198 protein-coding genes, 11 tRNA genes and 3 pseudogenes are annotated in these 229,981 nt (G+C 67.5%); 126 read left to right on the top strand and 86 right to left on the bottom strand.

The window, feature by feature from the left end:
- Nucleotides 1–30 precede the first annotated feature (30 nt).
- A complete protein-coding gene (locus tag DSM100685_RS01050; protein ID WP_152349512.1) occupies nt 31–2,268 on the bottom strand; it encodes a hypothetical protein in 2,238 nt (745 codons plus the stop codon).
- 72 nt (nt 2,269–2,340) lie between these two features.
- Between DSM100685_RS01050 and DSM100685_RS01045 the strand changes: the two genes are divergently transcribed.
- The 4 genes from DSM100685_RS01045 (at nt 2,341) to DSM100685_RS01030 (ending at nt 10,743) form a co-directional block, all read left to right on the top strand.
- Nucleotides 2,341–5,697 carry a tetratricopeptide repeat protein gene (locus DSM100685_RS01045; protein ID WP_239512578.1) on the top strand — a complete coding sequence of 1,119 codons (3,357 nt, stop codon included), beginning with the start codon at nt 2,341–2,343 and terminating at the stop codon, nt 5,695–5,697.
- A 42-nt stretch (nt 5,698–5,739) separates the two neighbouring features.
- Nucleotides 5,740–8,466: an NAD-dependent DNA ligase LigA gene (gene ligA / locus DSM100685_RS01040; protein ID WP_152349511.1), complete on the top strand. Its 2,727-nt coding sequence runs from the start codon at nt 5,740–5,742 to the stop codon at nt 8,464–8,466.
- A 155-nt stretch (nt 8,467–8,621) separates the two neighbouring features.
- The gene (locus DSM100685_RS01035) at nt 8,622–9,743 is read left to right on the top strand and encodes an Mrp/NBP35 family ATP-binding protein (RefSeq protein ID WP_152349510.1); all 1,122 of its coding nucleotides are present in this window, start codon (nt 8,622–8,624) and stop codon (nt 9,741–9,743) included.
- A 157-nt stretch (nt 9,744–9,900) separates the two neighbouring features.
- Nucleotides 9,901–10,743, top strand: a complete 843-nt coding sequence (locus tag DSM100685_RS01030; protein WP_152349509.1) for a sugar phosphate isomerase/epimerase family protein — start codon at nt 9,901–9,903, stop codon at nt 10,741–10,743.
- Between the two features lie 14 nt (nt 10,744–10,757).
- On the opposite strand, the gene DSM100685_RS01025 is transcribed toward DSM100685_RS01030, so the two are convergent.
- Nucleotides 10,758–12,395 (bottom strand): ATP-binding cassette domain-containing protein, encoded by a 1,638-nt coding sequence (locus tag DSM100685_RS01025; RefSeq protein ID WP_152349508.1) that lies wholly within the window; start codon nt 12,393–12,395, stop codon nt 10,758–10,760.
- 340 nt (nt 12,396–12,735) lie between these two features.
- On the opposite strand from DSM100685_RS01025, the gene rhaM reads away from it, so the two are divergent.
- A complete protein-coding gene (gene rhaM / locus DSM100685_RS01020) occupies nt 12,736–13,050 on the top strand; it encodes an L-rhamnose mutarotase (RefSeq protein ID WP_152349507.1) in 315 nt (104 codons plus the stop codon).
- A gap of 302 nt (nt 13,051–13,352) precedes the next feature.
- Here the strand turns inward: rhaM and DSM100685_RS01015 are convergent, their stop codons facing one another.
- The 7 genes from DSM100685_RS01015 to DSM100685_RS00985 all read right to left on the bottom strand — a co-directional run bounded on the left by DSM100685_RS01015 (nt 13,353) and on the right by DSM100685_RS00985 (nt 23,169).
- The gene (locus tag DSM100685_RS01015) at nt 13,353–14,402 is read right to left on the bottom strand and encodes an alpha/beta hydrolase (protein ID WP_152349506.1); all 1,050 of its coding nucleotides are present in this window, start codon (nt 14,400–14,402) and stop codon (nt 13,353–13,355) included.
- A gap of 375 nt (nt 14,403–14,777) precedes the next feature.
- Complete coding sequence (locus tag DSM100685_RS01010; RefSeq protein WP_163200768.1) at nt 14,778–16,475, bottom strand: carboxylesterase/lipase family protein; 1,698 nt, start codon at nt 16,473–16,475, stop codon at nt 14,778–14,780.
- Nucleotides 16,476–16,685: 210 nt separating this feature from the next.
- The gene (locus tag DSM100685_RS01005; RefSeq protein ID WP_163200766.1) at nt 16,686–17,990 is read right to left on the bottom strand and encodes an ABC transporter substrate-binding protein; all 1,305 of its coding nucleotides are present in this window, start codon (nt 17,988–17,990) and stop codon (nt 16,686–16,688) included.
- A gap of 498 nt (nt 17,991–18,488) precedes the next feature.
- Nucleotides 18,489–19,925 (bottom strand): type I glutamate--ammonia ligase, encoded by a 1,437-nt coding sequence (glnA, locus tag DSM100685_RS01000; protein WP_152349503.1) that lies wholly within the window; start codon nt 19,923–19,925, stop codon nt 18,489–18,491.
- 201 nt (nt 19,926–20,126) lie between these two features.
- A complete protein-coding gene (locus DSM100685_RS00995; RefSeq protein ID WP_152349502.1) occupies nt 20,127–20,879 on the bottom strand; it encodes a DUF4191 domain-containing protein in 753 nt (250 codons plus the stop codon).
- An 83-nt stretch (nt 20,880–20,962) separates the two neighbouring features.
- A complete protein-coding gene (gene lpdA, locus DSM100685_RS00990; RefSeq protein ID WP_152349501.1) occupies nt 20,963–22,408 on the bottom strand; it encodes a dihydrolipoyl dehydrogenase in 1,446 nt (481 codons plus the stop codon).
- A gap of 134 nt (nt 22,409–22,542) precedes the next feature.
- Entirely contained in the window at nt 22,543–23,169 is a 627-nt protein-coding gene (locus tag DSM100685_RS00985; RefSeq protein WP_152349500.1) for a DUF3043 domain-containing protein, read from the bottom strand.
- A 100-nt stretch (nt 23,170–23,269) separates the two neighbouring features.
- On the opposite strand from DSM100685_RS00985, the gene DSM100685_RS00980 reads away from it, so the two are divergent.
- The 29 genes from DSM100685_RS00980 (at nt 23,270) to DSM100685_RS00845 (ending at nt 55,334) form a co-directional block, all read left to right on the top strand.
- Complete coding sequence (locus DSM100685_RS00980) at nt 23,270–24,643, top strand: dipeptidase (RefSeq protein WP_204314182.1); 1,374 nt, start codon at nt 23,270–23,272, stop codon at nt 24,641–24,643.
- A 326-nt stretch (nt 24,644–24,969) separates the two neighbouring features.
- On the top strand, nt 24,970–25,350 hold the full coding sequence (locus tag DSM100685_RS00975) for a hypothetical protein (RefSeq protein ID WP_152349499.1): 381 nt from the start codon (nt 24,970–24,972) through the stop codon (nt 25,348–25,350).
- A gap of 37 nt (nt 25,351–25,387) precedes the next feature.
- Nucleotides 25,388–25,630, top strand: coding sequence for a hypothetical protein (locus DSM100685_RS00970; protein WP_152349498.1), 243 nt, complete (start codon nt 25,388–25,390; stop codon nt 25,628–25,630).
- 111 nt (nt 25,631–25,741) lie between these two features.
- The gene (locus DSM100685_RS00965; protein WP_152349497.1) at nt 25,742–26,845 is read left to right on the top strand and encodes a hypothetical protein; all 1,104 of its coding nucleotides are present in this window, start codon (nt 25,742–25,744) and stop codon (nt 26,843–26,845) included.
- Nucleotides 26,836–27,543 (top strand): ABC transporter ATP-binding protein, encoded by a 708-nt coding sequence (locus DSM100685_RS00960; RefSeq protein WP_152349496.1) that lies wholly within the window; start codon nt 26,836–26,838, stop codon nt 27,541–27,543. The genes DSM100685_RS00965 and DSM100685_RS00960 overlap by 10 nt, the downstream gene beginning before the upstream one ends.
- Before the next feature lie 94 nt (nt 27,544–27,637).
- Nucleotides 27,638–28,735: an ABC transporter permease family protein gene (locus DSM100685_RS00955; RefSeq protein WP_152349495.1), complete on the top strand. Its 1,098-nt coding sequence runs from the start codon at nt 27,638–27,640 to the stop codon at nt 28,733–28,735.
- A 477-nt stretch (nt 28,736–29,212) separates the two neighbouring features.
- Nucleotides 29,213–29,827: an ECF transporter S component gene (locus DSM100685_RS00950; RefSeq protein ID WP_152349494.1), complete on the top strand. Its 615-nt coding sequence runs from the start codon at nt 29,213–29,215 to the stop codon at nt 29,825–29,827.
- Nucleotides 29,828–29,995: 168 nt separating this feature from the next.
- Nucleotides 29,996–32,452, top strand: a complete 2,457-nt coding sequence (locus tag DSM100685_RS00945; RefSeq protein WP_152349493.1) for an ATP-binding cassette domain-containing protein — start codon at nt 29,996–29,998, stop codon at nt 32,450–32,452.
- A gap of 60 nt (nt 32,453–32,512) precedes the next feature.
- On the top strand, nt 32,513–33,394 hold the full coding sequence (locus DSM100685_RS00940) for a TrmH family RNA methyltransferase (RefSeq protein WP_152349492.1): 882 nt from the start codon (nt 32,513–32,515) through the stop codon (nt 33,392–33,394).
- A 23-nt stretch (nt 33,395–33,417) separates the two neighbouring features.
- Complete coding sequence (pheS, locus tag DSM100685_RS00935; RefSeq protein WP_152349491.1) at nt 33,418–34,485, top strand: phenylalanine--tRNA ligase subunit alpha; 1,068 nt, start codon at nt 33,418–33,420, stop codon at nt 34,483–34,485.
- Between the two features lie 7 nt (nt 34,486–34,492).
- Entirely contained in the window at nt 34,493–37,111 is a 2,619-nt protein-coding gene (gene pheT / locus DSM100685_RS00930; protein ID WP_152349490.1) for a phenylalanine--tRNA ligase subunit beta, read from the top strand.
- 122 nt (nt 37,112–37,233) lie between these two features.
- Complete coding sequence (locus tag DSM100685_RS00925) at nt 37,234–37,947, top strand: DUF4190 domain-containing protein (protein ID WP_152349489.1); 714 nt, start codon at nt 37,234–37,236, stop codon at nt 37,945–37,947.
- Nucleotides 37,948–38,104: 157 nt separating this feature from the next.
- On the top strand, nt 38,105–39,199 hold the full coding sequence (gene argC / locus DSM100685_RS00920; RefSeq protein ID WP_152349488.1) for an N-acetyl-gamma-glutamyl-phosphate reductase: 1,095 nt from the start codon (nt 38,105–38,107) through the stop codon (nt 39,197–39,199).
- Complete coding sequence (gene argJ, locus DSM100685_RS00915) at nt 39,196–40,365, top strand: bifunctional glutamate N-acetyltransferase/amino-acid acetyltransferase ArgJ (RefSeq protein WP_152349487.1); 1,170 nt, start codon at nt 39,196–39,198, stop codon at nt 40,363–40,365. The genes argC and argJ overlap by 4 nt, the downstream gene beginning before the upstream one ends.
- Before the next feature lie 48 nt (nt 40,366–40,413).
- Nucleotides 40,414–41,340, top strand: coding sequence for an acetylglutamate kinase (argB, locus tag DSM100685_RS00910; RefSeq protein ID WP_476727154.1), 927 nt, complete (start codon nt 40,414–40,416; stop codon nt 41,338–41,340).
- Nucleotides 41,321–42,616 (top strand): acetylornithine transaminase, encoded by a 1,296-nt coding sequence (locus DSM100685_RS00905; RefSeq protein ID WP_152349485.1) that lies wholly within the window; start codon nt 41,321–41,323, stop codon nt 42,614–42,616. Before argB ends, DSM100685_RS00905 begins: the two co-directional genes overlap by 20 nt.
- Nucleotides 42,617–42,651: 35 nt before the next feature.
- Nucleotides 42,652–43,626: an ornithine carbamoyltransferase gene (argF, locus tag DSM100685_RS00900; protein ID WP_152349484.1), complete on the top strand. Its 975-nt coding sequence runs from the start codon at nt 42,652–42,654 to the stop codon at nt 43,624–43,626.
- Nucleotides 43,627–43,634: 8 nt separating this feature from the next.
- Nucleotides 43,635–44,156, top strand: coding sequence for an arginine repressor (locus tag DSM100685_RS00895; RefSeq protein WP_152349483.1), 522 nt, complete (start codon nt 43,635–43,637; stop codon nt 44,154–44,156).
- Between the two features lie 138 nt (nt 44,157–44,294).
- Entirely contained in the window at nt 44,295–45,533 is a 1,239-nt protein-coding gene (locus DSM100685_RS00890) for an argininosuccinate synthase (protein WP_152349482.1), read from the top strand.
- Between the two features lie 183 nt (nt 45,534–45,716).
- Nucleotides 45,717–45,935 carry an antitoxin VbhA family protein gene (locus tag DSM100685_RS00885; protein WP_204314181.1) on the top strand — a complete coding sequence of 73 codons (219 nt, stop codon included), beginning with the start codon at nt 45,717–45,719 and terminating at the stop codon, nt 45,933–45,935.
- 43 nt (nt 45,936–45,978) lie between these two features.
- Nucleotides 45,979–47,475, top strand: coding sequence for an argininosuccinate lyase (argH, locus tag DSM100685_RS00880; protein ID WP_152349480.1), 1,497 nt, complete (start codon nt 45,979–45,981; stop codon nt 47,473–47,475).
- A 125-nt stretch (nt 47,476–47,600) separates the two neighbouring features.
- Nucleotides 47,601–48,101, top strand: coding sequence for an HD domain-containing protein (locus tag DSM100685_RS00875; RefSeq protein WP_204314180.1), 501 nt, complete (start codon nt 47,601–47,603; stop codon nt 48,099–48,101).
- A complete protein-coding gene (locus tag DSM100685_RS00870) occupies nt 48,098–48,967 on the top strand; it encodes a putative ABC transporter permease (protein ID WP_239512577.1) in 870 nt (289 codons plus the stop codon). The genes DSM100685_RS00875 and DSM100685_RS00870 overlap by 4 nt, the downstream gene beginning before the upstream one ends.
- A gap of 91 nt (nt 48,968–49,058) precedes the next feature.
- Nucleotides 49,059–49,805: an SGNH/GDSL hydrolase family protein gene (locus DSM100685_RS00865; protein ID WP_152349479.1), complete on the top strand. Its 747-nt coding sequence runs from the start codon at nt 49,059–49,061 to the stop codon at nt 49,803–49,805.
- Nucleotides 49,806–49,901: 96 nt separating this feature from the next.
- Nucleotides 49,902–51,224 carry a tyrosine--tRNA ligase gene (tyrS, locus tag DSM100685_RS00860; protein ID WP_152349478.1) on the top strand — a complete coding sequence of 441 codons (1,323 nt, stop codon included), beginning with the start codon at nt 49,902–49,904 and terminating at the stop codon, nt 51,222–51,224.
- 72 nt (nt 51,225–51,296) lie between these two features.
- Nucleotides 51,297–53,360 (top strand): helicase, encoded by a 2,064-nt coding sequence (locus DSM100685_RS00855; RefSeq protein WP_152349477.1) that lies wholly within the window; start codon nt 51,297–51,299, stop codon nt 53,358–53,360.
- Complete coding sequence (locus tag DSM100685_RS00850; protein WP_152349476.1) at nt 53,360–54,430, top strand: HAD-IIA family hydrolase; 1,071 nt, start codon at nt 53,360–53,362, stop codon at nt 54,428–54,430. Before DSM100685_RS00855 ends, DSM100685_RS00850 begins: the two co-directional genes overlap by 1 nt.
- Nucleotides 54,427–54,597, top strand: a complete 171-nt coding sequence (locus tag DSM100685_RS10640; protein ID WP_163200764.1) for a hypothetical protein — start codon at nt 54,427–54,429, stop codon at nt 54,595–54,597. Before DSM100685_RS00850 ends, DSM100685_RS10640 begins: the two co-directional genes overlap by 4 nt.
- A gap of 17 nt (nt 54,598–54,614) precedes the next feature.
- Nucleotides 54,615–55,334: a TlyA family RNA methyltransferase gene (locus DSM100685_RS00845; protein WP_152349615.1), complete on the top strand. Its 720-nt coding sequence runs from the start codon at nt 54,615–54,617 to the stop codon at nt 55,332–55,334.
- Between the two features lie 5 nt (nt 55,335–55,339).
- Here DSM100685_RS00845 and DSM100685_RS00840 read toward each other — a convergent pair whose 3' ends face one another.
- The 3 genes from DSM100685_RS00840 to DSM100685_RS00830 all read right to left on the bottom strand — a co-directional run bounded on the left by DSM100685_RS00840 (nt 55,340) and on the right by DSM100685_RS00830 (nt 58,353).
- Nucleotides 55,340–56,023 carry a hypothetical protein gene (locus tag DSM100685_RS00840; RefSeq protein WP_152349475.1) on the bottom strand — a complete coding sequence of 228 codons (684 nt, stop codon included), beginning with the start codon at nt 56,021–56,023 and terminating at the stop codon, nt 55,340–55,342.
- Nucleotides 56,024–56,189: 166 nt separating this feature from the next.
- Entirely contained in the window at nt 56,190–56,846 is a 657-nt protein-coding gene (locus DSM100685_RS00835) for a potassium channel family protein (protein WP_152349474.1), read from the bottom strand.
- A 49-nt stretch (nt 56,847–56,895) separates the two neighbouring features.
- Nucleotides 56,896–58,353, bottom strand: a complete 1,458-nt coding sequence (locus tag DSM100685_RS00830; RefSeq protein WP_152349614.1) for a TrkH family potassium uptake protein — start codon at nt 58,351–58,353, stop codon at nt 56,896–56,898.
- 220 nt (nt 58,354–58,573) lie between these two features.
- On the opposite strand from DSM100685_RS00830, the gene DSM100685_RS00825 reads away from it, so the two are divergent.
- The 5 genes from DSM100685_RS00825 to DSM100685_RS00800 all read left to right on the top strand — a co-directional run bounded on the left by DSM100685_RS00825 (nt 58,574) and on the right by DSM100685_RS00800 (nt 64,096).
- Nucleotides 58,574–59,518, top strand: coding sequence for an NAD kinase (locus tag DSM100685_RS00825; protein ID WP_152349473.1), 945 nt, complete (start codon nt 58,574–58,576; stop codon nt 59,516–59,518).
- Nucleotides 59,518–61,314 (top strand): DNA repair protein RecN, encoded by a 1,797-nt coding sequence (gene recN / locus DSM100685_RS00820; RefSeq protein WP_152349472.1) that lies wholly within the window; start codon nt 59,518–59,520, stop codon nt 61,312–61,314. Before DSM100685_RS00825 ends, recN begins: the two co-directional genes overlap by 1 nt.
- Nucleotides 61,315–61,417: 103 nt before the next feature.
- Nucleotides 61,418–62,050, top strand: coding sequence for an HAD family hydrolase (locus DSM100685_RS00815; RefSeq protein ID WP_276608020.1), 633 nt, complete (start codon nt 61,418–61,420; stop codon nt 62,048–62,050).
- Between the two features lie 326 nt (nt 62,051–62,376).
- On the top strand, nt 62,377–62,784 hold the full coding sequence (locus DSM100685_RS00805; RefSeq protein WP_152349470.1) for a GntR family transcriptional regulator: 408 nt from the start codon (nt 62,377–62,379) through the stop codon (nt 62,782–62,784).
- Between the two features lie 316 nt (nt 62,785–63,100).
- The gene (locus DSM100685_RS00800; RefSeq protein WP_152349469.1) at nt 63,101–64,096 is read left to right on the top strand and encodes a D-isomer specific 2-hydroxyacid dehydrogenase family protein; all 996 of its coding nucleotides are present in this window, start codon (nt 63,101–63,103) and stop codon (nt 64,094–64,096) included.
- Between the two features lie 509 nt (nt 64,097–64,605).
- Here the strand turns inward: DSM100685_RS00800 and thrC are convergent.
- Nucleotides 64,606–66,093 carry a threonine synthase gene (gene thrC, locus DSM100685_RS00795; RefSeq protein ID WP_152349468.1) on the bottom strand — a complete coding sequence of 496 codons (1,488 nt, stop codon included), beginning with the start codon at nt 66,091–66,093 and terminating at the stop codon, nt 64,606–64,608.
- A 462-nt stretch (nt 66,094–66,555) separates the two neighbouring features.
- Entirely contained in the window at nt 66,556–67,431 is an 876-nt protein-coding gene (locus tag DSM100685_RS00790) for a formate/nitrite transporter family protein (RefSeq protein WP_204314178.1), read from the bottom strand.
- Nucleotides 67,432–67,620: 189 nt separating this feature from the next.
- Here DSM100685_RS00790 and DSM100685_RS00785 point away from each other — a divergent pair, with 189 nt between their 5' ends.
- The 13 genes from DSM100685_RS00785 (at nt 67,621) to DSM100685_RS00725 (ending at nt 78,117) form a co-directional block, all read left to right on the top strand.
- Nucleotides 67,621–68,934, top strand: a complete 1,314-nt coding sequence (locus DSM100685_RS00785; RefSeq protein WP_152349467.1) for a glutamate-5-semialdehyde dehydrogenase — start codon at nt 67,621–67,623, stop codon at nt 68,932–68,934.
- Nucleotides 68,931–69,485, top strand: coding sequence for a phosphoribosylglycinamide synthetase (locus DSM100685_RS00780; RefSeq protein ID WP_152349466.1), 555 nt, complete (start codon nt 68,931–68,933; stop codon nt 69,483–69,485). The genes DSM100685_RS00785 and DSM100685_RS00780 overlap by 4 nt, the downstream gene beginning before the upstream one ends.
- Entirely contained in the window at nt 69,482–70,213 is a 732-nt protein-coding gene (gene nadD, locus DSM100685_RS00775; RefSeq protein ID WP_152349465.1) for a nicotinate-nucleotide adenylyltransferase, read from the top strand. The genes DSM100685_RS00780 and nadD overlap by 4 nt, the downstream gene beginning before the upstream one ends.
- A 129-nt stretch (nt 70,214–70,342) precedes the next feature.
- The gene (locus tag DSM100685_RS00770; RefSeq protein WP_152349464.1) at nt 70,343–71,365 is read left to right on the top strand and encodes a ribose-phosphate diphosphokinase; all 1,023 of its coding nucleotides are present in this window, start codon (nt 70,343–70,345) and stop codon (nt 71,363–71,365) included.
- Nucleotides 71,366–71,483: 118 nt separating this feature from the next.
- A tRNA-Gln gene (locus tag DSM100685_RS00765) sits at nt 71,484–71,554 on the top strand.
- Between the two features lie 89 nt (nt 71,555–71,643).
- A complete protein-coding gene (glmU, locus tag DSM100685_RS00760) occupies nt 71,644–73,035 on the top strand; it encodes a bifunctional UDP-N-acetylglucosamine diphosphorylase/glucosamine-1-phosphate N-acetyltransferase GlmU (protein ID WP_152349463.1) in 1,392 nt (463 codons plus the stop codon).
- 4 nt (nt 73,036–73,039) lie between these two features.
- A complete protein-coding gene (gene rsfS, locus DSM100685_RS00755; protein WP_152349462.1) occupies nt 73,040–73,417 on the top strand; it encodes a ribosome silencing factor in 378 nt (125 codons plus the stop codon).
- Between the two features lie 49 nt (nt 73,418–73,466).
- On the top strand, nt 73,467–74,204 hold the full coding sequence (locus tag DSM100685_RS00750) for a histidine phosphatase family protein (protein ID WP_152349461.1): 738 nt from the start codon (nt 73,467–73,469) through the stop codon (nt 74,202–74,204).
- Between the two features lie 234 nt (nt 74,205–74,438).
- Entirely contained in the window at nt 74,439–75,674 is a 1,236-nt protein-coding gene (locus DSM100685_RS00745; protein WP_152349460.1) for a hypothetical protein, read from the top strand.
- A 53-nt stretch (nt 75,675–75,727) separates the two neighbouring features.
- Entirely contained in the window at nt 75,728–76,441 is a 714-nt protein-coding gene (locus DSM100685_RS00740; RefSeq protein WP_152349459.1) for a nitroreductase family protein, read from the top strand.
- 79 nt (nt 76,442–76,520) lie between these two features.
- Nucleotides 76,521–76,593 (top strand) — tRNA-Ala (locus DSM100685_RS00735).
- A gap of 95 nt (nt 76,594–76,688) precedes the next feature.
- Nucleotides 76,689–76,761, top strand: a tRNA-Ala gene (locus DSM100685_RS00730).
- 585 nt (nt 76,762–77,346) lie between these two features.
- The gene (locus DSM100685_RS00725; protein WP_239512576.1) at nt 77,347–78,117 is read left to right on the top strand and encodes a DUF1287 domain-containing protein; all 771 of its coding nucleotides are present in this window, start codon (nt 77,347–77,349) and stop codon (nt 78,115–78,117) included.
- 25 nt (nt 78,118–78,142) lie between these two features.
- Here DSM100685_RS00725 and DSM100685_RS00720 read toward each other — a convergent pair whose 3' ends face one another.
- Nucleotides 78,143–79,063, bottom strand: a complete 921-nt coding sequence (locus DSM100685_RS00720) for a DMT family transporter (RefSeq protein WP_152349458.1) — start codon at nt 79,061–79,063, stop codon at nt 78,143–78,145.
- A 224-nt stretch (nt 79,064–79,287) separates the two neighbouring features.
- Here DSM100685_RS00720 and DSM100685_RS00715 point away from each other — a divergent pair, with 224 nt between their 5' ends.
- Complete coding sequence (locus DSM100685_RS00715) at nt 79,288–79,692, top strand: pyridoxamine 5'-phosphate oxidase family protein (RefSeq protein ID WP_152349457.1); 405 nt, start codon at nt 79,288–79,290, stop codon at nt 79,690–79,692.
- Nucleotides 79,693–79,794: 102 nt separating this feature from the next.
- The gene (locus DSM100685_RS00710; RefSeq protein ID WP_152349456.1) at nt 79,795–81,360 is read left to right on the top strand and encodes a S10 family peptidase; all 1,566 of its coding nucleotides are present in this window, start codon (nt 79,795–79,797) and stop codon (nt 81,358–81,360) included.
- A 46-nt stretch (nt 81,361–81,406) separates the two neighbouring features.
- Here DSM100685_RS00710 and DSM100685_RS00705 read toward each other — a convergent pair whose 3' ends face one another.
- On the bottom strand, nt 81,407–82,699 hold the full coding sequence (locus DSM100685_RS00705) for a class I SAM-dependent methyltransferase (RefSeq protein WP_152349455.1): 1,293 nt from the start codon (nt 82,697–82,699) through the stop codon (nt 81,407–81,409).
- Between the two features lie 472 nt (nt 82,700–83,171).
- On the opposite strand from DSM100685_RS00705, the gene DSM100685_RS00700 reads away from it, so the two are divergent.
- From DSM100685_RS00700 to DSM100685_RS00595, 22 genes are all read left to right on the top strand, one after another.
- Nucleotides 83,172–85,139: a DUF5696 domain-containing protein gene (locus DSM100685_RS00700; protein ID WP_239512575.1), complete on the top strand. Its 1,968-nt coding sequence runs from the start codon at nt 83,172–83,174 to the stop codon at nt 85,137–85,139.
- Nucleotides 85,140–85,258: 119 nt separating this feature from the next.
- Nucleotides 85,259–86,209: a magnesium transporter CorA family protein gene (locus DSM100685_RS00695; RefSeq protein WP_152349454.1), complete on the top strand. Its 951-nt coding sequence runs from the start codon at nt 85,259–85,261 to the stop codon at nt 86,207–86,209.
- Between the two features lie 168 nt (nt 86,210–86,377).
- A complete protein-coding gene (locus tag DSM100685_RS00690; protein WP_152349453.1) occupies nt 86,378–87,157 on the top strand; it encodes an amino acid ABC transporter ATP-binding protein in 780 nt (259 codons plus the stop codon).
- Nucleotides 87,158–87,314: 157 nt separating this feature from the next.
- On the top strand, nt 87,315–88,160 hold the full coding sequence (locus DSM100685_RS00685) for a glutamate ABC transporter substrate-binding protein (protein WP_152349452.1): 846 nt from the start codon (nt 87,315–87,317) through the stop codon (nt 88,158–88,160).
- Between the two features lie 111 nt (nt 88,161–88,271).
- Nucleotides 88,272–88,949 (top strand): amino acid ABC transporter permease, encoded by a 678-nt coding sequence (locus DSM100685_RS00680; protein ID WP_152349451.1) that lies wholly within the window; start codon nt 88,272–88,274, stop codon nt 88,947–88,949.
- Between the two features lie 13 nt (nt 88,950–88,962).
- Nucleotides 88,963–90,030: an amino acid ABC transporter permease gene (locus DSM100685_RS00675; RefSeq protein ID WP_152349450.1), complete on the top strand. Its 1,068-nt coding sequence runs from the start codon at nt 88,963–88,965 to the stop codon at nt 90,028–90,030.
- Nucleotides 90,031–90,280: 250 nt separating this feature from the next.
- A complete protein-coding gene (leuS, locus tag DSM100685_RS00670) occupies nt 90,281–93,247 on the top strand; it encodes a leucine--tRNA ligase (RefSeq protein WP_152349449.1) in 2,967 nt (988 codons plus the stop codon).
- A gap of 148 nt (nt 93,248–93,395) precedes the next feature.
- Nucleotides 93,396–94,181, top strand: coding sequence for a ComEA family DNA-binding protein (locus DSM100685_RS00665; RefSeq protein WP_152349448.1), 786 nt, complete (start codon nt 93,396–93,398; stop codon nt 94,179–94,181).
- Nucleotides 94,178–96,082 (top strand): ComEC/Rec2 family competence protein, encoded by a 1,905-nt coding sequence (locus DSM100685_RS00660; RefSeq protein WP_152349447.1) that lies wholly within the window; start codon nt 94,178–94,180, stop codon nt 96,080–96,082. Before DSM100685_RS00665 ends, DSM100685_RS00660 begins: the two co-directional genes overlap by 4 nt.
- 65 nt (nt 96,083–96,147) lie before the next feature.
- A complete protein-coding gene (holA, locus tag DSM100685_RS00655; protein ID WP_152349446.1) occupies nt 96,148–97,134 on the top strand; it encodes a DNA polymerase III subunit delta in 987 nt (328 codons plus the stop codon).
- A gap of 2 nt (nt 97,135–97,136) precedes the next feature.
- The gene (gene tsaE, locus DSM100685_RS00650; protein ID WP_152349445.1) at nt 97,137–97,730 is read left to right on the top strand and encodes a tRNA (adenosine(37)-N6)-threonylcarbamoyltransferase complex ATPase subunit type 1 TsaE; all 594 of its coding nucleotides are present in this window, start codon (nt 97,137–97,139) and stop codon (nt 97,728–97,730) included.
- Between the two features lie 30 nt (nt 97,731–97,760).
- Complete coding sequence (tsaB, locus tag DSM100685_RS00645) at nt 97,761–98,666, top strand: tRNA (adenosine(37)-N6)-threonylcarbamoyltransferase complex dimerization subunit type 1 TsaB (protein ID WP_152349444.1); 906 nt, start codon at nt 97,761–97,763, stop codon at nt 98,664–98,666.
- On the top strand, nt 98,663–99,235 hold the full coding sequence (locus DSM100685_RS00640; protein WP_152349443.1) for a GNAT family N-acetyltransferase: 573 nt from the start codon (nt 98,663–98,665) through the stop codon (nt 99,233–99,235). Before tsaB ends, DSM100685_RS00640 begins: the two co-directional genes overlap by 4 nt.
- The gene (tsaD, locus tag DSM100685_RS00635; protein WP_152349442.1) at nt 99,232–100,275 is read left to right on the top strand and encodes a tRNA (adenosine(37)-N6)-threonylcarbamoyltransferase complex transferase subunit TsaD; all 1,044 of its coding nucleotides are present in this window, start codon (nt 99,232–99,234) and stop codon (nt 100,273–100,275) included. The genes DSM100685_RS00640 and tsaD overlap by 4 nt, the downstream gene beginning before the upstream one ends.
- Before the next feature lie 85 nt (nt 100,276–100,360).
- Nucleotides 100,361–101,290 carry a LysR family transcriptional regulator gene (locus DSM100685_RS00630; RefSeq protein WP_152349441.1) on the top strand — a complete coding sequence of 310 codons (930 nt, stop codon included), beginning with the start codon at nt 100,361–100,363 and terminating at the stop codon, nt 101,288–101,290.
- Between the two features lie 634 nt (nt 101,291–101,924).
- A complete protein-coding gene (locus tag DSM100685_RS00625; RefSeq protein WP_152349440.1) occupies nt 101,925–103,184 on the top strand; it encodes a MalY/PatB family protein in 1,260 nt (419 codons plus the stop codon).
- 326 nt (nt 103,185–103,510) lie between these two features.
- The gene (locus tag DSM100685_RS00620; protein WP_163200762.1) at nt 103,511–105,109 is read left to right on the top strand and encodes an ABC transporter substrate-binding protein; all 1,599 of its coding nucleotides are present in this window, start codon (nt 103,511–103,513) and stop codon (nt 105,107–105,109) included.
- 25 nt (nt 105,110–105,134) lie between these two features.
- Nucleotides 105,135–106,106 carry an ABC transporter permease gene (locus tag DSM100685_RS00615; protein WP_152349438.1) on the top strand — a complete coding sequence of 324 codons (972 nt, stop codon included), beginning with the start codon at nt 105,135–105,137 and terminating at the stop codon, nt 106,104–106,106.
- A 2-nt stretch (nt 106,107–106,108) separates the two neighbouring features.
- On the top strand, nt 106,109–107,047 hold the full coding sequence (locus DSM100685_RS00610; protein ID WP_152349437.1) for an ABC transporter permease: 939 nt from the start codon (nt 106,109–106,111) through the stop codon (nt 107,045–107,047).
- 35 nt (nt 107,048–107,082) lie between these two features.
- Nucleotides 107,083–108,606, top strand: a complete 1,524-nt coding sequence (locus DSM100685_RS00605; protein ID WP_152349436.1) for a Sapep family Mn(2+)-dependent dipeptidase — start codon at nt 107,083–107,085, stop codon at nt 108,604–108,606.
- Nucleotides 108,603–110,315 (top strand): dipeptide ABC transporter ATP-binding protein, encoded by a 1,713-nt coding sequence (locus tag DSM100685_RS00600; RefSeq protein WP_152349435.1) that lies wholly within the window; start codon nt 108,603–108,605, stop codon nt 110,313–110,315. The genes DSM100685_RS00605 and DSM100685_RS00600 overlap by 4 nt, the downstream gene beginning before the upstream one ends.
- Before the next feature lie 46 nt (nt 110,316–110,361).
- Nucleotides 110,362–111,372, top strand: a complete 1,011-nt coding sequence (locus DSM100685_RS00595; RefSeq protein ID WP_204314176.1) for a uroporphyrinogen decarboxylase family protein — start codon at nt 110,362–110,364, stop codon at nt 111,370–111,372.
- A 22-nt stretch (nt 111,373–111,394) separates the two neighbouring features.
- Here DSM100685_RS00595 and DSM100685_RS00590 read toward each other — a convergent pair whose 3' ends face one another.
- On the bottom strand, nt 111,395–111,832 hold the full coding sequence (locus DSM100685_RS00590) for a MerR family transcriptional regulator (protein WP_152349434.1): 438 nt from the start codon (nt 111,830–111,832) through the stop codon (nt 111,395–111,397).
- Nucleotides 111,833–111,945: 113 nt separating this feature from the next.
- Here DSM100685_RS00590 and DSM100685_RS00585 point away from each other — a divergent pair, with 113 nt between their 5' ends.
- The 5 genes from DSM100685_RS00585 to DSM100685_RS00565 all read left to right on the top strand — a co-directional run bounded on the left by DSM100685_RS00585 (nt 111,946) and on the right by DSM100685_RS00565 (nt 116,407).
- A complete protein-coding gene (locus tag DSM100685_RS00585; RefSeq protein ID WP_152349433.1) occupies nt 111,946–112,962 on the top strand; it encodes an aldo/keto reductase in 1,017 nt (338 codons plus the stop codon).
- A gap of 464 nt (nt 112,963–113,426) precedes the next feature.
- Nucleotides 113,427–113,499: transfer RNA gene (locus tag DSM100685_RS00580), tRNA-Asn, on the top strand.
- A gap of 26 nt (nt 113,500–113,525) precedes the next feature.
- Nucleotides 113,526–113,601 (top strand) — tRNA-Asn (locus tag DSM100685_RS00575).
- Between the two features lie 285 nt (nt 113,602–113,886).
- Nucleotides 113,887–114,537, top strand: coding sequence for a M23 family metallopeptidase (locus tag DSM100685_RS00570; protein WP_163200760.1), 651 nt, complete (start codon nt 113,887–113,889; stop codon nt 114,535–114,537).
- Nucleotides 114,538–114,595: 58 nt separating this feature from the next.
- Complete coding sequence (locus DSM100685_RS00565) at nt 114,596–116,407, top strand: AMP-dependent synthetase/ligase (protein ID WP_152349431.1); 1,812 nt, start codon at nt 114,596–114,598, stop codon at nt 116,405–116,407.
- Nucleotides 116,408–116,591: 184 nt separating this feature from the next.
- Here DSM100685_RS00565 and DSM100685_RS00560 read toward each other — a convergent pair whose 3' ends face one another.
- Together DSM100685_RS00560 and DSM100685_RS00555 are read right to left on the bottom strand one after the other, a co-directional pair.
- Nucleotides 116,592–118,175, bottom strand: coding sequence for a substrate-binding domain-containing protein (locus DSM100685_RS00560; protein WP_152349430.1), 1,584 nt, complete (start codon nt 118,173–118,175; stop codon nt 116,592–116,594).
- Nucleotides 118,176–118,863: 688 nt separating this feature from the next.
- Complete coding sequence (locus DSM100685_RS00555; RefSeq protein ID WP_152349429.1) at nt 118,864–120,084, bottom strand: NADP-dependent isocitrate dehydrogenase; 1,221 nt, start codon at nt 120,082–120,084, stop codon at nt 118,864–118,866.
- A 117-nt stretch (nt 120,085–120,201) separates the two neighbouring features.
- Here DSM100685_RS00555 and DSM100685_RS00550 point away from each other — a divergent pair, with 117 nt between their 5' ends.
- The 28 genes from DSM100685_RS00550 to DSM100685_RS00415 all read left to right on the top strand — a co-directional run bounded on the left by DSM100685_RS00550 (nt 120,202) and on the right by DSM100685_RS00415 (nt 145,814).
- Entirely contained in the window at nt 120,202–121,326 is a 1,125-nt protein-coding gene (locus DSM100685_RS00550) for a GuaB3 family IMP dehydrogenase-related protein (protein ID WP_152349428.1), read from the top strand.
- Between the two features lie 194 nt (nt 121,327–121,520).
- On the top strand, nt 121,521–121,994 hold the full coding sequence (locus DSM100685_RS00545) for an Rv3235 family protein (protein ID WP_152349427.1): 474 nt from the start codon (nt 121,521–121,523) through the stop codon (nt 121,992–121,994).
- A gap of 14 nt (nt 121,995–122,008) precedes the next feature.
- Nucleotides 122,009–124,102, top strand: coding sequence for an AMP-dependent synthetase/ligase (locus DSM100685_RS00540; protein ID WP_152349426.1), 2,094 nt, complete (start codon nt 122,009–122,011; stop codon nt 124,100–124,102).
- Between the two features lie 7 nt (nt 124,103–124,109).
- A complete protein-coding gene (locus DSM100685_RS00535; RefSeq protein WP_152349425.1) occupies nt 124,110–124,595 on the top strand; it encodes a peptide deformylase in 486 nt (161 codons plus the stop codon).
- Between the two features lie 261 nt (nt 124,596–124,856).
- Nucleotides 124,857–125,690, top strand: a complete 834-nt coding sequence (rpsB, locus tag DSM100685_RS00530; RefSeq protein ID WP_152349424.1) for a 30S ribosomal protein S2 — start codon at nt 124,857–124,859, stop codon at nt 125,688–125,690.
- Nucleotides 125,691–125,791: 101 nt separating this feature from the next.
- A complete protein-coding gene (tsf, locus tag DSM100685_RS00525) occupies nt 125,792–126,643 on the top strand; it encodes a translation elongation factor Ts (protein ID WP_152349423.1) in 852 nt (283 codons plus the stop codon).
- Between the two features lie 230 nt (nt 126,644–126,873).
- Entirely contained in the window at nt 126,874–127,611 is a 738-nt protein-coding gene (gene pyrH / locus DSM100685_RS00520) for a UMP kinase (RefSeq protein ID WP_152349422.1), read from the top strand.
- Between the two features lie 54 nt (nt 127,612–127,665).
- The gene (gene frr / locus DSM100685_RS00515) at nt 127,666–128,220 is read left to right on the top strand and encodes a ribosome recycling factor (protein WP_152349421.1); all 555 of its coding nucleotides are present in this window, start codon (nt 127,666–127,668) and stop codon (nt 128,218–128,220) included.
- A gap of 49 nt (nt 128,221–128,269) precedes the next feature.
- The gene (locus tag DSM100685_RS00510; protein ID WP_152349420.1) at nt 128,270–129,232 is read left to right on the top strand and encodes a phosphatidate cytidylyltransferase; all 963 of its coding nucleotides are present in this window, start codon (nt 128,270–128,272) and stop codon (nt 129,230–129,232) included.
- Nucleotides 129,233–129,301: 69 nt separating this feature from the next.
- Nucleotides 129,302–130,501, top strand: coding sequence for a dual-specificity RNA methyltransferase RlmN (gene rlmN, locus DSM100685_RS00505; RefSeq protein ID WP_152349419.1), 1,200 nt, complete (start codon nt 129,302–129,304; stop codon nt 130,499–130,501).
- A 111-nt stretch (nt 130,502–130,612) separates the two neighbouring features.
- Nucleotides 130,613–131,383, top strand: coding sequence for an imidazole glycerol phosphate synthase subunit HisF (gene hisF / locus DSM100685_RS00500; RefSeq protein ID WP_152349418.1), 771 nt, complete (start codon nt 130,613–130,615; stop codon nt 131,381–131,383).
- Between the two features lie 78 nt (nt 131,384–131,461).
- Nucleotides 131,462–131,893, top strand: a complete 432-nt coding sequence (gene hisI / locus DSM100685_RS00495; RefSeq protein WP_152349417.1) for a phosphoribosyl-AMP cyclohydrolase — start codon at nt 131,462–131,464, stop codon at nt 131,891–131,893.
- Nucleotides 131,890–133,446, top strand: a complete 1,557-nt coding sequence (locus DSM100685_RS00490; RefSeq protein ID WP_152349416.1) for an anthranilate synthase component I — start codon at nt 131,890–131,892, stop codon at nt 133,444–133,446. The genes hisI and DSM100685_RS00490 overlap by 4 nt, the downstream gene beginning before the upstream one ends.
- A gap of 115 nt (nt 133,447–133,561) precedes the next feature.
- Nucleotides 133,562–134,794: an MFS transporter gene (locus tag DSM100685_RS00485; RefSeq protein ID WP_152349415.1), complete on the top strand. Its 1,233-nt coding sequence runs from the start codon at nt 133,562–133,564 to the stop codon at nt 134,792–134,794.
- 199 nt (nt 134,795–134,993) lie between these two features.
- On the top strand, nt 134,994–137,081 hold the full coding sequence (locus DSM100685_RS00480; RefSeq protein ID WP_152349414.1) for a bifunctional indole-3-glycerol phosphate synthase/tryptophan synthase subunit beta: 2,088 nt from the start codon (nt 134,994–134,996) through the stop codon (nt 137,079–137,081).
- Between the two features lie 27 nt (nt 137,082–137,108).
- Nucleotides 137,109–137,978 carry a tryptophan synthase subunit alpha gene (gene trpA, locus DSM100685_RS00475; protein WP_152349413.1) on the top strand — a complete coding sequence of 290 codons (870 nt, stop codon included), beginning with the start codon at nt 137,109–137,111 and terminating at the stop codon, nt 137,976–137,978.
- 78 nt (nt 137,979–138,056) lie between these two features.
- Nucleotides 138,057–138,968, top strand: coding sequence for a prolipoprotein diacylglyceryl transferase (lgt, locus tag DSM100685_RS00470; protein WP_152349412.1), 912 nt, complete (start codon nt 138,057–138,059; stop codon nt 138,966–138,968).
- A gap of 62 nt (nt 138,969–139,030) precedes the next feature.
- Nucleotides 139,031–139,696 (top strand): ribulose-phosphate 3-epimerase, encoded by a 666-nt coding sequence (gene rpe / locus DSM100685_RS00465; protein WP_152349411.1) that lies wholly within the window; start codon nt 139,031–139,033, stop codon nt 139,694–139,696.
- A gap of 65 nt (nt 139,697–139,761) precedes the next feature.
- A complete protein-coding gene (locus DSM100685_RS00460; RefSeq protein WP_152349410.1) occupies nt 139,762–140,025 on the top strand; it encodes a phosphoribosyl-ATP diphosphatase in 264 nt (87 codons plus the stop codon).
- Between the two features lie 44 nt (nt 140,026–140,069).
- Complete coding sequence (gene hisG, locus DSM100685_RS00455) at nt 140,070–140,921, top strand: ATP phosphoribosyltransferase (protein WP_152349409.1); 852 nt, start codon at nt 140,070–140,072, stop codon at nt 140,919–140,921.
- Between the two features lie 22 nt (nt 140,922–140,943).
- Nucleotides 140,944–141,591 carry a CDP-alcohol phosphatidyltransferase family protein gene (locus tag DSM100685_RS00450; RefSeq protein WP_152349408.1) on the top strand — a complete coding sequence of 216 codons (648 nt, stop codon included), beginning with the start codon at nt 140,944–140,946 and terminating at the stop codon, nt 141,589–141,591.
- Nucleotides 141,588–142,538 (top strand): DUF881 domain-containing protein, encoded by a 951-nt coding sequence (locus DSM100685_RS00445; protein WP_152349407.1) that lies wholly within the window; start codon nt 141,588–141,590, stop codon nt 142,536–142,538. The genes DSM100685_RS00450 and DSM100685_RS00445 overlap by 4 nt, the downstream gene beginning before the upstream one ends.
- Entirely contained in the window at nt 142,539–142,871 is a 333-nt protein-coding gene (locus DSM100685_RS00440) for a small basic family protein (protein ID WP_152349406.1), read from the top strand. It begins immediately after the preceding gene.
- A 3-nt stretch (nt 142,872–142,874) separates the two neighbouring features.
- A complete protein-coding gene (locus DSM100685_RS00435) occupies nt 142,875–143,723 on the top strand; it encodes a DUF881 domain-containing protein (RefSeq protein WP_152349405.1) in 849 nt (282 codons plus the stop codon).
- A gap of 48 nt (nt 143,724–143,771) precedes the next feature.
- Nucleotides 143,772–144,221: an FHA domain-containing protein gene (locus DSM100685_RS00430; RefSeq protein ID WP_152349404.1), complete on the top strand. Its 450-nt coding sequence runs from the start codon at nt 143,772–143,774 to the stop codon at nt 144,219–144,221.
- Nucleotides 144,222–144,235: 14 nt separating this feature from the next.
- Nucleotides 144,236–144,880, top strand: a complete 645-nt coding sequence (locus tag DSM100685_RS00425) for a MerR family transcriptional regulator (protein WP_152349403.1) — start codon at nt 144,236–144,238, stop codon at nt 144,878–144,880.
- Between the two features lie 146 nt (nt 144,881–145,026).
- On the top strand, nt 145,027–145,512 hold the full coding sequence (locus DSM100685_RS00420; protein ID WP_152349402.1) for a hypothetical protein: 486 nt from the start codon (nt 145,027–145,029) through the stop codon (nt 145,510–145,512).
- A gap of 80 nt (nt 145,513–145,592) precedes the next feature.
- Complete coding sequence (locus tag DSM100685_RS00415; protein ID WP_152349401.1) at nt 145,593–145,814, top strand: hypothetical protein; 222 nt, start codon at nt 145,593–145,595, stop codon at nt 145,812–145,814.
- A gap of 694 nt (nt 145,815–146,508) precedes the next feature.
- On the opposite strand, the gene DSM100685_RS00410 is transcribed toward DSM100685_RS00415, so the two are convergent.
- The 14 genes and pseudogenes from DSM100685_RS00410 to DSM100685_RS00350 all read right to left on the bottom strand — a co-directional run bounded on the left by DSM100685_RS00410 (nt 146,509) and on the right by DSM100685_RS00350 (nt 162,050).
- A complete protein-coding gene (locus DSM100685_RS00410) occupies nt 146,509–147,231 on the bottom strand; it encodes an HAD hydrolase-like protein (protein WP_152349400.1) in 723 nt (240 codons plus the stop codon).
- Between the two features lie 141 nt (nt 147,232–147,372).
- Nucleotides 147,373–147,720, bottom strand: a complete 348-nt coding sequence (locus DSM100685_RS00405; protein ID WP_152349399.1) for an RNA polymerase-binding protein RbpA — start codon at nt 147,718–147,720, stop codon at nt 147,373–147,375.
- 134 nt (nt 147,721–147,854) lie between these two features.
- Complete coding sequence (locus DSM100685_RS00400; RefSeq protein ID WP_152349398.1) at nt 147,855–150,476, bottom strand: DEAD/DEAH box helicase; 2,622 nt, start codon at nt 150,474–150,476, stop codon at nt 147,855–147,857.
- Nucleotides 150,477–150,482: 6 nt separating this feature from the next.
- Nucleotides 150,483–150,791 (bottom strand): hypothetical protein, encoded by a 309-nt coding sequence (locus tag DSM100685_RS00395; protein WP_152349397.1) that lies wholly within the window; start codon nt 150,789–150,791, stop codon nt 150,483–150,485.
- A gap of 11 nt (nt 150,792–150,802) precedes the next feature.
- Nucleotides 150,803–151,855, bottom strand: a pseudogene (locus DSM100685_RS11155) (helix-turn-helix transcriptional regulator); the annotation flags it as partial.
- A 110-nt stretch (nt 151,856–151,965) separates the two neighbouring features.
- A pseudogene (locus DSM100685_RS11150) lies at nt 151,966–152,683 on the bottom strand (helix-turn-helix transcriptional regulator); the annotation flags it as partial.
- A 131-nt stretch (nt 152,684–152,814) separates the two neighbouring features.
- A complete protein-coding gene (locus DSM100685_RS00385; protein WP_152349395.1) occupies nt 152,815–154,251 on the bottom strand; it encodes a UTP--glucose-1-phosphate uridylyltransferase in 1,437 nt (478 codons plus the stop codon).
- Nucleotides 154,252–154,454: 203 nt separating this feature from the next.
- Nucleotides 154,455–155,972 (bottom strand): amino acid permease, encoded by a 1,518-nt coding sequence (locus DSM100685_RS00380; protein ID WP_152349609.1) that lies wholly within the window; start codon nt 155,970–155,972, stop codon nt 154,455–154,457.
- 264 nt (nt 155,973–156,236) lie between these two features.
- Nucleotides 156,237–157,010 carry an EamA family transporter gene (locus DSM100685_RS00375; protein WP_240811866.1) on the bottom strand — a complete coding sequence of 258 codons (774 nt, stop codon included), beginning with the start codon at nt 157,008–157,010 and terminating at the stop codon, nt 156,237–156,239.
- A 280-nt stretch (nt 157,011–157,290) separates the two neighbouring features.
- Nucleotides 157,291–157,367: transfer RNA gene (locus tag DSM100685_RS00370), tRNA-Pro, on the bottom strand.
- A gap of 141 nt (nt 157,368–157,508) precedes the next feature.
- Complete coding sequence (locus DSM100685_RS00365; RefSeq protein ID WP_152349394.1) at nt 157,509–158,156, bottom strand: hypothetical protein; 648 nt, start codon at nt 158,154–158,156, stop codon at nt 157,509–157,511.
- Nucleotides 158,157–158,374: 218 nt separating this feature from the next.
- Entirely contained in the window at nt 158,375–159,814 is a 1,440-nt protein-coding gene (locus DSM100685_RS00360) for an ABC transporter permease (RefSeq protein WP_152349393.1), read from the bottom strand.
- The gene (locus DSM100685_RS00355; protein WP_152349392.1) at nt 159,801–161,057 is read right to left on the bottom strand and encodes an ABC transporter permease; all 1,257 of its coding nucleotides are present in this window, start codon (nt 161,055–161,057) and stop codon (nt 159,801–159,803) included. The genes DSM100685_RS00360 and DSM100685_RS00355 overlap by 14 nt, the downstream gene beginning before the upstream one ends.
- 18 nt (nt 161,058–161,075) lie before the next feature.
- Nucleotides 161,076–162,050: an ABC transporter ATP-binding protein gene (locus tag DSM100685_RS00350; RefSeq protein ID WP_152349391.1), complete on the bottom strand. Its 975-nt coding sequence runs from the start codon at nt 162,048–162,050 to the stop codon at nt 161,076–161,078.
- Nucleotides 162,051–162,348: 298 nt separating this feature from the next.
- Between DSM100685_RS00350 and DSM100685_RS00345 the strand changes: the two genes are divergently transcribed.
- On the top strand, nt 162,349–163,530 hold the full coding sequence (locus DSM100685_RS00345; protein ID WP_420837363.1) for a sensor histidine kinase: 1,182 nt from the start codon (nt 162,349–162,351) through the stop codon (nt 163,528–163,530).
- On the top strand, nt 163,527–164,201 hold the full coding sequence (locus DSM100685_RS00340) for a response regulator transcription factor (RefSeq protein WP_152349389.1): 675 nt from the start codon (nt 163,527–163,529) through the stop codon (nt 164,199–164,201). Before DSM100685_RS00345 ends, DSM100685_RS00340 begins: the two co-directional genes overlap by 4 nt.
- 94 nt (nt 164,202–164,295) lie before the next feature.
- On the opposite strand, the gene DSM100685_RS00335 is transcribed toward DSM100685_RS00340, so the two are convergent.
- The 4 genes from DSM100685_RS00335 to DSM100685_RS00320 all read right to left on the bottom strand — a co-directional run bounded on the left by DSM100685_RS00335 (nt 164,296) and on the right by DSM100685_RS00320 (nt 169,643).
- Nucleotides 164,296–164,919: a DUF47 domain-containing protein gene (locus tag DSM100685_RS00335; RefSeq protein WP_152349388.1), complete on the bottom strand. Its 624-nt coding sequence runs from the start codon at nt 164,917–164,919 to the stop codon at nt 164,296–164,298.
- A 56-nt stretch (nt 164,920–164,975) separates the two neighbouring features.
- On the bottom strand, nt 164,976–166,028 hold the full coding sequence (locus DSM100685_RS00330) for an inorganic phosphate transporter (protein WP_152349387.1): 1,053 nt from the start codon (nt 166,026–166,028) through the stop codon (nt 164,976–164,978).
- 703 nt (nt 166,029–166,731) lie between these two features.
- Nucleotides 166,732–168,870, bottom strand: a complete 2,139-nt coding sequence (gene der, locus DSM100685_RS00325) for a bifunctional cytidylate kinase/GTPase Der (RefSeq protein WP_152349386.1) — start codon at nt 168,868–168,870, stop codon at nt 166,732–166,734.
- Nucleotides 168,867–169,643, bottom strand: coding sequence for a pseudouridine synthase (locus tag DSM100685_RS00320; protein ID WP_152349385.1), 777 nt, complete (start codon nt 169,641–169,643; stop codon nt 168,867–168,869). The genes der and DSM100685_RS00320 overlap by 4 nt, the downstream gene beginning before the upstream one ends.
- A gap of 142 nt (nt 169,644–169,785) precedes the next feature.
- Between DSM100685_RS00320 and DSM100685_RS00315 the strand changes: the two genes are divergently transcribed.
- Nucleotides 169,786–170,829 carry an MIP/aquaporin family protein gene (locus DSM100685_RS00315; RefSeq protein WP_152349384.1) on the top strand — a complete coding sequence of 348 codons (1,044 nt, stop codon included), beginning with the start codon at nt 169,786–169,788 and terminating at the stop codon, nt 170,827–170,829.
- Here the strand turns inward: DSM100685_RS00315 and DSM100685_RS00310 are convergent.
- The 14 genes from DSM100685_RS00310 to thrS all read right to left on the bottom strand — a co-directional run bounded on the left by DSM100685_RS00310 (nt 170,746) and on the right by thrS (nt 184,077).
- Complete coding sequence (locus DSM100685_RS00310; protein ID WP_152349383.1) at nt 170,746–171,030, bottom strand: DUF3017 domain-containing protein; 285 nt, start codon at nt 171,028–171,030, stop codon at nt 170,746–170,748. The two genes, DSM100685_RS00315 and DSM100685_RS00310, sit on opposite strands and share 84 nt — an antisense overlap.
- 117 nt (nt 171,031–171,147) lie before the next feature.
- Nucleotides 171,148–172,770 carry a bifunctional phosphoribosylaminoimidazolecarboxamide formyltransferase/IMP cyclohydrolase gene (gene purH, locus DSM100685_RS00305; RefSeq protein ID WP_152349382.1) on the bottom strand — a complete coding sequence of 541 codons (1,623 nt, stop codon included), beginning with the start codon at nt 172,768–172,770 and terminating at the stop codon, nt 171,148–171,150.
- The gene (locus DSM100685_RS00300) at nt 172,767–174,086 is read right to left on the bottom strand and encodes a cell division protein PerM (RefSeq protein ID WP_152349381.1); all 1,320 of its coding nucleotides are present in this window, start codon (nt 174,084–174,086) and stop codon (nt 172,767–172,769) included. Before DSM100685_RS00300 ends, purH begins: the two co-directional genes overlap by 4 nt.
- A gap of 3 nt (nt 174,087–174,089) precedes the next feature.
- Nucleotides 174,090–175,010 carry a succinate--CoA ligase subunit alpha gene (sucD, locus tag DSM100685_RS00295; protein ID WP_152349380.1) on the bottom strand — a complete coding sequence of 307 codons (921 nt, stop codon included), beginning with the start codon at nt 175,008–175,010 and terminating at the stop codon, nt 174,090–174,092.
- The gene (gene sucC, locus DSM100685_RS00290; protein ID WP_152349379.1) at nt 175,010–176,203 is read right to left on the bottom strand and encodes an ADP-forming succinate--CoA ligase subunit beta; all 1,194 of its coding nucleotides are present in this window, start codon (nt 176,201–176,203) and stop codon (nt 175,010–175,012) included. Before sucC ends, sucD begins: the two co-directional genes overlap by 1 nt.
- Before the next feature lie 16 nt (nt 176,204–176,219).
- The gene (locus DSM100685_RS00285; RefSeq protein ID WP_152349378.1) at nt 176,220–176,804 is read right to left on the bottom strand and encodes an adenine phosphoribosyltransferase; all 585 of its coding nucleotides are present in this window, start codon (nt 176,802–176,804) and stop codon (nt 176,220–176,222) included.
- A gap of 52 nt (nt 176,805–176,856) precedes the next feature.
- Nucleotides 176,857–177,291 carry a preprotein translocase subunit YajC gene (locus DSM100685_RS00280; RefSeq protein WP_239512573.1) on the bottom strand — a complete coding sequence of 145 codons (435 nt, stop codon included), beginning with the start codon at nt 177,289–177,291 and terminating at the stop codon, nt 176,857–176,859.
- Nucleotides 177,292–177,348: 57 nt separating this feature from the next.
- Nucleotides 177,349–178,425: a Holliday junction branch migration DNA helicase RuvB gene (gene ruvB, locus DSM100685_RS00275; protein ID WP_152349607.1), complete on the bottom strand. Its 1,077-nt coding sequence runs from the start codon at nt 178,423–178,425 to the stop codon at nt 177,349–177,351.
- 47 nt (nt 178,426–178,472) lie between these two features.
- On the bottom strand, nt 178,473–179,090 hold the full coding sequence (gene ruvA, locus DSM100685_RS00270; protein WP_152349376.1) for a Holliday junction branch migration protein RuvA: 618 nt from the start codon (nt 179,088–179,090) through the stop codon (nt 178,473–178,475).
- A gap of 77 nt (nt 179,091–179,167) precedes the next feature.
- Nucleotides 179,168–179,758: a crossover junction endodeoxyribonuclease RuvC gene (ruvC, locus tag DSM100685_RS00265; protein WP_152349375.1), complete on the bottom strand. Its 591-nt coding sequence runs from the start codon at nt 179,756–179,758 to the stop codon at nt 179,168–179,170.
- Nucleotides 179,759–179,764: 6 nt separating this feature from the next.
- Nucleotides 179,765–180,520 carry a YebC/PmpR family DNA-binding transcriptional regulator gene (locus DSM100685_RS00260; RefSeq protein ID WP_152349374.1) on the bottom strand — a complete coding sequence of 252 codons (756 nt, stop codon included), beginning with the start codon at nt 180,518–180,520 and terminating at the stop codon, nt 179,765–179,767.
- A gap of 76 nt (nt 180,521–180,596) precedes the next feature.
- A complete protein-coding gene (locus DSM100685_RS00255; RefSeq protein WP_152349373.1) occupies nt 180,597–181,247 on the bottom strand; it encodes a CDP-alcohol phosphatidyltransferase family protein in 651 nt (216 codons plus the stop codon).
- Between the two features lie 58 nt (nt 181,248–181,305).
- Entirely contained in the window at nt 181,306–181,908 is a 603-nt protein-coding gene (locus DSM100685_RS00250; protein WP_152349372.1) for an HIT family protein, read from the bottom strand.
- A gap of 135 nt (nt 181,909–182,043) precedes the next feature.
- Nucleotides 182,044–184,077 (bottom strand): threonine--tRNA ligase, encoded by a 2,034-nt coding sequence (thrS, locus tag DSM100685_RS00245; protein WP_152349371.1) that lies wholly within the window; start codon nt 184,075–184,077, stop codon nt 182,044–182,046.
- A 194-nt stretch (nt 184,078–184,271) separates the two neighbouring features.
- Between thrS and DSM100685_RS00240 the strand changes: the two genes are divergently transcribed.
- Nucleotides 184,272–185,519: an MDR family MFS transporter gene (locus DSM100685_RS00240; RefSeq protein ID WP_152349606.1), complete on the top strand. Its 1,248-nt coding sequence runs from the start codon at nt 184,272–184,274 to the stop codon at nt 185,517–185,519.
- Nucleotides 185,520–185,554: 35 nt separating this feature from the next.
- Here DSM100685_RS00240 and DSM100685_RS00235 read toward each other — a convergent pair whose 3' ends face one another.
- The 10 genes from DSM100685_RS00235 to DSM100685_RS00190 form a co-directional block, all read right to left on the bottom strand.
- Nucleotides 185,555–186,376, bottom strand: coding sequence for a hypothetical protein (locus DSM100685_RS00235; protein ID WP_152349370.1), 822 nt, complete (start codon nt 186,374–186,376; stop codon nt 185,555–185,557).
- Between the two features lie 185 nt (nt 186,377–186,561).
- Nucleotides 186,562–187,368 carry a hypothetical protein gene (locus tag DSM100685_RS00230; protein ID WP_152349369.1) on the bottom strand — a complete coding sequence of 269 codons (807 nt, stop codon included), beginning with the start codon at nt 187,366–187,368 and terminating at the stop codon, nt 186,562–186,564.
- Between the two features lie 138 nt (nt 187,369–187,506).
- Nucleotides 187,507–188,967 (bottom strand): histidine kinase, encoded by a 1,461-nt coding sequence (locus DSM100685_RS00225; protein ID WP_152349368.1) that lies wholly within the window; start codon nt 188,965–188,967, stop codon nt 187,507–187,509.
- Nucleotides 188,964–189,707: a response regulator transcription factor gene (locus DSM100685_RS00220; RefSeq protein ID WP_152349367.1), complete on the bottom strand. Its 744-nt coding sequence runs from the start codon at nt 189,705–189,707 to the stop codon at nt 188,964–188,966. Before DSM100685_RS00220 ends, DSM100685_RS00225 begins: the two co-directional genes overlap by 4 nt.
- A 66-nt stretch (nt 189,708–189,773) precedes the next feature.
- Nucleotides 189,774–190,577, bottom strand: coding sequence for a putative ABC transporter permease (locus DSM100685_RS00215; protein WP_152349366.1), 804 nt, complete (start codon nt 190,575–190,577; stop codon nt 189,774–189,776).
- A gap of 394 nt (nt 190,578–190,971) precedes the next feature.
- A tRNA-Gly gene (locus tag DSM100685_RS00210) sits at nt 190,972–191,044 on the bottom strand.
- Between the two features lie 31 nt (nt 191,045–191,075).
- Nucleotides 191,076–191,148 (bottom strand) — tRNA-Val (locus tag DSM100685_RS00205).
- A 28-nt stretch (nt 191,149–191,176) separates the two neighbouring features.
- A tRNA-Val gene (locus tag DSM100685_RS00200) sits at nt 191,177–191,248 on the bottom strand.
- A gap of 41 nt (nt 191,249–191,289) precedes the next feature.
- Nucleotides 191,290–191,360: transfer RNA gene (locus tag DSM100685_RS00195), tRNA-Cys, on the bottom strand.
- A 28-nt stretch (nt 191,361–191,388) separates the two neighbouring features.
- Nucleotides 191,389–191,461, bottom strand: a tRNA-Gly gene (locus DSM100685_RS00190).
- Between the two features lie 219 nt (nt 191,462–191,680).
- Here DSM100685_RS00190 and DSM100685_RS00185 point away from each other — a divergent pair.
- Nucleotides 191,681–192,490, top strand: a complete 810-nt coding sequence (locus DSM100685_RS00185) for a PAC2 family protein (RefSeq protein WP_420837362.1) — start codon at nt 191,681–191,683, stop codon at nt 192,488–192,490.
- Nucleotides 192,491–192,707: 217 nt separating this feature from the next.
- Here the strand turns inward: DSM100685_RS00185 and DSM100685_RS00180 are convergent, their stop codons facing one another.
- Nucleotides 192,708–193,640, bottom strand: coding sequence for an undecaprenyl-diphosphate phosphatase (locus tag DSM100685_RS00180; protein ID WP_152349364.1), 933 nt, complete (start codon nt 193,638–193,640; stop codon nt 192,708–192,710).
- A gap of 119 nt (nt 193,641–193,759) precedes the next feature.
- Here DSM100685_RS00180 and DSM100685_RS00175 point away from each other — a divergent pair, with 119 nt between their 5' ends.
- Nucleotides 193,760–194,554 (top strand): fructosamine kinase family protein, encoded by a 795-nt coding sequence (locus DSM100685_RS00175; protein ID WP_152349363.1) that lies wholly within the window; start codon nt 193,760–193,762, stop codon nt 194,552–194,554.
- Nucleotides 194,555–194,688: 134 nt separating this feature from the next.
- On the opposite strand, the gene dnaJ is transcribed toward DSM100685_RS00175, so the two are convergent.
- Together dnaJ and hrcA are read right to left on the bottom strand one after the other, a co-directional pair.
- Nucleotides 194,689–195,834: a molecular chaperone DnaJ gene (gene dnaJ, locus DSM100685_RS00170; protein ID WP_152349362.1), complete on the bottom strand. Its 1,146-nt coding sequence runs from the start codon at nt 195,832–195,834 to the stop codon at nt 194,689–194,691.
- A 53-nt stretch (nt 195,835–195,887) separates the two neighbouring features.
- A complete protein-coding gene (gene hrcA / locus DSM100685_RS00165) occupies nt 195,888–196,976 on the bottom strand; it encodes a heat-inducible transcriptional repressor HrcA (protein WP_152349361.1) in 1,089 nt (362 codons plus the stop codon).
- A 381-nt stretch (nt 196,977–197,357) separates the two neighbouring features.
- Here hrcA and tkt point away from each other — a divergent pair, with 381 nt between their 5' ends.
- From tkt to brnQ, 3 genes are all read left to right on the top strand, one after another.
- Nucleotides 197,358–199,463: a transketolase gene (tkt, locus tag DSM100685_RS00160; protein WP_152349360.1), complete on the top strand. Its 2,106-nt coding sequence runs from the start codon at nt 197,358–197,360 to the stop codon at nt 199,461–199,463.
- A 123-nt stretch (nt 199,464–199,586) separates the two neighbouring features.
- On the top strand, nt 199,587–200,690 hold the full coding sequence (tal, locus tag DSM100685_RS00155; RefSeq protein WP_152349359.1) for a transaldolase: 1,104 nt from the start codon (nt 199,587–199,589) through the stop codon (nt 200,688–200,690).
- Nucleotides 200,691–200,939: 249 nt separating this feature from the next.
- Nucleotides 200,940–202,316: a branched-chain amino acid transport system II carrier protein gene (brnQ, locus tag DSM100685_RS00150; protein WP_152349605.1), complete on the top strand. Its 1,377-nt coding sequence runs from the start codon at nt 200,940–200,942 to the stop codon at nt 202,314–202,316.
- Nucleotides 202,317–202,523: 207 nt separating this feature from the next.
- On the opposite strand, the gene DSM100685_RS00145 is transcribed toward brnQ, so the two are convergent.
- The 7 genes and pseudogenes from DSM100685_RS00145 to DSM100685_RS11050 all read right to left on the bottom strand — a co-directional run.
- Nucleotides 202,524–202,964 carry a type II toxin-antitoxin system VapC family toxin gene (locus DSM100685_RS00145; RefSeq protein WP_152349358.1) on the bottom strand — a complete coding sequence of 147 codons (441 nt, stop codon included), beginning with the start codon at nt 202,962–202,964 and terminating at the stop codon, nt 202,524–202,526.
- Complete coding sequence (locus DSM100685_RS00140) at nt 202,957–203,268, bottom strand: type II toxin-antitoxin system RelB/DinJ family antitoxin (protein WP_152349357.1); 312 nt, start codon at nt 203,266–203,268, stop codon at nt 202,957–202,959. Before DSM100685_RS00140 ends, DSM100685_RS00145 begins: the two co-directional genes overlap by 8 nt.
- A gap of 63 nt (nt 203,269–203,331) precedes the next feature.
- Nucleotides 203,332–204,918, bottom strand: coding sequence for an aminotransferase class I/II-fold pyridoxal phosphate-dependent enzyme (locus tag DSM100685_RS00135; protein WP_152349356.1), 1,587 nt, complete (start codon nt 204,916–204,918; stop codon nt 203,332–203,334).
- Between the two features lie 112 nt (nt 204,919–205,030).
- Entirely contained in the window at nt 205,031–205,906 is an 876-nt protein-coding gene (locus DSM100685_RS00130; RefSeq protein ID WP_152349355.1) for an AAC(3) family N-acetyltransferase, read from the bottom strand.
- Between the two features lie 378 nt (nt 205,907–206,284).
- Nucleotides 206,285–207,613 (bottom strand): sensor histidine kinase, encoded by a 1,329-nt coding sequence (locus DSM100685_RS00125; RefSeq protein ID WP_152349354.1) that lies wholly within the window; start codon nt 207,611–207,613, stop codon nt 206,285–206,287.
- The gene (locus DSM100685_RS11055) at nt 207,610–207,798 is read right to left on the bottom strand and encodes a response regulator transcription factor (RefSeq protein ID WP_275576217.1); all 189 of its coding nucleotides are present in this window, start codon (nt 207,796–207,798) and stop codon (nt 207,610–207,612) included. Before DSM100685_RS11055 ends, DSM100685_RS00125 begins: the two co-directional genes overlap by 4 nt.
- A gap of 162 nt (nt 207,799–207,960) precedes the next feature.
- A pseudogene (locus tag DSM100685_RS11050) lies at nt 207,961–208,182 on the bottom strand (response regulator); the annotation flags it as partial.
- A 279-nt stretch (nt 208,183–208,461) separates the two neighbouring features.
- On the opposite strand from DSM100685_RS11050, the gene DSM100685_RS00115 reads away from it, so the two are divergent.
- The 3 genes from DSM100685_RS00115 (at nt 208,462) to DSM100685_RS00105 (ending at nt 211,565) form a co-directional block, all read left to right on the top strand.
- Complete coding sequence (locus tag DSM100685_RS00115) at nt 208,462–210,423, top strand: hypothetical protein (RefSeq protein WP_152349352.1); 1,962 nt, start codon at nt 208,462–208,464, stop codon at nt 210,421–210,423.
- Between the two features lie 33 nt (nt 210,424–210,456).
- On the top strand, nt 210,457–211,110 hold the full coding sequence (locus DSM100685_RS00110; protein ID WP_152349351.1) for an ABC transporter ATP-binding protein: 654 nt from the start codon (nt 210,457–210,459) through the stop codon (nt 211,108–211,110).
- An 80-nt stretch (nt 211,111–211,190) separates the two neighbouring features.
- On the top strand, nt 211,191–211,565 hold the full coding sequence (locus DSM100685_RS00105; protein ID WP_152349350.1) for a hypothetical protein: 375 nt from the start codon (nt 211,191–211,193) through the stop codon (nt 211,563–211,565).
- Between the two features lie 285 nt (nt 211,566–211,850).
- On the opposite strand, the gene DSM100685_RS00100 is transcribed toward DSM100685_RS00105, so the two are convergent.
- The 11 genes from DSM100685_RS00100 to DSM100685_RS00050 form a co-directional block, all read right to left on the bottom strand.
- Nucleotides 211,851–213,317, bottom strand: coding sequence for a xylulokinase (locus tag DSM100685_RS00100; RefSeq protein WP_152349349.1), 1,467 nt, complete (start codon nt 213,315–213,317; stop codon nt 211,851–211,853).
- Nucleotides 213,310–213,852 (bottom strand): GNAT family N-acetyltransferase, encoded by a 543-nt coding sequence (locus DSM100685_RS00095; protein WP_163200755.1) that lies wholly within the window; start codon nt 213,850–213,852, stop codon nt 213,310–213,312. Before DSM100685_RS00095 ends, DSM100685_RS00100 begins: the two co-directional genes overlap by 8 nt.
- Before the next feature lie 144 nt (nt 213,853–213,996).
- A complete protein-coding gene (locus DSM100685_RS00090) occupies nt 213,997–214,437 on the bottom strand; it encodes a PH domain-containing protein (RefSeq protein ID WP_152349348.1) in 441 nt (146 codons plus the stop codon).
- Between the two features lie 239 nt (nt 214,438–214,676).
- Nucleotides 214,677–215,558 (bottom strand): HAD family hydrolase, encoded by an 882-nt coding sequence (locus DSM100685_RS00085; RefSeq protein ID WP_152349347.1) that lies wholly within the window; start codon nt 215,556–215,558, stop codon nt 214,677–214,679.
- A gap of 120 nt (nt 215,559–215,678) precedes the next feature.
- On the bottom strand, nt 215,679–215,927 hold the full coding sequence (gene secG / locus DSM100685_RS00080; RefSeq protein ID WP_150353589.1) for a preprotein translocase subunit SecG: 249 nt from the start codon (nt 215,925–215,927) through the stop codon (nt 215,679–215,681).
- An 87-nt stretch (nt 215,928–216,014) separates the two neighbouring features.
- Nucleotides 216,015–216,812: a triose-phosphate isomerase gene (gene tpiA / locus DSM100685_RS00075; protein ID WP_152349346.1), complete on the bottom strand. Its 798-nt coding sequence runs from the start codon at nt 216,810–216,812 to the stop codon at nt 216,015–216,017.
- Nucleotides 216,813–216,938: 126 nt separating this feature from the next.
- Complete coding sequence (locus DSM100685_RS00070) at nt 216,939–218,144, bottom strand: phosphoglycerate kinase (protein ID WP_152349345.1); 1,206 nt, start codon at nt 218,142–218,144, stop codon at nt 216,939–216,941.
- A 118-nt stretch (nt 218,145–218,262) separates the two neighbouring features.
- Nucleotides 218,263–219,213: a DNA-binding protein WhiA gene (gene whiA, locus DSM100685_RS00065; RefSeq protein ID WP_152349344.1), complete on the bottom strand. Its 951-nt coding sequence runs from the start codon at nt 219,211–219,213 to the stop codon at nt 218,263–218,265.
- Between the two features lie 213 nt (nt 219,214–219,426).
- Complete coding sequence (rapZ, locus tag DSM100685_RS00060; RefSeq protein ID WP_152349343.1) at nt 219,427–220,347, bottom strand: RNase adapter RapZ; 921 nt, start codon at nt 220,345–220,347, stop codon at nt 219,427–219,429.
- Nucleotides 220,348–221,325, bottom strand: coding sequence for a shikimate dehydrogenase family protein (locus DSM100685_RS00055; protein ID WP_152349342.1), 978 nt, complete (start codon nt 221,323–221,325; stop codon nt 220,348–220,350).
- Nucleotides 221,326–221,423: 98 nt separating this feature from the next.
- Nucleotides 221,424–222,515, bottom strand: a complete 1,092-nt coding sequence (locus DSM100685_RS00050) for a YdcF family protein (protein ID WP_152349341.1) — start codon at nt 222,513–222,515, stop codon at nt 221,424–221,426.
- A 183-nt stretch (nt 222,516–222,698) separates the two neighbouring features.
- On the opposite strand from DSM100685_RS00050, the gene DSM100685_RS00045 reads away from it, so the two are divergent.
- Both DSM100685_RS00045 and DSM100685_RS00040 read left to right on the top strand, forming a co-directional pair.
- Complete coding sequence (locus DSM100685_RS00045) at nt 222,699–223,211, top strand: DUF2975 domain-containing protein (RefSeq protein WP_152349340.1); 513 nt, start codon at nt 222,699–222,701, stop codon at nt 223,209–223,211.
- Nucleotides 223,212–223,433, top strand: a complete 222-nt coding sequence (locus tag DSM100685_RS00040) for a helix-turn-helix domain-containing protein (RefSeq protein ID WP_152349339.1) — start codon at nt 223,212–223,214, stop codon at nt 223,431–223,433. It begins immediately after the preceding gene.
- Between the two features lie 157 nt (nt 223,434–223,590).
- Here the strand turns inward: DSM100685_RS00040 and DSM100685_RS10895 are convergent, their stop codons facing one another.
- Together DSM100685_RS10895 and DSM100685_RS00030 are read right to left on the bottom strand one after the other, a co-directional pair.
- On the bottom strand, nt 223,591–223,668 hold the full coding sequence (locus DSM100685_RS10895) for a hypothetical protein (protein ID WP_239512585.1): 78 nt from the start codon (nt 223,666–223,668) through the stop codon (nt 223,591–223,593).
- Nucleotides 223,669–223,886: 218 nt separating this feature from the next.
- Nucleotides 223,887–224,156 carry a type II toxin-antitoxin system RelB/DinJ family antitoxin gene (locus DSM100685_RS00030; RefSeq protein ID WP_152349338.1) on the bottom strand — a complete coding sequence of 90 codons (270 nt, stop codon included), beginning with the start codon at nt 224,154–224,156 and terminating at the stop codon, nt 223,887–223,889.
- Nucleotides 224,157–224,333: 177 nt separating this feature from the next.
- Between DSM100685_RS00030 and DSM100685_RS00025 the strand changes: the two genes are divergently transcribed.
- A complete protein-coding gene (locus DSM100685_RS00025; RefSeq protein WP_239512571.1) occupies nt 224,334–224,651 on the top strand; it encodes a hypothetical protein in 318 nt (105 codons plus the stop codon).
- 156 nt (nt 224,652–224,807) lie between these two features.
- Here the strand turns inward: DSM100685_RS00025 and DSM100685_RS00020 are convergent, their stop codons facing one another.
- Both DSM100685_RS00020 and DSM100685_RS00015 read right to left on the bottom strand, forming a co-directional pair.
- Nucleotides 224,808–225,440 carry a DNA-binding protein gene (locus tag DSM100685_RS00020; RefSeq protein ID WP_239512570.1) on the bottom strand — a complete coding sequence of 211 codons (633 nt, stop codon included), beginning with the start codon at nt 225,438–225,440 and terminating at the stop codon, nt 224,808–224,810.
- Nucleotides 225,441–225,699: 259 nt separating this feature from the next.
- Nucleotides 225,700–227,634, bottom strand: a complete 1,935-nt coding sequence (locus tag DSM100685_RS00015) for a helix-turn-helix transcriptional regulator (RefSeq protein WP_152349337.1) — start codon at nt 227,632–227,634, stop codon at nt 225,700–225,702.
- A gap of 241 nt (nt 227,635–227,875) precedes the next feature.
- Between DSM100685_RS00015 and DSM100685_RS00010 the strand changes: the two genes are divergently transcribed.
- Nucleotides 227,876–228,667 carry an ABC transporter ATP-binding protein gene (locus tag DSM100685_RS00010; RefSeq protein ID WP_152349336.1) on the top strand — a complete coding sequence of 264 codons (792 nt, stop codon included), beginning with the start codon at nt 227,876–227,878 and terminating at the stop codon, nt 228,665–228,667.
- Nucleotides 228,664–229,981: ABC transporter permease (locus DSM100685_RS00005; protein WP_152349335.1), on the top strand; the 1,318-nt coding region annotated here is incomplete at its 3' end. The genes DSM100685_RS00010 and DSM100685_RS00005, both read left to right, overlap by 4 nt.

Here is a 229,981-nt window from a genome sequence, read left to right as displayed (position 1 = left end):
CCTCCAGTATGGCACGCTACGGGCGACGCGCTACAGCGCCTTGACCCACGAGCCGAACGAGGTCCACAGGTCCGGCACGAGACGGTACATGGAGTCCTGACGGCCCACCACGAAGTAGGACAGGAACGTGACCACGGCCGTCACGACCACCAGCGCCATGACGACGCGGATCATGCGGCGCTGGCCAAGCGGCATCGCGATTGTCGAACGTTCGAGAGCGCCTTCGGGCGCGCCGGCGTCCGGCGTGGGGGCTCCCGGCGTGAAGTCCATGAACGCGAGCATGGCGAACAGCACCGCCAAGGTGACGAGCCAGCTAAAGTCGGTCATGTACCGCCAGCCGAAGCCGGCCTTCTGCGCGTCGAACAGCATCACCAGCGCGGCGCACGCGATCGCCGTCCAGCCGAAGCCCCACAGGTGCCGGGCGTGCAGGCGCCGGCGCATGAGCGGGAACGCGAAGACGAGCAGCAGCACGGGGATCGCGAAGAAGATTCCGCCGATCGACGGCTCCATGTACTGCCAGTTGACGTACGGCGACGGGCTGATCGCGAGGAACGGGAACACGTCGATGAACCGCGGCGGCAGCGCGAGGAAGTAGAACAGAGTCAGCGGCAGGTCGGCCAGCGGAGCCTTGTAGCTCGTCAGGTCGATCACCGTCATCTGATAGTCGTTGCCGAAGTCGAGGTACGAGCCGAACCGCCAGTGGTTGTACCACAGCAGCGGCAGGGTCACGGCCAGCGCCGGCAGCGCCATGGCGGCGACGGGCTTGACGATCTCCGCGACCCCCATCGTGCGGGCCCTCACGCCGGCGAGGATTTCCTTGATGTCCTGCCAGAAGATCGGGAAGGCGAGCAGCGCCGCGAACACGTACATGGTCCTGCATCCGAGGTTCGCCGCGACGCACAGCGCGCCGAAGCCCACGCGCACCCACGACAGCTGCCCGTCCGGCCTCTTGGCGCCCAGCCACAGCCACAGGCCAAGCGTGGTGACCAGCAGCGAGGAGGTCATCGGCACCGCGTAGAAGTTGCTGCGGTAGCACAGGTAGGGAATGTTCGCGCCGCACGAGAACACGATGATCGCCAGTCCCGTGGCCGCCAACGACGCGCCCGGGAAGTAGCGGCGGATGACGCGCACCACCATGAGCGCGCCGAAGAGAAGCGCGCCGAACATCATCCACGCGAGCGCGGTGGCCGTGGGCAGCATGCCGCCCGTGACGGCCTGATACGGCAGATACAGCAGCACGGCCGGAATCACGCCGAAGTACGAATACCAGTGCCCCTGAAAGAACACGTAGTCCCAGTACACCGGGTGCACGCCCGACTGCACGAGCCGGTTGCGCGTGGCGATGTCGAGCGGGTTGGCCGCCGCGGCGAGCTCGTCCGGCACGGGCAGGTCGAGCCACGGCTGGCCCTTGAGGATCGAATCCGCCAGATGCGCGTACTGGTCGAAGTCGTACGTGAACTGGCCGGGATGGTGGTAGACGCCGGGGGAGAAGAACCACACGTTGCCCACCGTGATGGACAGCGCCACGAGCGCAGCCGGCGTGAGCAGGCCGGCCAGGGCCCACCGCTGGCCCCGGCTGTGCGTGTCCAGCGGAATGCGCCACAGCGCCGAGGACGGGCGGAAGACGACGAGGAACGCGGCCACCAGCGCCATGGCGAGCAGGCGGATCGGGTTCACCGAAAGCGGCACGCGCGCGTTGGCGGTCATGGACGTGAAGCGGATCTTGCTGCCGGCCGCCTCCTGGAACCACAGGCGCACCGCCTCGGCGTCGCCCTTCACGCGATTCCTCAGATAGTTCGACTCCTCGATGTTCGCGTTGTAGTAGTCGGCCCGGTTGGCCCTCCACTGGCCGTCCACCTTCACGTCGATGCGCACGTTGGTCATGGACAGCGTCTCGTTGGCGTTGTCGTACGTGTCGTCGAGCAGCGCGAGCCCCCACGAGTCCTTGGGACGGTTGGCCTGCGTGGTCTGCCGCGCGTCCTGCAGCATCTCGTCCCACGCGCCCTCCGCGTCCACGTGCACATAGTCCACGCGCTCGTCCACCCCGTCGATCTCGAGGTACGCCTGCATGGGGTCGGTGATCTCGTAGGCGCCCGTGCCGCGCACCGCGAGCCCAGTGCCCACCGTGACGTTGCGGTCGTCGGTGACGGGGGCGGCGGAGGCGAGCGAGATCCAGTGCGGCAGGTTGAACACGAACAGCTCCGCCAGCACGATGACCAGTGCCGCGATCCAGATCGCGCGGGTGCGTCGGTTGAACAGGCGTGTCATGACGGGGCTTCCTCCGGTTCGTCTCGGTTTTTCTCAGGGCTTCATGTCGGGCAGCGTTGGGACAATCAAAACATGTCTCAAAAGCCCCAGTATAAGAACCACGCCGGATTGCGCCAGATCATCGACCGGCTCAGGGGGCGGACGGGCCGCGGCATCAGCGCCGACACCTTCTCCGACGCGCTCAAATCCGTCGAATCACAGCGCCGCGAGGGCGGCAACCCCGACATGGTGGCCGAGCTCACCCGCCACGCACGCCCGCTCGGGCCGCTGGTCAAGCGCCGCGTCTTCGACCACGGCATCGACGGCGTGCCCGCGGGATTGAAGCTCGGATGGGCCCAGCTGCCGGAAATGCGCGGCCGCGGCTTCTCGCTCGGCATCTTCTGCGGACGCCACGACTCCAGCTACGCGCAGATCGCGCTCGCGGACGATCAGGGCCGCGTGTTCGTCACCACCGACCCCAAGGCGGACACGCACGACATGAACCCGCGCTTCCTGTTCGGCAAGGAGGGCAAGGTCAGGCTGCCCCACGGGCGCAGGTTCGGCAAAAGCGACGAGAACGCCAAAACCGTGGAGGCGGTCACGGGCGGCATCGCGGGGCGCGACGACGCCGGCCGCATGAACTGGCTCGCCTCGTGGCTCAAGGTGGGCGACCGCTACACGCTCGAGCAGCTGCGCCCCAAGCTGCCGGACGACCTGAGGCACGACCTCGAATACCGCGACGCGATCGCCGTCGCGTTCTTCGCCGCGTACATGCTGCCGCAGATCCACGGCCTGCTCATCGGATTCGGCTCGGGCAACATCTTCCGCCGCCTCAACCGCGAGGCGCCCATCGGCGCGATACGCCGCTCCATCCGCGACACGCTCGAGGCCCGGTCCCGCAACATGCGCGCCTCCGGCCTCGAGGACCAGTTCGCCGACCTCATGCGCGAGGCCGGCGCGCTGGGCGACGTCTCCGGCCTCGAACCGGTCCACGGCGCCGAACCGCTCCACCTGTACACGTCGAGCTACTCGGGCGGCTACTTCTTCGGCTGGGACTCGTCCCTCGCGTTCCCCGCGGCCCTGCGCTCGCTCAGGATCGAAGGCAACCTCAACCGCTTCGCCGCGGTGAGCAGCTGGCTCGAGCGCAACGCGTCCATCGGCGCGTTCCCCACCGAGGACACCGTCACGCGCGCCGAGGCCGCGCAGATCGACCAGGCCATGCTCGCCAACCCCGCGCTCATCGCGCTCGGCACCGACGGCTACGCGCCCGACTTCGACCCGGTGCGCGACGACGGCACGCAGGCCGCATGGCGCATGGTGGACATCGCCAGGCGCACGGCCGGGGAAATCCGCGGCGACGCCGGTTCCCGCGACGGCAGGCCCTCCGAATGGGCGTACCGCCAGACGCTCGGCACCCTCGTGCGCCGGCTGCGTCTGCCCTACCGCTTCGACGTGGAGTTCCGCTCCAACCTGGCGGAGGGCGCCGCGGCGCTCGGCTTCACCACCGCTGGCACCGCCATGATGCCGTCCAGCCGGTACGACGCCGCCCACCAGCAGTGGATCAGTCTCGCGGACGACGCGCGCGCCCAGATGAGTGCCGCATACAACCTGCGCGTCGGCCTGATCATGGCCGCGCTCGCGTTCGGCGCGGACGAACGCATCCGCACCGTCTCGCTGCGCATCGACTCGATCGGGCTCGAGGAGGCCGTGGCCGAGCAGGACTCCGCCATCAGCGACATGATGCGCCAGGCGCTCGCCTCGTTCGAGCGCATGCGAACCGGCTCCCTCGGCGTGCCCGGCCCCAAGGCGGGACCGAAGGACGGCGACGTGCACGGCGACCCCTCGCACACGCTCGTCGCGGGGGAGGAGACCGCCGGCGCCGCGGGCGCGGACGGCGGCGACGCCGACTCCGACGCGGCCACCGACGATCAGGTCAACGCGGAGTTCCGCAGCCTCATGCAGGGCGCCGATCTGGACGAGACGCTGTTCGCACCCGCGGCCGGCGGCAACGGGGACGGCAACGGCAACGGCGGCGAGGGCGCGGGCGACGCAGAAGGCGTCGCCGGCTCCGAAGACGGGGAGGACGGATCGGACGGCTCCGACGACGACCCGATGGCCGTGCTGCGCCGCAACCCCTCGGTGCGCAACCTCGTCAACGTCACGTTCGAGCGCGACCGGTTCCTCGAGCACTACCGCCTCGAGGGCCTCGCCCACCCGTTCGACTTCTACCGCATGTTCCACGCCGTGATGGACGTGGACCCGACCGGGGGCCTCAAGCCGGTCACCGCGGACTTCGACCTGTCCGACGCGCGGTTCGCGCCCCGCGGCTCGCAGGAGGAGCCGGAGCTGTCCACGCAGGAGCTGGACCCCGTGAGCGAGCGCGTGCTCGGCTGCGAGGACACCGTGGGGCTGGCCATCCAGCGCGAGGACCTGCTGCAGCGCGCGGTGGCGGACTTCCACCGCATCGCCGCGGACGACTCGCTCGAGTCGGTGGCCAAGGCGCAGCACGCCATGGCGGTCGTGAACCGCCTTTCCGACCCTGAGCTCACCGAACTGGCGCCGAAGGTGACCAGCGCGCTCATCGACGGCGAGGACACGCCGGAACTCGCGTTCGACTTGGCGCAGGGCCTCGACCGCGAGCGGCTCAAGGCGCGCGACCTGCTGTTCTCCGGCCAGACCGATCAGGCGATCGAATCCATCGAGGCGGCCTTGAAGCGCATGGACGACGCATTCGCCGCGCGGGGCGTGCCGCGGTACTTCAACTCGTACGCCGAGCGCGTGGTGTACAACCGCCTGTTCGCCACCCCCGGCGAGACGACGGTGCTCATTCCGGACAACCTGTTCTACGCGCACATGGAGATCGCGGACGTGCTGGCGCAGCTGAAGGGCGCCAAGGCCGCGCTGCCGCACCTCAACCGCATGGTCGCCTACGCGCCGGCGTACCCGCTGTCCCACATGAGGCTCGGCGTGCAGCTGGCCCGCAGCGAGGACTGGGATTCGGCGCGTGCCGCCTGCCTGAACGCCCTGCGCGTCTCGCTCGACCGCGACGACGCCGCATACGCCTACTACCGTCTGGCCTACGCGGCGTGGATGCGCGACGAGTTCGCCGTGGCCGCCGCCGCGTACATCATGAGCGACCACATCTCCTCCGGCTCGATCGGCTCCCTCGCGGACGAGCTGCAGGAGCTGCTGGCCCGCGCCGACTCGCAGTGCATCTCGGTGCCGCGCGACGTGCCGCAGGCCCAGGCCGTGCTGCGCGAGCGCGAACTGCCGGTCTGGCCGCACACCGAGGTCGGGCAGATCGTGCGCGAGGCGGCCCGCGTGACCGTGGACCAGGGCATGTTCGTGCCCGCGCGCACCCTGTCCGTGGCCGCCGCGCGCATGAACGACGGCGACGACCAGGGCGTGGACGCCGTTCAGGCCCAGTTCCTGCGCTCGCTCAACGCGTGAGGCGACGCGTGAGGTCCGCGCCCGCCCGCTACCATGGCAGCTATGACACAGCATCAGAATCAGAGCGAACAGCTGGCGTGGGACCTCGACGCGGCCGCGGATGACGGCGCCGCCGCGCCCGAACCCACCGAGAACACGGGCGCCGCGGCCTATGCGCCGGGCAGCGCGCGCTGGATCGCGGCCCTTACGCCCACGGACGCGGACGCCATGCGCCTCGACCGGCTCGACATGTCCTCGCTCGGCAGCGAGGAGGCCGCGCGCCTGTGGACCAAGGTGGCCGCGTGGGTGGAGTCCGACCAGATCGCCTACTACATCGACGACTCGCCCGTGAGCTCCGACGCCGCGTACGACGCGCGCATGCGCTGCCTCACCCGTCTCGAGGCGGAGTTCCCCTCGCTCGACACCCCGCAGTCGCCCACCAAGCGCGTGGGCGGCACGTTCTCCAACGAATTCGCGTCCGTGCGCCACCCCAGCCGCATGATGAGCCTCGACGACGTGTTCTCCGTCGAGGAGCTGCGCGACTGGCACGATTCCGTGCTGCGCGACCTCGACTGGCCCGAGGGCAAGCCGCTGCCCATGAGCTGCGAGGTCAAGATCGACGGCCTCGCCCTGAACCTCATCTACCGCGGCGGCACGCTCGAACAGGGGCTGACGCGCGGCGACGGCGTGACCGGCGAGGACATCACCATGAACGTGCGCACCATCGGCTCGATCCCCGCGACGCTCGGCGGCGAGCCGTCGGACGTGCCCGACTTCGTGGAGATCCGCGGCGAGGTGTTCATGCGCTGGGACGACTTCCGCGCGCTCAACGACGAGCAGGAGGACGCCGGGCGCACCCCGTTCGCCAATCCACGCAACGCCGCCGCGGGGTCCCTGAGGCAGAAGGACCCGCGCATCACCGCCACCCGGCGCCTGAGCTTCTACGCGCACGGCATCGGCCGCCTCGAATGGGGCGCCGACCACCCCTCCGGCACGCACGACGCGGTCGCCGAGCAGTCCGAGGCGTATGCGCTGTACCAAAAGTGGGGCATTCCCGTCTCCCCGCACAACCGGTCGGTCACTTCGTTCCAGGAGATCCTCGACATGATCGACTACTACGGCGAGCACCGCGGCGACATCGAGCACGCGCTCGACGGCATCGTGGTCAAGGTGGACGACCTCGCCCTCCAGCGCACGCTCGGCGCCACGTCGCGCGCCCCGCGCTGGGCCATCGCGTACAAGTACCCGCCCGAGGAGGTCAACACCGAGCTTCTGGACATCACCGTGCAGGTGGGCCGCACCGGGCGCGTCACCCCCGTGGCCGTGCTCAAGCCCGTGTACGTGGCCGGTTCCACCGTGGCCCGCACCACGCTGCACAACGCGTTCGAGGTCAAGCGCAAGGGCGTGCTCATCGGCGACACCGTCGTGGTGCGCAAGGCCGGCGACGTGATCCCCGAACTCGTCGGCCCGGTGCTCGAACGCCGCAAGGGCCGGGAGAGTCAGCTGCGCGAATTCGTCATGCCCACCCATTGCCCGTCGTGCGGCGCCGAGCTCGCCCCCGCCAAGGAGGGCGACAAGGACATCCGCTGCCCGAACGTGGAATCCTGCCCCGCCCAGCTCGCCGAACGCGTCATCAACCTCGCCTCGCGCAAGGCGTTCGACATCGAGCATCTGGGCGACCAGTCCGCCATCGCGCTGACTAACCCGGAGGAGAACCGGCCCGACTCGACGGCCACCTACGCGCCGAACCTCACGGAAATCCTCGTCAAACCCGGCGAGGAGCCCGAACCGTACGAGCCCGCGCCCGGCCTGGAGCTGCCGCCCGCGCAGACGCCCGTGCTCTCCAGCGAGGCCGGCCTGTTCGCGCTCACCCCCGCGGATTTGAAGGACGTGCGCGTGTGGCGCGAGATCCCGATCATCGAGGTGCGCGAGACGACCGGCGACAACGGGCGGACGCGCAAGGTCCGCAGACGCGTCGGCTACTCCGGCCTGTGGCATCAGGTGCCCGCCTTCTGGACGGCCCCCGCGCCCGCCAAGCGCGACGCGTCCGTGACCGACGGGCCGTTCCCCGGCTACTTCATCCCCGACGACGCCGAACTCGTGCGCGTGGAGCGCAAGACCGTGCGCGGCGCCGCGGTGGACGTGCCGATCACCATCCGCTCCGGCGAGAACACGCGCAAGATGTTCGACGAAATGGACAAGGCACGCCACGCCGACCTGTGGCGCGTGCTCGTCGCGCTGTCCATCCGCCGGCTCGGCCCGCCCACCGCGCGCCTGATCGCCACCGCGTTCGGCTCGCTCGACGCCATCGCGCACGCCAGCGCGGAGGACCTGTCCGCGATCGACGGCATCGGGCCGGAAATCGCCGAATCCGTGGTCTCGTGGTTCGCCGCCGCGCGCGAGCCCGGCGACTGGCGCGGCGACATCCTCGACGCGTGGCGCAAGGCCGGCGTGGGCGTGGGGCACGCCGAAACCAGCGGACTGCCGCAGACGCTCGCCGGCAAGACCGTCGTCGTCACCGGCTCGCTCGAAGGCTACTCGCGCGACTCCGCCAAGGAGGCGATCATCGCGCGCGGCGGCAAGGCGGCCGGCTCGGTGAGCAAGAAGACCGACTGGGTGGTCGTGGGCGCGAACGCCGGTTCCAAGGCCGCCAAGGCGGAGGAGCTCGGCATCCCCATGCTCGACGAGGCCCAGTTCGCCCAGCTGCTCGAAACCGGCGGCGTGGGGGACGCGCAGGGCGAGGACGCGGAATCCGCGACTGCGCAGGGCGAGGGCGCGCAGGCCGACTGAATCGTCGGGGCGACGCGGGCCGATGGGCCCCGTCGGGTTCCGCCGGGTTCCGCCGGCGGCGGATCTGAAGGCGGGCCCGCAGGCATGTGAGCCGAATCACTCTGGCATGCCGCCGCACGGCACGCTAGGCTGGTGGGCGGCAAAAAGGAGGACGCATGACAGACAACCGACAGATCGAAGCGGAAATCTACGACCGGCTCAGCAGGGTCATCGACCCCGAACTCGGGCGGTCCGTCACCGATCTGGGCATGATCGCCGCGATCGACGCCACCCCGGCCGACGGCGGCGACGGAAACCGCTATGACGTGACCGTGCACGTGGAACTCACCGTCCCAGGCTGTCCGCTGTCCGAAACGATCACCAACCAGATCAACGGCGCCATCGCCTCGTATCCGGACGCGACGCTCACCCCGCACATCGAGGTGGGCGCCATGAGCCGCGACAAGCTCGACACGCTCGTCGCGGACCTCAAGGCCGAACGCCGGCAGAACCCGTTCAACAAGCCCGGCACCAAAACCCGCATCTTCGCCGTCGCCTCCGGCAAGGGCGGCGTGGGCAAGTCGTCCGTCACCGCGAACCTCGCCGCCACGTTCGCGGCGCTCGGCTACAACACCGCCGCCATCGACGCGGACATCTACGGCTTCTCCCTGCCCAAGCTGTTCGGCGTGACCACCCAGCCCACCAACCTCAACGGCATGCTCATGCCCGTGACCGCGTGGGGCGTCAAGCTCATCTCGATCGGCATGTTCGCCGGCGCCGACCGCGCGATCCTGTGGCGCGGGCCCCGCCTGCAGCGCTCGCTCGAGCAGTTCCTGTCCGACGTGTGGTGGGGCGAGCCCGACGTGCTCCTGCTCGACCTCGCCCCCGGCACCGGCGACATGGCCATCTCCGTGGCGCAGGCCCTGCCCAACGCGGAGCTCGTGGTGGTGACCACCCCGCAGCCGTCCGCGTCCGACGTGGCCGTGCGCAGCGGGCTCGTGGCCCTGCAGGTGCCCATGAAGGTGCGCGGCGTGGTGGAGAACATGAGCTACTACGAGCACAACGGCGAACGGCTGGAGATCTTCGGGCGCGGCGGCGGCGAGCGCGTGAGCGAGCAGCTCACCGCGGCGCTGGGCCACGACGTGCCGCTCCTCGCCACCCTGCCGCTCATCCCCGAGGTGCGCGAGGTGGGGGAGTCCGGGCGGCCCGCGGTGCTGACCCCGGAGGGCGCGCTCGCGTCCACGCCGGTCGCGGCGGAGTTCACGAAGCTCGCCAAGCGGCTCATGGCCGTGCGCTGAGTTCGGCGTTGCATCGTCCCTCATCGGCTGCGGGAGCGCAATCGGTCACGAATGCATAGCTTTTGCGCAAGAAACTGCTCTTCCGTGACCGCGCAATCATGGGCGTCGTCTTACCATTGATACGTATCGATATCGTCAATGCCGACAGGAGCATCCCATGATCAACTTTGGCGCACGCGGCCACGACGTGACGTGGGCGGACACCCCCGAACTGCTCGCGCGGGGACTGGCCGGATACGGCGTGCACAACGTGCAGCTCGCACTGCCCAAATCATTCCCCGAATGGTCGGGCGCCGACGCGGTCAACCCCGGCATGGGCCTGTATTTCCGCCGGGTGCTGGCCGAACGCGGTGTGGACGTGGCCGTCCTCGGATGCTACATCAACATGACCCATCCCGACCCCGCCGCGCGCGAGGCGGCGCTGCGCCGGTTCGAGGCGTACCTCGCCAACGCGCGGTTCTTCGGCGCCCCGGTCGTAGCCTCCGAAACGGGATCCGTCGACGCGGACCCGGGCCGCTTCACCGAGGAGAACTTCACCGAACGCATGTACCGGGAGGCGCTCGGCTCCATCCGCCGGCTCGTCGCCGCGGGCGAGCGGTTCGGCACGATCGTGGGCGTGGAACCGGGCGCCAACCACCCCATCCACGACATCGAAACCACCGTGCGGCTGCTCGAAGACGTCGACTCGCCCTACCTCGGCATCGTGTTCGACCCGACCGCCTACACCACGCCGAACGGGCTCACCTGCGACGGCTCCGACCAGGTGACGTTCACGCGCAACGCGCTCGACGCGTTCGGCGACCGCGTGGTGGCCGTGCACATCGACGACTTCACCACCGACGAAACCGGCATCCACCGCTGCAACGTGGACGAGGGCACCATGGACGTGGCCGGCGTGCTCAGGCTCGTCGCCGCGGCCCGTCCGCTGGTGCCCGTCATCCTCGAGCAGACCACCGACGAGGCCATCGCGCGCGCCGTGCGGCGGTACGGGAACCTGTAGTCAGGAGCCTGTAGTCAGGAGCCCAGCAGCAGCGCATCGTGGGTGGCCAGAACCACCGCGCCGGGAAAATCCCGGAGCATGCGGGCCAGCGCCTCCTTGGAGCCCAAATCCAGATGGTTGGTCGGTTCGTCCATCACGATGAGCCGCACCCCGCGCACCGCGCCGAGCGCCAGCATGAGCTTGCGCAATTCGCCCGGTGAAAGGTGCCCGCCGTTTCCGCCGCGCGAATCGGCGAGCAGCCTGTCCGGATCGGCGTTGAGCCGCGCATAGACGGACAGCGCGCGGGCCCTGTCCCCGCCGTGCAGCCCGGCGAGTGCGGCCATAGCCTTCCGCTCGGCGTCGGCGCCCGTCCGCTGTCCGACCGCCAGCGTGGGCACGTCGGTTCCCGCGATGCCAAAACCTTCCCGCACAGGCTGTTCCAGCCCGCCCAGCAGAGCGCGGATGAGCGTGGTCTTGCCCAGTCCGTTCGGCCCGGCGACCATGATGTGGTCGCGCGGGCCAACGCTCAGCTCCGGCACCAGCAACCCGTCCCCGTTCGGATCGGTCTCCTCTACCGTCCACATCGTCCAATCATCGTGCGGTCTGACGGCGAGTTCGGCTCGCGGCGATGCACCCTCGGTGCGCGGCGACGACCCGGAACCCATGCCGTCGCCGTATCGGATCACGCCGGCCGCCACGTGCAGCAGCTCCCGGCGATGGCTCGGCTCAGTGCCCATCCAGATGCCTCCGCCGTACCGTTTCGCCGCCACGGAGAGGGAGCCGACCGCCCGCCGTGCCTCGTCCAAGCGGCCGTCGAGCTGCGCGGCGGCACGGGATGCGGCGGCTCCCAGAGTGGGTTTGCCGTACTTCAGCCGGTTGCGTGAGTCATGGTCCCTGGGATCGATCCGGTCTCCCCGACGCTTCCGCGCGTCAAGTTCCCGCGCATGTTCGGCCCGTTGCGCCCGCACGCCGGCGATCCGCCGTTCCGCCCGCCGCGCCTCGGCCAGGGCTTCGGCGTCCCGCGAATCATTGGCCTTTCGCTGTGCCGACGCCTGCGCGTAACCGCCCTGGTATGCCACGGCCACGGTGACGTTGCGCCCGCGCACGTGACGGCGCTCCAGCATCACGCAGCGCGCGCAGGTCGCATCGATGAGCGCCGTGTCGTGCGACACCACGATGCCGACGCCGTCGAACAGGCGCATCGCCGCGGCGATCGCGTCGCGCGTCGGCGCGTCCACGTGGTTCGTGGGCTCGTCCAGCACCAGCACGTCCGGCCGGGCCGCGAACGCGCAGGCCAGCTGCAGCCGCTTCGCCTCCCCACCGGAGAGGGTGTCCCACCGCCAGCACCAGTCGTCGCCGATGCCGAGCGCATTGCGGACGGCCTGCGTCTCCGGCGACCAGTCCGAGGCAAAGTCGTCGAGGTTCGCCGGCGGCTCGTCGAGGCGCTGCGGGCAGTATGAGGCGGCGTAGGAGCTGGTCGCGGGGGAGACGGTTCCCGAGTCGGGACGAAGCGCGCCCACGGCGAGGCGGACCAGCGTGGTCTTGCCGATGCCGTTGTCGCCGAGCAGGGCGGTCCAACCGCGCGGAAACTGCGCGGAAACGCCTTCGAACAGCGGATCCGGTGCGGACGGATGGGTGAAGTTGATGTGATTGAGATCCAATGCGGTTATCATGCGACTCGTTTCGACGATGGCGCACTGCCGGATTCCACGCTGCGATGCGTGCCGATGATCGGGCGACGATAGACGGATGCGGCAGTGCGCCCCCGAGCGCACGGTCCACGTCGCCTATCACATCACCAAGATCCGAGTCACGTCCTTTCGTCTCAACGCATAGTCATGGGAACTATAGCACGTTTGGGAATGCGGCATGTTCCGCCGCGGCCTCTTCTTCGATTCAACAAGGGCGCGTACCGCGGCGAGTGTGATTTCCGGCTTTTCTTGCCCGGTGGCGTAATGTGATGGGCAAGGGGCGTGCGTGAGGCCGCCCGAAGCGCCAAAGGAGGCCCGATCCATGATCCGCAAGACGTTCGTCATGCACCTGTACCCCGGTATGGTGGAGGAATACGCCAAGCGCCACAACGAGCTGTGGCCGGAGATGAAGGACATGATCCACGAGCACGGCGGCCATAACTACACCATCTCGTTCGACGAACGCACCAACACATTGTTCGGCTACATCGAAATCGAGGACGAGGAACGATGGGCCGAGTCCGCGGACACGCCGATCAACCGCAAGTGGTGGGACTTCATGGCGCCGGTCATGGAAACCAATCCGGACAATTCGCCGGTGAGCGAGGACCTGCGCGAGGTGTTCCACTTGGACTGAACGGGACGGTCCGCGGGCGCGTCCCATTCGCGCATGTGGCGTGACAGTGCACGCGGTGTGACAGTGCACGTGACAGTGCATGGCCGGTCATGGAAACACGATATGGGAAACCGCGGAATTCCTCCATTTACAGCCGGCTGTGACCGTGACCGGACGGCCAGTGTCACGGTCATCGTCACAACCCGGTCAACGTCACGGTTCGATCAACCCGGTCGGTGTCGCAACCCCGACCATGGTCGCATGATTTCAGTCCGAGGCGTGCGCGGTGTGCCGGTCGCGGCGATCGGTCCCGCCGGCTTGGACTAGTCATGCCCCATGGTCGGTTCGGGCGTCCGCATCGCGTGTCGCGTTCGGACACGGGTGACAAACTCCTCCACCGTTTTCCAGTACAGCGCCGGATCGGTGCTGGCGCTCATGGCGTGCCCGGCGCCCGGCACGAGGAGCCTGAGACGCGGCGCGCCGGCGCAGACGGCGAAATTGGCGTCCACGGCCGCGGGGTTCACGAAGGTGTCGGCCGAGCCATGAATGAACAGCATCGGAATGCGGCATCTTTTCAGCTGACGTATGCAGGAGGCCTGCCGGAAGCCATATCCGGCGCGCAGTCTCGAGACGACGCTCATGGCGGCCAGCACGGGTGCGGCGGTCCAGCGCGCCGGCATGTGGTAGAGCGTGAGCGCATTGTCCATGAATTGCTCCCACACGGACGAGTACCCGCAGTCCTCCACGCCGGCGGCCACGTTGGATGGCAGATCCGGCTCGCCCGACGCCATCATCACGGTCGCGGCCCCCATGGAAACGCCGAACAGCAGTATGCTTGCATCCGGGTTCCGCCGTGCGAGCATGCGGGCCCATGCCACCAGATCACGCCGCTCCAGCCAGCCCATGCCCACGAATCGGCCCTCGCTCAGCTCATGGCAGCGCTGCGCGGGGGCCAGCACCGCGAATCCCATGTGGGAAAGCCGATATGCATATTTCGCCATGTCGCGAGGTCTGCCGGTGTATCCGTGGCAGCAGATCGCATAGCGATTCGCGACGGTTTCGTCCGTTCCATCGAGGGGCGGCAACATCCACCCATGCAAATGCAGCCCGTCCTCGCTGACCGCATGGACCGGACGCTTGCACTTCCCGAACCATCGTGCGGCTTCGCGCTCCTCGTCGGCGTCGCGGTGCCTGCCTTCCAGCGCGGCGCCCTGGATCCTGCCGGACGATACGAGCTTCATCATCGACAGCGGGGCGCGGTTGTCAAGGGAAAAATGGAACAGGAAATCCCCGGCGGCGGCGATGAGCGCCGTTGCACCGAGGACTCCTCCGCCAACTGCGCGCAATACTTTGTGCCGTTTTGCAACCGTCATGAATGTCCCCTTCCCGCAAAGACGACCGGACGGCATCACCGTACGCGGATTTCGTTTCGGCGCCGCCTGTTCCCTCCATCATGGTAACTACGATGCGAATGGTTCGGACGTCTGGCAATCCGTCGTCGCCGACCGATGGAGGACCGGGAAACCGTTGGGACTTGCGGGCCATGGGAGGCCTGGACCCGTGATTCGCAAGACGTTCGTCATGCACCTGCGCCCTGGCGTGGCGGAAGATCATGCCAACGCCTTGCTCGGCCGTATCGAGACCGGAGACGAGACGCACCGGGCTGTACCGGGCCGCGCTGCGGGATTCCGCCGTTTGCGGACGGCCGTGACCATCGCCGGGCGGTCAATGTCACGGCCGCATGACTGTCAGTCGGCGGCGTGGGCGGCGTGCCACTCCGCGGCGACCAGCTCCGTCGGCTTGAGCCAGTCGCGGACCATCGTCGGCCCGGACCGTCCGAAATCCATGGCGTCGCGCGAGCCGGGGGAGCAGCGCTCCCAGCGCGGAAGATCGCGGACGCCGCGCTCGCCGTCCCGCATGCCGTTCGGGTTCCCGGTCGCCGCGAAGTTCGCCCAGTACCGGCGCATCGCGCGCGACAGATCCCAATCGGCGCCGTCATAGCGGTGCGGCTCGCACGCGAGGGCGGAGCCGAACACGTAGGGCAGTTCGCTGCCGTGGCCGGCGTGCCCGTCCGGGTCGCCGCCCGGCGTGCGCGAGAAGCGGTAGAAGTACGGACGGACCGGCGTGTTGGCGAGCAACAGGTCGCACATGGCCGCGTTACCCGCAGCGAACAGGTTGTACGTCGGATCGCAGCCGATCGTCGCGCGGCCGTCTGAGACTCCGCCGTCAATCCCGCGACCGCCCGCGGAGCCGATGCCATCGGTCATGCCGTCGGTCGTGCCGTCGCCCGTCGTGCAACATCCCGTCGCACCGCCGTCCGCCCGGCACGCGTCCAGATAGTCCGAAGCCCGCTCCCCGAACGTTTCCTCGGCGTATGCGGCAAGCCCCCGCGGGGAGCGGTCGGGCGGGCCGGCGATGAACTCCTCCGCCGTCACGCCCGCGATGAGGTCGCACGGGTTGACGCGTCCCAGCGCGAAGGACTTCGGAATGTTCATGGTGAGGAAGCGGCCGTCCACGCACACCGGGCAGTTGAGCATCAGATCCCATCCGGTGAACGCGTACGGGCCGTCCAGCAGGGGCGGCTGTTCGATCATGGCCATGAGCAGCTCGTGCGCGTCCATGGTCCGGGCCTGCGCCAGATCCCGTGCGCCCAGCACGTCGCGCACGAACCGTTCGCCGATCGTCCGCGCTTCGGCAAGCGTGTTGAGCTTCCGGTTGGCCTGCCCCACGCCGGCGCCGCTCTGGCTGATCGCACGGCGGAACAGCCCCGCGGACATGGGCGAGCACAGGTGGGCCACCACGCTGGAGGCGCCGGAGGAGAAGCCGAAGATCGTCACGTTGCCCGGGTCGCCGCCGAACGCCGCGATGTTGCGCCGCACCCACAGGAGCGCCAACCGCTGGTCCAGATAGCCGAAGTTCGCGCACGGTGCGTCGCCGCCGTCCGGCCCATCGCCGCGCCCGTCGATCCGAGGATGCGCGAAGAAACCGAACACGTTCGTGCGGTACTCCACGCTGACCACCACCACGCCCTCGCCGGCCAGCCATTCGCCGCGGTACCGTCCGTCCGCCGTGGAACCGTACTGGTTGCCGCCGCCATAGAACCACACCATCACCGGCAGCTTCGCATCCGGATCGGCCGTCCCATCGGCGATCGGCGCGGGCGTCCACACGTTGAGGCGCAGGCAGTCCTCGCTCGTCTCCTCGCCCTCGATGCCCAGCGAGCAGCCGCGCGCGTCCTCGGCCGCCGTGGCCTGAATCGGCGCCGGCCCGAACTCCATCGCGTCGCGCACGCCGGTCCATCCCGCGGCCGGGCGAGGCGCCCGCCAGCGCAGGTCGCCCACCGGCGGCTCGCCGTACGGTATGCCCAGAAACGCACTGATCCGCTCATCCGTGCACGCCCGCCCGCGCAGCGCGCCCTGTCCGATCGTCACCATACGTGGAACCATGATCCCCATCCTCCCATGACGTCCTGCCCTGAACGCCTGCCCTGACGCCCGTCTCACGGCGTCGGCTCATTCGCAATAACGCATAATGCAACCGGAGGGCCGCGCCGCGCATGGCGTCCGCGATCCTCCGGCTGCGTTTTCCCCGATCACTCCGGGCGGCGGGAACAGGGAAAGGAAAACGCGTTCCCGCCGTCCGAAGCGAAGCCGGAATCAGACGGCCGCCTCGTCGATGGCCGCCTGCACCTCGGCGATGAGCTGCTCCGCCGCCTGATCGGCGGTGATCTTGCCGAACACCACGTTCTGCTGGTAGCGGGAGATCACCTTGTCGAGGTCGGAGGCGCCGGCCGGCATCATTTCGGGGGACTCGCCGACCTTGGCCTTGTACGCCTCGGTGAAGTCGAGCAGCGTCTTGCTCGGGCCGGTGGCGTTGGCGGACTGCTTCTTGAAGACGGTGTTGTTGGCCGGCACGCCGCGCTCGATGCCGTTCGCGTCGCCGGAGACCTCGCTGTTGACCAGGTAGTCGATGAGCATGGCGGCCTCGGCCGGGTGCTCGGTCTTGGAGCCCATGGACCAGTACATGCACGGCTTCATGTACGCCCACTTGCCCTGAGAGTCGGACGGCAGCATGAACAGCTTCACGTTGTCCGTGCCGATGGTCTTGGTGTACATGGGCAGCATGTTCGCGTTGATGAACAGCACGGCGGACTTGCCGGTGCCGAACTCGGAGGTCTCGATGTTGGAGCTGTTGTTCTCCGCCCAGCTGTCGGCGTTGCCCACGATGCCCATGTTGATCTGGTCCACCGTGCGCTGGAAGAACGAGGAGAGCGTGGCCGGCTTGATGGCGAGCTTGCCGTCCTTGAACAGGATGTCGCCGTGCTGTCGGGCCCACAGCTCGAGGCAGTACTTGTTGTTCATCATGGTGGCGCCGTGCACCTCGCCGTCGGACTTGTCGAGCAGCTCCTTCTCGAACGCCTCGAAGTCGTCCCACGTCCACGTGTCGGTGTCCGGCATCTCGACGCCGTACTTCTCGACCAGATCCATGTTCACGGCCACGCCGAACGGGGTGGTGCCGGTCGGGATCGCGTACAGGGTGCCGTTGCTCTTGCCCATGTCGATGAGCGTGGAATCGATGTCGTCGGTGGCGATGCGGTCGGTCTTCGACAGGTCGTACAGTGATCCGTTGGCCGCGTAAGAGTTGAGGTAGGAGCTGTCCATCTGGTAGACGTCGGGCATGTTACCGCCGGCGATCTGCGTGGCGAGCTTGTCCCAGTAGCTGCTCCAGTCGGCGTATTCCATCTCCACGTGGATGTTGGGGTGCTCGGCCTCGAAGCCCTTGACCACCTCCTCCGTGATGCGCACGAGGCTGTCGCCGCCCCACCAGGACAGCTTGAGCGTCACGTCGCCGGAGGAGGTCTCGTCGGCGGTGGAGCCGCCGCCCGCCCCGCATCCCGCCAGCAGCATCGCCATCGACGCCAGTGCCGCGGGGATCGCCATGCGCATGCGCTTGTTCATCATCGGACCGTTTCCTTTCCTTGGGTGCGGACGGCCGTTTCCTGCGTGCGTGCGGGACGCGATCGGTGGGAACGCCGTCGCATCCGGAACGCCGTCCGGCCATCCGCGTTGTGTTGTTGTTGTGCGAGCCGCGACGGGCTTCCGTGTCCTTCGCGGCGGTTGTTTTGTGTTGTTCTTCCCTGCTCTTCGACGAGTAGTGCAACGTTGTACGTTGTGATTGAAAAGATAACGCCGACCATGTGCGGTTGCCGGCTTTGTTGCCATGGTTTGCAATGGGTGTCTCCGGTGCGTGACGGCGTGACGGCATGCAACACGCGCCTGACGGTTCGCTGCGTTCGGCCCGCAATGCGCGGAACGCGCGGCCGCAAGTGGCTGATGGGGATGGAGCCCGACTGCGGCATGACCTCGGAATACGGGAAAGCCCCGGCACGGCGCACATACCAGATGTGCATGCCATACCAGGGCTTTCGAACGCTCCGATCGGAATTCCAGGAATGGAACTCAGATGTGGAAGTAGAGCTCGTACTCGAGCGGGGTCGGGGCCAGACGGGCCTGATCGATCTCGCCGCGCTTGAGGTCCAGCCAGGTCTCGATGAGGTCGTCGGTGAACACGTCGCCGGCGGTCAGGAAGTCGTGGTCCTCCTCGAGGGCGTCCATGGCTTCGGCGAGGGAGGCGGGCACCTGCTTGATGCCGGCGTGCTCCTCGGGCGGCAGCTCGTAGAGGTCCTTGTCAACCGGCTCCGGGGGCTCGATGTGGTTCAGGATGCCGTCAAGGCCGGCCATGAGCTGGGCGGAGAAGGCGAGGAACGGGTTGCAGGACGGATCCGGGGCGCGGAACTCGATGCGCTTCGCAGCCGGGGAGGTGCCGGCCAGCGGGATGCGGATGGCGGCGGAGCGGTTGCGGGCGGAGTACACCAGGTTGACCGGGGCCTCGAAGCCCGGGACCAGACGGTGGTAGGAGTTCAGCGACGGGTTGGTGAAGGCCAGCACGGAGGAGGAGTGCTTGATCAGGCCGCCGATGTACCAGCGGGCGATGTCGGACAGACCGGCGTAGCCCTTCTCGTCGTAGAACAGCGGCTTGCCGTCCTTCCACAGGGACTGGTGGCAGTGCATGCCGGTGCCGTTGTCGCCGGCGATCGGCTTGGGCATGAAGGTCACGGCCTTGCCGGCGAGGGCGGCGGTCTCGTGGACGACGTACTTGTACTTCATCAGGTCGTCACCGGCGTGCTGCAGGGTGTTGAAGCGGTAGTTGATCTCCTGCTGGCCGGCGCCGGCCACCTCGTGGTGGGAGCGCTCGAGGATCAGGCCGACCTTCTGCAGGTTGGCGACCATGTCGTCGCGCAGGTCCTGGGTGTGGTCGATCGGCGGAACCGGGAAGTAGCCCTTCTTGACGCGGTTCTTGAAGCCGATGTTCGGGGTGCCGTCCTCTTCGGTGTCGATGCCGGAGTTCCACGGGGCCTCGACGGAGTCGACCTCGTAGAAGGAGCGCTGCATGCTGTTCTCGAAGCGGACCTTGTCGAAGATGAAGAACTCGGCCTCGGGGGCGAAGGAGGCGGTGTCCGCGATGCCGGTGGACTTCAGGTAGGCCTCGGCCTTGCCGGCGACCTGACGCGGGTCGCGGGAGTAGGGCTCGTCGGTCAGCGGGTCCACGATGGAGAAGGCCACGTCAAGCGTCTTGTGCTTGCGGAACGGGTCGATGAAGGCGGTGGTCACGTCCGGGACCAGCTTCATATCGGACTCGTTGATGGCCTGGAAGCCCTGCACGGACGAGCCGTCGAACGGCATGCCGTCGGTGAAGGCGTCCTTGAGGAACTCGCTGGCGGGCACGGTGAAGTGCTGCTGAACGCCGATCAGATCGGTGAAACGAACGGAGACATACTCGATGCCTTCCTGATTGATAAGGGCCTCGGCGTCTTCCTTGGACTTGAGTTCGGTCACGGGACCGCTCCTTTCATGAGAACTTACGAGTGACAAGTGTAGATTTCGTGGTTTCGCGCAGGTGCAGTTTGGGTTACGAGCATGTTACTTAGCGCTTTCTCGGCTCTCCGCGTGGACGTACGAAATGCCGCCGGGCATACGAAAAACCCCGGAACCAAGCGGATTCCGGGGTTTGTTGCGCAATGTAAACGCGGGGGCGGATCAGCGGCCGCGCATGGCCCTGCGCGAGACGCGCTGCGGGCGGGTCGGGTCGATGCCCTTGGGGATGCCGAAGCCGCTCTGGCGCTGCAGGGTGCGCAGGCGGTTGTTGAGCTCCTCGAGCTCGGTCTTGGTGAGCTTGACCTTCTGGCGCATGACCTTCTTCTGCAGGTCGCGCAGCTTGACCTGCTTGGGGCCGTCGCCCACGCTGAACTTGTAGATCGGGATGGCGGAGCCGCGGGTGATGTGCTTGATCTTGCCCTCCTCGCGGTCCATGGCGCGCATGACGCGGGCGTAGTCGCCCTCGCCGACCAGATACACGCCGGTGCGGCCGGAGCCGCGCCAGATGGCGTCCTTGGTGCGCGGATCGATCCACACGGGCTCCTGCGGGAAGTAGAAGCCGCCCTTCTTGATGCTGCTCAGGATCGCGCCGGTCGCACCCGGACGGCCCTCCATCTGGCGGTAGCCGACCTTGTCCGCGCGGTTGGTGAGCATCCACGTGGCGGCCAGCATGCCCATCATCACGCCGGCGAGCATCCACATGATCCAGCCGAACACGCTCATGCGGAAGATGAGGCAGATGAGCGCGAACACGACCACCGGCACGACGAACGAGCCGAGCAGGATCCACGGCAGGTTCTTGTCGTCCTTCACGGTGAACCCATAGATCTGCTTGATCTTCGCGAGGGTGCCGTTCTTCCTTCGCTCGGCCCGCTTGGCGGCCCGCTCTGCCTTCTTATCGGTCTTCTCTGCCATTGCTTAATCCTTTGCGCTGATGCTTGGAGCCGTGCATGAACACACTAACCGCAACAGTATAGCGTCACCCGTATACCGGCCCGTCACCTCGTGTGCAGGGGCCGCCCGTCCGCCTTGAGCAGCGCCTCGCCGAGCGCCTCCGAGACGGTGGGGTGCGGATGGATGAGCCGCGCCGCCCGGTGCACCGGCACGCGGTTGCCCACGAGCTGCTCCGCCTCGGCGATGATCTCCGAAACGTTCGGTCCCACCATGTGGACGCCGAGCACGAGCGGGGTGTCCGGGTCGGCGGCCGCGCAGCCGGTGACGAGGGACAGCGACCCGTTCGCGCCGGACATGAGCACGCGCGAGTTGGAGAGCATGGGGTATTGCGTCTCCGTCACGCTCACGAAGTCGTCGCGTGCCTCGGCCTCGTCCAGCGTGAGCCCCACGCTGGCGGCCTCGGGATGGCTGTAGACCACCTCGGGGATCGTCATGTCGTCCACGGGCGAGGGCGCGGGGGAGAGGCCGGCGATGGACTCGGCCACCACGATGCCCTGCTCGAAGGCGCGGTGGGCGAGCTGCGGGCCGGCGGTCACGTCGCCCACCGCCCACGTGCGCGGCATGGACGTACGTCCGTACGCATCGGTGACGACCCTGCCGTGCCCGTCCAACGCGATGTTCCGGTCACGGAACCACGCCTCGTCCGTGTTCGGGTCGCGCCCGATCGCCACGAGCACCAGCTCCGCCTCGCGCGTGAGCTCGGCCGGGTCGTCGCCGCGGGTGTAGTGCACGCGGGCGCCCAGATTCGCGCCCGTGTCCACGGACTTCACGGCCGTGCGGTCCAGCACGGTGACGCCCTGGCGCTTGAACTCGCGTGTGAGCATCATGGACGTGCGGCGGTTCCATCGCGACAGCACGCGGTCCTTGCGGATCATGAGCGTCACGTCGCAGCCGGCCGAATGCCAGATGCTCGCGAACTCCAGCGCCACGGCGCCCGCGCCGATGACGATCGCGGAGGCGGGGAACTCGTCGAGCGTCAGGGCCGCGTCCGAATCGATGACCGCCGCGCCGAACGGCATGCCCGGCAGCGGACGGGAGCGGGCGCCGGTGGCGATCACCACGTCGCCCGCCGTGAGGTCCGCCGTCGTGTCCGCGCCGTCCTCCCCGCGCGACGCCACGCGCACCGAGCCCTCGCCCGTCAGCGTCGCCTCGCCGCGGATCACTTCGATCCCGCGGTGCCTGAGCAGCCCGGACAGCCCCTTGACCATCGCGTCCACGGTGGCGCGTCGGTAATCGGCGAGACGGCCGTAGTCGATGCCCGCCATCTCCAGATCCACGCCGAGCTCGCGCGACCGCTTGGCGAGGTCCAGCGTGTGGCACACCGTCAGCAGCGCCTTCGTGGGGATGCACCCGCGGTTGAGGCACGTGCCGCCCACCGTGGCGTCGCGCTCCACGATCGCCACGCTGCGCCCCAGCTCCGCCAGACGCAGCGCCGTCGAATAGCCCCCCGGTCCCGCGCCGATGATGATCACGTCGTAATGGCTGGCCATTGAGGTCTCCTTTCCGTTGGACCGCAGGTTTCCGTTGAACTGCAAGCGTCCCCTGCCGTCCACCATAATAAAAGCCGCCCCTGTGCGGGACGGCTCGGTTCGCGCTTGGCTATGAAGCCTGTTTGGCTATGGGATCACTTGGGCCACACGCCGCGCTTGGCCTCGCGCGGCTTCGGCATGCGCCAGCGACGCATCTGCATGGCGCGGCTGCACGCGTACGAGCAGGAGCGCATGCCCTTGGACACAGAGCGCTCGCCGTACTTGGCGATCAGCAGCGGCTTGAGCTTGCGCCACATGAACCACAGGTCGAACGCGGCCACGCCCACGTAGCCGTACAGCAGCACGAAGATCACCATGGAGGCGCCCATGGCGAAGTCCGTGTACTGGAACGCGCTGGTGAGGATGAGCGCGATGATCATGAGCACGCCGGCCACGGGCATGAACCACTCGGCCACGTTCCAGCGGGCGTCCACGTAGTCGCGGATGTAGATGCGCCACGCCAGCTGCTCGGTGCGCGGCATGTTCTTGAGGTCGCCGGTCTGCATGGCCTGGTATTCGGCGTCCTGCTTGGCGCGCAGCTTGGCCTTCGCGGCCTTGTTCGCGGCCTTGCGGTCGGCGGGCACGATGGGCCTGAGATTCTCCGCCTCCGCCTGCTTGCGCTTGGGTGTCGGACGGCCCTTGCCGCCGGCCTTGCCCTGCGCCTCGACGGGCTTCTGGGCCTCTTGCTCTGCTTCTTTACGCTTGAACGGGTTCCATGTCATACGAGCAGGTTACGGTGACGCCTAGACGCTCAGGGCCCGTAAGGCCCGGCATTTCAACCATGTGAGACCACAATCCGAGAACGGAGGACAAGGAGCGACTATGGCAGTGCAGACGATCGGCGCGGACGCGATCCGCGAACGGGTGGACGCGGACTGGAAGCGCATTCTCGACGTGCTGGCGCGCAAGATCGCGCTGAAGGCCGTCTCCGCCGAGGGCATCACCGGCGAACACATGAAGCGGTCGGCCGAATTCGTGGCCGCCGAGCTCGCCAAGGTGGGCGTGGACGCGCGCGTGGTGCAGTCCTCGAACCCGGACGGCACCCCCGGCGCATGGGAGGTCGTGGGCTCACGCATCGTGGACCCGAACGCCCCCACCGTGCTGCTCTACGCGCACCACGACGTGCAGCCCGTGCCGGACCCGTCCGCGTGGGACACCGACCCGTGGACGGCCACCGAGATCGACGGACGCCTCTACGGCCGCGGCAGCGCGGACGACGGCGGCGGCCTCGCCATCCACTCCGGCGCCCTGGCCGCGCTCGGCGACGACCTCAAGGTGAACGTCAAGGTGTTCATCGAGGGCGAGGAGGAGATGGGCTCGCCGAGCTTCATCCCGTTCATCGAGGCGCACCGCGACGAGTTCGACTCCGACGTGATCATCGTGGCCGACTCCGGCAACTGGGCCGACGACATCCCGTCCCTGACCACCTCGCTCAGGGGCAACACCGGCGTGGACGTGACCGTGAAGGTGCTTGACCACCCGGTCCACTCCGGCCAGTACGGCGGCCCGATCCTCGACGCCAACACGCTCGCCGCCATGCTCATCGCCTCCATGTACGACGGCGACGGCGAGCTGGCAATCCCCGGCGTCAAGGCCGACGAGCCGGTCGGCGGCCTGCAGCGGGACGTGGACGAGACGCAGATGCGCGCCGACGCCTCGGTCGTTCCGTCCTACCGCCTCGCCGGCACCGGATCGCTCGCCTCGCGACTGTGGACCAAGCCGTCCGTCACCGTCATCGGCTTCGACGCGCAGCCGGTCGAGGGTTCCTTCAATGTGATCGACAACGAGGCCACGTTCCGTCTGTCCCTCAGGACGGCCCCCACGCAGCGCCCCGAGGAGGCGCAGAGGGCCCTGACCGACTTCCTGCTCGCGCACGCCCCCTTCGGTGCCGAGGTCACCGTCGTCCCGTCGGACAACGGCATGGGCTGGGCCATGGACCCGAACGCGGAGGCGACGAGGGACGCGCTTGAAGCCATGGAGGAGGCGTTCGGCGTGCCCCCGATCAACCAGGGCCAGGGCGGCTCCATCCCGTTCATCCCCGAACTGCGCCGCCTGTTCCCGTCCGCGCAGGTGCTGGTCACCGGCCCGGAGGACCCGAAGTCCAACGCGCACAGCCCCAACGAGTCCGTGGGCCTGTACGGTCTCAAGCGCAACGTGGTCGCCGAGGCGCTGCTGCTCGCCAAGCTGGGGGAGTAGCAGCATCTTCTGCCGTTGGCGGGTTGGAGCACGGAGCGGATCGTCCGTGTCGTCCGTGTCCCAACCCGCATCCATTTGCGGCAATGGTAGCGGCTTGAGACAGCGAAGGGGCCTGTTGTGTCTCAATTCACCGCCATTGCCGTTGCCATTGCCGGAATCGGCGACGATCCGGGATGCGTGCCGCATGCGTTTGGGCGGCCGTGTTTGTATGAATTTCGTTCCAAGGCATGCGGATCGCGTCCTTCGACTGCGACATTTCATATCATTGGAAGCGAGCTTCGGTTTCATCGAGGAGACCGGTAACTTGGCTCGGCAGGGGGACTGACATGAACGGCGGGATCGGAAAATCGTTTGCAATAGTGCTGATGGCCGGATGCCTATGCGCATGCGGCAGCGTGAACGGCGAAATATTCGTCGACGGCGAGGCCGGCAATGATGGCGGTGACCGGTATCAGCGTCTGGTGGACTCGATCCTTGCCGACGGCCAACTGACCCGTGCGGAAACCGAACAGGCCATCGAAGCGGAAATGTCCTGTTACGAGGAGCATGGGCTCATTGGCGATTACGGCTATGACCTTGATCTCTACCCCTGGATTCTGTTCGGCTCCTACGGCATGTCCGAGGACAATCCGGGTGCCGAAGCGGGGAACGACTCGGCGATCTCGAAGGCCATGGGAGCCTGCAATGCGATTTTTTTTACCCGTTGAGGACATGGCGTTTGGGTCCAATGATTGGGATGCATCCATGAAGCGCCAGTATGAGGCCAAGGCGCAATGCCTCGCCAATGCCGTACCGTTCCTTGCCGGGAAGATCGATCCGGCATGGGCGGGGTTGGACCCATCCGAGGGCTTGGACAGGTTGGACCGGCTCACCGTGGACCATCGTGACGCGATGGGCAAGCCGGAGCAGACCGCCGCAATGCAGTGCATGCACTATGTCTCCGCGCCGAAACGGACCATAGGCGGGGGATTGCCGGAGAATCGGTGAATTCGCGTCATCGTCCGGACTACAGGGTCTGGCGGGTCCGATAAACCGCGCTGATACACTGAAAACAAGCCGGTCTCATCGTCGAGACCGCCCACGAAAGGGGGTGGCGCCATGCGTAGGGTGGTGTCGTGGGTTCTTGTGGTGTTGTTGGTCGTGGTGCCGTTGGCGGGGGTGTGCGTGTTCTCGTGGGTGCAGGCGCGGGACCCCGAGGCGCTGGCGCCCAAGCCGGTGGCCGTCCTGCAGCAGCCCACGGTCGTCAGCGACGACGGGTCCGTCGAGGCGACGATCACCGCGACGCTTGATCCCGGCGCGCGGGTCACCGCGCCCGCGTGGCAGGGCGGCGTGGTCACGCGCGTGGACGTCAAGCCCGGGGACGCGGTGTCCACGGGCTCGGTGCTGCTGGCGGTGGACGGGGTGGGCCGGGTGGCGGTGGCCTCGCCCGCGCCGTTCTACCGCTCGCTCGCGGTGGGGGATTCCGGCGGTGACGTGCTGGATTTGGAGCGGGCGCTGAAGGCCATGGGCGATTTCGCGGGTGAGCCCGACCGGTCGTTCACCAAGGTTACGGCGAACGCGGTGGACAGGCTCGGCAAGCGGCTCGGCGTCGGGGACGCGTCGGGCGTGTTCGACCCGTCGTGGGTGGTGTGGCTGCCCGGGGAGAACCTGGTGGCGCAGTCGGTGGGCGTGGCCGTGAACGACCCGGCGCCCTCGCAGGGGTCGGTCGTGTTCTCGACCGCCCCGTCCGTCTCGTCCGTCGCCCTGTCGGGGCCGGCCGGTCCGGTGGATTTCTCGTCGGGCGCGTACGTGCTGTCCCAGAACGGCGTTGACGTGGCCACCGTCCGGTCGGACGGGGACGTGGACGCCGGCCTGCTCGCCCGCCTGACCGCGCAGGACGACGGCTCCGCTTCGTCCGGCGGTTCTTCCTCTTCCGGTGGCGCGTCGGTTTCGAGCCGCGTGTACGGCGTGAACCTGCGGCGCGAGACCGCGGTCACGCTCCTGTCGGTGCCCGCGTCGGCCGTGATGACCGGGGCGGACGGGTCCTCGACGTGCGTGTACGGCAAGTACGGGCCCGGTGACGCGCAGTACCAGTCCAAGGCGGTGAGGGTGGCCGGCGGGTCGATGGGCGTCACGCGCCTTGAACCCGACGACGACCTCGAAAGCTTTTATGTTTTGGCCGATCCGCTGGCCGTGATGGGGGAGGCGCCGACATGCCGGTGACGCTCGAGGGCGTGCGCTTCCGCTACGCCGCCAAGGACCCGGAGGTGCTCTCCGGCGTGGATCTGTCGATCCCGGACGGGCAGCTGGTCGCGCTCGTGGGCCCGTCGGGTTCGGGCAAGACCACGCTGCTTCAGCTGGTCGGCGGGATCCTCAGGCCGACCGGCGGGCGGGTGGAGAACACGGTCCCGCTCGCGGACATGCGCTGGGTGTTCCAGACGCCCACGCTGCTGGCCCGGCAGAGCGTGCGGCAGAACATCGACGTCGCCGTGGTCTCCTGCCCGTGGGGCGAGCGTGAGCGGCGCATGCGGGTGGACGAGGTGATCCGGGACGTGCGGCTCGAGGGGTTCGCGGACGCGCCGGTCAACCGGCTGTCGGGCGGCCAGCAGCAGCGCGTGCAGATCGCCCGCGCCCTGGCGTCCCGCCCGCCTTTGGTGCTCGCGGACGAGCCGACCGGCCAGTTGGACCACCACACCACGGGCGTGGTGCTCGACGCGGTCCGGGCGGCGCGGGACCGGGGCACGACCGTGGTGGTCGTCACGCACGACCCGTACGTGGCCGAGCGGTGCGAGCGGGTCGTGGCCCTCGAGGACGGGGTCGTCAAGTCCGACCGCCCCGCCCGCGGGAACGGCACGGACGACCCCGCGCCGGGCCCGACGGCCGGCGGGAACGGCGGGGAGGAGGCTGAGCATGCCGCGTAGAAGGAATCATGGCCGGGCGTGGTCCCGGCGCCCCGGCCGGCCGGGCGGGTCCGCCGCTTCTTCCGGGACGGCGCCGCAGTGGCCGCTGGGGGCGGTGTGGCGGCAGGTTTGGCGCACTGTGGCGTGCCAGCCGGGGTTCGTGCTCCTGCTCGTCGTGCTCGTCGCGGTCGCGTCCGGGGGGCTTGCGTACGCGGAGGCGGGCATGCGCGCGGACGCGTTCGACTACCAGTCGCGCCTGACCGCGGCGGGCCGGTACGTGTACAAGGCGTCCGCGCGCACCGAGACCGGCGAGGGCCTGATCTCCGCGGCCGCGTGCGCGAACCTGAACTACGCGCCCGGGGTCAGGGCCGCGGCGGGCTTCACGGGCGGGCAGGACGCGTACGTGCCCGCGTCCGTGAACAAGGCGCCCGGCGAGTATCTGACCGTCAGGACCGCGGTCGGCGACCCGGTGCGCGTGATCGACCCCTCGTCGCCGGGGCGCTGGGACGAGGGCTTCTACATCGACTCCACGCTCGCCGCCCGCCTGGGCGTGTACGAGGGCATGAACGTGGCTTTGACGCTCGGCCGGGACGGCGGGGAGCGGACCGTGGGCGCGCAAGCGCATTTGATCGGCATGTCCGCCAGGGGGTTCGACCAGAGCCAGACCCTGTACGTGATAGGCCCGGCCGTGGGCATGGTGGCCGAGTGCCTCGTCGAGTACGAGCCCGGCGCGTACGGGGAGTCCGCCCGCCAGGCCCTCATGGCGGCGCTCGACGACGGGCGCACCATCGTGTCGGTCGCGCCACTGCTGGGAGGGGACGCGAACGCGGTGCCCCCGCTGGACCAGTACCGGGCGCGCGTGTCCCGGTATTTCTGGGCCGTGTCGGGGGTCGTGTGCTTCCTGGTGGCGTTCGTACCGCTCGTGTTCCGCCGCCACGAGTTCGCTTTGTATCGCAGCGTGGGCGCGGGGAGCGGGCCCACGGCGCTGGTGTACGCGTTCGCGAACGGGTTGGTGCTGCTGGCGGGGCATGCGGCGGGTTTGCTGTGGATGCTGCTCGCGTTTTTGTGGGTGAGGCGGGTCTGGCCTCCCACGCCGGGCGTGCTGGCGGGCGGTGTGGGAGCGTCGTTCCTGCTCGCGTTGGCGTTGGTGGTGGCGGGGTGCGTGGTGTTGTCGCGGGGGAACATGGCCACCTACATCCAAAAACGACTGTGACGGCGGTTTTGGACGACGTGCATCCCGGAACTACGTTGCGCAGGCGCAAACCACGCCCTCGCTCGGTCGGGGCGAAGGACAAATCCGATTTGTGCGGTCGAAAACCGGGATAAGCCGGATATCCCGCATTGGAAAATGGCGGATTCGCGGGATCGTCTACTCGGGCCGCGGCGGAAATCGACCGCACAAATCGGATTTATCCATGTAGTTTCCGGCGCAACGCGTTTGGGAAGTGCGCGGGGCGCTTTGGAACCGGTTTCCGAATGCCCTTATGGCGTGAAGCCCTTGACGATCCGCCGGTACATGCTATGGTGGCCGATGACACGGGAGCTGTACGCGCCGGCGCCATCTGGAACGCCGGGCGTTGCGGCTGAGAGGAGGCGGAACGCCTCGACCGAATGAACGTCGCCGGGCAATGCCGGGGACGGACGTCTCTCCGCCCGTGCCTTTGGGAAGTAGTTTAGGAAAGGCACAGTTATGTCTACTGCAAACACCGTCGCCAAGCCGAACCTCAAGTGGCGCGTCGTCGACATCGCCGTCGCGTCCGTGATCGGCGTGGCCAGCGCGCTGATCTACTGGGGCGTCGCGATCGTCACCTACGGTCCGTGGGAGGCCATGGACATCCTCGTGCCGGGTCTGCCCGGCCTGTTCAACGGCCTGTGGCTGTTCGCCGGCCCGCTCGCCGCGATCATCGTGCGCAAGCCCGGCGCCGCCATCTACGCCGAAGTCGTCGCCGGCGTGCTCGAGGCCCTCATGGGCAACATGTGGGGCGGCGCCGAGACCTTCCTCATCGCGCTCGTGCAGGGCGTGCTCGCCGAGATCGCGTTCCTCGTGTTCGCCTACCGCAAGTGGAACCTGCCCGTCACCATCCTCTCCGGCGCGCTGTCCGGTCTGGGCTGCTGGGCGTACTCCTTCTTCACCCACCTGCAGGCTATCGATCTGGGCGGCTCCTACGGCGTGATGTACCTCGTCACCACCGTGATCTCCGGCGTCGTGTTCGCCGGCGTGCTCATGTGGTTCCTGTACGTGGCCATCGCCAAGACCGGCGCGCTCGACAAGTTCGCGTCCGGCCGCGAAGTGCGCAACGCGTGACCTCACCGTTCCGGGCTCCTTCGGCGTCGGTTTTCCGCGCCGGGGGAGCCCGTTGCTTTTGATTCATGATTCTTTAGTTCGTCGATTCCTTAAATCTTGTAAAGCAATCTTGTAAGGCAATCTTGCAGAGCCCGCCTTTGCGGAGCCCGAGGGGAAGAAAGGCCAGACATGGAAGACAACGCGTCGCTGACGTTCGAGGGTTGGGGCTACCGGCACGCCTCGCGCCGCCATTTCGCCGTGCGCGGCCTGAACCTCGCGATCAAGCCGGGACAGCGCGTGCTGCTGCTCGGCGCCTCCGGCATCGGCAAGTCCACCATCCTCGAGGGCGCGGCCGGCCTGCTCGGCGCGGAAGACGCCGACGGCGTGGACGGCAACGGCGTGGGCACCGGCGCCGAGGACTCCGACGGCGGCGTGACCGAGGGGCGCATCCTCGTGGACGGCGTGCCCGTGCGCCGGGCCCGCGGCCGCGTGGGACTTGTATTGCAGGATCCGGACGCGCAGGCGGTCTTCCAGCGGCTCGGCGACAACGTGGCGTTCGGCCCGGAGAATCTGGGCGTGCCGCGTGAGGAAATCTGGCGGCGCGTGCACGAGTCCCTCGACGCCGTGGGACTCGACGGCGTGGAACTGCACCGGTCCATCATGCACGTCTCCGGCGGCCAGCAGCAGCGCATCGCCCTGGCCGGCGCGCTCGCCATGCGCCCCGGCGTGCTCCTGCTCGACGAGCCCACCGCCAACCTCGACCCCGACGGCGTCACGCAGATCGTCGGCGCCGTCAAACGCGTCCTCGACTCCCATCATTCGACCATGGTGCTCGTGGAGCACCGCGCCGGCCCGTGGATCGACCTCATCGACCGCGTGGTGGTGCTCGGCCTCGAAAGCGCCGACCAAGCCGCCGCCCGCGTGGAGGGCACCGGCAGCGAGGGCGACATCGACCGCACCGGATTCCGCCGCACCGTCGTCGTGGCGGACGGCACGCCGGACGAGATCTTCCGTGACCCGAGCATCGACTTCGCCGCGCTCGGCATCTGGGTGCCGGAGCGCTACCGCCGCCCCGAGGACGAAATCCGCCGCATCCACACGCCCGGCGAGCCGGACACCGACCCGGCCGTCGGCACCGGGGAGACGCTGCTGAGCTGCCGCGACCTCGCCATCGGGCGCAACGGCACCGCCATTGCGCAGCACATCAACCTCGACTTCGCCGCCGGGCAGATCACCGCGCTCGTCGGCGCGAACGGCGCCGGCAAATCCACCCTTTCCCTGACGCTCGCCGGCCTGCTCAATCCGGTCGGCGGAGCGGTCGTCGCCGCGCCCGCTTTGGCCGAGGGCGCCGAGGGCGACTCCCCGTTCGCATGGAAGTCCACCGAACTCGCGTCGCGCATCTCCTACGTGTTCCAGAACCCCGAGCACCAGTTCGCCAAGGGCAGCGTGCTCGAGGAGGTCATGGTCGCCCCGTTGCGCTGCGGCATGAGCCACGAGGAGGCGGAGTCGCGCGCCCGCGAACTGCTCAAGCGCTTCTCGCTGAGCCAGTACGCGAACGCCAACCCGTACACGCTTTCCGGCGGGGAGAAGCGGCGCCTAACCGTCGCGTCCGCGCTGGCCGCCGCGCCCCGCGTGCTGATCCTCGACGAGCCCACCTTCGGGCAGGACCGCCGCACATGGATGCAGATCGTCACGCTCATCAACACGCTGCGGGCGGACGGCGTGAGCATCATCGTCGTCACGCATGACCGCGAGCTCGTCACCGCACTGGGCGCCCGGCTCGTGGAGCTCGTGCCCGACCGCGCCGAGGGGGAGTGGGACTCCGACGTGGTGCGCGTGAGCGAGGTCAACGCGCGCACCGAGCCGGTCAGGCAGTCGAGCCGGTCGCCGCTGCTCGCCTCCATCAACCCCGTGTACCGCCTCATCAGCGCGTTCCTGCTGTCCATCCCGCTGCTGTTCACGCTCGACTGGGTGTCCGCCACCGTGGCGCTCGGCATCGAATTCGTCGCGCTGCTCGCCATCGGGTTCAGCCCGTGGCGGGTCGTCAAATCCACATGGCCCATCTGGGTGGGCGCGCCCACCAGCGCGTTGGCAGTGCTGCTCTACGGCAAGGCGGGCGGCAGCACATGGTGGCAGTGGGGCCTCATCCACGTCACCGACCGCTCCGCCGAACTCGCCATAGCCACCGCCATCCGAATCCTCGCCATCGGCATCCCGGCCATCATCACCGTGCTCGGCATCGACGCGACCGACCTCGCCGACGCGTTCAGCCAGATCCTGCACCTGCCCGACCGCTTCGTGTACGGCGGGCTCGCCGGCCTGCGCCTCTTCTCCGTGCTGCAGGACGACTGGGCCGCGCTTACCGCATCCCGCCGTTCGCGCGGGCTCGGCGACGAGAACAAGTTCAAGGCGTTCGGCCCTCAGGCGTTCGCGCTGCTCGTGCTGTCCGTGCGCCGATCCACCACGCTCGCCACCGCCATGGAGGCCCGCGGCTTCGGCGGCGACGGTCCGCGCAGTCACGCCCGTGTGAGCGTCGTGCGCCCGCGTGACCGCGCGTTCCTGGTGGTGTGCCTCGTCATCCCGACCGTCGCGCTCGTGGCCGCCGGATTCGCCGGCACCTTCTCCTTCATGGGCGGCGGCGCCTGAGCCGGCTCGTCCGGCGCATGGCACCGGTACGCGGTACGCCGGCACGGTACACTGGGGCGCATGCCCATCAACAGCAGAGTCATCGACAATCCGAAATCAGACCGCGTCAAGCGCGTGGCGGGTCTGGCCTCGCACAAGACGCGCGAACGCGTGGGACGCTTCCTCATCGAGGGGCCGCAGTCCGTGCGCGAGGCCGTGCGCTGGCGGCCGGACGTGGTGCAGGACCTCTACGTGCAGGAGGATGCGTCGCCGGCCGTGCGCGGCATCGAGGAGGAATCGCAGGATTCCACGATCTACGTGCACCATGTGACCGCCGAGGTGATGGCGCGCATCAGCAAGGACGCGCAGGGCATCGTGGCCGTGGGCAACGCGGCCGCCATGGACGTGAGCCCGGAGAGCCTTGAGATCGGGCCGGGAGCGCTCGTCGCCGCGTTCTGGCAGGTGCGCGACCCGGGCAACGCGGGCACGGTGATCCGCGCCGCCGACGCCGCCGGATGCGCCGCCGTGATCCTCGTGGACGACTGCGTGGACCGCCTCAACCCGAAGACCATCCGCTCCACGGCCGGCTCCCTGTTCCACATTCCGGTGCTCACCATGGGCACCGATGAGTTCTTCGCCTTCGCCGCCGCCCGGAAGATGCCCGTGTGGGCCGCGGACGTGTACGGCGTGCCCGGGCGCGAACCCGAGGCGCTGCCGGACGTGCTGGCGAATCTCGGCAAGGACGGCCAAGGCAAGGGCGGCAAGGACGAGCGCGCCCCCAAGGCGGTGCTGTTCGGCAACGAGGCCCGCGGTCTCGAGCCGGCGGAGCTGGAACGCTGCGAGCGCATCGTGTCCATCCCGATCTACGGCAAGGCCGAATCGCTCAACCTCGGCACCAGCGCCGCCGTGATGCTCATGAGCCTGGCCATGTCGAGTCATGCTGGGACAATTTGGGCGGTTTGACGGTAAAACACGAAAGGATTCTCGTGGCAGAAACGTTGCGTTTCGATGCCGACGAGGTGACCGCGCAGGTCACGGAGGGCATCGAGAAGATCCAACAGGCCTCCAGCACGGAGGAATTGAAGTCCCTGAGGGCGCAGTACGCGGGCGCCGATTCGGCGATGACGCTGGCGAGCAAGGCCATCGGCTCGCTGCCCGCCGACCAGAAGAAGGACGCGGGCAAGCTCATGGGCAAGTTGCGCGCCGACTTCGGCCGCGCCTTCGCCGCGCGCGAGACCGAGGTCAAGGCCGCCGAGGAGAAGGCCGCCCTTGCCGCGGAGACCGTGGACATGACCCTGCCCGTGGACCGTCGCCCGCTCGGCGCCCGCCACCCGCTGGCCAAGCTCATGGAGGACGTGCAGGACTTCTTCACGTCGATGGGCTGGATCATCGCGGACGGCCCCGAGGTGGAGACCGAGTGGTACAACTTCGACGCCCTGAACTTCGGCCCGGACCACCCGGCCCGCCAGATGCAGGACACCTTCTACGTCAAGGGCGACAAGGCCCGCGACGCCGCCGGCTTCGTCGGCTCCAACATGGTCATGCGCACCCAGACGTCCTCCGACCAGGTGCGCTCCCTGATCAAGCACGGCGTGCCGCTGTACCTGGCGTGCACCGGCCGCGTGTTCCGCACCGACGAGCTCGACGCCACGCACTCCCCGGTGTTCCACCAGTGCGAGGCCCTCGCGGTGGACAAGAACCTCACCATGGCGGACCTGAAGGGCGTGCTGGACAAGCTCGCCGTCGCCATGTTCGGCGAGGGCGCCAAGACCCGCCTGCGCCCGAGCTACTTCCCGTTCACCGAGCCCAGTGCCGAGATGGACCTGTGGTTCCCGGACAAGAAGGGCGGCCCCGGCTGGATCGAGTGGGGCGGCTGCGGCATGGTCAACCCGAACGTGCTCAAGTCCGCGGGCATCGACCCGAAGGTCTACTCCGGCTTCGCGTTCGGCGTGGGCATCGAGCGCACCCTGCTGCTGCGCCACGACATCAACGACATGCACGACCTCGTGGAGGGCGACGTGCGCTTCAGCGAACAGTTTGTGATGGGGGAGTGATTTCGACATGCCTATGGTAGACATCGACTGGCTCAAGGAACACGTCGAGGTTCCCGAGGGCCTGACCTACGACCAGCTCGCCAAGGACCTCGTGAGGGTCGGCCTCGAGGAGGAGGAGATCCACCGCTCCACCGTCACCGGCCCGATCGTGGTGGGCTACGTGGTCGACTGCGTCAAGGAGCCGCAGAAGAACGGTAAGACCATCAGCTGGACCCATGTGGACGTGGGCGAGCAGTACAACGCGACCGACGAGAACGGCAACAAGGTGCCGCGCGGCATCGTGTGCGGCGCGCCGAACATGGCGGCCGGCGAGAAGGTCGTCGTCACGCTGCCCGGCGCCGTCCTGCCTGGCGACTTCCGCATCGAGCCGCGCAAGACGTACGGCCACATCTCCGACGGCATGTGCGCCTCCGAGCGCGAGCTGGGTCTGGGCGACAGCCACGACGGCATCATCCTGCTGCGCGACTACGGCTTCACGCCGGAGCAGTACGAGGCCCTGAAGCCCGGCGACGACGCGATGAGCCTGCTGCACATGGACCAGCCGATCCTCGAGATCAACATCACCCCGGACCGCGGCTACGCGTTCTCCTACCGCGGCGTGGCCCGCGAGTTCCACCACTCCACCGGCGCCGCCTACACGGATCCGGTGGTCGAGCTCAACAAGCACGTGCCGGACCTGTCCGCCGACGCGGCCGACCCCGCCGCCAAGTCCGACGTGGAGGTCGCCGTCGAGGACAACAACCCGATCCACGGCGTGACCGGCTGCGACCGCTACTACGCGCGCATCATCCGCGGGTTCGACCCGAGCTCGCCCACCCCGAACTGGATGCGCCGCCGCCTCACCCGCGCCGGCATGCGCTCCATCTCCCTCGCGGTGGACGTGACCAACTACGTGATGCTCGACCTCGGCCAGCCCATGCACGCCTACGACCTCGACAAGCTCGAGGGCCCGATCGTGGTGCGCCGCGCGAACGAGGGCGAGAAGCTCACCACGCTCGACGGCAAGGAGCATGTGCTCAGCCCCGAGGACCTGCTCATCACCGATTCGCCGAACGGCCAGCGCGCCTCGCGCATCATCGGCCTCGCCGGCGTGATGGGCGGCCTGTACGGCGAAGTGACCGCGGAGACCAAGAACATCCTGCTCGAGGCCGCGCACTTCGACCAGGTGTCCATCGCCCGCTCGGCCCGCCGCCACAAGACCCCGTCCGAGGCGTCCCGCCGCTTCGAGCGCGGCGTCGACCCGCAGCTGCAGCCCGCCGCCGCCCAGATGGCCGCCGAGCTGCTCACCCGCTACGGCAACGGCGAGGCCAGCGAGCACCCGACCGACCTCAACAACGCGCCGCGCGCGAAGTCCATCCACTTCAAGGCCAGCGAGGTCAAGCGCCTGTCCGGCCTCGATCTGGGCCTCAACACCATCAGCGACGTGCTCAGCGACATCGGCTGCAAGCTCGGCGGCGGCGGCAACGGCGAATTCCTCGTCACCCCGCCCTCGTGGCGCCCGGACCTCGGCGAGCCTTGCGATCTGGTCGAGGAGGTCGCCCGACTCGTCGGCTACGACCAGATCCCCGTGCGCGTGCCCGCCGCGGCCGCCATGGCCGACGGCGGCCTCACCCCCGCGCAGGCCCGCCGCCGCTGGGTCGCGAACACGCTGGCCGAGTACGGCCTCGTGGAGACCCTGAGCTACCCGTTCGTGGGCGACGAGGACTACAAGGCGTTCGGCTACGACCCGGAGGCCACCAAGCAGGTGAGCGTGGAGCTCGTCAACTCCCTGTACGGCGACCGCAAGTTCCTGCGCCGCTCCCTGCTGCTCACCCTCGCCCAGACCGTGCAGCGCAACCTGCGCCGCGGCCTCGAGGACGTGCGCCTGTACGAGATCGGCCACGTGTACCAGCTCGACCCGAACGCGCCCGCCATCCCGGCCCTGCCCGGCGGCGTCCGCCCGTCCGACGAGGACCTCGCCGCGCTCGACGCCGGCCTGCCCGTGCAGCCCGACCAGGTGGCCGGCATCCTCACCGGCAACGCCATCGACTCCGGCTGGCTCAAGGAGAAGCGCCCGATCGACTGGTCCGACGCCGTGGAGGTCGTCAACCGCATCTCCGACCGTCTGGGCGCCAAGCTCACGCTCGACCAGCCCAAGGCCGAGGACGCGCCCGCCCAGTGGCACCCGGGCCGCATGGCCTTCGTGGCCCTGCCCGACGGCACGCGCATCGGCGAGGTCGGCGAGCTGCACCCGCACGTCAACGAAGCGCTCGGCTTCCCGGCGCACACCGCGGCCTTCGAACTCGACCTGACCACGCTGCTCGCCTCGCTGGACGACAAGCCGTTCCAGGCCAAGCCGGTCTCCACGTTCCCGCCCGTCAAGCAGGATCTGGCCTTCACCGTCTCCGACGACGTGACCGCCGCCCAGCTTGAGGCCGTGATCGCCGAGGCCGCCGGCGACGTGCTCGAGTCCATCGAGCTGTTCGACGTGTTCACCGGCAAGCAGCTCGGCGAGCACCAGAAGTCGCTCGCGTTCGCCGTCACGTTCCGCGCGCCCGACCGCACGCTGACCGCGGAGGACACCGAGTCCATCCGCCAGGCCATCGTGGACAAGGCCGCCACGCTCGGCGCCCAGCTGCGCGCCTGACGGCATCCGGCATTGCCGGCGTGACGTTTTCGGGGTCGCCCCTCCGTCTTTCCGAGACGGGTGGGCGGCCCCTTTGCTACTGTCGGAGGCAGTCATTCACCACAATCGGATCTAAGGACGCCATGAACGATTCGGAGCACCAGACGACCAACGGGAACGGGACCAACGGCGCGGGCAGGCCGGAATACGGGGCCATGCGCGGCGACTATCCCGCATACAACCCGTACCTGTACGGAGCCCCGGATCCGTCGCCCGCGCCCGCGGCCAATCCCCAGCAGGCGCCTTACGGCCAGCCGCAGCAGCAGGGCCAGCCGTACCCGAACGGCAACCCGTACGCCGGCAATCCCGGGGCGTACGGCCAACCCGGCTACGGCCAACCCCAGTACGGTCAGCCGCAATATGGGCAGCCGCAGTACGGCCAGCCCTACGGCGGCCAGCAGCCCTACGGACAGCCGTACGGCGCGCAGCAGCCCGCCTCTCCCATGGACCGGGCCAGCCAGCGCTATGGCGTGAACCTCAACGACCCCCGCCAGAACCCGCTGTACGGGCGCTGGGACGCCTACGCGATCCTCTCGTTCGTCTTCGCCATCCTCTTCGCCTCCATGCCGGTGCTGCCGGCCGTGATGGGAGGACTGGCCATGTGGCGTACCAAAACCTTCCGCATGAAGGGCTTCGGACTGGCGGTGGCGGCCGTGGTCATCAACGTCATCACCTCGCTCGCGCTGCTCTGGGCCGTCACGCACGGGCTGAGCCTCGAGGATCTGGTGATGCAGCTGTACGGCTACCAGCCCTCCGGCTCCGGTGACTCGGGCACCCAGTCGGTCATCTACATGTGATCCGCGCGCGATTCGCGCATGATCCGTCCGTGGTGGGCCGGGATCGGGGCATGACCCGCATGGTCCGCACTGCGAAACGCCGTAATGCATAGTTATGCATAAGTCTGCATAGAAGTGTATAGTCGTGCGGGTAACAACGCGTGACGAAGGACGTGATATGGCGAAATACACGGTTGCCGTGGCCGGTGCCACGGGCTATGCGGGAGGCGAGGCGCTGCGCATTCTGGCCGCGCATCCCGAATTCGAGGTGACCTGCGTGGCCGGCCACTCGTCGGTGGGGGACAAGCTCGGCAAGCACATGCCGCACATCCCGCAGCTGGCGGACCTGACCGTGGAGGACACCACCCCCGAGGTGCTCAACGGCCATGACGTGATCATCCTCGCCCTGCCGCACGGCGCCTCCGGCAAGCTCGCCGCGCAGCTCGACCCGGACGCGGTCGTGGTGGACCTCGGCGCCGACCACCGCCTCGAGGAGAAGGGCGCGTGGGACGAGTTCTACGGCGGCGACTTCTACGAGCACTGGACCTACGGCATGCCCGAGCTCATCACCGGCAAGGACGCCTCCGGCGCGTACACCCGCCAGCGCGCGGCCCTGCCCGGCACCAAGCGCATCGCCGGCCCCGGCTGCAACGTGACGGCCACCACGTTGGCCCTGCAGCCCGCCATCGCCGAGGGCCTCGTCGAGCCCAAGGACATCGTGGCCGATCTGGTGGTCGGCTACTCCGGCGCCGGCAAGAACCTCAAGCGCACCAACCTGCTCGCCGCCGAGGCGCTGGGCTCCGCGGTGCCGTACGGCGTGGGCGGCACGCACCGCCACATCCCCGAGATCCTGCAGAACTTCGCGCACGCGGCCGGCAAGGAGGCTTCGGCCGCGGACGACTACACGCTCGGCTTCACGCCGGTGCTCGCCCCCATGTCCCGCGGCATCCTCGCCTGCGTGTCCGCCAAGCTGTCCGCCAAGGGCGCGGCGCTCACGGACGAGGAGATCCGCGCCGTGTGGGCCAAGGCCTACGAGGGGCAGGACTTCATTTCGCTGCTGCCGCAGGGCGTGCTGCCCGCGACCGGCAACATCATCGGCTCCAACGCGGCGCACCTGCAGGTGGTGACCGACCGGCACGCGGGCCGTCTGCTCGCCTTCGCCGCGATCGACAACCTCAACCGCGGCACGGCCGGACAAGCCGTCCAGTCGCTGAACATCGCGCTGGGGCTTCCGGAGGATCAGGGTCTGACGAAGATTGGAGTGGCGCCGTGAGCGTGACATTTGCACAGGGTTTCTCCGCGGCGGGCGTCGCCGCGGGCATTTCCGCCGTCGAGGGCAAGAAGGATCTGGCCCTCGTGGTCAACAACGGGCCGCTGGACGTGGCCGCGGGCGTGTTCACCTCGAACCGCTTCTGCGCCGCGCCGGTGCAGTGGTCCCGCAAAGCCGTCGCCGACGGCCACATCAAGGCCGTGATCCTCAACTCCGGCGGCGCCAACGCGTGCACCGGCGAGGCCGGCTACCGCCAGTCCGAGGCCACCGCGCAGGCCGTGGCCGAACTCGTGGGCGCCCCGGCCGAAAACGTCGCCGTGTGCTCCACCGGACTCATCGGCGAACTGCTGCCGCTCGACCACGTGCTCGCCGGCGCCAAGGCCGCCCACGCCGCGCTCGCCGCGGACGCGCAGGCCGGCGCGGACGCCTCGCACGCCATCATGACCACCGACACCAAGCCGAAGACCGTTACGCTCGAAGGCTCCGGCTACCGCATCGGCGGCATGGTCAAGGGCTCCGGCATGATCGCCCCGCAGCTGGCCACCATGCTGTGCGTCATCACCACCGACGCCGTCATCGACGCCGACCTGGCCAAGGCCTCGCTGGCGGACGGCACCGAGACCTCCTTCAACCGCATCGACGTGGACGGCTGCATGTCCACCAACGACACGGTCCTGCTGCTCGCCTCCGGCGCCTCCGGCGTCAAGGCCGACCCGGCCGAGTTCAAGGCGCTCGTCGCCAAGGCCTGCGCTTCGCTCGCCCGCCAGATCATCGGCGACGGCGAAGGCGCGAGTCACGACATCCGCATCGCCGTCACCGGAGCCACCAGCGAGGAGGCCGCCCTGGCGTGCGGCCGCGCGGTCGCCGCCTCCAACCTGCTCAAGTGCGCCATCAGCGGCAACGACCCGAACTGGGGCCGCATCGTGAGCTCGTTGGGCACCGTGCCCGAGGACGTCGCCCCGTACGATTCGTCCAAGGTCACCGTGGACGTCAACGGCGTGCGCATCTGCGAGAACGGGGGAGCGGGCCGCGACCGCTCCGAGGTGGACATGACGCCGCGCGAGGTCCACATCGACATCGACCTCAACGCGGGCGACGCCGAGGCCACCGTCTGGACGGACGACCTCACCCACGAGTACGTGCACATCAACGCGGACTACGAAAGCTGAAAGGACACCGAATTGGCAGAGGTCAAGGGACCCGGTTTCCATTTCGACGTGCACACCGACCTGCGCGCCGACCAGAAGGCGGAGGTGCTCATCGAGGCGCTTCCGTGGCTTGAGGAGTTCTCCGGCCAGCGCATCGTCGTCAAGTACGGCGGCAACGCGATGGTCGACGAGCACCTCAAGCAGTGCTTCGCGGAGGACATGGTCTTCCTGCGTCAGGTGGGCATCAAGCCGATCGTCGTGCACGGCGGCGGCCCGCAGATCTCCAAAATGCTCAAGGCCCTGCACATCGAGTCCGAGTTCAAGGGCGGCCTGCGCGTCACCACGCCGGAGGCCATGGACGTGGTGCGCATGGTGCTGACCGGCAAGGTCTCCCGCGAGCTCGTGGGCCTCATCAACACCCACGGCCCCTACGCGGTCGGCCTGTCCGGCGAGGACGGCGGCCTGTTCTCCGCCATGCAGCGCAAGCCCGTCATCGACGGCAAGCCCACGGACATCGGTCTGGTGGGCGACGTGATGAGCGTGGACGCCTCCGCCGTGGAGGACCTCATCGCGGCCGGGCGCATCCCGGTCGTCTCCTCCGTCGCCCCGAACGAGGACGACGCCACCGAGGTGCTCAACGTGAACGCCGACTCCGCCGCGGCCGCGCTGGCCGCCGCCGTGGGCGCGCGCAAGCTCGTCATCCTCACGGACGTGGACGGCCTGTACGCCGACTGGCCGGACAAGAACTCGCTCATCGGGCGCATCGGCGTGGAGAACCTGCGCGACATGCTGCCCGACCTCGAATCCGGCATGCGCCCCAAGATGGAGGCCTGCGTGCGCGCCATCGACGGCGGCGTGCCCCAGGCGCACATCATCGACGGCCGCAAGCCGCACTCCATCCTGAACGAAATCTTTACGTCGGCCGGCATCGGCACGATGGTCATTCCCGAAGACGGCATCGAAATGAGGAGCTCCTATGGCTATTACGGCGACTGAACAGCTTGGTCCCAAGGACAGCAAGTGGATCGGCGAGTACCGCGACGTCCACATGAACGTGTTCGGCACCCCGCTGCGCGTCATGGACCACGGCAAGGGCGCGCACATCTGGGATGTCGACGGCAACGAATACCTCGACTTCCTCGGCGGCATCGCCGTCAACGCGCTCGGCTACGCGCACCCCAAGTGGGTGGCCGCCGTGGCCGAGCAGGCCGGCAAGGTGGCGCACACCAGCAACTACTTCGCCACCGAGCCGCAGATCGAGCTCGCCGCGAAGCTCATCGAGCTGGCCGGCGCCCCCGAGGGCTCGCACGTGTACTTCGGCAACTCCGGCGCGGAGGGCAACGAGGCGGCCCTGAAGCTCGCCAAGCTGTACGGCCGCACCTTGCACGGCGCCCTGCCGGACATCGGCGGCAAGCCCGCGCGCATCCTCGCGCTCACCCACGGCTTCCACGGCCGCACGCTCGGCGCGCTGTCCGCCACGTGGAAGCCCGCCATCCGCAAGCCGTACGAGCCGCTCGTGCCCGCCATCGAATTCGTGGAGGCCGGAGACATCCAGTCCATGCGCGACGCCTTCGCCGCCACCGGCCAGGGCGAATACGGCAAGGGCCCGGTCGCCGCGGTGATCATGGAGCTCATCCAGGGCGAGGCCGGCGTGCGCCCGCTCGGCGCCGACTACGTCAGGCAGGTGCGCGAGCTGACCCGCAAGCACAACGCGCTGCTCATCATCGACGAGGTGCAGACCGGCATCGGCCGCACCGGCAAGTGGTTCGCGTTCCAGCGCGAGGACCTGTCCGGCGGCGTGGTCCCGGACGCCGTCACCTTCGCCAAGGGCGTGGCCGGCGGCTTCCCGATGGGCGGCCTCATCGCCTTCGGACCCAAGCTCTCCGGCCTGTTCACCCCCGGCTCGCACGGCTCCACCTTCGCCGGCAACCCGCTCGGCGCCGCGGCAGCGCTGGCCACGCTCAGGACGATCGACGAGGAGAACCTCCTCGCCAACGCCGTGGAGCGCGGACGCCAGCTGCGCGAGGGCCTCATGAAGACCGGCAACCCGCTGTACGTCTCCACGCGCGGCGCCGGCCTGCTCGACGCCGTCGAGCTCGCCCACCCGTGCTCGCACGCGCTGGCGAACTGGGCTCTCGAACGCGGTCTGATCGTCAACGCCGTCGCCCCCGACGCGCTGCGCTTCGCCCCGCCGCTGATCGTGACCGAAGCGGACGTGGACCAGTTCATCGACGTCCTCGCCCAGGCCCCGACCGACCTCAAGAACGACTGAGACACCCCCCTGACACACCCTAAGGAGAACGTGACATGACCGGACAGCTTCGCCACATGCTGCGCGACGACGACGTGAACCACGAGGAGCAGAGGCAGATCCTCGAACTCGGCATGCGCTTCCGCGAGAACCGCTTCTACTCCCGCCCGTTCGAGGGGCCGCAGGCCGTGGCCGTGCTCTTCGACAAGCCCAGCACCCGCACCCGCTCCAGCTTCTCCATCGGCGTGGCCGAGCTCGGCGGCTACCCGCTCGTCATCGACAAGTCGAGCTCCCAGCTCGGCCGCGGCGAGCCGGTGGCGGACACCGCCCGCGTGCTCACCCACATGGCCTACGGCATCGTGTGGCGCACCTTCGGGCAGGACCGCGTCGAGGAGATGGCCAAGTACGCCACCTGCCCGGTCGTCAACGCCCTGACCGACCAGTTCCACCCGTGCCAGATCCTCGCGGACTTCCTCACCATCGCGCAGTTCCGCGGCGGCGTGGACGCCCTCAAGGGCAAGACCATCGCCTACGTGGGCGATGCGGCCAACAACATGTCCAACTCGTACCTGCTCGGCGGCGCGGTCGCCGGCATGCACGTGCGCGTGGCCGGCCCCTACGGCTACCTGCCGGACCCGGCCATCGTGGCCGACGCCGAGCGCATCGCGGTCGAGAACGGCGGCTCCATCCTCGTGACCACCGACGCCAGGGAGGCGGTGAAGGACGCCGACTGCGTGTTCACCGACACGTGGGTCTCCATGGGCGAGGAATCCCAGTACGCCATCCGCTCCAAGCCGTTCTGGGACTATCAGGTCAACGACGAGCTCATGGCGCTCGCCAAGCCGGACGCGCTGTTCCAGCACTGCCTGCCCGCCTACCGCGGCAAGGAGGTCACCTCCTCGGTGATCGACGGCCCGCAGTCCGTGGTGTGGGACGAGGCCGAGAACCGCCTGCACGCCCAGAAGGCGCTGCTCACGTGGCTCGTGGCCCAGCAGCGCGGCGACATGAGCCTGCTCGGGGACGTCGCCTGAGGCCGGCCATGAGCGAACAGTCAGGAAGCCCGCTGCAGCGGCCGAGCACGCGCGCGGCGCGGCACAGCATGATCGAATACGCCCTGGCGCATTACGTGATCACCTCGCAGCAGCAGCTCTCCGACGTGCTCGCGGAGCAGGGCGTGGAGGTGACGCAGGCCACGCTGAGCCGCGATCTGGATGAGATGCACGCCGCCAAGGTGCGCCGTCCGGACGGCACGACCGCGTACGCCACGCCGTCCATGGCCGACGAGATCGTGCAGCGCGTGGTGGCCGACGGCAAGTCCGAGGCGCAGATGGGTCGCATCCTCAACGGCCTGCTCACCTCGGCCGCGGCCGCGCGCAACCTCGTGGTGGTGCACACGCCGTCCGGCGCCGCGCAGTACGTGGCCAGCGTGATCGACCGGTACGCGATCGACGGGGTGCTCGGCACCATCGCCGGCGACGACACCGTGCTCATCATCGCGCAGGACGACGCCATCGCGGCCGATCGCGCCGACTGGCTGCTGTCCCTCGCTTCGCGCAGCTGAGCCGCATTCCGATTCCCCGTGCCGGCGCGGCGCGGTCCGTCCATATGATGGACCACGCCACGCCGGCATTGCATATTTATACAGAGTTCTGCATATACTAATGATTATTCGTCAGCCCGTAGTTGAAAGGGATGTTCCATGGCAGACAACAGCCGCATCGTACTGGCCTATTCCGGTGGCCTCGACACCTCGGTCGCCATTTCGTACCTGAAGGAGCGCACCGGCAAGGACGTCGTCGCCGTCTCCCTCGACGTCGGTCAGGGCGGCGAGAGCCTCGAAACCATCCGCAACCGCGCGCTGGCCTGCGGCGCCGTCGAGGCCTACGTGGTGGACGCCCGCGACGAGTTCGCCAGCGAATACTGCATGAAGGCCCTCAAGGCCAACGCCATGTACGAGGGCGTGTACCCGCTGGTCTCCGCCATCTCCCGCCCGCTCATCAGCAAGCACCTGGTGCGCGCCGCCCACCAGTTCGGTGCGGACACCATATCCCACGGTTGCACTGGCAAGGGCAACGACCAGGTCCGCTTCGAGGTGTCCATCGCCTCCATCGACCCGACGCTCAAGGCCATCAGCCCCATCCGCGACCTGTCCCTGACCCGCGACGTGGAGATCGCGTTCGCCAAGGAGCACAAGCTGCCCATCGAGCAGACCGAGAAGAGCCCGTACTCCATCGACCAGAACGTGTGGGGCCGCGCCATCGAGACCGGCTTCCTCGAGGACCCGTGGAACGCCCCGACCAAGGACTGCTACACCTACACCGACGACCCGGCGTTCCCGCCCGTCGAGGACGAGGTCGTCATCGAGTTCAAGGAGGGCGTGCCGGTTAAGATCGACGGCCGCGACGTCACCCCGCTGCAGGCCATCGAGGAGATGAACCGCCGCGCCGGCGCGCAGGGCATCGGCCGCATCGACCTCATCGAGGACCGCCTCGTGGGCATCAAGTCCCGCGAGCTGTACGAGGCCCCGGGCGCCGTGGCGCTCATCACCGCGCATCAGGAGCTCGAGAACTGCTGCCTCGAGCGCGAGCAGCACCGCATCAAGCGCGACATCGACAAGCGCTGGGCCGAGCTGGTCTACGACGCGCAGTGGTTCTCCCCGGCCACCCAGTCCCTGAACGCATTCATCGAGGACACCCAGAAGTACGTCTCCGGTGAGATCCGCATGGTCCTGCACGGCGGCCGCGCCGTCGTCACCGGCCGTCGCTCCGACGCCTCCCTGTACGACTACAAGCTGGCCACCTACGATTCCGGCGACACCTTCGACCAGAAGTCCTCCAACGGCTTCATCGACATCTACGGCCTGCCGAGCCGCGTGGCCGCCGCCCGCGACATCAAGTTCGGCAACGCCATCGAGGTCCCGGACAACACCGTGGAGTGACCGTCCGGCGGTTGCCTGGCATGCTCACGAGCCCTTCCCCGCGTGCGGTTTCGCCGCGGGGGAGGGCTTTCGCATTGTTGACGCGCCTGCTACGAATTTTTCGAGGGCGTAGTGAAAGACAACCTAGCGGCGCCAGCTGAAACTGTCCGGTTATTGGAGAGCGTCATGGATCGCAGGCGCATCATGGAAGAGGCCATTCATTCCGGTGAAATGGAGGGGGCTTACGTCTCCGAGGAGTTTCGGCGTGACGCCGAGCTATATGTGAATGGTGACATCGGCATCGAGGAGCTCGGCAACAGGACCATGCGTCGCTGGAACATAGACAAGCCCGAGGAGTCGAAAGACGCTCATGATCGATCGGCGTCTTTGTCCCCTCAGGACGCCAAAATCGGGAAACCCTGATAAGCTTTCACCGGTTTTGCAGTTTCATGGCAAGGAGTTATGCATGGCCGACCAGTCCAAGCAGCAGTCCGCGGAAAACACCGAGCACCTCGCCCTGTGGGGCGGTCGCTTCACGTCCGGCCCGTCGTCGGAGCTGGCGCGGCTGAGCAAGTCCACCCAGTTCGACTGGAGGCTCGCGGACGACGACATCGCGGGCTCCCGCGCCCACGCCCGTGCGCTGGGACGCGCGGGACTCCTCACCGAGGACGAGCTCGACCGCATGGAGGCGGCGCTCGACGAGCTGCAGCGCCGCGTGGACGACGGCAGCTTCGCGCCCGTCCAGGACGACGAGGACGAGGCCACCGCGCTCGAACGCGGCCTGCTGGAGATCGCCGGCGACGAACTCGGCGGCAAGCTGCGGGCCGGACGCTCCCGCAACGACCAGATCGCCTGCCTGATCCGCATGTGGCTGCGCCGCCACTCCCGCGTGATCGCCGGCGGCCTGCTCTCCCTCGCCAACGCGCTCATCGCCCAGTCCGAACGCGCCGGCCGCACCGTGATGCCCGGCCGCACGCACATGCAGCACGCTCAGCCCGTCCTGCTGGCCCACCAGCTCATGGCCCACGTGTGGCCGCTGCTGCGCGACGTGCAGCGCCTCGTCGACTGGGACCGTCGCATCGACGCCTCCCCGTACGGCTCCGGCGCGCTCGCCGGCAACACGCTCGGCCTCGACCCGGAGGCCGTGGCGCACGAGCTCGGCTTCAGCCGCGTGACCACCAACTCCATCGACGGCACCGCCAGCCGCGACCTCGTGGCCGAATTCGCGTTCATCGCCGCCATGGCTGGCGTGGACATCAGCCGCCTTTCGGAGGAGATCATCATCTGGAACACGCAGGAGTTCGCGTTCGTCAAGCTCGACGACGGCTATTCCACCGGCTCCTCGATCATGCCGCAGAAGAAGAACCCGGACATCGCCGAGCTCGCGCGCGGCAAGTCCGGCCGCCTGATCGGCGACCTGACCGGCCTGCTCGCCACGCTCAAGGGTCTGCCCACCGCGTACGCGCGCGACCTGCAGGAGGACAAGGAGGCCGTGTTCGACCAAGTCGACACGCTCGAGGTGCTGCTGCCCGCCTTCACCGGCATGGTCGCCACCATGCGCTTCGACGCCGAGCGCCTCGAGGCCGAGGCCCCGACCGGATTCGCCCTCGCCACCGACATCGCCGAGTGGCTGGTGAGGAACGGCGTCCCGTTCCGCCACGCGCACGAGCTTTCCGGCGCCTGCGTGAAGATCGCCGAGGGCCGCGGCCAGGAGCTGTGGGATCTCACCAACGACGACTTCATCGGCGTGTTCAAGGATTTCCTGCCCGCCGACGTGGCCCCCAAGGTGCGTGCGGTGCTCTCCAGCCACGGCTCCGTGGCCGCCCGCAACGGCAAGGGCGGCACCGCGTACGAGCGCGTGACGGAGCAGATCGGCGAGGCCAAGTCGGCCGTCATGCCGCTCGCCGCGTTCGCCGGCTCCACGTCCGACGGTCCGGCGTACCGCGCCCCCGGCAGCTTCTGACGGCTCCCGAATCCGGCGGCCGTGCGCGACGTCATCCGCGGGGATGATGCCGCGCACGGCCGTCAGCGTCTACAATGCGACAATGCAACACATGCACGCATAGTGACGAATAAGGACCGAACCACATGGGACGACTGCTGACACGCGACGACATCAGGCTTCTGGTGCAGCGGCACGGCGCGGACATTCTCGCGCACGACCATATGCGCATCGAAATGCGCAGCTACCAGCACGGGTCGGTCACCACCTTCGCGCACTCCATCCGCGTGGCGTGCCTGGCCGTCTGGCTCGCCGACCGCCTGCACCTGTGGCGCCGCGTCGACCTGCCGTCCCTCATCCGCGCCGCGCTGCTGCACGACTACTTCCTCTACGACTGGCACGACGACGACAACGGCGCCCACCGCCTGCACGGCTTCACGCACGGGCACACGGCGCTTGTCAACGCGCTGCGGGACTTCCGGCTCAACCGCATCGAGCGCGACAGCATCGCCCGCCACATGTTCCCGCTCACGCCCGTGCCGCCGCGCTACCTCGAGGGGTATCTGGTGAGCGCCGCGGACAAGATCAGCGCCACGCGCGAGACCCTGTCCATGTCCCGCTTCAACAAGCCGGAGCTGCCGCGATGATCCATTTCGCGCATCTGCTGCTCAGCCTCGAATACGTGTTCCTGTGGGTGCTGCTCTACAGCTTCCTCGGCTGGGTGTACGAGTCGATCGTCGTGTCCGTGCAGGAGCGCCGGCCCGTCAACCGCGGCTTCCTCATGGGCCCGCTGTGCCCGATCTACGGCGTGGGGGCCGTGGGCGCGGCGCTCGTGCTGTCCCCGCTGCGCAACCCGGTGCTGCTCTTCCTCGTGGGCGCCGTGCTCGCCACCGTGCTCGAATACGCCACGTCCTGGGCCATGGAGCGCCTGTTCGACGCCCGCTGGTGGGACTACTCGCAGTACCGGTTCAACATCAACGGGCGCGTGTGCTTGCTCGGCGCGGTGATCTTCGGCGCGTTCGCGGTGATCGTGGTGAACTGGACGCAGCCGCTCGTCGAATCGTTCACCGACCGGGTGCCCGTGCCGGCCGTGCACACCATCGCGGCGGTGTGCTTCCTGCTGCTGGTCGCGGACCTGACGGTCACGCTGTCCGGCATGAGCGGGTTCATGCAGCGCGTGGAGCGGTTCGGACAACTCGCCGCGGAATACGGCGTGAACGCGCGGCGGACCGTGGACGGGTACGCGAACCGCGCCGGCGAGTCGATCAGCAACGGGCGCCAGGCCCTGGGCAACGCCATGGGCAATGCGATGGGCAGCGCGAGGGACGCCGCCGCGCGCACATGGTCCGGCATGCCGCAGCCCTCGCTGAACCGCCTGCGCGCCAAGGCGGCCGACCTGTTCAACGCGCAGCAGCGGCGCATGCTGGACGCCTTCCCGGAGCTGACGTCGCTCAGCCACCGCGGTTTGATCGAGCAGCTGCGCGACGTGCTCAAGACCGGCCGCAGGCGCTGAGGCGCGGGCGCCGAACCGCGGGCGCCGCACCGTCTCATGGACCGCCGGAGGACGTAGAATCCATCCGGAGGACGACGGAAGGAGAACGATCATGGCGTTGCAGTGGTGGCAGCGGCCCATCGCGCTGACCGAGGCGCTGGTGGCGCAGCACACCGTCAAGCTCGCTCCGGAACCGGAGGGCGAGCGCGAGGGGCTGGTCCGGCCGGCGCGGACGGATCGAACGGGGGAGAAGGGCGACGCCCGCCCGATCACGCTGGTGACCGTGGGCGACTCGCTCACCGTGGGCTGCGGCGTGGACCGCCAGAGCGACGGGTTCGTGCCCGACATGGCCCGCTCGCTCGCACGCATCACCGGCCGGCCCGTGCGCTGGCAGACCTTCGGCAAGCTCGGCGCCACCATGCGCCGCGCCCGGTTCCGCCTCCTGCCGCAGGTGAAGGGGCGGCCCGACCTGCTGGTGCTGTGCGCCGGGTCGAACGACGTGATGGCGCGCCGCAGCGGCTCCGAATGGCGCGAGGACCTCACCGCCGCCATCGACGAGGCCACGGCGCTCAGCGACCACGTGGTGGTCATCAGCTCCGGGCAGGTGTACCGTTCGCCCGCGCTCGGGTCCACGCTGCGCCGGGCCATTCTGGACATGACCGACGCGCAGACCGCGATCAGCCGGGCCGTGTGCGCGGACCGCGGCGTGACGTTCGTGGACATGACCCACCACGACACGGGGCTCACGGACGAGGAGTTCTGGGCGTACGACCGGTTCCATCCCTCGAAGCGCTGCTACCAGCTGCTCGCGGACGGCGTGCTCGAACAGGTGGGCGAGGCCACGCTCAAATCCCTGTGACGCTGGCCGCGGCCGCCGGTCCGCCGCGTGTCGAGCTCTGCTGAGACACTTAGTAGGCTCAATTACGACAATTCGATAGGGAGAAGCGACCTAGCTATGGCTCACGTCACCAACTTCAAGGAAGCGGGATTCGACAACCTGCTCGATGAACTGGAATGGCGCGGGTTGATTTCCCAGTCCACGGACCGGGATCGACTCGCCAACGCGCTGAACGGAGAGCCGATCACCTATTATTGCGGTTTCGACCCGACGGCCGCCTCCCTGCACATCGGCAACCTCGTGCAGCTCATCAACATGCGCCACATGCAGCTCGCGGGGCACCACCCCATCGCCCTCGTGGGCGGCGCGACCGGCCTGATCGGCGATCCCCGCCAGTCCGGCGAGCGCACGCTCAACCCGAAGGACGTGGTGGCCGGCTGGGCCGAGCGCCTCAAGAACCAGATCGGCGGCATCCTCGAAACGTCGGGGGAGAACCCCGTGCGCTTCGTGTCCAACTACGACTGGACCGCGCAGATGTCCGTCATCGACTTCCTGCGCGACGTGGGCAAGAACTTCCGCCTCGGCACCATGCTCGCCAAGGACACCGTGGCCCGCCGCCTCAACTCGGAGGAGGGCATCTCCTTCACCGAGTTCAGCTACCAGGTGCTGCAGGGCAACGACTTCCTGCACCTGTTCGACGAGTACGGCTGCACGCTCGAGCTCGGCGGCTCCGACCAGTGGGGCAACCTCACCTCCGGCCTCGACCTCATCCACAAGGTGCGCGGCGCGGACGTCAACGTGTTCACCAGCCCGATCATCACCGACGCGCAGGGCAAGAAGTTCGGCAAGTCGGAGGGCAACGCCGTCTGGCTGGACGGCACCATGCTCAGCCCGTACAAGTTCTACCAGTTCTGGCTCAACCGCCCGGACGTGGAGATGGAGAGCCTGCTCAAGGTGTTCACCTTCCTGCCCAAGGCGGAGATCGAGCGTCTGGTGGAGGAGTCCAAGGCCAATCCGGGCGCGCGCGAGGCGCAGCGCACGCTGGCCTGGGAGGTCACCAGCTTCGTGCACGGCGAGGCCGCCACGCAGGCCGCCATCGACGCGTCCTCCGCGCTGTTCGGCCGCGGCGGCGATCTGGCGGACATCGACGAGGCGACGCTCGAGGCCGTGCTGGACGGCTTCAAGGTGGTCGACGAAAACGGCGATCACGTGTTCCCCGCGGCCAAGCCGGGCGACCGCGTGATCGACGCCGCGCAGGCCGCCGGCCTGTTCAAGACCGGCTCCGAGGTGCGCCGCGCCATCAAGTCCGGCGGCGTGTACCTCAACAACGCGCGCGTGGAGAGCGAGGACGCGGTGCTCGGCGAGGCCGACTTCCTCAAGGGCCGCTTCGCGCTGATCCGCCGCGGCAAGAAGGCGCTGGGCGCGGTCGAAAACCGCTGAACGGCGCAGGACAACACGACGTAGGACACGGCCGGCGCATGGGCGCGGCCTGACGACATTAAGGAAAGACACATGGCAGAAGAACGCAATCACGGTTCCCATCAGGGCGGGTACAAGCCGCGTCGCTCCGGCGGCGGCTTCGGCGGCCCGCGCGGCGGCAACGGCGGACGCGGCGGATACCGCGGCCAGGGCGGCTCCGGCCGTTCCGGCGGCTTCAACCGCGGCGGCAAGCCCCGCTTCCATCGCGACGGCGAGTTCGATCGCGACCGCAAGCCGCGCGAGGGCGGCGAGCAGGGCGGTTTCCGCGACCGCGAGGGCGGGTTCAAGGGCGGCGACCGCCCGTTCCGCAAGGGCGGTCAGGGCGGTTTCCACCGCGGCGGCAACGGCGGCGGATTCCGCCGTGACCTCCACAAGGACGGCGAGGACCGCGGCGGCTTCCGCAGGGGCGGCAACGGCGGCCCGCGTTTCCGCCGTGACGATCGACGCGACGACCGCCGCAACTGGCGCGACCGCAACGACGGCGACCAGCGTCCGCAGAACGCCGGCGAAGGCACCGGCGAGGGCGGCGAGCGCCGCGACTTCCACCGTGGCAACGGCGGCTTCAACCGCGGCGACCAGGGTGGCTTCCGTCGTGGCAACGGCGGCTTCCGCAGGGGCGGCAACCCGCGCTATGGCCGCGGGGACGGCGACGACCGCCGCGGCGGATTCCGCCGTGACGGCGAGAACGCCGGCGAGCGCGGCGATCGCAGGGACGGCTTCCGCAAGGACTTCCATAAGGATCGCGACTTCCGCAAGGACCGCGACTTCCAGCGTGACGGCGAGGACCGCGGCGGCTTCCGCAAGGACCGCGGCGAGCGCCGTGACTTCCACCGTGAGGACCGCGGCGAGCGCAAGGACTTCCGCCGCGACGACAAGCCGCGCTTCGACCGCAACGACCGCAGCCGCGGCCACTACGACGACGAGGGCAACTTCCACGAGAACCGCCGCGGCGGCCAGCACTGGGACAAGGCCCGCCGCAACTCCGACGGCACCATGTCGTTCCCGTCGCAGAACCCGTACACCGACGCGCGTCCGGGCGAGCCGAAGATGCCCAAGGGCATGGAGTGGAACATGCTCTCCAAGGACGAGCGCGAGCGTCTCCGCGGCCTGAGCAAGGAGCACGCCGAGAACATCGGTCTGCACATCCTCGCCGCCTACGCGCTGGAGGAGTCCGACCCGAAGTGGGCCCTCGAGCACGCCAAGTGGGCCGCCCGTCAGGCCTCCCGCATCGACTTCGCCCGCGAGACGCTGGCCTTCGTGGCCTACCGTCAGGGCGACTACAAGACCGCCGTCAAGGAGTTCCGCACCGCGTTCCGCATGAACGGCTATCTGGATTACCTGCCGTTCATCGCCGACTGCGAGCGCGGCCTCGGCAACCCGAAGAAGGCCGTGGAGATCGCCACCGGCGACGAGGCGAAGCAGCTGCGCGGCGAGGCCAAGGCCGAGATGTTCCTCGTGTACGCCGGCGCGCTGTCCGACCTGGGCCTGTGGTCCAAGGCCGTGGAGATCGCGGACACCGTGGCCCGTTCCAAGGGCGTCTCCGGCGAATATCGCATGCGCGCGTTCCAGGCCGAGCAGTACTTCCTCGAGCAGGACGGCAAGGCCGACGAGGCCGCCAAGCTCGACGACGTGCTCGACCGCCTTGAGGGCCAGTACGCCGAGGAGGACATCGACCCGGATTCCGACGACGTGGTGATCGACCACGATCTGGCCGACTTCACCGACGACCAGCTCGACATGCTCGGCATCAGCGAGGACGAGGCGCAGTACGCGCCCTCCGACGATGACGATTCCGATGAGGACGCCTCCGACGAGGCTGGGGGCGATGATGAGGCTGAGGCCGATGACGACGCCGAGGGCCCGGTCGAGTCGAAGATCGAGCGCGAGGACGACGCGGCCGAGGGCGAGGCGGAGATCGCCGCTGACGCCGCCAAGGCCGAGGCCGACGACGTGGACAACACGGACGCCGGTTCCGGCGACGACGAGGAGGCCGTGTCCGCCGAGACGGCCGAGGAGGGCGCCTCCTCCGACGCCGAGCCGGCCGAAACGGCCGAAGCCGAGTCCTCCGAGTCCTCCGAATCTTCCGAGGCCGAGTGATGACCCGCTTCCTCAAGGGCGTCGGCACGTCGGTGGCGCAGGCCTACCAGCTCGCGCTGCTGGACCTCGACGGCGTGGTGTACCGCGGACGCAACGCGGTGCCCCACGCCGCCGAGGCCATCGCCGAGGCCGAGCGCTGCGGCATGACCATCGAATACACGACCAACAATTCCTCGCGCTTCCAGCATGTGGTGGCCGACCAGCTGCGCGGCTTCGGCCTCGCGGTGGAGGACTGGCAGGTGATCACCTCCTCGGTGGTCGCCGCCCGCATGGTCGCCCACCGCGTGCCCGCCGGCGCGAAGGTGCTCACCATCGGCGCGCCGCACCTGCGCGAGGAGGTGACGCGCGCAGGCCTCGTGCCCGTCTCCAACGTGGACGACGGGCCGGTCGCGGTGATTCAGGGCTGGTACCCGGACATGCCGTGGACCGAGCTCGCGCAGGCCGCCTACGCGGTGGAGCGCGGCGCCACGTACTTCGTGACCAACCGCGACCTGAGCATCCCGCGCGAGCAGGGCATCGCCCCCGGCTGCGGCTCGCTCGTCAACGCGGTCGTCGCGGCCACCGGCGTCGAACCGGTCGGCTCGGCCGGCAAGCCCGAATCCGCCATGTACGACGAGGCCCGCATGCTCAACGCCGGCGAGGGCCGCGATCTGGTGCCCAAGGAGCAGTCCATCGCCATCGGCGACCGTCTCGACACGGACATCGAGGCCGGCAACCGCGGCGGCTACGACTCCATGGTCGTGCTGACCGGCGTGGCCGACCCGCTGCAGCTCATGCAGGCGCGCCCCGAACTGCGCCCGACCATGATCGCGCGCAACCTGACCGGGCTCAACGCGCCGCACGCCGAACCGCACAGGGATGGCGACGGGGCATGGTCCTGCGCCGGCGCCGCGGCCCGCTTCGAGGCCGACGGAAGCCTGACCGTGAGCGACCCGACCTCCGTGGACGCCCTGCGCGCCGCCTGCTGCCTCGCATGGGAGCGCGCGGACGCCACCGGCGAAGTCCCGGACGCCGGCCTGCTGCCCGCGTTCGCCATCGACCCCGCGGACGTCGACGGGACGGAGGCGTGACCGGCATGCGATTCGGCGGGCACGACGGCGGCGAGGCGCGCAAGCCGCTCGTCGAACGGTATCCGCAGTTCGACGGGCTGGACCGGCTGGACGACGAGCGGCGCATCGACACGCTGCAGACGACGCTCGACCGGCTGCTCGCCGAACTCGACTCGCAGAGGGACTGAGCTTGGGCCGTCTCGACATGGAACTCGTGGGGCGCGGCCTCGTGGACACGCGCTCCAAGGCCCAGCGGCTCATCCGCTCCGGCGCGGTGACCGTCGACGGCGTGCCGGCGACCAAGCCGTCCGTCTCCGTTTCCGCCGCCTCGCGCATCGGCGTGGACAAGGGCGACGACTACGTCTCCCGCGGCGCCTACAAGCTGCTGGGCGCCCTCGACGCGTTCGGGCCGCAGGGCCTGCCCGGCCCGGAGGGACGCAGGTGCCTGGACATCGGCGCGTCCACCGGCGGCTTCACCGACGTGCTGCTGCGGCACGGCGCCGAGCGGGTGATCGCCCTCGACGTGGGGCACGGCCAGCTCGACCCGCGCATCGCCGGGGACCCGCGCGTGATCGAAATGAGCGGCGCGAACATCCGCGACGTCGCGCCCGAGGACCTGCCGTACGCGCCGGACTACATCGTCTCCGACGTGTCGTTCATCTCGCTCACCTACGTGATGGGGCCCATGGCCCGCCTCGCCGCGCCGGACGCGCAGATCGTGCTGCTCGTCAAGCCGCAGTTCGAGGTCGGGCGCGAAGGGCTCGGCAAGGGCGGCATCGTGGAAAGCGGGGAGCTGCGCGAACGCGCCTTGGACAAGGTGACCGCCAGCGCGTGCGACCACGGGTTCGCGGTGCACGCGCACGCCGATTCGCCCATCGCCGGCACGCACGGCAACCGCGAATATCTGCTCTGGCTCAGCCGGTAGGGGATTCAGCCGTCCAAACGGATGCGTTCGCAGTTGCCGGTGACCTGCAGCGCCACCGAGGAGCGGTCCAGACTCAGCGTCTTGGCGCAGTGCACGTCCTGCGCGTAGCTCGCGCCCCTGAGCGTGACCGTGTTCGCCCTGATGAGCGGGCACGCCAGATCCTTGGCGTCCAGATCCATGCATGAAATGCTGTCCGCCGTGCTGCCGTGGTCGTACTGCCGGAAGCAGTTCCACCGCAGCATCATCGTCTCCAGCGGCCGGATGCTCACGGCGTGGACGGCATGCAGATCCGCCACCTCCATGAAGCCGTCCATCCGCACGCTGTCCGCGTCTATGCGCTGCCCGTTGCGCAGGATGCCGCTCAGGTCGAGGCTGTCGATCACGCGGACGGCCCGGTCGGTCTGCATCACGCCGGTGAACTGCATGCGCCCCACGCGCACCGCGCCGGTCACGTCCACGTCGCCGTTGCCGCCGAGCGTCTGCACGCGCAGCGATCCCGTCACCTGCATCATGCCGCCGTCCACGTAGAGCACGCCGCCGCGCACGTTGTGCGCCGCCACCGACCCGTGCACGTCCATGAGATCGAACGCCGCGCCGTCGTCCAGCACGGCGTCGCCGAACACCACGATCCGGTTGTACTGCCCGGCGCGCACTTCGCCGCCGTTCGACAAGGTGAGATTCTGCTGCATGACGCCGTCGCCCCTTCTCTCCGCCGGACGGCGGATCCCTTCGTGCCCTCATTATGGGCCGCGCGGGATGACGGGAAGGTGTACGGACGGCGAACCGGGGCGAAACATCGACGGGGGAGGCGTCCCCGTCTTCCCCGTGCGTGAGGGGAGGGACGCTACTGAGGCGCTACTCCCTGATGAAGCGGTCGATCTGGTCCTGCAGGCCCAGCACGATGAGCTCGTCCTCGCGGTGCATCACCGTCTCCTCGTCGCCGTGCCGGAACGGCAGGCCGGGCGTGATGGCGCCGATCACCGTGATGCCGTAGCGTTCGCGCACGTGCGCCTCGCCGACCGTGCGGTTGACCATGGAGGCGGGGGTGTGGATCTTCACGACCGTGTACGGGCCCTCGATCTCGATGTAGTCGAGGTAGTCGCCGGCGATGAGGTGGCCGATGCGCTTGCCCGCGTCCGACTCGGCGCTGATGATGTGCCGCACGCCCATGCGCTGCAGGATGCGCGTGTGCTCCTTGGACACCGACTTGGCCCAGATGTCCGTCAGACCGGCGTCGAGAAGGTTGCCCGCGGTGAGCACGGACGCCTCGATGCTGTCGCCGATCGCCACCACGGCCCGGTCGAAGTCCGAGGCGTCGATCTGCTCCACGGCGAGCATGTCGGTCATGTCCGCCTCCACCACGTTGAACACGCTCGCCCAGCGGGCCACGAGCGCCGGGTTCTTGTCCACGGCGAGCAGGTCCTGCCCCAGATCGTTGAGCGTCTGCGCCACCGCGCTGCCGAACCGGCCCAGCCCGACCACGAGCACGCTGTTGCCTTCGCTTGCCGCCATGATGTTCCCTCCCTGTCGTTCTCTCTTCTCGGTCTCTTCTTGTTTCCGGTCAGCCCACGCCGATCGGCTCCTCGGGGTAGCGCACCACCGAATGCGGCTTGGTCTTCGAGGTCGTGTACGCGATCGTCATCGGGCCCAGACGGCCCACGAGCATGAGGACCGCGAGGATGTACATGGACACCGGCGTGTCGGTGCGGGCCACGCCCACCGAGTAACCGGCCAGGCTGAACGCCGAGCTCGCCTCGAAGATCGCGTCGCCGAACGAGCAGTGCGTGGTGATGATGAGCGCGATGGCGCCGAAGTACACGATCGTAAGGCAGGTGACGGCCACGCTGACGGCCATGATGCGCACCTGACGGGGGATGCGGCGGTGGAACACGGTGATGTCGCGGTGGTTCGTGAAGGCCGCGCGGCAGATGAGCAGCAGCACGGCGAACGTGGTGACGCGGATGCCGCCGCCCGTGGACGAGCTGCCGGTGCCGATGAACATCATGCCGCTCATGAACACCTTGGTCTGCTCGGTGACCTGCGGCACCCACGTGATGTCGAAGCCGGCCGAGCGGGGCATGACCGCCGCCGACAGCGCGCAGCGGAACCGGCGGGAGTCGTCCGCGCCGTAGAACAGGTCCTCGTTGTCCCATTCGTTGGCGAGGAACCACGTGATCGCCACCACGCACAGCGCGAACGTGGTGAACAGGGTGAGCTTGGTGTGCAGGCTCCAGTGCCGCGGCGAGCGGCGGGCGCGCGCGGTGCGGAAGATGTTGAGGATGACCGGGAAGCCCAGCGTGCCGCAGAACGCGCTGAGCATGATCGGCAGGCCCACGCTCCAGCTGTTGACGAGCAGGCCGGTCGCGTCCGGCGTGAAGCCCGTGTTGTTGTAGGCGGAGACCGCGTAGAACAGGGCCTGCCAGACCGTGCGGCCCAGCCGTCCGTTGCTGGCGCGGTACAGGCCGGGGAACAGGGCGGCGAACGTGATCGCCTCGATGAGGAACGTGCTGACGAGCACCACGTTGATGATGCTCTTGACCTCGCTGAGCTTGGTGGCCCCGAGCTCCGTGGCGGTCAGGATGCGCTGCGTGACCTTGAGGTGGCGGCTCGCGGCGATGGAGATCATGGACGCGAACGTCATCACGCCGAGGCCTCCCAGCTGCACGGCGACCAGAATCACCGCCTGACCGAACATGGTCCAGTGGATCGCCGTGTTCACCACGGGGATGCCGCATGTGGACAGCGCCGAGATGGCCGTGAAGATGGCGATGTGCGGGGAGGTGAACCCGTGGGTGCGAGAGGAGATCGGCAGCCACAGCAGCAGGGCGACCACGAGGGTGAGGGCCAGGAAGTAGCAGATCGACAGCAGCGCCGGGTGCGACAGCAGGATGTCGAGGCGGCTCTGCATGGAGATCTGGCCCGCGCGCCGGGCCTGCGCGGCCTCGTCGTCCTTGCCGCGCAGCGCGTGCTTGACCCAGTCCGGGGCCTCGCGCTCCTCGATGCGGCTGACGAAGGCCATGTCGGAGTCGCTCTGCGTCATGACCAGATCCGACGTGTCGGCCCGTCGCTTCCATCCCGGCAGCGTCAGGGCGCGATCGACCGCGGCGCGGGTGCGGTTCACCTTGCGTCGGTATGGTCTTCTGCTCCGTTTCCGTTTCATATCTACCAAGCGATGATACGCCGTTTTGCGCCGCCGGATACTACACTGGGGACCATTACCGGCCAGCGAAAGGAATCCAATGAGCACACGCCATGCCGTGGTGGTCACCCATCAGCGACTGCGCTCGAGCGGCAACGTCGTCGCCGAGGTCGTCGAACAGCTGCGCCATGTGGGATTCGACGTGACGATCGTGGACAACCTCGAGGCCCCGGAGTTTGGCGTGCAGCCGCCCGTCGTCAAGGAGAACACGGAGATCGTGGTGGTGCTCGGCGGCGACGGCACGATTCTCAGGGCCGCGGAGCTGGTGCACTGCACGCAGGTGCCGATCATCGGCATCAACATGGGCCACGTGGGCTTCCTCGCCGAATTCGAGAGCTTCCAGCTGTCCGACGCGATCCGGCGCGTCGCCGAGCACGACTACTCCGTCGACGAGCGCATGATCGCCCACGTGGACGTGACCCTGCCCGGCGCCGACAAGCCGCTGCAGGACTGGGCGCTGAACGACATCACCGTCGAGCGCGCCGACCGCGGCAAGATGGTGGAGCTCGGCATCCAGGTGGACGGCGTGGACATGAGCTCCTTCGGCTGCGACGGCGTGATCGTCTCCACGCCCACCGGATCCACCGCCTACGCGTTCTCCGCAGGCGGGCCGATCATCTGGCCGAACGTGCAGGCCCTGCAGCTCGTGCCGATCGCCGCGCACGCGCTGTTCGCCCGGCCGCTCGTCATCGGCGCCGGCTCCACGTTCACCATGGAGGTGCTGGACAACTCCATGTCCGAAGGCTGGATCTGCTGCGACGGGCGCCGCCAGCGCGTCCTGCCCAAGGGCACGCGCATCGACGTGCGCCAGTCGAGGGACACGCTGCGCCTCGCGCGCCTGTCGGGCGTGCCGTTCACGAACCGGCTCGTCACCAAGTTCGATCTGCCCGTGGTCGGCTGGCGCGAGCACGCGCAGCAGCAGGCGCAGGCGCAGCTCGCCGCGGGGGACGCGGCGGCCGAAGGCTCCGCGGGGGAGGGCCGCTGATGCTCGAGGAACTGGAGATCCGCAACCTCGGCCCCATCCACCACGCCGTGCTCGACTTCGCGCCGATCCGCCACGCGCTGCTGGACTTCGCCCCCGGCATGACCGCCATCACCGGCGAGACCGGCGCGGGCAAGTCCATGCTGCTCAACGCGATACGCCTCATCTCCGGCGCGCAGGCCGACGCGGGGCGCATCAGCGCCGGCGCGGACGAGACGCGCGCGCAGGGCATCTTCGCCGTGGCAGACGGCTCCGCGGCCGCCGCGATCGCCGACGACGCCGGGGCCCCGGCCGAGGACGGCGAACTGTTCCTCACGCGTTCCGTGCCCGCCAAGGGCCGCTCGCGCGCCATGCTCAACGGGCACAGCGTCCCGCGCGGCGTGCTCGCGGACCTCGCGGGCGAGCTCGTCACCATCCACGGGCAGGCCGACCAATTGCGCATCGCCTCCGCCGCACGCCAGCGCGAATTCCTGGACGCCTACGCCGGCGACGACAAGGCGCTCGAATCGTACCGCGCCGCATGGCAGGCCCTCAAGGACCTGGACGCCAAGCTCGCCAAGCTGCACGGGCAGGAGGCCGAGGCCCGCCAGCGCGCCGACTACCTCAAGGACGCGGTGGCGCGCATCGACCGCGTGGCGCCGCAGCCCGGCGAGGACGAGGAGCTCAAGGCCAAGCGCGACCGCATCGAGAACGCGGCCGCCATCGCGCAGGGCGTGGGCGGGGCCGTCGCGGCGCTCGACTCCTCGCAGATGGGCTATGACGACGACGGGGGAGCGGGCGTGGCCCAGCTGCTCGACCGGGCCGTGCAGTCGCTGCGCGGCATCCGTCTGGGCGGCGTGTTCGACGAGGCCGCGGACCGGCTCGAGGCGATCGGCGGTGAGGTGTCCGACGTGATGCTCTCGCTCACGCGCGAGGTGGGCGACGGGGAGGACGGCACCGATCTGGACGCGATCAACGAGCGCATCCACGACCTGTCCGAGCTCGTCAAGCGCTGGGGGCCCACGCTCGAGGACGTGCTCGCGTGGCGCGAGCAGGCCGGACTGGAACTTGAGGACCTCGACGCCTCGCCCGAGAAGCTCGAGGAGCTCACGCGCCGGCGCGCGGAACTGGCCGCGAAGGCGGTCAAGGCCGCCGGGCGCCTGCACGAGGCCCGCGCCAAGGCGGCCCGCGAACTGAGCCGCAAGGTGAGCGACGAGCTCGCGGACCTGGCCATGTCCGGCGCGGGGCTGGACATCACCGTCTCGTCGCGTCTGGACGGGACGGCCGACGCGCTTGAGGCGCACGGCGGCGACGACATCGCGTTCCTGTTCACCCCGTTCCCCGGCTCCCCGCAGCTGCCGATGGGCAAGAGCGCGTCCGGCGGCGAGCTGAGCCGCCTCATGCTCGCCCTCGAACTGGCGTCCGCCGAGCGTCGCGGCGACGGCACGGCTGCGGCTTCGCGGACGGGTGGCGGCGGCACGCCGGGGATGACGTTCATCTTCGACGAGGTGGACGCCGGCGTGGGCGGCAAGGCGGCCGTTGAACTCGGCAGGCGCCTCGCCACGCTGGCCCGCAGCGCGCAGGTCATCGTCGTGACGCATCTGGCGCAGGTGGCCTCGTGGGCGGACGCGCAGTTCGTGGTGAGCAAGGCCGCCGCTTCCGAGGCGAACGGCGCCGCCGCGAAGGGCGTGGCCACCACGGTGTCGCGCGCCGAGGGCGAGGACCGCGTGCGCGAAGTGGCCCGCATGCTCTCCGGCAGCGAATCCGAAACCTCGCTCGACCACGCGCGCGAACTGCTCGCGCAGTCCAAGCTCGACTGACCCGCAACTGTCCCGAACGAAAGGACCCACCGTGAACGACCCCGCATCCCCGAACGACCCCGCATCCGCGGCCCGCTCCGCCGCCAACGCCGGCAAGGCCGCCATCTTCGACCTCGACGGCACGCTGCTCGACTCCATGGGCGTGTGGGACCAGATCGACATCGACTCCCTCGCCAAGCGCGGCATCGACGTGCCGGACGACTACGTGCTCAAGGTCGGCTCCATGCAGTTCCGCCAGATCGCCGAATACACCATCGCGCGGTTCGACCTCACGGACACGCCCGAGCAGCTCATGGCCGAGTGGGACGATATGGCCCGCGAGGCGTACGGCACCATGGTCGAGGCCAAGCCGCACGCGCGCGAGTATCTGGAGCACCTCAAGGCCACCGGAGCCAAGCTCGCCGTGGCGACCTCGCTGCCGCCCTCGCTCAGGGAGCCGGCCATGAAGCACGTGGGCATCTTCGACCTGTTCGACGCGATCGTGAGCGTGGACGACGCCAACGACGTGGGCAAGGACCGGCCCGACGTCTACCTGCTCGCCGCTTCGCGCCTGGGCATGCGGCCGGAGGACTGCACGGTGTTCGAGGACATCCTCGTCGGCATCCGGTCCGCCAAGTCCGCGGGCATGGGCGTGTGGGCCATGCACGACGATTCGTCCGACCGCGACTGGGCCGAAATCTGCGACGAGGCCGACGGCGTGCTCTTCGACTTCGCCGAGGCCCCGCGGACGCTGTAGCCTTTCCTTCGCCGTTCCGGGGGTGTCACGGAAACGTCACGGAGACGGGAAGGGTGGGGTTGCAACTGTTATGCTCCCGAGTTGCACAGTTGTCCGATGAGGGCATCGTCGAGAACGTGCAGGGCAAGGGCACCTTCGTCATGGAGCGGGGCGGCGGGAGGGGAATAGGGAGAAACTGCAACTGTTATATCCCCGACTTGCACAGTTACCCGATGATGTTGTACTGTTATATATGGCAGTAAAACAGTACTGCGTCAGCCGTCGTCATATGCCATATTGCATGGCGGCGCATTGCAGCGCAGCGCATCGCATCGGAAGGAGCATCGGTGAAACTGATCATCTCATCGACGTCCGGTCAGCCGATCTACGAGCAGATCAAACGTCAGGTCCGCGAGGCCGTCCTCACCGGAGAACTCAAGTCGGGCCAGGCCCTGCCGTCCCTGCGCAGGCTCGCCAAGGAACTGCGCATCTCCGTGCTCACCGTCACCCGCGCGTACAACGAGCTGGCCGACGAGGGCATCGTCGAGAACGTGCAGGGCAAGGGCACCTTCGTCATGGAGCGGGGCGGCGAACGCATGCGCCAGCAACTGGTCGCGCGCGTCAACGCCTCGCTCGACGAAGCCTGCGAGGCCGCCCTCGCCGCGGACGTCCCCCTGCTCGACCTGCTCTCCATGCTCGAAACCCGATACGACGCGTGCCAACATCGGGAAAGGAACCACGGTGGCCAACACTGAGCCCCTAGCCCTGCGCGCGTACCGACGGTCCGACCTGTAGCCCTGTAGCCCTGTAGCCCTGTAGCCTTGCGACCCCGTGGCTCCGGCCGATCCGTTGATCGTTCCAATCCGCGCCCTCGTTGACGCAGGTTGGAACGATCAACCTGTTGTGAACGCTCACAAAACGTTGGCTGCAGGGCAAACGTTCCAACCCGCGTTTTCCGGGGCGCGGATTGGAACGAATGAGACAAGGCGGCCGGTAAAAATGGAACGGGCCGTGCGTTCGGGCGGAGGTCCGGGCAACGCGGAGCGCAGGAGGGGATATAGGATGGACGGCATGAAGATCGCTGCATTTGACGTAAGGGAAGACGAGCGCGCCGACTTCGCCGCGGCCGCCGAACGCACGGGCGTGGAAGTGGAACTGCACGCCGAACCGCTGTCCGCCACCAACGCGGAACTCGCGCGAGGGGCCGCCGGCGTGAGCGTGCTGGGCCACAGCCAGCTCGACGCGGACCTGATGGAGACGCTGCACGGCATGGGCGTGGACGTGGCCGCCACGCGCACCATCGGCGTGAACCACATTGACATGGACGCGGCCAAGCGGCTCGGCGTGGCCATCCTCAACGCCGACTACGCGCCCAACGGCGTGGCCGAATACACCGTCATGTTCATGCTGCTCGTGCTGCGCAACTACAAGCCGGCCCTGTGGCGCGGGCAGGTGTACGACTTCTCCCTCGAGGGCCTGCAGGGCCGCGAGATGCGCAACCTCACCATCGGCGTGATGGGCACCGGGCGCATCGGCCGCACGGTCATCCGCATCCTCACCGGCTTCGGCTGCCGCATCCTCGCGTACGACCCGTTCCCGAACCCCGAGGTGGCCAAGACGGCCGAGTACGTGGACCTCGGCACGCTGTACGCCGAATCCGACCTCATCACGCTGCACATGCCGCTCATCGAAAGCGGCCCCAACGCGAACCGGCACATCATCAACCGCGACACCATCGCGCGCATGAAGGACGGCGTGGTGCTCATTAACTGCGCCCGCGGCGAGCTCATGGACCTGGAGGCCCTGATCGACAACATCGAGGCCAAGAAGATCGGCGGGCTCGGGCTCGACACCGTGGAGACCGAGGAGGAGCTCATCCACCGCGACCGCCGCACCGACATCCTCACCAACCGCGGCATCGCCTACCTGCGCCAGTTCCCGAACGTGGTCATGACCCAGCACATGGCGTTCTACACGGACGCCGCAGTGCGCTCGATGGTCGATCATTCCGTGGAGGGCATCAGGGCCGTGGCCGAGACGGGAAAGTACCGCACGCGGCTGGTGTGAGCGTCGTCCGCGTCCCGGAGTTGTTGAGTCTCTGGGGCCTGACTCCGTCTCGGTGACCGGAGCCCCCGCACTCTGCGTCCCCGCGCCTCGAATCATACCGGGAGATATTATTTACGCCGTCTGCGGTGGGTGAGCGTACGTTTTCGTATCCGTGAGATACGGGAACGGACGCTCAGCGCCTCCGGATGGCGCAAAAAATATCCGTGCGATACGGAAGCGGACGCGTGGGACGGCTGAGCGGCGTAAATAATATCCACCCGATACGGAAACCGCCATTCGCCGTTCCCCAGCGGCGCAAATAATATCGTTGGATATTTTTCACACCGCAGACCGGAGTACAAACGGCGCAAAAAATATCGGTCCGATACTATGACGGACGCTCGGCGTGCCCCGGTGGCGCAAATAACATCGCCGGGTATTTTTACGCCACCGGCAATCGGCAAATGACGTAAAAAATACCCGGCGATGCGAACGAGGACGGACGGAAGACGCCGATCGGAAGCCGTCGGTCAGAGCGCGGCGGCCGCGTCCGCGACGAAGGACTCCATGCCGTCGATGGCGATGACGTCCCCGAAGCGCAAGTCGGCGGTCTCCAGCCCGCGCAGGGCCGCCGGGGCCTTGGTGCCGGTCGCCTCGGCGAGCGCGTCCATGCACGCGAAGTCCGTGCCGGTGGCGTCGAAGCCGAGCGCCTCGTTGACCACGCGCGGGAACTTGTACGGGCTCGCGGTGGACAGCAGCACGCGCGGGGTGAGCGGGTCGGCCGGCATCTGGCGCATGACGAAGTAGCCGCACGCGGTGTGCGGGTCGATCACGTAGCGGTTCTCGCGCCAGCAGTCGGCGATGGCCCCGCGCACCTGGTCCTCGTCGGCCCAGCCGCAGCCGAACACGCGGCGGATCTTGGCGAGCAGGTCCTCGGGGATCTCGTAGCAGCCGTAGTTCTTGAGGTCGTTCATGAGCATGGCGATCAGGCGCGTGTCGCCCTCGGAGAAGTAGTAGAGCATGCGCTCGAGGTTCGAGGAGACGAGGATGTCCATCGACGGGCTGATCGTCTGGAAGAACGGGCGGTTGCGGTTGTACGAGCCGGTGCGCAGGAAGTCGAACAGCACGTTGTTCTTGTCGGAGGCGACCACGAGGTGCTTGACCGGCAGGCCGAGGAGCTTGGCGTAGTAGCCGGCGAGCACGTCGCCGAAGTTGCCGGTCGGGACCACGAACTCGACCTCGTCGCCGGTGTTGATGACCTGCTGGCGCAGCAGCTGCGCGTACGCGGAGAAGTAGTAGACGACCTGCGGGACGAGGCGGCCCACGTTGATCGAGTTGGCGGAGGAGAGGACCACGTGCGAGTCCGCGGCCAGCCTGTCGGCGAGCTCGCGGTCGCCGAAGATGCGCTTGACGGCGGACTGGGCGTCGTCGAAGTTGCCCCTGACGGCGGCGACCTTCACGTTGGAGCCGGTCTGCGTGGTCATCTGCAGCTCCTGCACCTCGCTGACCTTGCCCTCCGGGTAGAACACGGTGATGCCGGTGCCCGGCGCGTCCGCGAAGCCCGCCAGCGCGGCCTTGCCGGTGTCGCCGGAGGTGGCCGTGAGGATCATGATCTTCTCGTCCGGGTCCCCGCCCGCCGGCGTGGCGCGGGCCATGAAGCGCGGCAGGATCTGCAGGGCCACGTCCTTGAACGCGGAGGTCGGGCCGTTGAACAGCTCGAGCACGAAGTCGTCGCCCAGCGGCTTCAGCGGCGTGATCTCCGGGTCCGCCCACTGGTCGCCGTACGCCTCGGCGATGCACGCCTTCAGCTCGTCGGCCGTGTAGTCGGGCAGCAGCGCGCCGAGCACGTCGAGCGCGATCTCCTGATAGCTCTTCGCGGCGATGTTCGCGAGGTCCACGCGGGTCTCGCCCAGCGAGTCGGAGACGAACAGGCCCCCGTCGTCGGCGATGCCCTTGCGGATCGCCTGCTTGGCGGTGAGCGAATCGGTGGTGCTGCGCGTGCTGTGGAAGGTGGTCACGGATGCGTCCTTTGCTGGTGGTTCAGGGACTGATGAGTACCAATCAGTGTAACGAACGCGCGCTACGAACGGGCCGTCGCGTCCGGCATATGCCCAATCCTCGCGCTGTGCGATCGCGGAATCGGGCGACGGCGAGGCAGCCGATGGGCCGTCGTCCCCGGCGCCTTGGGCGGAGACGGGCGGGCCGGACGGGGTTGCGGGGAATCGAACCCCGGTCCGCATGGGCCGCGCGGGCCGGGGGCCGACGCGGCCGTCATCTGGAAATCCCGTGGCGTGGGGCGGCGACGAAATGTGTGAAAAGGCCATGGAAAAAGGTCAAGGTCATGGAAAGGCGCGGCCCCCGAAACGGGAAACCGCGCCTTGCGTCGCACGAGGACGGGAGGAACGGGCGGAACGGATGAAACGCCGGAGCCGACGGCCCTCGTTACGGTCAGTCCCGGTGGCGATCAGCCCCTGTGACGGTCAGTCCTTGTGATGCCCCTGCACGAACCAGTAGGCGAGGCCGACGAAGATCGCGCCGCCCACGATGTTGCCCAGCGTGGCCGCGGACAGGTTGTACAGGACGCCGCCCACGTTCACCACGGACGGATCCGCGCCGGAGCCGGGCAGCGCGTAGCCGGACAGCTTCGCGACCAGACCGACGGGAAGGAAGAACATGTTCGCCACGCAGTGCTCGAACCCGCACGCCACGAACGCGCTGATCGGCAGCAGGATGCCCAGCACCTTGTCCGCCACGGAACGCGCCGCGAAGCCGATGCGCACCGCCAGGCACACGAAGATGTTGCACAGGATGCCGCGGAAGAACAGCGTGAACCAGTCGGGCGAGATCTTCGCCGCGGCCACCGCGATCGCCGTCGTGCCGGCCGCGCCGCCGTTCAAGTCCAGAATGCCCGCCGCGCTCACCAGCACCACCGCCACGGCCGCGCCCAGGAGGTTGCCGACCCATACGATCGCCCAGTTCTTGAGCATCGCGCCCCAGCCGATCCGGTGCTCCATCGCGCCGGAGACCATGAGCGAATTGCCCGTGAACAGCTCCGAGCCGCAGCACAGCACCAGCACCAGGCCCAGGCAGAACGCCAGGCCGCCCAGCAGCTTGCCCGCCGCGAACGACAGCGACGAATCCGACGTCACCACAATGAAGAACAGCGCGCCGAACCCGATGAACGCGCCCGCGAACATCGCCGACACCAGCAAACGCGGCAGCGGCGTCGCCACCTTCTTCTCCGCGGCCGCGTCCACGGCCTCCTCAACCTGACCCGGCGTCAGCGCGTTCACCGACGGCTGACCCTGCGACGACTGCGACATGGCCACAATCCCTTTCTCCACCCCGGCCGCCATGACCGGATGCTACATTGCCAGCCCACCACCATACCCCGTGAGGCCCGGACGCGAACCGTGTTGCCAACGGTTTGCCCCGGCGCCGGCCGAAGCCGGCGGCGAACCGCAAGGCAGGGGTGCGACTATCATCAAGCCCCATAGCCTTTCCGGCCCCAACGCACAGGAAACGCACAGGAAGGGGAAACCGACATGGCCACCACAGCCGCGCCCGCGGACGCGCCCGACCAGCGCGTCCAGCGCGAGGTCAACGCGATCGCCGACCGCGCCGCCGAAGCGCAGACCGCGCTCGCCCAAGCCAACAGCGAAGCCAAGAACGAACTGCTCGACGCCATCGCCGACGCGCTCGACGCCCACGCGGGCGACATCGCCGCCGCCAACGACCTCGACATGGCCGAGGCCTTCGGCTCCGGCATGGACCAGGGCAAGCTCGACCGCCTCAAATTCGGCGTGGAGCGCATCGCCGCCACCGCGAAGGGCGTGCGCGACGTGGCCGCCCTGCCCGACCCCGTCGGCGAAATGGTCCGCGGCCGCAACCTGCCCAACGGCATGCGGCTCAACCAGGTGCGCGTGCCCATCGGCGTGGTCGGCATGATCTACGAGGCCCGCCCCAACGTGACCGTGGACGTGGCCGCCCTGTGCCTCAAATCCGGCAACGCCGCCATCCTCAGGGGAGGCCACGCCGCCGAACGCACCAACGCCGCCACGCTCAAGGTCATCGCCGCCGTCCTCGCCGACCACGGCTTCAGCCCCGACCTCGTCGCCACCGTCGACCCATACGGCCGCGACGGCGCCACCGCCATGATGGAGGCCCGCGGCCACATCGACCTGCTCGTGCCCCGCGGCGGAGCCGGCCTCATCCAAGCCGTCGTGCGCAACTCCAAGGTGCCCGTCATCGAAACCGGCGCCGGCAACGTGCACATCTACGTGGACCGCTCCGCCGACCTCGCCAAGGCCATCCCCGTCATCCTCAACGCCAAGACCCAGCGCGTCGGCGTGTGCAACGCCGCCGAAAAACTCCTCGTCCACCGTGACGTGGCCGCCGAATTCCTCCCCATGGCCGCCGCCGCGCTCGCCGAGAAGGACGTGGAGCTGAGGGCCGACCGCGAGGCGTTCGACATCATCGACGCCGCCGGCATCGAGCCGCTGGACCTCGAGCACGCCGTCGAGGAGGACTGGGACACCGAATATCTGGCCCTCAGGATGGGCGTCAAGGTCGTCGGCTCGCTCGACGAGGCGATCGCGCACATCAACGCGCATTCGACCGGGCACACCGAAGCCATCCTCGCCGAGGACTATTCGGCCATCGAGCGCTTCACGCGCCGCATCGACTCGGCCGTGGTCATGGTCAACGCGTCCACGCGCTTCACCGACGGCGGCATGTTCGGACTCGGGGCGGAGCTCGGCATCTCCACGCAGAAGATGCACGCCCGCGGGCCCATGGGGCTCGAGGAGCTGACGACGACCAAGTGGATCGGATACGGAACGGGGCAGGTGCGCGCATGAACGACGACGTGATGAAGGTGCTGGACGTGGATGTGACCGACCAGAAGCTCGGCTTCAAGGTCGCCTCCGAGCGGCTGAGCATGGTCCGCTACGTGTTTCTGGTGCAGATCGAGGACGGCATCGCCACCGCGGAGCAGCGCGCCTCGCTCGAATACGCGGACGCCGTGCTCATCCGCTGGCCCGACGAGCACGCGCCCGAGGTGGCCACGCTCGATGCGCCGCAGCTCAAGGTGGTGCGCGAGCAGATGCAGATGATGGAGCAGTACATCGGCAAGTTCCGCACCATGGAGCGCGAGGGCGACATCGACGGCATGACGGACACGCTCATCCGCATCACCGAGCGCGTGGCCGAGGTGCGCCGCCTGTTCCAGCCCGACTTCCCGCTGCCCACGTTCGCGGAGATCCGCCGCGTGGTGCAGGACGAGTGGGACGAGGAGATGAACCGGATCGATCCGGGCGACGGCGACCCGACCGCCGAGCAGATGGAGCGCGAGACCCGCGCCGAGGACTCCGAGGCCCAGCAGGCCGCCGACCGGGAGCGGGCCGCATGAGCGCCGACAACGCCGAAACCTCCGCAACCATCGACAACGCGGCGAACGCCGTGCGCCGCATGTCCGACCTGTCGGCCCTCTCCGGGGCTCGGGCGGGGGAGCGCACCTCCGCGCGCGGCAACCGCCACGCCGTGCCCCGCATCGGCATCATGGGCGGCACGTTCGACCCGATCCACAACGGGCACTTGGTGGCGGCCTCGGAGGTCGCGTGGGTGTACGACCTCGACGAGGTGATCTTCGTGCCCACCGGCCGCCCGGTCTTCAAGCTCGACAAGCACGTCACCAACGCGGAGGACCGCTATCTCATGACGGTCATCGCCACCGCGTCGAACCCGAAGTTCACCGTCTCGCGCGTGGACATCGACCGTCCGGGCGTGACCTACACCATCGACACGCTGCGCGACATCCGGGCCCTGCGGCCCGACGCCGAGCTGTTCTTCATCACCGGCGCGGACGCCGTGGCGGAGATCGTGCGCTGGAAGGACGCCGACCGCATGTGGGACCTGGCGCACTTCGTGGCCGTCACGCGCCCCGGGTACTCCTCGAGCATCAAGGGCCTCAACATCGACGCGCTGCCGGCGGGCAAGGTGGACCTGCTCGAGATCCCCGCGCTGGCCATCTCCTCGACGGACGTGCGCCGCCGCAGCCAGGCGGGGGAGCCGGTGTGGTACCTCGTGCCCGACGGCGTGGTGCAGTACATCGGCAAGCACGGCCTGTACCGGCGGTAGGCGGCGGACGGGGACGCCGGACCGTTCACCGGGCGGACACCTCGCCGACACCGTCCCGTCGCCGCCGGTCTGCGGCGATCGTTACACTGTGGAAAGTCAACAACTACGCGACGTCGACGTTTGGAGACCATGGTGAGCGCAATCCTTGAAGGAAAGCCCGATAAAAACCTGATTCTGGTGACCGGCAGGGCCCATCCCAAGCTGGCAACGGACGTGGCCGAGCAGCTCGGCATCGAAGTGCTGGAGACCACGGCCTACGATTTCGCCAACGGCGAGATGTACGTGCGCTACACCGAATCGGTGCGCGGCGCGGACGTGTTCGTGCTCCAGACGCATTCCAACCCGGTCAACAAGGCCATCATGGAGCAGATCATCATGATCGACGCCCTCAAGCGCGCGTCGGCCCGCTCCATCACCGCCGTCTGCCCGCTGCTGGGCTACTCCCGCCAGGACAAGAAGCACCGCGGCCGCGAACCCATCTCCTGCCGTCTGGTCTTCGACCTGCTCGCCACCGCCGGCGCCGACCGCATCATGAGCGTGGACCTGCACGCCGCGCAGTCCCAGGGCTTCTTCGACGGTCCGGTGGACCACCTCATCGCCATGCCGGTGCTCGTCGACTACATCCGCGACCGCTTCCGCGGCCAGCTGGACAACGTCGCCGTCGTCTCCCCGGACGCCGGCCGCATCCGCGTGGCCGAGCAGTGGGCGCAGCGCCTCGGCGGCGGCCCGCTCGCCTTCGTGCACAAGACCCGCGACATCACGCGCCCGAACCAGGCCGTCGCCAACCGCGTCGTGGGCGACGTCAAGGGCAAGGACTGCGTGCTCGTGGACGACCTCATCGACACCGCCGGCACGATCGCCGGCGCCTGCAACGTCCTCAAGGACGCCGGCGCCAACTCGGTGACCGTGGTCGCCACGCACGGCGTGTTCTCCGGCCCCGCCATCGAGCGGCTCAAGGGCTGCGGCGCGCGCGAGGTCGTCGTCACCGACACCGTGCCGATCCCGGACGAGAAGCGCTGGGAGGGCCTCACCGTCCTGTCCATCGCCCCGCTGCTGGCCAGCGCCATCCGCGCCGTGTTCGACGACGGTTCCGTGGCCGAGCTGTTCGACACCTACCCGGAGCACCACGGGCAGGGCTTCCTGTTCGCCTGACGCCGTCCGCGCGCCCGACCGCCGCCGGGCGGCCCGTTCCGGCCCCGCGGCCGGCGCGTGTCACGGGCGGTCCACGCGTATGGCATAATAAACACTTGGCGGGTTTCACCCGCCGCTTTCCCCCATGGTGTAATGGCAGCACACGGGTCTTTGGAACCCTTTGTCTTGGTTCGAGTCCAGGTGGGGGAACTCGCCGGGAATCGGGCCGTTTCGCTTCGAGCGTTCGAGGCGGGCGGCCCGATTTCCGTATCCGACACCATCGAAAGGACCTTCATTCCATGGAGCTTTCAGCCGCCATCATCCTCGCCGCGGGCGAAGGGACCCGCATGCGTTCCGCCACGCCGAAGGTGCTGCACACCTTCGCCGGCAAGACCTTCCTGAACCGGGTGATGGACTCCGTCGCCGCGCTGGACGCGGGCACGCTCGCCGTCGTCGTGCGCTATCAGGGCGAGCGCGTGGCCGAGGCGGCGCGGTCCTACGATCCGGACGCGATGATCGTCGAGCAGGACGAGATCCCCGGCACCGGCCGCGCCGTGCAGTGCGCGATGGCGCAGCTCACCGCCGCCGCGAAGGACGGGCTCCACGGCCCTGTGCTCATCGCCGCCAGCGACATGCCGCTGCTCGACGCCGGCACGCTGCGCTCCCTCGTCGAATTCCACGAGTCGAACCGCAACGGCGCCACCGTGCTCACCACCCGCCTCGACGACCCCACCGGCTACGGGCGCATCATCCGCGACCAGGACGGCTCGGTGCTGCGCATCGTCGAACAGCGCGACGCCAACGAAAGCGAACTGGCCGTGCGCGAGGTGAACACCTCCGTGTACGTGTTCGAGGCCGACGTGCTCGAGCGTGCCATCGCCGGGCTCGACGCCAACAACGCGCAGGGCGAGTTCTACCTCACCGACGCGCTCGAAACCGCCCGCGGGCTGGGCCTGCGCGTGGGCGCCTTCGCCGCGCCCGACTCCCTGAGCGTGGAGGGCGTCAACGACCGCGTGCAGCTCGCCGCGCTCGCCAAGGCGCACAACCGCCGCATCTGCGAGCGCTGGATGCGCGAGGGCGTCACCATCCTCGACCCGGACACCACGTGGATCGACGACGACGTGCGGCTCGGCCGCGACGTGACCGTGCTGCCCGGCTCCTTCCTGCAGGGACGCACCGTCGTCGCCCCCGAGGCCGTGGTCGGCCCGTACACCACGCTCATCGACGCGACCGTGGACGAAGGCGCGCACGTGGAGCGCTCCCGCGTGCAGGAAAGCCACATCGGCGCCCGCGCGAACATCGGCCCGTGGACCTACATGCGCCAGGGCAACGACCTCGGTCCGGACACCAAGGCCGGCGCGTTCGTGGAGATGAAGAAGGCGCACATCGACGAGGGCACCAAGGTGCCGCACCTGAGCTACATCGGCGACGCGCACCTCGGCTCGCACACCAACATCGGCGGCGGCACCATCACCGCCAACTACGACGGCGTGCACAAGAACCACACCGAAATCGGCTCCAACGTGCACGTGGGCGCGGGCAACCTGTTCGTGGCCCCCGTCGAGGTGGGCGACGGCGTGACGACCGGCGCCGGCAGCGTGGTGCGCCACGCCGTGCCGGACGACGCCATGGTCTACTCCGAGAACACCCAGCACGTCGTCGAGGGCTGGAAGCCCGCCTGGGAGCGCTGATCGCATGACCGCACTGCAAAGCTCCATCGACGCCGTCCGCATCGCCGCGCGCGCCGCGGACAAGATGAAGGCCACCGACATCGTCGCCTTCGACGTGTCGCAGGCCCTCGGCATCACCGACGCGTTCCTCATCGCCTCCGCCTCCAACGAGCGCCAGGTGCTCGCCGTGGCCGAGGAGATCGAACGCCAGCTGCACGAGCAGGCCCACCTCGACGCCAAGACGCGCGAGGGCCTCACCGAGGCGCAGTGGGTGCTGCTCGACTACGGCGATTTCGTCATCCACGTGATGCATGATGAAACGCGGGAATTCTACGGCCTCGAACGCCTGTGGAAGGACTGCCCGTCCATCGGGCTGGACCTGCCGCAGGAGCAGGCGGCCTGACCGCGCGGCGGATCGGACCCCGCGCGCAGCGAAGACGAAAGGCGGACGCATGGCATCGATAACGGACCTGTACGGCGACACGGAGCACCGCCACCCCGACCACGTCGGCTCGGTGATCCTCGTGCGGCACGGCCGCACCGCGTACAACCTTGCCGGCCGTTTCCAGGGCCAGGTGGACATCCCGCTCGACGAAACCGGCATGTGGCAGGTGAGGCAGACCGCCGCCGCGCTCAAGTCCCTGTACGTGGACCGCAGGCCCGGCACCAAGCAGCTCGTCGTATGCTCCGACCTGTCCCGCGCCGCGGCCACCGCGCACGCCTTCGCCGATCCGCTCGGCCTCGAGGTGCATCCGGACGAGCGCGTGCGCGAACGCAGCTTCGGCGACTGGGAGGGCGTGGCCGTGACCGACCTGCGCGAACGCTATCCCGAGGACTACCGCTCCTACGCCAACTGGGAGGGCGGCGAGCTCAACCACGGTGCCGAACGCCGTCACGACGTGGGCGCGCGCGGCGTCGCGGCCCTCAACGACTGGGCGTACCGCGCGGGAAGCGACACCACGCTGTTCGTGTTCTCGCACGGCGCGTGGATCTCGCAGGTCGTCTACACGCTGCTCGGCGAGGCGAGCGACAATCCGAACTACTGCGGCGTCGTCTCCATGCGCAACGCGCACTGGGCGAGGCTGTCCCTGACCAACGTGGCCGACGGCACCGAGCGCTGGCGGCTCGTGGACTACAATCACGGTCCGGCCGCCGCGGACACCGAGCAGTGGGACAATCCCGCGCTGTGAACCGCGCCATGCGGCCCGCGCACCCCATGCTGTAAGCCGTATGTGAGGATTCTGAAAATGACGGCCCCCGTTGGCGGGCCCGGGGCGTAATCCCCAGCGTTTCCGCGGCCGGACGTGCTATGTTGCCTGATTGCATAACTGTTGTATTCGAGGTTCCGCACGCCCGGCCACGCCGGACGCGGAGGAGGTCGTTGGTTGAAAGGTTTCTTCCGGAACATTTCGTGGGTCCCCATCGTGGCCGGCGCATTGGCCGCCGTCACATCGTTTTTGCTGTCCGCCCAAATCGGCCTGGCCGGTTCGGTGATCGGCGTGGCGGTCAGCTCCATCGTCACCGCCATTTCCTCGCAGATCTACCAGAACGTGCTGCGCGACTCCACCAAGAAGATCCAGCGGACCGTGGGCGTCGGCGGCGGATCGGCCGACGCCGAAAGCGCGGATGACGCCACGTCCGGCGAGAGCGCCAAGGACGGCAAAGACAACAAGGCGGCGGGCGAATCCGGCGCCGGCGATTCGGCCGCCGTGGCCGCCGCGGATGCCGTGGCTGCCGGCAGCGCCGATTCCGACGACGTCGCCGGAATCGGCGGGAAGCCGACATCGGAGGATGCCGACGCCGGCCGCGTGATCGTCGGCGAGGCGGGGGAGACCGGGGGAGGGAACGAATCCGGCAGCTCCGCCCGGCGCGGACGCGTGGCCGGTTCGCCCCGCGTCATCGAGGCGTCCACGTCGCTGCCGCCGACCGTCACGCCGCAGCAGCGACGCCGCGCCGAAAGCGTGCTCAACGCCAGCCGCACCGCCGCGCGTCGCAAGCGCGCCGCCATCGTGATCACCATCGCGAGCGCCCTGCTCGCCGTGGCCGCGTCCTCCGCGGTGATCATGCTCGTGACGAACGGCAGGGGCACCGACTCCGTGGTGCGCGACATCGTCCGCCCCACCGCCACCACGTCCGTCACGGCCAAGCCCACCGCGAGCGCGTCGGCGTCCGCCTCCGCCAGCGAATCGAAGGAATCCACGTCGGAGAAGACGGAGGGCGCGATGGGCGGTGAGTCCACGTCCGAACCGACGTCCAGCGCCTCGCCCACCAGCACCGGCGACGCCACGACCGGCTCCGGCACGTCCGGAAGCGGCACGACGTCCGACTCCACGGGCAACGGCGACTCGTCGTCCAGTTCAAATTCCGGCTCGTCGGGCTCGTCCTCGAATTCCGGTTCCTCCACGTCCGGTTCGAATTCGGGGACCACGGGCTCGGGCTCGTCGGGCTCCGGCACGTCGGGCTCGTCGTCCAATTCCGGTGCCTCCACATCCGGCTCCACTTCCGGAACCACGGGCTCGGGCTCGTCGGGCACGTCGGGCTCCGGCACGTCGGGCTCATCGTCGAATTCGGGTTCATCAAGCAACAAGAACTCGTCCAATTCGGGATCCAACAACTCGGCCTCCGACGAGGAGAGCGAAGTCACCACGTCGGAGAACTGACGCCTGGGCGGCGGTCGTTCGCCGCCGCTATGGTGGGGACGGAAGGAGAACGCATGAACATCATCGAAGCCATGTCCGAGCGCCATGCCGTGCGCGATTACAGCGACCGCCCGATCGACGGGGCCGTGCTGGACTCCCTGCGCGCGTTGATCGCCGAGCTCAACGAGCGACACGATCTCAACATCCAGCTGGTGCATGACGACGGTGACGCGTTCGGCGAATGCCCCACGCACTACGGCCGCTTCAAGGGCGTGCGCTACTGCATCGCGCTCGTCGGCCCCGAGCACGGCGATCCGGCCGCATTGGACGAGCGCGCCGGCTACTGCGGCGAGCGGCTGGCCCTCGAGGCCGTCGCCCTCGGCCTCGACACCGGCTGGGCGGTGCTCCACGAGTCCACCGAGCACAGCGGTGCATGGAGCATCGCGGACGGGGAACGCATGCCCGCCGTGATCGCCATCGGCCACGGCAACCGCCCGGGCCGTCCGCACCGCAGCAAGCCCGTCGAGGATCTCGGCGCGGTGGAGAACGCCGACGGTTCCGCCTCCGGTTCGCTGGACGGCGCCCCCGAATGGTTCGTCAAGGGCCTTGAGGCCGTGCAGCTCGCGCCGAGCGCGCTGGGCAAGCAGCCGGTGCGCTTCACGCTGCTCGCGGACGGAAGGACCGTGCGGGGCGAGGCGCTCGACGGCGTGCAGGCGGAGATTTGTCTGGGCGTGGCCAAGCTGCACTTCGAGCTCGGAGCCGGAGGGGATAATTTCGTCTGGGCATAGGGCACGGAGCGTGTGCGACACGCAGGATTTGCTTCTTCGGCAAAGATGAGTATACTCATTCGAGTTGCTTGAAGAGCACGGGGCTATGGCGCAGCTGGTAGCGCATCTCCATGGCATGGAGAGGGTCAGGGGTTCGAATCCCCTTAGCTCCACGATGCGAAGCCTTTGCGATCGGTGGATGTCGAGGGTTTCGCCGCCGGACTTGCGGCAGGCCGTGCGGGGCTTGCGGAGTCCGATAACTTCACACGGGGCTATGGCGCAGCTGGTAGCGCATCTCCATGGCATGGAGAGGGTCAGGGGTTCGAATCCCCTTAGCTCCACGAACAATACGGAAGCCGGAGACCTTGGAAACAGTGGTCTCCGGCTTTTCTCATGCCGCCTTGCCGACCTTGTCTGGGCGCATTTTGGGTACACTTTTCTTAAGTAGCAGGTCGTTCATGGCCTGTCCCCATGCGGTCCGGATCGAGGTCGTCGTCGAACATTCCGCGCAATGATGGCATGGCCCGGGCGGATGAAATGCCCTTCCCATCGATTTCGCCATCGATTTCGCCTTCGCCCGAATGCGGCTTCCGCTCCTCTTTCCGCCTGCGTCCCCTTGCGACACTGGATCCGCTCAATCCGCATGGCTTACCGCGTGGAATGAGCGAATCCAGTGCGCTGGGACGTGTTTTCGCCGCTCACATACTGGATTCGCTCAATCCACGGGAATCAAGGCTCGGATTGAGCGAATCCAGTGCCGGAAGGCACATATGGGGGAGAGACGCCGCCGGGCCGCCTATGATGATGGCCACAGGACTTGCTTTTGGACGGAACGGGGATCGGCCATGATACGTAAACGCGCAAAGGGGAACGGCGGCGATGAAGCCGGACGCGCGCTCGTCCCGCGTTCGCGGACGAAGACGAGGATGGCAATCGCGGTCGCATTGGTCGTCGTGCTGGCGCTCGGAGTCCTGACCGCGGGCGGCATGGCCGCGTACCGGGCGTGGAACCCGTGGGGCGACCTGCTGGGCGGCATCCCGGGAATCGGCGTCGCGGGCAGCGCCGCCAACGCCGTGGGCGGCAGCGCCAACGCCGTGGGCGATACGAATCCGCTGTCGATCACGCCAAGCGCGACGGACTACAACGGCGACGGCGTGGACGACACGACCGAGATCGTCGCCGGCGCACGCAAGGACGCCGAGGCGGTGCCCGCGTACGACGACGGCTACTATGCGGGCGGCTATCCGCCGGCGGACCGCGGCGCGTGCACCGATCTGGTGTGGCGTGCGTTCCGCGAGGCCGGCTACGACCTCAAGGCCATGGTGGACGCGGACGTGGCGGCGAACCCGAAGGCGTACGCTGCGGTTGCGCCCAAGGCGGACCCGAACATCGACTTCCGCCGCACCGGCGTGCTCGACGTGTTCTTCAAGCGATACGGCCAGTCATTGAGCCTCGACCCGGCGGACCGCGGCCAATGGCAGCCCGGCGACATCGTGGTGTTCGAGACGACCAGGCACATCGCCGTCGTCTCCGACAGGGCGAGCCGTGCGACCGGCACCCCGTATCTGCTGCACAATATGGGGGACGACAACCGGGACAACGACTATCTGGATTCGCCGAACCGCATGGCCGTGACGGGCCACTACCGCTTCGACGCGTCCAAGGTGCTGGCGGACGCGCTCAGGGCGTGGAAATGAAATAGGAGAGAACGAAGGAAGACGGTCAGTCCCCGCGCTTCCTGATGATTGACAGCAGCACGGCGGCGAAGATGAGCGAGAAGCCGACCACCGAGTTCCATGTGATCGCCTCGCCCCAGAACAGGACGGAGAAGGACACGGCGAACAGGCTCTCCGTGCACATGATGATCGACGCCTGCGAGGGCGGCACGTGCGCGAGCCCGATGTTCTGCATGATCTGCGCGGTCATGGTGGCGCCGAGGAACAGATAGAGGAACGCGACGACGACACTCGGCTCCAGCCACGCGGCGTTCGGCGCCGGCTCGGTGACGAGCGCGCCCGCAATGAACAGGACGCCGGCCACGAAGAACTGCACCCAGGTGACGGCGATCGGGTGGAACCGCTTGGCGTACACGCCCAGGAACGTGAGGTTGAACGCGAAGACCACGGCCGTGGCGATGGTCAGCCAGTCGCCAACGCCGAGCGCGAACGAGCCGCCGTTCCTGAGCGACACGAAGCCCACGCCGGTCAGGCAGATCACGGCGGCCACGAGGTTGATCGCACCGGGGCGGGTCTTGGTGACGAGCCACGAGGCGAACGGCGTGAGCACGCAGTAGGCGGCCGTGAGGAACGCGCTGCGTCCCGGATCGATGGTCTGAAGGCCGATGGTCTGCGTGACCATGGTGCCCCAGTACGTCACGCCGGAGACGAGGGCCGGCACGATGATCGCCGGTTTGAGCGCCGGCAGGATGCTGCGGTGGAACAGCGCGAGCATGACCGTGCAGGCGCCGAGCACGCGGATGCCCATGAGCCACTGCGGCGGGATGGCGGCGATGGCGAACTTGGCGACCAGATAGCTGCCGCCCCACAGGGCCGCGCAGGCGAGCAGCATGAGCCTCGCCAGATTCGGCGGGAACGTGCGCGACCACTTGCTGCGCAACTGCTGGAACCGACTGCGGACCGCCATGGGATCTTTCTCCTTGTTGCTGAATGCCTCGTTGCGGACACTCATACGATAGTCGGCGGCGTGTCCGACCGGGACGTTCGGCGCGGCGCGGCGGAAACGGACCCGGCGGACGGGACCGTGATGTTGCCCACAATGAAACGCCGTGCGTCGGCGCCCCGGATTCGGTACGCTTGACCGTGAGACAACGACCACGGGTCAAACACCGCTTTCGAAAGGAGCCACGCATGGCAACCATCACCCCGGAGATCAAGGAATTCATTGAGAACAACCTCGGCTGGATCTCCACCGTGTCCAAGGACGGCGAGCTGGACCTCGGCCCGAAGATGAGCCTGTTCGTGCTCGACGACAACCACATCGCCTACCACGAGCGCACCGCCGGCCAGGCCTACCAGAACCTCAAGGACGGCTCCCCGCTCGTCATCGCCTTCGCGAACCTCGCCGAGAAGAAGGGCTACCGCTTCCGCGGCAACGTCGTCCTGCACGTGGACGACGACATCTACGCCGCCCAGGTGAAGGTCGCCGAGGAGAAGGGCACCAAGAAGCCCGCCGTGATCCCCGTGCTCGAGGTCACCGAGATCCAGGACCTCGCCTCCGGCGCCAACGCCGGCAAGACCATCGCCAAGGACTGATCCTCCGCTTTCCGTCCGCCCCTTCCCGTCGCCCAGTCGTGCGGGGAGGGGCGGAATCGTATCCGCACCGAACAACGACTGACCAACGAAAGGAACGCAACCATGACCGACCAGCAGGGCGCCGCCAAGGAGGGCGCGAAGGAGCCCGAGGACAAGCGCAACGGGCTGCCCGAGCCCGTGAGGCACACCACGCGCCACGGCATCACCATCGACGGGCGCGAATGGACGTACGACGCCACCGTCGGCACGCTCGACATCGACGCGGGCAAGGTCAAGCCCGCCGCCAGCATCTTCTACGCGGCCTTCACCGCCGTGGACCCCGCGACCGACGGCCCGGACCGCACGCGTCCGGTCACGTTCATCTTCAACGGCGGCCCCGGCTCGTCCACCACCTTCCTGCTCATGGGCTCGCTCGCCCCCAAGCGCATCAGCGTGCCGGACGCGGCGCCCGTGCCCGCCGCGCCCTACGCGCTCGTGGACAACGCGTACACGCTGCTGCCTGTCTCCGACCTCGTGTTCATCGATGCCGCCGGCGCCGGCTTCTCGCAGATCGCCGAGAAGGCCAAGGCCGAGCTGTGGAGCGTGGACGGCGACGTGAGGGGCTTTTCCGCGTTCATCCGCCGCTGGCTGAGTGCCAACCACCGCTGGAACTCCCCGAAGTACGTGCTCGGCGAATCGTACGGCACCACGCGCGGCGCCGCGCTCGCGTACCGCCTCCAGTCCGACGGCGTGGCCCTGAACGGCCTGACGCTCATCTCGAACATCCTCGACTACTCGTTCACGCTCGACACGGGCGACCAGTACTACATCGGCTACTTCCCGACGTTCGCCTCCGTGGCCAAGTACCACGGCCGCGCCGCGTCCGACGAGGAGCTGGACGCGCACCTCAAGGCCGCCCGCGCGTTCGCCAACGGCCCGCTGCGCCTCGCCCTCGCCATGGGCGCATCGCTCGACCCGGCCGCCAAGCGCCGCGTGGCCGAGCGCTACGCCGAGCTGACCGGTCTGGACGCGCAGTACGTCTACGACTCCGACCTGCGCGTGGTGGACATGCGCTTCCGCAAGCAGCTGCTGCGCGACGAGGACAGGATCGTGGGCCGCTACGACGGACGCGTGGCCGGCTACGACCTCGACCGCATGAACGACGAGGAGACGTTCGTGGTGGACGACGCGTTCCTCGACCCGGCCTACTCGTCGCTCGCCAACGCGTACCTGCGCGACGAGCTCGGCTGGCGGGGCGAGGAGGAGCGCCGCGGGTTCGCCGACTTCGACTGGGACGCCACCGAGCCGGGCAAGGGCTGGACGTGGTGGCACACGCAGCCGGACATGACCAAGAGCTCGTGGGGTCCGAAGATCCCGTTCCCGAACGTCGTGCCGGACCTCGCCGCCGCGATCGCGCACCAGCACACCCTCAAGGTGCTCATCGGCAACGGCGTGTACGACCTGTGCACCCCGTTCTTCCAGACCGAGTACGACATCGACCACCTCGGCCTGCCCGAGGCGCTGCGCGGCAACGTGGCGTTCACGTACTACCCGGCCGGGCATATGCTCTACAGCAGCGAGGAGAGCCTCAGGAAGTTCACCGCCGACCTGACCCGTTTCTACGCGGCCGGCGTGGCGGACCTGCCCGCGCTGAGCGAGCGTCCCGCGCCCGAGCAGCCTGCGCTGTAGGCCGCGGTCGTTGATTCGCCGCCGGCGGGTCGGCGGGCGGCGGCGGTCAGCGGGCCTTGCGCGTCACGTAGATGACGTGCGCGCCGTCCGCCCGCGTGGTGGCGAACAGGTAGCGGTCGCCGCCGTCGCGCAGCTTGAGCTTCTTGCGCAGCTGCGCGACGGCGAGCGGGAAGTTGCGCACGGCCACGTTCGCCCGGTCGATGCCGGCGAGCGCGGCCCTGAGCTCCCGCTTGTTCATGGTGGTGACCGCGTCGACGGCGAACGTGCGGCCGGGGAAGTCCGCGGCCGGCCCGCCGTCTCCTTCGTCTCCGACGCCGACGTACAGGTGGCTGTTCGGGGCGACCTGCGCGACCGGGAAGAGGCGGGACAGCAGCGCGAAGCAGCCGGCCTTCATGATGGAGGCATTCGGTTCATAGAGATACGTACGTACGTCCGTACCCTTGGGGGCGGGCTGGCTGCCGGGAACGGGTTCCGCCGCCGCGGATTTCCCGTCGTTCTCCTCGCCGAGCGCGTACTCAAGCCGCTGCCCGTCGTTGACACACACGACCCACACGTCGTCCGCGTCCGTGGGACGCCGGCGCAGCACGACGAGCAGCTCCTTGCACTCGTTGCCGGTGGACACGATGTGCACTTCGGACACCGCGCCGGAGAAGTCGGCGACCGTCTTGCGCCAGTCGAGCATGGGGGAGAGCTTGACCATCGCCACCGGGGCCACGGCCAGCAGACGGTCCTTCAGGGCGAGCACGTCGGGCGTGCAGTCGGCGATCGCGTACGTGCGCGAACCGTGTTCGTCGCGTCGCGCCGGATCCGCGAACACCATCGAGGCGGCGTCGTCCGGCAGGCCGTCCAGATATTCGACCGCGTCGCCGTGCACGATTCGCACGTGCTCCAGCCCCAGCGCCGCCATATTGTGCCGGGCCAGTTCGCACAGGTTGTCCTGCCGCTCCACGTAGACCGCCCGGCCGAACGCGCGGGCCATGTACGAGAAGTCCACGCCGAACCCGCCGGTCAGGTCGACGAGCGTGCCACCCGTCCCGCCCGCCGCGTCCGCGCCGCGCGCGGCCAGCAGCCGTTCCGCGAGCCGCGCCTTGTACCGCGCCGTGAACTGCGACGAGCACTGCTCCATGGCCAGATGCGGCGGGTACACGATGCCCTCGCACGCCGCCCACTCGGGCAGTTTGGTGCGCGCCCTCGCCCGGCCCGCGATCTGGTCGAGCGCGAACGGCAGATCCACGCCGTCCGTCCGCCCCGGCCGCAACGCCAGCTCGCGCACGTCCTCGTCCCGGTGCGCGGCGATGAACGCGCGGGTCTGATCGGTGATGGTGTCCAAAGTCGGCATGCGGCCATTGTAACGGGCGAAGCGCATGGGGCGGTTTGGAGTCGCCCCGCGGCCGGATCGGTCCTTTCCCCCGGCCGTCCTCCGGGCGTTTGGGCTCCTCCGCGGCGCGGCCAGTTCCGTACCGTCCGTTCCGTACCCGCCGAGGCTCCGTTTGCGTGCCGCCCCGTCCGCGCATTGACCCGCCCGTGATTGTGCCGGGCGCGTCCGCCTTCGGATGATTGCGGCTTTCCGCGCGGCGGGGCGTGACGTTGGCCGTGACGCAGTCCGTCCTGCGGCCTTGGGCCGTGACGCCGCACGGGCGACGCCGGCGGCACGGCGGAATGAACGGCTCGGAAACGGCTTGATTCCAACGTTCCGCGCAATCCGTGACCGTGACCGGCCGGTCCGTGTCACGGCCAACGTCACGAAACGGCCACGGTCGCACCGCATGTCACGCCCGCGCGGGCCGCCCCGCATTGCTACAGTGTCGCCCATGAGCATGCACAACGAACCGATCGACGAACCGATCACCCGCTCCTGCGGCGGCACCACCATCAGCCTCGACCCCGCCACCCTCGCGCTCACCGTGGAGCGCGGCGGACACGTCTGGCGCACCGCCGCCGGCGTTGAACCGACCATCGAGCTCGACGACGACGCGCACACGCGCATCCCATTCGCCCGAGCCGCAAGCATCAGCCACGAAACGCGCTCCTTCGGCACCGGCGAGGGCATCGTCTCGCACTTCGCGCGCATCCCCGGACTGCCCGGCCTCGCCTTCGACGCGTTCGTGTGGGTCGAGGCGAGCGGCGGCGACGTGATCGCCGAATGGATTCCGACCGTCGAATGCGAGGCGTACCCCGCGCCCATAACCGCCGTCCGCTGGCCCGTGCCCTTCGCGTTCGACGAGCCGCGCGCCGACTGGGGCACGCTCATCACCCACTGCCAGGGCACGCTCATCCCCAACGACTGGCCGAACGCGACCGGCCCCATCCCGTTCAACGGCCGGTTCGGCACCGAAGGCGGATACATGCCGTTCCTCGCCCAGCTGCGCGGCGGAGCGCTGAAAACGGACGGACGCGCGGACGCGCTGCTGACCATCTGCGAAACCCCGTGGAACGCCGGCTACGAGATCGACCACCCCGCCGGCGGCCCCTACACGCACGCGGGCGTCTGGTTCGAGCCGAGCCTCGGGCGCATGGACTACCGCCGCGTGCTGCGCCTGCGCGTGCTCGAAGGCGACTGGGCCACCGTCACCGGCGCGGCCAAGGCGTACCGGCGTTATGCGGCCGAGCACGGCAACCTGCGCACCCTCAGGGAGAAGGCCGCCGCCAACCCGTCCGTGAACGACCTCGCGGGCGCGATGTGGGTGCACGTGGGCGCCAAAACCGTCGTCCAGCCCGACTCCCGCTTCTGGGACGCCGAGCACCCGGAGAACAACCACGGCCTCACCACGTTCGCCCAGCGCGCCAAGGAGCTCGAGGTGCTGCACGGCTTCGGTGTGGAGAAGCTGTACATGCACCTGGACGGCTGGGGACAGCCCGGCTACGACAACGCGCACCCCGACTACACGCCCGCCTGCGCCGAGGCCGGGGGATGGGCGGGCCTGAAGGCGCTCGCGGACACCGCCCACCGGCTCGGCTACCGGTTCGGCCTGCACGACCAGTACCGCGACTACTACTACACCGCCGCCAGCCACGACCTCGCCAACGCGGTCATGCTGCCGGACGGCTCCTTCCCCGAGCACGCGCTGTGGGCCGGCGGGCGGCAGAACTACCTGTGCGCCGAGCTCGCGCCCGACTACGTGAAGCGCAACTACCGCGAGATCGCGGCGAACGGCGTGGAGCTCGACGGCACCTACCTCGACGTGTTCACCTGCAACGAGGGCGACGAATGCGCGAACCCCGCCCACCGCATGACCCGCCGCGACTGCCTCGCCAAGCGCGCCGAATGCTTCGACTGGCTGCTCGCGCAGGGCATCCTCACCAGCTCCGAGGAGGTGTCCGACTGGGCCGTGCCGAGCCTCGTGTTCTGCCACTACGCGCCCTACGACTTCCAGATGCGCAGGCCCGGCGAGCCCCGCGACGGCGTCCCCGTGCCGCTGCAGAACCTCGTCTACCACGACTGCGTGATCGAACCGTGGATGATGGACCGCGTGGAGGGCGGCGAGGACTACATGCCCTACGCGCTGCTCAACGGCGGGGCGCCCTACCTCATCCGCGACGCCGCCTACGCCGGCTTCGACGGCGACATCGACGACGCGAAGGTCGCCGAGCTCAGGGAGTCGATCGAGCGGTGCCGCGAGGTGGCCCGCCTGCACGAACGCGTGGCCATGGAGGAGATGACCGGCTTCGCGTTCGTGGACGGCGACCCGAACGTGCAGCGCACCGAGTTCGCGGACGGCACCGCCGTCACCGCGGACCTCGCCGACGGCACGTGGCGGGTGGACTACGGGAAAAGGTGAACGTCCGCTGAATTCGTCCCCCTCGGCGCGGCACGCGTCCCGAGGGGGACTATCCTAGAGCGAGGTTAACGGCGGGGCGGGCCCCGCGCACGGAACGAACGGGAGGCGGGTGAAAGACCATGTTGCGCATCTTCAGCACCATCAACGGCCAAGTGGAGCAGATCGGCAAACCCGAGAACGGTTCGTGGCTGTGTCTGTCCGAACCGACCGACGTGGAGCTCGCCACCGTCGCCTCCCAGACCGGCATCGACCTGGCCGACCTCAGGGCCCCGCTGGATGATGAGGAACGCTCGCGCGTGGACGTCGAGGACGGCTACACCATGGTCATCGTGGACATCCCGACCGTGGAGGAGCGCGGCGGGCGCGACTGGTACGAGACCATCCCGTTGTCGATCATCGTCACCGAGGGGCTCATCATCACCGTGTGCATGCAGGACACCCCGGTGCTCCACCCGTTCATGGAGGGCACGATCCGCGGGTTCAACACGTTCATGAAGTCGCGGTTCATCCTGCAGATCCTGTACCGCAACGCCACCATGTACCTGCGCTACCTGCGCATCATCGACCGCGAGAGCGACAAGCTCGAACTGAAGCTCCGCCACTCCATGCAGAACCGGGAGATCCTCTCGCTGCTCGAGCTGAGCAAGACCTTGGTCTACTTCGCCACGTCCCTCAAGTCGAACGAAATCGTGCTCGAGAAGCTGGGCACGCTGGCGCGCATCAAGCAGTACCCGGAGGACGCCGACCTGCTCTCCGACGTCATCACCGAGAACAAGCAGGCCATCGAGATGGCGAACATCTACAGCGGCGTTCTCGCGAACATGACCGACGCGTTCGCCTCGATCGTGTCCAACAACCTCAACAACGTGATGCGCATCTTCACCATCATCTCCATCACGTTGTCCATCCCCACGCTCGTGTTCTCCATGTACGGCATGAACTTCCAGGAGGGCATGCTCGGCATGCCGTTCAGCGACAAGCCGTGGGGCTTCGCCGTGGTGATCCTCATCTCGCTGGCCGTGTCCGCCGTGGTGACGTGGTTCCTCACCCGCTCGCGCATGTTCAAGTGACCGTCCCAAGCGGCCGCGTGGCGTCCAAATGCCGTCCGCATTGTGGACTCTTGGCCGCGATCTCGTCCGCGACTATACCAATCCGTTACAAATCCGTGTTAGCCTGACCCTCCGTTAGCGCAAGGCTGGACGCCTGCGCTTGAGACCGCAAGAAAAAGGGGTGTCAGTATGACCGAGAACACCGATGCCGTGACCGCAGCCGAGACCGCCGATCACCCGCTGGTCGAGCTCAGCCACGTCGAGAAGCACTTCGGCGAGCTGCACGTGCTCAAGGACATCAATCTCAAGGTCGGCAAGGGCGAGGTGCTCGTCATCATCGGCCCGTCCGGCTCCGGCAAGTCCACGCTGTGCCGCACCATCAACCGCCTCGAGTCCATCGACTCGGGCGACATCCGCATCGACGGCCAGCCGCTGCCGCAGGAGGGCAAGGAGCTCACCAAGCTGCGCGCCGAGGTGGGCATGGTCTTCCAGTCCTTCAACCTGTTCGCGCACAAGACCATCCTCGACAACGTGACCCTGGCGCCGCGCAAGGTGCGCAAGATCCCCAAGGCCGAGGCCGAGAAGGAGGCCATGGAGCTGCTCGCCCGCGTGGGCGTGGACTCCCAGGCCAACAAGCTGCCGGCCCAGCTGTCCGGCGGCCAGCAGCAGCGCGTGGCCATCGCCCGCTCGCTCGCCATGCACCCGAAGGTCATGCTGTTCGACGAGCCGACCTCCGCGCTGGACCCGGAGATGATCAACGAGGTGCTCGACGTCATGGTCGACCTCGCCAAGGAGGACATGACCATGATCGTGGTCACCCACGAGATGGGCTTCGCCCGCCAGGTGGCCGACCGCGTGGTCTTCATGGCCGACGGCGAGATCCTCGAGCAGGGCACGCCTGACGAGTTCTTCTCGCATCCGAAGACCGAGCGCGCCCGCGACTTCCTGAGCAAGATCCTCGAGCACTGAGCCCGCGCCGGGCCGGCAGCGGGCCATCGGGAAACGCCGGGGGCCCGCGCGGCCGCCACGTAAATTTCACGTGAACTCGGGATGTCGTACGAAATATGGCGTCCCTAGTATCGAGAGCGGTTCGGCAATCACGAGCCGCACACAGAGAGGAAACAAAATGAAGCACATGTTCAAGAAGGCGCTGGCCGCCGTCGCCGCCGTCGCTTGCCTCGGTTCCATGGCAGCCTGCGGTTCTTCCAACGACGCCTCCAAGTCCGACGGCCCGAAGATCACCATCGGCATCAAGTTCGACCAGCCCGGCCTCGGCTTCAAGAAGGGCAACACCTACACCGGCTTCGACGTGGACGTGGCCAAGTACGTGGCCAAGAAGCTCGGCTACTCCGAGGACCAGATCGTGTGGAAGGAAGCCCCCTCCAAGCAGCGCGAGACGCTGATCCAGAACGGCGACGTGGACCTCATCTTCGCCACCTACACCATCAACGACAAGCGCAAGGAGGTCGTCGACTTCGCCGGCCCGTACTTCGTCGCCGGCCAGGACCTCCTGATCCGCAACACCGACGCCGGCACCATCACCGGCCCGGACTCCCTCAACGGCAAGAAGCTGTGCTCCGTCACCGGCTCCACCTCCGCGCAGAACGTCAAGGACAAGTTCGCCAGCGAGGTCCAGCTCATGGAGCAGACCGGCTACGCCGAGTGCGTGACGGCCCTCATCTCCGGCACCGTCGACGCCGTGACCACCGACGACATCATCCTCGCCGGCCTCGCCGCCGCCAAGGGCAACGGCCAGCTCAAGGTCGTGGGCAAGACCTTCTCCGAGGAGCCCTACGGCGTGGGCCTCAAGAAGGGCGACACCGAGCTCAAGAGCAAGGTGAACGCCGCCATCAAGGACATGATCGAGGACGGCTCCTGGCAGAAGGCCATCGACTCCAACATGCAGGGCACCGGCTACACCCCGGACGCCAAGCTCAACGCCAAGGACACGCTGGAGTCCCAGCTGTCCTGACGCCAATCCGTCGGCAATGCAATAAAAACCATCCGCGGTTCCGGGCGGGGAGGGCGAGTCCCCTTCCCGCCCGGAACCGCGTTGAACACGATACAAGAGAAATGAGGTGCGATGTCGGGATTCGCCGATCTGTTCAGCCAGTATGACATTCTGGCCGCGTTCCTGGTCAACATCGAACTGACCCTGTGGAGCGCTTTGCTTTCCCTGATCCTGGGCGTGATTCTGGTCACCATGCGAATCTCGCCCATCGCCTCGCTGCGCGGGTTCGCCGCCGGCTGGGTGGAGTTCTTCAAGAACATGCCGCTGACCATCATCATGGTCTTCATGGTGCTGGGCGTGTTCGGCCAGCTCAAGTTCCAGTTCTCGGACAACTTCGACACGAACTTCTTCTGGCTCGCCGTCACCGGCCTGTCCGTGTACACGTCCGCGTTCGTGTGCGAGTCGCTGCGAAGCGGCATCAACACCGTGCCGCTCGGCCAGGCGGAGGCCGCCCGCTCGCTCGGACTCAACTTCTTCCAGTCCGCCTCCATCATCATCCTGCCGCAGGCCTTCCGCGGCGCCGTGGCCCCGCTGGGCAACACGCTGATCGCGCTGCTCAAGAACTCCACCGTCGCGGCCGCCGCGTCCGTGGCCACCGAGACCTCGAGCCTCATGAGCACCATGATCGAGTACAACGCGAACCTCATCGTCACGATCTTCCTCATCTTCGCGCTCGGCTACGTGATCATGATCATCCCGATCGGCCTGCTGACCACCTACCTGTCCAACAAGCTCGCGGTCCGCCGTTAGAAAGGAGCACACCATGGCCAACAGCACATCCGCATCCGTGCTCTTCGACGAACCCGGTCCCAAGGGCCGCCGCAAGATCTTCGTCGCCAACATCATCGGCGCGCTCCTGCTCCTCGGCCTGCTCGCCGCGGTGCTCTACCGCCTCGCCAACCCGCCCAAGGGCCAGAACCAGCTGAGCTGGGAGCTGTGGGAGCCGGCACTCAACTCCGAGGCGTGGGTCGACTTCTACCTGCCCGGCCTGTGGAAGACCCTCGAGGCGTCCGTGCTCGCCATCATCGGCGCCGTCGTCTTCGGCGTGGTCTTCGGCATCGGCCGACTGCTCGACTTCTGGCCCGTCAAGCTCGTGGCCTCCGTGATCGTCGAGTTCTGCCGCGCCGTGCCGGTCCTGCTGTTCATGATCTTCCTGTGGCGAGGCTTCTCGTTCATGGGCATGAGCGACGACGCCTCCTTCTGGGCCGTCGTGTGGGGCCTGATCCTCTACAACGGCTCCGTGGTCGCCGAGCTTGTGCGCTCCGGCGTGGGCAACCTGCCCAAGGGCCAGCACGAGGCCGCCGTGGCGCTGGGCATGGGCCCGGTGCGCGCCCTCATGAGCGTCGAGGTGCCGCAGGCCCTCATCGCCATGCTGCCCGCCATGATCACCCAGCTCGTCGTGGTCCTCAAGGACACCGCCCTCGGCTCGATCATCATGTACACCGACCTGCTGCAGGAGTCCCGCCGCCTCGGCTCCATGTACTTCAACATGCTGCAGGCCCTCGTGGTCGCCGGCGTGATCTACTTCATCCTCAGCTACCTGCTCTCCAAGCTCTCGGAGAGCCTGCCGGAGCGCATGCAGCGGCGCACCATGGGCATCGCCAAGCCGCCCGTCCAGGCGCCGATCGCCATCATGGACCCGTCCAACGTGCCGGCCCAGGAGCGCGCCCAGGAGCGCGAGCGCCCGCAGGGCGGCGCCGAGCCGCTTTACCCGGACCACTACCACGGCTCCAACGCCGTGACCGAGGACTGGCGCACGTCGCACCTCGAGCACGGCCACGACCCGAAGCACCCGGACATGAAGCCCAAGCTGTTCCAGCGCCCGGAGTGACGCGCCCGCTCCGCCCGGCCCTACCCGAGCCGAGCATCATGCGATCCTCCCGTTTCCGCCGCCCTTCGCGGTGCGAGACGGGGGGATCTTCGCGTTTTACGGGCCGAAACCGACGCCCCGACGGGGGTTTGGCGCTTGGAATTCCCGATTTCGTCGTTTTCGACCCGCATTTTTACGCGGGGACGGCCCGACTTTCGCTATGTGGTACGCCCGCGGGACGTGTCCAGCAGAAACACGATACTTGGGCACTATGAGTGACACCGAACAGCACAACGCAACGTCCGCGGCCGACGAGCCCAAGTTCCGCTACAACGCGGCGCTCGCGCAGGACATCGAAACCAAGTGGCAGAAAATCTGGGACGAGAAGGGCACCTTCTGGGCCGCCAACGTCCACGGCGATCTCAAGGACGGCAAGGGCCGCAACGCCGACGGCCGCCCCGCCTACTTCGCCATGGACATGTTCCCCTACCCGTCGGGCAAGGGCCTGCACGTGGGCCACCCGCTGGGCTACCTCGCCACCGACGTGGTCTCCCGCTACCACCGCATGAAGGGCGAGAACGTGCTGCACGCCATGGGCTACGACGCCTTCGGCCTGCCCGCCGAGCAGTACGCCGTGCAGACCGGCCAGCACCCGCGCGTGACCACCGAGGCGAACATCGCCAACATGTCCCGCCAGCTGCACCGCATGGGCCTGAGCTTCGACAACCGCCGCTCCTTCGCCACCATCGACCCCGGCTACGTGCGCTGGACCCAGTGGATCTTCTCGCGCATCTACGACTCCTGGTACGACGACGAGGCCACCAACCGCGACGGCGGCAAGGGCTGCGCCCGCCCGATCTCCACGCTCGTCGAGCAGTTCGAGTCCGGCAAACGCGCCATCCCGGGCCACGAGGGCAAGGCGTGGGCCGACCTCACCGCCGCCGAGCAGGCCGACGTGCTCAACGACTTCCGCATCGCCTACATCTCCAAGTCCCCGGTGAACTGGTGCCCGGGACTCGGCACCGTGCTCGCCAACGAGGAGGTCACCGCCGAAGGCAAGTCCGAGCGCGGCAACTTCCCGGTCTTCCAGCGCGAGCTCAAGCAGTGGTCCATGCGCATCACCGCGTACGGCCACCGCCTCATCCACGACCTCGACGGCATCGACTGGCCGGAGAAGGTCAAGCTCATGCAGCGCAACTGGATCGGAGAGTCCCACGGCGCCTCCGTGCACTTCGCGGTCGAGACCCCGGCCGGCGAGCGTGACATGGAGATCTACACCACCCGCCCCGACACCCTGTTCGGCACCACGTTCGCCGTCGTCTCCCCGGAGCACCACCTGCTCGAAGACGTGCCCGCCGAGTGGCCGGCCGAAACCCCGGAGGCGTGGAAGGGCGGCTACGCGACGCCCGTCGAGGCCGTGAAGGCCTACCGCCTCGCCGCCGAGGCCAAGACCGCCAAGGACCGCGTGGACGAGGGCGGCGAGAAGACCGGCCTGTTCACCGGCCTGTACGCCGTCAACCCGATCACCGGCGCCAAGCTGCCGCTGTTCACCGCCGACTACGTGCTCATGGACTACGGCACCGGCGCGATCATGGCCGTCCCCGGCGGCGACCAGCGCGACTACGACTTCGCCGCGAAGTTCGGCCTGCCGGTCATCTACACCGTCAAGCCGCTGCCCGAGTCCGGCGACGACCTCGCCAACTACGAGGGCAAGGCGCCGTTCGTCTCGCACGACGGCATCGTCATCAACTCGTCCGTCGAGGCTACCAAGGCCAAGGGCGACGCGCTGAGCCTCGACGGCCTGAGGGTGGACGAGGCCATCGCCAAGGTCAACGCGTGGCTTGAGTCCGCCGGCGTGGGCAAGGGCACCACGTCCTACCGTCTGCGCGACTGGCTGTTCAGCCGCCAGCGCTACTGGGGCGAGCCGTTCCCGATCGTCTACGGCGAGGACGGCACCCCGCACCTGCTGCCCGACTCCATGCTGCCGATCAACCTGCCGGACGTGCCCGACTACGAGCCGCGCACCTTCGACCCGATGGACGCCGAATCCAACCCCGAGGCGCCGCTGAGCCGCAACGAGGACTGGGTCAAGGTCACGCTCGACCTGGGCGACGGCGAGAAGACCTACTACCGCGACACGAACACCATGCCGAACTGGGCCGGCTCCTGCTGGTACTACATGCGCTACATCGACCCGACCGACACCAAGCACATGGTCGAGTCCGACGAGTTCGACTACTGGATGGGTCCGAACCACAACAAGTACTCGGGCGCCGAGGGCGGCGTGGACCTGTACGTGGGCGGCGTGGAGCACGCTGTGCTGCACCTGCTCTACTCGCGCTTCTGGCACAAGGTGCTCTACGATCTGGGATACGTGGACTCCGCCGAGCCGTTCCACAAGCTGTTCAACCAGGGCATGATCCAGGCGTACGCCTACACCGACGATCGCGGCCAGTACGTGCCGGCGGACGAAGTGGTGGAGGGCCCGGCCGGTCCGGACGGCGAGCCGACGTTCACGTGGCACGGCGAGCACGCCAACCGCGAGTTCGGCAAGATGGGCAAGAGCCTCAAGAACATCGTCACCCCGGACTACATGTACGAGAACTACGGCGCGGACACGTTCCGCCTGTACGAGATGAGCATGGGCCCGCTGGCCGAGTCCCGCCCGTGGAACACGCGCAACGTGGTTGGCGGCATGCGCTTCCTGCAGCGCCTGTGGCGCAACGTGATCGACGAGGCCACCGGCGAGGCGCACGTGTCCGACGACCCGCTGGACGCCAAGACCCTCAAGCTCCTCAACAACACGATCGCCGACGTGACCGTGGAGATGGAGAACATGCGCCCGAACACGGCCATCGCCAAGCTGATCGTGCTCAACAACCACCTGACCTCCCTCAAGTCCGTGCCGCGCGCCGCCGTCGAGCCGCTGATCCTCATGCTCGCGCCGATCGCCCCGCACATCTGCGAGGAGATGTGGAACCGCCTCGGGCACGACGAGTCCCTCACCTACGAGCCGTGGCCGGTGGCCGACGAGCGCTACGTGGGCCAGGACTCCGTGACCGCCGTGGTGCAGATCAAGGGCAAGGTGCGCGCCAAGCTCGACGTCTTCCCGGACATCGCGCCGGAGGAGCTGGAGAAGCTCGCGCTCGAGGCCGTGGCCGACCGCCTCGGCGGCAAGGCGCCGCGCAAGGTGATCGTCAAGGCCCCGAAGATCGTCTCCATCGTCCCCGCCGAGTGATGCCGGCGATTCCGCCCGTCATTGCGCTGTGAGCGAACCCCATCCGCGTTATGCGGGTGGGGTTCCTTGCTATATGGCCAATGAGGCACATTCGACCACAGGGAAGTCTGGATTGGACCCGCGCCTCGGCGTGCTCCACGGTGGAGGCATGGAACATCAGCTCAACCCGCCTCCGCCGCCGTTGGATGCCGGCTCCGTCCCCGGCGGATCCGCTCCCGACGGCTCCATACTCGGCCGGCTCGCCGGCGTGCGTCCCGCGGACGACGCCGTGCGAATGTTGGAAAACCGGGAGGCCGAGCGGATCCGTTCCCGCCCGCGCGTCACGCTCAGGCCCGTGCACGCGCTCGTCGTCGTGCTGCTGCTCGTGGGCGCGCTGGCGGCGAGCCTCACGCTGCTGGCCCAGCAGGCGGCGAACGCGTCAAGGACGGACCGCGCGGCGGTTGCGGCCGCGGCGGGCACGATGGCCGCGGGGACCGGGACGGGCGGGGCGCCGCCGGATGAGGAAGCGGAACCGGGGGAGCGGGCGGGCGAAACCGACGTGCCGCCCGGCTCCGGTTCCGAATCCCCGACGCCGGGCGATGAGACCGGCGGTTCCGCTCGCTCCGGCGCCGATGATTCCGGTCACTCCGACGATGGCGGCGGACCCACGTCGTTGCCGTCTCCATCGTCCTCGTCGTCCGCTTCTTCTTCCTCCTCCTCTGCATCGTCGTCCTTCGCCTCGGAGCAAGCTGCCGACGACGGGCGCGTGAACCTCAACACGGCCAGCGCGGCGGAACTCGACGCGGTCAAAGGCATCGGACCGGCCATCGCCCAGCGGATCGTGGACCACCGCAACCGCAACGGGCCGTTCTCCAGCGTGAACGAGTTGCTCGACGTGCCCGGCATCGGCCCCAAGACGCTGGCGAAAATGCGCGACCAGCTGGTGGCGCGATGAAGCTGGCGCCGGACGAATCGCGCGAGCGGGGAAGCCGGGACTGGCGGCTCGTGCCCGTGGCATGCGGCGTATGGGCGTCGGCGCTGCTGTGCCATACCGTCGGCGTCGATCGCATGCCGGCGGTGCTGGGCGTGCTCGCGGCGCTGACGGCGCTATTGTCCGGCGTCCTGTTCCTCGGCTCCGTCGGTGTTGCTCGCCGGCGGGGGAATCGCTGGGAGAATGCGCCGGCACCGGTTGCGACATCGGTTTCAATACCGGTTTCAGGGATTGCAGTCCTGCACCGGCCAGCGCGGCCGACCCGAACCGGACGCCATGCCGGCCGTCGCGCCGGGCGCTCCCGTTCCTCCTGCGCGGACGGCGCCCCGCAATCCGCGGCGGCCGCATGGCTCCGCTTCCTGCTGCCGCACATTACGGTGCTGTGCGCCGGCATGCTGGTCGCCGGTCTGGCCACGTTCGCGCAGCTGTGGATCGTCGAACGCGGACCCGTGCAGCGCGCGCTGGGCGACCATGCCGTGGCCGTCGGCGTGGGCGTGCGCGTGGACGAGCCGCCCATCTCCTCGGACCGGCGGGGCTTCGACTGCCGCCTCGACGTGACCGTGACCGCGCTTCTGCACGAAGGCGTGCTGTCCGGCGACCGCGCATCCGCCCGAGTGTACGCCACGGGGAGCGACTGCGCGTTGCGGCAGGGCGGATCGTACTGGCTGGACGGCACGCTGGAACGCCCCGGATTCGGGTCGGCGCCGGCATGGGTGTCGGTCGACGGCACGCCTACGGAACTCCGCGAGCCCACATGGGTCCGGCGTCTGGCATACCGGGCGCAGTCGGCGTTCGTGCACGCCACGCAGCGCCTCGACCCGCAGGGGCGGCTGCTGGTGCCCGGACTGACGCTCGGCCTGCTGGGTGGCGACGTGGCTGACCCGGACATGCGCGACCCCGCGCTGCCGGACGTGGACCCCGCATACGCCGAACGCGTGGAGGACGCCTTCCGCGCATGCGGCATCATGCACCTCATGGCCGTGTCCGGCGGCCACTTCGCGCTCATCGGCGTGCTGGCGCGCCGTCTGTGCGGCCTGCTGCACGTCGGGCGCCCGTTCATGCCCATGCTCGTCATGGGCGCGTACGCGCTGCTCGCCGCGCTGATGATGCCCGCCGACTCGGTGCTGCGCGCGCTCGTCATGGGCGGCATTGGCGCGTTCGCGCTGTTGCGCGGCCGGCGCTCGCAGGGCATGGGCATGCTGTGCGTCACCGTCGTCGCCGCGATCATCCTCGACCCCGGTCTGGCGCGCAGCCTCGGCTTCGCGCTGTCCTGCGCGGCCGTGGCCGGCATCGTCTGGTGGGCCCGGCCGGTCGCCGAGCTGCTCGCGCCCATCCTGCCCGCCGCCCTCGCCGAGGCGGTCGGCGTGACCGTGGCCGCGCAAGCGCTCGCCCTGCCGCTGCAGACGCTCATGGAGGGCCAGCTGCCGGTGCTCGGCGTGCTGGCGAACCTGCTCACCGCGCCGGTCGTCTCCTTCTCCACGCTCGCCGGACTGCTGGGACTCGCCCTGAGCTGGTGGGCGCCGGAGGCCGGCTACCGCTGCGCGTGGGTGGCGAGTGGCGGCACGGCGATCATGGAACGCGTGGCCCTGTGGTGCGCCGGCAGCCCGTTCGCCTCGCTGCCGTGGGGGCAGGGGCCGGGCGCCGCGTGCTTCCTGCTGGCCGCCGAGGCGGGCATGGCGCTCGCGGTCCGCCGGTTGATCGCCCGCCGACGGCGGACGGAGCGACGGGCCGCCGGACTCGCGCCCGGGGAGCGCGCGGACGTCTTCCGCCCCACGCCGGTCATGCGGCTCGGCGTCTGGGCCGGCGAAACCGCCCGCATGCTGCGCGGCGGCGTGTGGGCACCGCATGGGCGGCGTCCAAGCTAGACTGTGCAAGGCAAGTTGGACCGTGCAAGGCACGAACGGGAACGGCACGAAGGGAAGTGGGCCGCATGGCACGAACGGCACGCACGCAGGGCGCGGAACCGCCGTTCCGCATCGTCTTCGGCGGGGACGCGTATCTCAACGGCCTGGAGGTGCGCGACCTGTGCCACAAGGCCATGGACGCCCGCCCGGACGCCGAATTCATCGAACTGGACGCCGCCTCCTGCGACTCCTACGCGTTCGACGAGGCGGTGAGCCCCTCGCTGCTGAGCGACGTGGCCGTCGTGCGCGTGGACAACCTCCAGTCCGCCGACGACAAGCTCGGCGACGCCATGGCCGCGTACGCCAAGCAGTGCGCCGCCGACCCCGCGAATTCGAGCATCGTCATCTGCCAGCACGAGGGTGGCGTGAAGGGCAAGCGTGTCGTCGACCAGATCGTGCGCGCCGGAGCCGTCAGGGTGGAGGTGCCGGACCTCAAGAAGCCGGACGCCAAGCTGAACTTCGTCTACCAGTGCTTCGAACGCGACGGGCGGCGCGTGGAGCCGCTCGCCGCCCAGCAGCTCGTGAGCGTGCTGGGGGAGAGGACCGGCGAACTCGCGGCCATGTGCCACCAGCTCGCCTTCGACTTCGACGACGACCCCATGCCGCTCGACCGCGTCAACCAGTACCTCACCGCCAACCCGCAGGTCACCGGATTCATGGTGGCCGACCGGGCGGTGGAGGGCAGGATCGCCGAGGCGATCATCGCCATGCGCTCCGCCGTCGCACAGGGCACCGACCCGATCGCGCTGATCGGCGCGCTCGCCAGCAAGCTGCGCACCCTCGCCAAGGCCTCTGCCGTCAAATCCGGCGTCATCTCGGCCGCGGAGACGAAAACCAACCCGTGGGTGCTGCGCAACGCCACCCGTCAGCTCGACGGCTGGACGAGCGCCGGCCTGTCCCGCTGCATCCAGACGCTCGCATGGGCCGACGAGCAAAGCAAGACCAACGGCGGCGATCCCCTGTACGCGCTGGAGACCAGCATCGAACTCATCAGCCGGAAAGGACAGCAGTGACCATGAACGGCACCCGCAACGCATCCATCACCATCGAGGCCCCCACGGGCGAATCCATGCGCGCGCTCGGAGAACGCGTCGCCGGACTGCTGCGCGGCGGCGACGTGCTGCTGCTGTCCGGTCCGCTCGGCGCCGGCAAGACCACGTTCGCGCAGGGCGTCGGCAGGGGGCTTTCCATCGCCGAGCCGATCGTCTCGCCCACGTTCACCATCGCGCGCGAGCTGGAGGGGCGCTTCCCGGACGGCTCGCCCGCCCATCTGGTGCACGTGGACGCCTACCGGCTCGGCGGCTCCGGCTACGCCCCCGGCCAGGACGCCGCCGACGCGCTGCTCGACGAACTCGAGTCGCTCGGACTGGACGAGGAGCTCGAGGACCCGCAGGATGACACGGTCGTGCTCATGGAGTGGGGCGAGCAGATGGCCGCCGCGCTCATCGACGAGCGTCTCGAAATCCACATCGATCGCCCCGTTCCGGCGGACGCGGCCTCCGTGGCCGGCTCGGACGGCGAGGTGACCGGCGATGGGACTAGAATCGTGACCTTGGTGCCGGTCGGCGGAACATGGGCCGACCGCATCGCAACGTTCGGGCGGTCCTGAACGGCAAACTGGAAGGGCAAAGGAGTGAGCATGGCGGCGACGCTGGTGATCGACACCTCGTACGGCTCCACCGTGGGCATCGTCGGACGCGAACCCATCGTGGAGACCGATTCGCGCACCCACGTGGAGAAGCTGCAGGTCAACATCGCGCGCGCGGTCGCGGACGCCGGACTGGCCCCGGCCGACCTCGACCGCATCGTGGTGGGCGTCGGCCCCGCGCCGTTCACAGGCCTCAGGGCGGGCATCGTGGCCGCCAAGGCGCTCGCCTTCGCCACCGGCGCCAAGCTCCTCGGCCAGAACGTGCTCGAACCGCAGGCCGAGCTCATGTTCGGCGTCATGACGGGCAACGGCGCGTTCGACGGCGTGGACATGCTCACCGGCGTGCCGCGCATCGTGCCCGCCGGGGCTGAGATCGACCCGGCATCGGCGTCTGAGGTCGATCGGCACGTCACGCTGTGCGTCAACGACGCCCGTCGCAAGCAGCTATACTTCACGCTCGTCCACGGCACCGCGCAAAACCCCGACGCCGCGGCCGACCGCTGGATCCCCATGGACATCGACTACCCGCAGCGCATCGTCGAACGCGTGCTTGAGGCCCTCGCCGCGCACGGGGCGGGAGAGCGGGCCGCGGGGCATGACGTGCGGTACGTCGTGGACGTGATCGGCCACGGCGCCGCCAAGTACGCCGCGGCGTGGGACGGCCTCGGCGAGGCCAAGGGCGCGGTGGTGGACGGATCGCTGCTCGACTGCGGCGCGGCCGGCCTTGCCATGTTCGCCGGATGCGCCCTCGACCGCGAGGCGCGCGGGGGGAAGCCCGAACCCGTCGAACCGCTCTACCTGCGCCGACCCGACGCCGAGGTGCCCAACCCGCTGAAGCACGTGCTCGGCCACGGCGGCACGCACGGGGACGGCGAGCGCAAGGACGCCGCGCGATGATCGTCGACCTCAACGACCTGAGCCGCGACGACGCGGTCGCCGCCGTGCGCGCGCTGGAGGTCGAACTGTTCGCCGGCCACGCGTGGAGCGAAAACGCGATCCGGCAGGAGCTCTCCGCCCCCGCCCGCACCTACGTGTTCGACGTTGAGGACGCGCCGGCCTCCCCGGACGCGCGGACCTCGCCGAACGGCGGCGGAACCCCGGCCGTGCGCGGATTCGCCGGCTACTGGTACGACGGCGACGACGCGGAGGTCATGGACATCGGCGTCGGCAAAGCGTACCAGCGGCACGGCATCGCCGCGGGCCTGCTCGGCCGGCTCATCGACTCCGCACGCCGTCAGGGCGCCCGCCGCATGCTGCTCGAGGTGGCCGTGGACAACGCGCCCGCCATCGCGCTCTACCGGCGCTTCGGCTTCGAGAACATAGGCCTGAGGAAGCGCTACTACCAGCCCGAGGGTACGGACGCGCACGTCATGGCGCTGGAGCTCAACCCGCGCCCCGTCGGGTTCCAGCCGTCCCATGCCCCGCAAGAACAGGACCACACCGACAGGAAAGGAACCGCGCAATGAGCGAACCAGTGGTGCTCGGCATCGAATCGACCTGCGACGAAACCGCCGCCGCCATCGTGCGCGGCCGCGAACTGCTGTCCAACGTCGTCGCCTCCTCCATGGAGGAGCACGCCCGCTACGGCGGCGTCATCCCCGAAATCGCGTCCCGCGCCCACGCCGAGGCGTTCGTGCCGTGCGTGTCCAAGGCGCTCGCGGACGCGGGCATGGAACTGTCCGACGTGGACGCGATCGCCGTGTCCGCAGGGCCGGGGCTCGCCGGATGCCTCGCCGTGGGCGTCTCCGGCGCGAAGGCGCTCGCTTGGGCCGCGAACAAGCCGATCTACGGCATCAACCACGTGATCGGCCACATCGCCGTCACCCAGCTGCAGTTCGGCCCGTTCCCGCCGGACACGCTCGCCCTCATCGTCTCCGGCGGCCACACGTCGCTGTTGCACGTGGAGGACGTGGCCCGGCACGTGGACGTGGTCGGCACCACGCTCGACGACGCCGCGGGGGAGTGCTTCGACAAGGTCGCCCGCCTGCTCGGCTTCCCGTACCCCGGCGGCCCGCACATCGACCGCCACGCGCAGAACGGCGACCCGCACGCCATCAAGGTGCCGCAGGGCCTCACGCAGGGGCAGGCCGGCGCCAGGCACCCGTACGACTTCAGCTTCTCCGGCGTCAAGACCGCCGTGGCCCGCTGGGTGGAGGGACGTCAGGCCGCGGGCCTCGACGTGCCCGTGGACGACGTGTGCGCCTCGCTCGCGGACTCCGTGGCCACCGTGCTCGCCAGGAAGGCCATGCGCGGCTGCGAGCAGTACGGCTCGAAGACGCTCATCGTGGGCGGCGGCTTCTCCGCGAACTCGCAGCTGAGGGCCAAGCTCCTCGAATACGGCGAGCGCCACGGCGTCGAAGTGCGCATCCCGCAAATCAAGCTGTGCACGGACAACGGCGCCATGGTCGCCATGCTCGGCGTGAACCTCGTGGAGGCGGGCGTGTCTCCCAGCGCGCCGGACTTCGCCATCGACTCCGCCATGCCCATGACGAAGATCTCCATGTGAGGCCCGTGCGGCCCGTCCGATTCCCCGGACCGTCCGGCGGTGCGATCCGCCCGGTTGCGGCACCGGCGTACTACACTCGCTTCGCATGAGACATGTGAATCCGCAGCTGCTGGTGACGCTCTGGCACGTGGCGCGGTGCGGCTCGCTCGCGGCCGCCGCGCGCGAGATCGGCTGGTCGCAGCCCGCGATCAGCCAGCAGATCCGCAAACTGCAGGACGAATGCGGGTGCGCACTGCTCAAACGCACGTCGCACGGCGTGCAACTCACCCCGGCGGGCCAACTGCTCGCCAAGCACGGCGAAATGATCGCCAACCGCGTGCTGCAGGCCGAACAGGAGCTGGACGAATACCGCCGCGGCAACGCGCGCCGGCTGCACGTGCTCGCCCCGCCGTCCATCTGCTCGACCATCCTCGCGCGCACGCTCGTGAAGATCGGACAGACGTCGGACATCACGGTCCGACTCACGCAGATGGAACCCCCGGAGGCCGTGCGCAGCCTCATCGCGGGCGGCGGCGACTGCGCGCTCGTGTTCCGCTACGACGCGCTCTCCCGCGCCCCGCTGGCGAACGACGACTGCACGGTCGAATACTGCGGAAAGGACCCGCTGCGCCTGCTCGTGCCCAGGAACTCCGAGGTCGGCAGGCAGTACGAGAGGGACGGCGAACCCGTGGACCTCTCCCGGCTCGCGGATCAGCGGTGGATCGCCGGATGCGAAACGTGCCGCGCCAACCTTATGAGCATGGCCCGGTCCGCCGGATTCGTGCCGGTCATCACCCATTCGACCGAGGACACCTGGGTCACGCAGAACCTCGTGGAAATGGGCCAGGGCGTCTCGATCGTCTCCGAACTGTCCATCCACAACGCGCTGCAGGGCGACCTCGCCGCGTGCCCCATCGCGGACGGAAACGCCTACCGCACCATCGGGATGGTGACCCGCAAGGGCGACGAGCGCCCCGAACTCCAGCGGCTCAGGGAGGCCATCCGCCAGACCACCAGACGGTTCCTCATGGCGTAAGGGGCGGGCGGCCGCTGCGGCAGGCAGAAGGCCTGCCCGTGGCGGAGCGGAATCGGTCCGTGTGCGGTGGATGGACGCGATGATCGGCGCGACGGCCGGTGCGGGGAGCTGTGTGATGGATGGCGGGGCGGCCGCCGCGACGGTCTGCATGCCGGCCGGTCGGAGCGCAGGCGTCAACGTCCGTCCGGCGGCGTCCGTTTTGGCGCCCATTCCGTAACAGATTTACAAAAAGGACAACGAAACCCGACTCCGGACGTCGCTTTTGTGACGGTTTTACAAAACCGACGCGATACGGTCCCCTCCGGCGTCCGTTTTGTAAAACCGTTACAGAACAGACGCCGAGCGGAACCCCTGAAGGCACGTTTTGTAACGTCGTTACAAAACGGACGCCGAAGACGCCCATCCGGCGTCGTTGCTGTAACTTTTTTGCAAAAGGGGCGCCGGAGCGCCGGGGCGCGGGGAGGACACGACGCATGGCGGAGGAACGGCTGGACCGGGGCGGGAACGTTCCGCGCCGCCGTGCCCGCGGACGCCGATCGGTGATATAAGCAAACCGCGATGGCGGCCAACCAGACGGGGGAGCCGGGGCATGGCGCACGCGCCGCGGCCCGGCCATACTCGAACCATGGACACCATGACTTTGCAGACCGGATTCGACGCCGGATTCGACACCGGATTCGACACCCGCGCCATCGACGCGCAGACCCCCGAACAGCTCGCCGCCACATGCAGCGACAAATGGACCCGCTACCCGGGATGCGCCGGCGCGTTCATCGCCGAAATGGACCTGGGCCTCGCCCCGTGCATCCAGGACGCGCTGGTCGACGCCGTGCGCCAATGCGAGCTCGGCTACATCTCCGACCCGTGGAAGCGCCGCGTGGCCGAGGCGTGCGCCGCATGGCAGCACGACCGCTACGGGTGGGACGTGGACCCCGCGTGCATCCGTCCCGTGCCGGACGTGCTCGAGGCGTTCGAGGTGTTCCTGCGTGAGTTCGTCGGCTCCGGCCGCTCGATCGTCGTGCCCACGCCCGCCTACATGCCGTTCCTCAGCGTGCCGCGCCTGTACGGCGTGGACGTGATCGAAATCCCCATGCTGCGGGCCGAATCCGCCTCCGACGCCAACGACGGCTGGCTGTTCGACTTCGACGCCATCCGCCGCGCGTTCGAGGACGGCTGCCGCGCCTTCGTGCTGTGCAACCCGCACAACCCGATCGGCAAGGTCCTCACCGTGGATGAGATGCGCGCGATCTCCGCGCTCGCCGACGAATACGGCGTGCGCATCTTCAACGACGAGATCCACGCCCCGTTCGTGTTCGACGGCCGTCACGTGCCGTTCGCCACGATCTGCGCGACCGCCGCCATGCAGTCGATGACCGCCACCTCCGCATCCAAGGCGTTCAACATCCCCGGCATCAAGTGCGCGCAGGTGATCCTCACCAACCCCGACGACCTCAAAGTATGGATGGACCGCGCCGAATGGTCCGAGCACCAGACCGCCACCATCGGGGCCGTGGGCGCCGAGGCCGCCTACCGCGGGGGAGCGGCGTGGCTCGACCAGGCGCTCGCCTACCTCAGACGCAACGAACGCCTGCTCACCGGGGAGATGGCCGAACGCTTCCCCGGCGTGCGCTACGTCCCGCCCGCCGGCACCTACATCGCATGGCTGGACTTCACCGAACTCGGCATCGCCGACCCCGCCGCCTACTTCCGCGAACGCGCCAAAGTCGCCATGACCGCCGGCACCGAATGCGGCTCCAACGGCGCGGGCTGCGCCCGCTTCAACTTCGCCATGCCCTATCCGCTGCTCAAGGCGAGCCTCGAGCGCATGCACGCTGCGCTCGCGGAGGACGGGCTGGTGCCGATGGAAGCGCAGATAAAAGTTCTTGCCCGATGAACATGCTTATAGCCGGTCATAGGCACAAGCGATGACCGGCGCGGAATGTTCACGCAGACATTGACATAACGTTAACAGCATTGCGAGAGAAGGGAGCAAGGAGAAACCGGTCCGCATGACGGCGTTGTTTCCCGAATCGATGAAAACGAATAACTCTCAAAGCAACTCGCATAGGAAAAATCAGTAGCAACGATTTTTCACACATAGCATGGCAACTACAAGGAGGTGATGGCGAAACCGGCATCGATGATGATGCCGAGAGACGACATTTCGGCCCAGCGATGTTCGCGAGGCACGAAGAGAGATCCAAACACATGGAGAACATCATGAGAGCGGTCAAGAAAGCTTTTGCAACGGTCATTTCCGCAGCGCTGATCTGTACTGCGGCGGCATGTGGCGTCGGAGATCCCAATGCCACCGGCTCAACCGGGGGAGGTGATACGATCACCTATGCGCTTTCGCAGAACCCCAATGGTATTTTTAATCCCTCGCTGTATGGTACGGACTATGACCGCGCAATCATTTTCAACGTATATAGCCGGTTAGTTCATGTTGACAAGAATCAGGAATTTCAGCCGGAGCTGGCCGAATCGTGGACCCAATCCGAAGATGGAAAGACGGTCACTTTCAAACTGCGACAAGATGTGAAGTGGCATGATGGCGAGCCCTTCACCGCGGACGATGTCGTATACAACTACACCGCCAATGCCGATCCCGATTATCCCAGCGGCGGACAGAAATTCGTCAGCTACCTCAAGGGATACAAAGACTTCCACGAAGGAAAAACCAAGGATTTCCCCGGTGTGAAAGCCCTTGACAAGTACACGGTGGAGTTCGACTTTGAAACCCCCTATCCGGCCATGTTCAGCCAATTGGTCGACTATCCGATCTTCGCCAAGCATATCTGGGAGAAGGTGCCGATCAAGCAGTGGAAGACCGACGTGGATGTGCTCCGCAAGCCTGTCGGCACCGGTCCGTACAAGTTCAAGGAATTCGCGGACGGACAGTACGTATCGCTTGAAGCCAATCCCGATTACTTTGGCGGTGCCCCGAAGATCAAGAATCTGATTTTCAAGGTGATCAATTCCGAAAACCTGCAGGCGGCGCTCACCAATGGAGAAGTTAATATTGCCGATGTCTCCGATTGGAATCCCTCCCAGATTCAGGCCTACAAGGATGCCGGTGCTGAGATTGTGCAGCTGCCCGGCAGCGGTGGCTCCTACATGGGACTTGACACCACGAATCCGCGTCTGAAGGATGTCAAAGTGCGTCAGGCTCTGGTCTATGCGGCCGATCGTCAGAGCATCATTGACTCGGTGCTCTACGGCCACGCCAAAGCGACGAACGCCATCGCCAATCCCGAGGATCCGAATTATCCGAAGGATCTCAACGAATACAAGTATGATCCGGAAAAGGCCAAGGAGCTGCTAAAGGAGGCCGGCTGGACGGATACCGACGGCGACGGCATTCTTGACAAGGACGGTGAGAAATTCACCTTCAAGATCGAATACTCCACCAACAGCAAGCTCAACAGCCTTGTCGCACCGATCCTGCAGAAGAACTATCAGGCGATTGGCATCGACGCATCTTTGGCAAGCGTCGACTTCAACTCGCTGCTGTCCAAGCTGCTTGATGAAAACCAGCAGTTCGATGGGGCGTTCATGGGGTCGACCTACCGTCTGTTGCAATATGGTGCCAATGATTTCTGGTCCCATTGGACAGGTCAGGGGCCTGCCGTGACCGGTACCGATCTGAAGTCCTTCGGCGAATCCGCATCCAACTATCTGAGGGCGCAGAACGAGGCGGCCACCAACGTGTGGCTGTACGTCGCCGACAAGGGCTTCGTGGTGAAGGGCGTCGACGGATTCGACCCATACCCCTATGAGACCTTCCTGACGTCCAACCAATGGACGTTGAAGAAGTAAACGCCTACCGGAAGTAGAGAACACCATGTTCCGATATCTGTTGAAAAGATTGATGATCGCCGTCGTTGTGTTGTTTGGCATTTCGGTGATCGTCTTCGCGATCGTCCATCTTCAGCCTGGCAACCCCTATGCTTCCATGCTTGATCCCGACACGCCGCCGGACGTGAGGGAGGAAGTCATGCGCAAGCTCGGTTATTACGACCCGCTGCCACTGCAGTACGTCAAATGGCTGGGACGGGCATTGACCGGTGACTTCGGCTATTCCATCCAGTTGGGATCCAAAGTCAGCTTTCTGATCGGACAGCGTATCGGCAACACGGTGTTCCTCGCTTTGGTGGCGGCTGTAATCGCGATCGCTCTGGCTGTCCCGTTCGGCTTCTATGCGGCGATCCGTCAGGGCAAGGTCTCGGACACGGTGCTGACCGTCGTGAACTTCGGCATCGTGTCCATTCCCGGATTCTTCTTCGCGATGATCCTGTTGAAGGTATTCTCCATTGATCTCCGGCTTTTGCCGAGTTCCGGAATCGTAACCGCCGGAGCAGGGTATGTCGGTGGTCAGGCCATTCTCGACATACTGCGGCATATGATCATGCCGGCAATCGTGCTGATGCTTGGAGAGTTCGTCTCATACAACAGGTACATCCGATCCTCGGCCGGCAATCTTCTCTCTGCGGGATTCGTCGCGCCGTTGTTCGCCAAAGGCCTGAACCGCCGCAAGGTGATCTTCTCACACATCTTCAAAAACGCCGCAAAGCCCATCATCACCATTCTCTGTCTGCAAATCCCGTCGGTTCTTTCCGGCGCGGTGATCACCGAAACCATATTTTCGTGGCCGGGTATTGGACTGCTGAGCTACAACGCGGCGATCAGCAGGGATTATCCGTTACTCATGGGCATCGTCATGATGCTGGCATTGGTGACACTGCTCGGCAACCTGTTGGCCGATGTGCTGTACACCATCGTGGATCCCCGCATCCGTCTGAGTGGAAAGGCCTGACAATGAGCGAACAACAGAGCGTTTCAAAGAAAAAGGCGGTCGGTTTCGCCGCTGCGGTGAAAACGCCCATGTTCATTGTGGGTGCGTCGATGGTTTCCCTGATCGTCGTTCTCTGTGTCTTCGGTCCGCTGCTCCTGCCGTATCATCCCAATGACATCGACCTGAAAAGCATGGAGGCGGCCCCCAACGCCGCGCACTGGCTTGGCACCGATGCGCTCGGACGAGACGTGCTGGCCCGTTTGCTTGACGGAGGCCGCATGTCCATGCTGGTTGGTGTGGCGGCGGTGTTCGTGCAGGTCGTCGTCGGTACGATTTTGGGCGCCGTGGCGGGTTATGCGGGAGGATGGGCCGACTCGTTCATCATGCGTATCACCGAGATCTTCCAATGCTTCCCGTTCTATCCGATCGCCATCACGCTGGCCTCCCTTTTGGGGGCGAATATCTGGAACGTCGTGTTCATCATCGGATTCCTTGGATGGACCGGCCTGTGCCGTTTGGTGCGTGCGGAAGTGCTCTCCCTGCGGGAATCCGAATTCGTGCTGTACACCAGAGCGTTGGGTCTGCCGGCCTGGCACATCATCATCAAGCATCTGGTCCGCAATTGCTACCCCGTCATCCTTGTGAATGCCACGCTCGCCGTCACGTGGGCTGTTCTCTCCGAAGCATCGATGAGCTTCCTCGGACTCGGTGTCTCGCAGCCGAATTCCAGCTGGGGCAACATGCTGTCCCAAGCGCAGAGCCTGCGCATCCTATCGAGCGAGCCGTGGCTGTGGGTTCCCCCGGGCGCCGCGATCATCTGCTTGGTGCTGTCGGTGAATTTCATCGGCGAAGCATTGTCCCGCGCCGTAACGCCCAATAAGCCGCATATTCGCGACATTGATCCGCCGAGCACGTGGAAACCGACCGCGAAGCAGACTGACGCCGTGCAAGCCGGCGCGTGAACTCGGACAACTCACAACAAGGAAGATTAAGCACAATGACGACTCTCGCACAACAAGCGGTTCGTTGGTTCAACGATCATCGCGACGAATACATCAGCGACTTGCTGCAATGGGTGGAATTCCCCTCCGTCTCCAAAGTATGGGAAGGCAAGCCCGGTGCCCCCTATGGCAAAGGCGTGGCGGACATGTTCAACCATGTTCGTGCCGAAGCAGCCCGATGTGGTTTTGAATCACACGACTACGAGGGGTATGCGATCGGCGTCGAGTACGGCAAGGGCCTCGCTAAGGATGACCCGAAGCGGAAGGATATCGCCCTGGTCTCCCATCTGGATGTCGTGCCGGCCGGTGAAGGCTGGGATTCGGAGCCGTTTCAACCGTATGAGCGCGATGGCTACATAGTGGGTCGCGGAGCCGACGACAACAAAAGAGCGGCTCTAGCAGATTTCTACCTGCTGAAGTTCTACCGTGAACAGGGCATCGAATTTGCACATGACCTTCGCATCCTCTATGGCGGTGCCGAGGAAACTGGGCTAGACGACATGCGGCAATTCGTCGCGTCCCACGGTGTACCTTTTCAGGCGGTGATCACTGACGGTCCGTTCCCCGTCAACAATGCGCAAAAGGGATCGCTTGGCGTCACCGTCAGCATTACGGTGCCGGAGGCGTTCGTCGGTTTCAAGGTCGGTACCACGTCGAATTCCATTCCCGGCGAGGCGTCGATCACACTTCGCGGCGTTGATCCGGCGACGGCAGGGGAAACGCTCCGGAGACATGTGCCGGGTTTTGGCGGAAAGCTGGAGGTTGAACCGACACCGGATGGCGTGACGGTCAACGCGATCGGCTCGGCGGGACATGCCGCGTTCCCCGAAAACGCCATCAATGCCATCGCGGTGCTGGCGGACGCCTTGTTCGAATCGGGATTGCTGAGCGGCGACGCGAACGTCTTTGCCGGTGAATTACGTCGATGGGCGTCATCCGCGCAAGGACTCGGCGTCGCCTATGAAGATGAAGCGTCCGGAGCTACGACCGCGAGCATAGGAACAATCGTTCCAGCCGATGACCGTTTGGAACTCGGCATCGACATTCGTTATGCGGTCACCCAGCGTTCGGAAGACATCCGCAAAGCCCTGATCGCCACGTTTGCCGGTCGGAATGGCGAAATTACGGGCTTCCATGACTTTCCGCCCTATTTTGTCCCGGCCGATGATCCCCGGGTGCAGGTGCTGCTTGATAATTACAATACAGTTCTTGGAGTGCGGGGCACGACGATCTGCATGGGAGGAGGCACCCATGCAAGGGTGATTCCCGGTGCGCTCAATTATGGGCCGGGATTCGGCCAAAACCGAGATGAGCTGAGGGCAAAGGGGCTCATAGCGAATCCACCGACGTTCATTCCGGAAGGGAAAGGCGGATGCCACAGCCCGGACGAATGGATGTCCGTAGACGAAGTGTCCACGGTTTTCGGCATATACGCGCAAGGCATTGTCGCCCTTGACCGCCTGCTGGCCGAACATCCCGAATATGCGCTGTCCCAGTTTGAGGGAAAGGAACGGTCATGAGCGACGGCAAACTGGAGAATGCGGAGACCGTGCTGGAAGTCAATCACCTCGCCGTGACCTTCACGGGCAAGGAAACCGTGCACGCGGTCAGGGACTTCTCGTTCACCGTCCACAAGGGCGAAGTCGTGGCCATCGTGGGCGAATCCGGATCGGGCAAGTCGGTGTCCGCGATGTCCCTGCTTGGCCTGCTACCGCGCAACGCCGTGGTGTCGGGTGATGTGAAGCTGGATGGCAAGCCGCTGGACGTCAGCTATCTGTCCCCGGAAATCCGGAAAATCCGCGGTCGCCAGGTGTCGATGATCTTTCAGGATCCGCTCGACAGTCTCGACCCCGTGTTCACCGTGGGAGAGCAGATCGCCGAAGCCGTGAGGGTCAACGATCCCAAGGCGGACAAGGCGACCGTGACCGCGCGTGTGATCGACCTGCTCAAATCCGTCGAACTGCCGGAGCCTGATACGCTGCGCCGCAAGTATCCGCACCAGCTGTCCGGCGGCCAGCAGCAGCGCATTCTCATTGCGATCGCGCTCGCGGGCAGGCCCCGAATCCTGCTCGCCGACGAACCGACCACCGCGCTCGACGTGACAGTACAGCAGGGCATCCTCGATCTGCTCCATCAGATCAGCCGGTCGGAGGGCGTCGGCGTGCTCATCATCACTCATGACATGGGCGTGGTGGCGGATATCGCCGATCAGGTGGTCGTCGTGCGCAACGGCGCTCTGGTGGAGGCGGGCGAAACGGTGCGGCTGTTCCATTACCCGCAGAACGATTACACGCGCGAACTTCTGGACGCCGTTCCCAAGACTCCTCTGCTGGGCGGCTCATTGGGATCCGACCATGCCGCTGCCGTCGTATCGGCGACGGGCGCCACGTCGGCACCCGCGCCCGCAGCTTCGGACGAGCAGCCGGTGCTTAAGGTCGAGAACCTCAGCGTGAGCTACGCGCCCCGCACTCCCGACGTGGTTCATGGCGTGTCCTTCGACATCAATCACCACGAGGTGCTGGCGTTGGTGGGGGAGTCCGGCTCCGGCAAGTCCACCATCGTGCGCTGCGTGCTCGGTCTGGCGCAGCAGACCGGCGGCACGGTGATGGTCGACGGCGTGGAATACCTCAAGCAGCGCAGACGCGAACAAACCAAGACGCGCCACAAGATCGGCGTGATCTTCCAAAGCCCCATGGGGTCGCTTGACCCACGACAGACGTTGGCGCAAAGCATCGCCGAGCCGCTGATATACGCCTTGGGCGTACCTCGCGGTGATGCGCTCGCCAAAGCCGAGGAGCTGATGGACCGCGTGCATCTGACCCGCGACATGGCCACCCGCTATCCGAGTGAGATCTCCGGCGGTCAGCGCCAGCGCGTGTCCATTGCCCGTGCCATCGCGCTCAATCCCGAGCTGCTGATCGCGGACGAGCCCACCTCGGCGCTGGACGTGTCCGTGCAGAAGGACGTGATTGCCCTCTTCCGTGAATTGCAGCGGGACCTTGGGTTCGCTTGCCTGTTCGTGAGTCATGATCTGCCGCTGGTGGCGAGCTTCTGCCACAAAGTCGTCGTGCTCCAGCACGGGCAGGAGGTCGAGTACGGGCCCGTCGAATCCGTCTTCGTCCATCCGACCACGGATTATGCGCGCAAGCTTATCCTCAGTGCCCCGCTGGCCGATCCCGAAGTCCAACATGAGCGTCGCCGACTGCGCGAGCAGGCCGCGACCGCCTAAACTGTCAACCACCGACAACGTCGTCACATCAAGGAGGACAACACCCATGACCATGCAATCCGCCGCGGTTGCGCCCATGACCAAGCGCGAGCGCATGCTGCACGCGATGCACAACGAGCCGGTCGACCACGTGCCGGTCGGCTTCTGGTTCCACTTCGACCGGGAGCACAGCGAGGGCGAGGCCAACGTCAAGGCGCATCTCGACTTCTACCGGCAAACGGATCTGGACTTCGTCAAGATCATGTGCGACGGGTTCTTCGCGTATCCCGTGGCCCGCGACATCGTCGAACGACGGGCATGGGACGAGATCAGGCCCCTGAGCGCCGACGACCCGTGGATCCGCGGACAGGTGGAGCGGGCGAAGGCCATCGTGGAGGCGATCGGCGGCGAACGCTGCGTGTTCTACAACGTGTTCCAGCCGTTCTCGTCGTTCCGGTTCTCGCTGGAGCCGTACGGGCAGTCCTCGCCGGAGGCCACGCGGTACTTGAAGGAGGATCCTATCGGCGTGATGCGCGCGATGGACGCGATCGCCCAATCGAACGCGCTGCTCACCGAACTGCTCATCCGCGAGGCCGGATGCGACGGCGTGTACTACTGCGTGCAGGGCGGCGAATACGACCGCTTCACCGAGCGCGAGTACCGCACGTGGATCGCGCCGAGCGACCTGTACGTGCTCGAGCACGCCAACCGGTTCTCGGAGAACAACATCCTGCACATGTGCGGCTGGGGCGGCAACCGCAACCGGCTCGAACTGTGGAAGGACTACCCGGCGCGGACCATGAACTGGGCCGTGTTCGTGGAGGGGCTCGACCTCATCGAGGGACGCTCGTTCTTCGGTGGCAAATCCTGCATGGGCGGCTTCGAGACGCACTGGGACGGCAACGGGCACCGCGGCGTGATCTACGACGGGACCAAGGACGAGGTGCGGGCATACACGCGCGACCTCATCCTCGACCACGGCAAACGCGGGCTGATCCTCGGCGGCGACTGCACGGTGGACGCGAAGCTCGACTGGGAGCGCATGCGCTGGGTGGTCGAGGCCGCCCGCAGCCTGTAGGCGCTCGGTCCGCGCCCGGCCGTCAGTCCTCGAACACGGCGTGCCGGTAGTCGGCCCAGTCCGGGCGCGGTTCGCCGGCCGCCGCGGCGGAGCGGATGTCTCCGTAGTAGTGCAGTTTGCGCAGGATGTGCGCGTGCGCCTCGGCGAGCAGCCGCTCCTGCTCCTCGATGGCCGCGCGCCGGGCCTCAAGCAGCGTCATGATCTCATCGATGTGGCCCTCCTCGTCCGACTCGAACGAGAAGAACCGCTTGAGTTCCTCGATGCTCATGCCCGCGTGCTTGAAGCAGCAGATGGTGCGCAGCCGGTTGATATGGCAGTCCCGGTAGAGGCGCTGACCGGTTTCCGTGCGCCCCACGTTGGTGAGCAGGCCCGAATCCTCGTAGTAGCGCAGCGTGGAGGGCTGCATGTGGAATCTCCGTGCCACCTCGCGGATGGTGTACGTCGTCTCTTCTACTGCCATGACACGCCCGCCTTTCCGAAGCCGAAACTAATTTGACTTCAAGTGTACTTGAAGTGCGACGATCATAACCACAGAACGATCCACCAACGAACCCATCCAACGAAGGAGAACGCATGTTCGAACCCACCACGCCGTACCAGCCGGCCGCCACCCGATACAGCGACATGACCTACAACCGCTGCGGCGCCAGCGGCCTGAAACTGCCGGCCGTGAGCCTCGGCACCTGGCACAACTTCGGCGACCACAACCCGTACGAGCAGATGAAGCAGCTGCTCTTCACCGCGTTCGACAACGGCATCACCCACTTCGACCTCGCCAACAACTATGGTCCCGAACCGGGCGCCGCGGAGAAGAACGTCGGCCGCATCCTGAAGGAGTACTTCGCCGCCCACCGCGACGAGCTCATCATCAGCACCAAGGCCGGCTACGAGATGTGGGCCGGCCCCTATGGCGACCTCGGCAGCCGCAAGTACCTGCTCGCCAGCCTCGACCAGAGCCTCAAGCGCCTCGGCCTCGAATACGTGGACATCTTCTACCACCACCGCCCCGACCCGGAAACCCCGCTCGAGGAGACCATGGGCGCCCTCGCCCAGGCCGTCCGCTCCGGCAAGGCCTTGTACGTGGGTCTGTCCAACTACGACGGCCCCACCATGGAGAAGGCCGCCGCCATTCTGGACGAGCTGCATGTGCCGTTCGTCATCAACCAGAACAAGTACAACATCCTCGACCGCACCGTGGAACGCAACGGCCTCAAGGAGACCGCGAACCGCATCGGCAAGGGCCTCATCACGTTCTGCCCGCTCGCGCAGGGCCTGCTCACCGACCGCTACCTCAACGGCGTGCCCGCCGACAGCCGCATCGCCGCCGACGGCCGCTTCCTGCACCGCAGCGACCTGACCGACGCGCGCGTCGAGCAGATCCGCGAGCTCAACGCCATCGCCGCCGACCGCGGCCAGACCCTCGCCGAAATGGCCCTCGCCTGGCTCCTGCACGACGGCAAGGTCACCAGCGTGCTCATCGGCGCCTCCAAGCCGCAGCAGATCCTCGACAACATCGGCGCCCTGAAGAACACCGCGTTCTCCGACGACGAGCTCAAGCGCATCGACGAGATCGCCGCGCGGCAGGGCTGAGGGTTGCCTGAGCCCCGTCGTGGGGAATCGTAGGGAGAGGACGGTCCGGTCCGCGGTTTGTGCTCCGCGGGTCGGACCGTTTTGCGTGATGGGCCGGATGCCGTTACGCGGGGTTTCCGCATAGTGTGCAGCGGATTCGGCAGGCGGGGGACGTCTATCCGCATAGTGTGCGGCAGCATGCCGGCAAGACGATGTGGGGACGTGTTGCGAAGCGGCGGATTTTGGGCGCAGGAGTGGGAGAAGCGGCGGTTCGAATGCTGCACACTATGCAGATAGGTGCTTGCTGAACCCGAAAAGTGCTGCACACTGTGCGGATGGTGCAGCATTCACTCTCGCGCCTGAGGAACTTGAAAACGTTGCAATGCCGCGGGACATGCCGAACGACACGCCTGATTTGTGTTTTGCGAATTCCGTTGTAAAGTATCTGTCTTGTGCGCTGGAGAAATCCACTGCACGGAAGCCATTCCTGCGTAGCTCAGTTGGCAGAGCATCCGACTGTTAATCGGACGGTCGCTGGTTCAAGCCCAGCCGCAGGAGCTCAGCTCCGGCTGATAATTGAATATTCCTGCGTAGCTCAGTTGGCAGAGCATCCGACTGTTAATCGGACGGTCGCTGGTTCAAGCCCAGCCGCAGGAGCCAGACGAAACCCCAGCGAAAACCGTTGGGGTTTCTTGTTTTTCACTCTTCTCGCGAATGACACGGCCGACAATGCGCGACACGCCAACGTTCGACCACAGGCTTTCTCCAAATGGACCCGCGTTCGCGGATGCGCGAGACTGAAGGCGCATCGGGCGCGGTGACTGCGTGCGGTGCGAAGGTCGACGGCGATGGACGCCGGAGACGGACGGACGAATCGAGCGGGGGATTGACATGAGTCGTGACGGCAGTGCGGAGCGACGCCGCAGAAGGCGGTTCGAGGAACGAATGCGAAGGGAGCGGCACGAACGGAATGGGCGCGCGTGGACGGTGGCGTGGCGGCTGGCGTTGGCGCTGCTGTGCGCCCTGATGGCGGCCGTCGGCGCGGGTGGCGCGCTGACGGCCAGTGCATTCGACGCCGCGGAGACGACTCGAGCCGGGGAGACGCTGGGCGCACGGCCCGCGCAATCCGCCGGATGCCGGGCGTCCATGGTCTGGCCGCTGAAACCGCAACCGGGAACGGCCAAACCCACCGTGCTCGAACCGTTCAAGGCCCCGCCGCAGCCGTGGTTCGCCGGCCACCGCGGCGTGGATCTGGAAGCCGCGTCCGGCGACGCCATCCTCGCGCCGGCGGCGGGCACGGTCGCGTTCGTCGGCAAAGTCGGCGGCAAGGACGCGGTGAGCGTGCGCCACGGGCGGCTCACGTCCACGTTCGAGCCGGCGACCACCACGCTGTCGGTCGGCGCGACGGTGTCCGGGGGAGAGCCGTTCGCCGCGGTGTCGGGTTCCAGCGACCATTGCGACGGCCGGTGCCTGCACTGGGGCGTGCGGGACGGGGAGGAGTCCTACCGCGACCCCGCGCTGCTCGCCTCCAATCACCGCATCGCGCTCACATCGACCAAAGCCGTCAAATCGACCACATCGGCGCGCGTCCGTTGAATTACGAACGCTTCACGGTAGAATCCGGAACTGTTACCGTACGAGGAGACGAGAGCACATGCAGAAGGAATTCACGCGTCCGCAGCCGGAACCCATCGACTACGACAAGAACATTTTCGAGATCCTCGCGGAACGCGCCAACCGCGCCCCGCAGGATTCGCTCGTCGAATACAAGGACGACTCCGGCGTGTGGCGCTCGTTCACGGCGGTCGAGTTTCGCGACAAGGTGATCGCGCTGGCCAAGGGCCTCATCGCGCGCGGCATCCAGCCGGGCGACGCGGTGGCCGTCATCTCGCACACGCGCTGGGAGTGGACGGCGCTCGACATGGCCATCATGTCCATCGGCGCGCTCACCGTGCCGGTGTACGAGACCAACTCCGCCGCGCAGGTGCGCATGATCTTCAACGACTCGAACGTGAAGATGGCGTTCGCGGAGAACGACATGCAGCGCGACAAGATCGAATCCGTGCGCGACCAGGTCACTGATCTGGGCGACGTGTACGTGATCGAGCTCGGCGCGCTGGACACGCTCGAGACCTTCGGCAGGGGTGTCGGCGACGCGGAGTTCTACGAGCGCGAAAAGGCCGTGCGCGGCTCCGACCTCGCCACGATCGTGTACACGTCCGGCTCCACCGGCACCCCGAAGGGCGTGGAGCTCAGCCACGGCAGCTTCGTGTTCATCACCTACTCGGGCATCCGCTCCATGCCGGACATCGCCATGAAGCCCAACCGCCGCCTGCTGCTCTTCCTGCCGCTGGCGCACGTGTTCGCGCGCTACATGCAGTACTTCTGCTTCGCGGGCAACGTCACGCTCGGCCTGTCGAGCAACCTCAAGACCATCCTCGCGGACTTCGGCGCGTTCAAGCCCACGTTCGTGCTCGCCGTGCCGCGCATCTTCGAGAAGATCTACAACGCCGCCTCGCAGAAGGCCGGCACCGGGTTCAAGGGCCGCCTGTTCGCCGACGCCGCCGCGACCGCGCGCGCATGGTCGCACGCCCAGCAGTCCGGCGACGGCATCCCGTTCGCCCTGTCCCTCAAGCACGCGGTGTACGACAGGCTCGTGTACTCGACCATCATGGGCGTGTTCGGCGGCCACGTGGAGTACGCGGTCTCCGGCGGCGCGCCGCTCGACTCGTCCATCGCGCACTTCTTCAACGGCGTGGGCCTGCCGCTGCTCGAGGGCTACGGCATGACCGAAACCTGCGCGCCCGCCAGCGTGAACCCCACCTCCGGATACAAGATCGGCACGATCGGCCTGCCCATGCAGGGCGTGACCTTCGGCGTGGCGGAGGACGGCGAGCTGTGCATCAAGAGCCCGAGCGTGTGCGTGGGCTACCACAACCATCCCGAGATCACCACGCAGCAGATCGTGGACGGCTGGTTGCACACCGGCGATCTGGGCGACATCGACGAGGACGGGTTCGTCTCCATCACCGGGCGCAAGAAGGACCTCATCATCACCGCCGGCGGCAAGAACGTCTCGCCCGCGGAGCTGGAGGTGGCCGTCATGACCTCGCCGGTGGTCAACCAGTGCGTGGTGATCGGTGACCGCAAGCCGTTCGTGGCCGCGCTCGTGGCGCTGGATTTGGCCGAGACGAACGCATGGCTCAAGTTCAAGGGCGCGCCCGAGGTGAAGGACCTCGCCGAGGCCGCCGCCAACCCGATCGTCCGCTCCGAGGTGGAGCGCGCGGTGGACGCCGCGAACGGCCAGGTGTCCCGCGCCGAGTCGATCCGCAAGTTCGAGATCCTGACCGACGACCTCAACGAGGCGAACGGCATGGTCACGCCGAGCCTCAAGGCGCGTCGCGAGGCCATCACCGAGCGCTACCGGGACCTCATCGACAACGTGATCTACGCCGGCAAGCGGTGACCGGTCTTTGCGCGTCTCTCCGCGCGATGTCTTCGCACTGCACTGGATCCGCTCAATCCGCACCTTCATCGTTGTGGATTGAGCGGATCCAGTGTTTTACGGGTGCGAAAACCGGTTCAGCGCACTGATTTCGCTCAATCCGCTGCGTGGAGGCCGTGGATTGAGCGGATCCAATGCATTCAGTTCACAGGCCGGCGTCGGCGGGCGTGATGTAGCCCGGATCGATGAGCATGGCCTTGAGGTTCGAGGCGGCGACGGGCAGCTGGTCCTTGGCGATGGTCGGCACCTGCGCCGCGTTGTCGGTCGCCTCGCCGCCGTAGTTCTGCGCGGAGACGCCCTCCACTTCGGCGGCCGCGTCCTTGCCGGCGTTGAGGGCGGCGACCGCCTTGGCGAGCGTGGTCGCGGTGTCCTTGCGGTTGCCGAGGGCCGTCATCCACTGCTTGCCGTTGACGATCTGCGGGATCGTGTCCACGTAGGCGCCGTAGCCGGTCACAATGGGCCAGTCCGTATCGTCCTCGACGTCCGTGGAGGACGAGCCCGCGAACGGCAGGGTGATGCCCGAATTGGCCGACGGGCTGGCGGTCGGGTCGTTGGTGGGGGCCACGCGAGGATCGGGCACGCCGCCGCGCTGGAGATCCACCTTGCCGGCGAAGCTGCCGACGATGTCGGAGATGCTGATCTCCGGGTTGATGTCCGCCGCGGAGCCGGTGTAGCCCAGATCGGTGAGCGTGGTCACGACCTGTGAGGCCACGTAGTCGTTCATGGCGAGGATGCCGTCGATGCGCTGGTGCTTCGACGAGTTCTTCATGCCGAGCCGCCCGGTCAATTCGTTCTTCACGCCGTCCGTGGCGCTCGGGTCGAACGCGAGCGACCGCCACGAATCCACGCTCGACGACGCGCCCAGATACCGCGAGGGGCTCACCGCGCGGCCGTCGCGGAAGTAGGAGCCGAGCACCTCCCAGATGCCGGCGAACGCCTCCGAGGCGAACGTGGGGTCGGCTTCCGTGCCGTCCTTGAGCTTGCCCGCGTAGGGCAGCAGCACCTCGATGTATTTGGGGTTGTCCGCGCTGGTGCGGTCCAGCTCGAGCTTGCTCACCAGCTGCGCCGCCTGGATGCGCCCGATCTCGTGCGCGGTGCCGAACGCCACGAACAGGTCCGGCGTGAATCCCTGCAGCTGGTTGGAGACGAGCACCACGTGCATGCCCGACTCCTTCGCCAGCTTCAACGCGGCCACGAGCCGTTCGCCGGCCGTGCGGCGGGTCTTCGCCGCGTCCGTCTCCCCGGTGGTCTGCTCGCTCCACGTCACGTCCCGGCGCACGTAGTCGCCGTACTGGCGGGTGATCGCGTCGGGGTTGGACACCGGCGCGACGATGAGCGTGGTCGAGGCGGGGTCCGTCTTACCGGCGTCCTTGCCGTTCAGCGCGTTGACCACGTAGTCCTGCACGGCCTGGCTTTGCGCGGCGAGGTCGCCCGATGCGGTGGACTTCACGCTCGCGGCGGCGTTCTGCGCGTTGACCGCCTGCTGGATGTCCTTGGAGAGGGCAGCCCACTTGTTGGTCGGCGTGCTCTGGCTGAGCGTCAGGCCGTCCGACGGCACGAAGATGGCCACGGAGCCGGTCGCCGCCGCGGTCGTGCTCGCTGTCGCGTCGACGGACGGGGAGGTGGTTTCGACGGAGGGATCCGGCTGCCCGAACGCGCACGCGGACAGCGAGACCGACACAGCGAGGGCCGACAACACCGCGACCAGATGGGTTCCCAGCCGTCTCATCGCCTTCGCCGTTTTCACGAATCGCACCTCACACAGTCCTCGGGCCAATGACAATACGGTTCAACCTTACTACCGGTCGCCGCCGAACTGGCGCGGTGGCGACCGGGGAGGATGTGTGTGGAGGGACTAGGAGAGTGGGGAAGCGAAAAGACGGAAGACGGGGGAGACGGGAAAACGGGGGAAGATGAGAAAGACGGGAGGTGAAAGGAAGATGAGGTTTCTGGAGGCTGGTGACAATGTGGGCACAGCGTGGGCCCAATGTGCCCACATTGTCACCAGCCTCAAAAAACACATCCCCGCCTCCGGAGGGAATTCCGGCGACGGGGGATGATCTGCGGCATGGAATGGGCGGGGAATGCAGGACGGGACCGTGCGCACTGTATGGCGGTGGACGGAGTACGGAACCCGGGACCACATCCGGGACCACATCCGGAACCACGCCGGGACCGTACCCGGGATCATGCACTGTGACTGTGCACTGTGGCCACGCGCTGTGACCGCACACTGCACTGCGCATAGTCACAGAGTGCGGTGCAATGCACAGCGTGCTGGAAGCCGTCAAACGGGGGTCATTTCTGGCGTGGCCTCAATGGCGCCTCTCTGACGGCTTTCTGACGGCTCCCTGGCAGTCGCCGGAGGATGACAAATCGCGTCAGGCTCCGGCGATCGCCCGCCAGCCGCGCGTCCGTCACGCGGCGAGGGCCTTGGCGAGGTTCTCCTCGAGGGCGTTCATGAAGCCCTCGGTGTCGAGCCACGGCTGGTCGGGGCCGACGAGCATGGCGAGGTCCTTGGTCATCTGGCCGCCCTCGACGGTCGAGATGATGGTCTTCTCCAGCGTCTCCGCGAAGTGACGGACCTCCGGGGTGCCGTCGAGGTCCGCGCGGTGCTTGAGACCGCCGGTCCACGCGAAGATCGAGGCGATCGGGTTCGTGGAGGTCTTCTCGCCCTTCTGCCACTTGCGGTAGTGGCGGGTCACGGTGCCGTGGGCGGCCTCGGCCTCCACGGTCTGGCCGTCCGGGGTCATGAGCACGGAGGTCATGAGGCCGAGCGAGCCGAAGCCCTGCGCCACGGAGTCGGACTGCACGTCGCCGTCGTAGTTCTTGCAGGCCCAGATGTAGCCGCCGTGCCACTTGAGGGAGCTGGCGACCATGTCGTCGATGAGGCGGTGCTCGTAGGTCAGGCCCTCGGCGGCGAAGCGGTCCTTGTACTCGGTTTCGAACACCTCGGCGAAGATGTCCTTGAACTGGCCGTCGTACGCCTTGAGGATGGTGTTCTTGGTGGACAGGTACACCGGGTAGTGGCGCATGAGGCCGTAGTTGAAGCAGGCGCGCGCGAAGCCGCGGATGGAGTCGTTGACGTTGTACTGCACCTGCGCCACGCCGCCGTCCTCGCCGTAGTCGTAGACGACGTGCTGGATCGGCTCGGAGCCGTCCGCGGGGGTGAAGGTGACGGTCAGGCGACCGGCGCCCGGAACCTTGAAGTCGGTGGCCTTGTACTGGTCTCCGAACGCGTGGCGGGCCACGACGATCGGCTTGGTCCATCCGGGCACCAGACGCGGGATGTTGGAGATGACGATCGGCTCGCGGAAGATGGTGCCGCCAAGGATGTTGCGGATGGTGCCGTTGGGGGACTTCCACATCTTCTTGAGGCCGAACTCCTTGACGCGGGCCTCGTCCGGCGTGATGGTGGCGCACTTGACGCCCACGTGGTACTTCTGGATGGCCCTGGCCGAATCGATGGTCACCTGGTCGTCGGTGGCGTCGCGGTTCTCGATGCCCAGATCGTAGTAGTCGAGGTTCACGTCGAGGTAGGGCAGGATGAGCTTGTCCTTGATGTCCTTCCAGATCACGCGCGTCATCTCGTCGCCGTCAAGCTCGACGACGGTTCCTTCGACCTTGATCTTGCCCATGCGATCCTCCTCGTCATTCGTGGGGCGTATTCATCCACAGCATTACCAGACCGAATGTCTCCAATGGGTTACGTCGTTGGAACACGCTGGTCGCAAGGCGGCATTAGCCTAGTAGCCATGTCTCAGGAAATTGAAATCGGTTTGGGCAAAAAGGCCCGTCTCGGCTACTCTCTGGACGATGTCGCCATCGTCCCCTCCCGCAGGACGCGCGATCCCCAGGACGTGTCCACATCGTGGCAGGTGGACGCCTACGAGTTCGACATCCCGGTGATCGCCGCCCCCATGGACTCCGTGACGAGCCCCGCCACCGCCATCGCGATGGGCAGGCTCGGCGGCCTCGGCGTGCTCGACCTCGAGGGCCTGTGGACCCGCTACGAGGATCCGCAGCCGCTGCTCGACGAGATCGCGTCGCTCGACGGCGACAAGGCGATCGAGCGCATCCAGCGCATCTACGCCGAACCGGTCAAGCCCGAGCTCATCACCCAGCGCCTGCACGAGATCCGCGACGCGGGCGTGACCGTGGCCGGCGCCCTGTCCCCGCAGCGCACCCAGCAGTTCTACTCGACCGTGGTGGACGCCGGCGTCGACCTGTTCGTCATCCGCGGCACCGCCGTGTCCGCCGAGCACGTCTCGCAGACCCACGAGCCGCTCAACCTCAAGAAGTTCATCTACGACCTCGACGTGCCGGTGATCGTCGGCGGCGCGGCCAACTACACCGCCGCCCTGCACCTCATGCGCACGGGCGCGGCCGGCGTGCTGGTCGGCTTCGGCGGCGGCGCCGTCTCCGCCACGCGCACCACGATCGGCGTGCACGCCCCGATGGCCACCGCCATCGCCGACGTGGCCGAGGCCCGCCGCGACTACATGGACGAGTCCGGCGGCCGCTACGTGCAGGTCATCGCCGACGGCGGCATGGGCGAGTCCGGCAACTTCGTCAAGGCGTTCGCCCTCGGCGCCGACGCCGTCATGCTCGGCGCGCCGCTGGCCCGCGCCACCGAGGCGCCCGGCAAGGGCATGCACTGGGGCTCCGAGGCCCGCCACCAGACCCTGCCGCGCGGCTACCGCGCCAACGTGGGCACCGTGGCGCCGCTCGAGCAGATCCTGTTCGGGCCGAGCCACCAGGCCGACGGCCGCGTGAACTTCATCGGCGCCCTGCGTCGCGCGATGGCGTCCACCGGCTACGTGGACGTGAAGAACTTCCAGCGCTGCGGCATGGTCGTCACCCCGAACGCGTCCCGCTGAGTTCGGCGCCCCGCCGCGAAGGCCCCCTGCGAAAGGCTCCCCGAAGGGGAGCCTTTCCGCGTTGCGGGGGAGTTGTCCACCGCGACGCGGGTTATGCACATCCGCAGCGCGATTTGACCGCGCCCCGCGCATGATGTAGAGCTCAGGGTAGGAGGGCCACCGAAGGCCCGCCGGGAGAAGGGCAAGGAAGCATCATGGACGGCAATGCGATGGACGGCGTTTCGGATTCGTTTGAGGTGGACGTGAACCTCACGCCGCAGGGGGAGCCGATCCCCGTGCGCGTGCGGCGCTACGTGGCGCGCGACATGAGCCGGCGGGACGGCATCGGGCTGGCCGCGGCGGCCGCGCAGCTGGCCTGCCGCGCGATGGAGATCGTGCGCGGGCGGCTCGACGCCGACAAGCTCGTGCGCGCCGCCACCATGCAGACCGTGCGCAAGCTCGGCACCATGGCGCTGCTGTACAGGTCGCACCTGCAGCGGCATCCCGAGCTCAAGCGGCGCACGCTGAGCCTGCCCGTCGAGGCGAAGGGCGTGGACGCCGTGGTGCGCAGCGCCGACCACGTCGAGGCGTGGGTGCGCCTGAACGTGGGGCGCACCGACTACTGGTCCACCGTCGTATTCGACTACGTGGGAGGCCGGTGGCTGTGCACCACGCTTGACCTGGGCTGAATTATAGTGGGAGCATGCGCAAGGAGAATATCGAACCGATCAAGTACTCCACGACGGACGACGACACCGTCTTTTCGCTGCTCGACCGCAGGGCCGCGCGCGACCCCGGCGACCTGATCGCCCAGTGGCAGGACGACGAGACGCGCCAATGGCACGACGTGACCGCGGGCGAGATGCTCGCCCGGGTGCGCGAGGTGGCCAAGGGCCTCATCGCGGTGGGCGCCGTGAAGGGCGAGCGCGTGATCGTGTACTCGCCCACCTGCTACGAGTGGGGCGTCGTGGACTTCGCGTGCGCCGCGGTGGGCGCCGTGCTCGTGCCGATCTACGAGACCGATTCGATCAGGCAGTCGGCCAACATCATCGCCGAGGTGGAGCCCGTGGTGGCCTTCGCCGGCGACTTCGAGCACTCCCAGGCGCTCGAGCAGATCCGCGACGACGAGGCCAGTCCCCTCAAGTACGTGTTCAACTTCAAGGCCGACGGGCTCGACGCGGTCGCCGACTTCGGCCGGTCCGTCTCCGACGCCGATCTGGACGCGGCCGTCGCCGGCGTGAAGGCCGACGACCTGCTCACCATCGTCTACACGTCCGGCTCCACCGGCCGGCCCAAGGGCGCGATGCTCTCGAACCGCAACTACACGCACATCGTGCTCAACGGCTACGAGATCCTGCCCAACATGCTCTACAACGACAACCGCCTGCTGCTGTTCCTGCCGCTGGCGCACTGCTTCGCCCGCTACATCCAGTACGTGGCCATCGGCGGCCACGGCGTGATCGGCTACATCCCCGGCGCCAAGCACCTGCTCGCCGACCTGAGGAGCTTCAAGCCCACGTACCTGCTCGGCGTGCCGCGCGTGTTCGAGAAGGTGTACAACGCCGCCTCGCAGAAGGCCGGCGCGGGCCTCAAGGGACGCGTGTTCGCCAAGGCGTTCCGCCACTTCGTCTCCTGGAGCGAGGCCGAGCAGGCCGGACGCGGCCACTCGGTCGTCCAGAGGCTCGAGCACGCGTTCTTCATGTCCACGGTCGGCTCCTCGGTGCGCTCGGCGCTCGGCCCGAACCTCAGGTTCCTCGCCTGCGGCGGCGCGCCGATCAACAACGACCTCGCGCACTTCTTCAACGGCATGGACGGCATCACGTTCATCCAGGGCTACGGCATGACGGAGACGGCGGCCCCCATGCTCGTCAACTGGGAGGACGCCAACGAGGTCGGCTCCGTGGGCCGCCCCGGCCCGGGCATGGGCGTGCGCGTGGCGGACGACGGCGAGCTCGAGGTGTGCGGCCCCAACGTGTTCATGGGCTACTACCGCAACCCCGAAATGACCGCCGAGGCCATGGACGGCGACACGTGGCTGAGGACCGGGGACCTCGGCATGATCGACGACGCCGGGTTCGTGTTCATCACCGGCCGCAAGAAGGACATCATCATCACCGCCGGCGGCAAGAACATCAGCCCCGCGCCCATGGAGGACATCATCGACACGTGCCCGATCGTGCAGCACGCCGTGGTGATCGGCGACGGCCGGCCGTTCGTGGCCGCGCTCATCGAGCTCGAGCCGGACATGCTGCGCTCGTGGCTCGAGGGGCAGGGCCTCGACGGGAGCATGACGCTCGAGCAGGCGAAGGACAACGACGCCGTGCGCGCCTTCGTGCAGCAGTATGTCGACAAGGCGAACGCCGGCGTGTCGCGCGCCGAGTCGGTGCGCAAGTTCGCGATCCTCACCGACGAGTTCAACCAGGGGGACGGCACGCTCACGCCGAGCCTCAAGGTGGTGCGTCCCAAGGTGCTGCAGCGCTACGCGGACGTGATCGACGGCGAGATCTACGCGCCCAAGGGCCCCGCCCGCCCCGCGCCGGCCACGGTGAAGATCATCGACCGCACGGCCGAAACCGTGCAGCAGGTCTCCGAGTCCGTCCGCCAGGCCTCCGAGACGATGAGCCCGATGGTCCGTCAGGCGCTCGACCAGGCGCGCGTCAACGTGTCGGATTCGATTGCTAGCGTGCAGGGGAAGATGAAGAAGCCCAAGGACCGGGAGGACGGGTCCGCGGCCGAGACGGACGACGCTCCGGCCGAAGGGCGCAACGAAACCCACAACGGGACTCACGAGGAGTAAGCGACAAGTGGCCATCCGAGAGATCAGGGTCGTGCCGGACCCGGTGCTGCGCACGCCGTGCGACGAAATCACCACCATCACCCCAGCCGTCCGCAGGCTCGTGCAGGACCTGCTCGACACCGTGGACGACCCGGGCCGCGCAGGCCTGTCCGCCAACCAGATCGGCGTGGGCCTGAGGGCGTTCTCCTACAACATCGAGGGCAAAATCGGCTACGTGCTCAACCCGGTGCTCGAGGAGACCAGCGGCGAGCAGTACGGCGACGAGGGCTGCCTGTCGGTGCCCGGCCTGTGGTACAAGACCCGCCGCGCCGACTACGCGCGTGTGCGCGGCATCGACCTCGACGGCAAGACCGTGGTGCTCGAGGGCCGCGGGCTCATGGGCCGCATGCTCCAGCACGAGTGCGACCACCTCATCGGCCACGTCTATCTGGACCGTCTGGAGAAGGAGGAGCGCCGCGAGGCGATGCGCTACATGCGCGCCCACGCCAAGTGACGTCCGTCGCCCTCACGGGGACCCGCCACGACGCCCGGGGAAGGCCATTGCGCCCGATCCGGGCGTCGTGCTATTCTGGCCATTTGTGTGCCAACCCGGCGAAGAGCGCAGTCGCAGGCGTTCGGAGCCACCCATTATCGTCTAGCGGCACACGCCAAGATCGCGCCATGTCCGCGACGGCCCGTGTCGGTCGGCCATCCCCCGGGAGGGCTGCATACGGGTGCGCATGGCCAGGCAAGAACCGACAAGAAAGGCAGTGCTATGGCACAGATTACGATGAGCGAAATGCTCAAGGCCGGCGTCCACTTCGGTCACCAGACTCGCCGCTGGAACCCGAAGATGAAGCAGTACATCCTCATGGAGCGCAACGGCATCCACATCATCAACCTGTTCAAGTCCCTTGAGCTGATCGACAAGGCCTACGACTTCATCAAGGCCACCGTCGCGCACAACGGCACCGTGCTGTTCGTCGGCACCAAGAAGCAGGCTCAGGAAGCCATCGCCAACCAGGCCACCCGCGTGAACATGCCGTACGTCTCCGAGCGCTGGCTCGGCGGCATGCTGACCAACTTCCAGACCGTCTCCAAGCGCGTCTCCCGCCTCAAGGAGCTCGAGGAGATGGACTTCTCCGACGTGCACGGCTCCGGCCTGACCAAGAAGGAGCTGCTGCTCCTCAAGCGCGAGAAGGACAAGCTGGCCAAGCAGCTGGGCGGCATCCGCAACATGAACCGCACCCCCTCCGCGATGTTCGTCGTGGACATCAACAAGGAGGCGCTGGCCGTCGAGGAAGCCCACAAGCTGGGCATCCCGGTCGTGGCCCTAGTCGACACCAACACCGACCCGGAGGCCGTGGACTACCCGATCCCGGCCAACGACGACGCCATCCGCGGCATCGAGCTGCTCACCACGCTGATCGCCGACGCCGTCGCCGACGGCCTGCTCGAGCGCTCCGGCCAGGCCGCCAAGGTCGAGGGCGAGACCGCCGAGCAGCCGATGGCCGCCTGGGAGAAGGACCTGCTCAAGCAGGGCACCGAGGCCCCGGCCGCCGAAGCCGCCCCGGCCGAGTCCGCCGAAGGCGAAGCCAAGGCCGAGTGAATCCGCTAGGGTTCGCCAGTCGCTAGGATGGGAGGTGCAATCACGATTGCACCTCCTTTTCTAGGGAAACGTAATCGAGTTTTATCTCAAGGGAGAATTTCATGGCAGCAATTACCGCCGCTCTGATCAAGCAGGTCCGCGAGGACACCGGCGCCGGCATGATGGACGTCAAGAAGGCGCTCACCGAGGCCGAAGGCGACGTGGCCCGCGCCAAGGAGATCATCCGCGCCAAGGGCATCCAGGCCGCCGGCAAGCGCGAGGGCCGCAAGGCCCAGGAGGGCACCATCGGCTCCAAGGTCGTCAAGTCCGCCGAGGGCGAGACCGGCTACGCCGTCGAGGTCAACTCCGAGACCGACTTCGTGGCCAAGACCCCGAAGTTCGTCGAGTTCGCCGACACCGTGCTTGGCTACGCCATCGACGCCGACGCGAACAGCGTCGACGAGGTGCTCGCGGCCAAGGCCGGCGACGAGACCGTGAAGGTCGCCGTCGAGGAGGCCGCCGCCCTGTTCGGCGAGCACGTCAAGCTCGGCCAGTACGCCAAGGTCTCCGGCCCGCACGTCGAGGTCTACGCGCACAAGAAGTCCGCCGAGATGCCGCCGAGCATCGTGGCCATGATCGCGACCGACGAGGCCGGCGCCGCCGTGGCCCACGAGGCCGCCCTGCAGATCTCCGCCATGGGCGCCAAGTGGCTGACCCGCGAGGACGTCCCGGCCGACGTGGTCGAGTCCGAGCGCCGCGTGGCCACCGAGAAGTCCCTGGCCGAGGGCAAGCCGGAGAAGATCGTCCCGAAGATCGTCGAGGGCCGTCTGAACGCCTTCTTCAAGGAGGTCGTCCTCCTCGAGCAGCCGTTCGTCAAGGATCCGTCCAAGACCGTCGGCAAGCTGTTCGACGAGGTCGGCGGCAAGGCCCTGGCCTTCGCCCGCATCGAGGTCGGCAAGGGCGAGGAGGAGTGAGCTCCGCCCGCTGATCCGTCCTTGTGACGCATCGTGAACGGCGGCGGTCCGCGCGCATTGGCTGCGCGGGCCGCCGCCTTCGTCGTATCCAAGGGCTTCCCGCGGCGTCCCTGGGGATTCCCGCGCGTCGCTGCCGCCGGTGTCTGTGTTTGCGGATAGTCTGAGAAACGGTAAATTTCGCGGTTTCGCGGCAACGCACGCCGCGGGCCGGAACCGAAGAAAGGGCGTATATGACTGGAGACAGATCCCGCAGGGTGCTGCTGAAGCTTTCCGGAGAGGCCTTCGGCGGCGGCAAGGTCGGCATCGACACGACCGTGATCCGCCGCATCGCCGAGGAAATCGTCCCGGCCGTCAAGCAGGGCGTGCAGGTGGCCATCGTGGTCGGCGGCGGCAACTTCTTCCGTGGCGCCGAACTGCAGCAGGCCGGCATCGACCGCTCCCGCGGCGACTACATGGGCATGCTCGGCACGGTCATGAACTGCCTGGCCCTGCAGGACTTCCTCGAGCAGGAGGGCCAGGCCACCCGCGTGCAGACCGCCATCACCATGGGTCAGGTCGCCGAGCCGTACATCCCGCTCAAGGCCATCCGCCACCTCGAGAAGGGCCGCGTGGTCATCTTCGGCGCCGGCGCCGGCATGCCGTACTTCTCCACGGACACCGTCTCCATCCAGCGTTCGCTGGAGATCCACTGCGACGAGGTCCTCATGGGCAAGAACGGCGTGGACGGCGTGTACACCGCCGACCCGCGCAAGGACCCGTCCGCCAAGCGCTTCGCCACGCTGAGCTACAAGCGCGCCCTCGTGGACAACCTCGCCGTGATGGACGCCGCCGCGCTGTCCATGGCGCGCGACAACCGCCAGTGCATCCGCGTGTTCGGCCTCGAGGAGCCGGGCAACGTGACGCGCGCGCTGGTGGGCGAGGAGATCGGCACGTTCGTGTCCTCCGCGGAATCCACCCTCGCCGCCTGACGAAGCGGTCAGCGGCACCAAGCAATCGAGACGCCAAGCAAAAGGAGTAACAACATGGCAACCGTCGTCGATCAGGCCAAGGAACAGATGGCCAAGAGCATCGAAAACACCAAGGAGAACTTCTCCGGCATCCGCACCGGCCGCGCCAACCCGGCGCTGCTCAACGGCATCATGGTGGACTACTACGGCTCCCCGACCCCGATCAAGGCCGTGGCCTCCATCGGCGTGCCGGAGCCCCGCACCCTCGCCGTCACCCCGTTCGACAAGTCCCAGGCCCCGGCCGTGGAGAAGGCGATCCGCGACTCCGACCTCGGCGTGAGCCCGAACCGCGACGGCAACGTGATCCGCGTGACCATGCCGGAGCTCACCGAGGAACGCCGCAAGGAGTACGTGAAGATCGCCAAGGGCAAGGCCGAGGACGGCAAGGTCGCGGTGCGCAACATCCGCCGCAAGGCCAAGGAGAGCATCGACAAGGCCGTCAAGGACGGCGACATGGGCGAGGACGAGGGTGACCGCCTGCTCAAGGAGCTCGACAAGGTCACCAAGGCGACCACCGACGAGATCGACGCGCTGCTCGACACCAAGCAGAAGGAAATCCTCGAGGTCTGATCCGCCGGCATCCGTCGGACGTCCCCAACCCAACCAGGCGCAACCCATCATGAACGAGCACGATCAGATCGACACCATCAACAAGCGGACCGGGCGCAACATGCCGCAGGCCGTCGCCACCGGCGCGCTGCTGGTGGCCATCATCCTCGCGGCCCTCGCCATCAGGATCGATGTGTTCGTGTTCCTGATCGTGCTGTTCATGACGCTGGGCCTGTGGGAGCTGCGCATCGACTTCGCCACGGTCGGGCTGCACATCCCGTTCGTGGCGCTGGCCGTGTGCTCCGGGGCCACCATGCTGGTCACCTACTACGCCCCGTGGCACTTCGCGGCCATGTCGCTGGGCATGATGGCCACGATCGTGCTCACCCTGCCGGCCTCCACCGCGCGGCTGAGCTTCGGCACGCGCGTGCCCATGGCCGTGGCGCGCAAGCTGTCCGCCTCCGACGCGGACATCCGCCGCGAATCCTCCTTCAACCAGGAGAAGCAGGCGCCCAAGGCGAGCCGCCTCGCCAACGTGGGCGTCACCATGTTCACGGTCCTGTACATCGAAGTGCTGGCCTGCTACCTCATCTTCCCGCTCACCTTCGGCGGCCACCCCGTGGCGCACGCCTGCATGAGCGTCTTCCTGCCCGCCCTGTCCGACACGGGCGGCCTGTTCTTCGGCGCGGCGTTCGGCAGGCACAAGCTCTCGCCGCGCATCAGCCCCAAGAAGTCCTACGAGGGACTGGCCGGCTCCATGCTGTTCGCCATGGCCGGCGCGTTCGCCATCTTCGCCTGCACGTACGACGCCTCCCGCTGGGCCACGCACTGGTGGGTGCCGATCGTGGCCGGCGTGCTCGTGGGCGTCGTGGGCACGTACGGGGACCTGTGCGCCTCGATGATCAAGCGCGACCTCGGCATCAAGGACATGGGCCACCTGCTCAAGGGCCACGGCGGCGTGCTCGACCGCGTGGACTCCATCCTCATGTGCGCGCCCGCCATCGCGCTGCTGCTGTTCGCCACGGGCTTGTAGGGCGCCGTCCGCCGACCGCATGGAATGGCGTACCATAGCATGTGATCGACGGAAAGGGAAGACCCAAGCATGACCAGCGAACAGCGCACCGACCACCGCACCGACCGCACCGAGCCGGAGACCGGCATCACCGAAGGCGGCACCTCAGGGGCGTTCCGCGACGTGCTCAGCCGCGACCACGCCCGCCGCGGCAAACCGCCCGTGCACTTCGCGGACATGACGCCCGCCGAGCGCATCGCCGCCGCCGCGGAGCTCGGCCTGCCCAAGTTCCGCGTCAACCAACTCGCCAAGCACTACTACGGCCACTTCGACGTGAACGCCGAGGAATTCACCGACTTCCCGGCGGTCAAGCGCGCCGAGGCCGCGGCCACGTTCTTCCCCGAGCTCATCCACGAGGTCACCCGTCAGGTGGCCGACGACGGCATGACCATCAAGACCCTGTGGCGCCTGTTCGACGGCTCGCTCATCGAATCCGTGCTCATGCGCTACCCCTCGCGCACCACGCTGTGCATCTCCTCGCAGGTCGGCTGCGGCATGGGATGCCCGTTCTGCGCCACCGGCAAGCTCGGCCTCACGCGCAACATGTCCGCCGGCGAGATCGTCGAGCAGGTGCGCGTGGCCGCCAAAATGATGCGCGACGGCGAGGTGGCCGGGGGACCGGGGCGCCTGAGCAACGTGGTGTTCATGGGCATGGGCGAGCCGATGGGCAACTACAAGTCCGTGCTGTCCGCCGTGCGCCAGATCAGCGCCGCGCCGCCGGAGGGCTTCGGGATCTCCGCGCGCAACATCACCGTGTCCACCGTGGGCGTGGTGCCGGGCATCAAGAAGCTCGCCGCCGAGGGCATCCCGGTGCGCCTCGCCGTGTCCCTGCACGCGCCGAGCGACCAGCTGCGCGACGAGCTCGTGCCCATGAACCGCCGCTTCGACACCACCGCCGTGCTGGACGCCGCGCACGACTACTTCCTCGCGTCCAAGCGCCGCGTGAGCATCGAATACGCGCTTATGCGCGGCATCAACGACCAGGCCGAGCACGCGAGGCTGCTCGCCAAGCGACTCAACCACTACGGCGACAACTGGGCGCACGTCAACCCCATCCCGCTCAACCCCATCGAGGGGTCCAAGTGGACCGCCTCCAAGCCGGAGGACGAAAAGCGGTTCCTCGACATCCTGCACGCCGCCGGCATCACCGCCACCCTGCGCGACACCCGCGGCCAGGACATCGACGGCGCCTGCGGCCAGCTCGCCGCCAAGGAGAAGACCGCCGCCTGAATCGCCCGCGGCACGGGCGCGGACGCCGGGCGTCCATCATGCGGACCGATGTAACGGGCGGAAGCTACGCTGGGCGACTGTACATGCAGCGTCGAGAAACAGGAGTGGGTTATGTCGCTTGCGGTTCGTGTGATTCCATGTCTGGACGTTGACGCCGGGCGCGTCGTCAAGGGCGTGCATTTCGAGAACCTGCGCGACGCCGGCGACCCCGTGGAACTCGCGCGCGAATACTACCGCCAGGGCGCGGACGAGCTCACCTTCCTCGATGTGACCGCCTCGAGCTCGCACCGCCAGACCATGATCGACGTGGTCTCGCGCACCGCCGAGCAGATCTTCATCCCGCTGACGGTGGGCGGCGGCGTGCGCACGCCCGAGGACGTCGATTCGCTGCTGCGCTGCGGCGCGGACAAGGTGGGCGTGAACACCGCCGCGATCAACGACCCGACCCTGATCAGCCGCGTGGCCGAGCGCTTCGGCAACCAGGTGCTCGTGCTGTCCGTGGACGCCCGCCGCGAGAAGGGCGAGCAGCACACGAAGTCCGGTTTCGAGGTGACCACCATGGGCGGGCGCAAGTCCACCGGCATCGACGCGATCTGGTGGGTCAAGCGCGCCGAGGAGCTGGGCGCGGGGGAGATCCTGCTCAACTCCATGGACGCCGACGGCACGCAGGAGGGCTTCGACCTCGAAATGATCCGCGCGGTGCGCCGCGAGGTCAAGATCCCGATCATCGCCTCCGGCGGCGCGGGCAAGGTCGAGGACTTCCCGCCCGCCATCGAGGCCGGCGCCGACGCGGTGCTCGCCGCGTCCGTGTTCCACTACGGCAAGATGACGATCGGGGACGTGAAGGACGAGCTGCGCCGCCACGGCTACACCGTGCGGTGACCGGCCGGCGGGCGCGTGAAGTTGATGTGTGCGGTCGGCGCATGAAGGTTTTGAGCGAACGAGGAGCATGACGGAACAATGACGACGAACGAGACGAACGGCTACGACAACGCCACGGAGCTGGACCCGCGCATCGCCGCGCGGCTGAAGCGCGACGCCAAGGGGCTGGTGGCCGCGGTGATCCAGCAGTACGACACCCATGAGGTGCTCATGGTGGGCTACATGAACGACGAGGCCCTGCGCCGCACCCTGACTACGGGCCGCGTGACCTTCTGGTCGCGCTCCCGCCAGGAATACTGGCGCAAGGGCGACACGTCCGGCCACGTGCAGTACGTCAAGTCCGTCTCGCTCGACTGCGACGGCGACGCGCTGCTCGTCGAGGTCGACCAGGTGGGCGCGGCCTGCCACACCGGCAAGCGCTCGTGCTTCCTCGAGGGCGGCCCGCTGCCGGCCGTCGTGGGGCACCGCACGCCCGAGCAGGAGCAGCAGGAGAAGGAGGACGAACGATGAGCGCATGCAGCGTCGAACATCTGGCATGGGGAGGCACGTGGCCGAGCCGCGAGGAATTCCACCGGCTCGCCGACGAGGGCTACCGCGTGATCCCGATCGTGCGCCGCCTGCTCGCCGACTCCCTGACCCCGGTGGGCTTCTACGAGCGCCTCGCCGGAGGCCGCACCGGCACGTTCATCCTCGAATCGGCGGAATACGGCGGTTCCTGGAGCCGCTACTCGTTCATCGGCGTCAATTCCGTGGCCCAGCTGCGCTCCAACGGCGGCAAGGCGGACTGGCTCGGCAAAGTGCCGGTCGGCGTGCCCACCGAAGGCGACGTGGTGGACGTGGCCCGCGCCACGCTGGCCGCGCTCAAGGCCCCGAACGTGGAGGGCCTGCCGAACCTCACCAGCGGTCTGGTGGGCACGGTCGGCTGGGACGCCATCCGCCACTGGGAGCCCACGCTGCGCGGCGAGGCCCCGGACGAGACCGGACAGCCGGAGACCGTGCTGGCCCTCGCCACGGACATCGCCGTTGTGGACCACGTGGACGGCTCGGTGTGGATCATCGCCAACGCCGTGAACTTCGACGACCGCCCCACGCGCGCCGACTTCGCGTACGACGACGCCGTCGAGCGCCTGGCCCGCATGCAGCGCGCCGCCGCCACCCCGCAGCCGCACGAGAACCGCGTGAGCGTCCTCGATCCGAACGTGAGGCAGCCCGAACTGCGCTTCCGCTCCGCCAAGTCGGAGTACGAGCGCGCCGTCGAGGCGGCCAAGCGGCACATCGTGGACGGCGACGTGTTCCAGGTGGTCATCTCCCAGCGCCTCGACATAGACTCGCCGGCCGACCCGTTCGACGTGTACCGCGTGCTGCGCACCCTCAACCCCAGCCCGTACATGTACTTCATGGCCCTCACCGACGCGCAGGGCCGCAACTTCAACGTGATCGGCTCCAGCCCCGAAACCCTCATCAAGGTGGACGACGGCCACGCCATGACGTTCCCGATCGCCGGCTCGCGCCCGCGCGGCAAAACCCCGGAGGAGGACGCGAGGCTCGCCAAGGAGCTGCTCGCGGACCCGAAGGAGCGCAGCGAGCACATCATGCTCGTGGACCTGAGCCGCAACGACCTGAGCCGCGTGTGCGACCCGGAGACCGTCGAGGTCGTCACGCTCATGGACATCAAGCGCTTCAGCCACATCATGCACATCTGCTCCACGGTCACCGGGCACGTGCGCGACGACCTCACGGCGTTCGACGTGTTCACCTCCGCGTTCCCGGCCGGCACGCTGTCCGGCGCGCCCAAGCCGCGCGCGGTGGAGATCATCGACGAGCTCGAGCCCGCCGACCGCGGCATCTACGGCGGCACGATCGGCTACTTCGACTTCTCCGGCAACATGGACATGGCCATCGCCATCCGCACCGCGTTCATCCGCGACCATGAGGCGTCCGTGCAGGCCGGAGCCGGCATCGTGCTCGACTCCGTGCCCGCGACCGAATGGCAGGAGACCCGCAACAAGGCCGAGGCCAGCGTGGAGAGCGTGCAGATCGCCGCACAGCTGAGGAGCGCCTGAGCGCGGCTGACCGGCCCGGCACCGGTTCGCCGTCGGGACACGCCCCGTTCACTGTACGTTCACATGGGTGACTACACTATCCGAGGATTTTGTTCCCGGAAGAGTAGGAGAAACCATGTTCATGGCGGATAAGGAGACCACCGACAAAGCCAGCGGCATGAAGCATTACGCCGGCCTCGCGGTGTTTTCGTCCGCCGTCGGCCACGCGCTCGACGGCCTCGACCTGATGATCCTCGGCTTCGCGCTGTCGGGCATCATGGACAGCTTCGGCATCGACAAAACCACGGCGAGCACGCTCACCACCATCACCCTGGCCGGCGCGTTCCTCGGCGGTCTGGTGTTCGGGCGTCTGGCCGACAAGTACGGCCGCATCCGCGTGCTGACCTATTCGGTCGTCTTCTTCGGCGCGTTTACGCTGTTCTCGGCGTTCGCGCCGAATTTTGCATTCATGGCCGTGTGCCGCTTCCTCGCGGGCGTGGGCATCGGTGCCGAGTTCGGCATCGGCATGGCCATCGCCGCCGAGGCGTCCAGCCCGAAGAACCGCGCCAAGGCGACCTCCGGCGTGGGCCTCGGCTTCCATGTGGGCGTGCTGCTCGCCTCGCTCCTGAGCGCGCCGATCATCAGCGCGTGGGGCTGGCGCGGCCTGTTCGCCATCGGCATCGTGCCGGCCGTCGTCGCGATCGTCATCCGCGTGTTCGTGCCCGAGCCGCCGCTGTACTTGAAGCACCGCGAGACCGCCAAGGAGCACGGCTCGATCAAGCAGCTGTTCTCCACGCCCGAGCGCGTGCGCTTCTCCATCGCCATCATCGTGCTGTGCACCGTGCAGAACTGCGGCTACTTCGGCATCATGACCTGGCTGCCCAGCTACCTCAACAAGGAGCTCAACCTGTCCCTGACCTCCACGGGCATCTGGACCGCCGTCACCGTGCTGGGCATGATGCTCGGCATCTCCGTGTTCGGCTTCCTCGCCGACCACCTCGGCCGCCGCCCGGCCTTCTGGATCTTCCAGATCGGCGCGGCCGTCATGGTGATCGTCTACAGCCAGCTCAGGGACCCGAACGCGCTGCTCGTCGGCGGCTTCTTCATGGGCATGTTCGCCAACGGCATGATCGGCGGCTACGGCGCGCTCATCTCCGAGCTGTTCCCGACCGAGCTCAGGGCCACCGCCCAGACCGCCCTGTACAACACCGGCCGCTTCATCGGCGGCGGCCTCGGCCCGGTCGCCATCGCCGCCATCGCCACCGGCCACGGCTTCGCGTTCGCGCTCGGCACGGTCTCCTGCATCTACGTGGTGGCGTTCGTCACCATGTTCTTCGTGCCCGACCGCAAGGGCGCCGCGCTCGAGTAACGGGGCGAGGGCATACCGTTTCAGGGGCGGAATCCGGTACGGACGTACGTACGCAACAGCGTGGGCGTCCGGCCGGGTTCCGCCCCTCGCCGTATCCAGGGCCCGCGCCAAGGCGCCCAGAACGTGGGACGCGGCGGGCGATGTCGCGCGCCGGGGCCTACAGTGTCGCATGATTCCGTCTAGCACCAAAGGGAGAGTCATGTCGGTTTTGGATGAATTGGTGGCGGGGGCCGTTGAGGACGCCGCCGCGCGCGAGAAGGTCACGCCGCTTGAGGAGCTCAAGGAGGCCGTGGTGGCCGCCCCTGCGCCCATTGACGCGATGGCGTGGCTCAGGAAGGCGGACGGCATCCCCGTCATCGCCGAGATCAAGCGCGCCTCGCCGTCCAAGGGCCACCTGAGCGACATCCCCGATCCGGCCGCGCTGGCCCGCGAATACGAGCGCGGCGGCGCCAGCGCCATCTCCGTGCTCACCGAGGGGCGCCGGTTCCTCGGCAGCCTCGACGACTTCGACAAGGTGCGCGAAGCCGTGCACATCCCGGTGCTGCGCAAGGACTTCATCGTCACCGACTATCAGGTCTGGGAGGCCCGCGCGCACGGCGCCGACCTGGTGCTGCTCATCGTGGCCGCGCTGGACGACGCGACGCTCAAGCGCCTGCTCGACCTCGCCCACGACCTCGGCATGACCGTGCTCGTGGAGACGCACACGCGGGAGGAGATCGGGCGCGCCCGCGCCGCCGGCGCCCGCGTGATCGGCATCAACGCCCGCAACCTCAAGGATCTGCGGGTCGACGTGAACAAGTACGCCGAACTGGCCGCGGATCTTCCCGACGACGTGGTCAAGGTCGCGGAATCCGGCGTGTTCGGCGCCGTCGAGGTCGAGGACTACGGCCGGGCTGGCGCGGACGCCGTGCTGGTCGGCGAGGGCGTGGCCACCGCCGACGACCATGAGCTTGCAGTGGAACGACTAGTGAAAGCAGGTAAGAGAGTGAAGGCATCCGAAACCACCCCGCTGAGCACGCACCACGGCCCGTACTGGGGCCAGTTCGGCGGCCGCTACGTGCCCGAGGCGCTCATCACCGCCCTCGACGAGCTCGAGCGCGTGTATAGCGAAGCCAAGGCCGACCCGGAGTTCACCAAGGAGCTCGTCACCCTGAACCAGCGCTACGTGGGCCGCCCGAGCCCGCTGACCGAGGCGCCGCGCTTCGCCGAGCGCATCGCCGAAAAGGTCGGCATCACGCCGCGCGTGTTCCTCAAGCGCGAGGACCTCAACCACACCGGCGCGCACAAGATCAACAACGCGCTCGGCCAGGCCCTGCTCGTCAAGCGCATGGGCAAGACGCGCGTGATCGCGGAGACCGGCGCCGGCCAGCACGGCGTGGCCACCGCCACCGTGTGCGCCATGCTCGGTCTCAAGTGCCGCATCTACATGGGCCAGATCGACGCCCGCCGCCAGGCCCTCAACGTGGCCCGCATGCGCATGCTCGGCGCCGAGGTCGTGGAGGTCACCCTGGGCGACAAGATCCTCAAGGACGCCATCAACGAGGCCCTGCGCGACTGGGTCACCAACGTCAAGGACACCCACTACCTGCTCGGCACGGTCGCCGGCCCGCACCCGTTCCCGGAGATGGTCCGCGACTTCCAGAAGGTCATCGGCGAGGAGGCCAAGCAGCAGCTCAGGGACTGGTACGGCATCGACCATCCCGACGCGGTGTGCGCCTGCGTGGGCGGCGGCTCCAACGCCATCGGCGTCATGAACGCGTTCCTCGACGACGAGCGCGTGAACCTCTACGGCTACGAGGCCGGCGGCAACGGCCCCGAATCCGGCAAGCACGCCATCCGCTTCGCGCCCGGCACCGGCCAGCTCGGCATGTTCCAGGGCGCCAAGAGCTACCTGCTGGAGACCGACGAGGGCCAGACGCTCGACACCTACTCCATCTCCGCCGGCCTCGACTACGCCTCCGTGGGCCCGGAGCACGCGTGGCTCAAGGACATCGGCCGCGTCAACTACTCCTGGGCCACCGACGAGGAGGCCATGAACGCCTTCCGCGACCTGAGCCAGACCGAGGGCATCATCCCCGCCATCGAGTCCTCCCACGCCGTCGCCGGCGCGTACAAGGCCGCCGCCGACCTCAAGGCCAAGGGCTACGAGCATCCGGTGATGATCATCAACATCTCCGGCCGCGGCGACAAGGACATGGCCACCGCCGGCAAGTGGTTCGGCTACCTGACCGACGAGCAGTCCAAGGCGCTCGAGGTCACCGGCGCGCACGGGGACACCGTCGCCTGACGAATGGGTTTTAAGGAGATTTTCAATATGACCAACACCGCAACCACGCCGTCCGGCCAGCCGCTCGGCATCAGCCACAAGCCCAGCCGCACCGCCGCCATGTTCGACGAGCTCGACAAGGCGAACAGGCCCGCGTTCATCGGCTACCTGCCGTACGGCTTCCCGGACCCCGAGGTCTCCCTCAAGGCGTTCAAGACCCTCGTGGACCACGGGGTCAACGCCGTCGAGATCGGCCTGCCGTACTCCGACCCGGTCATGGACGGCCCGGTCATCCAGGCCGCCAGCCAGATCGCGCTGAACCACGGCGAAAGCATCCACGGCGTGTTCAGGGCCGTGGAGACCGTGGCCAACGCCGGCGGCGTGCCGCTGATCATGAGCTACTGGAACCTCATCTACCACTACGGCGTGGAGCGCTTCGCCCGCGACTTCGAAAACGCCGGCGGCGCGGGCCTCATCACCCCGGACCTCATCCCGGACGAGGCGGGGGAGTGGATCGAGGCGTCCGACCGCCACGGCCTGGACCGCATCTTCCTCGTCTCGCCGGACTCCGCGCCCGAACGCCTCGCCGTCGTCTCCAAGGCAGCCCGCGGCTTCGTGTACGCCGCCTCCCGCATGGGCGTCACCGGCGAGCGCAAGACCATCACCGACTCCCCGGAAGCGTTGGTGGAGCGCACCCGCAAGGCCGGCGCGTCCCGCGTGTGCGTGGGCATCGGCGTGTCCACCGCCGAACAGGCCGCGAAGGTGGGCGCCTACGCCGACGGCGTGATCGTCGGCTCCGCGCTCGTCCACCAGCTGCTCGGCGAGACCGGACGCAAGGCGCTGGACGAGGCCGAGGGCCTGAGGAACCTCGCCGCCAAGGCCGACGAACTCGCGCAGGGCGTCGCGTCCGCGCGCTGAACGCTCCTTCGACCCGGCCCACGGGCCGCCCCGCGCCCACAGCGAACGCGGGGCGGCCGTTGACCTAGGATGGGGACCATGAATCTCGCATACATCCCGTCGCCCACGATCTCGCAGTTCAACATCGGCCCGGTGACGATACACATCTACGCTCTGTGCATCCTCGCCGGCATCGTCGCGGCCGTGTGGATCTCCACGAAGCGCTGGGCCCGCTACGGCGGCAACTTCGACCAGATCCTCGACATCACCATCGTGGCCGTGCCCTGCGGCATCGTGGGCGCGCGCCTGTACCACATCATCACCACGCCGGAGCGGTTCTTCGGGCCGAACGGCAACTGGGTGGAGATGTTCAAGATCTGGAACGGCGGCCTCGGCATCTGGGGCGGCATCGCGCTCGGCGCGCTCGGCGCGTGGGCCTGGTGCCGGCGCAAGCACTACCCGATGGCCCTGCTGGGCGACGCGATCGCCCCGGGCCTGCTCGTCGCGCAGGCGATCGGCCGCCTCGGCAACTGGTTCAACCAGGAGCTCTACGGCGCGCCCACCACGCTGCCCTGGGGCCTGAAGCTCAACACGGCGGGCTCCGCCATCGGCTCGAGCGAACAGTGCTACGACGGCCAGACGTGCCCCACCGGCACGCTGTTCCACCCCACGTTCCTGTACGAGATGATCTGGAATGTCATCGGCGCGCTGCTCATCGTGTGGATCGGCTCGAAGGCCGTCAAGGCGCTCAAGGCCGGCTCCCTGTTCGCCATCTACGTGATGTGGTACACGGCGGGCCGCACCTGGATCGAGGCGCTGCGCATCGACTACGCGCACACCTTCCTCGGCGTGCGCATCAACGTGTGGGTCTCCATGGCCGTGTTCGTGTGCGGCGCCGTGGCGCTCGTCGTCATCATGCAGCGGGGCAAGGCATCCGATCTGCTCGCCGAGAAGCTGCGGACCATCACCGAGCTCGAGGCGGCCAAAGAGGCCGAGGCCGACAAGAAATAAAACAAAAGGCAAACCGACCCGGGCCGGGCCCCGGTACCTACCCGACCATAGAATGAGGAGCCATGAGCATTCAAATCGCACCCAGCATCCTGTCCGCCGACTTCTGCAACCTTGAGCGCGACCTCAAGGCCATCTCCAACGCGGATCTGGTCCACGTGGACGTGATGGACCACCACTTCGTGCCGAACCTCACGCTCGGCGAGCCGATCGTCAAGCGCATCTGCGAGGTCACCGACCTGCCCGTGGACGTGCACCTCATGATCGAGGATCCGGACCGCTGGGCCCCCGAGTTCGCCAAGTGCGGCGCGCAGTCCGTCACCTTCCACATGGGCGCCACGCACGCCCCGGTGCGTCTGGCCCGCCAGCTGCGCGACATGGGCGTCAAGGCGTGCTTCGCCGTGCGCCCCGCCGAGCCGGTCGAGCCGCTGTTCGACATCCTCGACGAGTTCGACATGGTCCTCGTCATGACCGTCGAGCCCGGCTTCGGCGGCCAGAAGTTCCTCGGCAACCAGATGAACAAGGTCCGCCGCCTCAGGGACGAGATCACCCGCCGCGGCCTGGACGTGAGGATTCAGGTGGACGGCGGCGTGAGCCCCAAGACCGCGCACATCGTGGCCGAGGCCGGCGCCGACGTGCTCGTGGCCGGTTCCGCCGTCTACGGCGCCGAGAACCCCGCCGAGGCGATCGACCAGATCCGCGCGCAGGCCGAGGCCGCGTTCCGTGCCTGAGCCGCGCACGGCCCGCGCCCGCGCCAGAACCGCAAGACACCACAACAGAAAGCAGAAGCAATCCCATGAAGACGTTTGAGTCGCTGTACGCCGAACTGAGCGAAAAGGCCGAGACCCGCCCCGAAGGCTCCCTGACCGTCGAGGAGCTCGACAAGGGCACGCATTTCATCGGCAAGAAGATCGTCGAGGAGGCGGGGGAGACCTGGATCGCCTCCGAATACGAGGGCAACGAGCGCATGGCCGAGGAGATGAGCCAGCTGCTCTACCACGTGCAGGTCATGATGATCAAGCACGGCATCAAGCTCGAGGACGTGTACAAGTACCTGTGACGGCCGCCGCACCGTGCGGCCGCACCAAAGGAAGGGGTTTCACCATGCTTCGCATCGCAGTGCCCAACAAGGGCATGCTGTCGCAGCCGGCCTGGGACATGCTGTCCGAGGCGGGCTACCGTCTGCGCACCAACCCGCGCCAGCTCGTGGTGCAGGATCCGGACAACGACATCGAGCTGTTCTACCTGCGTCCGCTGGACATCGCCGTGTACGTCGGCACCGGCACGATCGACGTGGGCATCACCGGCGAGGACCTGCTCAAGAACTCCGGCACCCCGGCGCTCGAGCACATGCCGCTCGGCTTCGGCGCGTCCACGTTCCGCTTCGCCGCGCCGAACGACTCGCCCATCAGCCGCCTCGAGGACATCGAGGGCAAGCGCGTGGCCACCACCTTCGACAAGCTCGTGCACGACTACCTCACCGAGCACGGCATCAACGCGCAGACCATCCACCTGGACGGCGCCGTCGAATCCTCCGTGCAGCTGGGCGTGGCGGACCTCATCGCCGACGTGGTCTCCACCGGCACCACCCTGAGGAACGCGGGCCTGCGCATCTTCGCCGACCCGCTCATGCACTCCGAGGCGTGCCTCATCCGCTCGCCCCGCCTCGCCGAGGACGACCCGCGCCTGACGGTCCTGTCCCGCCGCCTCAAGGGCGTGCTCACCGCGCACCAGTACGTGCTCATGGACTACGACATCCCGGTGGACAAGGTCTCCGCCGCCGTGGCCGTGACCCCCGGCTTCGAAAGCCCGACGATCTCCCCGCTGCACGACAAGCAGTGGGCCGCCGTGCGCGTCATGGTGCCGCGCAGGAAGGTCAACCAGCTCATGGACGATCTGTACGAGGTCGGCGCGCGCGGCATCATCGTCACGGCGCTGCAGGCTTCGCGTATCTGAGCGCGGGACGCGGAAAGAGGGAATGCGATTGGCGGCACATCAGACGGACGCGGCGTACAGCCCGGAGGCGCGCGACCTCATCTGGACCGTGCCGAACGCGATCAGCTTGCTGCGCATCATCTCGATCCCGGTGTTCGCGGTGCTGGTCGCGCGGCGCGAGATGGTCTGGGCGCTCGTCGTCCTGGCCATCAGCGCTCTGTCCGACGGCCTTGACGGCACGTTGGCGCGCAAGTTCAACCAAGTGAGCAAGATCGGGCAGATCCTCGACCCCGTCGCGGACCGCCTGCTCATCTTCTGTTCGGTGGTGGCGCTCGGCGTGGCCGGCATCATCCCGTGGTGGGTGCTCATCATCGTGGGCGCGCGCGACCTCGTCATGGCCATCGAGATCCTCATGCTCGCCCAGCACGACTACGGCCCGCTGCCCGTGCACTTCGTGGGCAAGGCCGGCACCGCCATGCTCATGATGACCATCCCGACGTTCATCATCGCGGAGATGTGGGCCGGCCCGTTCACGCTCGCCCTGCACCTGATCTGCATGGCCGGCATGATCTGGGGCGTCGTGCTCTACTGGATGGCGGGCGTCCTGTACCTCAGGCAGGGGTGGGACCTCATCCACGCGGAACGCGCCGCGCGGCAAGCCCAACCGGCCCGCTCCCGGGACGGACGATGAGCGCCGAGGAGACGCCCGCGCCGGTGTCCGTGCCCGTGCCGGCGGACGCCACGCCGGTGAGGCGCCGCGCGACGTTCTCCGAGGGCGCGCTGCGACTGTCCCGCCGCCACGCCGAGAACTCGCTGGGCATCCGCACGCAGAACTCCACCCGCCGCAGGCTCGCGGACGAGTCGCTGCGCCTCATCGACGACCTGACCAACCGGCCCATGGACTCCCTGTACGCCGACTCCCTGCTCGACCAGCGCCACCGGTCAGCCTTCTCCATATGGGCGACGCGCGTGGTGGTCTTCCTCATCTGCGTGGTCGTGGGCGTCAGCGGCTCCGTGGTGGTGCAGCGCCTTCACGCCGACCCGCGCAAGCAGCAGCGCGACTGGTACGTCAGCCGCATCGAGGAGGCCTCGGACCAGTCCGACCAGCTCACCAAGGAGCTCAACGACCTGCGCGGTCAGATCACCGCGCTGAGCGACCAGGTGGGCGCCAACGCGGCCGACGACCAGCTCACGCGGGACGAAATGGTGATCGGCGGCGTGGCGGTCGAGGGGCCGGGCGTCCAGATCACCATCACCAACCCGCTGTCCGCGTCCTCCGACGACGGCTCGCAGGTGCGCACGGTGACCGACGGCGACCTGCAGTGGTACGTGTCCCAGCTGTGGGGCGCGGGCGCGGAGGCCATCGCCGTCAACGGCAACCGGCTCGGCGTGCAGTCCTCGATCCGCAAGGCCGGCCAGACCATCCTCGTGGACCTGACGAAGATCGAAAGCCCGTACGTCATCCAGGCGATCGGCGACGGCGCCAAGCTCAAGGCCGCCGTGACGGCCACCGGGGCCGGCGGCAACAACGAGCAGCTGGAAAACGCGGGCATCCATCCGCAGGTGTCCACGCAAAAGACCATTACACTGGAAGCGGCGGAATCGAAGAACCTCTCGTATGCAAGGAGCGTCGAATAAATGGCAGCGGTTCTAGGGCTCATCATCGGCGTGGTGACCGGCATCTTCCTGCAGCCGGACATTCCCATCGTGCTGCAGCCGTACCTGCCCATCATGGTCGTCGCCGCCCTCGACGCGCTGCTCGGCGCCGCCCGCGCCTACTTCGAGCGCAGCTTCTCGGACAAGGTGTTCGTCATCTCGTTCTTCTCCAACGTGATCACCGCCACGCTGCTCGTATTCCTCGGCAACCAGCTCGGCGTGGGCTCCCAGCTCACCACCGCCGTGATCGTGGTCATGGGCATCCGCATCTTCTCCAACGTGTCCGCCATCCGGCGCTTCATCTTCAGGGGCTGACGCATGGCGGGACGCAACGAACACGAACACGCTCGGGACGAGCGCCGCAGGGACCCGCAGTCCACGCTGAGGCACCAGCGCCGCCGCGACAAGGTCAACGACGACACCGCCACCGGATCCTTCCCCGTGGTGCGCCGCAAGCCCGCGAGCCGCAACCTCGACCGCAACGCCACGCGCAGCCGCATGGTCACCAGCGCGCTCGTCATGGTGCTGTGCGCGCTGCTGGGCTACGGCTACATGGTCCAGGCGCACAACACGCAGTCGTCGTACGAGTCGATGACCGAGGACGAGCTGCGCCGCCTGTTCACCGAGACCAGCTCGCAGGTCAGCAAGCTCGAGGATCGCAAGACGCAGCTCACCGAGCAGCTCAACTCCATCAAATCCGCCGTGGACAAGCAGGAGCAGGCCCGGCTCATCGCCCAGCAGAACGAGCAGACCAGCGGCATTCTGTCCGGCCGCCTTCCCGCGCAGGGCAAGGGCGTGACCATCACCATCGCCGAGAGGGCCGGCAAGCCCATCGACGCGGCCACCATGTTCCACCTCATCGAGGAGCTGCGCAACGCCGGCGCCGAGGTCATCGAATTCGCCGGCGTGCGCGTCATCACGTCCACGTCCATCCAGCGCGTGAACGGCAACCTCGTGTGCGACGGTGTCACGCTGACCAGCCCGTACGTGGTCAAGGCGATCGGCGACCCGTCCACGCTGCAGGGCGCGGTGGACATCGCCGGGGGAGTGGGCTCCGACCTGAAGCTCGACTTCGGCGCGGGGGTCGCCGTGCAGCAGGTGGACAACGTGGTGATCGAAACCGTGCGTCAGCCGCAGACCAACAAATACGCGAAGACGGTGGAATGACGGGCCGAATGCGCCCATATTGCGCCGAATGCTTGTAGAATGGCAATTATGACTGATCCGATCCCTACCGCAGGCGAAACCACCATCATCGGTTTGCCCGCAATCACCATCCCGATTACCACCACCGCCGACCGTCCGCTCACGCAGGAGGATCTCGACACGATCGCCCGTCTGGCCGACGGCACGGCGCTGCTCATCTCCACGCGCGGCGCGGTGACCGGTTCCCGCTACCTGCTCGACGAGGACGAGGTGAGCGTGGGCCGCGATCCGAGCGCGGACATTCTGCTCGATGACTCCACCGTGTCCCGCGCGCACGCCGTGTTCCGCCGCATCAACGGGGTGTACCACGTGGTGGACGCCGGCAGCCTCAACGGCACGTACGTGAACCGCCAGCGCCGCGACGACGCCGAACTGCACAACGGCGACGAGATCCAGATCGGCAAGTTCCGCCTCGTGTTCTTCACCAAGTCCGCGGTCATCCGCGAGCCGAGGGCCTGAAGCGGGGGAGTGCGATGGTCGAGCTCACGCTGCACCGGGGGACGGACGCGCATACCGCGGACATGGTGCAGGGCGAGCTCTTCGCCACCGCCGACGAGGAGCAGTTCCGGCGCGGCTACCGGGGGACGGTCGCGTCGAAGGTCGCCGGCATCACCTACCGGCAGCTCGACTATTGGGCGCGCAAGCGGATCGTCGAGCCATCCATCAAATCCTCGCACGGATCCGGTTCGCGCCGCCTGTATTCCTTCAAGGACGTGGTGATCCTCGCCGTGTCCAAACGTCTGCTTGACGCCGGAGTCAACCTGCAGAACGTCACCGCGGCCATCGGATTCCTCACGCAGCGCACGAGCAAGCAGCTCGAGAACATCACCATCATGTGCGACGGCGACGAAGTCCACGAATGCACCACCAACGAACAGGTCATCGCCTTGGTGCGCAGCGGCAGGGCCGTCTTCGGCGTGTCGGTGGGCTCGCTGTGGCATCAGATCGACGAGGCCCTGGAGCATGAGGACTACGTGGACCTCACCAATATGCCAGTGGACGTCGGTTCCGGTGCCCGAGGACTCGGACGGCCCATCGACGACCTGACCGCCGCGCGTCTGCGCATGCAGCTCGAGGCACGAAAAGCCGAACGCGCCCGCGAGGCGGAGAACGGCTGACCCCATTTGACGGATGCGCGACGGGCGGTGCATGCTTGCCTTGGAAAGGCCGGTGAATCAGGACCATGAAAAAGACCTCGTTATTCTCATCCCGTCTGGGATGGTTGGGCATCGTATGGATCATCGCCGCCCTATGTGCTTTCGGCGTGATGGCCTTGAACGGGTCCGCCACGCACACGCCCGGTCCCGAGGCGCCCGTAGCCGCGCTCAGACTCTACTGGGGCACGGTCGGGCTTGGCGCCATCCTCCTGCTGGGCATCCCCATCTGGTTGCTGTTGGCCGACCGGCATAGCCGGATCATCGCCGCGGTCGTCTGCGCCATCGGCGGACTGGCACTCATCATCTACGGCGCCCAGTGCGTCGGCCGGTGGAACGAGGACCGGCGGGAGGGACCGCAGGACGCGACCGCCACCGTCCTCGACGTCCGGGAGAAGGAATACCGGGACGACGACAACTGGGTCACGGACGTGGATTGGATCCTCACCGTCCGCCTGCCCGACGGATCGACGCACGACTGGACGTTGGAGGACAAGCCGGACCCGCCGATCGTGGACGGCGACACCGTGGACGTCACCTACTGGCGGCGCACCGGCATCCTTACGTCGATCAGCCATACGCCGGACGGCATGTAACCCGTCGTGTACGATCGTACATGATGCCGGATGCATGAGCGTGGAACTCCAGCCGCATTCCCGGCGGAAGGATCCGCATCATGATCACGCTCACCGCCGCCATCACCGGATGCGCCTATCCGGCCGCCGACGTGCACGACCTCAAACGCATGCTCGACAGCATGCTCCACCGCATCGAAACCGCGGAGGGAAACCGTACCATCGGCGACGTCATCGACAGCCTGGGACAGTCTGGGCGGCAGTCGAACACGGACTGCCCATCGGCGGGAAGGAACGCCTCCTTGGCATCCGTCTCGACTTGACCGCATTCCGCGCATGCGCGGGCTCAATGTGGAGAGGCGACGGTCCATAGCATGTTCGATACGGTCGTCCGCCCATTATCCGCGCATACTGCCGGGACCCGTTGGGCTCATTGCGTTTCCCCGGAATTCCAATGAAAGTGAGGAGCGAACAAAAACACGTTCTGACATAACGTACATTATCGGTTTATTGGATCGGTTTCCCGAACGCTCCAACGTGCATCCCGAAAACGTAATTTGGAACATCAAAACTCAGATTGAAACATTTGACCACACATCGGCTAGCCGACGATTCTGCCAACACAGCAATCGTTCCAAGCTGCGCCGTACCTGCAAGTTGGAACAATTGCCTGAAAACCGACGCGTGACCAAGCCTGAATATGGCTTGTTTGTTCCAACCTGTTGCCGTCGCGGCGCAGCTTGGAACGAATGACCGCGAATCGACGCGCAACCGGGCCCAGATACAGGTTGATCGGTCCAACCTGGACCGCGGCGGCAACAGATTGGACCGAATGACCGAAAATTGACGCGCAAACGGGGCCAAATATGACGTGATCGGTCCAACCTGCGGATTTGCCGCCGCAGGTTGGACCGATCACGCGTGTTGCGCTGAAATTGTTTGCGATGCAGATTGCGCCGATTGCACCGATTGCGCTCGGTCGGCGCGAAAGACGTACGCGAAGATGAGGAGGTTCGATCAGTGCGAGGCGAAGTACCGGTTGACGGCGTCCTCGATCTGGTCGACGCGCTCGATGATCTCGTAGGCGCCGTGTTCCTCCATCTCGCCGGTCGGCGCGTAACCCCAGCGGCATCCGATGGTGTCGACGCCGCATGCGCGGGCGCCGTCGATGTCCGTGTAGCGGTCGCCGACCATGAGCGCCCTGTCGCCGGCGGACGGGTCGAATCCGATGCGCTCGAAGCAATACCGGATGACCTGGTCCTTGTCGAGGCGCGAATTGTCGGTGCTGGCGCCGTAGATGCCGTCGAGCAGACCGGTCAGGTGGAAATGCTCGCAGATCGGCACGCACTGGAATTCGGGCTTGCAGCTGGCCAGTGCGAGATAATAGCCGTCGGCGCGCAGGCGCCTGAGCTGTTCGGGAATGCCCGGGAACACCACGTTGACGAGCTGGCCGGGCACTTTGGCGCCGGGCTCGTTCGGATCGTCGAATGCGGGACGCTCGTTGTAGTAGCTGCGGTAGATGGCGATCGCGCGGTCCATCTCCCCCGCCGGCACATGGTTGCGCGCCAGCGATTCGCTGATGGCCGGTCCGATGAACCGGTGCAGTTCGGCGTCGTCGGGCACGGGACGGCCGAGCTCCTCGAAGGTCTTGACGACGCTCTGGATGATGCCGCCGTCGGATTTGGTGAGCGTGCCGTCCAGATCAAGCAGGACGACGTTCCTGGGATGCTGCTGGGCCATGGGTTTCTCTCTCCGTTGCCGCGTGTGCGTGATTGGCTTGCGTAAATTGGCTTGCGTGTGAAGTCCGGATAACATTATGCCCGGCCGTCATGACCGGGCATAATCAGTGCGCGGAAAACCGCCGGGCGTCACGCGCGCAAGTCACTCGTAATCCGGGATCCAGCCGTCGCGGTGCATCTGCAGACGCTTGTCGAGCAGGGCCTGCAGCTCCTCGACGCTGCGGCGCTCGAGCAGCATGTCCCAGTGCGTGCGCGTCGGCTTGGCGATTTCGTCCGCCTCGGCGTCCTGATCGCCCTCGCGGTGCGCGATGGTGCCGCAGCGGCACTCCCACTCGTCCGGGATCTCGGCGCCCTCCGCGAACGGCAGGATGGTGCGATGGCCCTTCGGGCACACGTACGCCACGTCGTTCCTCGCCGCGAAATCCACGTTGTCATCGGACTCGAGCGACTTCGCGCCGATGCTCATTCCCCTCAGGGAGCGTTCCGCCATGTTGCCTCCTTCAAAACAGCCTTATCAAGGGTACATAACCGTTGGGACGACGGGATTATTCCCGTTCCGCGCGATTTCGCCGCGAGCATTGCCGCGAGGACATTGCCGTAAGCGTATGCCGCGACGGGCCCGCGTCAGTCGATGCCGGAGTACGCCACGATGCCGCGGTTGATCGCCTCGTACGCCTGACGTGCGGTGCGCGCGAGCTTTTCGCCGCGATCGCCCAGGAACACGCCGGTCTGCGCGACCTGCTGGAGCACGTCCGCGAGCCGCTTGGCGTTGCGCACGAAGTCGCCGCCCGTGAGATCCACGTCGCGCAGCACGTCGGACAGGTCGTGCTCGCTGGCCCACGCGTAGATCACGTCGCAGATGCCGAAGTCCAGCTTGGGCGGGTCGTCCAGGCCGTTGTCCTCGCACATGAACGCGATCTGGGAACGCAGCTTGGTCAGGGCCCGTGCGGCGTTGATGACCGCGCCCTTGGCCCCGCCGGGGTAGTGCCGCGGCTCGCCGCCCTCTCCCCTGCGCGCCTCGTAGACGATGCCGGACAGCACGGACGCCAGCGCCTCGGGGTTCAAGTCGTCGAGCACGCCGGCCTCCAGCGCCTCGGCGAGCACCAGATCCTGCTCGCTGTAGATGCGCCGCAGCAGCTGGCCGCGTTCGGTGAGCCGGTAGTCGGTGCGCGTGCCGGAGAACGGGTCGGTTTCGTCGTGGCGTTCCAGATAGCCGAGCTGGCTGAGCAGCTGGCAAATGCGGTCGAACTGCCGGGCCACGGATCCGGTGCGCGATTCGTAGCGGTTGTTCACGCGTTCGAGCTCGCGCATCTCGCGCGCCCAGCGGTGCCCCCACTTGAGGTGCTGCGCCAAATCCGGGCAGTCGCGGCACGGATGCTCCTGCTCGCGCCGCTTGAGGTCCGCGATGCGCCGGTCGAGGCTGCGCCATGCCGCCTTGCGCTCCGCCTCGGAGGCGAAGACCGCGTGCTTGAGCTGGCGGCGCTCTCCCTTCTGCAGGTCGGAGAGCCTCATGCGGATGGTCATGAACTCCTTGAAGTCGCCGTGCTGGCACGCGAACGCCTGCTCGTAGCCGTCGATCGCGCGATGCAGCAGGCCGATCTGCTCCTCGAGCTGCGTGGCGGACTCGTTGGCCTCCCACTGGGCGAACGAATGGTCGAGCGTGACGCGCGCGGTGGCGTAGTCGCTGGCGTTGAGCAGGTTGACGGCCATGTTGAACGTGGGCCGGAAGCTCGAATGCAGCGGGTAGACGCGCTTGCTGGACAGCGCGGCGGCGGTCTGCGGCAGGAAGCCGGCGTGGTCCACCACGATGGCGTGGCCGATCGGGTCGATGCCTCGGCGGCCCGCGCGTCCCGTGAGTTGGGTGAACTCCCCCGGCGTCAGGCTCACGTGCCCGGTGCCGTTGTATTTCTCGAGCTTCTCCACGACCACGCAGCGGGCCGGCATGTTGATGCCCAGCGCCAGCGTCTCCGTGGCGAACACCATCTTGACCAGACCCTCCTCGAACAGGCGTTCGACGATCTGGCGGAACAGGGCGATCATGCCGGCGTGGTGCGCGGCGAAGCCCTCCTCGAGCGCGAAGCGGAACTGGCTGAATCTGAGGGTTTTCAGATCCGCGTTGGACAGCTGCCCGTCGATCATCTCGTCCACGATGCGGCGGATGCGCACGGCCTCCTCGTCGTCGGTGAGCTCCAGACCCGCGTTGATGCACTGGTCCACGGCCTGATCGCAGCCGTTGCGCGAGAAGATGAAGTAGATGCCCGGCAGCATGCCGAGGTAGTTGAGCTCGTCGACCACGGCCCAGCGGCGCGGCGTGTGGCGCATCGGCTTGCCGTCGCGCCCGGAGACGCGCTCCCGGCCCACCTTCTTGGACTCGTGCGCGTGCCGTCCCGCCCCGGCCCGACGCGCGGCCTGACGGTCCAGCTGGCTCATGCGCAGCACGAGCTCCTGATTGAGCTGCGTGGTCTGCTCGCCGTCGGCGCCGCGCCGGTACAGGTCGATCACCTCCGGCTCGGTGCGGTCGTCCGCCTGCACGAGCACATGCTGCTCGAGCGGCACGGGACGGCGTTCGGAGACGACCAGCTTGGTTTCGCCGCGCACCGAGGCGATCCACGCCGAGAAGTCCTCCACGTTGGACACGGTGGCGGACAGGCCCACGACCTTCACGCTTTGCGGCAGGTGGATGATGACCTCCTCCCACACGGGCCCGCGGAACCGGTCGGCCAGATAGTGCACCTCGTCGAGGATCACGTAGCGCAGCGCGTTCAGCGTGGTCGAACGCTCGTAGAGCATGTTGCGCAGCACCTCGGTGGTCATCACCACGATGTCCGCCTCGGAGTTGATCGAATTGTCGCCGGTGAGCAGTCCCACGCGGTCCTCGCCGTACACGGCGACGAGGTCGTGGTACTTCTGGTTGCTCAGCGCCTTGATGGGCGTGGTGTAGAACGCCTTGACGTTGCGCTCCTGCGCGAGGAACACGGCGAAGTCGGCGATGACGGTCTTGCCGGCACCGGTGGGGGCTGCGACGAGCACGTTGCTGTCGGCCTCCAGCGCGTCGATGGCCTCCTTCTGGAAGTCGTCCAGCGGGAAGCTCAGCGTGCGCTCGAAGCGCGCCGCGGCCGTGGACTCGCGGGCCTGACGGGATTTGAAGGCGGCGTAGCGAGCGGCCGGCGACTGGTTCGAGGCGTTGCGGTTCACGGCCGTCGCGGCCGCGTCGGCCCGGTTCTTGCGGTGGTGATGTGCTGGCATGGTCCCTTACTCCGCCCAGCGCCTCCAGACGTCGGCGCGGCGGTCCTCCTTCTTGGCGCGGCGGCGCAGCACCTCGGCATGCGCGGCCACGTAACGGTCATACGGCTTGTTCAGCGGCTCGACGAACGGCGGCGCCTGCTCCTGACGCGGCTGTGGCCGCTGCTCCCCCATGGCGGCGAGCGGGGCGGAGACCTTCTCCCCCACGCCCGCGACGGCATGCAGCGCGGCGACGGCCCGCAGACCCGCGTACACGACGCCGGCGATGAGCATGACGAGCATGAACAGGACGAGCAGCAGCCAGATCCACCACGGCATGGCGGGCCTCCCTAGGCCTCGTCCTTCGCGCCGAGGCTCAGTTCGCGTTCGGCGCGGGCGACGATCATGGAGCGCAGCGTGGCGGGCGCCACGGCGACGATGTGGCGGGCGTGCGCGATGCAGAACGCCACGAACCACGAGTCGGACGAGACGGTCACGCTCACCTTTTCGCCGGTGCCGTACGGCTCCACGCTGGCGCCGGGCAGGTTCTTGATGAACGGCAGGTCCGGCTGGTCGGTGATGAACGCCGCGTCGGTGCCGTTGTCGAGGCTCCACTTGCGCAGCTTGCCCACCGGCACGTCCGGCACGTCGACCGGGTGCTCGGGCTTGACGATGTCCGCGTGCTCCACGCGCGACAGGCGCAGCACCTGCCAGTGCTTGCTCTCCGCGCCCGCGGACGCCTGATCGGTCGCGATGCGCTTCTTGGCGTCCACCGCGGTCCACACGGCCACGTAGTAGAGGCCCTCGTCCACGAAGATCTTCGCCGGGGCGACGAGCTTGCGACGCGTGCGTCCGGCGCCGTCCGTGTATTCCATGTCGATCAGGTCGCCGTCGTTGATGGCGCGGCGCACGACCGTGAAGCTGTTCGGCTCGAGTTCGTAGCCCGTCAGGCTCAGCCACGGGGTCTCGCCGGCCTTGACGTGCGGGCGCAGACGCTGGTAGAGCGACTGGGCCTGGGCGCGCGACTGCTCGGGCAGCAGCGGCGAATGCGCGAGGTAGCTCACCGACGCGGTCAGCAGGCTCAGGTACTGCGGGGAGATGCCCGCGAGGCGCTCCAGACCGAGCGAGTTCGTGGCGGAGACGATGCCCTCCGCGTCCAGCAGGGACCAGTCGATGTCGAAGAACTGGCTGCCGGCCATCTCGCCGTCGTCGGAGACGGTCGTGAGCGTGTTGATGTCCTTGTGGATCACCGCGACGGACTTCTTGAGCTCGTCCTCGGTGCGCGCGCGGCCGATGAAGCGCTCGGCCAGCTCCGCCAGCGAGTACTCCTCCCCCAGATGCGCGGACAGGAACAGCATGAGGCGCAGGCGGCGGTCCACCTCGGAGCCGGTCTGGAACGACCCGGACTTCTTGTGGGGCTTCGCATGCTCCTGCTCGGCCGGCTCCTGCCTGACCAGCGGCTGGGAGACGACCGTGGCGGCCGACTCGCCCTTGGCCGCGTCCGTGAGCTCCCGGAACGCCACGGCCGCGTTGAGGCGGCGGTGGAAGGCTTCGACGGCCTCCTTGGGGCTGATGATGGACGCGCCCGGGTGCTCGAGCACGTACATGGCCAGATCGTCCGTGTCGCGGTAGGCGACGTTGATGTGCTCGCCGTCCACGTCCACGGTGGCGGCGAAGCGTCGGGAGTCGACGACCTTCATGAGCTGGGCCGGAATGGTCTGCGTGCCCAGCCCCGGCGCGATGGAGTCGAGGCCAAGGCCCGGAATGGGGGTCTGCGGCACGCGCGGGGCCGTGCGGGACGTCTGCTGGTGCTCCTCCTCCGAGGCCTGCGACATGGAGATGGAGCGCGCCAGATAGTTGGCGGCGGCGAGCACCGGCAGGTCCTCCTGCTCGAAGTGCAGGCGGACGCGCGGCTCGTCGCCGAGCTGCAGGCGGTAGGACGCGAAGTCCTGACCCTCGGATTTCGAGGAGTATTCGGGCTGGCGCGATTCGATGGCGATGCCCATGGCGGCCAGCTTGGCGCGGTCGCGCTGGAACTGCTTGGCGAACGCGGCCTTGGCGGCCTGATCGGCGAGCTCGCCGTACGAATCGGCGTACGCCTTCACGCGCTGTGCGATCTGACGGGACGTGAGCCACTGCGGGAAGGCCGATGACAATACGGCGAGCACGTCCAATTCGTGCTTTCCCCACTTGTCGGAGAAACGCCGCCTGCCATTCGTACCCTCTGCCATTAGTCCTCACGTCTCGTTAGCATGTCGTTCAACTGTGCGTTGCCGCACACTTCACCCTATTGTAAGGGCATTTCGCGCGAATTACGTCCTTTTCCTCAAAATACCGAGGGTTTCTTGTACGGCTGAACGCGTCAGACCACCCAGTCGTCCGGCTCGACGCCCTGAGGGCCAACGAATTCGCCGTTCGGCACGTAGGACGGCTCACCGGTGTCCTCGAGGACCGCGCTGGAGAACAGTTTCACATTCTGGCCGAACGTCCAGTCGCCGCGGATGGTCACCGACTTGGCGGCGGCCAGCGACGGCACGTTGTACGGGAAGCGCTCGTTGAAGTCGTTGATGTTCTTGTAGTAGCGGGGGTCGAGGTCCACGTTCGGGAAGATGTAGTTGCCGTCCTCCATCTCGTAGGAGTCCGTCAGGTGGAAGCGGTCGGAGCGCATGAGGAACAGGTCGTTCGTGGTCTTCACCGGCAGGAAGCGCATGCGGTCCACCTGCACGCAGGTCGCGCCCTCGAACAGGCCGATCGCCGCGCCCATGGCGGTCTCCAGCTGGATGACCTTGGTGGTCGTGGGGTCGGTCGGGTCCACGGTCTTCTTGTTGCGGATCACCGGCAGCGGCAGCACGCCGTTGCATTCGGCGAGCTTGGCCTTGAGGGCGTCCACGCGGATCCAGATCGAGTTGGTGTTGAAGTACGGGTGCTTGGCGATGTTCTGCGCGTCGGCCTTGTCGTCGTCGTGCACCTGGCTCATCTCGCGCAGCATGAGGTTGCCGGTCTTGCGGTCGCGCACGATGTGCCCGCCCTTGCGGTCGGCCTCGGTGCGCACGGCCACCTCGGCCATGAACGGGGCGCCGGTGTTCTCGAAGTACTGGGCCAGGGTGCGCGACGGGCGCGCGCCGAGGTTGTCGGAGTTGGAGATGAACAGGTACTTGTAGCCGCGCTCCTCGAGGCGGTCGAGCAGGCCGGACTCCCAGATGGTGGAGTACAGGTCGCCGTGCCCCGGCGGGCACCACTCGAGCTCCGGGTCGGCCGGGAAGGAGACCGGCTCGCCGGTGGCGGCGTCGATCTTCGGCTCGGTGTGCTGGATGATCTCCACCGGGATGCCCTCCTGGTGGAACTTGCGGTTGTGCTTGACCAGCTTCATGGAGTCCTCCGAGGTGCGGAAGGAGTTCATGAGGGTCAGGGGCAGCTCCACGCCGAGGCGCGTGCGCGCGGTGATCACCTGTCCGAGGATGATGTCGAGGAAGCGCATCGGCTTGGCCTTGTGGCGGCGCACGGGCAGCAGCGACTTGGCGCAGTGCAGGCCCATGGAGGTGCCGAGGCCGCCGTTGAGCTTGAGGAACGCGGTCTTGGCGAATGCGTCCACGGCCTTGTCGTGGTCGATGGTCTTGTAGACGTCGTGGAAGCTCGGCACGTCGGTGAGCGGCTCGACGTCCGCCTCGCGGATCCAGCTCGACGCCTCCTCGTTCTGCCAGACGCGGTAGAGATGCTCGAATTGCGCGATGGACACTTCGCTCATGCCGTGCTCGCGCATCTTGCGCGCGGACGACTCGAACGGATCGTTGGCGGTCATACAGCCCCTTTCTTGTTGTTCTGCAATGGTCCCCAGTGTACCCGCGTGGGGGTGGACCCCCTTGCCGCTCCTCGAAGAAAACGTGAACGCAGGATGAAAAATGCCTCCGAATCGGCCGGAAAGTCCGTTCGGAGGCATGAGATTCACACGATCGCACCGAATCGAACGCCTCGGGTGTGCGCTATTGTGCGATCATGGCGCGATCATGATGCGATCGCGCCGGTCTGCGGCGTGTCGAGCTCGCCGGTGCCCAGGCGCGCGTGACGGTAGCCGTAGCCGAAGTACACCGCGAAGCCGATGACGAGCCACACTACGAAGCGGATCCACGTGAGCACGCTCAGGTTGAGCATGAGCCACAGGTTGGCGGCGGCGATGAGGATCGGTACCCACGGGTTGCCGGGCATCTTGAACGCGCGCGGCAGCTCCGGGCGCTTGGCGCGCATGATCGGCACGGAGATCGCCACGAGCGTGAACGCGGATAGCGTGCCGATGTTCACCATGTCCGAGAGCACGCCGATGTCGAAGCAGGCGGCCACGAGGGCCACCACCACGCCGACCGCGATCTGCAGGGTCGCCGGGGTGCCGTGGCGGCCGGTCTTCGACAGACCCCTCGGCAGCAGGCCGTCGCGGCTCATGGCGAACACCACGCGCGTGAGTCCCAGCAGCAGCACCATCACCACGGTCGCAAGCCCCAGCACGATGCCGAAGCTGATGATCTTCGCGGCCCAGTTGGCGCCCACGAGCTCGAACGCGGTGGCCAGCGACGGGCTGTCCTGCGCGGCGAGGTCCTTGTACGAGACCATGCCGGTGGTCACGATGGCCACGAGCATGTACATGACGATGATGAGGGCCATGCCCACGCCGATGCCGAGCGGCACGTTGCGCTTCGGGTTGACGGTCTCCTCGGAGGCGGTGGCCACCACGTCGAAGCCGATGAACGCGAAGAACACGAGCGCCGCGCCGGACAGGATGCCGGGCACGCCGTACACGGTCGGGGTCATGCCGGTCATGAACTGCCACAGCGGCTGGGTCATCTCGTTGGTGACCGCGGAGGTGGCGCCCGACACGGCGGACGCGGGCTCGCTCGGCGGGATGAACGGCGTGTAGTTGGAGGCCTTCACGTAGAAGAAGCCGACGATCACCACGAAGAACACGATGGCGATCTTGAGCACCGTCATGGCGCCGTCCACGCGCGCGCCGATCTTGGTGCCGAACACGAGCAGCGTGGTGAAGAACGCCACGATGATGATGGGCGCCACGTCGATGTGGAACGCGCCGAACGTGAGGTTGGTGTTGGCGTTCCAGCCCATGAGGCGCATGAAGTCGTTGAGGTACACGCCCCAGTACTTGGAGATCACCGAGCCGGCCATGAGCATCTCGAGGATGAGGTCCCAGCCGATGACCCATGCCATGATCTCGCCCACCGTGGTGTACGTGAACGTGTACGCGGAGCCGGCCACCGGGATCATCGAGGCGAACTCGGCGTAGCACATCACGGCGGCGCCGCACACCACGCCGGCGATGAGGAAGCTGATGATCACGGCCGGGCCCGCGTGGTAGGCGGCGGCCTGCGCGCCCACGGAGAAGATGCCCGCGCCCACGGCCACCGCCACGCCCATGATGGACAGGTCCCACCAAGTGAGGTTGCGCTTGAGCGAGCGGCCCTCCTCCCCCGTCTCGGCGATGGTCTGCTCGACCGATTTGGTGCGGAATATGTGCATGGACATGCTGCGCTGCCCCTTTCCTTGCGTCTCTCCGTTGCGGCTTGCGCCGGCCGTTGCATGCCGTCGCGCTCCCGGTCCGGGCTTTCCGGTCCCCGGGATTTCCGGGGCCGCGGGTTCTCCGGTATGGCTTCCGTTAGACCATAGACCGCGAATATTACGCCACGCCAGCCGTGCGGGGCAAGCATCCGGTCTGGCATGTGGGCGAAATGACGGTCGGAGCGGGTCGAGCGTGGCGTTTCGCCCGTGATGTTCGGTGTCCGTTTAATGACCGTCGTCGCCTCCGGACGCCCACACGAGCAGGGCGCCGGCGAGGGAGACGACGATGACGCCGAGTATGGCCATCACGGTGATGGTCTGGCGCAGGATCAGCGCCGCGATGACCACGCTCATGGCCGGATCGATGGAGAACAGCGTGCCGACCACGCGCGCCGACGTGATGCGTCCGGACAGCGTGTCCATCGTGTAGGGAATCGCCACGCCCAGCACGGCCGACGCGGCAATGACGCCCCATTGCGCGGGCGTCGCATGCGTGGCGTGACTGGCGGATATGGGCAATGTGGCAATCGCCGCGACCGTGACCGACAGGGCGAGCCCGTCCAATCCGGCGCCCGCCTTGCCGACTCGGTCCGCAAACAGCGTGTACAGGCCGAAGCAGCAGGCCGAGCCCAACGCGAACAGATATCCCGCCGGGGTGAAATAGCCGCCCGGCGTGAACGAGATCAATCCCACGCCCGCCAGCGCGACCAGCGCGCACAGTCCCTCACGCCAGTGATGCGAACCGGCCAGCGCCACCACGCACGGGCCGAGGAACTCCAAGGTGACGGCCACTCCCATCGGGATGCGGTCGATGGCCGAGTACAGGCAGATGTTCATCGCCGCCATCGCAAGCCCGTAGACCACGATACCCAGCCATTCGCCCTTCGGTCGGCCGTCCAGCTTGGGCCGGATGAGCGCGAGCATGACGACCGCGGCGACGAGCATGCGCATCGAGCTGACCGGAATCGGTCCCAACGCGCCGAACAGAGACGCCGACAAAGACGATGATGTCTGAATGCCCAATGATCCGACCGCCACCATGCCGGCCGCAGCCAGCACCCGCCCGCGTTCCGAACTTGGCGCGTGAAAAACCGACGACGACGCGAACATGCGAATCCCCCTCCCACAGGCTCCCCGCGGAGCCGTGAACTGGGTGCAATCCTACATGCCGCGCGTTACGCTGCGGAGCGAAGACCGCCGCCATGTTTATTCATGTTTACCGGCGAGCCGTTTGTCGGATATAACAAAACCCCGGAATCGTTGAGATTCCGGGGTTTGATGGTCGGGCCAGCGGGATTTGAACCCGCGACCCCTTGACCCCCAGTCAAGTGCGCTACCAAACTGCGCTATGGCCCGATCGTCGCCCGATTGCTCGGGACAACGAGTAGATAACCTACCACAGCGCGTCGGGAATGCCAATCCCCCGCGTGTCGTTGGCGGGGCGTCGAACTGCGGCCATCAACCGAGGCCATCGGCCGGCGCCGTGGTTCGCCGTCATCACTGCGGCTGGTGGAAGCGCGTGCCGTCGTGCACCAGATCGTAGGGCACGTTGACGTACGGGCCGCCGCTCATGGAGATGAGGCGGTCGTACTGGAGATCGGCCGGGTCCTCGTCGGCGAACCCCATGGACACGCCGGCGGGGAACAGGGCGTAGACGTTGACGGTGCCGTGGATGGTGGGCTCGAGGTCGAGCACGTAGGAGCCGGGTGCATACGGCGTGGAGGCGGATCCGGCGGGAATGGTGCCCAGCGGCGCCCTGTCGGCGGTCAGGTCGGTCATGGCATAGACGGTGCCGTCCTCGATCCGCACTGAGCAGTCGGCGTTGAGGGTCAGCCCGCTCGCGCCCATGCTCGGCGAGAGGTACCTGCCCTGCCATGCGGCGCATGGTCCGCCCGAGGGTTGCGACGTGGACGGTGCCGGCGCCGGCGTGGTTTGCTTGTCGAGCGCGTCCGTGGCGGTGGCCCCGGGCGTCGCCGTGCTTGATGAGGGAGCCGGTGCCGTGGCCGTCGGCTCGGCGGCGGTCGGCCCGTCAGTGCTTGGCCCGGCGGTGGGTTCCCCCGAGCAGGCCGCGATCCCGAACAGATAGGCGAGGCATGTCATGGCCGCAAGGGCCCGGATTGGCGTGAATCCATATCGGCGCTTCATTGCGCGGCCCTCCTTCCGAAGGAATTCGGTCATACCAGTGTACTCCGGTGCGCATCCCGCCGTGCCCGAACGCAACATGACGAACTTGTGATTGTGCGCTTCCTGCGAGCCCGAAAACCCAGCCGGACCCGTCCACGCGGCGCATAATCACAAGTTTGTCATGTCGGCGTCGGTGCGGTGAAGCTGCGGACGATGGACGATGCAGCCGATCAGGACGGTCAGCCCGCCACGGTCGCCACGGCCGCGGCCGGCCTCGACCTGCGCATCCGTCCCGCGGCCAGACCCACGCTGACGAACGCGACGGCGAACAGGGCGACCAAGCCGAGCGCGCCGAGCCATCCGACGGCGGATGCGCCGGTCGCCGCCGCGGAGCCGATGCCGAGGGCGTTGTCGATCGCCGTGCAGTACCACCAGCCGGGCAGCACCTTGGCGAGCGTGAGCATCGGGGCGGGCATGATGTCCAGCGGGACGGAGATGCCCGAGGTGAACAGGATGACCAGGCCGACGATGTTGGCGAATCCGTTGGCGGCGGTCTCCGAGGCGCCGAACTCGCTGAGCATGAAGCCGCAGGCCACGGTCATGAGCGCGTACACGCACGTCGAACAGAACGTCATCGCCATGCCGGCCGCGTTCAGGCGCCCGGCGTCGAGTCCCGCGGCCAGCGTGAGCGCGACCGCCACCGCGAAGTACCCGGCGCAGACGGCCAGCGCGAATCCGCACAGCGTGGCGACGCGCTGCAGGCCCATGGCGGATGCGCGCCGGGGCGAGACGGTGAGGCGGCGGCGCACCTCGCCCGCGGTGAACGCGCCCAGAATGATCGACGTGCAGACGCTCATGGCGAGGAACAGCGGGTACAGCGCGGTCTTCATCGTGCCGCCGAAGCCGTCCGCGACCACCTCCGCGGACGCGGCCCCGGCCGCCGAAGCCGCGGAGGAGACGTCCTCGACGGCGACCTCGTGGTTGACGTCCCCGTCGTGCGCGGCGTCGACGGTCCTGCCGACGGCCTTGGCGAGATCGTCGAGGCTCGGGGCGCGCACGGCGTCCTTCGGCATCGCGGCCAGCGCGTCTCCGGACGGCTCCTCGGGAACCCGGTCCGTCGCGGCGTCCGGATCGTCCAGACCCGCGCGGATGCCGTCGATGACCTGCTCGGGAACGTCCACCTCGACGAGCGAGCCGACCAACGCCGTGCGCGTGAGCGTGAGGAACCCGTTGACGGCCATGCCGGCCATCGACCCCGCCCCGGACGTGTAGCTCGTGACGGTCTCCACGCTCGGCGCGGCGCCCTCGTCGCCGGACTCCGCCGCGTCAAGCAGCCCCTGCGCGAACCCGTCCGGGATGATGACGATGAGGTCCGCCCAGTTCGAGGCGACGGCCTGCTGCAGCGTCTCCGGCTCATCCGGCAGGTCCGTCAGGTCGCTGGACGGGGACAGGTAGTCGCGCAGTCCGCTTGCGACGCCTCCGCGGTTCGCGTCCCGGTCCACCACGGCCACGGTCGGCCTTTCCGGCTCGTACGTCGTGGACACGGAGGCGGACGAGGCGCTCGCGGACAGCATCGACCAGCTCATGGAGAACATGAGGATGCCGATGAGCAGCAGGTAGATGATGAGATACAGCCGGTGCGCGGCCAGAACGCGCAGGGTGGCCTTACAGGTGTTCATAGCGTTGCCTCCTGAGCAGAGCGACCCCGCCCGCGAGGAACAGCGCGCTCATGGCGAGCAGCGTGACGCAGGTGCGGACGAAGGGGCCGTAGCCGTCGTAGTACATGAGCGAGTAGAACAGGTTGACGACCTGCTGCGCCGGATTGATCAGGCCGAGCGCCGGCGCGTTGCGGGCGATCCAGTCGCTCAGCTGCATGGCGAATCCGCCGTACAGACCGGTGAACAGGGACAGCGCGCAGCTGATGGCGCTGGTCAGCGCGGTTTTGGCGTCGGCCGAGAGCTTCGGGATCGCGCCGAGCAGGGTGCCCGCCGAATTGGCCATGAACGATGCCACCGCCACGGCGAGCACGGCCTGTGGCTCGTGGCCTCCGATCCCGACGCCGCAGACGTACCGGATGTAGGCCAGCGCGATGAGCAGCGCGGCGAAGGAGCACAGCCAGCAGGCCAGGAATCCCGCCAGCAGCTGGCTCGACCGTCTCAGCGGCGCGACCGTGCGGCGTATGCCCAGCGCGGACAGGTTCGCCTGCGTCGCGTTGACCGCGCCGACCGCGTAGCTCATCGCCATCAGGCAGTTCATGGCGAGCAGGGCATAGAAGTACCGTGCCGTGGCGTCGGGCTTCGCGTTCGTGAGCGAGACCTCGCGGGTCATGGGCGTGCCGGCGGACCCGACCGCGTTCCAGAACGAGCGGCTCAGCGCGGCTTGCGGGTTGTCCGCGAGGGTCCGCCGGGCGACGGCGTCGGCGCGGTTGTACAGGTCGGTCACCGTGTTGAGCGCGGCCACGGAAACGCCGAGACCGGGGTCGCTCGTGGAGCCGGCGGCGATCGCGGAGACGGCCGCGCGGCTCAGGGTGATCGCGAGCCGTCCGCCGTCGTCCGCGGTCAGATAGCCCTTCGCCGTGCCGTCGGCGAGCAGTTTGCGCGCATCCTCGGGGGAATCGGCCTCGGTGACGGTCAGCAGCGTTTGGCCGGTTGCCCCGGTTGTTCCGGTTGTTTCGACGATTGCCTCGGAATCGGAGGCCTTGCCGGCCAAGGCGTCGACGAAGGCCCGCGTGACGGGCGCCTTGTTCCAGTTCGCGTCCGCCACGACGACCATGGGCACGGGCCGAGTTTCGTAGCCGTCGGAAAGACCGCCGAGCATGCCGTTGAACATGGTCGCCAGCACGATCGGGAACAGCAGCATCCAGAACAGCGCGGTCCGGTTGCGCAGGCTCACCTTGAGCGAGATGAGGAATGTGGTCCACATGTCGTCCGTCCTTCCCGGTCAGTCCCGGAGCGCCTTGCCGGTGAGTTCCAGGAACACGTCGTTGAGGGTGGGCGGCCGGCTCGTGAGGTGCCCCACGTTCGCGCGCGCCTCGCGCAGGGCGGTCAGCAGGTCCACGAGGTTGTGGTCGCCGCGCCGGCAGCGCACGTCGAGCTCGCGGCCGTCGTATGCGGCCTCGATCACGAACGGGAGCGTCCGGATGCGGTCAAGCGCCGGGTCGGGCAGATCGAGCGTCTCCACGCTGATCCGCTCCCCCATGTCGATCATGCCCTTGAGCTCGTCGGCGGTGCCGAGAGCCAGATGGCGGCCGTGGTCCATGATGAGGATGCGGTCGCAGATCTGCTCGACCTCCTCCATGTAGTGGCTCGTGTAGACCACCGTCGCGCCGGCCCTGTTGAGGCGTTCGATGCCCTCGAGGATCGCGTTGCGGCTCTGCGGGTCCACGGCCACGGTCGGCTCGTCGAAGAAGATGAGATCCGGCTTGTGCGCGATGCCGCAGGCGATGTTGAGGCGCCGCAGCAGGCCGCCGGACAGCTTGCCCGGGCGGAACTTGCGGAATCCCCGCAGGTCCACGAAGTCGATCGCCTCCTCGACGAGCGGCGCCCGGTCCGCCCTGCGCGGCACGTACAGCGAGCAGAAGTAGTCGATGTTCTCCTCCACCGTGAGTTCCTTGAACACCGCCACGTTCTGCGGCACGACGCCGATGCGCCGCTTGAGCGCGTAGCTCGTGGGCGTCATCGGCTCGCCGAACACGCGGATCGTGCCCGCGTCGTAGGCGAGCAGGGCGAGGATGCAGTTGATGGCCGTGGTCTTGCCCGATCCGTTGGGGCCGAGCAGGCCGAAGATCTCCCCCGCATGCACGTCGAGGTCGAAGTAGTCCAGCGCCACCAGATCGCCGTAGCGCTTGACGAGCCCGCTCACCTTCACGGCCTCGGCCGGCGTGGTCGCCGCCGTTGTTGCTGCGTTGCCGTTCATGGTCGCTCCCCTTTCCTCCTTCGCGGATGCTCTTCCTGTGCGGATGCATCGCTTCGGATGGTTCCATCATCCGGTTTCCCGCCGCCGCGCGCCACCGGCAAATGTCACGACCCGGCCGCGCGGACGATGACATTTGTCACGATCGCCGTGGCCGTGATCGTCCGATGCCGCCGCCGTCTGCGATAGGCTGGATGGCGGAAACACCAACGGAGGCCGGCATATGCGCACGATGATCGACAAGGGGCTGCTGCTCGCCCTGGGCGCGGCGCTGGCCGTGGCGTGGCGCGGAGGCCCGTCCATGGAAGCCTCCGGCGTGGAGGCTGTGCTGGTGGCGGGGCTGCTCGCGGCCGTGTCCGTGGCGGGGCTCGCCGAATGGCTGATGGGCTCGCGCCTCGCTTGGGTCGCCGTCGACGCATACGTTCTGGCGGCGACCGTCGTGCCGGTGTGGGCCGCGTTCCTTCCCTCCGTCGCCTTCGACGCGGCGCGCATGCCGGTTCCGCGCGTCCGCGCCCATGCGTCCGGTTCCGCCGGCATTGGGTTCGCGGGGTTGGCGGTCCGCTGGGCGTGGCTCGTGCCGGCCGTTGGCGTGCCGGTTCGTCTGGTCGTCTCCGATGCGCGGGGCGCGACGTATTGGGCGGCGGCGATCGCGCTCGCCGCGTCCACGGGCTTTGCGTTCGGCGACCGCGTCGCGTCGGCGGCCCGCGCTCGTGACGAGCTTCGTTCCTTCGAGGACCGCACCCGCGCGGCGATGCGTCGGAACCGCACGCGCCTCGCCGACCTTGCCGAGGAGCGCGACGATGCGGCGCGCATGGCCACGCTCGCCGAGCGCACGCGCATCGCACGGGAGATCCACGACAACGTGGGCCATCTGCTCACGCGCGCGATCATGCAGGCGCAGGCCGGCAGGGCGGTGGCCGACGCGACCGGGGACGCCGTGGCCTCGCGGGGGTTCACCGGCGTGGGCGCCACGCTGGACGACGCGATGACCATGGTCAGGCGGTCCGTGCACGATCTGGAGGACGACGGCACCGACTTCGCCGCGCGCATGCGCGACGCGGTGCGCTCGTTCGACGGCGTCCGGCCCGGATTCGCGGTGACGTTCGCCAGCGACGTCGCGTCCGCGCCGGCCCCGGTGGCGCGTTGCTTCGCCACGGTCGTCCGCGAGGCGCTCGCCAACGTGGTCCATCACAGCGACGCCGCCGGGGCAAGCGTGACGCTGCGCGACTTCCCCGCGTTCTGGCAGCTCGTCATCAGCGATGGCGGCCCCGCGAAGGCCCCGGCGAAGGGCGACGGACCGTCCCGCGGCATGGGGATCGCGGACATCGAGGCGCGGGTGCGGGCCCTCGGCGGCAGTTCGCAGTGCGGGCCGTACGGCGGCGGATGGCGTGTGTTCGTCTCCGTGCCGAAGGCGCCCTGGTCCGACGTGCGTTCGCGGGAGCATAATGGAAGCCTCGCGGCGGAGAGGGGAACGGCATCATGAGAATCGCCATCGCGGACGACGATCCGATCGTCTGCCAATCATTGGACACCATCCTCACGGCGACCGGGGCGGCCGACGTGCTGTGGACCGCCAACGACGGTGACGCCGCCGTGGCCGAGTATTTCCGCGGGCCCGGGAGCCGGCCGGACATCCTGCTCGTCGACATCCAGATGCCGGGGCGCGACGGGATCTCCGCCGCCCGCGAGATCCTGCGGCGCGACCCCGCGGCCCGGATCCTGTTCCTCACCACGTTCGCGGACCGGTCGTACATCGCGCAGGCCGTGGAACTCGGCGCGCGCGGCTACCTCATCAAGCAGGATGTGGCCGCCGTCGCGCCCGCGCTTGAGGCCGTGATGGCCGGGCAGGTGGTGCTCGGCTCCGACGTGGTCGGCAAGCTCGCCGGCGTTGGCGCCCCGTCCGCGGCCGGGCCCTCGGCTGGCTCCGAGTCCAATGCCGGTGCCGGAACCAGTGCCGATGACGAATTCGCCGACCTCAGCGCCCGCGACCGCGAGATCGCCGCGCTGGTGGCCGAGGGGCTCGACAACCGCCAGATCGCCGCCCGCGCGTTCCTGAGCGAGGGCACTGTGCGCAACCGCATCAGCGCGATCCTCGAGAGGACGGGGCTGACGAACCGCACGCAGCTCGCCGTCCGCTGGCTCAGGCGGCGGTGACTGCGGGCCAACATGACAAACCTGTGAAAATGCGTATCTGACGGCTCAGAGGTCCGTTTCCACAAGTTTGCGAAAACGGACCCGGGAAATAGGCTCAGCTGTTCTTCATCACCACGCCGTCGACCACGTCGGCCACGTGCTCGCAGTCGTCCGTGCAGCGCTCCAGATGCGCGTAGATCTCATGCCACGCGAACACCTGCAGCGGGTCGCCGCCGGAGGTGTGCAACGCGCGCATCGCCTCGACGAACAGGCGGTCGGCGCCCTCCTCCACCTGATTGATGGCGAACACGTGCCCGCGCAGCGTCTTGGAGCGCTTGAACTTCGGCAGCTCCTCGATGAGCTGCACCATGGCCTCGCAGGAGCGGACCATCATGTCCACCAGCTGCAGAGCGTCCGGGCGCATGGCGGTCACGTTGTCGTAGTACAGACGCAGCAGCACGCCCTCGATGCGGTCGGTCACGTCGTCGAGCGCGCTGGACAGACTGGCGATGTCCTCGCGCTCGAACGGGGTGATAAACGCCGTCACCAGCTCGTCCATCATGCCGTGGCGGATCTCGTCGGCCTCCTGTTCGATGCGGTGCATTTCGTCCATGCGCTCGCGCAGACGCGCCGGATCGTAGTCGTGCATCACCTCGGCGAGCAGTCGTGCGGCGGCGAGGGCGTGCCCGGCGCTGTCGCGGAAGCCGTCGAAGTAGAAGGAATCGTTTTTTCTCGCCATGCGTCTGGCTCCTTTCCGTTGGAAAACCTTGAAACCCGGGCGGACGGCCCGAAGGCCTAGAACACCACCATGAACAGGCGGGCCACCACGTAGCTGATGATGCCGCAGCCGGGGAACGTGAACACCCACGTGAGCATCATGTCGCGCACCACGCGCAGGTTGATGGCCGACAGGCGGCGCACCGAGCCGACGCCCATGATGGCGCTCGTCTTGGTGTGCGTGGTGGACACGGGGATGCCGAGGACCGTCATGACGAGCAGGCACAGCGCGCTCGACAGATCGGCGGAGAAACCCTGGTACTTCTCCAGTTTGACCATGTCCTGGCCGACGGACTTGATGATGCGCTCGCCGCCCACGGACGTGCCGACGCCCATGATGACGCTGCACAGAACCATGAGCCACACGGGGATGACCACGCCGGCCACGCTCGGCTGTCCGCTGCAGAACGCCATGCCGAGGAACAGCACGCCGATGAACTTCTGGCCGTCCTGCGCGCCGTGCATGAAGCTCATGGCCGCGGCGCCCACGATCTGCGCGTACGTGAAGAACCCGTTGGTGCGCCGCCGGTCCATTCCGGCGCACGCCAGCGTGACGGCCTTGCACACGATCCAGCCCATGCCGAAGCCGATGACGAGGCTCGCGGCCAGACCGTAGAGCACCTTGACCCACTCGCCCATGTTGATGCCGCCCATGCCGCCCTGAATGGCGATGGCCGCGCCGGACAGGCCCGCGATGAGGCTGTGGCTCTCCGAGGTGGGGATGCCCAGCAGCGACGCGCCCACGGAATAGACCACGATGGAGAACAGCGCCGCGCACAGGGCGATGAGCGCCGCGTGCGTGTCCGCGCCGAAGTCGACCATGTTGCTGATCGTGGAGGCCACGGAGGCGTTGAACTGGGTCATGAGCAGCACGCCGAGGAAGTTGAACACCGCGGCCATGATCACCGCCGAGCGCACGCGCATGCACCGGGTGGTCACGCAGGTGGCGATGGCGTTCGGCGCGTCGGTCCAGCCGTTGACGAAGATGACGCCCAGCGTCAGCAACGTAGTTACGGCCAGTGCGGGATTCGAGAGCACCTGTTGGAGGAAATACTGAAACGTCACGTCCACGGGGCTGCTCTCCTTCTTCGTTGAGGGGTTTCACGCTGGCGTCGGGAAACCGTCAGGATGATTGTAGCCTATGTAACTACGTAGGTGTAGCGATTGACAACGTGAGTCGGTGCGGCGTGCCGCGGACGGGCCATGAGCGCGCCGTGGACGTACGCGGAATGGCTGCGGCGTTCCGACCGTCGCGCACGTGCCGTGAATGCCCCGCGGATAGTCTCCATGAGCGCGCGCTGCGGCCACTCTGGCACGGTCCTGCCACGGTTTTGCCACGGTGAGCATGCCAACGTCGACCATGTCACCGGCCATGCCGCGACCATGCCGTGAACGCGTGACGGGTGCGGCACATGAGTGCGCACAAACGCGCCACGAGTATTCCGGCGAATGCGAACATGACGGGCTGAAAACGACGAAATCCGCGATTCCAAGCGTCAAACCCCCGCCGGGGCGTCCTTTTCGCGCTTGGAATTCCGGATTTCGTCGTTTTCAGCCCGTATTGCGGGCCGAGTGCCAAGCCAAGTGCCATGAAAACGCCATGGCAGATGATGCGCAGTGGATGACATGCAGTGGATAACATGCGGCGAATGACGCGCGGTGGATGGCGTGTTGGGCGCGCGGCGACAGGCAGCTACGGGGCATATACGCGCGAAGGGGCCCCTCCGTCGGAAGAGACCCCTTCGCGGGCGACTGAACTTCGCCCCGAATGCGGCTACTTGCGCTTCTTCTTCTCGCGCACGTTCACCGAAATCTGGATCGGCGAGCCCTCGAAGCCGAACTCCTCGCGCAGCGAACGCTCGAGGAAGCGGCGGTAGCCGTGCTCGAGGAAGCCGGTCGCGAAGATCACGAAGCGCGGCGGGCGGCTCGACGCCTGCGTGGCGAACAGGATGCGCGGCTGCTTGCCGCCCCGCAGGGGGTGCGGGTGCTCGCCCTGGATGCGGCCCAGGAACGCGTTGAGCTTGCCCGTGGGTATGCGCTTGTCCCACGAGTCGAGCGCCTGACGCATGGCGTTCGCCAGACGGTTGGTGTGCCAGCCGGTCTTGGCGGACAGGTTCACGCGCTGCGCCCACGTGACGCGCTCGAACTCGGTCTTCCACAGGCGCTCGAGGCGCTGCTTGTCGAACTCGTCCATGGCGTCCCACTTGTTGAACACCAGTACGACGGCGCGGCCCGCGTCCACGGCCTGGCTCATCACCTTGAGGTCCTGGTCGGAGATGGGCTGCGAGGCGTCGAACAGCACGAGGGCCAGCTCGGCGCGCTCCAGCGCGGCGGTGGTGCGCAGGGACGAATAGTATTCGGCGCCGGACAGCTTGTGCAGGCGGCGCTTGATGCCGGCCGTGTCGATGAACAGCCAGTCCTCGCCGTCGATGTCCACGATCTCGTCGACCGGGTCGCGCGTGGTGCCCGCCAGATCGTTGACCACGGAGCGCTCCTCGCGCGCCAGCTGGTTGAGCAGCGAGGACTTGCCCACGTTCGGCCGTCCGATCAGGGCCACGCGGCGCAGACCGGACGGGGTGAGCGTGCCGGAGGCGGTGTTGGCCTCGTCGAGCGTCTTCATGGCGGCGTCGAGCAGGTCGCCCACTCCCCTGCCGTGCATGGCGGAGATGGACATCGGCTCGCCCATGCCGAGCTTCCAGAACTCGGCGGCGAGGTATTCGCTGGCGTTGTCGTCCACCTTGTTCACGGCGAGCGTGATCGGCTTGCCGCTGGCGCGCAGCATCTTCACGATGCGCTCGTCACTGGCGGTCAGGCCCACCTGTCCGTCCACCACGAGGATCACCGCGTCCGCGAGGCGCACGGCGATCTCGGCCTGGTTGGCGATTGCGGAGTCGATGCCCTCCACGTCGGTCTCCCAGCCGCCGGTGTCCACGAGCTTGAAGTCGCGGCCCGCCCATTCGGCGTCGTAACTGATGCGGTCGCGCGTCACGCCCGGGGTGTCCTCCACCACGGAGGCGCGGCGGCCCAGAATGCGGTTGACCAGCGTGGACTTGCCCACGTTCGGCCGTCCCACCACTGCGATCACGCCCACGGCCTTGGACTGCCCGGCCTCCTCGTCGCCGAAGTCGCCGCGGCCCTCCACGAGCGCCTCGTCGGCCTCGTCCAGCTCGTAGCCCTCGAGGTTCGCCGCGTACTGCTCGTACGCCTGCTCCTCGAGCGCGTCCTCGACGAGCTTGGACACCGCGTCGATGGTCTGTTCGAGCGTCATGTCCGAGTTGTCGATGGTGACCACGCCGTCCGCGGCGGTGGTGAAGTTGGTGACCTTCGCGTCCATGGCGTCGCGCCTGGCCACGTCGTCGGCGCCCACGTGCGCTCCGGCGTCCGAGGCCTGACCGGCGCGGCGGGCCTCGCGCACCTCCTCGCGGGCGGTGAGCAGCACGCGCACCTCGGCCTCGGGGGCCACCACGGTGGTGATGTCGCGTCCCTCGGCCACCACGCCGGCGCCGCGGGACTGGGAGTCGCCCGAAGCCTCGCGCGCGATGAAGGCGCGCTGGGCGGCGATGAGGATGCGGCGCACCGGCATGATGCCGGACACCACGGAGACGTGCGCGGAGACCTCGGCGGAGCGGATGGCCTCGGAGATGTCCTCGCCGTCGCTCGTCACGCACGGATGGTTCGGGTCGACGGAGATGTCGAAGTGGTCGCCGGTGAAGAATTCGCCGACCGCGGTGATGATGGCCTGCTCGTCCGGCTCGGCGGCGTCGAGGTCGATGCCCTCGTGCAGGCACCACCACGCGCAGGCGCGGTACATGGCGCCCGTGTCGAGGTAGGCGAGGCCATAGCGGCGGGCCAGCTCCTTGGAGACGCTGGACTTGCCGACGCCGGCGGGCCCGTCGATGGCGACGGTGATCACAGGCCCACCTCCTTGCTCAGGGAGCGCAGCTCGGCCTGCGAGAGCACGCGGTAGGAACCGGGCTTGAGCTCGCCGAGCTTGATCGGGCCGATCTGCGTGCGCACCAGACGGCGCACCGGGAAGCCGATCGCGCCGAAGATGCGGCGCACGATGCGGTTCTTGCCCGAGTGGAGCACCACCTTGACGAGCGTGTGCTCGCGGTTCTGGTCGAGGATGGAGCAGCGGTCGAGCTTGATCCAGCCGTCGTCCAGCTGCACGCCCTGCGTGACCAGACGGCGGGCCACGGTGCCGGACAGCTTGCCCTCGACGGTGGCGATGTAGGTCTTCTCGACCTCGTACTTCGGGTGCATGACGTGCTGGCTCAGCTCGCCGTCGTCCGTCATGAGGATGAGGCCCTCGGAATCGTAGTCGAGGCGTCCCATGTGGAACACGCGCTCGTACTTGTCGCCGATGATGTCCCTCAGGGTGAAGCGGCCCTTCGGGTCCTCCATGGCGGACAGGACGCGCTTGGGCTTGTTGAGCGCCAGCGTGACGTGGCGGTCGTTGATGCGGATGCGCGAACCGTCGACGCGCACCTGCTGACGCTGCATGTTGACGCGCGTGCCGAGCTCGGTGACCAGTTCGCCATCGACCTCGACGCGGCCGTCGAGAATGATCTGCTCGCACTTGCGGCGCGATCCGAAGCCCGCCTGGGCCAGGATCTTCTGGAGGCGTTCGCCGTCTGCGCTGTGCGGGTCGTGCGCGTGATTCGCGCGGGAATACTGATGTGGCATCGTTCTCCCAACGTGGCCGGGTACATTGCTGTACGAAACTGACTGAAGCGAAACGATTGTACCGGCATGGCCGGACGCCATGACAAGACGACTGCTAGACTCGGGAGCGTTTATCCAATATCCGACAAGTCAAAGGAACGTCATGTCCGATTCCCAGACCACGGCGACCACGGCCGAGCCGGCCGCGCAGACCCCGTTCGAGGAGAGCGAGGCCGCCGCGAGCGTGCTCGTCCACACCACCGAAACCAAGGCGCGCAGGTGCCCCGTCGCCAACCCCGGGCTGCTGGCCCTCAAATGCGGCGCCGAATTCCTCGGCGTCCTGTTCGTCACCTTCGCGATCCTCATCGTCTACACGCTGAGCCAGTTGCTCTACCAGTACTCCGGCATCACGCCGATCATCCTCGCCACCGCGCTGGCCTACGGCGCCGTGTCCGCCCTGTTCGGCCGCCTGTCCGGCGCGCAGCTCAACCCGGCCGTCACCGTGGCCGCCATGCTCACGTCCCGCACGCACTGGATCGACGGCATCCTGTACATCGTCGCCCAGGTGCTCGGCGGCCTCGCCGGCGCGGCCCTGTACATGCTCGTTCTGCCGACCAGCGAGTCCGTGCCGGCCTCCACGTGGTTCACCATGGTGGTCAACGGCTTCGACGATGCCTCGCGTTCCAGCGGCGCGCTGACCAACGCCGGCATCAGCTTCGGCTCCACGTTCGCCGTGGTCGTCGAGGTGGTCGCCTGCATGATCGTGGTGGGCGCCTCCGTGTCCACGCTGCGCGACGACGGCTCGGCCGACCCCTCCCACGCGTGGGTGGCTGCGCTGGCCTACGGCGCCGGCGCCGCGTTCGCCTACCCGGTCACGGGCGCCGCGCTCAACCCGGCCCGCGCGACCGGCGTGGCGCTGCTGGCCCACAGCAAGGGACTCACGGTGGACCCGCTCTCGCAGCTGTGGGTGTTCTGGATCGCGCCGCTGTTCGCCGCCGCGCTGGCGGCCATCGCCATGATCGTGGCGCAGATGGTCGAAGCCTCCGCCGGCAAGGCCAAGGCCGCTGACGAGCTCGACGATCCCGACGCCCTCGTTTCCGAAGCCTCCGAGGAATCCGAGGAATCAGAAGAGGACGCGCACGGAGAAGTCCAGAATGCCCAGGCCGAGGCCCAGGGCGATGGAGATGAAGGCGTCGAACGACACTGATCGCACCTTGAACGGGCTGCGCTCGCGCAACGCGAGCCGCAGAAGCCCGCTGACGACGGCCGCCACGGCGATGATCGCCGTGGCGGCCGTCGTGTATCCGCACACGGCCACGACGGCCGCGATGACGACGACGCCCAGCAGCCCCCACTCGTAGACGGGGTTGCCTTCATGGGATTCCGAAACGAAGGGGTGCTTGGGCATGGGTCGGTCCTTGTGCTTGGATGTCTGGTCTGGTCATCCCGAAACGGATGGAGGATTCGCAGGGGGACGGCCCGCGCCCGGGATGACCTCGGCGGGCGCGGGCCGTTCGCGTTGCGATCAGTGGAAGAAGTGGCGGGTGCCGGTGAGGTACATGGTCACGCCGGCCTTCTTGGCCGCCTCGATGACCTCCTCGTCGCGGATGGAGCCGCCGGGCTGCACGATGGCCTTCACGCCCGCGTTGATGAGCACCTCGGCGCCGTCCGCGAACGGGAAGAACGCGTCGGAGGCCGCCACGGCGCCCTTGGCGCGGTTCACGCCCTCGCCGCCGAGCGTGTTGGCGCGCTCGACCGCCAGATGGCAGGAATCCACGCGGTTGACCTGGCCCATGCCGATGCCCACGGTGGCCTGGTCGTGTGCCACGAGGATCGCGTTGGACTTCACGCAGCGGATGGCGCGCCACGCGAACACGAGGTCCTTGAGCGTGGCCTCGTCGGCCGGCTCGCCGGACACGAGCTTCCACGCGTTCGGGTCGTCGCCGGTGGCGTTGATGAGGTCGGCGTCCTGCACGAGCACGCCGCCGTCGATCTGGCGGAACTGCTCGTGGCCGTGCGGCGGCTCGGCCACCTTGAGGATGCGCAGGTTCTTCTTCTTGGTCTTCAGCAGCTCCAGCGCCTCGGGCTCGTAGTCGGGGGCCACGATCACCTCGGTGAAGATGGGGCGCACGCCGTTGGCCATGTCGAGGGTGACGGTGGTGTTGCAGGCGATCACGCCGCCGTACGCGCTGACCGGGTCGCACGCGTGGGCCTTGCGGTGGGCCTCCGCCGCGGTGGCGCCGATGGCCAGGCCGCACGGGTTGTTGTGCTTGACGACGGCCACGGCGATGGACGGGGCCAGATCCCACACGGCGCGCCAGGCGGCGTCCGCGTCCACGTAGTTGTTGTAGCTCATGGGCTTGCCGCCGAGCTGCTCGGCGTGCGCGAAGCCGGTCTGGTTGAGCGGGTCGACGTACAGGGCGGCCTGCTGGTGCGAGTTCTCGCCGTAGCGCAGGGTGTGCGCCTTGTCCCACGTGCGGGTGAACTTCGCCGGGAACTTGGCGTCCTCGGCCGTCTCGCCCTCGCCGGAGGCCACGGTGGCGGGCTTGGGCCAGTGCTTGGCGGTCCATTCGTTGATCGTCGCATCGTAGGCGGCGGTGTGCGCGAAGGCCTTGGCGGCGAGCCAGCGGCGCTCCTCGAGCGTGAAGCCGGTGCCGTCGGCCACGCGGGCCGCGACGAGCGCGTAGTCGGCCGGGTCGGTCACGATGGCCACGGTGGCGCTGTTCTTGGCCGCGCCGCGCACCATGGACGGGCCGCCGATGTCGATCTTCTCGATCGTGGCGGCTTCGTCAGCGCCGGAGCGCACGGTGTCCGCGAACGGGTACAGGTTCACCACGACCAGATCGAACGGCTTGATGCCGAGCTCGGCGAGCTTGGCGGCGTGCGCCGGGTTGGTCATGTCGGCGAGGATGCCGGCGTGGATGTGCGGGTCGAGCGTCTTGACGCGGCCGTCGAGGCATTCGGGGAAGCCGGTCACCTGCTCCACGGGCGTGACGTGCACGCCCAGCTCTGCAAGCTTCGCGGCGGTCGAGCCGGTGGACACGACTTCGGTGCCGGCGTCTACGAACGCCTGGGCGAGCACCTCGATGCCCTCCTTGTGAAACACCGACACCAGCGCGCGCTTGATCGGACGTTGGGTATTGGTCATCCCTGTTCCTCCTTGGAATCGTTAGCGGAAATCGTTGACGGGACACGTCGGGACATGATCCAGCGTATCCCGAAGTATGCGGCGACGCCAACCAGCGCCACGAGCCACGCGGCGAGCAGCCCCAGCGCCACGCCGTGGCCGACCATCTGCGTGGCGGCCACCACGTCCACGCCCACATGCGCGAGACGTCCCGTGCCGAGCGATCCGTTGGACAGCGCGAAGGCCACGGTCAGGGCCAGCGAGGCCAGGGCCGCGGCGAGGCAGCTGCCGCCGGCGGGATAGGCGAGCTGCAGCGCGTCCCGCCTGGAGACGGGCGAATCGGCGGCGTCGGCCTTTCCGGCGGCGCCGGATTGCCCCGCCTTGCCGCGGAAGTGCGCGAGCAGGCCGAATCCGGGGCGAAGCAGGATGAACGCCAGGCCGATGAGGAAGGACGCGGCGAACGGCATGGCCATGAGCGCGGTGCGCAGCGTCTCGTTGGCGACGGGCCCGGGCAGCAGTCCGAACACGGGCAGCGGCGGCAGACCGGCGCCTTCCCCGGACCAAAGGGTGAAGGCGGCGATGTCGCCGATGGAGAACCCCGCGCCGGCGAGCCACGACAGCGCCCAGAGCATGAGGTTCGGCAGCCAGGCCAGTGCGGCGACGGTGGTGGTGATGCGCGAACCGGTGCCCATGTTGAGCTGCGTGAACAGCGAGCCCACGGCGTCGTAGCCCAGCACGACCCAGACGATCACGGTGATGAGCGAGGCGAGCACGAGAACGGCGACGATGAGGAACGCCATGGCCAGTCCCCTCGCGACCGTGCGGCGCACCTGCGCCGAGATCTCCTGACGCATCTGGTCGCGCAGCGTGCGCACGGCCCTGGCCCGCGGCAGGGCGGCGAGGAGGTATCCGATGGTGAACACCAGCGCGGTCTTGCCGGCGATGGCGGACGCGGGATCCAGCAGGGCGATGCTCCTGGTGCCGCCGGACAGGTACTGGTTGGCCCCCACCCATACGGCCAGACCCGCCACGAAGCCGGCGGGGCTCGTGCCCATGCGCGCGGCCAGCGTGGCGATGAGTGCGACGAGCGTCACCGTGAGCAGCAGCGGCATGATCGTCAGCGTGATCGGGCCGGACGAGAAGCCCGTGCCCTGCGAGAGCAGCACCATGGCCTCGGTGAGCGGCACCGTCGCGTCGGACAGCGTGGTGCCGCCCTCCTCCATCGAGACGACAAGCAGCATGAGCGCTATGAAGCATCCCAGCGCCGCCGCGTAGATGGCGATGGCCAGCAGGGATGCGACGGCGCCTTCACCCAGCGATTTGAGGGCTTTGCGCATATCTCAGCCGAGCGTGGCCATGATCTCGCGCATGTACTGCGCGGTCTGGCCGGGGGTGCGGCCGACCTTGATGCCCACGCGCTCGAGCGTTTCCTTCTTGTCCTTGGCAGTGCCCTTGCCGCCGGAGACGATGGCGCCCGCATGGCCCATCTGCTTGCCCTCCGGGGCGGTGAAGCCGGCGATGTACGCGACGATGGGCTTGGTCATGTGCTCATGCGCCCACAACGCGGCCTCCTGCTCGGCTGTGCCGCCGATCTCGCCGATCATGACGCAGGCCTTGGTCTCCGGGTCGTCGTTGAACTGCTGGAGCGCCTCCAGCAGCGTGGTGCCGACGATCGGGTCGCCGCCCACGCCGAGGCATGCGGTGAAGCCGTACTCCGACAGCTCCCCCATGAGCTGGTAGGTGAGCGTGCCGGACTTGGAGACCAGCCCGATGGGGCCGCGCCCCACGATGCCGTCGGGAATGATGCCGAGGTTGACGCCCGGGTTGGCCGGGTCGTCGGACAGGGTGACGAGTCCGGGGCAGTTCGGACCGATGATGCGCACGCCGTGCCGCTGGGCCAACGCCACGCAATAGGCGGTGTCCGCGACCGGGATGCCTTCGGTGATGACGACGATGAGCTCGATGCCCGCCTCGATCGCCTCGACGACGGCTCCCTTGGCGAAGCGCGGCGGCACGAACACGACGCTGGCCTTGGCGCCGGTGGCCGCCTTGGCGTCCGCGCACGTGGCGTACACGGGGATGGACGCGTCCTCGCCGTTCCGGGCGCCCGGGTACACGACCTCGGTGCCGGCCTTGCGCGGGTTGACGCCGCCGACGATGTTGGTGCCGGCCTTGAGCATGCGCGCGGTGTGGGTCATGCCCTGATGCCCGGTCATGCCCTGGACGATGACCGGGGCGTTATGGTCGATGAAAAGCGTCATCAGCGTTCACCTTTCTGTTCCGCGGCGAGCTTGGCGGCGAGCTGGGCCGCCCCCTCCATGGTCTGGGCCACGTGGATGCGCGGGTTGTCCGCACTCAGCAGGATGCGCAGGCCCTCCTGCGCCGCGTTGCCGTCGAACCTCACGACGATGGGCTTGGCGGTGTTGATGCCGTCGAGCGCCTTGAGGATGCCGTCGGCCACCTCGACGCACGAGGTGATGCCGCCGTATACGTTGATGAACACGGAGACGACCTGCGGGTCGGCGAGCACAATGCCGAGGCTGTCGCTCATCACCTCCGCGGAGGCGCCGCCGCCGATGTCGAGGAAATTGGCGGGCTTGATGCCGGTGCCCTGGTCCTCGCCGGCGCCGGAGACCGCGTCGAGCGAGCTCATCACGAGCCCCGCGCCGTTGCCGATCACGCCGACCTCGCCGTGCAGATGCACGTAGTGCAGGCCGCGTTCGCGGGCCTTCTGCTCGTACGGGTCGGACACGACGGGATCCTCGAACCGCTTCCAGCCGTCGTGGCGGAAGGCGGCGTTGTCGTCGAGCGAGATCTTGGCGTCCAGCGCGCACAGGGACTTGGAGGATTCGTCGTCCGGGTCGCCGATCTTGGCGAGCGGGTTGATCTCCACGAGCGTGGCGTCGTTGGTCTTGAAGACCTCCCACATCTTGAGCAGGATCTGGGCCGCCTGCTCCACGTCCGCGTGGTAGAAGCCGATCTGCCCCGCCATCTCGCGGGCGTCGTCGATGTCGAAGTCGCCCAGCGCGCTGATGTGCAGGCGCTTGACGGATTCGGGGTGCGCCTTGGCGATCTCCTCGACCTCCGTGCCGCCGTTCGCGGTGGCGAGCACGTCGTAGTCGCGCGAGGTGCGGTCCACGGAAATGGAGACGTAGTACTCGTGCAGGATGTTCTTCGCCTCGGCGACGAGTACGCCGGAGACCTTGTGGCCGTGGATGGTCATCGGCAGAATCTGCTCGGAGTCGAGGATGGCCTCGTCCTGGTCCTTCGCGAGCTTCACGCCGCCCGCCTGGCCGCGGTGGCCGATCTTGACCTGCGCCTTGACGACGCACGGGTAGCCGATCTCGTCCGCTGCTTCGGCGACGTCATGCGAGTTCTCGGCGAAAATGGCCCGCGGCGTGGGAATGCCCTGTTCCTCGAGCAGCTGCTTGGCTTGGTATTCGTACAAATCCATGGGTTTCGGCGTCCTTTCAGGCGGGCATGACGGTCAGGGAGCTGACGGGGACGTCGCCCAGGGCGGCGCGGCCGTCGAGCCCCTGCAGTTCCATCACGAAGCTGAAGCCGGCGACCCTGCCCCCGGCCGCCTCGATGAGCTTGGCGCCCGCCTCGGCGGTGCCGCCGGTGGCGATGAGGTCGTCCACGATGAGCACGCGCTGGCCGTTGCGCACGGCGGCGGTCTCGATTTCGATGCTGGCGGTGCCGTACTCGAGCGCGTAGGATTCCTTGAGCGTTTCCGGCGGCAGCTTGCCGGCCTTGCGCACCGGCACGAAGCCCTTGCCCAGATGCGCGGCCAGCGCGGGGCCCAGCAGGAAGCCGCGGGCCTCAAGGCCGGCCACCAGATCGATCTGGTCGGCCGGCACGGGCAGGGTGAGCTCCAGCGCCTTGAGCAGGAGCCTCAGGCCCTTGGCATCCGTCATGGCCGGGGTGAAATCCCTGAAGTGGATGCCCGGCTTGGGGAAGTCGGGGATGGTTCGGATCAGGGAGACGACGTAGGCGGCATCCTCCGGGCCGAGCACGTCAAGCTGATCGATCTCAATGTCGGTTCGTTCGCTCATGGCTTCCCCTTGCATAGGTGTAGTGGTGATTTGCCCTATAAGACTTTAGCGGCTACTTGGCTTCCTCGGCCTTGCCGTTCTGCTCTTCGGTCACGTCCGCGGTCTCGTCGCCCGCGGTTTCGCCGTCGATCGGCTTCTGGGCCTCGTCGCTCTCCTGCGGCTTGTCCTCGAGGCGGTTGCCGTACTCGTCCACCTCGTCGTCGTGCACGTAGGCCGGGACGATGGGCGGCTCGGTGAGGGCCTGCAGACGCCAGCGGGACAGGGAGCCCTCGGAGTCGATGACGGCCTGCTCCTTCTCGAGGTCCACGGAGACGATCTTGCCGAGCAGGCCGGAGTAGGTGGCCACCTCGGTGCCGGGCTGCAGCGACTTGCGGAAGTCGTTGACCTTGGCCTGCTGCTTCTTGGCCTTCTTGGACTGCCACCACATCATGCCGATCATGAGCACGAGAATGACGACCATGAACAGCGTTGTGGGATCAAACGGCATAACGGGTTCTCCTTGCATATTGGCCGCGCAGTGCGCACGGCGCCGGGATTCCTGAGTCTAGAGCACTGTGGTGACATCATCCCCGGGCTGCAAACCCAAGTGTTCCCAAGCCTTTCGGGTCGCCACCCGGCCCTTGGGGGTGCGCACGAGGAAGCCCTCGCGCACAAGATACGGCTCGCACACGGTCTCCACGGTCTCCGACTCCTCGCCCACCATGGCCGCGAGGTTGTTGAGGCCGACCGGGCCGCCGTTGAAGTTGCGCACGATGGCGTTGAGCACGGCGATGTCCAGACGGTCCAGGCCCTGCGAGTCGATCTGGTACAGCTCGAGCGCCTCTTTGACGTCGTCCGCCTCCACCGTGCCGAGGTCGTGCACGATGGCCCAGTCGCGCACGCGCCTGAGCAGTCGGTTCGCGATGCGCGGGGTGCCGCGGGAGCGCAGGGACAGCTGCGCGGCCGCGTCCTCGCCCAGCGTGATGCCGAGCACCGCGGCCGAGCGCTCGATGAGCTTCTCGAGTTCCCCGTGCGGGTAGTAGTCGAGATGCGCGGTGAAGCCGAAGCGGGCGCGCAGCGGGGACGGCAGCATGCCCTCGCGCGTGGTGGCGCCGATCACCGTGAAGCGCGGCAGCGTCAGCGGGATGGACGTGGCGCCCGGGCCCTTGCCCACCATCACGTCCACGCGGAAGTCCTCCATGGCGATGTAGAGCAGCTCCTCCGCGGCGCGCGGCAGGCGGTGGATCTCGTCGATGAACAGCACCTCCCCCGGCTCCAGCGCGCTCAGCACCGAGGCCAGGTCGCCGGCGTGCTGGATGGCGGGGCCGGACGTGACGCGGATGGGCACCTCGAGCTCGTTGGCCACGATCATCGCCAGCGTGGTCTTGCCCAGTCCGGGAGGCCCGGCGAGCAGAATGTGGTCGGGCGGCACCTCGCGCTTGCGGGCCGCGTCCAGAAACAGCTGCAGCTGCGCCTTGAGCCGCGGCTGGCCGATGAACGCGGACAGCGCGTGCGGGCGCAGCTCCTCGTCGCTCACCTGCTCGTCGCCGCCCATCGGCGCCGCGGACACCATGCGCAGCGAATCCTCCATGGCCCCGGAATTGGGGGTGGCGCCGCCCGCGCCGCGCCGCGAATCGGCCATGAGCTCGCCGGACATGGCCGGCCCCTCGTTCATGATCGCCATGGCGCTCACCTGCCCCTATCCAGCGACGCCAGCGCGAGCTTGAGCACGTGCGGCACGTCCCCGGCCGCCAGCGGCAGTGTGATGTTTTCCTCATCGCACACGGCGGCGACGGCCGACTCCGCGTCCCGCTGCTGCCAGCCGAGCGAGACGAGCCCCTGCACGCACTGTTCGAGGGCCGGATCCCGCCGCGAGGCGCCCTTGGAGGCCCCGGTGGCGATCTCGCCCAGATCGAGCTTGCCGGCGAGCTCCAGAATGATCTTCTGCGCGCCCTTTTTGCCCAGTCCCGGCGCGCGGGACAGCGCCGCGGCGTCGCCCTCCGAGACCGCCTGCGCCAGCTGCCCCGGCGTGAGCGTGGAGAGGATGGACAGCGCCACCTTGGGGCCGATGCCGCTCACCTTCTGCAATTGCGCGAACAGTGAGCGGGAGGATTTGGCGAGGAAGCCGAACAGCGTGACGGCGTCCTGCGACACGCTCAGCGCGGTGTAGACGCGCGCCTGCTGGCCGCCGTGCATCGCGGCCAGATCCGAGGCGGGCATGCGCAGCTCGAAGCCGATGCCGCCCACGTCGATGATGGCCGTGTCGGCGTCGATCTCCGCCACTGCCCCGGTCAGCATGCCGATCATCGGGCGCTCCTTTCTTCGGTCCGCCGTCGGCTTCGCGGCCGCCCGGACGGAATCATGTAGAACAACTGTTCGAAATCCTACATGCCGCGATCGACGTTCTTGCGGTGCTGGGCCTTCACGGCGCGTTGCGCGGCCAGCGCCCACTGCCGCTGCGCCTCGGTGAGGTGCTCCTCGCGCTCCCCGCCCTGCAGGGCGCCCGCCGGGCGCAGCGCGTGGCAGATGGCCTGCGCCAGCGCGTCGGCCGCGTCGGCGGGCTTGGGCAGCGTGTTGAGGCCCAGCACGCGGGCCACCATGCGCTCCACCTGCGCCTTCTGCGCCTGTCCGTTGCCGGTGATGGCGAGCTTCGCCTCGGTGGGCGTGTGCAGCGCCACGGGAATGCCCCGCTGGGCGGCCGCGAGCATGGCCATGCCGGCCGCCTGCGCGGTGCCGAGCACGGTGTTGCGGTTCTCCTGCGCGAACACGCGTTCGATGGAGACCACGTCGGGGATGAACCGGTCCATTTTGGCGCACAGCCCGTCGTAGATCGTCTTCAGGCGCAGGTCCTGCGAAACGTGCGGGTCGGAGCGCACCACATCGACGTGGATAAACGAAAGCCGGCGGTATGCGCCGGCTTCCACCACGCCGACCCCGCAGCGCGTAAGCCCGGGGTCAACGCCAAGTATGATCACGCGATGTCACTCCGCGTCGAGCTGTTCCATGACCTCGTCGGAGGCGGTCCAGTTCGCGTAGATGTTCTGCACGTCGTCCAGGTCGTCGAGGTTGTCGATGAGCTTGGAGACCTTGCGGGCGTCCTCGAGGCTCAGCTCGACCTCGTTCTTCGGGGCCATGACGGAGTCGGCGGAGTCGAAGTCGATGCCGGCGTCCTCAAGGGCCTTGCGCACGGTGTGCAGGTCGGACGGGCCGGTGATGACGGTGTAGACCTCGCCGTCGTCCTGCACGTCCTCGGCGCCGGCCTCGGCGGCCTTCTCGAACAGGTCGTCGTAGTCCACGCCCTCGGACGGCACCACGATCTGGCCCTTGCGCTCGAAGTTGAAGGACACGGAGCCGGAGGTGGCCAAGGAGCCGCCGCCCTTGGTCAGGGTGGAGCGGACCTCGGCGGCCGCGCGGTTGCGGTTGTCGGTCAGGCACTCGATGATCAGGCCCACGCCGGCCGGCGCGTAGCCCTCGTACACGATGTCCTCGTAGTTGACGCCGCCGGCTTCCTCACCGGAGCCGCGCTTGACGGCGCGCTTGATGTTGTCGGCCGGCATGGAGGCCTTCTTGGCCTTGTAGATCGCGTCGTACAGGGACGGATTGCCGGCGGGGTCGCCGCCACCCATACGGGCAGCGATCTCGATGTTCTTGATCAGCTTGGCGAACAGCTTGCCGCGCTTGGCGTCGATGGCGGCCTTCTTGTTCTTGGTAGTCGCCCACTTGGAATGACCGGACATAATGCTCCTAGCAAAGTCGGGAATTGACAATCAGAAGCATAGTTTAGGACGGCTCATTGACAATGCCGGACAGGCGTCAGCGTCCGTCCCCGGCGGCGAGCATCTGGCGGTGCACCTCATGGATGCGCTGCCACACCGTGACCGCGCCCAACGCGGCCAGCGCCACCATGAACGCCATGAGCCACACCGGGTCGCCGGTGGCCCCCGTCAGGGCCATGCCCACCAGGATGATCGCCAGCCGGTCGGCGCGCGTGGCCACGCCGTTCTTCGCCTCGAAGCCCACCGATTCGGCGCGGGCGCGGGCGTAGGAGGTCACGAACGAGGTCATGACGGCGAACAGCGCGCACCCGGCGCCGATCCACGCCGCGTAGTACGGCTCCCCGGCGGAGCCGCGCGCGAGGATCTCGCGCAGGAAGTAGACGATCACGCCCGCGAGCACCGCCCAGTCGGCGATGCGGTCGAGCGTGGAGTCGAGGAACGCGCCGAACTTGGTGCCGCCCGTGGTCAGGGCGGCCACCGAGCCGTCCAGCGAATCGAAGATCACCAGCACCGTCAGCGCGACCGCGCCGGGCAGCATCCAGCCCGTGAACCCCGCCGCGAGTCCCACGACGACCGTGCCCAGCGCCCCGGCGACCGTCACGGCGTCGGCGGACACGCCCATCCACACCAAAAGCCGTGCGATGGGGTTGATGATCCTCTTCCAGGGGGTGCGCAGTTTCTCCAGCATGCCTCACACCATAGCGCCCCGGCTCCCCCGCCCGGACGGCCCGTCCGCCGCGTCCGGCTTACTTGAGCGGCAGGCCGAAGTCCGGCGCGAGCCGCGCGAACGCCCCGGCGTAGGCCGCGCGCTGGTCGGAAAGCAGAATCGGCATGGTGCGCGTCTGCGCCACGATGGGCATGAAGTTCGCGTCGCCGTTCCAGCGCGGCACCACATGCTGGTGCAGGTGCGCGGCCACGCCGGCGCCGGCCACCTCGCCCTGATTGATGCCGATGTTGTAGCCATCCGGGTGCGAGACCTCCTCCATGACCTTCATGGCGAGCGTGGTGGCCTTCTCGAACTCGAAGAGCTCCGCGTCGTCGAGCTCGGTGATGAAGCCCACGTGGCGGTACGGGCAGACCATGAGGTGCCCCACGTTGTACGGGTACAGGTTCATGATCGCGAACACGTGCGTGCCGCGCCACGCGATCAGGCCGTCCTCGTCGGACTTGCGCGGGCCGGCGCAGAACGGGCACTCCCTGGTCTTCGGCCTGGTGGGCCGGTCGTCCGCGTTGCGCAGCACGTAGGTCATGCGCTGCGGGGTCCACAGGCGCTCGACGGTGTCCTCCTGCGGCGGAAAATCGGCCGGATTGTCGATACGTACGTTCGTATCATGCTGTTCTTCGCTCATCGCGATGCTCCTTCGACGGTTGGTTCGTATGGATTCGCATGCATGTGCCCCGGATACGCGAAGGGGCCTCCCGCGGTGTCCTGCGGAAAGCCCCTTCGCGTCATGAGACCGTCATGCGACTGTCATATGCCGGGGTCAGTCGGCCAGCGCGGCCTTGAAGTCGTCCACGGAGTTCACCTGGACGCGCTTCCTGATCGCCTTGAGGATGTCGGCCTTGGCCTCGTCCACCGGCACGCCGTTGAGCTGGCTGCCGTCGCGGAAGCGGAAGCTCACCGCGTTCTTGGAGGCGTCCTCCTCGCCCACGATGATGATGAACGGCGTCTTGGACTTGGACGCGTTGCGGATCTTCTTGCCGAAGCGGTCGTCGGAGTAGTCGATCTCGCAGCGGACCATCTCGTCCTCGAGGGACTTGACGAAGCCGGCCAGATGGTCGGACACGTCGTCGGAGACCGGGATGCCAAGCACCTGCACCGGGGCGAGCCACGCCGGGAACGCGCCCGCGTAGTGCTCCAGCAGCACGGCGAAGAAGCGCTCGATGGAGCCGAACAGCGCGCGGTGGATCATCACCGGGCGCTGGTGGGTGCCGTCGGCCGCGATGTACTCGAGCTGGAAGCGCTCGGGCAGGTTGAAGTCGAGCTGGATCGTGGAGACCTGCCAGGTGCGGCCGATCGCGTCGCGGGCCTGCACGGAGATCTTCGGGCCGTAGAACGCGGCGCCGCCCGGGTCGGCCACGAGGGTCAGGCCGGACTCCTTGGCGACCTCGGCCAGCGTGTTGGTGGCCTCCTCCCAGATCTCGTCGGAGCCGACGTACTTGTGCTCGTCCTTGGTGGACAGCTCGAGGTAGAAGTCGGACAGGCCGAAGTCCTTGAGCAGGTTGAGCACGAAGGTGAGCAGGCTCTTGAGCTCGTCCTTCATCTGCTCGCGGGTGCAGTAGATGTGGGAGTCGTCCTGCGTCAGACCGCGCACGCGGGTCAGGCCGTGGACCTCGCCGGACTTCTCGTAGCGGTACACGGTGCCGAACTCGAAGAGGCGCAGCGGCAGCTCCTTGTAGGAGCGCTGACGGGACTTGAAGATGAGGTTGTGCATCGGGCAGTTCATCGGCTTCAGGTAGTAGTCGAAGCCGGGCTTGGTCACGTTGCCGTTCTCGTCGTGCTCCTCGTCGAGGTGCATCGGCGGGTACATGGCGTCCTTGTACCACTGCAGGTGGCCGGAGGTCTCGTACAGGCCGCCCTTGGTGATGTGCGGGGTCTGCACGAAGCTGTAGTGGTGCTTGCGGTGCTGCTCGCGGGAGTAGTCCTCCATGGCGTTGATCACCGCGGCGCCCTTCGGGTGGAAGACCGCCAGGCCAGGGCCGATCTCGTCCGGGAAGGAGAACAGGTCCATCTCCTGGCCCAGCTTGCGGTGGTCGCGCTTGGCGGCCTCCTCCATGCGGGTCATGTAGGCCTTGAGGTCGTCCTTCGAGGCGAACGCGGTGCCGTAGATGCGCTGCAGCATCGGGTTCTTCTCGCTGCCGCGCCAGTAGGCGGCGGCGGAGCGCTGGATCTTGAACGCCTTGATGTAGCGGGTGTTCGGCAGGTGCGGGCCGCGGCACAGGTCCTTCCAGACCACTTCGCCGTCGCGGTTCACGTTGTCGTAGAAGCTCAGCTCCTTCTCGGCGATCTCGGTGGCCGCGGCCGGGTCGAGGTGCGCCTCCTTGTCCTTGATGAGCTCGATCTTGAAGGGCTGGCCCTCCTCCTCGGCGAGGGCCTCGTCCTCGGTCACCACGCGGCGGCGGAAGGACTGGGACTCCTTGACGATGCGCTGCATGTGCTTTTCGATCTCCTTGAGATCGTCCGGCGTGAACGGCTTGGCGACCTCAAAGTCATAGTAGAAGCCGTCCTTGATGACCGGGCCGACGCCGAGCTTGGCGTCCGGGAAGAGCTCCTGCACGGCCTGGGCCATGACGTGCGTGGCGGAATGGCGCATGATCGCAAGGCCGTCCTCGCTGTCCAGCGCGATGGGCTCGACCACGTCGCCGTCGGCAAGCGGGGTGTACAGATCGCGCGGTTCGCCGTTGAGACGCACCGCGATGATGTTCTTGTCGTCCGCGAAGAGCTCCACGCCGGTCTGGCTTGCATCCACCTCCTTCGCTTCGCCGTTGAGTGTGATGGAGATGGTTGACTGTGCCATTGTGATGTCCTTACTATCGTGGGTCCGCGTTACAAGGTGCAGGCCTGGACTTGTTTGTTTCAGCAAGCGACACCATAGGGCGGCATAACGACAAGCGCGTCGCGGGCCGCGCGGGCGCTAAAGTGTCACGGGTGACTACGACGAAGCAGACGAAATCCACGACGCCCGCGGGGCGAAACCCGGCGCAACCCTCCATGTTCGGCCTGCCCCTGCTCTACTGGGGCCTGTGGCTGGCCATCCTGATCCTGTGGATGGGCCGGTTCGTCATCTCGTTCATGTCCATCTACCTCGTCTCCGAGCTGCACGTGGACGCGGGCACGGCAGGCTCCGTGGTGGCCATGTACGGCTTCGGCGGCATCTTCGGATGCCTGTTCGGCGGCGCGCTGTCCGACCGCTTCGGCCGCGAGCCCATGATCGTGGCCGGCGAGCTCGGCTCGGCCGCCATGCTCGTGGTCCTCTCGTTCATCGACGACCCGGCCGTCATGGGCGCGACCCTGCTCGTCTACGGCGCCATTTCCTCGATCCCCACGCCCGCCATCGCCGCGTACATCGCCGACGTGGTGCCCGTGCGCAACCAGAAGCGCGCCTACACGCTGCAGACGTGGGCCGTGAACTTCGGCTTCGCCATCGGGCCGATCATCGCCAACCAGCTCATCCGCTTCTCCTACGAGCTCATGTTCTACGCGGAGGCGGCGGTGCTCGTGGCGGTCACCGTCATGCTGGTCGCGTTCTTCCACCGCATGGGCGTGGACCGCACCGACCACGGAGCGCTGCGGACGGGCTCCGTGACGGACGCCGCGGACGGCCCCTCCCCCGCCGCCCCGAACGTGAGCATGGCCGCCAACTACCGCCGCGCCCTGACCGACTGGCCGCTCATGTCCATGGTGCTGCTCATGTTCGGCTACACGGTCGCCTACTTCCAGATGACCAGCGGCCTGCCGATCGCCATGACGGAGATCGGTCTCGGCACGAACGAATACTCCATGGTCCTCACCATCAACGGCGCCATCCTGTGCCTGCTGCAGATCCCCGCGATCGCCGTGTTCAACCGCATGAGTAACACGCGCGTGCTCATCCTCGGCATGCTCATGACGGCCGTGGGCTACGCGTTCCAGATCGGCGCGAACTCGTGGCACGGGTTCGTGGCCGCCGCCGTGCTGTGGACCCTGGGCGAGCTCGGCACCTTCCCGATCGCCGCCACCACGGTCGCGAGCCTCGCCCCGGCGGACGCGCGCGGCACGTACCAGGGCGTCTACAACCTCGTGTGGTCCATGTCCCAGGGCATGGCCCCGCTGATCGGCGGATGGGTGCTCGCCAACATGGGCGCGCGGTTCCTGTGGGAGGCGTGCACCGCCATGTTCCTGCTCGTCGCCCTAGGCCTGCGCCTGACCAAGTCCGCCCGCGAACGCGCCGTCGCCCGCAACCTCGCCGGGCTGGTGTAGGGCGGTGGAACGGGCGCGATGGGATGGCATGCCGCTCACCCCTCCGGCTGGCCGGTGTCGTGCAGCGTCTCGTCGGCGCCGAAGGGGACGATCGGCACGCCGTTGGGGTTGTTGAAGCATTGGCGGAGCCGGTGCTCCTCGGTGCCCGCCTTCGCGTACATGAACTTGTCGCCGTCGGGGCTGGACTCGCCGTAGAGGCCGAACTCCTTGATGAGCTGATACTCGCCGTCTGCGTCGGGGCCGGTCGGGTATTGCACGCGGCGCGCACGGTCGGCGTACGTGGGCGCGTTCGCGGCGATGCAGCGCTGGATCGCGTCGAACTTGTTGCGCTGGTAGTAATTCCAGTCGATGGACGAGAGAATCGCGTCCTCCACGTCGCCGAGCGGCTGGCACGGGGCCTTGCGCTCGCCCATCAGCCTGACGTATCGGTTGAACGCGGCCTGCCCCTCCTTGCTGCGGTTCCATTCGGCGAGGACGCGCTGCGATTCCTCCGCGTCCATGCCGCTGGTGTCCGGCGTGCCGTCGTCGCCGACGATGTCCGTGTTGAGCCCGTACGAGCCGAGGAACGACCAGTGGTACACGTCCAGATCGATGGCGTAGGTGCCGCTGAACCCGTTGATCGCCATGCAGTTCCAATATTCGGTGATCGCCTGCTCGGTTTCCGCGCGCGTGACCTTGCCGTCCGCCGTGATCGCGTCCGCGACGGCCTGCCAGTCACGTGCGGTGGTTTGCGCGCCGCCGTCCACGAATTGTTCGTTCGCCGTGTTGTCTCCAAGACCGGCGCATCCGCCCAGTAGCGGCGTCAGGGCCATGAGCGCCGTGGCCATGGCGGCGATGCTGCGTGCCGTGGATTTCATATGGGCCTCCTCTCCTATCCGTTGGTGGAAGGCGAATTGGATTGGTCGGGTGGAAATGATCGAGAAGGGCCGAGTCTGGACGGGTACGGCGGGAGAAGAGCGGGGGAAGGAGAGATGGGGCCGTGGGGACGGTCGTGGACGGCCGCGTCGCTGCGGCCTGCATATCCAGTGTACGCGGAATGCGTCTACGGCTCGTCGCCGGAACGGTATTCCGCGGAACCGAAGTAATGCATGGGCGCGCCGGTGGGATTCTCGACGCACAGGGCGAGCTTGTACTCCTCGCTGGTCTTCGGCTGATTCGCGAGTTCCGGCCAATCGGCGTCGTCGCCGTACAGCGCCTTCGTCAACAGCGCCGTACCTTCCATGGTGTCGGTGTACCGGTATTGCACCTGCTTCGCCCGCTCGGCATAGGAGGGCGCATTGGCGGCGATGCAGCGCTGGATCGCGTCGAACTTGTTACGGTCGTACCATGCCCAGTCCACTTGGCTTGAGGCCAGGTCGCGCACGGCGTCGAACGGTTTGCACGGAGCCTCGTACTGCTCTTCGATCCGCCGGTTCTCGTCCATGCGCCGCCGTCCCTCGTCGCTTTTCATCCACGCTGCGAAGTCCGCGTCGTCCTCGTCGGTCCAGTCCTTCTTGCGGAAGCGTTCGGGCAGCCCCGGATATCCCGGTGCGTCGGCGTCCAGCCCGTAGCTGCCGCCGTTGACCCAGAAGTACGTGTCCAGATCGTATCGGTAGTTGCCGGAAAAATGGTTCTGCGCAAGGCATTGGTGATACGACGCGATCGCCTGCTCGGTTTCCGCGCGCGTGACCTCGCCGTCCGCCGTGATCGCGTCCGCGACGGCCTGCCACTGTCCGCCCGATTGCGCGGTACCGTCCACGAATTGTTCGTTGTGCTCGTTCGGAGCCGAGCCGCAGCCGCCGAGCATGAAAATGGCCAGTACCGCGGCAAACGGGCGGATTGCGCCGTGAGTGTGCGTTCCCCCGCGCATGATGATCACCTCCGTGGTGTGCCGGTTCCGGATGACGATTCGCGCCTTCCCTTGCTTCCAGCGTATGGGTTCCGCGCCGTGCGTCGGACCGCGCCCGTAGTCCCCCGGACGACAAGCGAGCCGCGCCTCGGACCTCGCTCAGCGGGATGATATCAAGGACGTTTCGGTCGCATCGTCCTCACCGGCCGGGATGAACGCGGAAAGCAGCCATTCGCCGCCGTCGGCGCGCCAGTCGCATGTGCCGCCGAGACGCTGGATCGTCCGCGCGTGACGGACCAGACCGGTGCCGGATTCGGGCAGTCGGGCCGTGCCGTCCCGCTCATGTTCCTCGTCGGGGCGCATCGCGTTGGCCTCGGCTATGGTCGTGCCTTCGTCGGCTACCTCGACGCGCAGGAAGTACGCGTGCTCCCCCGGTTCGCAATGCCGCATCAGGTTCGCGTACAGTTCCTCCACGAGCGCGTGGGCCGCCTCCAGCCGTTCCCCGTCGGGCTTCGTGCCGCCGGATCGGTTCAGAATCACCGTTTTGCCGTGGATGCCCAGATCGTCCAGCTTCGGTTCGGCAAGGCGCATGATGCCTTCGAACGAACGTTCGTCCGCTGTGCCGCCGTGCGCGCCCGAATCGTCCGCGTCCAGCAGGCCGATCACCCGCCGCACCCCGCGCAGGGCATCGCTCGCGTTGCGCTCCACGCTCCGCCACGTCTCGTACGCCGGGTCGTTCGGACCGGGTTTGCCGGCGTCGTCGGCTTCCATGCGCGCCAGCTCGCGTTGGGCCAGCAGCGCGATGTACGACAGGTTCCCCGTGAGCGAATCATGGATGTTCTTCGCAATCGTCTCGTTGCGCCGCTTGCGTGCCAGCGCCTGTTCCGCGCGCCGGCGCTCCACCTGCTCGTCGGCCATGGCCCGCGCCTGCCGCCGCCAGCCGATCGTCATGCCAACGCAGCAGGCGGTCACCACGCATGCGATGAGCAGCATGCAGTAGTAGTCGAAATCCGTTCCGCTCGTGCGGAATTCACGGGACCTCCGGTAATACGCCCATAGGATCGCCACCGACCACACGCCCGTGGCGGCCATGGCCCAGCGCGGCTTGAGATAGGCCAGTGCGCCGGCGGCGGCCGTCACGCCCACGATCATGGCGACGGACGTGGAATACGGCATCATGCCGACCCACAGCGCGCCCAGCGCCATCACCGCGACGGACGCGTACTTCGGCGCCAGAGGCAGACCGAGCATGAGCGTCGCGCCGAACACGATCGTGAGCGTCAGCAGATGCTCATTGTAGAAGAAATAGTAGGTGCGCAGCGGGTCGCCGAATACGTGCCACACCTCCCACGCGAGTCCCGCGGCGGCCAGCGCGGCGCACCACCAGTTGGCGCGCAGGGTCGCGGCCAGCAGGCCCGCGGCGCGGCGGGCCCACCGGAGCGGCATGTCGGCCAGACCGTGCGGGCGACCGGACGCATGCCGCGTCGCTCCCCCGTCGCCGGACGCCGTCGTTGCCGTTGTCTTCGTCTTCGCGGGCGTCGGCTTGGACGCGGTGATCGGCACGATGTTCTTCGCATGATCGTTCGCATCGCCCTTCGCTGTCATGGGATGTGCGTTCATGAGAGCAGTCCTTCCGCCCACAGGGCCATGAGTTCACGCCGGCTGGTGACACCGAGCTTGCGGTATGCGCGCCTGGCGAGCGTCTTCACCGTCGATTCGGCGCAGTCGAGTCTGACGGCGATGTCTCCGAACGGAGCCAGCGTCTCGCACGTGAGACGCACCACCTCCAGCTCGCGCGCGGTGAGCGAGGCAATCGCCCGTTGCGCGTCGCTCACCGACACCCGCGCATGAGCCTGCGTTGCCGTGGGAAAGGTGACCGTGGTCCATGCGCGCCCGCCGTCGGAGCCTCCGCCGCCCCGGTACGGCCATGTCATGCCGTTCGCCACGGCGGATATCGCAGCCGTGATCACCGCGGGATCGTCCTTGTTCACGATGCCCTGCGCGCCGGCGTCGCGCGCCTTGGCGGCGTACACGTCGAGGTTGTACGACGTGATCGCGAGCACCGGGATGTCCGCCGTGCGGCTGCGCACCAGACGGCACAGCGTGAGTCCGGACATGTCGGGCATCATCACGTCGGTGAGCAGCACGTCCGGGGCGGTCGCCGGGTCCCCGCACAGGCCGAGCGCGGTGATCGCCGAACGTTCCGCCCAACATACCCGGTAGCCGAGCATCCGCTCGACCACGTCGCGCAGCGCCGACAGGGTGAACGGGTCGTTGTCCACGATGCCGACGGTCCGTTTTCCCGTCGCGTTCGCCTTGGTCGACGTGCGGCCGGACGGAAATGCCGATTGCGTGCTCATGCCTCCATCGTATGGCGTGCGTTGCGGCGTGTCGCGGAGCGCCGTCGTCCGCGGGACTACGCCGGCTCAGCGGCGGCGTTCGAGCAGCGCGCGGATGCGTTCGGCGAGCCCGGCGTCGCGGGAGGACGTGAGGGTCGGGAAGATGCGGATGAGTCGGCGCTGCTGCCAGTTCAGCGTGCCCCGGATGCGCCCGCGGGCCTCCTCGCTCGCGGTTTCCAGATCGGAGCGCGCCTCGGCCATGCGGCGCTCCCACTGCTCGTCCGCGGCGGTGATCCGGTCGTCGATGCCGCGGATCTGCTCGAGCTTGAGTTCCTTCAGGTCCTCGGCCACACGGCCAAGGCGCGTGTCGAAGCTCACGAGCCCCGCCACGGTGACCGCCGCGTCCGCCAGCGTGGCCGCGCACAGCAGCCCGGCCACCAGATGCAGCACGAGCGGCGGCCATGACTCCACGATCCCGGCCATCCACGGCTGCACCACCATGACCACGGCGGTCGCGCCCGCGCCGAACGCCAGAAAACCGTTGAGATACACGCGTCCGTTGATGTTGAACGGCTTGCCGGTGTAATCCCACAGCCGCACGTGGAACAGCGCCTCGATCGCCCACGACGACAGATATTCCAGCGTGCACGCCAGCACGCCGCACGACAGGAACAGCGCCACCGGATTCGATACGTCGCCGAGCATCGCGACGGCCAGCAGCCCGCCGAAGCCGTAGATCGGGCACAGTGGGCCGTTGAGCACGCCCCGGTCCTCGAACCGCCTGCGCAGTACCACGCTCAGACCGGTCTCCCACGCCCAGCCGACGAACGCGTAGGCCAGCCAGTAGATGAAGCAGCGTTCGGCGCCCGTCAATACCATCAGTGCCGTCATGGTCAAGCCTCCTTGCTCGCTCGTGCCCTCCGGGATGGAACCGGGCGCTGATCAGCACTCTATCCGAGCGGCGGTTGGTCGCGCACGCCCGATCGACAGCTTGCCGTGATGTGTCGGGCCCCCACCTTATCCCGGACCGGGAGCGGGTGTGCGGACGGGGAGCGCCCACTCCCCTGTCCAGAGGCCGTGCAATCCGCGGAATAAAGCCATTTTCGTCGACGTCGGACAGGGAGCGCCCGCTCCCCGTCCAAAAACGGCGCACGTGCATTCCCATGCATTGTGATCGGGTGGAGGGGACTCGGACGCGCGGGTGCATTCCGGTCCCCTTCGGGTGCAGGCGGGCCAATACGAATAAAGGCCTTTCCGCACTGGGAAAGGCCTTTATCGCAATCGGAGCGGACAACGGGACTCGGACCCGCGGTCTCAACCTTGGCAAGGTTGCGCTTTACCAACTAAGCTATGTCCGCAAAGAATCCCGCCGTGAGAAGCGGGATTCAGTGGGCGATGTAGGAATCGAACCTACGACCCCTTCGGTGTGAACGAAGTGCGCTAGCCGCTGCGCCAATCGCCCGAAATCAATCGGTGTTCAGTTATACGAGTGGGCGATACAAGATTCGAACTTGTGACCCCTTCCGTGTCAGGGAAGTGCGCTACCTCTGCGCCAACCGCCCAGGTCCTTGGTCGTCGGCACGGATAACTCCGCCCGTCCGAGAGGTGGGTACGAGAGTCGAACTCGTCTATACGGCTTTGCAGGCCGCTGCCTAACCGCTTGGCTAACCCACCGTAAGGTCTGTCAACTCATCGGACCTAGAGCGGACAACGGGACTCGAACCCGCGGTCTCAACCTTGGCAAGGTTGCGCTTTACCAACTAAGCTATGTCCGCGAAGGCACAACGGAATTCCTTCCGCCGAAGCACGAGTAACTACTATAACGACATCCCTGTGATTTGCAAACATGGGCGTGTCGCGTAGATGCCGCACGGGCTCCGCAGCGCCGGATTCCGGCGTTTCACGCCTACGGCGGATTGGCGTCCCGCCCGCAACACCGTCCCGTTACACTGGGAGGCGTGAGTGAAGAACATATGACGAAGCCCAGTTGCGTGATGGTCAGCGCCTTCGCGGGATGGAACGACGCCTGCCAGGCGGCCACCAACGTCGCGCGCCATCTCATCGACACGTACGAGTCCCAGGAGGTCGGCAAGATCTGCTGCGCCGGCTTCTACGACTACCAGACTTCCCGTCCCATGCTCTGCGCCATGAACGGACGCCGCAGCATCGTGTGGCCGGAGACCACCGTCTATCAGGTCAAGGTGGACGAGTCGCACTCGCTCATCGTGGAAATTGGCCCCGAGCCCAACTACCGCTGGCTTGAGTTCTGCCACCGCAGCCTGCACTTCGCCGAGGACTGCGACGCCGACATGGTGATCAGCCTCGGCTCCATGTTCGCCGACTGCCCGCACACCCGTCCCCTGCCCGTCGACGTGACGACCGGCGGCTACAACACCGTGGACGTCGGCGAGGACGACTACACCGGCCCGATCGGCATCCCCACCGTGCTCGACCAGGTTGCCCACGACCATGGCTTCCCCACCGCGTCCATGTGGGTCTCCATCCCGCAGTACCTGAGCGGCGATGACTGCGCGCAGGCCACGCTGGCGCTGCTGAGGAAGCTGTCGGACACGATCGGCGTGGACCTCGAGGAGGGCGATCTGCCCAAGAAGGCCGCGCAGTGGAAGGCGCAGGCCAGCCTGCTCGTCCGCTGCAACGACGAGCTCGGCGACTACGTGCGCCATTTGGAGGTCGAGATGGACACGCGCGAGCAGGAGAAGCTGTCCGACAGGATGTCCGAGACCACCGGCAACGATATCGCGCAGGAGGCGGAGGCGTTTTTGCGCGACATCAGCGGACAGTGAGGCCGCTCCTTCGATTTCTGACCTAACGCGGCGGACAACAAAGCCGTTTTGACGATGGGCAACGGCGAAAAATGGCCGAACCGCGAGGGGCGAATGGCCGTCTTTCGGCGCCGGTCAGGTCAGAAATCGCACCGGATGTGAAAACAGGGGTCTGAACCGCGTGCATGAGCGGTTCAAACCCCTGTTTGTTGGTTCTGGACGCGGACCGGCCCCTGGCTCAGGCCCCCGCGGCGGCGGTGGCCTCGACCGGGGACAGCACGCCGGTGAGCAGCAGGATGGCCACGATCACGGCCAGCACGATGCGGTAGATCGCGAACGCCTTGTAGGAGAAGGTGGACACGAACTTGAGGAAGCCGATGATCACGATGTAGCCGAGCAGGAAGGACACGATGGTGGCCGCGATGGTCGGGCCCCAGCCCGGGAACATGGTGCCGGCGCTGATGCACGCCTCGGCGGTCGGGTCGTTGCCGGCCGCGGCGCAGGCGTTGAGGTCCTTGATGGAGGAGACGGTCTCGAGGATGCCGGCGCCGAACACGGCCGGAATGGCCATGAGGAACGCGACGCGCACGGCGGCCTCGCGGGTGTAGCCCATCGCGCGGCCGAAGGTGATGGTGCCGCCGGAGCGGGAGACGCCGGGGATGAGGGCGAGCATCTGGCCGATGCCGAAGACGATGGCATCCTTGACGGTCATGCGGTCCATGGTCTTGACCTGCTTGGCGCGGGCGTCGAAGACCCACAGCAGCACGCCGAACACGGCGAGTACGGTGACGGTGATCCACAGGTTGCGCAGCGTGGTTTCGATGGCGCTCTTGAACAGGACGCCGGCGATGACGATCGGCAGCGTGCCGATGATGATGTACCAGCCCATCTGGGTGTCGCGGTTGTGCGCGCCGAGGCGGGACTTCCAGTCCTTGCCCTCCTTGCCGAACAGGGAGCCGAACCACGCGCCGAGGATGCGGATGATGTCGTGGCGGAAGTACAGCAGCACGGCCAGCTCGGTGCCGATCTGGATGATGGCGGTGAAGGCGGCGCCCGGATCGGAGCCGATCATGAGGTCGCCGATGATGCGGATGTGCGCGCTGGAGGAGACCGGCAGATACTCGGTCAGCGCCTGAACGATGCCAAGGAAGATGGCTTGGAAGAAATTCATGACCCCTACTTCTAATTCAGCGGTTCTTAGTCGTGTCTAAGACTAGCGCCATGCCTGCCAAAACGCATTACAATCGCAGGGGGCGGCGTCGGACCGCCGAGGATCGTCAAGGAGAGGACATGGCTCAATACCGCAAGTCGCGCGCGTTCGCGCCCAAGGGATTCTTCGAGTGCGAGGGGCGAGGCCTCGAATGGCTCGGCGAGGCGCAGTCGCAGGGCGGTCCGCGCGTGGTGGAGGTGTACGGCTGGACCGACGGGCATCTGGACATCGAGCGTGTGGAGCCGGCCTCCCCCACGCCGCACGCCGCGTTCCGGTTCGGCGCCGCCCTGGCGCACATGCACGACGCGGGCGCCGACTACTTCGGCTCCGCCCCCGCCGGCTACGAGGGCACGTGCTACTTCGGCCCGCTGCAGGATCCGGTGCCGATGGACACCGGCACGTGGACCGATCCGGTCACGTACTACGCCGAGGGGCGCCTGATCCCGATGGTCGAGATGGGCATCCGCCGCGGTTCGCTGGACGCGGATGACCTCAAGGTGACGCGCGAGGTGATCGCCGCCATGCCGGAGATCCTCGGCAAGGCGGCGGACGACAAGCCCGCCCGCGTGCACGGCGACCTGTGGAGCGGCAACGTAATGTGGACGCACCGCGCGGACGGCGAGACCGAAGCGGTGCTCATCGACCCCGCGGCACACGGCGGCCACCGCGAGGAGGATCTGGCCATGCTTCACCTGTTCGGCATGTCCTACCTGAGCAACATCCTCGACGGCTACCAGACCGTGCACCCGCTCAAGAAGGGCTTCGAGGACCGCCTCACCCTCTGGCAGCTCTACCCCATCGCCGGGCACTGCGTGTTCTTCGGCGGCGGCTACGTGAGCGAGTACCGTGCCATGCTGCGCTCACTGCTGGGCTGATTGCCGGGTCGGAAAGGACTCAAGCGGCTGTTATGGCGATGGCTATAACAGCCGCATACACGCGATGGCCGGTGTTATGCGTGCTTGCATAACACCGGCCATCGCGTGTATGGGCGGGGATTCGGATCAAATGCTCAGCTCAGTGCGTCCTTCAATTTGCTGAAGAATCCCTTCTTCCCCGCATTGCGCGGCCTGCTGCTCTGCGCCACGTGGCCGGCGGAGGAATCGTGCAGCTGACCGAACTGGGTCATGAGGTCGCGTTCGCGGTCGTTGAGCTTGGTGGGGATGTGGACGGCGATGTGCGCCACGAGATCGCCGCGCTCCTGCGTGCGCAGCTTGGTGACGCCGAGGCCCTTCAGCGCGACGGTGTCCTCGGGCTGGCAGCCGGCGGGGATGGTGATCTTCTGCGGTCCGTCGAAGGTCTCGATGGTCAGTTCGTGGCCGAGCACCGCCCAGCTCATGGGCACCTGGATCCAGCAGTGCAGGTCGTCGCCGTCGCGCGTGTACTGCTTGTCCGCCTTGATGCGCACGTCGATGTAGAGGTCGCCGGCCGCGCCGCCGCCCTCGCCCACCTCGCCCTGGGACGCGAGGCGCAGACGGGAGTCGTCGCGGATACCGGCGGGGATGGTCACGCCCACGGAGCGCTTGGCGCGCACGCGGCCGTGGCCCATGCAGCTCGCGCACGGCTTTTCGATGATGGTGCCGTGGCCCTCGCAGCGCTCGCACGGGGCGGAGGTCATCATCTGGCCGAGCAGCGTGCGGACCACCTTCTGCGCGAAGCCGCGGCCCTTGCAGTCGGGGCAGGTGACGGGCTGGGAGCCGGCCTGCGCGCCGGTGCCGCCGCACTCCTGGCACAGCGCGAACGTGTTGATCTCCGCGTGGGCCACGCCGCCGAACACGGCGGTCTTGAGGTCGATCACCACGGAGGCGAGGGCGTCGCGGCCCGGCTGCGTGCGCGGGATCGGGCCTTGGCCCGCGCCGCCGAACCCGCCGCCGAAGAACTGGCCGAAGATGTCGCCCATGTCCCCCATGTTGAACGAGCCGCCGCCGAACCCGGCCGAGGCCTGCGGGTTGTTGGGGTCGACGCCCTGATCGTACATCTGGCGCTTGTTCGAGTCGGAGAGCACCTCGTAGGCGGCGTTGACCTCCTTGAACTTGTCCTCGAACTCGGGACCCGCGATGTCCGGATGGTACTTGCGGCTCATCTTGCGATAGGCCTTCTTGATCTCCTCTTCGCTGGCCGTGCGCTCGACGCCCAACACCTCGTAATAATCTGCCACGGTTTCTTTCCTTGTGTCTGTTGAATTCGCTGACATTCTGCCACGGGAGCCGGTCAGGCCGACTCGCCGTGCTCCTCGCGGTTCATGAACCCCGTGAGGTAACGCGCCACGGCCCGCACGGCGGCCATCGTGGTGACGTAGTCCATGTGCGTGGGGCCGATGGACCCCACGAAGGCGACCGGCTCGGAGCCCTTGGCCGCGTTCGCCTCGCCGCCGCTCGACTTGCCGTATCCGCTGGTGACCACGGAGGCGTGCAGCAGCCCGGGCGTATGCGTCTCCGAGCCGATGGCCACGCTCACGCCGCCGGCCTGCGACGACACCTCACTCAATGAGGTCATGAGCTTCATGAGCACCACCTGCTCCTCCAGCGCGTCGAACAGCGGGGCCAGATCGGCGATGTCCACCGCCGGGCGCTGGGCGAGCTTGGAGGCGCCCGCCATGTACAGGCCGCCGGCCTGCTCCTGCGAGGCCATGTCGGTGAACACCTGGGCCAGCGTGGCGCCGAGCCCCTGCGCGCCGTCGTCGGCGAACGACGGCGAGGCGGCGATCTCCGCGATCCGCGCGCCGGCCTGCTCGAGGGACATGCCCTGGCACTGCCCGTTGATCGCGTCGCTGAGGCGCGCCACGCAGTCCGCGTCAGGGGCGTCGGGCTGGCTCACGCTGCGCTGGGCCACGCGGCCCGTGTCGGTGATGACCACCACGAGCAGCACCCCCGCGGCGAGCGGCACGATCTCGAGCCGGCGCAGCGCGGACCGGGCCAGCGACGGCGAGGCGACGACGGCGACCTGCCCGGTGATGCCGGACAGCAGCCGGGCGGCGCGCTGCAGCGTGTCCTCCAGACTCACGGAGCCGGACAGGAACGTGTCGATGCCGCGTCGCTGAGCGGCGGACAGCGGCACCACGGTGGCCAGCTTGTCCACGAAGTACCTGTAGCCCTTCTCGGTGGGAATGCGGCCCGCCGAGGTGTGCGGCTGGACGAGGTAGCCCTCGTCCTCCAATGCGGCCATGTCGTTGCGGACGGTGGCCGGGCTCACGCCCAGATCGTGCCCGCGGGTGATCGACGAGGAGCCGACCGGCTCCTGCGAGCGGATGTAGTCCTCGACCACGGCGCGCAGCACCAGCATGCGGCGATTGTTCGTCATGCGCGCCTCCTTTATGTTGCGTATGCGCGGCGGCATCGCGCCGACCGTTCCATGCGTCCGGCCGCGTCGGCGCGCGCGATGCGACGCGCGAGGACGGGCGGCGGCGACATGAACGGTCGGTGAATTCCGTTTCCGTTCCCATTGTATTAGCACTCGGGCGTTTCGAGTGCTAAGTCGTTGCGGCGCCGTTCGTTACGGGCTGAGAGCTCCTGTGCGGGCATGTCCGACTGTGAACGCTAACAGCACAGAAACTCACAAAACACTCCAAAAAAGCCCGCCGAAGTCGCCGATCACGGTTAGCATGAGAGTGCAATGTGAAGGCAAACCATGGCACGGCGCTTGCCGGGCCGTGGGGCCCGAATTATTGGAAGGAAATGAAACATGACCGAATTCAAGGAGACCGAGCTGGACGAGCGCGCCATCAAGATGGCCAAGGTCCTGTCGGCCGACGCGGTTGAGAACGCCGGTTCCGGCCACCCCGGTTCCCCGGTGTCCCTGGCGCCCATCGCCTACACGCTCTACCAGCACTTCATCAAGCACGATCCGAACGATCCCAACTGGGAAGGCCGCGATCGCTTCATCCTTTCCGGCGGCCACGCCTCCCTCACCCAGTACGTCCAGCTGTACTTCTCCGGCTACGGCCTGACGCTGGACGACCTCAAGCACTTCCGCGGCGGCGCCGACACCCGCACCCCGGGCCACCCGGAGTACGGCCTGACCCCCGGCATCGAAATGACCACCGGCCCGCTGGGCCAGGGCTTCGCCTCCGCCATCGGCTTCGCGTACGGCGAGCGTTTCCAGCGCGGCCTGCTCGACCCGGAGACCAAGAAGGAAGACTCCCCGTTCTACCACAAGATCTGGGCCATCTGCGGCGAAGGCGACATCGAGGAGGGCATCTCCGGCGAGGCTGCCGCCCTGGCCGCCAACCAGAAGCTCGGCAACCTCACCGTGATCTTCGACGCCAACCGCATCCAGATCGAGGGCGACACCAACCTGGTGCTGGCCGAGGACGTGCTCAAGCGCTTCCAGGCCTACGGCTGGTACACCGACGAGTTCAGCTTCATCCAGCCCGACGGCTCCTACAAGGAGGACGTCGAGGGCCTGGCCGACGTGATCGCCAAGGCCGAGGCCGCCGCCCCGGACCAGCCGAAGCTCATCAAGGTCCACACCCTCATCGCGTGGCCGACCCCGGGCAAGACCAATGATCCGTCCTCCCACGGCTCCAAGCTGGGCGCCGAGGCCGTCGCCGGCCTCAAGAAGGTCCTTGGCTACGACCCGGAGGAGTCCTTCCACGTCGACGAGGAGGCCCTCGCCCACGCCCGCAAGGTCGCCGACCGCGGTCTCGAGGCCCACAAGGCCTGGGACGAGAAGTTCGACGCCTGGCGCAAGGCCAACCCGGACAAGGCCGCCCTGTACGACCGTCTGAAGGCCGGCGAGCTGCCGGAGGGCTTCGACAAGGCCATCGACGACCTCGAGGCCACCTTCGAGGTCGGCAAGGGCGTCGCCACCCGCGGCGCGTCCGGCTCCGTCCTCAACGCCATCGCGGCCGTCATGCCGGAACTGTGGGGTGGCTCCGCCGACCTCGGCGGCTCCAACAAGACCGACCTCAAGGGCGCGGCCACCTTCGCCCCGGCCGAGTGTGCCACCAAGCAGTGGCCGGTGTGCAGCGAGTTCGGCCGCCAGCTCCACTTCGGCGTGCGCGAGTTCACCATGGGCTGCATCACCAACGGCATCCTGCTGGGCTCCCACACCCGTCCGTTCGGCGGCACCTTCTTCATGTTCTCCGACTACGAGCGCTCCGCCGTCCGTCTGGCCGCCCTCATGGAGATCCCGAACCTGTACATCTGGTCCCACGACTCCGTCGCCGTCGGCGAGGACGGCCCGACCCACCAGCCGATCGAGCACCTGGCGTCCTTCCGCGCCATGCCGCAGCTCGAGGTCGTCCGCCCGGCCGACGCCTTCGAGACCGCCGAGGCCTACCGCTACTTCTTCGAGAAGAAGAACACGCTGCCGGCCGCCATGGTCCTGTCCCGCCAGGGCGTCCCGGTGCTCGCCGAGACCGCCGAGAAGGCCAAGGACGGCGTCAAGCGCGGCGCCTACGTCCTCGTGGACACCGAGGGCACCCCGGACGTGATCATCATGGCCACCGGCTCCGAGGTCCAGCTGGCCGTCTCCGCCGCCAAGACCCTGGCCGGCGAGGGCGTCAAGGCCCGCGTGGTCTCCGTCCCGTCGCTCGAGTGGTTCGAGGAGCAGGACGCCGACTACAAGGAGTCCGTGCTGCCGGCGGGCGTCAAGGCCCGCGTCTCCGTCGAGGCCGGCGTGGCCATGCCGTGGTACAAGTACCTCGGCTCCTACGGCAAGCCCGTCTCCATCGAGCAGTTCGGCCTGCAGGGCTCCGGCTCGCAGAACCTCATCGACCTCGGCATCACCGCCGAGCACGTGGTGGACGCCGCCAAGGCCTCCATCGCCGAGGTTCAGGCCGCCTGATCCCAAGCCCGGGCCCGCATAACCCGGCCCGGTCCCGCGATTCGTCGCCACACCGGAGGGGATCCCGGCAACGAGGGTCCCCTCCCCATGCAGAATTTCATCCAATAACAAGGAGAACAAACAATGACCGAAGCAACTCAGCGCACTTCCGACAACGGCGTGTCCATCTGGCTGGACGACCTGTCCCGCTCCCGCATCGAGTCCGGCTCCCTGCAGGACCTCATCGCCAACAAGAACGTTGTCGGCGTGACCACCAACCCGTCCATCTTCCAGAAGGCCCTCTCCCAGGTCGGCCCGTACGACGCCCAGCTCAAGGAGCTCGGCAAGGTCGACGTCGAGACCGCCGTGCGCGAGCTGACCACCACCGACGTGCGCAACGCCACCGACATCTTCCGCGAGATCGCCGAGAAGACCGACTTCGTCGACGGCCGCGTCTCCATCGAGGTCGACCCGCGCCTCGCTCACGAGACCGAGGCCACCGAGAAGCAGGCCGAGGAGCTGTGGGCCAAGGTCAACCGTCCGAACGCGATGATCAAGATCCCGGCGACCCTCGAGGGCCTGCCGGCCATCACCGCCACCCTGGCCAAGGGCATCTCCGTGAACGTCACCCTGATCTTCTCGCTCGAGCGCTACGAGCAGGTCATCGACGCCTACATCGAGGGCATCGCCCAGGCCGCCGCGAACGGCCACGACCTCAAGCACATCGGCTCCGTCGCCTCCTTCTTCGTCTCCCGCGTGGACACCGCGGTCGACAAGCTGCTCGAGGCCAACGGCTCCGACGAGGCCAAGGCCCTCGAGGGCAAGGCCGCCGTGGCCAACGCCCGTCTGGCCTACGAGCTGTTCGAGAAGAAGTTCGCCTCCGATCCGCGCTGGGCCGAGCTGGCCGCCAAGGGCGCCAAGGTCCAGCGTCCGCTGTGGGCCTCCACCGGCACCAAGAACCCGGCCTACTCCGACTGCAAGTACGTTGACGAGCTCGTCGCCAAGCACATCGTCAACACCATGCCGGAGAAGACCCTGAACGCCCTGGCCGACCACGGCAACGGCGCTCCGTCCATCGAGGGCACCTACGAGGAGTCCCACGCCATCATCAACAAGCTCGCCGAGCTCGGCATCAACCTCAAGGATGTCACCGACAAGCTCGAGGCCGACGGCGTGGCCGCCTTCATCAAGTCCTGGGATTCCGTGCTCGCGGACGTCCAGGCCGGCATCGACCGCGTCAACGGCTGAATGGTCCGAATGACGGCCTGACCCGGCAGCGGGTCGGGTTCGTCCGCCGAGGGGTGTGATTCCTGCGAACAGCAGGGGCCGCACCCCTCTTTCGCGTTGTTCCGCGCATTCCTCTTGTCACCGCGCCCCGATAGGTTGGCGAAGGCATTCCCCGCACGGGAGGAACCCTGGGAACGCCCGAAAGCCCAAAAAGCCCAGACACAAGTCCAAGAAAAGAGAGAGCCGCACATGCCATCGCCCGCCAAGACGATTTCCCGACTGTCCGCCCGCCAGCGCGTGGTGATGACCTTCACGTTCTTCTCCATGTTCTTCGGCGCCGGCAATCTCATCTTCCCGCCGTTCGTGGGTGCGCAGGCCGGGGCCGCCGCGGTGCCCGCCACGGTCGGATTCATCGTCTCCGCGGTGGGCCTGCCGATCCTCGGCGTGCTGTCGGTCTCCTTCGCCGGTGGCTTCGGCCGCTTGGCCGGCCGCGTCTCCCCCGGCTTCGCCACCGTGCTCGCCGTGGCGATCATCCTCACCATCGGCCCGTGCTTCGCGATCCCCCGCACGGCCACCACGTCGTTCGAGATGATGGTCGCCCCGTTCGTGGGCGGCGGCGCCGGCGATGGCGGCATGAGCAAATGGCTGGCTCAGCTCGTCTATTCCGCGGTGTTCTTCGCCCTGGCCTTCCTGTTCGCGCAGAGGCCGGAGAAGCTCTCCCGCGTGCTCGGCCGGTTCATGGGACCGCTGCTGCTCGCGCTCATCGCCGTGATCTTCGCGGCCTGCCTCATCCACGGCGTCGGCACGCCCGCTGCACCCATGGGCGACTACGCGGCCGGACAGCTGTCCCGCGGGTTCCTCGACGGCTACCAGACCATGGACCTGCTCGCGGCCCTGTACTTCGGCATCGTGATCAGCGCGAACATCCGCGCGCAGGGCGTGGACGACGAAGGCGCCGTCAGCCGCGAGACCGCGTTCGCCGGACTCGGCACGGGCGTGCTGCTCGTGGTCATCTACGGCGCGCTGAGCTATGTGGGCGTGGTCTCCGGAGCCATCGCCGCGATCGACCCGAAGCATGACACCGGCGCCACCGTGCTCACCAACCTCACATCCTCGGTGTTTGGCGCGGCCGGCACCGCGTTCCTCGGCGTGGTGTTCGTGATCGCCTGTCTCAACGTGTGCACCGGGCTCATCTGCACCTGCGCGTCGTACTTCCACGAACGGTTCCGCACGGTGGCCGGCCATGGTGTGAGCTACCGCGCATGGCAGGTGATCTTCACGCTGTTCAGCTTCGTGGTGTCCAACGCCGGCCTGAGCCTTATCATCAAAGTGTCCGTGCCGGTGCTCTCCGCCCTTTACCCCATCGCCATCGTGCTCGTGCTGCTCTCGCTCACCCATCGCTGGTTCGCCGGCCGGTTCGGCCGCGTGTACTTCTGGACCGTGCTGCTGGTGGGCGTCGTGGCGCTGCTGGGGTGCGTGGTCTCCCTGGCGACGGTGTTCGGTTTCGGCGGCGCGGGCGTGTTCGTCTGGATGGCCGGCGTACTGGATCTGCTGCCGCTGAACGGCTATTCGCTCGGCTGGGTTCTGCCCGCCGTGGTCGGCATGGCCGTCGGTGTGGTCGATTCGGCGGTGCGTCGGAAGAGCTGATCGGATGACCGGCTCACGGAATTTTCGCCCCGTCATTCCGTGAGCCGCAACGATGTGCGATCGCATGTATGGATCGGCGGAATGGCGCCATTGCGTGGTCTCATGCATGTGCGTTTCCGTGCGGTTTGCGGTTCACGGAATTGCGGCCCCGTCATTCCGTGAACCGGCCACCCGAGATGCGGTCCGGGACTTGAGGCGAACGCCGCGCTACAGCCGTTTGATGATCTGCGCCGCGGTGGCGGTGGGGATAGGCGACCGTTCGAAGGCATGACGGCTGGAATCGCGCGTGACGATCCAGTCCGCCTCCCACGCCTCCGCTGTGGCGCGCTTGGTGCCGTCCTCGTAGTCGGGTTCGTTGGATTCGAGGGCCGCTTTCGCCGTGCGCTCGTCGTCGGGAAGGATCGAGGCGAGATCCATGAAAATGCCGATCCAGCGACGGCGTTCGGCGTCATCCAATCCGCCGTGCCGGCCTATACCGGCCTTTGCTTTGTCCGCGGTGAAGTAGAAGTCTTTGAGACTGCCGGCGCTGATGCCGAGATTCGCTCTGCGCGGGTCGATGAGCAATAGTCGCCGTGCCTCGGCATGTCCCTCGCGTTGAAGACCGACCGCATCCAGCAGCACATTGGTGTCCAGAAACAGCTTAAGCATCGCGTTCCTCCAGCAACCGACGTTCGTCGTCCGGTGTGAGCGCCGCAAGACCGGCCTGCACGTCCGGGGGCGTAAGCGCGTCCAGACGTGCCACTTCGCGCAGCACCTCCTCCCGGCTCAGCCTCCTCGGCGCACGGACCTCCAGCGTCGGGCGGAATGGCATGCCCTGATTGCGCACCAACTGCTTGAGACTCACGTCCACGAACGTGCTCAGGCTCATGCCGAGTTCGTCGAGGATCGCGGCCGCCTCCTCCTTCGTCTTCGCGTCGAGCGTGAGCGTGGTGCGTTCCTTGGTTCCAGTCATGGCAGTTCCTTTCACTAATGCGTGTGTTATGCATATTGTATACGCATAACACACGCATGAAAGTCACTGCTGGTAGTACGACAGGAAGTCGGTGAGCTTGGCGGTAGCGTCCTTGAGCACCTCGATGCGCGGCAGGTACACGATGCGGAAGTGGTCCGGCTTCTGCCAGTTGAATCCGCCGCCGCGCGTGATGAGGATGCGCTCGTCGTGCAGCAGGTCGAGCGCGAACTGCTCGTCGTCCTTGATGTTGAACTTCTTCACGTCGAGCTTCGGGAAGATGTAGAACGCGGCCTTGGGCTTGACCGCCGTGACGCCGGGGATCGAGTTCAGCGCGTTGTAGATGTACTCGCGCTGCTCGTAGATGCGGCCGCCGGGCACGATGTAGTCGTTGACGGACTGGTGGCCGCCGAGCGCGGTCTGCACGATCGACTGCGCGGGCACGTTCGAGCAGATGCGCATGTTGGTGAGCATGTTGATGCCCTCGATGTAGTCCTTGGCGATGTTCTTGTTGCCGCTCAGGACCATCCATCCCACGCGGTAGCCGGCGATCATGTGCGACTTGGACAGGCCGGAGAACGTGACGCAGAACAGGTCCGGGGCGAGCGACGCGATGGACACGTGCTTGAGGCCGTCCATGACGAGGCGGTCGTAGATCTCGTCGGAGAAGATCATGAGCTGGTGCTCGCGCGCCAAGTCCACGATCTGCTGCAGCACCTCCTTGGGGTACAGGGCGCCGGTGGGGTTGTTCGGGTTGATGACCACGATCGCCTTGGTCTTGTCCGTGATCTTGGCGCGCATGTCGTCGATGTCCGGATACCACTCGGACTGCTCGTCGCACAGGTAGTGCACGGCGGTGCCGCCGGCGAGGTTCACGCACGCGGTCCACAGCGGGTAGTCGGGGCTCGGGATGAGCACCTCGTCGCCGTTGTCGAGCAGCGCGGACATGGACAGGTTGATGAGCTCGCTCACACCGTTGCCGGTGTAGATGTCCTCGATGCCCACGTTCGGCAGGTTCTTGAGCTGCGCGTACTGCATGATCGCCTTGCGTGCGGAGAACAGGCCCTTGGACGCCGAGTAGCCCTCGCATTCGGTGAGCTGCTGCGCCATGTCGTAGATGACCTCGTCCGGCGTGCGGAAGCCGAACGGCGCCGGGTTGCCGATGTTCAATTTGAGGATGTGCATGCCGGACTGTTCCATGCGCGTGGCCTCGTCGACCACCGGGCCGCGCACGTCGTACAGGACGTCATCGAGTTTGTGTGATTTGCCGAAGCGACGCATGGGGGTTCCTTTCGACGGGGCTGGGCTGACGGACGCATTGGTATTGACATGGGACGGCGACGACGGTTGCGGTTGCGTCTGACCGGCGGTCTTGGGCGGTTCCGCCGCCGACGGATCCGCCGTGCCGTCCTTGTCGTCCGTGTCGCCCTTGTCGCTCGCACCCGCGAGCCACTGCTCATCCACATGGAGGGTGCCGGCCAAAAAGTTCAAAATGTCCGGGCGGGGCATGGTCTTACCGCTCACGTACTGGCTGATGTGGCTTTTGCCCAAGTGCACGCCCTTGGCGACGGCCGCGTTGACGACGTCGATCTGCTTCATGCTTTGCCGGTCCATCGCGTCCCGCAGTCTTTGCGCGAACAGTTCATTGGCCATATGCCCCGCCACCTTCAAGTTCAATTTCCGACCGCATGCGGCCCGTTCAACTGGTTCAAAGCATACACCCTGCTAAACCTAAAATTGAACTCACCTGCGTCCGGGCGTGTTTTTAGTTCAATTTCGCGGCCGCCGCCGTTTTCTTTCGTTCTGCGTCGGCGGCTCGCCAGTACGCCCGAGCCGCCTCGACAAGCGCGCGGATCGGGAACGCGCGGATCGCTCCCCCGTTGAGTTCAACGGTCCTCACTTCGTTGGCGTGCTCGGCGAGGAACGTCTCGCCGAAGCGCTCGAAGTCGTCATACGGTTCAAGTTCGACGTTGGCGTAGCCCGCCCATTCGGTTTTCCGCTTGCCGGTGGCCGGATCGACGCGCAGCACCGGCGCGGTTTCGCGGATGCGCGGCCGGCCGATCGTCGATTCGGCGTAGTGCAGCGCCGTGCAGGTCCCGAACCCGGTGCCGAGGAACACCACCGTGCCGTCGAGTTCAACGAGCTTCGCCAGCGGGCTGCGATCCCCGAACGGCATGTCGTAGTCGCCGTCGCGGTGGCAGTCGGCGATCCAATCGGCATGACGGCCCCAAGCGCTCATCGAGCAGGTCGGATGCCCGCTGCGCCGCGTGCCGGGTAGCGACCGGAAGTACTCGGGCGTCACGCCGATGCCGGTCACAGGCGTGGTGTCTGGGTCGTACGGCGGCAGCGCGTCATGCACGGTGGCGACGAGCGACGGCTCCACCGGCGGCGCGTCCCAATCAGCCGGGTCGGTGATGTCCGCCGTCTGCGCGGGCATCACGATGTCACCGTCGCATAGCACGTCCTTGAGCATGGAGACCAGCGTCTGCACGCCGCCCGGAATGAACCCGAACGCGCTGAGCCGGGTGTGCACCAGACAGGAATCGGTCGGCTTGAGCCCGACTCTGAGCAACGCCCCGCGCAACTGCTCCCCCGTGGTGACCGTCGTGATGGGCGTCGTCTCCCATGCCGTCGCTGCCATGCGCTGTGCCTCGATTCGTTATGTTCCCGTTCGGTGACCCGACCATCCGGCCATCCGCAAGCAGGATGCCGCCACTGCATGATATCTCTTTCGATCCCCTCCGACCACGGAAAGCCCGTATTGTTGCCCGCAATGGCGGAATACCGGGCGTCGGTGAGGAAATGCGGCCGTTCCGTGGTCGGGAAACCCGGCACCCGCCGATTTCTGACCTAACGCCGACCGAAGAACACGGTTTTTCGCATTGTCAGGCATTGGAATTCCGCCGATATTGGAACGCCACGACGCCGGTCTTGCCAAGAGATTAGGTCAGAAATCGACAGGCGGGATGGAATCCGTTGCCATTGGCCGCCGTCGAAGCGTCCAATCGGCGTTGCCGCGCTAGTCCAAGGCATCATCGGCGCCGGGGATAGCCGTGGACGTTCTGAACGGGATGATCGCCCGCAAAGTCCATGTGTCTCCCTCCCGCGCATAATGCAGTTCGCCCCCGAGTTCGCGGATGCGCGCGGTCTTGGCCGCCAATCCGGTGCCGGCGTTCAGCGATGCCGACGAAGAAGACATCGTGCGGACCCGGTTGCGGGCGGTCAGCGTCGCCCGGGCGTCGTCGAGGACGATGCGCATGCCGCATGGGGTGCGGGGCTCGGCGTGCTTGGCGATGTTGTTGCCGGCTTCGTCGATGAGATCGTGCAGCGCGTTCAACGCGTCGAGACCGCAATCGCGGGGCAGCGTTCCCTCGACGGCGGCGTCCACGGTGAAGCCGAGCGCCTCGAGTCTGCCGGAGACCTCACCAAGATGGCTGCGGAGCATGGCGGTTTCGTCATCCGAAGCCATCGAAGGCTCGTCGCCGTTGAGAATGCCGATCACGCCACGGGTTTCGTCCAGCACGTCCTGCGCGATGCCGGCCAGATCGGACAGTTCCGTTTGCAGCCCATCCGGCGTCGGCCGGCGATCCGACCATGCGGCCTGATCGCCGTCGATGCGCAGGATGAGATAGGCGAGCCGGTTGGTGACGCGGTCGTGGATGCGCGTGGCCGCGGCCGTCCGCTGTTCCTGCTCATGCATGGCCCGGCGGCGCCGCTCCAATTCCCGCTCGGCCTCCTGCGCCCGGTCGAGCCGCCGCTTCCACGCCATGAGCAGCCCCGCCACCGGAGCGGCGGCAAGCAGGAACGGCACGGCCATCGCCGCGAATCCGCCGGCTGGTTGCACGATGCCCAGCAACGCCCCCGCCGCCAACGCCATCAGCTGGGCGGCTGCGATGGCCATGCCGTGCCCGGTGCCGCGGCGTGCGGCGAGCATGCAGGTGACCGCGGCGGGAACAGCCATGAGCGTCGCGCCTCCGGCCAGCGGTGGCAGCAGACACGTCGCCGCCCAGAGCAGCGCGTTCGCGTAGTCGGCGATGAGGGGATGGCCGTATGCCAAGGAAGCCGCGATGCCGGCGGCAAGAGCCATGATCAGGACCGGAACCGTGGTTGTTCCGGTGATGGCCGACGCCACGGCGAAAACCAGCGTGAATCCGACGCCGGCCGCAATGGCCATGACCGCGGGATGGTCCGCGACACGGCCCGACGTGATTGTGCCGGCCGCGTTGCCGTCCGGACCGTTTGCCCCGGAACCGGCATGCGCCGCGACGGGATCGTGGGAGTCTCCGCCTGCGCGGCCGTTGGACGAAGCATCGGCGTCGGCGTTCGGATGCGCGGCGTGGTCGCTCATAGCAGCCCCCTGCGCTCGCAGACGGCGATGAGGTTGGCGCGGTTGCGCGCGCCGAGTTTGTCGCAGGCGCGTTTGAGATACGTGGCAACGGTGTAGCGGCTCAGGGAAAGCGCCTGGGAGATGGCGTCGGTCTCCATGCCGTCGGCGAGCATGCGGATGATCTGCAGCTCCCGTGCCGAGGGCATGTTCGCCGCGGCGTCGATGGCCGGTGGAACCGACGACGCCGCGCTGTCCTGGGCCATCGTCGTGCCGGCGTCGCGGACGTTGCGGAAGGTGACGCCGGAGACCGGCGACGGACTGGCTTCGCCTCGCGCGGCCCGCAGGATGGCGTTGCGGATGCCGGGCGGATCGGTTTTCGAGACGATGGCCTGCGCCCCGGCCTGGGCCGCCGGCACCGCATAGGTGCGCAGCGCAAACGAGGTGATGCACACCAGCCCCACATCCAGCCCGGCCTCGCGGATGCGCTGGCAGACTTCGGAGCCGGGCAGCGGTTCCATGGACATGTCGACCAGCAGTACGTCCGGCCGCGTGCGCGGGTCGCGGCACAGGTCGATGGCATGGTTGCCGTCGCCCGCCGCCCCACAGTATGCCGATGCCGTCCATGCGCCTCAGCAGCGCGCGCAATGCGCCGAGGGTGAGATTGTCGTTGTCGACCACGCCCACCGTGACCGGCGCGCCGCTTCCATTCGTCCGCATGCCTCCATTATCCGCCGCCGCGCCGTGCGCGCACGTCATGTCGCTCCGTGGGGGACATCGCTGGATTCCGGCGATCGCCGTCCGTACGGTGAAGCCGGTTCCCGCCGGCGGCCCCGTCGAGGAACCCCGTTCCACATGAAGGGAGGCCCGTCATGCACCGCAGACTGCTGGCGACGTCGTCCGCGCTGATGTGCGCGCTGTCCGTATTTCTGGCGTGGGTGCTGTGCGACCTGCACGACCGTTCCTTGCCGCAGGAGCTGCATCCCTCCGCCGTGATCACCGTGACGCCGCCTGACGGCATGGATGACTCCGACGCGCTGAACCAGCTCGGCCAGCTCAACGGTGCGCTCGGTTTGGGATTGGTGAGGATCGTGCCGGACATGGAGCGCGGCACCGACGCGCAGGTGTTCGTGCCCCTGCCCGGCACCACGCTTCAGGGCTTGGCGTCGGGCGCGTCGATCCGCCGGTTCGGCGGTCCGCCGGATGGACGGATCGGCGACGCAAGCCGTCTGGAAAGTGCGTCGGCCGGCGGCCGGTATCTGGTGTGCGGACGGTGGAATGACGCCGTTCGCCGGGGATTGGACGCGTGGGCGGCGGGCGCGGGCGTCCGGCTGGAATACGGCGACGATGATCTGGCGGGCGATGTGCGCATGCTGTTGGGCCAGTCGAGCTTCCGCGTCGCCGTGGGTGCGGCGGTTGCGCTGACGGCCGTGCTGGCGTTGTTCTGGCTGTCGTTCAAGGCGCGGTCGCGCGCCCTGCGGGTGCTGGCCGGGGTGCCGGCATGGAAGATCCAGTACGACGACGCGGTCGGCCTCATGCTGCCCATGCTGGTCGTCGCCCTGATGACGGATGCGCTGGCCGCCGTGGGCGTACTCGTCCTGCGCGGCGGGGCGTTCGTCCCCTACCTGCTGCGCGTCACCCTGCTGTTGGAGTCGGCGGTGTTCGTCTGCCTGCTGGTGTTCGCGCTGGTGCTGTCGGCCGTCTGCTGGCCGTCCGTGCGCATGATCGCGGCCCGCCGGCCCATGCCGCGGGGACTGTTGCGGGCGAGCGTGCTGGTCAAAGCCGTGGTGTTCGTCGCCGTGCTGGCCGTGATCGCCCCGTCGGCGGCCTCATTCCGGGAGGCGTCCGATGCGGCGCGGGAGCAGTCCGTATGGCGGCGGCTGCGCGATCAGGTGTCCGTGTCCGTCACGTTCGGGCCCGACCAAACCGACATGGACGCCAAGGCCGCCAGTCTGATTCATGCGATGGAACGGCGGGGCAAAGCCGCGCTGTCGTACACGTTCACGGACGAACCGGGAAACCGTGCCGCGACGGATGCGCCGGCGACCGGCGTCGTGACCCGTTCCTGGCTTGATCTGGTCGGCGTCGATCCCGACGCCACGGACGGCATCACACCGGTGGACGCGGGTCAGCTGGACGAACAGGCGCGGCAGGTCGTCGACCAGTTCGCCACATGGGCCGTGGACGACGCGCAGACCAAGCGGCTGCAAGCCGAATCGCACTATTACGTTGCGGACGGCATAACCGTGCCGATGCTCAAGGGCGGATCCGACGAGATGCTGTTCCCCCGGCATGCGACGGTCATCGTCGTGCCGGATCTGGACGGATTCTCCGATTCCGGGTTCCTCACGCCCGCGCTCTCCTCGCGCAACATCGTCCTGACCGGGCTCGACGACACCCGGCGGCAGGCCATGCAGGCCGGTTTGGGCGCGGCGGTGTCGGTGCGCTACATCGCCGAGGAGCAGATCCTGCGCGCGCAGTTCTCCGCATACTTCGCGTGGATGCAGGCCGCCGCGATCATGCTGCTGATGGCCGCGTTCGCCATGGTCGCCCTCGTCGGCGCCGACGTGCGCGCCACCCTGCGGGCCGGCCACGACTATCCCCTGCTGCTGGCCGGATACTCGCCCGGCCGGCTCGCCGCGCCGACGATCCTCACGGAGACCCTGTTCGCGCTGGCCGCGGCCGGCGCGGTCTGCATCGTCCTCTCCGCGCAACGGTCGGACGGCATCGCAGCCACTGCGCCGGTCGCCGTACTCGCCGCACTGTTCTCCGCCATCTGCCACCGTGCGGCCGTGGCCGGTCGATTCCACGCGGTCAACGACCGCACGCTATAAGGCGCAACCACAACCACCTTAAGGAGCGTCACCATGACCACCATCATCTGCCGGAACCTCGCAACCGGCATCAACGGCCGGATCATCACCGGCAGCGTCAACCTCGACATCACGCCCGGCACGATGACCGCCTTGACCGGGCCGAGCGGCTGCGGCAAAACCACGCTCCTGCATACCATCGGCCTGCTGCAAACTCCGGCGGCCGGCACCCTGGCCGTCGACGGGGTTGACGCGACCGCTTGGAACCAGCGCCGGCGCCGCCGATTCTGGCGGGACAAAGCCGCGTTCATCCTGCAGGACTACGGCATCATGGACGAGGAAACCGTCGGCTTCAACGTCAGCATGCAGCTCAACACGCTCGGGCTGGCGGTCGGCGGCGACCGTCGGCGCATCCGCAACGCCCTGCGATCGACCGGGCTCGACTCCCGAGCCGACGAAGCCGCATCCCATCTGAGCGGCGGTGAGAAACAGCGTCTTGGCATCGCCCGCGCCATCTACAAGAACGCGTCCGTGATCCTCGCCGACGAGCCCACCGCCTCGCTCGACGCCGGTAACCGCGCCAACATCATCCGGCTCCTGCGCGAACGCGCCGCCCAAGGCGCGGCCATCGTCCTCGCCACCCACGATCCCGTGCTCGTCGGGGCAAGCGACCGCGTCTACCGGATCGGCGCCCATTCCGACGAATGACCTCGCGCATCCCCGGTCGCGAGTCACCGCCGTTGCCATCGTCATTGTCAACCATGCATTACCGATCCAAGGAGCCAACCATGAACGTCGCACTTCGTCCCCGCCGCATCGTCGTCATCGTCCTGATCGCGTTTCTTGCGGGCGCGCTCATCGCCGCCGTGCTCGTCGTCACCGGCGCGATCACGTTCCACCGCGCCGACAGCGTGCCCTGCAACGGACTCACTTCCTACGAGCAGGTGCAGACCGCGGTCCGCGACAAGGCCGATACGATCGGGCGAATCAAAGATTCCGGCAGCGGCGTGACCGTGGAGCCCGTCAAGGCCGACTGCCCCTCCGCGAACGGGCGATTGGGGTATCTGCGCGTCACCTACGCCAACGATGGGGAGCGCGACGCCATCCGGAAGATCCTCGGCAGCGGGGAACTGGGCGTGTTCGTCGTTCTCGACAGGCGGTAGCGGTTCGCCGTCTTGTTCCCCCGACGCGCCACGCACGGCATGGCAGTTTGACCACGGAAGGCCCGTATTGTCCCCCGCAATGGCGGAATACCGGGCATCGGCGAGGAAATGCGGCCGTTCCGTGGCCGGCGAACCAGCCAGTCGAACCGGCCACATGCCGATTTCTGACCTCATGCCGGCCGAAGAACCCGGTTTTTCGCATTGCCGGGCATTGGAATTCCACCGATATTGGAACGCCACGACGCCAGTCTTACCGGGACCTTAGGTCAGAAATCGATGCGAGGCCTACCGCAGCCCGCCCAGTGCCGGGTAGAGCGCGAGAAACCGGTCGAACACGCCGTCATAAACACGGGCGGCCGCCGGATCCGGCTCGTAGGTCCGCCCGCCGGACGCCGCCTCCACCAGTTCGGGTCTGCCGAACACGAGCGACGCCAAGGCGACCGCGGGCAGGATGTCGGCATGGTCGAACACGCGCACCGGATGGTCCAGCACGTCCGCGAGGATCTGGCACCACACGGTTTCGCGCGCCCCACCGCCGATCAGGGAGATCGACTCGGGCGCGGCGTCGAAGCTCGCCATGCCCTGGCGGATGGACAGCGCCACGCCTTCGAGGGCCGAGCGCAGCAGGTCGGCGCGCGTGGCGTCGGGAGACAGCCCCACGTATGCGCCGCGCACGGTCGGGTTCATCACCGGGAAGCGCTCCCCCACCAGGTACGGCAGGCACAGCACGCCATGCGCGCCGGGCGCCGACCGCTCCAGCAGGGCATGCGCGGCCGCGTAGTCGCCGTCCGCAAGCGTGCCGGTGGCCCACCGGTGCACGTCGCCGGCGTTGAGGAACGGCACCGCGTTCACGAAGCCGTCCGCCACGCCGAAGCGCAGATTCGCGGCGCCGGGCTTGCCGGTGAACGGCTCCGGGGACACGGTGGCGATCCAGCCGGACGTGCCGAGGTTGACGTTGTACTGGCCGGGTCGCGTCACGCCGCTGGCGAACGTGGTCGCGCCCGCGTCGCCGATGCCCGCATACACCGGGGTACCGGCGGGCAGTCCGGTGAGCGCGGCCGCCTCGGGCAGCACGGCGCCCACGCGGTCCTGCGGGTTGTGCAGCTCCGGCAGCATGCGGCCTGCCTCCGCGTCCAGCCCCGCCGAGGCGCACAGTTCCGCGCTCCATCGGCCGGTGCGGATGTCCATTGCGCCGGCCGTCGAGCAGGCGGCCACATCGCCGACGCACACGCCCGCAAGCCGCGCGATCAGGTAGTCCTTCGAACTGATGAGCACGTGCCGCGTCCGGGCGAAGCGCTCCGGCTCGTGCGCGCGCATCCACATGAGCTTCGGCAGGGGCAGACAGCCCTCCAGCCGGTTGCCGACCGTATGCAGGAACCGTGATTCGCCGCCCTCATGGCGTTCGGCCAGCGCGGCGGCCTCCCGCGACGCGCGCCCGTCCGAATACAGGATCGCATTGCGCACGGGATCGAGGTTCCCGTCCAGCGCGATCACATCCTGCATCTGACCGCTCATGATCACGCCGCGAATCCGCCCGCCCGCCGCGCCGATCATGCCGCGCGCGACTTCGCGGAACACACGCCACCACTCGTCCGGATCCTGCTCGCGCCGGTCGCCGTCGATGATGAGGCCGAGATCGCCGCTCGCACTGGCGACGATCCGCCCCTCCCTGTCCACCAGCGCGCCCTTGATGGCCGTGGTTCCCGCGTCGAACGTGGCGACGAGACCACCCGTTTCAGTGTGCTCAGTCATCGCTCTCCTTGTCCGTATGCTGCTGCGTGAACGTGAGCCGCATCTGGTGCCAGACCACGTTGCCGTGCGTGGAATCGGATACACCCTCGTCCACGTATCCGAATCGTTCATAGAAGCCCACGAGCCGGTCCTTGCACGTGAGCACCAGTCCCCTGCGTCCGGCGCCGCGCGCGTCGTCGACCACCCGGCGCATGAGCAGGCTCGCCAACCCGCGGTGCCGGCATTCCGGCGCGGTGACGACGCCGAAGATCATCTGCCAGGCGCCTCGCGGATTGTGCATCGACGCGTCGGCGTACATGTCGTCCGTGAGGTCCGGCCGGTCGGTGGCCATGCCGTTGATGAACGCGAGCAGCCGGTCCCCGCCGTCGACGAGCAGCCAGAAGCATTCCGGATAGGCGGCGACGCGTGCGCGGATCTGGTCTTCCGTGGCCGCCTCCGCGGGCGGGAATTCAGCGGCCTCCACCGTTGCGATTGCGGCCACGTCCGTCGAAGTGGCATGGCGGATGGCCAAGTTGTGGTGCTCAATGCCGTTCATGCTGTTCACAGTACGCCGGATTGGCATCGGCTGGGCTTCGGCGTCTCGCCGGGGGAAGGCGTGGCGTGAAGCCCGTTCGTGGAGCCGGCGGGAACACGGGCGGCGTGCCTCGCGCCCGCACGCTGCCGCCGCGGCGGTCAGCGATCAGCGGCCGTCGTCGTATGCGCCGGATTCGCCGTAGTCGGCGTCGTCCCGCCCATAGTCGATGCCGTCTCCGGAATCCATGAACTCGCGGGTGCTCACGCGGTTCACGCTGCGGGCCGCGTCCACGGCGTACTGGAGCTCCTTGCGCACCTCGAAGCCGTGGATGACGTTCTTGAGCACGATTTGTCCGCCGCTGGACTGGTCGCGCGCGTCAATGATGATGGTGCTCAGCCCGAACAGGCGCTGGAGCAGCGTGCGCTCGATGGTGATGTCCACGATGCGGAACAGCTTGGTGGTGTCGAAGGTTTGGCGCAGCACGCCGGTCTTCACGTCCAGCTCGTCGGCGGTGAGCGTGTAGGTGGTGAAGGTGAATGGGGTGCGGCACCAGTTGCGCTTGCGCTGGGTCCAGATCACGTCGCCGTCCGCCATGTTCGATCCCATGCTGTCCTCCTCGATCGGCTTGCAGGGGCTTCACGGTCCATTGTAATGGGCCGGAGGGAACCGGCCGGTTCACGGAATGAGAGCGTCTTCATTGAGTGAGACGGCGCCATGCGCTTGAGGGATGCGCGGTTCCGCGTCATTGTGCGGATTGGGCTTGGGCGCCATGCCCGACGTTGCGTGTTTTCCGTCTCACGGAACGAAGGGGGCCGCGTTCCGTGAGACGGAAAACACGCGGCGGGTCAGCGTGCCCGGCCCAGACGGGCGTCGATCCACCGCGCGACGCCGTCCTCGTCGTTGGCGGGGCACACCTCGTCGGCCACGGCGAGCACTGCGGGGTTCGCGTTGGCCACGGCCACGCCGAGCCCGGCGGTTTTCATCATGTCGATGTCGATGAGGTCGTCGCCGAACGCCGCGGTCCGCTCCGCCGGCACGCCGAGCCGTTCGCAGACGAGCTTCAGGGAGTGCGCCTTGTTGGCGAGCGGGTTCATGAGCATCCACATCACGCCCTCGGAAACGGACACCGCGAAGTCGTCGGGCACGAGCGCGCCGAGCGCATCCCACTGGTCGCGTTCCGGGAAGATGATGATTTTGTCCGCCACGCCCGCGGGCACGCCCTGTTCCGTGCGGCCCGCGCCGGCCGAGAAGTCCGTGTAGCGCCACGTCTGCGTCTTCCAGTAGATGCTCACGTCGAAGTTGGTGTAGCGCACGTCGTTCATGACGATGCCGCACTTGAGGCCCGGGATGCGTTCCGTGAACAGGCGGCACACCTCGCAGGCGCGCCCGGCGTCGAAGCCGATCTTGACGAGGGCGGGGTCCTCGCTCACGTCGTCGCGGGTCAGGGATTCGTAGGAGGATTCCAGCGGATGGAAGTCGATGAGCGCGCCGTTGAGGTACACGCAGGCGTCCACGGGCAGCCGCTGCACGATCCTGAGCCCCGTGCTCACGGGCCGTGCAGTGGACACGGCGAGCTTCATGCCGGCCTCGTGCGCGCGGGTCATGGCGTCGATGGCGGTTTGGTCGAGGTACCGGCCCTCGAACGTGTCCGCGCCGTGCAGCAGCGTGCCGTCCAGATCGACGACGAGCAGTTGGACGTCGTGGCGTGCCTTGGCGTTGGGTTCCATGGTCGTGTGACTCCCCTCATTGTTTCCGGAGATTCGGGGCGAACGCGTCTCCCCGAGAAACGAAAGGGACCCGGGACCACACGGTCCCGAGCCCCCGAAAGCGTATGCCGGCCGGTCGCGTCAGATCAGGCTGAACTTGGTGAGCAGGCCGAGCGTGATGATGACGGCCACCCAGATGAGCGCCACGATGACGGTCAGGCGGTTCAGGTTCTTCTCGGCCACGCCGGAGGAGCCCGCGTTCTGGGTCAGGCCGCCGCCGAACATGTCCGACAGACCGCCGCCCTTGCCCTTGTGCATGAGGATGAGCAGGGTGAGCAGCAGCGATGCGATGACGACGATGATCTCCAGCGCGATCTTGAGAGCGACCAATTTGACCTCCACATTGTTGAACTCTGACACATACTACCCCATCCCGGGGAAGAATGCCGCGTTTTTCGGCCGCATGGCGGCGATGTTTCAGAACGAGCGCACGCTTTTGGCCGCGAGCCGGCAGATCTTGGCGTACTCGTCGGCATCCAGCGAGGCGCCGCCGACGAGGAACCCATCCACGTCCGCGCCCTCGATGAGCTGTGAGGCGTTGCGGGAGGTGACCGAGCCGCCGTAGAGGATCCGCATGCCGTTCGCCACGGCGGGGCCGAACTGCTCGCGGATGCTGCCTCGGATGGCGTGCGCGGCCTGCTGCGCGGAGTCGGGGGTGGCGACCATGCCGGTGCCGATGGCCCACACGGGCTCGTAGGCGACGATGAGCTTGGCGGCGTCCTCGTCGGACAGGTCGCGCGTCACGTCGTGCACCTGGCCGACGGCGAATTCGAGCTCGATGCCCTGCCGGCGCTCCTCGAAGCTCTCCCCCACGCACAGGATCGGCCGCATGCCGGCGGCGAGGACCGCGCGCACCTGGTCGACGATGTTCGCGTCGTCCTCGGGATGGTATTTGCGGCGCTCGGAATGCCCGACGATCACGTACGAGCAGCCGAGGCGGCTGAGCATGTCGGCGGAGACGTCGCCGGTGAACGCGCCCTGCGAGGTGACGGAGACGGCCTGCGCGCCGTAGCGGATCTTGAGGTCGTCCGCCTCGACGAGCACCTGCACGCTGCGCAGCGCGGTGAACGCGGGCATGAGCGCCACCTCGCAGCGGCGGAAGTCGAAGTGCGCGTCACGGAGCAGCCACGCGAGCTTCTGCACGAAGTAGGTGGCCTCGAGGTGGTCGAAGTTCATCTTCCAGTTGCCCGCGACCAGCGGGGTGCGTGACGCCATGATGCCCTTTCCCTTGAAATTCCCTGAAATCCTGCCCATGAAGCCCAAGGGGTAGTCCGGCCCCGGCGATCCGGACGGCCGTCTACCCCTTGCGCGTTTGGATGATTCGCCTTGATGGCGGGAAGACTACTCGAGCACCTTCAGGCCCGGGAGCTCCTTGCCCTCGAGGAACTCGAGGGAGGCGCCGCCGCCGGTGGAGATGTGCGAGAAGCCGTCCTCCGGGAAGCCGAGGTTGCGCACGGCGGAAGCGGAGTCGCCGCCGCCGACGATGGTGAAGGCGCCGGCCTTGGTGGCGTCCACCAGACCCTGGGCCACGGCCTTGGTGCCGGCCGCGAACTCCGGAACCTCGAACACGCCCATCGGGCCATTCCACACGACGGTCTTGGAGTCCACGATCTTGTCGTGGAACAGCTTCTGGGACTCCGGGCCGATGTCGAGGCCCATCTTGTCGGCCGGGATGGCGTCCGCGGGCACGACCTCCGGGGCGACCGGGGTGTCGCCGGCCGGGAAGCCGGCGTTCACGACCACGTCGGTCGGCAGCACGAGCTCGACGCCGTTCTTCTCGGCGGTCTCGATGTAGCCCTTGACCTTGTCCAGCTGGTCCTCCTCGAGCAGGGAGGTGCCGACCTCGTAGCCCTTGGCCTTGAGGAAGGTGAAGACCATGCCGCCGCCGATGACCAGACGGTTGGCCTTGTCGAGCAGGTTCTCGATGACGCCGAGCTTGTCGGAGACCTTGGAGCCGCCGAGCACCACGGTGAACGGGCGCTCCGGGTTCTCGGTGGCCTTGGAGAGGGCCTTGACTTCCTTCTCCACGAGCAGGCCGGCGGCGGCCGGCAGATCGGCGGCCACGTCGTAGTTGGAGCCCTGGGCGCGGTGGACCACGCCGAAGCCGTCGGAGACGAACACGTCGCCGAGGGCGGCGATCTTCTTGGCGTACGGGGCGCGCACGGCGGGATCCTTGCTGGTCTCCTCCGGGTTGAAGCGCACGTTCTGGAGCAGGACCACGTCGCCGTCGTTCATCGCGGCGACCTTGGCCTGGGCGTCCTCGCCGTAGGTGTCGGCGGCCAGCGGGACCTCGACGCCCAGCAGCTCGCCGAGGCGCTTGGCGACCGGGGCCAGGGACAGCTCGGGGACGACCTTGCCCTTCGGACGGCCGAGGTGGGCCATCAGAATGACCTTGGCGCCCTCTTCGCGCAGGGCCTTGATGGTGGGCAGGGCGGCCTTGATGCGGCCGTCGTCCGTGATCGTCTCGCCCTTCAGCGGGACGTTGAAATCGGCGCGGACGAGCACGCGCTTGCCCTTGAGATCTCCAAGATCCTTGAGTGTCTTCATGTATATCCTTTCCTAACTGCGTATGCAGGGAATGGGCTTATTGCCAATTCCGCATCTTACAGGCCATAACGAACAAACCCCGCCATTTGCGGCGGGGTTTGAAACGGGTTTCGCGCTCTCAGGCGTTCTGCTGGGCGCGCTGCTTCTCGACCTTGGCGCTCAGCTGGAGCAGACGGCGGATGCGGCCCGCGATGGCGTCCTTGGTGACGGGCGGGTCGGCGAGGCGGCCGAGCTCCTCGAGGCTCGCGTCGCGGTGGTCGAGGCGCAGCTGGCCTGCGGCGCGCAGGTTCTCGGGGATGTCGTCGCCGAGGATCTCGAACGCCTTGATGACCTTTTCGCTGGCCTCCACGGCGGCCTTGGCGCTGCGGCGCATGTTCGCGTCGTCGAAGTTGGCGAGGCGGTTGGCCTTGCCGCGCGATTCGCCGTCGGAGCGCTTGCCGCTCCACTGGCGGGACGACTGGGTGGCGCCGAGCAGCAGCAGCATGCGCTCGATCGCGTCCGGGTCGCGCAGGGTGACGCGCTCGGAGCTGCGCACCTGACGGGCCTTGACGTTCACGCCGAGGCGGCGGGCGGTGCCCACCAGCGCGAGGGCGGCCTCCTGACCGGGGCAGATGATCTCCAGATAGCTGGCCTTGCCCGGGTCGGACAGTTCGCCGTGCGCGAGGAACGCGCCGCGCCAAGCGGCCTTGATCTGTGCGATGTTGCCGCTGACGATGTCCGCCGGCAGGCCGCGCACCGGACGCTTGCGGCGGTCGAGCAGACCGGTCTGGAGGGCCAATGCGCCGCCGGCGCGCAGCACGCGCACCGAATAGCGCTGGACCGTGCCCGTGGGGGGTTGGCGGGAGACTTCGATCAGGTCGGAATCATGGCCGAACACGTCCTTGATCGCGTCCTGCAGCCACTTTGCGGCATCGAGCGAGTCGAACTGGGCCTCCACAACGATATGGTTCTGGATCAGGTGGAGTCCGCCGCCGAAACGGATCATCGCGGCGGCCTGAGCCTTCTTCGCTGCAGGCAGTTCGTTGTCGATAGCGGCAAGTTCGCTTTTGACGTCATCGAGCAGTGCCAAGAGCAAGCCTCCTACAACTTTTATTCTCTCTGTTATGCGGGTCGCGCGGGGTCCACCCGAGCAACCACCGAGTTTCCGTGATACCGAACCGGTTGGACAACATTCCCTGTCTTACGCCTGTTTTTCGGGCAAACGTTCAGCATGCGGAACGATTGCCGCGGACGGCTGCCGCGGGCCGGCGGACGCAAGCGGGCATCGGCGACCCGCAACGCGTCAAACGTTTTGCCGGTGGCGGTGGAGCTCCCGGGCGGAGACGGTCACGTTGAGGCCCCGGCCGCGCAGCCTGCGGGCCAGCTCCTCGCTCATGGCGACGGAGCGGTGCTGCCCGCCGGTGCAGCCCACGGCGATGGTCACGAAGTGCTTATCCTCGCGCGCGTAGCCCTGAATGGCGGTCAGGATGGCCTGCTCGTAGGAGTCGAGGAACGCCTTGGCGCCCTCGCTGGCGAGCACGTAGTCGCTCACGGGCTTGTCGATTCCTGTGAGCTCCCTGAGCTGGGGCACCCAGAACGGGTTGGGCAGGAACCGCACGTCCGCCACGAAGTCGGCGTCCAGCGGGATGCCGTACTTGAACCCGAAGCTGAAGATGTGCACGGCGACGGTGGTCGGCCCGGTGCCGAGCAGGCCCTCGTACAGCTTGGTGGACAGCTGGTGGATGGACAGGCTGGACGTGTCGATGACGATGTCCGCGCGCTCCTTGAGGTGGGCGAGCAGGGCGCGCTCCTCGTTGATGCCGTCGATGAGGCGACCGCCGCGCTGCAGCGGGTGCGGCCTGCGCACCGACTCGTAGCGCTTGACGAGCACCTCGTCGCTGGCGTCGAGGAACAGGATGCGGGTCTTGACGCCCAGATCGTCCAGATGGCTGAGCACCTGCGATAGGTCGTCGAAGTAGGTGCGGGAGCGCACGTCGATCACCGCGGCGAGCTTGTGGATCTTCGACGCCGAGTTGGTCATCATGTCCACGAGCGGCACGAGCAGCTTGGGCGGCAGGTTGTCCACCACGTACCAGCCCATGTCCTCCACGCTGTCGGCCGCGTGCGAGCGGCCCGCGCCGGACATGCCGGTGATGAGCAATACTTCGAAGTCGTTGGCCGGCTCCGGACGGTCGTTTTCCTCGTTCTGTGCGTGTTCGGCCATTTACAGCACCTCCTCAAGCGCCTGGCGCATTGCGATCTCCACATGGTCGTCGTCCACGGTCGTGTTCTGCAGACGGCTGTCCGCGTCACTGGGCGGGTCCCCGTCCCAAATGCCGGTCATGAGCAGCACTTGGATGAGGGCCTGATACAGCAGCATCTCCTCGCCGCCGATGGCGAGGCCCCCGCGTTCGCGCCACGCGTGCATGAGCGCCGTGGGCCGCGGATCGTAGACCACGTCGAGCAGGCGGGCTCCGTCGGTTGGCTTGGCCGCGGCGGATGCCTCGGCGAGCAGCGACGCCACGGGGTCGGCCGCGCGGCCGGGAATCGTGCTGACGACCACGCTCGCCTTGGAGAACGCGTCGAGCAGCGCGGCGTCGTCGTCGAGGGCGATCACGTTCAGCGCGTTGCTTCGGCGCAGGAACTTCTCGGCCAGCGGCTTCAGCGCCGGGTTCTTGTCCGGATGGCGGGCGGCCACGGTGATGTGCCCGATCTCCGGCATCATGGTGCAGGCCGCCACCGCGGAGGAGGCGGTGTTGCCGTTGCCGATCACCAGCGCGAGCCCTTGGCGGTCGTCGTCCGTGTGGATGCCGGCCGCGCGGGTCGCATGGTCGAAGGCGAGCTGGATGCCCACCACGTCGGTGTTGTAGAGGCGCACCTGCGGCTTCGGCTCGCCGCTTCCGTCATTCCCGGACCAGTCGAACACGGCGGTGTTGGCGACCTTGAGCTCGCGCGCCCACAGGTTGGAGGGTTCGCCGTACGGCTGGATGGTCTTCTTGAGCGGCATCGTCAGGCTCAGGCCCGCCCACGTCGGGTCAAGGCCCTTGAGGAACCCGTCGAGGTCCTCCTCCCCCACCTCGTGGCGGTCGTACCGCCAGTCGTCGAGGCCGAGCGCCCGGTACGCGGCGTTGTGCAGCACTGGCGAGAGCGAATGCGCGATCGGCTTGCCGAGCACGGCGCAACGATGATTGACCTGGGTCATAACCCTCCTTGTTCGCTTACCCATCCTAGCGTACCGTCGACGCCGTTCCCGGATAGCCCGGCGTCCATTAGCGTGGAGCCGGACGTGGGGGCGAGCGCTCAACCGACGACCGCCGCCATCGCCATGACGGCAACCAGCATGGGCGCGCCGAAGGCGACCCAGTGCTCGCGTACTACGGCCGAGTATTCGCGGATCATGCGTATCGATCGCCGTCCGAACGGCACCGGAGCCGCGACTGCCGCGCTCGGCAAGTCCATGCCCATGGCCACTGCGGAGGCGCGCAGCATGTCGCAGCCGTCGACGATCAGCAGAACGCCCGGCGCCGTTCGGGCATCAGACTGCCCGAGCGCCCCGGATTTTTCAAACGCCTCGAGATTGCCGGCGAGGGTACCGTGCCCCAGCCACGCGATCGCCGACTTCGGGACGCCGCGGGCCGTCAGCAAATCGCGCATGTGAATTGTGTCGTCGCTGCCGTCGTCGTCACGCACGCCGCCAACGGCGAGCAGTGCCGCTCCCCCGCCCCGGATCCACAGCTCGGCGGCCCTGTCGAGACGCGCCGTCAGCAACGGATCGCCCTTTGCCGGACGCACCCCGGGCAGCCACTCGTCAAGCCTGTCGCCGTCCACGGTGCGCCCCTGCACCAGCATCACGGAATATCCCCCCGGATCAACGGACCGCCCGGCGTAGATGCGCGCATACAGCCGCATGCCGACGAACGGCACGCTCAGCCCCAACGCCGGCACGCCCGCCACGGCCAGCGCCGTCATCAATGCCGGCGAACCCACAACGGCATAGAACACCCGCGGCGCGAAGACCATCGTCACCATCGCCGCGCTCCATGCCACGCAGACCGCACTCGAACACAGGCCGGCCAGCATGCCCGCAATCGGCATGAACGGATATTCGGGCGGATGGAACGGGACGAGAGCCGCGTACAGCAGGGCCCGGAAGGCGAATATGAGGGGCGGGGCCACCGCGGTTGCCGTCGTCAGCAGCACCAGCGCGTTCCACGCCACGTCCATCGACAGATGCCAGAACATCCCCGCCAGGGCGCCGAGCCAGATTCCCGCGAACAGGTACGGACCGTTGCGCAGTCGCCGCGGGTCGCGCCGAATGGAGGCGGTGAAGCAGACCAGCAACACGACCGACGGAACGAGCGGCCAGAGTGGATTTGGCAGGTGCGTGAACATGGGAAACCTCCTCCGGCGTCTGACGCTACGGACGATTGGCGGGCCATCGGCGGCCGCGATGCCGACAGTGTACAACGCAGTGGCCGTGTAAGGGGCGAAGGCGATGCCCCAATCTTGCAAAGCATATTGTTATTCGATATACTCATATCGACAAACAACATATCCATCGAAAGGATGGCCGTCATGTCCCAATACGTCAGCATATGGGCGCTGCGCGCGCTCAAGGGATTCTCCATACTGGCCTGGCTGGCCTGCGCATGGGGCCAGCTGGTCGCCGTGCCGGCGCTCAGCGAGGCGATGGCGGGCCTGTATCCCAGCCAGACGCCGATGCGCTGGCCGTATGTCGTCATGGGCGCATTGCTCCTGCTGTGCGTGGAGGTCGCGTTCGTGGGCGTCTGGCGGCTGCTCTCCCTGTCCGGCTCGGGCGCGGTGTTCACCGCCAAGGCGCTGCCGTGCGTCAACCTGATCATCGGCTGCGCGGCGGCCGCCACGGTCCTCACGGCGGCGGTGCTCGGTGCGTTCGCCGCGACCGCGCCGGGCGACGCGACCATGCAGGCGATGGATTACTGGAGCGTCGTCACGGTGCTGGGCGTCGGCGCCGTCGCCGGGGTCGGGTTCACGCTGCTCATGGTCGTGATGCGGGGCCTGCTGCGGGCGGCCACCGACCAGTCCGACGAGCTCGGGCAGGTGATCTGAATGGCGGTGCGCATCAACCTCGACGTCATCATGGCCCGGCGCAAAATCGGCGTGAGCGAGCTTGCCGAGCGGATCGGCATCACCCCGGCGAATGTGTCCATCCTCAAGAACGGCCGTGCCAAGGCCATCCGCTTCACCACCCTCGACGCGCTCTGCCGCGCCCTCGACTGCCAGCCCGGCGACATCCTCGAGTGGGTGCCGGACGGCGAGGCGGAGGGCTGACTCGCCCGACCTCATGCGGGCGATTGCATCCATATGAGTCCGCGAGGGAATGTTACCGCGCTTCCCTCCGTAGGAGCCCGGGGAACTGTCTCGGAAGTGCGTAACTGACCTTGACCACCGGTCGCGGGCCGGCGGCGTAGTGCCTGTGGGGAATCGGCTATTTGCCTAGCAGCTCGTCGTGGTTGCCGGTGCGCATGAACACGGCGGTGCCGTCATCGCGTATCCATAGAAGCAACCAGTTGCCGGCGTTGCCGATATGACATTCCAGTACACCGGCCAAATCACGGTGAGCGTGCGAGCTTGATGTCTGCGCCTCAGTGTCTCCTTAGACTGTGAGGTGTCTTCAAGCACTAGCCGTATGACTTCCTTGAGTGGTGCCATGTCGACGTGCCTGCGTTTGAGCCTCTTAACGTCCCGCTGGAACGCGGCGGTGTAATCCGGCTTAAGCATCCGTCAGATCCCCAACGAATCGAACATTTCATCGGCATCGTTGAACCGGGGTTTGCCGTCGGCAACCCTGTTCTTCGCTTCGACCAGCGCCTGCATGGTCTCGTTCGGCACGGCCGTATAGGACAGGTTGAGCGGGATGCGTTTCTCACGCACGATCTGCCGGTAGAACGCGCGCGTGACCGAGGACAGGTCCAGACCAAAGTCCTCCGCGATGGACGCGGCCTTCTGCTTGGTATCCGCATCCACGCGGACAGTGACTGATGCCATGCTCATCGTGAACCTCCCAACACCATCGTGTAAGACAATGGTATAAGTTTGCAAGATGATAGTCGATAAACGAAAGACCGGAGTAAAGAAACGCGACGGGCAACGATTATGGGAATTTCGCATGGTCCGCGAAAATGTCTCCGGGCCAACGCTGGTTGCGATTGTCCACCGCTGCCGCGTTGATTGATTTCTAGCATCATCAGCCTGACCGGGCTCGTCAACCGGCTTGCGCTGCCCGTCTTCGAACGGACCAACGAGATCAGCATGCTGCGCGCGCTCGGCACCAGTCCCCTCGTCTCTTGGAGCATTGCTGGATTCTTCATTGTCGCCGGTCTTCCGATCAGCTCCGATATGTTCGAGAATTCGCCGATGCTATACGCTGTTATACCGACCACATGGTTGTTAAGCGGGGCGGTATTCGCCGGTTATGTGATTCCGGTCGGTGTGGTCGTTGCCACGGCAAGTGTATGGCTGCTGCTCAAGGCGGTGAAACGTGTCTAGTACCGAATCGCCAATCAGAAAGATTCACTTCTTAATCGGAAGCAGAGCTTTCTGGTCGAACCGTCAGGATTGAGACCTGCGACAATCCGTTGTTGGCTTTTCGCGGTGTCATACCTGCATTCTGAAGCGATGCTTGAAGAGAGTGGCGACTGCCGTCTACGCATTGGGTTGCGGTTCGTGTTCGAGCGCGAGTTTCATCTTGCTGTTGCCCACCAGCCACGTATGAAGGTCACGGTCCAGGATCATCGCCAGATCGAAGCATGCCTGTACCGCTTCCGCCAACGTGATGCGCCGGTTCTCGCCCGGTAGCGGGATGCCGTTGACAATCGGCTCGTGATGGGCGACCCTGTTGCGCAAGGCGTGCACGGTCTTGACGATGTCCAGCGCGTAGCTCCTCGTCCACTTGGCGTTCGCAGCCGATGCGTGCCGGCGCCCGCCGGGGAAGGCCTTGACGATGCCCTTGCACCAGAAGTCGTTCTCGTAGTCGGCGCTGCCCTCGTCCGGCCAGTGCGCGTGGATGGCTCCACCGTTCTCCAGCAGGTTGCGCCAGAACCCGAACGTCAACGCCGCGACGAGATGCCCGTGCGTGTGTCGTTTCTTCTGTTGGACGGTGAGATGGTTCCATGCCTCGCGGATCTGGCGTTGGGCGCGGTCGTCGAAACGGAGCCCCGCCATGTACCAGTCCCCGGTGCCGGCCTGTTCCGAGGAAATGAGGGACAGCCGCCGGTCCATGTGGTTGCGCAGGGCGACTTCGAGGATGGCGATGTCTCCCATGCAGGCGCTGGCCATGTCGTGAGCCTACAGGTACAGTCGCAGCGCAGGGCATGAGCGCCGCCGTGCTTCGGGATCGTAGGATGCGAGCCGTTCGTCGGTGATGCACGCGCGTAGCGCCCTCTTCTGCGGACTGCCCTTGCGAGGAGTTTGCGAGAGAAAATCGGGCGCCGGGTTTGACTGTCGAGTCATAACCCATTATCATGTTCCATGAATTCCCCCAATGGGCCTCTCCGGACGGTTTTCGACTGAGCCGTGATGCACTGGGGGTTCTCTTTTATTCAGTATTTTTTCTCGGATTGGGATACCCGTCCATTGAATGCCGCACAGCCCAGACTATGAGCCGCACGCGGTTGGTTTGGCCGGTTTTTCTGAGGATGTTGCCGATGTGGGTTTTGACGGTGGACACGCTGACGCCCAGATTTGCGGCGATCTGCTCGTTGGAATCGCCTTGGACGACGCGGGCGAGGATGACGTGTTCCCGGCTGGTGAAATCGGGGAGATCGTCGTTCCTGCTATACGAGGCCTCGCCGTCGTCCGCGGATGCCGTCACCGGCGCCGACGTCTGGACGGAACCGGTGACGAGACGCCGGTTGAGGCGGTTCATGGTGGTGGTGTCCATGACGGTGTTGCCCGAGACGGTGGCGCGTATGGCGTCGAGGAACCGTTCGGCGCTGCTGTTTTTGAGGAGGAATCCGCTGGCTCCGGCATCGAGCATGCCGATCGCGTAGGCGTCGGTGTCGTATGAGGTCAGCCCGATGATACGTGTTTCCGGCAGATCGTGGATGATGATGCGCGTGGTCTGGATGCCGTCGAGTCCGGGCATGCGCACGTCCATGAGGATCACGTCCGGTTTGGCCTGTCGAGCCGTGCGTATCGCGGTTTCGCCGTCCGTGGCCGTGGCGATGACGCTCATGTCGGGTTGCGCGTCGATGATGCGCGCGAACCCGTCGAGGATCAGCGTCTGGTTGTCGATCAGCATCACGCGGATGGGCCGTGTCCCGTCCGTATTCGGCATCGTCATCATTGCCGCCCTCCTTGCCTGTGTCCATTCAGCAGTCTCGTTCGATGCCGCCGCCAACGGTTCCCGTTGATGGGGCAGTGGCCAAACGGCATCGATCGAACAGAGCCCATTCGTCATGCTGACGCTGGCGTGACCATCGTATTGCTCGCATCTCCACCGGATGCCGTCAAGACCATGCCCATGCCGTTGTCGTTCATGGGTGTTCGATGATGCCGATGCGCAGGGGAGGGCCTCATACGGGTTTTCGCAGTGCAGTCGAATATCATCGCCGGTGATGGTCAGGGACAGGTCGACGCAGCGTGGTTGCGCGTAACGCTGCGCGTTGGTCAGGCATTCCTCGGCCACCCTGTATACGGCGTGGGACAATCCCGTCGGCAGGTACGGTGATTGCGTATCTGCCTGATGCAGGTCGATGATCAGTCCGTGCCTTCGGTATCCGATGATAAGACCATCGAACTGGTCGAGCGTGGGTTCCGGTGAATGGTCTTCTTTCGTGTTGTCGGATAACAGGGCACGCAGATCGGCGACGGCCTCGCGCGAGGCTTGGGAGATGTCCGCGAACACCGTGCGCGCTGTGGGGTCGGCGGTGGTCGTTCTGCCGCTTTCGGCTTGGACGGTGATGCCGGTGAGCGTGTGGGCGAGGATGTCGTGCATCTCGTGGTTGATGCGCATGCGTTCCTCCAATACGGCCAGTCGCGCACGCATGTCGCTGTCATGTTCGGCCATGATCCGGCGTTCTTCCTCCGCCTTAAGCCTCATGTCCTTGGCACGGTTGAGCCGGCCCGCCTGCCATGCGGCCAGCATCAGACTGCCCGCGAACAACCCGGCCACGGGCATCGTCCAATCCGTCGAGCGGATGATCACCAGATGCAAGCCGAACGCGACGACGGGCAGCAGACACGATGCCAAGCCAACCAGTCGACAATGTTTCACCCAACTGACCCCGCACAGGAACGCGGATGCTATGGACATGAGCTGGCCGATCAACGTGAACGAACCATAGACCGTCGTGTAGGCGGCGGAAACGACGGCCGCCAATACGGCGAAAACGGTGAACCGCCGTCTCATGAACACGATGGAGGCGACGGCCACGCTCGCCCATACCCAATCGCCCATGCCCGCCGTGCCGAACAGCGTGCACAGCAGCACGCCGAACAGGGCGATCGCGTCCTCCGTATGAACCTTCATACCAGCGACGTTGCCCGTGTCGGTTGGCCGATACCATGATTCGCAATGATGGTTTCCCGCCCCTCATTCCACGGGACCTCATACCTAGGTACCAGGTCGCTCGCACTTCGGTGCAGGTCGAGCGTGAATTGATTCATGCGGATGATATCCCGCACGATTCGGCCCCCGTAGGTTGATTCCTGAAAGGATGTTTCGGCTATCGATTATCGGAACGATTGGAACACAACAGGAAGGTGTCGACATGACGGACACATGGGGAGCAAACAGCGGCTTGGACGCATATCCGGCTGCCGTGGAGGCGCTTGACGTGCGCAAGTCGTACGGTTCCGGCGTGGCCGAGACGGTCGCGGTGGCAGGGATTACGGCCCGGTTCGAGAAGGGCAGGTTCACGGCGATTGTGGGGCCGTCGGGGTCGGGCAAGACCACGTTATTGCATCTGCTGGCGGGGTTGGATACGCCGACTTCGGGGCGGGTGATTATCGATGGCGTGGATATTTCGACGTTGTCGGATGATGCGTTGTCCGATCTGCGGCGTGACCGGATCGGGTTCATCTTCCAGGATTTCAACCTGCTGCCGTATCTGACGGCGGAGCAGAACATCGCACTGCCGTTCACGCTGCGCGGCAGGCAGCCCGACCGGCAGGCCATACGTGGGATCGCGCGTGAGCTGGGTATCGAGAACCGGCTCGATCACAAGCCGCAGGAGATGAGCGGCGGGCAGCGGCAGCGTGTGGCGGTCGCCCGCGCGTTGGCCGGGAATCCCGCGGTGGTGTTCGCGGACGAGCCGACCGGGGCACTGGATGTGAAGTCGTCGCGCCAGCTGCTGGCGATTTTGCGGGATATGGCGTCGCGTCGCGGGCAGACGATCGTGATGGTCACGCATGACCCGAACGCCGCCGCCTACGCCGACCGGGCGCTCGTGGTGCGTGACGGGCTGATCGCGGTGGACGTCGCGCATCCGGTCGCGGTGGACGTGGTGCGCGTGCTCGAACAAAGCGCCGAACCGGCGAATGCGGAAGCGGGTGCGCGATGATCCGGGTGGCGTGGGCGCAGATCAGGCATTCCCCGTCCCGACTGCTCGCTGTCCTGTTGGCGGTGGTCCTGTCGGCGGCGATGCTGGCGGGCACGGTCGTGTTTCAGGGCACGTCCACCGCGAGCATGGCCACGGTCACGGCCGCGCCGTTGCAACCCGTGGATGTCATCATCGATCCCGGCGACGCCGACGTGAAATCATTGAAGCCTTCGTGGGCCGAGGACGTGCTCGCCAGGGCGCGTGTCAACGGCAAGGTGAAGGCGACGGCTCCGTATTATGCGGCCACGGTCACCGCGTACGGTGCGGATGCGCGTGGCACGGCGAACGTGTATTCCGTCGCCCGCGACCCGTCCCTGCGCTGGTTCGGACTGGAATCCGGCAACTGGCCGAAGTCCGCCGACCAGATCGTCATCTCGCAGGATACTGCCGGCAAGCTCGGTGTGCGGGTCGGCGGCACGGTCACGTTGAAATCGTCCGACGGCACGAAGCACATGGTGACGGTCAGCGGCGTCAATGATGTGCGGTTCAAGCCGATGACCGGCACCGACTACGCGATCTACGCCGACCAGTCGTACTTCGGTGACATGACGCCGGGCGAGCTGTTCGTCAAGCTCAACGACCCCTCCGACATCGATCCGGTCACCCAACGTCTTATGGCGGCTGCCGGGGCGGATGGTGTCATGGCGGTCACGGGCGCGGAGATGATTCGGCAGGCGTCGGCGATGATGGCCGGCGGCAGCACGCAGCTGACCGTGATCATGGCGGTGTTCGCCGTTATCGCCCTGCTCTGCGCGATGATGGTGATCTCCAGCACCTACCGGACGTTGATTGCGCAGCGCACGCGGGACATCGCCATGCTGCGCCTGATCGGGGCACGCAGGGCGAACATCCGTTCGCTGGTATTGTCCGAAGCGCTGATCACCGCCGTAGCCGGCACGCTCATCGGCGCCCTGATCGGCATGGGCGGCGGTTACGCGGCCATGACGGCGATAGGCCAGGCGTTCGGCGGATTCGCCGCCAATCCGCTCCTGCTGGCGGGAACGCTGCTGCTGACCGTTGCGGCCACGGTATTGACCGCATGGACGACCGTACGCCACGCCACGCGCATCCCACCCATCCAGGCATTGGACGGAGCGGCACAGTACGAAGACGGCAACGACGACATGAAGGAGAATGGCAGGACGCATGGGGGTGCGGACGAAAAGTTGGACGCTTTGGCGTCCGGATTGGAGTCCGCAATGTACCGCAAGGACGTCAAGCGCATGGTCGTCGGCCTGTTCTACGACGACCGCATCAACGCGCCCGAGATCATCC

It is taken from the genome of Bifidobacterium avesanii (assembly GCF_009299475.1).
In the GTDB taxonomy this organism is placed as follows: Bacteria; Actinomycetota; Actinomycetes; order Actinomycetales; family Bifidobacteriaceae; genus Bifidobacterium; species Bifidobacterium avesanii.
Note: the sequence above shows the minus strand (reverse complement) of the source record. Positions and strands in the feature narration are given on the sequence as shown.

What these genes read in the sequence shown, in the direction of transcription:
- DSM100685_RS01050 (WP_152349512.1), bottom strand. Translation starts at nt 2,268, where the DNA reads ATGACACGCCTGTTCAACCGACGCACCCGCGCGATCTGGATCGCGGCA.
- DSM100685_RS01045 (WP_239512578.1), top strand. Translation starts at nt 2,341, where the DNA reads ATGTCTCAAAAGCCCCAGTATAAGAACCACGCCGGATTGCGCCAGATC.
- ligA (WP_152349511.1), top strand. Translation starts at nt 5,740, where the DNA reads ATGACACAGCATCAGAATCAGAGCGAACAGCTGGCGTGGGACCTCGAC.
- DSM100685_RS01035 (WP_152349510.1), top strand. Translation starts at nt 8,622, where the DNA reads ATGACAGACAACCGACAGATCGAAGCGGAAATCTACGACCGGCTCAGC.
- DSM100685_RS01030 (WP_152349509.1), top strand. Translation starts at nt 9,901, where the DNA reads ATGATCAACTTTGGCGCACGCGGCCACGACGTGACGTGGGCGGACACC.
- DSM100685_RS01025 (WP_152349508.1), bottom strand. Translation starts at nt 12,395, where the DNA reads ATGATAACCGCATTGGATCTCAATCACATCAACTTCACCCATCCGTCC.
- rhaM (WP_152349507.1), top strand. Translation starts at nt 12,736, where the DNA reads ATGATCCGCAAGACGTTCGTCATGCACCTGTACCCCGGTATGGTGGAG.
- DSM100685_RS01015 (WP_152349506.1), bottom strand. Translation starts at nt 14,402, where the DNA reads ATGACGGTTGCAAAACGGCACAAAGTATTGCGCGCAGTTGGCGGAGGA.
- DSM100685_RS01010 (WP_163200768.1), bottom strand. Translation starts at nt 16,475, where the DNA reads ATGGTTCCACGTATGGTGACGATCGGACAGGGCGCGCTGCGCGGGCGG.
- DSM100685_RS01005 (WP_163200766.1), bottom strand. Translation starts at nt 17,990, where the DNA reads ATGATGAACAAGCGCATGCGCATGGCGATCCCCGCGGCACTGGCGTCG.
- DSM100685_RS00995 (WP_152349502.1), bottom strand. Translation starts at nt 20,879, where the DNA reads ATGGCAGAGAAGACCGATAAGAAGGCAGAGCGGGCCGCCAAGCGGGCC.
- lpdA (WP_152349501.1), bottom strand. Translation starts at nt 22,408, where the DNA reads ATGGCCAGCCATTACGACGTGATCATCATCGGCGCGGGACCGGGGGGC.
- DSM100685_RS00985 (WP_152349500.1), bottom strand. Translation starts at nt 23,169, where the DNA reads ATGACATGGAACCCGTTCAAGCGTAAAGAAGCAGAGCAAGAGGCCCAG.
- DSM100685_RS00980 (WP_204314182.1), top strand. Translation starts at nt 23,270, where the DNA reads ATGGCAGTGCAGACGATCGGCGCGGACGCGATCCGCGAACGGGTGGAC.
- DSM100685_RS00975 (WP_152349499.1), top strand. Translation starts at nt 24,970, where the DNA reads ATGAACGGCGGGATCGGAAAATCGTTTGCAATAGTGCTGATGGCCGGA.
- DSM100685_RS00970 (WP_152349498.1), top strand. Translation starts at nt 25,388, where the DNA reads ATGAAGCGCCAGTATGAGGCCAAGGCGCAATGCCTCGCCAATGCCGTA.
- DSM100685_RS00965 (WP_152349497.1), top strand. Translation starts at nt 25,742, where the DNA reads ATGCGTAGGGTGGTGTCGTGGGTTCTTGTGGTGTTGTTGGTCGTGGTG.
- DSM100685_RS00960 (WP_152349496.1), top strand. Translation starts at nt 26,836, where the DNA reads ATGCCGGTGACGCTCGAGGGCGTGCGCTTCCGCTACGCCGCCAAGGAC.
- DSM100685_RS00950 (WP_152349494.1), top strand. Translation starts at nt 29,213, where the DNA reads ATGTCTACTGCAAACACCGTCGCCAAGCCGAACCTCAAGTGGCGCGTC.
- DSM100685_RS00945 (WP_152349493.1), top strand. Translation starts at nt 29,996, where the DNA reads ATGGAAGACAACGCGTCGCTGACGTTCGAGGGTTGGGGCTACCGGCAC.
- DSM100685_RS00940 (WP_152349492.1), top strand. Translation starts at nt 32,513, where the DNA reads ATGCCCATCAACAGCAGAGTCATCGACAATCCGAAATCAGACCGCGTC.
- pheT (WP_152349490.1), top strand. Translation starts at nt 34,493, where the DNA reads ATGCCTATGGTAGACATCGACTGGCTCAAGGAACACGTCGAGGTTCCC.
- DSM100685_RS00925 (WP_152349489.1), top strand. Translation starts at nt 37,234, where the DNA reads ATGAACGATTCGGAGCACCAGACGACCAACGGGAACGGGACCAACGGC.
- argC (WP_152349488.1), top strand. Translation starts at nt 38,105, where the DNA reads ATGGCGAAATACACGGTTGCCGTGGCCGGTGCCACGGGCTATGCGGGA.
- DSM100685_RS00905 (WP_152349485.1), top strand. Translation starts at nt 41,321, where the DNA reads ATGGCTATTACGGCGACTGAACAGCTTGGTCCCAAGGACAGCAAGTGG.
- argF (WP_152349484.1), top strand. Translation starts at nt 42,652, where the DNA reads ATGACCGGACAGCTTCGCCACATGCTGCGCGACGACGACGTGAACCAC.
- DSM100685_RS00895 (WP_152349483.1), top strand. Translation starts at nt 43,635, where the DNA reads ATGAGCGAACAGTCAGGAAGCCCGCTGCAGCGGCCGAGCACGCGCGCG.
- DSM100685_RS00890 (WP_152349482.1), top strand. Translation starts at nt 44,295, where the DNA reads ATGGCAGACAACAGCCGCATCGTACTGGCCTATTCCGGTGGCCTCGAC.
- DSM100685_RS00885 (WP_204314181.1), top strand. Translation starts at nt 45,717, where the DNA reads ATGGAAGAGGCCATTCATTCCGGTGAAATGGAGGGGGCTTACGTCTCC.
- argH (WP_152349480.1), top strand. Translation starts at nt 45,979, where the DNA reads ATGGCCGACCAGTCCAAGCAGCAGTCCGCGGAAAACACCGAGCACCTC.
- DSM100685_RS00875 (WP_204314180.1), top strand. Translation starts at nt 47,601, where the DNA reads ATGGGACGACTGCTGACACGCGACGACATCAGGCTTCTGGTGCAGCGG.
- DSM100685_RS00870 (WP_239512577.1), top strand. Translation starts at nt 48,098, where the DNA reads ATGATCCATTTCGCGCATCTGCTGCTCAGCCTCGAATACGTGTTCCTG.
- DSM100685_RS00865 (WP_152349479.1), top strand. Translation starts at nt 49,059, where the DNA reads ATGGCGTTGCAGTGGTGGCAGCGGCCCATCGCGCTGACCGAGGCGCTG.
- tyrS (WP_152349478.1), top strand. Translation starts at nt 49,902, where the DNA reads ATGGCTCACGTCACCAACTTCAAGGAAGCGGGATTCGACAACCTGCTC.
- DSM100685_RS00855 (WP_152349477.1), top strand. Translation starts at nt 51,297, where the DNA reads ATGGCAGAAGAACGCAATCACGGTTCCCATCAGGGCGGGTACAAGCCG.
- DSM100685_RS00850 (WP_152349476.1), top strand. Translation starts at nt 53,360, where the DNA reads ATGACCCGCTTCCTCAAGGGCGTCGGCACGTCGGTGGCGCAGGCCTAC.
- DSM100685_RS00845 (WP_152349615.1), top strand. Translation starts at nt 54,615, where the DNA reads ATGGAACTCGTGGGGCGCGGCCTCGTGGACACGCGCTCCAAGGCCCAG.
- DSM100685_RS00840 (WP_152349475.1), bottom strand. Translation starts at nt 56,023, where the DNA reads ATGCAGCAGAATCTCACCTTGTCGAACGGCGGCGAAGTGCGCGCCGGG.
- DSM100685_RS00835 (WP_152349474.1), bottom strand. Translation starts at nt 56,846, where the DNA reads ATGGCGGCAAGCGAAGGCAACAGCGTGCTCGTGGTCGGGCTGGGCCGG.
- DSM100685_RS00830 (WP_152349614.1), bottom strand. Translation starts at nt 58,353, where the DNA reads ATGGCCTTCGTCAGCCGCATCGAGGAGCGCGAGGCCCCGGACTGGGTC.
- DSM100685_RS00825 (WP_152349473.1), top strand. Translation starts at nt 58,574, where the DNA reads ATGAGCACACGCCATGCCGTGGTGGTCACCCATCAGCGACTGCGCTCG.
- recN (WP_152349472.1), top strand. Translation starts at nt 59,518, where the DNA reads ATGCTCGAGGAACTGGAGATCCGCAACCTCGGCCCCATCCACCACGCC.
- DSM100685_RS00800 (WP_152349469.1), top strand. Translation starts at nt 63,101, where the DNA reads ATGAAGATCGCTGCATTTGACGTAAGGGAAGACGAGCGCGCCGACTTC.
- DSM100685_RS00790 (WP_204314178.1), bottom strand. Translation starts at nt 67,431, where the DNA reads ATGGCGGCCGGGGTGGAGAAAGGGATTGTGGCCATGTCGCAGTCGTCG.
- DSM100685_RS00785 (WP_152349467.1), top strand. Translation starts at nt 67,621, where the DNA reads ATGGCCACCACAGCCGCGCCCGCGGACGCGCCCGACCAGCGCGTCCAG.
- DSM100685_RS00780 (WP_152349466.1), top strand. Translation starts at nt 68,931, where the DNA reads ATGAACGACGACGTGATGAAGGTGCTGGACGTGGATGTGACCGACCAG.
- nadD (WP_152349465.1), top strand. Translation starts at nt 69,482, where the DNA reads ATGAGCGCCGACAACGCCGAAACCTCCGCAACCATCGACAACGCGGCG.
- DSM100685_RS00770 (WP_152349464.1), top strand. Translation starts at nt 70,343, where the DNA reads ATGGTGAGCGCAATCCTTGAAGGAAAGCCCGATAAAAACCTGATTCTG.
- glmU (WP_152349463.1), top strand. Translation starts at nt 71,644, where the DNA reads ATGGAGCTTTCAGCCGCCATCATCCTCGCCGCGGGCGAAGGGACCCGC.
- rsfS (WP_152349462.1), top strand. Translation starts at nt 73,040, where the DNA reads ATGACCGCACTGCAAAGCTCCATCGACGCCGTCCGCATCGCCGCGCGC.
- DSM100685_RS00750 (WP_152349461.1), top strand. Translation starts at nt 73,467, where the DNA reads ATGGCATCGATAACGGACCTGTACGGCGACACGGAGCACCGCCACCCC.
- DSM100685_RS00740 (WP_152349459.1), top strand. Translation starts at nt 75,728, where the DNA reads ATGAACATCATCGAAGCCATGTCCGAGCGCCATGCCGTGCGCGATTAC.
- DSM100685_RS00725 (WP_239512576.1), top strand. Translation starts at nt 77,347, where the DNA reads ATGGCAATCGCGGTCGCATTGGTCGTCGTGCTGGCGCTCGGAGTCCTG.
- DSM100685_RS00720 (WP_152349458.1), bottom strand. Translation starts at nt 79,063, where the DNA reads ATGGCGGTCCGCAGTCGGTTCCAGCAGTTGCGCAGCAAGTGGTCGCGC.
- DSM100685_RS00715 (WP_152349457.1), top strand. Translation starts at nt 79,288, where the DNA reads ATGGCAACCATCACCCCGGAGATCAAGGAATTCATTGAGAACAACCTC.
- DSM100685_RS00710 (WP_152349456.1), top strand. Translation starts at nt 79,795, where the DNA reads ATGACCGACCAGCAGGGCGCCGCCAAGGAGGGCGCGAAGGAGCCCGAG.
- DSM100685_RS00705 (WP_152349455.1), bottom strand. Translation starts at nt 82,699, where the DNA reads ATGCCGACTTTGGACACCATCACCGATCAGACCCGCGCGTTCATCGCC.
- DSM100685_RS00700 (WP_239512575.1), top strand. Translation starts at nt 83,172, where the DNA reads ATGAGCATGCACAACGAACCGATCGACGAACCGATCACCCGCTCCTGC.
- DSM100685_RS00695 (WP_152349454.1), top strand. Translation starts at nt 85,259, where the DNA reads ATGTTGCGCATCTTCAGCACCATCAACGGCCAAGTGGAGCAGATCGGC.
- DSM100685_RS00690 (WP_152349453.1), top strand. Translation starts at nt 86,378, where the DNA reads ATGACCGAGAACACCGATGCCGTGACCGCAGCCGAGACCGCCGATCAC.
- DSM100685_RS00685 (WP_152349452.1), top strand. Translation starts at nt 87,315, where the DNA reads ATGAAGCACATGTTCAAGAAGGCGCTGGCCGCCGTCGCCGCCGTCGCT.
- DSM100685_RS00680 (WP_152349451.1), top strand. Translation starts at nt 88,272, where the DNA reads ATGTCGGGATTCGCCGATCTGTTCAGCCAGTATGACATTCTGGCCGCG.
- DSM100685_RS00675 (WP_152349450.1), top strand. Translation starts at nt 88,963, where the DNA reads ATGGCCAACAGCACATCCGCATCCGTGCTCTTCGACGAACCCGGTCCC.
- leuS (WP_152349449.1), top strand. Translation starts at nt 90,281, where the DNA reads ATGAGTGACACCGAACAGCACAACGCAACGTCCGCGGCCGACGAGCCC.
- DSM100685_RS00665 (WP_152349448.1), top strand. Translation starts at nt 93,396, where the DNA reads ATGGAACATCAGCTCAACCCGCCTCCGCCGCCGTTGGATGCCGGCTCC.
- DSM100685_RS00660 (WP_152349447.1), top strand. Translation starts at nt 94,178, where the DNA reads ATGAAGCTGGCGCCGGACGAATCGCGCGAGCGGGGAAGCCGGGACTGG.
- holA (WP_152349446.1), top strand. Translation starts at nt 96,148, where the DNA reads ATGGCACGAACGGCACGCACGCAGGGCGCGGAACCGCCGTTCCGCATC.
- tsaE (WP_152349445.1), top strand. Translation starts at nt 97,137, where the DNA reads ATGAACGGCACCCGCAACGCATCCATCACCATCGAGGCCCCCACGGGC.
- tsaB (WP_152349444.1), top strand. Translation starts at nt 97,761, where the DNA reads ATGGCGGCGACGCTGGTGATCGACACCTCGTACGGCTCCACCGTGGGC.
- DSM100685_RS00640 (WP_152349443.1), top strand. Translation starts at nt 98,663, where the DNA reads ATGATCGTCGACCTCAACGACCTGAGCCGCGACGACGCGGTCGCCGCC.
- tsaD (WP_152349442.1), top strand. Translation starts at nt 99,232, where the DNA reads ATGAGCGAACCAGTGGTGCTCGGCATCGAATCGACCTGCGACGAAACC.
- DSM100685_RS00630 (WP_152349441.1), top strand. Translation starts at nt 100,361, where the DNA reads ATGAGACATGTGAATCCGCAGCTGCTGGTGACGCTCTGGCACGTGGCG.
- DSM100685_RS00625 (WP_152349440.1), top strand. Translation starts at nt 101,925, where the DNA reads ATGACTTTGCAGACCGGATTCGACGCCGGATTCGACACCGGATTCGAC.
- DSM100685_RS00620 (WP_163200762.1), top strand. Translation starts at nt 103,511, where the DNA reads ATGAGAGCGGTCAAGAAAGCTTTTGCAACGGTCATTTCCGCAGCGCTG.
- DSM100685_RS00615 (WP_152349438.1), top strand. Translation starts at nt 105,135, where the DNA reads ATGTTCCGATATCTGTTGAAAAGATTGATGATCGCCGTCGTTGTGTTG.
- DSM100685_RS00610 (WP_152349437.1), top strand. Translation starts at nt 106,109, where the DNA reads ATGAGCGAACAACAGAGCGTTTCAAAGAAAAAGGCGGTCGGTTTCGCC.
- DSM100685_RS00605 (WP_152349436.1), top strand. Translation starts at nt 107,083, where the DNA reads ATGACGACTCTCGCACAACAAGCGGTTCGTTGGTTCAACGATCATCGC.
- DSM100685_RS00600 (WP_152349435.1), top strand. Translation starts at nt 108,603, where the DNA reads ATGAGCGACGGCAAACTGGAGAATGCGGAGACCGTGCTGGAAGTCAAT.
- DSM100685_RS00595 (WP_204314176.1), top strand. Translation starts at nt 110,362, where the DNA reads ATGACCATGCAATCCGCCGCGGTTGCGCCCATGACCAAGCGCGAGCGC.
- DSM100685_RS00590 (WP_152349434.1), bottom strand. Translation starts at nt 111,832, where the DNA reads ATGGCAGTAGAAGAGACGACGTACACCATCCGCGAGGTGGCACGGAGA.
- DSM100685_RS00585 (WP_152349433.1), top strand. Translation starts at nt 111,946, where the DNA reads ATGTTCGAACCCACCACGCCGTACCAGCCGGCCGCCACCCGATACAGC.
- DSM100685_RS00570 (WP_163200760.1), top strand. Translation starts at nt 113,887, where the DNA reads ATGCGAAGGGAGCGGCACGAACGGAATGGGCGCGCGTGGACGGTGGCG.
- DSM100685_RS00565 (WP_152349431.1), top strand. Translation starts at nt 114,596, where the DNA reads ATGCAGAAGGAATTCACGCGTCCGCAGCCGGAACCCATCGACTACGAC.
- DSM100685_RS00560 (WP_152349430.1), bottom strand. Translation starts at nt 118,175, where the DNA reads ATGAGACGGCTGGGAACCCATCTGGTCGCGGTGTTGTCGGCCCTCGCT.
- DSM100685_RS00555 (WP_152349429.1), bottom strand. Translation starts at nt 120,084, where the DNA reads ATGGGCAAGATCAAGGTCGAAGGAACCGTCGTCGAGCTTGACGGCGAC.
- DSM100685_RS00550 (WP_152349428.1), top strand. Translation starts at nt 120,202, where the DNA reads ATGTCTCAGGAAATTGAAATCGGTTTGGGCAAAAAGGCCCGTCTCGGC.
- DSM100685_RS00545 (WP_152349427.1), top strand. Translation starts at nt 121,521, where the DNA reads ATGGACGGCAATGCGATGGACGGCGTTTCGGATTCGTTTGAGGTGGAC.
- DSM100685_RS00540 (WP_152349426.1), top strand. Translation starts at nt 122,009, where the DNA reads ATGCGCAAGGAGAATATCGAACCGATCAAGTACTCCACGACGGACGAC.
- rpsB (WP_152349424.1), top strand. Translation starts at nt 124,857, where the DNA reads ATGGCACAGATTACGATGAGCGAAATGCTCAAGGCCGGCGTCCACTTC.
- tsf (WP_152349423.1), top strand. Translation starts at nt 125,792, where the DNA reads ATGGCAGCAATTACCGCCGCTCTGATCAAGCAGGTCCGCGAGGACACC.
- pyrH (WP_152349422.1), top strand. Translation starts at nt 126,874, where the DNA reads ATGACTGGAGACAGATCCCGCAGGGTGCTGCTGAAGCTTTCCGGAGAG.
- frr (WP_152349421.1), top strand. Translation starts at nt 127,666, where the DNA reads ATGGCAACCGTCGTCGATCAGGCCAAGGAACAGATGGCCAAGAGCATC.
- DSM100685_RS00510 (WP_152349420.1), top strand. Translation starts at nt 128,270, where the DNA reads ATGAACGAGCACGATCAGATCGACACCATCAACAAGCGGACCGGGCGC.
- rlmN (WP_152349419.1), top strand. Translation starts at nt 129,302, where the DNA reads ATGACCAGCGAACAGCGCACCGACCACCGCACCGACCGCACCGAGCCG.
- hisF (WP_152349418.1), top strand. Translation starts at nt 130,613, where the DNA reads ATGTCGCTTGCGGTTCGTGTGATTCCATGTCTGGACGTTGACGCCGGG.
- hisI (WP_152349417.1), top strand. Translation starts at nt 131,462, where the DNA reads ATGACGACGAACGAGACGAACGGCTACGACAACGCCACGGAGCTGGAC.
- DSM100685_RS00490 (WP_152349416.1), top strand. Translation starts at nt 131,890, where the DNA reads ATGAGCGCATGCAGCGTCGAACATCTGGCATGGGGAGGCACGTGGCCG.
- DSM100685_RS00485 (WP_152349415.1), top strand. Translation starts at nt 133,562, where the DNA reads ATGTTCATGGCGGATAAGGAGACCACCGACAAAGCCAGCGGCATGAAG.
- DSM100685_RS00480 (WP_152349414.1), top strand. Translation starts at nt 134,994, where the DNA reads ATGTCGGTTTTGGATGAATTGGTGGCGGGGGCCGTTGAGGACGCCGCC.
- trpA (WP_152349413.1), top strand. Translation starts at nt 137,109, where the DNA reads ATGACCAACACCGCAACCACGCCGTCCGGCCAGCCGCTCGGCATCAGC.
- lgt (WP_152349412.1), top strand. Translation starts at nt 138,057, where the DNA reads ATGAATCTCGCATACATCCCGTCGCCCACGATCTCGCAGTTCAACATC.
- rpe (WP_152349411.1), top strand. Translation starts at nt 139,031, where the DNA reads ATGAGCATTCAAATCGCACCCAGCATCCTGTCCGCCGACTTCTGCAAC.
- DSM100685_RS00460 (WP_152349410.1), top strand. Translation starts at nt 139,762, where the DNA reads ATGAAGACGTTTGAGTCGCTGTACGCCGAACTGAGCGAAAAGGCCGAG.
- hisG (WP_152349409.1), top strand. Translation starts at nt 140,070, where the DNA reads ATGCTTCGCATCGCAGTGCCCAACAAGGGCATGCTGTCGCAGCCGGCC.
- DSM100685_RS00450 (WP_152349408.1), top strand. Translation starts at nt 140,944, where the DNA reads ATGCGATTGGCGGCACATCAGACGGACGCGGCGTACAGCCCGGAGGCG.
- DSM100685_RS00445 (WP_152349407.1), top strand. Translation starts at nt 141,588, where the DNA reads ATGAGCGCCGAGGAGACGCCCGCGCCGGTGTCCGTGCCCGTGCCGGCG.
- DSM100685_RS00440 (WP_152349406.1), top strand. Translation starts at nt 142,539, where the DNA reads ATGGCAGCGGTTCTAGGGCTCATCATCGGCGTGGTGACCGGCATCTTC.
- DSM100685_RS00435 (WP_152349405.1), top strand. Translation starts at nt 142,875, where the DNA reads ATGGCGGGACGCAACGAACACGAACACGCTCGGGACGAGCGCCGCAGG.
- DSM100685_RS00430 (WP_152349404.1), top strand. Translation starts at nt 143,772, where the DNA reads ATGACTGATCCGATCCCTACCGCAGGCGAAACCACCATCATCGGTTTG.
- DSM100685_RS00425 (WP_152349403.1), top strand. Translation starts at nt 144,236, where the DNA reads ATGGTCGAGCTCACGCTGCACCGGGGGACGGACGCGCATACCGCGGAC.
- DSM100685_RS00415 (WP_152349401.1), top strand. Translation starts at nt 145,593, where the DNA reads ATGATCACGCTCACCGCCGCCATCACCGGATGCGCCTATCCGGCCGCC.
- DSM100685_RS00410 (WP_152349400.1), bottom strand. Translation starts at nt 147,231, where the DNA reads ATGGCCCAGCAGCATCCCAGGAACGTCGTCCTGCTTGATCTGGACGGC.
- DSM100685_RS00405 (WP_152349399.1), bottom strand. Translation starts at nt 147,720, where the DNA reads ATGGCGGAACGCTCCCTGAGGGGAATGAGCATCGGCGCGAAGTCGCTC.
- DSM100685_RS00400 (WP_152349398.1), bottom strand. Translation starts at nt 150,476, where the DNA reads ATGCCAGCACATCACCACCGCAAGAACCGGGCCGACGCGGCCGCGACG.
- DSM100685_RS00395 (WP_152349397.1), bottom strand. Translation starts at nt 150,791, where the DNA reads ATGCCGTGGTGGATCTGGCTGCTGCTCGTCCTGTTCATGCTCGTCATG.
- DSM100685_RS00385 (WP_152349395.1), bottom strand. Translation starts at nt 154,251, where the DNA reads ATGACCGCCAACGATCCGTTCGAGTCGTCCGCGCGCAAGATGCGCGAG.
- DSM100685_RS00380 (WP_152349609.1), bottom strand. Translation starts at nt 155,972, where the DNA reads ATGCACATATTCCGCACCAAATCGGTCGAGCAGACCATCGCCGAGACG.
- DSM100685_RS00365 (WP_152349394.1), bottom strand. Translation starts at nt 158,156, where the DNA reads ATGAAGCGCCGATATGGATTCACGCCAATCCGGGCCCTTGCGGCCATG.
- DSM100685_RS00360 (WP_152349393.1), bottom strand. Translation starts at nt 159,814, where the DNA reads ATGAACACCTGTAAGGCCACCCTGCGCGTTCTGGCCGCGCACCGGCTG.
- DSM100685_RS00355 (WP_152349392.1), bottom strand. Translation starts at nt 161,057, where the DNA reads ATGTGGACCACATTCCTCATCTCGCTCAAGGTGAGCCTGCGCAACCGG.
- DSM100685_RS00350 (WP_152349391.1), bottom strand. Translation starts at nt 162,050, where the DNA reads ATGAACGGCAACGCAGCAACAACGGCGGCGACCACGCCGGCCGAGGCC.
- DSM100685_RS00345 (WP_420837363.1), top strand. Translation starts at nt 162,349, where the DNA reads ATGGAAGCCTCCGGCGTGGAGGCTGTGCTGGTGGCGGGGCTGCTCGCG.
- DSM100685_RS00340 (WP_152349389.1), top strand. Translation starts at nt 163,527, where the DNA reads ATGAGAATCGCCATCGCGGACGACGATCCGATCGTCTGCCAATCATTG.
- DSM100685_RS00335 (WP_152349388.1), bottom strand. Translation starts at nt 164,919, where the DNA reads ATGGCGAGAAAAAACGATTCCTTCTACTTCGACGGCTTCCGCGACAGC.
- DSM100685_RS00320 (WP_152349385.1), bottom strand. Translation starts at nt 169,643, where the DNA reads ATGCCACATCAGTATTCCCGCGCGAATCACGCGCACGACCCGCACAGC.
- DSM100685_RS00315 (WP_152349384.1), top strand. Translation starts at nt 169,786, where the DNA reads ATGTCCGATTCCCAGACCACGGCGACCACGGCCGAGCCGGCCGCGCAG.
- DSM100685_RS00310 (WP_152349383.1), bottom strand. Translation starts at nt 171,030, where the DNA reads ATGCCCAAGCACCCCTTCGTTTCGGAATCCCATGAAGGCAACCCCGTC.
- purH (WP_152349382.1), bottom strand. Translation starts at nt 172,770, where the DNA reads ATGACCAATACCCAACGTCCGATCAAGCGCGCGCTGGTGTCGGTGTTT.
- DSM100685_RS00300 (WP_152349381.1), bottom strand. Translation starts at nt 174,086, where the DNA reads ATGCGCAAAGCCCTCAAATCGCTGGGTGAAGGCGCCGTCGCATCCCTG.
- sucD (WP_152349380.1), bottom strand. Translation starts at nt 175,010, where the DNA reads ATGACGCTTTTCATCGACCATAACGCCCCGGTCATCGTCCAGGGCATG.
- sucC (WP_152349379.1), bottom strand. Translation starts at nt 176,203, where the DNA reads ATGGATTTGTACGAATACCAAGCCAAGCAGCTGCTCGAGGAACAGGGC.
- DSM100685_RS00285 (WP_152349378.1), bottom strand. Translation starts at nt 176,804, where the DNA reads ATGAGCGAACGAACCGACATTGAGATCGATCAGCTTGACGTGCTCGGC.
- DSM100685_RS00280 (WP_239512573.1), bottom strand. Translation starts at nt 177,291, where the DNA reads ATGCCGTTTGATCCCACAACGCTGTTCATGGTCGTCATTCTCGTGCTC.
- ruvB (WP_152349607.1), bottom strand. Translation starts at nt 178,425, where the DNA reads ATGGCCGATTCGCGGCGCGGCGCGGGCGGCGCCACCCCCAATTCCGGG.
- ruvA (WP_152349376.1), bottom strand. Translation starts at nt 179,090, where the DNA reads ATGATCGGCATGCTGACCGGGGCAGTGGCGGAGATCGACGCCGACACG.
- DSM100685_RS00260 (WP_152349374.1), bottom strand. Translation starts at nt 180,520, where the DNA reads ATGTCCGGTCATTCCAAGTGGGCGACTACCAAGAACAAGAAGGCCGCC.
- DSM100685_RS00255 (WP_152349373.1), bottom strand. Translation starts at nt 181,247, where the DNA reads ATGCTGGAGAAACTGCGCACCCCCTGGAAGAGGATCATCAACCCCATC.
- DSM100685_RS00250 (WP_152349372.1), bottom strand. Translation starts at nt 181,908, where the DNA reads ATGAGCGAAGAACAGCATGATACGAACGTACGTATCGACAATCCGGCC.
- thrS (WP_152349371.1), bottom strand. Translation starts at nt 184,077, where the DNA reads ATGGCACAGTCAACCATCTCCATCACACTCAACGGCGAAGCGAAGGAG.
- DSM100685_RS00240 (WP_152349606.1), top strand. Translation starts at nt 184,272, where the DNA reads ATGTTCGGCCTGCCCCTGCTCTACTGGGGCCTGTGGCTGGCCATCCTG.
- DSM100685_RS00235 (WP_152349370.1), bottom strand. Translation starts at nt 186,376, where the DNA reads ATGAAATCCACGGCACGCAGCATCGCCGCCATGGCCACGGCGCTCATG.
- DSM100685_RS00230 (WP_152349369.1), bottom strand. Translation starts at nt 187,368, where the DNA reads ATGCGCGGGGGAACGCACACTCACGGCGCAATCCGCCCGTTTGCCGCG.
- DSM100685_RS00225 (WP_152349368.1), bottom strand. Translation starts at nt 188,967, where the DNA reads ATGAACGCACATCCCATGACAGCGAAGGGCGATGCGAACGATCATGCG.
- DSM100685_RS00220 (WP_152349367.1), bottom strand. Translation starts at nt 189,707, where the DNA reads ATGAGCACGCAATCGGCATTTCCGTCCGGCCGCACGTCGACCAAGGCG.
- DSM100685_RS00215 (WP_152349366.1), bottom strand. Translation starts at nt 190,577, where the DNA reads ATGACGGCACTGATGGTATTGACGGGCGCCGAACGCTGCTTCATCTAC.
- DSM100685_RS00185 (WP_420837362.1), top strand. Translation starts at nt 191,681, where the DNA reads ATGGTCAGCGCCTTCGCGGGATGGAACGACGCCTGCCAGGCGGCCACC.
- DSM100685_RS00180 (WP_152349364.1), bottom strand. Translation starts at nt 193,640, where the DNA reads ATGAATTTCTTCCAAGCCATCTTCCTTGGCATCGTTCAGGCGCTGACC.
- DSM100685_RS00175 (WP_152349363.1), top strand. Translation starts at nt 193,760, where the DNA reads ATGGCTCAATACCGCAAGTCGCGCGCGTTCGCGCCCAAGGGATTCTTC.
- hrcA (WP_152349361.1), bottom strand. Translation starts at nt 196,976, where the DNA reads ATGACGAACAATCGCCGCATGCTGGTGCTGCGCGCCGTGGTCGAGGAC.
- tkt (WP_152349360.1), top strand. Translation starts at nt 197,358, where the DNA reads ATGACCGAATTCAAGGAGACCGAGCTGGACGAGCGCGCCATCAAGATG.
- tal (WP_152349359.1), top strand. Translation starts at nt 199,587, where the DNA reads ATGACCGAAGCAACTCAGCGCACTTCCGACAACGGCGTGTCCATCTGG.
- DSM100685_RS00145 (WP_152349358.1), bottom strand. Translation starts at nt 202,964, where the DNA reads ATGCTTAAGCTGTTTCTGGACACCAATGTGCTGCTGGATGCGGTCGGT.
- DSM100685_RS00140 (WP_152349357.1), bottom strand. Translation starts at nt 203,268, where the DNA reads ATGACTGGAACCAAGGAACGCACCACGCTCACGCTCGACGCGAAGACG.
- DSM100685_RS00135 (WP_152349356.1), bottom strand. Translation starts at nt 204,918, where the DNA reads ATGGCCAATGAACTGTTCGCGCAAAGACTGCGGGACGCGATGGACCGG.
- DSM100685_RS00130 (WP_152349355.1), bottom strand. Translation starts at nt 205,906, where the DNA reads ATGGCAGCGACGGCATGGGAGACGACGCCCATCACGACGGTCACCACG.
- DSM100685_RS00125 (WP_152349354.1), bottom strand. Translation starts at nt 207,613, where the DNA reads ATGAGCGACCACGCCGCGCATCCGAACGCCGACGCCGATGCTTCGTCC.
- DSM100685_RS11055 (WP_275576217.1), bottom strand. Translation starts at nt 207,798, where the DNA reads ATGCCCTCGGCACGGGAGCTGCAGATCATCCGCATGCTCGCCGACGGC.
- DSM100685_RS00115 (WP_152349352.1), top strand. Translation starts at nt 208,462, where the DNA reads ATGCACCGCAGACTGCTGGCGACGTCGTCCGCGCTGATGTGCGCGCTG.
- DSM100685_RS00110 (WP_152349351.1), top strand. Translation starts at nt 210,457, where the DNA reads ATGACCACCATCATCTGCCGGAACCTCGCAACCGGCATCAACGGCCGG.
- DSM100685_RS00105 (WP_152349350.1), top strand. Translation starts at nt 211,191, where the DNA reads ATGAACGTCGCACTTCGTCCCCGCCGCATCGTCGTCATCGTCCTGATC.
- DSM100685_RS00100 (WP_152349349.1), bottom strand. Translation starts at nt 213,317, where the DNA reads ATGACTGAGCACACTGAAACGGGTGGTCTCGTCGCCACGTTCGACGCG.
- DSM100685_RS00095 (WP_163200755.1), bottom strand. Translation starts at nt 213,852, where the DNA reads ATGAACGGCATTGAGCACCACAACTTGGCCATCCGCCATGCCACTTCG.
- DSM100685_RS00090 (WP_152349348.1), bottom strand. Translation starts at nt 214,437, where the DNA reads ATGGGATCGAACATGGCGGACGGCGACGTGATCTGGACCCAGCGCAAG.
- DSM100685_RS00085 (WP_152349347.1), bottom strand. Translation starts at nt 215,558, where the DNA reads ATGGAACCCAACGCCAAGGCACGCCACGACGTCCAACTGCTCGTCGTC.
- tpiA (WP_152349346.1), bottom strand. Translation starts at nt 216,812, where the DNA reads ATGGCGTCACGCACCCCGCTGGTCGCGGGCAACTGGAAGATGAACTTC.
- DSM100685_RS00070 (WP_152349345.1), bottom strand. Translation starts at nt 218,144, where the DNA reads ATGAAGACACTCAAGGATCTTGGAGATCTCAAGGGCAAGCGCGTGCTC.
- rapZ (WP_152349343.1), bottom strand. Translation starts at nt 220,347, where the DNA reads ATGGCCGAACACGCACAGAACGAGGAAAACGACCGTCCGGAGCCGGCC.
- DSM100685_RS00055 (WP_152349342.1), bottom strand. Translation starts at nt 221,325, where the DNA reads ATGACCCAGGTCAATCATCGTTGCGCCGTGCTCGGCAAGCCGATCGCG.
- DSM100685_RS00050 (WP_152349341.1), bottom strand. Translation starts at nt 222,515, where the DNA reads ATGTTCACGCACCTGCCAAATCCACTCTGGCCGCTCGTTCCGTCGGTC.
- DSM100685_RS00045 (WP_152349340.1), top strand. Translation starts at nt 222,699, where the DNA reads ATGTCCCAATACGTCAGCATATGGGCGCTGCGCGCGCTCAAGGGATTC.
- DSM100685_RS00040 (WP_152349339.1), top strand. Translation starts at nt 223,212, where the DNA reads ATGGCGGTGCGCATCAACCTCGACGTCATCATGGCCCGGCGCAAAATC.
- DSM100685_RS00030 (WP_152349338.1), bottom strand. Translation starts at nt 224,156, where the DNA reads ATGAGCATGGCATCAGTCACTGTCCGCGTGGATGCGGATACCAAGCAG.
- DSM100685_RS00020 (WP_239512570.1), bottom strand. Translation starts at nt 225,440, where the DNA reads ATGGCCAGCGCCTGCATGGGAGACATCGCCATCCTCGAAGTCGCCCTG.
- DSM100685_RS00015 (WP_152349337.1), bottom strand. Translation starts at nt 227,634, where the DNA reads ATGAAGGTTCATACGGAGGACGCGATCGCCCTGTTCGGCGTGCTGCTG.
- DSM100685_RS00010 (WP_152349336.1), top strand. Translation starts at nt 227,876, where the DNA reads ATGACGGACACATGGGGAGCAAACAGCGGCTTGGACGCATATCCGGCT.